Consider the following 230,686-nt stretch of genomic DNA (forward strand, 5'->3'; position numbering starts at 1 on the left):
AATCAGGGTGTAAGCTTAATAAGTTAGAAACATTTTTTGTTTTCAAATGTTATAAGTTTAAAAATCTAGATTATGAAACAAGTAAAATTCTTTGCTATTCTACTGATAAGTGGAGTACTTTGGTCTTGCAGCCCAACGACAAGAGTAACGGGATCTTGGGTTAACTCTTCTGCAAGAGGAACAATGTTAAGCGGAAAGACTGTCTTTATCGCCTCACTGACTAGAAATATGGAAGTCAGGACCAAACTGGAAAATGCGCTTGCGTCAGAAGCTGCGTTAAAAAACGTTAAGGTAGTGAAGAGTACGGATTTTTTTAGTCCGGATTTTTATCAAAAATCGCCAACAGAGACGACATTGATGTCGAAAATTCAGAATTCAGGTGCCAATTATATCCTTACTATTTCATTGATTAACAAGCAGAGTGAAACCAGGTATGTTCCGGGATCGGCCGGTTATGCACCTTACCCTTATTATGGATGGTATGGTGGATTTTATAGCTACTATAATTACTGGCGTCCTATGTTTTATGAGCCGGGATATTATGTAACTGACAAAACCTATTTCATGGAAACGAATTTGTATGATATGGCCAATAGTAAGTTGGTTTGGTCAGCACAGACAGAAACTGTTAATCCTGGATCAATTGATGCTTTTGTAAATAGCTACCCTAAAATTTTGATTAACCAGATGGCAAAAGATGGTTTATTGCCGATGTAGATTGTAGAAATACTAAGCTTTTTTCAACAACTTGATATAAATGTGGGGGTAATTGATCTGATGTATATGGATGCGAAGCACCATACACATGATTGGCCCCCTCAATTTTTTGAATTTCGGCGTTTAATTGGTTTTGTGCTAACTCTTGAGCAACACTAAATTTGACATTAACGTCATCATCTCCATGCAAAATTAACCAAGGGATTTGGACTTGTTTTGCAGCATTTAGGATATTGAAATGAGCTTTGTGTTTATTGAAGTCATCCAATAATGTACTATTTAAAGGCATTTTTTCTTTAGTACGTGCATTCTCTACAAAGATTCTCCCTGTGAGGATCCATTCTTTTTCCTGCTCCTTTTTCCAAAGGCTGGAGAAATCTGCAATGGCAGACCAGGTAATGAGTTTACTGATTCGCTTATCTCTTGCGGCCTGAATAATTGCTAAACCGCCACCTCTGCTATGGCCTACCAGATAAATGGAGGTAGATGGAAACGTAATGCTGACATAATCAATTACTGTATTCACATCTGATAGTTCTATACTTATGGTATTGGCCGCAAAGGCCTCCATATCCGTTACGTCATTTTGATTTTGAATGGTAACTCCACTGTGGGACAGGTTAAATTTTAGATATCTGTAACCGTTTGAAGCGAAAAATGCCGCGGTTAAGTTGTGAGCTCCCCAATCTTTAAAGCCTTTAAAGCCATGGATGAAAATTATAGTGTCAGGATTTGTGTTTTTATCGTCATAAGTCCAATCGCCAAGAATCATTTTTCCTGCAGCTCCGCCTAATGTAAAGTGTTCCTTTTTGATCATATATCGCTACCTGTATGGTGTTTAAGCAATATAACAAAATTAAAATCGGGTTGTTTCGGTGCTGTTGGTTATTTAAAATCTTTCTAAATAGCTCTTAATTACAGCATAATGACAGTGGAACAGCCTTGTGTTATTACTTTTGTTACGCTAAAAACAAACAGGATACTATAATTTTGGAATATTTAAAGATCATTGCTTTCACGCATAAACAGATTGACCTAAAGTCCTTAGGTAAATTGGTAATATGTGAGCAGACATTGGACGATAGGTTGAGAAACATTCAATCAGAGTTAGGTGTTAAGGAAATATTCTATGTAGGGACCTGCAATAGGGTAGAATTTGTATTCACTGCCTCAGGGAATTTAGATAGAGATTTTATTCTTCGCTTTTTAACTGTCCTGGATATGGGATTGCCGCCGGAGTATATGGAGCAGTTTATTGAAAACGTTTCTGTATACGAACAGCTGGAAGCTTTTAATCATCTGTTACGTACTTCTTGCTCATTGGAAAGCTTGGTGGTCGGGGAAAAAGAAATTCTTGCACAGATTCGTAAGGCTTATGAAGCTTGTCGCGTTGCCGGATTTACCGGAGATTATATGCGGATGATTATGAACAGGGTAGTGAAAACTGCTAAGGAAGTTTATACACATACCAATATTTCTAAAAACCCTGTTTCTGTTGTTTCTTTGGCCTACCGTAAGCTGCGCGACCTTAAGATGTGTGCCAACTCAAGGCTGCTGATTATTGGTGCGGGCGAAACGAATAAAAACTTAGCTCAATATCTGAAAAAACATAAATACTCGAACTTCTCTATTTTTAACAGAACACTTGCAAATGCAGAAGTATTAGCTAAAGATTTGAATGGTACTGCTTACCCGCTTACAGAACTTGAAAATTACAATCAGGGATTTGATGTGATTATTACTTGTACCGGAGCCACTGAGCCAATCATTACAGAAGAGATTTATAAAAAATTGCTGAATGGCGATACCAGTAAAAAGGTAATCGTTGATTTGGCTATTCCTAACGATGTCGCGCCAGAAGTGGTTAGGGACTTCCCAATGCACTATATCGAGGTTGAGTCTTTAAAAGAGACTGCCCGTAAAAATATTCAGGAGCGCTATGATGAGCTGGTAAATGCCGAGCACATTATCGATGAAAACATCAAAGATTTTGGATTGGTATTACGCCAACGCAAAATTGAAATCGCTATGAGCTGCGTTCCCGAGAAAATTAAGGAAATTAAGCATACTGCTATCAATGGGATCTTTGCCGAAGAGATCAGTAATCTGGATGAGAATTCAAGATTAGTATTGGAAAAGGTGATGAATTATATGGAAAAAAAATACATCAGCGTTCCAATGGTAATGGCAAAGGAGATATTGGTAAAGAATAGCTAAATTTGCCAAAAAATAGTAATCAACGTGAAAAGACTTATTATAGGTACAAGAGGTAGCGACCTGGCTTTATGGCAAGCCAATTTCATTAAAGATAAATTAGCAGCTATCGGCGTTGAAGCTGAACTGAAGATTATTAAAACTCAGGGTGACAAGATTTTAAATCTTAGATTGGATAAACTGGAGGGGAAAGGCTTTTTTACCAAAGAACTGGAAGAGGAACTTTTAGGTGGCACTATTGACATTGCTGTACACTCGCATAAAGATTTGCCAACTGTACATCCTGATGGATTAACTATTGCTGCGGTAACAGAGCGCGAAGATCCATCGGAGTTGTTGCTAATCCTTAAGGATTGTGTAAACATCACTCATAAGCTTTCTCTAAAAACGGGAGCAATGGTTGGAACTTCATCAAACAGACGTAAAGCTCAATTGCTTGCGCTTCGACCGGATTTAAATATAGAAGATTTAAGAGGTAACGTACCTACTCGTATCCAAAAGTTAAGGGACGAGGATTATGATGCCATCATGATCGCTAAGGCTGGAGTGAATCGTCTAAGTATAGATCTTTCTGAATTTCATGTCGAGGTGATAGATCCTACGGATATAGTTCCTGCTCCAGCGCAAGGAGCGCTTGCGATTCAGATCAGGGAAAATGATAGCGAATTGTTTGATACGCTTCAGCAAATACATCACAAGGAAACTGCAGATGAGATTGCTGTGGAACGTAAGGTCTTAAACCTTTTCGAAGGTGGCTGCCATATGCCTTTAGGCTGTTATTGCAAAAAGGAAGAGGAGCAATATGAGGTATGGACTTCAAAGGCTGAAACTGATGAAGACTTTCCTGACCGTTTGTTCTACCGTGTGGAAAACCTGGATGGACTGGCCGAAAAAATTGTTGCTAAGTTTAGTGGGGAAAGAAAATTCCCTGCCAAGGTATTCATTTCGAGAGAAGTTGGCGAGCACAATTACTTTAGAAAAGCGCTTGAAAAACACAATATTGAAATAGATGCCAGATCATTGATCCGTACTTTTCCGATTGTAACTGTATTGGATCCGTTTTATCTAAAGCATATAGAATGGATTTTCTTTAGCAGTAGGAATAGTGTGGATTATTTCTTTAACCTGAAACCGATGTTGCCTAAACATGTAAAGTTTGGTGTAGCAGGTCGTGGGTCTGAGGATTCATTGAGACGAATGGGACATGTGGCTGATTATGTTGGTGAAGGTGGAGATATAGAAGAGGTTGCTGAATTGTTTGCTGAGGCTGTTGCTGGAAAAACTGTATTGTTTCCAAGGGCGCAGGATTCATTGTTGAGCATTCAAAAGGCATTAAAGTCCGATACAAAAGTAGTTGATCTGCCGATTTACGAAACGGTTATTGAAGAAAATATAGATCAGACTTATGCTGAGGTGCTCATATTTACAAGTCCATCAAATGTGGATGCGTATTTTGTGGATAACCTATTGGATCCGGGACAAAAGGTAATTGCTATAGGCAACTCTACCGCTAAAAAGTTTGAAGAAATGGGAGTGAAGGTAATTTTACCTTATTCCCCTGATGAAATCGGTTTAGCTGAAGCCGTTTTCGGAATTGATATATAAAAAAATACTATGTTACACCGTCCACGTAGATTAAGGAAAAATCCTGTTGTGAGAGAGATGATAGCCGAAACTCGGTTATCTAAAGACATGTTCATTTATCCGTACTTTGTTGTTCCTGGAAATAATGTTGTTCATCCCCTGGATGCAATGCCGGGCATCAGTCATTTTTCAGAGGATACGCTGATCAAGGATGTAGAGAAGGGATTAAAACTTGGCGTAAACAAGATTATGCTTTTCGGCGTGGGCGATGAGAAAAGTGACAATGCTGCATCTGCTTATCATGATCATTCTTTAGTTCCTTCGGCAGTACGTTTATTGAAGAAAAACTTTGGTGACGACCTTTATATTGTTACTGATGTTTGTGTGTGTTCTTATACATCGCATGGGCATTGTGGTATACTAAAGAACGATTACGTACAAAATGATGAAACCGTTGAGGTTATCGCAAAAATGGCACTTACACATGTACAGGCTGGCGCAGATATGTTGGCTCCATCTGATATGATGGATGGACGTGTAGCTGCAATGAGGAGTGTGTTAGATGGAGCTGGTTATGTGAACGCAGCTATTATGTCGCACGCAACCAAATTTGCATCCGCCTATTACGGTCCGTTTAGGGAAGCGGCAGATTGTGCGCCGAGTAAAGGTGACAGGAAAGCTTACCAAATGGATTTCAGAAACCCTAACGAAGCTTTAAGAGAGGCTTTGCTGGATGAAAGTGAAGGTGCAGATGTGTTAATGGTAAAACCCGCGTTGGCTTACCTTGATATTATGCATAACTTAAAACAGCATACTGATTTACCGATTGCTTGCTATAATGTATCAGGTGAGTACTCGATGGTTAAAGCAGCAGCACAAAGGGGCTGGATAGACGAACAAAAAGTGGTAATGGAAACCATGCATGCTTTTGCGCGTGCTGGGGCAAGCATTATTACAACTTACCACATCAGGGATATTGTAGAGAATAATTGGATGTAAGTTGTGGTTTGCTGGAAACAATAGGACACACAGAATTGAAATAAGCATATGTTAGAATCTTTAAAAAAAATGTTTTCAGGAAATGAAGGCGAAGTCCCTGTAAACACAGGGAGCAAACCGGATATTTCCCGAGAAAAATCTGCAGAGTTATACGAAAAGGCGAAAAACTATTTCCCGGGTGGTGTAAACTCTCCAGTTAGGGCTTTTAAGTCGGTTTATGGTACTCCACTTTTTATTCAAAAAGGGGATGGCTGTTTTGTATGGGATGCAGATGGTAATCAATTTATAGATTTTTGTGCTAGCTGGGGGCCATTAATTCTTGGGCATAACAATGCTAAGGTGAGGGAGAAAGTGACTGAGGTGATGCAAAGTGGCATGAGCTTCGGTGCACCAACTGCTTTGGAAAATGAATTGGCAGAGCTGATCATTAAGAACAATAAATTTGTTGAAAAAATACGTTTTACGAGCTCTGGCACAGAGGCAGTGATGTCGGCCATTAGGTTGGCTCGTGGATATACAGGTAAAGATAAGATCATCAAGTTTGAAGGTTGTTACCACGGTCACAGTGATTCTTTATTGGTGAAAGCTGGTTCTGGTTTGGTTACTTTCGGCGAAACTTCATCTGCGGGTGTACCTAAAGCTTTTGCACAAGAAACTATCGTGGTGCCTTTAAATGATACAGAAGCTTTGAAACAGGCTTTTGATCAGTTTAAAGATCAGGTGGCTGCGGTAATTATTGAAGGCATTCCGGCAAATAACGGTTTGTTGATGCAGGATGCCGCTTATATCGAGTTTTTGCAGGGCATTTGTAAGGAAAATAATGCTTTATTGATATTTGATGAGGTAATTACTGGTTTTAGGATAGGCTTTGAAGGCGCTGCGGCTTATTATGGCGTGAAACCTGATATTGTTACTTATGGTAAAATTATAGGCGGTGGTCTACCTGTAGGTATGTATGGCGCTTCTGCTGAAATTATGGGACACATTTCTCCTGATGGAGGCGTTTACCAGGCAGGAACACTTTCTGGTAATCCTGTAGCTATGGCTGCTGGAATAGCTCAACTGACAGAATTGCTGCGTTCTGGGTTTTATAAAGACCTGAACAATAAAACAAGCGAGTTTGCAGAGAGCATACAGCGTTTTGCAACTGCCAGAAATTATAAGGTAAAAGTATTTTATGTGGGCTCTATCTTCTGGATTGCTTTTACAGATAAGGACAAGATTCAGTCTGCAGAAGATATTGACCACAATAGCATGGAGAAATTCAAAATAATGCACAGAGAATTACTGAATAGAGGAATTTATTTAGGTCCTTCAGGATATGAGGTAGGTTTTGTTTCTGCTGCGCATTCAAAAATAGAACTTGAAAAAGCTAAAAGGGCCATCTTTGATAGTCTTGATGTTGTTTTCAGGAACAAGTAATTAAATAGTATATTTATAAAGTAAAACGCTGGTAATCTTGAAAAAATCGATCATTATATTTTATTTCATGTTGCTTTACGCAATGGTGCAACTGATTTCATGGGGCTCATTGGTGGTAAGGTTGGAACCTGCCAGAATGGCAATGGTCATGGGAGAAGGATCGGTGTTTTTATTTTTACTGTGTATAGGTGCCTATTTTTTACACCAGTCTATTAAAAAAGAAGAACGCTTACGTGAGCAACAACAGAACTTTTTATTGTCTGTAACGCATGAGTTAAAATCGCCATTGGCAGCTATAAAGTTGTCTATACAAACGATCGTGAAGCGGGATCTGGATAAAGCAAGGCAGACTTCATTGCTGAATAATTCCCTAAAGGATATTGAGCGTTTGGATGATCTTGTGGAGAATATGTTGTTGGCTACTAAGATTGAAAACCGCTCCTATTCCTTCCCTAAGGAGGAATTTGACTTTTCAGAGCTGGTAACCAAGATCACGGACAGACTGCAGGTGCATTCGTGTGGATGCGAACAATTGATTACACCTGTAATTAAACCTGGAATTAAAGTGATGGGCGATCAGTTTGCACTTTCTTCTGTGGTTACCAACCTTGTTGAAAATGCGGTGAAGTATTCGGGACCTTGTGCGGATGTATCGGTCGAATTGACGGAGAAAGATGGTCATGCGTTTTTAAGAGTGTCTGACAAAGGGCCAGGTATTCCTGATGCAGAAAAGATGCTTATTTTCGATAAATTTTACCGTGTTGGTGATGAGAATGTCAGAAAATCAAAAGGAACAGGTTTAGGCCTGTTTATTGTTAAGGAAGTATTACAAAGCCACGACGCTGATATCAGCGTTAGAGATAACGTACCGCAAGGTGCTATTTTTGAAATAACATTTAGTTGATTATGCAACAGAAATTAAGAATACTGCTGGTTGAAGATGAAGACCATTTATTAGATGCGATAAAATTAAACCTTGAGCTTGAAGGTTATAAAGTACATGCCGTAAAAGACGGTAAAACGGCCTTGAAGGTTTTTAAGGAAGAACGTTTTAACCTAATCATTCTAGATGTAATGCTTCCAGAAATGGATGGATTCCAGGTATGTGAAACCATTAGATTAGAAAATACTGAAGTACCTATTCTTTTCTTAACTGCTAAAAACACCAGTGAAGACAGAGTTATGGGACTTAAAAAAGGAGCCGATGATTATTTGGTAAAACCTTTTAACCTGGAAGAGCTGATCTTAAGAGTAGGCATCCTGGTGAAACGCAGCATGAAAGCTGACGATTTAAAAGAAATAAATTCTTATAAAATTGGGGATAAAACCATCTATTTTAATTCATTTGAGTTGAAACAAGATGATGGTGTTATTGTTCCTTTAACCAAAAAGGAAACCATGCTTCTGAAATTGCTGATAGAGCGTAAGAATGAAGCTGTATCCCGCGAGCAGATTTTGGAAACGGTTTGGAATTATGACGTTTATCCATCTACAAGAACGATAGATAACTTCATTTTAACTTTCCGTAAGTATTTTGAGCCAGATCAAAAAAATCCGGTTTATTTTCACTCCATCAGAGGTGTAGGTTATAAATTCACTGATATTCATTAATGTATAATTCAAAAGGCAGGTATGCCCTGATGGCAGTTTTTGCTATCGCTAGTGTGGTATGCCTTTTTTATGATCAATACCAGCTGGCTGCTATTGCCGGCTTTTTGTTTGCCTTTGTTTTGTGGAGCCATTTTAAGCACAGTTCTATATTGCTGGCTTCAAAGCATTTTAAAAATGGCGACCATACACGTGCTGAGAAATTACTGAATGAGGTACCTAATGCTGATCGGTTAGCCCGAAACAGACGTGGGTACTATGAGTTTATGCGAGCTAATATTGCCTTAAAAAAGGAAGATTATGAGGCTGCAGAGCATCATTTTCAGATCGCCAGTCGTTTTCCATTGGGTGGAAAGAATGACAAGGCTTTTGTGATGATCCATTTGGCCAATCTAGCCTTAAGGAAGAAGGATAAAGTACGCAGTAGTGCTTACCTTGAAAAAGCAAAAGAGCTGGCGGTAACGCCAAAAGCACTTGACATAATTAGTAAAATAGAGAAAGAAGTAAACAGTTTATAAAAGAAATAGAGGATAAATTAAGAACAAATGAACACGTTATTTTTAGATGCAGCATTTTCAAAGCAAACAGAACGTCCACCGGTATGGATGATGCGCCAGGCAGGTCGTTTTATGCCAGAGTATTGGGAGATTAAAAACAAGTACTCCTTTCTTGAAATGTGCAAAACACCAGAAATTGCTGCTGATGTAACGATGTTGCCAGTTGATTTGCTGGGTATTGATGCTGCTATTTTATTTTCTGATATCCTGGTTACTGGGGAGGCTATGGGGGGGGACCTGAGTTTTACACAAGGTGTTGGACCAAGGTTTGCGAATCCAGTACGTACATTGAAAGATGTGGATGCTTTGGAAGTAGATGTATTGGAGAGGTTACAGTATGTTGCCGATGCAATTAAAGTGATACAACAACGCTTAAATGGTAGTATTCCGCTGATTGGTTTTGCAGGTGCGCCTTTTACAGTGATGAGTTACTTAGTAGAAGGTGGTTCATCAAAAGACTTTAAATTAACTAAATTGTTGATGCATAATGAGCCGGAGGTTGCACATAAATTATTGGCTAAAATCGCAAAGGTTACTGCTGATTATCTGAATTTGCAAATTGCTGCTGGTGTTAATGCCATACAAATTTTTGACAGCTGGGCTTTAGCATTATCTTGGAACGACTATCAGGAATTCTCTCACCGTTATATTCAGGAAATTATTGCCAATTTAAATAGAAAGGATATTCCTGTAATTTCTTTCTGTAAAGGAAGTTCTGTGTTTGCTCCAATTATGGCAACTGCTAAACCAGACGTAATTTCTGTAGACTGGAATGCGGATCTTTTAAACATTAAAAATAGCCTACCTGCAGGCATTGCAGTTCAGGGAAATCTTGATCCACATATTTTATATGCAAACAAACCTGTGATCAAAAGAGAGATCCTTAGATTGTTTGAGCGTATGCGTGGGGAGAAAGGTTTTATCTGTAACCTTGGTCATGGTATTATGCCTGATATTCCTTTTGACAACGTAAAATATGCGATAGAGGTTATTAAGGAGTTCAAATACTAGGTTAAAAATGGAGAAATACTATTACTACATCATGTCGGTTCACATCATCTTTGTGGTTAGTTGGATGGCTGGATTGTTTTATAGTGTGCGTTTATTCATTTATCATACTGAAGCCAATGATCGGCCGGAAGTTGAACGCAATATCCTCCAAAAAGAATACGAAAAAATAGAGCATAAGCTCTGGCACATCATTACTACACCCGCTATGGCCCTTACGGTACTTGCTGGTGTAGGCATGGTTTGCATACGACCATATCTGTTAACTACACCTTGGTTTCATGTAAAGCTAGGCTTTGTAGCGGCATTACTGGTTTATCATTTTATTTGCCAGAACATCATGAAACAGCTAAAGCTTGGTAAATTTAAGCATAGCTCTTTTAAGCTTCGTTTGTGGAATGAGGTAGCCACTATTTTGTTGGTTGCCATTGTATTTACCGTAGTTTTAAAAAGCGCTGTAGACTGGGTTTATGGGCTTATTGGTTTAATCGTTTTTGCCGTTGTAATTATGATGGCTGTAAAATGGTATAAACACTATCGGAAAAAGCACAATTGCTAAAATTGCTTTTATCTTTGTAGCTGTGGAAGAACTTATCATTACCGTTAAAAACTTAACAAAGCAGCATCAAGCTGGACAATTATCTGGTGTTATTGATGTCAGTTTCGACATCAATAAAGGAAGTATTATCGCTATTCTAGGTGAAAGTGGGAGTGGTAAATCTACCTTACTGAAATGCATTTACGGTTTACTGAAGGTAGATAGTGGTGAGGTGTCTTTTAAAGGAAAACGTATTTTAGGACCTGATGAGCAGCTTATTCCTGGTCATAAGGAAATGAAAATGGTTACGCAGGACTTTTCTTTAAACATATACGCCAAGGTATATGATAATATAGCATCCATGCTTTCCAATACCAATATACAAGCAAAGCAGGAAAAGACCATGGAGATGATGCAACACCTGCACATCGAGCATCTTAAAGACAAGAAAATTACGCAATTAAGTGGGGGAGAGCAGCAACGTGTAGCTATAGCAAAGGCAATGGTAAGCGATACCGCTGTATTGTTATTGGACGAGCCTTTTAGTCAGGTTGATGCCTTATTGAAAAACCAGTTGCGCGCTGATATTAAAAGAGTAGCTGCTGAAACTGGTGTTACGGTTGTTATGGTGTCCCATGATCCCGCTGACGGCTTATTTCTTGCTGATGAATTACTTATCCTTAAGGATGGAAAGTTATTGCAACTGGGCAATCCTGCTTATGTATATAATCATCCTGATCACATTTATACTGCACAGCTACTAGGTAATGCCGTTGTTTTAAATGCGGAAGATGCAGCAAAGCTAGGTTTAGAAATAAAAACAGGGCAAGCTGTTTTTTATCCGGAATGGGTAGAGTTAAAGAACTCCTGGAACAGCAAACGCTTTGAAGTGAAAGATGTGTACTATAAAGGTTTTTATGAAGAGTTGTTGCTGGAGCGGAACGGAGTAGTGATCAGAGCTATCCAGCTAAACCGGGGCGAACATAAAAAGAACGATCATGTTCAGGCCAACATCACTCGTTTTTTGACTTTGTAAAGCCATAAAAATCAATCTGCTAAAATTTCATTTTTCATTTTCGTGTCATAACATCTGTTTGTGGAGTCATCCTGACTTTTTTACTAAAATATTCAGGAGTTGAGTGTTAACTTTGCAGCGCTTAATCAGTTTAAGCGATACATCTTAAAGTATAAAAGCAGATGCAGAAGGGACAACCTCAATCCATAATAGTAAGAATCATTTTTTTGTTCACCATAATCTTGTGCAGCTTGTCGTCTTTTGCACAAGAAACAGCTGTAAAGGGAATTGTTACCGATGTAGGTACTAAAGAAACTATCCCTTATGCTTCTTATATCGTTGTAGGTAGCGGTAAAGGCGGGCGTACGGATGCCGATGGTCGATATAACATCACCATAGATGGTAATTATACCCAGCTTAAATTTAGTTATGTGGGTTATAAGTCACAGGTAAGGACTATTAAGCCGGGGACTATCCAGACAATTAATATTCAATTGCAAAGCGAGGCGATGCAGATGAATGAAGTGGTGATCAAGGGCGGTAAAAAGCCAAAGTATCGCAACAAAGAGAATCCCGCTGTAGAACTGATTCGTAAGGTAATCGCCAATAAGTCGAAGAACCGTATGGAAAGTTACGACTATGTGAATTATAAAAAATATGAAAGGATGCTGTTTTCTATGAGCAATCTTTCTGATAAGTTTAAAAATAAAAAGATATTCCGCAATTATCAGTTCTTGTTTCAGGAACAGGATTCTAATAAAATTGGGGGTAAAAATCTATTGCCGGTTTTTCAGCAGGAAAAGCTTTCGGAGAATTATTTCCGTAAAAGCCCCGAAAAGATGAGAACTGTAGTAGTTGCTGATAAGCAAGTGAATTTTGATCCGCGTTTTGTTGATAATCAAGGTCTTACTGCTTATTTCGATAGGATGTATCAGGATATTGATATTTACGATAATAATATTTCTATCATTAGTAACCTGTTGTTAAGTCCGATAGCCGAGGGTGCTCCAACTTTCTATAAGTTTTTTATTACAGATACGATCAAAACCCAGCAACCTCAATTGATAGAGCTTTCTTTTACACCACGAGGTAAAATGGATATGTTGTTTGAAGGTAAGTTGTATGTTACTATGGATGGAAATTATGCTGTTCAAAACGCATATCTTACCGTTAATAAGGATATTAACCTGAATTTTGTTAGAGGACTTGAAGTGAAACTTGAGTTTGATCAGAACCCTGATAAGCGATATCATCTGAGTAAAAGTAACTTGATTGTAGATTTTGGAATCACTAAAAAAAATGGTACTGGATTTACGGGTGAACGTACGGTTACTTATAAGGACTACGAAATTAACCATCCACCAGCAGAAGACGTTTATAAAGGCTCAGCTGCATTGGCTGTTGCACCGGATGCAACTAAGAAGTCTGATCAGTTTTGGATAGATAACAGGCCTGAAGCCTTGAATCTTAACAGCTCCAAAATATATCGGAATTTAGATACGTTACAAACTATTCCATCTTTTAAGCGAACCATGGATATTGTAACGCTATTTTTTGCGGGCTACAAGGATTTTGGCCCCTTTGAAATGGGACCTGTAAATACTTTTTACAGCTTTAACAGTGTAGAAGGTTTTCGTTTACGTTTAGGGGGTAGATCAACAACTGCGTTAAGTAAAAGATATTATTTTGAGACCTATGCTGCTTATGGCTTTGATGACCAAAAATGGAAATATTTCCTAAGTAGTACTTATTCATTAAACAACAAGTCAATTTATTCTTTTCCGCAAAATTACTTAAGGGCAAGTTTTCAGCGTGATACTAAGATTCCAGGCCAGGAGTTAGAGTTTGTTCAGGAAGACAATTTTCTTTTATCATTTAAAAGGGGGGACAACAGCATGATGACGTATAATGATATTTATAGGTTGGATTATGTTCATGAATATGAAAATCACTTCTCTTATAGTTTAGGTTTGCGTAAATGGAGTCAGACTCCAGGTGGAGGTTTATATTTTAACAACTCGGGACAAACTCTTTTTTCAAGGACCAATCAAATCAATACTTCAGAGATTACTGTAGGACTAAGGTATGCACCGCATGAGAAATTTTATCAGGGTAAATTATATCGTACACCTTTCGTTGATAAATATCCAATATTTAACCTACGCTATACGGCGGGTCTGAAAGGTGTTTTAGGAGGTGAATACAATTATCATAATTTTATGGCTAGTGCTGAAAAGCGTTTTTATTTGTCGCAATTGGGCTATACTGATGTGACTTTAGAAGGCGGTTATAATGTGGGTAAATTGCCTTTTCCACTATTGTCTATTCATCGAGCCAATCAAACTTATGCTTATCAATTGCAATCGTATAATTTGATGAACTTCCTTGAATTTGTGAGTGATCATTATGCCAGCATTAATATCGACCAGAATTTTAATGGATTCTTTTTTAACAAGATCCCATTGCTTCAAAAATTAAAATTAAGGGAGGTAATGTCGTTTAAAGCTTTATATGGTGGTTTACGTGATGAGAACAATCCAGATAAAAATCCTAATGCGATGCAGTTTGTGCGTAATCAGGACGGCTTGCCAATTACTCACGGCTTAAGTAGCGAGCCTTATATCGAAGGAAGTGTTGGTATTGGGAACATCTTTAAAGTACTAAGGGTTGACGCTGTAAAGCGTTTCAATTACCTGGATAATCCAGGTGTTTCGAGCTGGGGATTCCGTGCCAGGGTAAAATTTGATTTTTAGTCAAAATAGAAAGCAGGGTGGCTAAGCATAAAGTTTAGTCACCCTGCTTTTTTTATGATTAATCGAAAGCAATCTGTTCTGGTCCGGATACTTTTTCGATATGACAGGCGCATTTACCACCTTTCACTTTAATAATAGCAGATTTTGTCTGATTAGTCTCCACAGATGTACCAGTGATTTTTAAATCATCTCCAGCTTCAGACATACTTTTGGTATTCCCGTCATCCACTATTATAAAAGAACCTTTTATTAGATTGGATGCTGCAGCAGAATTTGCATACACTTTTTCTCCGGTTCTTTGGTTTACCACACTAAAGTCTTTAACCTCGGTACCCACTGTTTTGTTGTCTACGAATTTTATAACCAAAGAGCGAAATTCCTCAGTACAGATTCTGTCTTCGCATCCCGTGTCAGTTGTCTTTTCTTTACAAGACAGCAAGGCGCTGACCAGTAAGAGTGCAAGTACTATTTTTTTCATAATTTATCGGTTTTAGTGATAAACGTAATAACTCACTAAAACGCTACATTTTTACTCAATTTTTATACTTAACCCTTTTATGGTTTGCCAGCCTTCTTTGTCTGTCAATCTGATCATAAAATGATAGTCACCAGGATCAATATCCGTCGGTATTTGAATTTCTGCACTTGCCTGATAGGTTTTTTGCCCTGAAGGAATAGTAATGTTCTTAATCAGTAAGAATGGTTTTACAGACTGTTTAACCTGAGCCAGATTGCATTCTTCCAGTTCGGTACTATGCGTATGGTGATCAAAATTATGATGGATGTCCAGATTTAGTGATCCCAACTGGACATTATCGCTAAGCAATGCCTTGAATATAAATTTCTCCCCACGTTTAACTACACTGCATTGTTTTGGAAATGCGTCACTTGTAGCCGTATTGATCTCTGGATAAATTGTGTCAATTGGTTCGGTATTATCTTTACTACAATTGCTCAGCACGAGCATCAATGCCAGGCAGAGGCTCAATAAACTTAGTTTTTTCATTTTATTTATAGTCTATTGTGATAGGTATTACTTTATAAGTGCTGATGTTGTGCGTGGTGTTTTTGTATAGGATAACCCAATTGTATTTTTCTGATTCCCATATTTTCTCTCCATTAATTGGGTTAGCTGCCGGCTCATTGTTGTCTTTTTCGGCGCCAATTACAATGGATTCACCACCATATACGCCATTTATCTGTTTTAGCGTAGTGATTTTTGAAGCGGCAGCAAGCGCTTTGTGTTCTATTTTAGAGACAACAATCGCTTTGCTAAGGTCAAGCTTATCGATGCTTTCTGGGTAATAATTGGCTTTCCTTTTTATGAGTACAGAGTATAAAATGCCATCACCTTTAATGTCATTCACTTGTGCATGAAGTTTCAGCTCATCACCCTTTTTAACAATCAGTTCAGTTTCCATATAGGTACCCATGGAATAAATCATGATGTCATTACGCGAGACAAAGTCGCGGCCAATTTTTGGATCAACAGGGATATTTGCAGGGTCAATGATGGTTAGGTCTTCCTTAATTTCAAGTTTCGTCCCATTTTCATCCAGCACTACAAAGTAGAAATCATATTTGCCTTCGGGTGCCTCGGCTGGAATGGTAAAGTGCTTGTGTACATTGGTGTTTTTAGCACCATTGTATTCTGCCCAGGTCAATTCAAATTTCCAGGTAGCAGTATACTTTTCGCCGCTTTTCTGTAATATCTTTACCTGAACATCTTTTATCTTATCGGCAGCTATCACATCCGCATTGAAATGGAAATCCCTTCCCCTCAATGCTTGCTTGTTTCCCGATCCGATTTCTACATTTGTTGCAGTGGGAATTGCCTTTTCAGGTTCAACTTCTTTATCTTTTTTACAGGCCTGGAAAGCTGTAACAAAAAGTAGTAAAGCCACTATAATTTTCTTTGTGTTCATAGTTGATAATGTGTTTTTGTTTGAAATTTTAATTGTATTCATTTGATAATTCATTATTGATTTCTTTTTTTTTGTTTATTTAAAGGGATGTTAAAAGGGACTTTTAACGACATAATTATATTTCTTCCTGCTTCAGGAAGTTCAATAAGCCGGTAAAAGCTGGTATGGTTCAAGTATTTGGTATTTAGCAGATTTTGAGCCTGTAAACTGAGCGTCAGCTGCTGTCTGCAAAGTCCAAATTTTGTCCCTGCCTGAATATTAATTAACCCATAGCCCGGCGTTTTCTTTTCAGGTGGCACAATGTTATTTTGTTTTGCGGTGATTCGGTAGTCTATTGAAAAATAGGAATGTTTAAAAAATGATTCCGATTCAGGCGACCAGGTTAGGTTAGCCAAAGCTGAGGCTGGTGGAGAGAAGGGAAGTGTATAGCCCTTTTTGTCTCCCGATACCTGCTTTGCAAATAAGTATTCGCCCAATAACTCAGTACTCAGATTTTCCGTGACTTTATATTTCAGCTGGAATTCGCCCCCATATCTAAGCACTTTGCTTTGGGCATACTGGAAAATCTGGTTGCCTGCACCATAGTAAAAATCATGGTTTGCGGTAGGGTTCAGGTAGATGTAATTGGGGAAATAATTGTAGAAAGGACTAATTAGCACAGACCAGCGATCTTCGTTCCATCCCAAACTCAGATCCAATTGGTACGACTGCTCGGGCGAAAGTGTCGCATCTCCTTTTTCGTAACTGAAATAATGATAATTTACCCCATTGGCCCCCAGTTCCTTTGCTATCGGCATTCTGAAGCTTTTACCAATATTGGCCTTCAACAGAAAGTTGTGAACATTATAATTTATGCCGGCCGACCAAACCAGGCTGTTGAAACTGCGATTTAAATCATTAGCCCTGATTAGCTTTTCTGATATTATTGTCTCCCCTGCTGTAAGCTCAGAATCAAACCAGTCAGTATATTTAAACATCCTGATCTGCCCATAATCGTAGCGCAATGCGCCATGCAGTAAAACCTGTTCGTTTATTTTGTATTTATCGTATACAAATACCCCTGCGGAAGCCTGTTTAAAGGAGGGGACCAAGAATGTCCAACCGTTAATCGCATTGTCCTGATATTCTGAATTGAAGCCTGTGGTTAGTTGATGATTTCCAACATTGATCATATCTCTAAGATTCATGCTATATACACGCTTATCAAATTCCCTTTCCAGTTCAGGAGAAATAGAGAGGTAATCGGGATAAACAGGTGGCATATAGCCATGATTTACATATTGACTGAATTCCTGCCTGAAATTTCGTTGATACCCCAGTTCCATCTCCAGTTTATGGCCTTTTGCCTGATAGTTGCTGCGATTGATCAGCTTAAAATGGTTTACCTGCTGGTTGGGCATCTGGACGTCCCTTGCGGATGCATCGTGCATTTCTGTATTTACTCTTCTCGGCTCCAGGCCGTGCGCATTGGCGAAGAACCCGCTTTTGCTGTAAATGTTACTGAGGTAAAAAACGGATCTGAAACCTTCCTTTACATAACCCGTATTTAGGTGTAATCCTGTTTCCTGGCCGGCAGTATTGCGCAGATTTCGGTTGTGCAACCTAACCGCATAGTCATACACAAATACGGTGTCTGTGGGTACGCTGTAATCTCCGTAATTCTGATAGGTGATACGGGAATCAAAGAACCAATCTTCCTTTCGGCCAAACACATTAATAGAGCTCCCATACAGGTTGTTGTTACTTTTGCCAATTAGATCAATCGAACCACCAAGTGCATTTTTCGGTGGTACATTAGCTGGTTTTATATCGATGGCTCCGCCTATAGCATCCGATCCGTACATAAAGGAAGCAGCGCCTTTTATCAATTCGATCTCTGCGGCAGCAAACTGGTCTATTTCTAAGCCATGATCAGCTCCCCATTGCTGTCCTTCATGTTTTACTCCTTTATCGATAACCACTACTCTGTTAAAACCAAGTCCGCGGATCAGTGGTTTTGATTGGCCTGATCCAATACCAATGGTCTTAATACCAGGTAAACGCTCTAGTGTTTTCATTAAACTTCCACTAAGGTTCCGTTGTATAAAATCGCTGCCAATAGTAATTACATTTAATGATTCTTCTTTTTGGCGTAGTTGCAACCGCTTGCCGTTAATCACCACCTCTTTCAACTGACGTGCAGAAGGAGCAGGCGTGGTTTTTAAAGTAGAATCGGGCAGACCATTTTTAGCCTGTCCAAAGCCGGTTTGAAAAATGAGCAACAAGGGAAATAATAGTACATAGAAACTCTTCATTGAATTTTTGGAGTTCAGTTATAGAAAAAAATAGACAAAAGGATACCTGTCTGCTTAAAGCAGGCTTAAATTAAGGTGTAAGGAGAAAAGGGAGGCTGGTTAAGCGAAATACGGCGGCCCTTTGTTGGCGATGATTTTCGGAGTAAAATCATAGTTTCCTGTTAGCACACACGTATTCAGTGTGATGGCTTCAGGATTTACGATGGTTAGTACTGTCGGATAGTACAACAGTATTTGTTGGCCTTGAACGTAGTGATAATAATCGCAAATGGAACATTTGTCTAAAGACTGAATCTGGTCTTTATCTTCGAATTGCACATCCTGATCTGAATGCTTGTCAGCATGTATATGAAAAAGTTGCGCAGTAGATATGAACAAAAATAGCACCATTAACAGAAAGGAAGCAGTCTGCTGTGATTTTGTCCATAAAAGTTTGGCACTTGATTTCATAACTGCATCAAAGTTGCATTTATAATTTGTGATATGCAATAGTAAATGCAATTAAGTTGCTTTTTAAATGTCTTGATATTTTCTTTCTTTTATTCTTTTATTGAGGTAAATTAGGATGTCGAATTAAAAATTAGCAGCTATGAATGAGGAATATCTGGTACTACCATTGGTTAAAAACTCGGTAGACATGCGTTTTGAACTAAAAATTGGTGAATACATGACTTTTATAGTCTTTAAAGAGCATGGTAAAAAGATCTGGCTGATCCATACCGAAGCTCCTGAAGAATTGAAAGGGAAAGGTGCTGCAACAGCTGTAATAGAGAAAACCTTGTCGTATATTGAAGATAATGGTTATCGACTTATCCCTTTGTGTCCCTTTGTAGCGGCTTATCTGAAGAGGCATCCCGAATGGGAACGAATTTTAGATGAGAGTGCAAAGCCTTTTTAATATTCCAGGATGATCAGATTTGGTGTGGATGTTTTGATCGCTCAAAATCCTGACTTTAAGAACCAGCGGATAGCTTTAGTAACCAACACAGTAGCAACAACAAATCAATATGAGCCAATTAGTCTGGCGTTATTAAAAGCGGGTTTTAATCTGGTTAAGTTATTTTCTCCTGAGCATGGATTTGATGCTAAAGGTGCCGATGGAGCTAAAATGCAAAATGGGGTTGACCAGGTTACCCAATTGCCTGTTATAAGTTTATATGGAGATCATTTGTCGCCAGCAGAGACAGATTTGCAAGATGTAGATAAGATCATATTTGATATCCCGGATGTGGGTGTTAGGTTTTATACTTATTTATGGACTTTAACTTATGTTTTGCAAGCGAGTGCGAATTATAATAAACCGGTAATAATTCTGGACAGACCTAATCCAATTTCAGGGAATTTGCAGCTTTGCGAAGGTCCAATGTTAAATGAACAATACTGTTCATCTTTTATTGGCAGGTGGAATATACCGCTAAGACATAGTTGTACTTTAGCTGAACTTGCCCTTTTCTTTAATACAACGAAAAATATCAATGCCGATTTAACGGTTATACCTTGTGAAAATTGGGATAGAAATAAATTTCAACCAGAATGGGGGATCAAATTCTTACCTACCTCTCCAGCTATAAGAAACATTAACGCAGCTATGCTTTACCCTGGTTTAGGTCTATTGGAAGCGACTAATATCAGCGAAGGAAGAGGTACAGCTTTGCCCTTTGAAATCCTTGCATCGCCTTGGATGAATCATTTTGATTTTCTATCAATTGCTAAGACGGATGGTATCAGTGTAGAAAGTATAATCGTTAGGCCAAATGAAGGAAAGTATTCAGGGCAGGATTGTTTTGGGCTACGCTTTAAGCTCAAAGCATATGATCATTTCAAATCGGTATATCATGGATTGCTACTGATTAAGTTGATTAAGGATCATTATCCAGCATATTTTAAATGGGCAACTTATCCTACAAACGTAAATCCAGATGGGACTAATCATTTAGATAAATTGTTAGGATTTCCCCAAAGTGAAGCATTTTTTGAACTACCAATGGCGAAATTTAAAACCACGATGATTGACGTTTGTGCTGCTGGTGCATGGGCTGAGGTAATAAAGCCCTACCTGCTTTATTAATCTTAAACAATTAGATAATGATGAATTATACTTATTATTTCAGCTTGCTGAATAAAAAAAGAGGCGGTGTTCGAATAGAACATCGCCTCTTTTTCGTTGTGAAGGCAATTCAATCAAGTTTTTTATGGCATAATCTGGCGTTTTTGGTCTGTTTCTTCGTTGATTATCAAGATGGTAATCGGTAGATAAAAAATAAAAAAATATTTGGAAATGTAATAATCATAACTATATTTATGGCGTATTGTAAAACATTGTTTTATAATATAAAACAATAGAGTGATTTTATTTAACCAAATATATTATGCAATCGAAATTACTATACTTACTGGGTATGCTATTTTGTGTCTTTATGGCACAAAGCTCGTATGCTCAGAACAATACATCCATTAAGGGGCAAGTGACTTCTGCGGATGAAAAGTCTGGATTCCCAGGCGTTGTCATTAAATTAAAAGGCACTTCAGTTATTACCAGAACCGATGTTAACGGAAAATATCAGATAGCAGCTCCGGCAAATGGTGTATTGACATTTAATTATATAGGATACGACTCTGTATCAGTACCTGTTAATGGCCGCAGGGAAATTAATGTGAAGATGCAATCAAAGGACAATAAATTAGACGAAGTCGTTGTAATAGGCTATGGTACTCAAAAGAAAAGTGACCTCACTGGTTCATTGTCGCAAGTAAAAGCAAAAGACATTAATTCATATCCCGCAACAAATGCATTGCAAGCCTTGGCAGGTCGTGCGACGGGCGTGCAGGTTTTACAAAATACAGGCGCTCCAGGTGGAGGTGTAAGTGTAAGAATACGCGGTACCAACTCTATTCAAGGTAGCAATGAGCCTTTATATGTGATAGATGGTTTTCCAATAGCCGGCAGTAATCCATCAGTGATCAATAACTCAGATATCGAAAGTATGGAGATCTTAAAAGATGCGAGTGCTACAGCTATTTATGGTTCAAGAGGTGCAAATGGCGTTGTGCTGATTACAACAAAAAAAGGAAAGGCAGGTCAAAATCAAGTTAGTTTTGAAACAAGCTACGGTATTCAGACACTCCGTAAAAAAATGGACCTGATGAATGCACAGGAATATGCCACTTTTTACAATGAGCAGGCAGCAAATGATAAACTAGCACCTTATTTTATTGCAGATCAGATTGCTGGTATGGGGAAGGGTTTTGATATCCAGGATCTTGCTTTTAGGAAAGCACCTTTAAAAACCATTTCTTTTGGCCTGAGTGGCGGGAGTGATAAAACCCAGTTCGCCATCGCTGGAAGTATTTTTGGACAAGACGGAATTATTAAAGGCAGTAGCTATGATCGTTACTCTATCAATTCAAATGTAAATCACGAAATTAGTAAAAAGTTTAGTGTTAACCTTTCTACCACAATAACGCGCATCAAATCCGAAGCTCAAAATAGTAGTGGTGGAAATAGGGGCGGGTCGTTGATTTCTGCTATTATTTCTGCGCCACCAACGCTTAATCCATATAATGATGACGGCAGCTACAGAGGAATTTCAACAAGTTTCCCTTATGTTTTATCAAATCCGCTTAATTATATCAATGAACAAAGTAATTCAACTACTTCCAATCGGATTTTGTCGAATGGAGCTATCGTATATAAACCGATTCCTGAGTTAAGTATTAAAATTTCTGGAGGAGTAGAAAATGCAGATGACCGTAACGATGCATACACCACACTTAAATTTATCAATTCGAAAGGGAGTGCTAATGTTTCAGCTACTCAGTCTACCAGTTTGTTGAGCGAAAATACGATCAGTTACAATAAAACATTCAATCAAAAACACAGTGTATCGGCAGTTGCAGGCTTCACCTATCAGGACTTTTTAAATACCTCTTTATCTGGTAGTGGTAATGGATATATTAGCGATATCAGTGAAACTTTTGACCTGGGCTCGGCAACCACGCCTGGGATACCCGGTACATCGTACGTTAAATCGTCGTTATTGTCCTATTTGGGGCGTTTAAATTATGCTTATGACAGCAAATATTTAGCTACAGTAAGTTTCCGTGCCGATGGATCCTCAAAATATAGTGAAGGTAATAAATGGGGGTATTTTCCTTCTGCCGCCTTGGCATGGCGCATTTCTAACGAAGATTTTCTGAAGGAGTCGACCATTATATCCGATATGAAATTAAGACTTGGATGGGGCTATACAGGTAGTCAGGCCATCAATCCTTATGCTACATTAAACCAGTTGTTGTCTAATAAAACTGTTTTTGGGGATGCTTTATTTACCTCGTATGCGCCAGGAACAGTTTTGCCGGGTAATTTGAAATGGGAAACTACAGAGCAAAAAAATATAGGTATAGATGTGGGGATATTGACCAATAAAATTTATCTAACCGCCGACTACTATATCAAAAATACGCGTGATTTATTAAACACGGTACAGTTACCATCATCGATGGGCTTTACAACCACCATACAAAATGTTGGTGAAGTAAGTAATAAAGGGTTGGAGCTGGCCTTAAATGTTAAACCTTTCTCCGGCAATTTTAGTTGGGATATCAATACCAATATTTCCTTTAACCGCAATAAAGTAGTTAAGCTTTATGGTGGACAGGATATATTAGGCGGCGCATTTAATGTGTCTGCAGTTAATGATTACGCCAATATCCTACGTGAAGGACAGCCTATCGGTATTTTTTATGGTTACGTAGAAAACGGATATGATGATAAAGGCAAAATCAAATACAAGGATTTAAACAATGATGGTGTAATATCCACAGCCGATAAGACATATATCGGCAATCCTAATCCAGATTTTACCTACGGCTTTAACTCTACCATGAGTTACAAAAACTTTGAGTTTACCTTCTTTTTACAAGGATCTCAGGGTAACGATATCTTCAATATCAGTGCAATCAACAATACAGTTGATTATGGCTATGGTTTAAACATGCTAAGAGATGTTTATTTAAATCACTGGACGCCGACAAAAACGGACGCGAAATATCCGGTGATCAGCAACAGTACCTCAGCTACAGCATCCAATCGCTTTGTGGAAAACGGTGCTTATTTGCGTCTAAAAAATATTCAGTTGGCCTATAATCTACCGGTTCAACATCTTAACATCAGTTGGGCCAAAAGATTACAAATCTATGTAAGCGCACAAAACATATTAACCTTTACTAAATATTCAGGTTGGGATCCCGAGATTAACTCCAGAGGGGGTGCTAACTCCACAGCTCAAGGATTTGACTATTACAGTTATCCAAATGCAAAAACTTATAACGTAGGCATTAGAGCTGGATTTTAATCACATATGGACATATAATCTTAATTATAAAGACATGAAAAATCTCAAATATTTAATTCTTCTGCTTCTTTTTTCTTCTTGCCAAAAACAGCTGATAGAAGATCCTAAATCCCTGGCGGCAGAGAAATTTTACAACACAGCAGCAGAGGTGCAGGGCGCTGTAAATGCTATTTATACCCCATTTAGAGATATCAATGGATTGGTTACCTACATCGCTCAAGTAGATTGCTATGTAGATTATGGATTGGGCCGTGGAAGCTATGCTTCTTTAAATGATTTTCAGGGATTAAACTCAACCAATATTACGCGTGTAGGTTCAATGTGGGACTTGTTTTATCTGAGTATCAGAAATGCCAATTTTGTAATTAAAAATGCACCTAATGGTAAGGAGATCAGTCAGGCTGATATCAATACCAATGTTGGCGAGGCTAAATTTTTACGAGCCTTCAACTATTTCTTCCTGGTAAGAAACTGGGGCGGTGTACCTATTCGTACAGAAGCAAATATGACCGTTGTTGATGTTAAAAGAAATACAGCAGATGACGTTTACAAGCTAATCCTTGCCGATTTGCTGGATGCAGAAGCCAATTTGCCAATAACACAGCCTCAAGTTGGTCGCCCAACCAAGTGGTCTGCCAAGACTTTGCTTGCCGATGTTTATTTACAATTAGGGAAATACCCTGAGGCTAGAGATAAGGCTAACGAGGTGATATTAAGTGATAAATTCGCTTTAGTTCCGATTAGCTCTACTGATGACCTGCAAAATATATTTGGTCCAGCAGTGGTAACTACATCAGAGGAAATATTCTATATAAAATTTACCAGGCAAAATCTGTTCGGTAATTACTTTGTGATGTTTTTGAACCATCCAGGCACTAAGTTCAGTGGTGCAGGCGGCTTTTATGGTCTCCATAGTGAAACGGTTAATCCTGTTTACAAGAACTGGGACAATAACGATTTCCGTAAAGGACTTTGGTATCCTTACAATATTGGTTTGGATGGAAATTCATTGCTCAATAAGAAATTTATAGACCCCTTAGCTACCTCACAAAGCGGCCATGGAAATGATATGCCTTGGTATCGTTATGCAGATCTATTGTTAATTTATGCTGAAGCCGCTAGTCGTGCCGAGAATGGACCATCTGCTGCATCGATGGAAGCACTAAACAAAGTTCATCGTAGGGCATACGGAAAAAATCCCCTATTGCCTTCTACGGTTGACTTTAAGGTAGCCGATTATAATGCGACTACATTTCTTGATCTCATCATAAAGGAGCGTGGCTACGAATTTCAGTATGAAGGTAAGCGCTGGTTGGAGCTTAAACGCACAGGGAAAGCTGCAGAAATCATATTGGCAACAAAAGGAAAGGTGATCGCAGCTAAGCATTATTGGTGGCCAATACCTGTTTCTGAACTAGGATTTAACAAAGCTTTAGATCCGGTTAAGGATCAGAACCCGGGTTATTAATATATCTTAATTGGTAATTAAGAAGATAGATAAAATTACGATGATGAAAAGACTGCAAGGAAAAAAGGCATTGGTTACCGGCTCGTCGAGAGGCATAGGGAAGGCGATAGCATTGCAACTGGCTCAGGAAGGTGCTGAGGTGGTGATCCATTATAATCAGAACCCGACGGAAGCCTCTGAAGTGGCTGATGCAATTTTAAAAAATGGTGGACTGGCACACGTGTTACAAGCTGATCTAAATCATGCAGAGCAGGCAATTAAGCTAGGAATGGATGCCTGGGAAGTAATGGATGGAATTGATTTTTTGGTAAACAATGCGGGGGTATCCTACAAAAAACACTTTTTGGATACCACTATGGCAGATGTAGATCATTTCACCAATATTAATTTTAAAGGAACCCTTTTTTTAACTCAAACAGTGGCCAAACAAATGGTGTTGAACCAAACTGAGGGAAGTATTTATACCATTACCTCTATCAATGCAATTCAACCGGGACTTGGCTTAAGTGTTTACGGTGCTACTAAAGGCGCTTTAGAGACTTTAATGAAAGGCGTTGCTTTAGAATTAGCTCCACATCAAATCAAAGTAAATACCATTGCTGTTGGTGCCATCGAAACAGATATGAACGCTCCGGTATGGCAGGATCCAGAAAAACTAAAATTGGTAAATGATCATATCCCGTTGGGCAGGTTAGGTCGCCCTCAGGAGATCGCGAGCATGGTTGCCGATCTCCTGGCCTCGGGAAGTTATATGACGGGGGCCACCATTAAAATAGATGGGGGCTGGCAACTTCAGCAAGGTTTTTTAAAATCACAGTCCTACAATAATTAAAGTACTACAGTATTAAAATATAAAGCATGCAATTGTCTTTTTTGTTTTTCGGAAATAAGCCTGATCAGAAGTGGGCGTTAAGCAGGCAAATGGGTGTTAAATACGCCATTGCCAAATTGGCTCCCGAGCTAACCGGCAGTTTGCCACCATGGGATTACGAATCATTGGCTGCATCAAAACAGATTTTTAAGGATAACGGTTTTGAGCTGATTGGGATGGAGGGAGATCAGTTTAACATGGACCGGATTAAACTCGGATTACCAGGAAGAGAAGAGGATATCCAACGTTATTGCCAGATGCTTGAAAATATGGGTAGACTTAACATCCCTTTGCTTTGCTATAATTTTATGGCGGGAATTGGCTGGTTCAGAACCCATACGACTATTGAAGCGAGAGGTGGCGCCCTAGTAAATGGTTTCGATATGGAAACTGCGCAGCAATTGCCTTTAACTGATATTGGTCCGATTAGTGAAAGTGAAATTTGGGCAAACTATGCATGGTTTTTGGAAAGGGTTTTACCTGCTGCAGAAAAGGCTGGGGTAAAAATGGCATTGCATCCTGATGATCCACCGGTTTCACCATTAAGAGGCATCAGCCGAATTTTTAAGAACGCAGATGGGATCCGTAAAGCATTGTCTTTGTCTGATAGTGATGCCCATGGGCTTACTTTTTGCCAAGGTACCTATACCACAATGGGCGAAGATGTGAAAGCCCTGATCGCTGAGTTTGGCCAGCGTCAGAAAATATTCTTTGTCCACATCCGTGATGTTGAAGGGAATAGCGAAAACTTTAAGGAAACCTTTCATGACGATGGCCCAACAGATATGCCTGAAATGTTTAAGGCCTATAGAGATATTGGATTTACTGGCCCGTTGCGGTCAGATCATGTGCCATCTATGGCCGGAGATGACAATACGCAACATGGCTATACGGTAAATGGAAGCTTATTTGGGATTGGCTATATCAAAGGAATTATGGATGCATTGAAAATCCCAACGTTCATGTGGATCCTGTTTATCCAGTTGGCAATGTGTACCGGATTGGTAAAGGCTCAAAACCTTGGGCAGCCTTGGTATATTCAGCCAAGAGCGGATGCCCAACATATTGATTTGACGGGTAAATGGGAATTGTCCCATATGGATAAACCAGTAGTCGATCTTAAAGAGCTGGTTAATCAAAAAGATCCTTTTGAAACAACGGTCCCTAATTCCGTTCAATGGTCATTATATAAAGCAGGGAAGTTCCCTCATCCATATTACAACAAGAACTCTGACTACTATAAATTCGTTGATGAGAAGGTATGGTACTATAAAAAGAGCTTTGATTTGCCACAAACTGCAAAAGGCAATTACAGTTTCCTTTGCTTTGATGGGGCAGATTACTTTACAAAAGTCTGGGTTAACCAAAAATTGGTCGGTGTACATGAAGGTATGTTTGGCGGACCAAATGCGGAGATCAGTGATTACTTAAATTATGGTGGTAACAATGAAATTATAGTTGAACTACGTGCCGGAAACTGGGGAAACAAAGCCACCGACTTTGATATCATACCGCTCGATAGCAATAACGCTAAAGACATGAGCAAGCGGAAAGGATATGATCCATGGAACAGTGGACGCATCATAAAGCCTTGGACAATATCCGGTGGATTGGGTGGTGAAACCTTTTTTGCGATGGGACTCTGGCAGGGCGTGAGATTGGAGGTTGTACCTAAGGTTCATATCGAAAGACCATACCTGGTCACAAAAGCGATTACTGGTAATGTTGCAAAGCTGCACTTATCAACAGAATTGTTTATCAATAGCAATTCCATGAAGCAAAGTCTGCACCCATGGAAGAATGCACAACTCCGTCATCCCTATGAAAAGGGAATGCCTTTTGTCCCATCAAAAGAAGCGCTTAAGGTTAATGTAGCGTTTTATTCAGGTAGTAATAAAGTATTTGACAAGCTCATTTCTGTTCAAACCTATGAAGGCCGAAATTGGGTAGAAGATGATATCGATCTGCCAAATCCAAAGCTTTGGAATCCAACTGGCTTAGGAGATCCAAACTTATACCATGTGAAAATCTCATTGATCAGAAGTGGAAAAGTGGTTGACAAAACTTCTTTTGATTATGGAATACGTGTTATTGAACGGGTAGCAAGTGCGGGCCCAAGAACGGGAGATCGTTTTGAAAACTGGCAATTTGTGGTAAATGGGAAGAAAATATTTGTGAAAGGCATGAATTTTACGCCTCAGGATATTTTGCTGGATGCCTCAGAAAAACGTTACCGCTGGACATTGTCTGCAGCCAAGAAAATGGGCGTACAGCTTATTAGAATATGGGGTGGTGGCCTGATTGAAACAGATACGTTTTATAAATTATGTAATGAAATGGGGATTATGGTTTGGCAGGATTTTCCTATTGGAAACCAGGATACCCCTGATTACCCACAAGACATTTGGGAGGCACAAGTAGTGCAGAACATATGTAGACTGCGCAATAACCCTTCATTGGTGATCTGGTGTGGTGGAAATGAATTTAATCCTTACTCCTTAGGTAATGCCACTACCATGGGTATCTGGGAGCGAAATATTAAGACCTTCGATGGCAGTCGCATGTTTGTGCGTACTACTCCAGATGGGGGTAGCATTCACACTTATCCGGATATGGACCCATCCTGGTATAGACGTAGCTATGGTAAAGAAGCCTGGATTTCTGAAACCGGAATGCACAGTATGCCCGAAGCAAGTTTGTTTAGAGAAGTGGTAAACGAGAAGGAATTTGTTAACCTGGGTACGATGTGGGAAAAATCGTTTAGACCGGGGCATACTGAATTTATACATCATTTTACGGAATACAAACCCAGTCGTGTACCACGTATGTTAAGTCGCGCATCGCACATTGACAACATGAATGACCCTACACTAGAGTCCATATCAGAGGCTACACAGATTGGTGCCGGAGAATTTTATCAGGTACTTTCAGAAAAGGTGCAAGGTAGCTATCCAGTAACAACAGGCTTAATGCCATGGGTTTTTAAAAGACATTGGACGGCAATTGCCATTCAAATGATGGACTGGTTTGGACAGGCGAATGCTCCTTATTATTTTCTGAAAAGGACTTATGAACCAACACATATTGCTTTAGATATTGAGCGTTTACTTTGGGCTCCAGGAGAAAGCATTCCTTTGGATGTGCAGGTTACAAATTCACTATTTGCTAAGCAACAGGGATATAAAGCAACGGTTACGGTATATGATGACAGTTTTAAGCAGCTATCTAAAAAAACACTACCTATAAACATCGCTACTGGTCCTTCGGTAAACAACGCTTCATTTGGCAAGTTCGATATTCCAGCTAACTACAAAGATAAATACCTGTTCCTTTTAACAGAGTTAACAGATAAGAATGGCAAAGTCGTTTCCAGTGCTTATTACTATCCACGTTGTCTGGTGAAAATGGAGGACAAAGCTTTTCATGATCAGTATGTGAATGAACCGATTCCATGGATAACCCTAGATAAAGGACCTTGGTTAAAACCGTCTGTTGCTAAAACAAATACCAGCTTATCACTAAAAGTAAAGGCGAATAAAGTCATCTCTGGCGATGAAAGTGAGATTACGTTAACGGTTAAAAATGAAGGATCTATTCCTGCTTTTATGACAAAAGTAGATATATCAGGAGTAAAAAGAGCTTTTTATGCCAGTGATAACTATATGTGGATAGAACCAGGCAAGACCGTAGAAATAACGATGAATGTAAACTGGCGTGAGCAGAAGAACAATGCAACCGTTACAGTGCAGGCCTGGAATGCAAAAGTAGTGGCTGCAAATCTTTAATAACTGTGCTTAAGTATAAAATATGAATAACCAAATAGCCGATCCCTTAAATACCTCCAAAAATTACAAGTGGTTAATGCTGGCTTTACTGTGGACTGCATTTTTCCTTAATTCTGCCGATAGACAGATATTTAGTGTGGTGCTGCCCTTAATTAAAGCGGACTTGAATTTAAGCGACGCCGAGCTTGGACTGATTGCATCTTCGCTGGTTTGGACTTATGGTTTATTTGTTCCCATAGCGGGCATTGTGGGCGATAGGTTGGTCCGGAAGAACATCATTGTGTTTAGCCTTTTATTTTGGAGTGTTTCTACATTGCTTACCGGGATCAGTACTACTGTTGCTCAGTTTGTTTTATTCCGAGGCATTGCAACAGGCGGGGGTGAAGCTTTTTATGCGCCAGCTGCCAATGCGCTTATTGGTGAAGAGCATCAAAAAAGAAGGTCATTGGCGCTCTCTATTCATCAAAGTGCAGTTTACTTTGGTATTATTTTGAGCGGGGTTATTGCCGGATATATTGGCCAGCATTATGGCTGGCGCAATGCATTTTATTTATTTGGTGGTTTCGGAATTTTAGTGGCTATTGTGTCTTTCTTTAAATTAAGAAAAGATGTACCAGCCCAGGCACAAGAAAAGGTTAACGTAGTTGAATCTGCAAAAATAATGGCCAAAAATCCTACTGTAGTGTTGCTTACATCAGCATTTGCTTGTATGGTTTTTGTAAACGTAGCCTATCTGACCTGGATGCCCTCCTTATTGGTCGAAAAGTTTAACCTGTCACTTGTCGCCGCTGGTTTCTCTTCTATGTTTTACCATCATATTGGTGCTTTTATAGGTGTGCTGATAGGCGGCTTGGTGTCAGACAAAGTTTCCAGAATAAATCCAGGCAATCGCTTGGTCGTACAGGCTGTTGCGATGCTAGGCGCGGTACCTTTTATCTATTGGATAGGCATGGGAACTACACCATTTGCTACCTACCTGGCACTTTTCTTTTTCGGCATTTTTAGAGGGATATATGACTCAAATATTTTCGCTTCATTATATGAAGTTGTTAAACCAGCCATCAGGTCATCTTCATCAGGTTTTATGCTCATGTGCGCGTTTTTAGTAGGTGCTTTTGCTCCATTGCTTTTAGGCGTACTGAAACCCACATTAGGCTTGTCCACAGGTTTATCATGGTTATGGGTAAGTTACTTTTTAGGTGCGGCTTTTCTATTAACTGCTGTTCTGTTCTTCTTTAAAACAGACAGACAAAATGCAATGGCTTATGAAAGTTAAAATAGAGACTATAGCTGATGGATTAAACTTTCCGGAAGGGCCAGCATTTGCACCTGATGGAAGTTTATGGGCCGTGGAATTAAAGGGTGAAAGCCTGCTGCGGTACCTGGATGGAAAACTGGAACGCTTTCAGGTAGGAGGAAAACCTAATGGTATTGCCATTGATAGGCAAGGAATGATCTGGTTTTGTGATGCCGCTGAGAATGCAATCAGAAAGTTTGATCCTTATCAGCTGAAAACAGAAGTGCTTGCTAATCGTGTCGATGGAGAAGTGTTGGCGCAGCCAAATGACTTGGCATTTGATCAAAATGGTAATCTATTATTTACCTGTCCGGGCAATTCAAGGACGGAGCCAACAGGCTATATCTGTGTATTGAAGCGGGATAACTCTGTAAAAAAGATTATTGAAAATAAGTACTTCCCAAATGGTCTGGCCTTTACAAACGATGGTAAAAGTCTCGTCTTTGCCGAAACTTATGCACATCAATTGTGGAAAGGAGACTGGGACTCTCAAAATTGTGAATGGCTTAATGGCCAGGTTTGGTGTAATGTCGGTGGCCCCGCAGGTCCTGGGGGGCCTGATGGGATGGCTTTCGATCAGCAAGGGAATCTTTATACAGCAGTATATGGTACTGCTGAAATAAGAATAGCAAATGCAGGTGGAGCGGTAATCGACGCGATCACTCTACCTGGTCAAAATCCTACCAATTGTGCATTTGATCCATTTGGAAGGTATGATTTGATCGTCACTGAAGCGGAAAAAGGGCTCTTGCTTCATGTGAGCTTTGAAAGAAAATAGTTGATAATTAACAAGATAACAGTAATAATAATTAACGTAATATGAGTACAGATCAGTATAAGAAAGAAATTGGTATGATGAATTTAGAAAAATTGATCGAAACCAGAGAAGGTAAATCAGAGGCAAGTTTCCCAATTCCAGAAAAGGAATTGTTGCACCGCTATGAGCAATTATATACCGGTGCAATCAATGACGTTATGCGGGAATTTTGTCTGATTAATCAGGCTTTACCAGGGCATTTAGTTCCACTACGAGAATACCGGACTATAGCTGGTATTGCCTTTACCGTAAAAAGTGCCCCTAATGCTATGATAAAAGGAGAAATGGAGTTTAGGGTGCAGATGTTGGACGAGATGCATGAGGATGCTTTTGTGGTTTGGGATACCACTAAAGATGAAAATGCTACCTTATGGGGTGGGGTAATGACAGCCACCGCAAAAGGTAAGAAAGTAAAGGCCGCTTGTATTGACGGTGGGATCCGTGATACCCACCAGATCCTGGAAGCTGATTTTCCTGTGTTTTATAAATACCGGATCTCTAACGGTAGTTTAGGCAGGTGTTTAATTACACATTACCAGGTAACGCTTCAGATTGGTTCGGTAACCATTAAACCGGGTGATGTGGTAATGGGAGATATTGATGGCGTATTAGTCGTTCCAAGAGACATTGCTTATGACGTTTTGCTACGGGCTGAGGAAATCATAGAAAATGAAAAGAAAATATTTGGCTGGGTAAAAGAAGGACAAACGATTCAGGAAATCAGCGAAAAGGGCGGGTATTTTTAATATGAGAGTCTATAAAATCATCCCCGTATTCCTTTTAATGGCAACAGTTGGATTTGCACAGCTTAAAACCCCTGTTAAGATCTCTGTTATAGGCGAAGGTTGGGCAAATAATTCAATTAATGTGGTCTCATTTAGGAAGAATTCACTGGTAACTCATCAGGGGATGCAGTATACCGCTTACTACGATAGCGCTCATTGCGTTGTGCTGGGCCGACGAAAGTTGAACAGTACTAAATGGGAAATATCAAGAACGCAGTATAAGGGGGATGTTTTTGACGCACACAATTCCATCAGCATTATGGTTGATGGAAATGGCTACCTACATGTCGCCTGGGATCATCATAGTTATGGGAAGCATCTTACTGCACTAAATTATTGTCAGAGTGTAGCACCCGGATCGCTACAACTATCTGATAAGATCAAGATGACCGGGATACATGAGGATAAGGTTACTTATCCGGAGTTCTATAAACTCCCTGATGGTGATCTGCTGTTTTTCTTTCGTGATGGAGAGTCTGGGAATGGAAACATTATACTGAACCGTTACGCTTTAAAAACAAAAAAATGGACTCAGGTTCAAAATTCCTTTATTGATGGCGAGAATTTAAGAAACCCTTACTGGCAAATTGTGGTAGACAAGAAAGGGGTCATTCATTTATCCTGGACCTGGCGTGAAAGTCCAGATGCGGCATCGAACCATGATATCTGTTATGCAAAATCTTTGGATGGCGGATTAACCTGGACAAAATCAAATGGAGAAAAATATGTACTACCTATTAAAGAGTCAACCGCTGAATATGTAATCAAGATTCCTCAAAATAGTGAGCTGATTAATCAAACCTCTATGACGATTGATCAGGATGGGAACCCTTACATTTCAACCTATTGGAAAGAGAAGAGCGATACTGCACCTCAGTATCACCTGCTTTATTTAAAAAATAAGCACTGGATAAATTTAAACCTTGGCTTTAGGAAAAGTAACTTTTTGTTAAGTGGTGGTGGAACCAAAGGCATTCCCATATCGAGACCCCAGGTGATCGCCTGGAAAAAGGACAAGCAGGTTTCAGTGGGGATTGTGTTTAGAGATGAAGAAAGAGGAAGTAAAGCTTCTATTGCAGTGTGTAAGAATATAGACAAGCCTATATGGGTATGCAAGGACCTCCATTCTTCAAGTTTAGGCTCCTGGGAGCCAACTTATGACACCACTTTGTGGGAAAGTAAGCAAGTATTAAACCTGCTGTTACAGCAGGTTCAGCAAAAGGATAATGATGGGCGGGTATCAGTGGCGCCGCAAAATTTATCTGTGTTACAGTGGATTCCTGAAAAGAATTAATGGTTAAAAATTAAAATATAAATTATGAAAAGATTTCTAAATTTTTACGGCCTGCTCATCATTTTTGCCTTGCTGCAAAATAGTGCAATGGCACAAACAACTGAAAAATTTCCTGCTAAGTACGATCCGACTAATGTTGGTAATAAGGTGGGCAACAGATTTATAGAATCTGCCCATGTGTTGTATGGTAAATCCATTGCCTATTCGGAAGTGTGTACCTGGTATGGCGCACTTAAGTTTGCCGAACTAAGTGGAAATACAGCCATGAAAGATAAACTGGTTGCAAAATATCAACCCTTTTATGCTGAAGATAAAAAGCTGATCCCTTTATATGATAACGTCGATCATTCTGTATTTGGGGCTTTGATATTAGAGCTATATATGCAAACAAAAGAAGAGAAGTACCTAAACAAAGGGAAGGTTTTTGCATACAATCAATGGGCTGTACCTGCGGGTATGAAGCTAACAGATACGGTTAGTAATTACGTAAAACTAGGGCACTCTTGGCAAACACGCCTTTGGATAGACGATATGTATATGATTACCATGTTGCAGGTTCAAGCCTACAGAGCTACCGGAAATCCGGTATACATCAACCGTGCGGCAAAGGAAATGGTGTTTTATTTAGATGAGCTTCAGCAAAAGAATGGATTGTTTTATCATGCACCAGACGTGCCATTTTATTGGGGTAGAGGTAATGGTTGGATGGCTGCTGGTATGACAGAATTATTGAAATCACTGCCTTTAAGTAATCCAGAAAGACCTGCAATTCTTAAGGGATACCAAACGATGATGAAATCTTTACTTAAATACCAGTCTGCAAATGGAATGTGGGGACAATTGGTTGATGACTCCAATTCATGGGCAGAGTCTTCTTCAACCGGAATGTTTGCTTATGCAATGATTACAGGTGTGAAAAATGGCTGGTTAAAAGATCCTAAATATTTGTTGTCGGCAAAAAATGGCTGGACAGCTTTGGTTGATCAGATTGATGCCAAAGGAGATGTAATGAATGTTTGTGAAGGAACAAATAAGAAAAATGATAAACAGTACTACTTAGACAGAAAAAGAAATACGGGTGATTTGCATGGTCAGGCTCCAGTGTTGTGGTGCGCCTTTGCCTGGTTAGAAAAAGATAACATACCTGTAAATGCTAAATAGCAGGTTTTATATGAAAACGATATTAACGAAACGAATCTTTTCGCTCCTGCTGATGTACGGCGTTTTCTTCTGCGCAAACGCTGTGTTTGCGCAAAAGAATGCGATAGAAAAATATAAAAACGTATTAATTCTAGGCAATAGCATTACCAGGCACGGTCCTAAACCTCAAATCGGTTGGAACGGGGATTGGGGAATGGCAGCTTCGGCAAAAGATAGTGACTATGTGCACTTGCTGATTACAAAGTTCAAAGCTATTAATCCTAATATTTCTGTTCAGTTTAAAAATATCGCAGATTATGAGCGGGCATTCTGGAACTATGATTTGTCACAATTAGATGCTTTAAGACAATTAAAGGCAGAGCTGATTATCCTTAGGCTGGGTGAGAATATAGAACCAAAAACATTAAAAACACAGGACTTTAAAAAGCACTATGATGGACTGATCAATTATTTAACTTCCAATAACCCGAAGGCTAAAATTCTTCATGCTTCATCTTTCTGGAAAAAAGAGCTTGTAGCACAGGATATTCAAGCTGTAAGTACGGCCAGAGGCGATCAGTTTGTGAATCTAAGTGAATTGTCAAAGGACTCTACCAATATGGCATACCATCTGTTTAAGGATAGGGGCGTAGGTGCCCATCCGTCTGATAAAGGGATGAAAGCTATAGCAGATAAAATATGGGGCGAAATATATGGCCCTACATCAAGGGCATCTATTTCTTTGGGGGCTTATTATTTTGATGGTTGGGCTGGACTAACCAGTCATCTGACACCAGAATTGGAGCATGATTTTCCAGAGCGTAAACCAATATGGGGATGGCTTACCAGTAAGCAAAAAGTGGTAGAACAACAGATGGATCTGGCCGTTAAATCAGGGATCTCCTTTTTTAGTTTTTGCTGGTACTTTACCACCATTGATGAGTTCCAGGGAAATCCAAGAAATCGTGCCCTTGCTTTTTATTTAAAGGCAAAAAACAAAGGAAAGCTAAAGTATAATTTGTTGGTGGCAAATCACGACAATTACATTGTTGGTCCTCAAAATTGGAATTATCTATGTAAGTACTGGATCGAGCTATTCAAAAATCCACTTTATTTAAAGGTTAATGGATCCCCTATGCTGACTTTTATCAGCACCAATAGTCTGATTAAAAGCTTTGGATCAAGCGCCAAAGTAAATGCAGCGCTGAAAGAGTTTAGGGCAATGGCCAAAGAAAATGGCTTAACAGGCGTTACTGTGGCTATTTGCCAATATCCAGATGCCAAAATAAGTCAATTGGTGGCAGAATGTGGCTTTGATGTAGCCACGGGATATAACTACCACGAAACTGGTTACCAAAAAAATAAAACTAGTGTATCCATTGATAGCTTAGAAGCTGGAAGTGTACGAACCTGGAATGCCCTTAAAAAATCACCATTGCCATTGATCCCTACCATAACTTCGAATTGGGACCCTAGAGCCTGGCCAATTCAGTATAAACATTCTCCAGGTTACACCGGATATTCTCAAAAAACTGTGGAGTCCTCGGTTAAAGCGGTAAGGAAATTTATGGATGACAATCCTGCAGAAATCACTAAAGAGCGAATTGCGTTGATCTATGCATGGAATGAGTATGGCGAAGGGGCTTGGTTAACACCTTCAAAAGTATTAAAAGACTCTTTGTTAATCGGTATTAAAAACGGCTTAAAATAAATGCTAATCTATTGGCTCATGGATAGGATTACAAAAAAAATGTGGTATATCATATTTGTTCCATTGATGATTTTGGATGGACAGTTATTTGCCCAATCTTCTGCTAAGATGGCGATAAATGATGGCTTACGTCCTTCATCGGAAGTTCATTTGAAAGGCTATCTGGCGGATCAACTGGATGGCTCATTAAACAATCGCATTTTGGCGCAAGATGTCCAGCGACTTATAGAGCCTTTTAAATTGGAAAACAGGACAGAAACCCTTTACTGGCAGAGTGAGTTTTGGGGGAAATGGTTTACATCAGCAGTGTTGGCCTATAAATACCATCCAGATCCTCGTTTGAAGAAAGTACTTGATGATGCGGTTAACGGTTTAATGGCCACGCAGACTCCAGATGGGTATATAGGTAATTATGCCGAAGCTAACCGTTTACAACGCTGGGATATTTGGGGAAGAAAGTATTGTATGCTGGGCTTGCTTGCTTATTATGACCTTACTAAAAACAAAAAAATGTTATCAGCTGCGGTACGTGCAGCAGATAATCTGATAAGTGATCTTAAAAAACAAGATGGGATTATCGTGACTAAAGGTAGTTACAGAGGGATGGCAGCATCCTCTGTGCTCGAGCCTATCTGCTTATTGTATCAATATACCAACAACAAAAAATATCTTGATTTTGCAGAAGAGATCGTGAGACAATGGGAAACACCAGAAGGCCCCCAATTATTAAGTAAGTCTAAAATAAATGTAAGCGAACGCTTTCCTAAACCAAAAAGCTGGTATAGTGCCGAGCAGGGACAAAAAGCTTATGAGATGATGTCCTGCTATGAAGGTTTATTGGAGCTTTACCGCTTAACAGGAAAAGCAGTTTATAAACAAGCTGTGGAAAACACCTGGGAAAACATCCGAAACACAGAAATTAATATCGCGGGATCTGGTGCTTCTACAGAGATGTGGTTTAAAGGTAAGGAGTACCAAAATACACCTGTTCATCATTACCAGGAAACCTGTGTTGCGGTAACCTGGCTAAAATTATCCAATCAGTTACTAAGGCTTACTGGCGAAACCAAGTACGCCGATGTAGTTGAAACAGCCTATTACAATGCCTTATTGGGGGCAATGAGTTCAAAGGGGGCTGTTTGGGCCAAGTATACGCCTTTGAATGGCCAGCGACTTAGCGGAAACGAACAATGCGGAATGGGCTTAAACTGTTGCGATGCGAGTGGGCCTAGAGGGCTGTTTAATTTACCATCATATATGGTTATGGAACGAAATGAAGGATTGCAGATTAATTATTTTGCAGAGGGCAATTACATCGTAAAGAGTCCTAAAAATCAACGGATTTTAGTTGTTCAAAGTACAGATTATCCGCTGTCTGGCGCTATTAAAATAGGATTGAATATCGCCAAGCCGGAAGCCTTTGATGTTCACTTGCGTATTCCTGCATGGAGTAAGTTAACGAAACTAAGCGTAAATGGTGAAGAGCTCACAGACCTGATACCAGGTCAGGCGGCTCGGATCAATCGTGTCTGGAAATTGGGAGATCAAATTTCTTTGGAATTAGACATGCGTGGTAGGGTCGTAGAAACCGGCAGTATCGTTAAAAGTATGGCCATTATGCGGGGGCCAATTGTATTGGCCAGAGATTCAAGATTTGAAGGTGCCGGTTTGGAGGCTGTTTTAAAACCTGTAGCTGATGCTAAGGGGTATATTGAACTGACCAGATTGCCTGCTAAACCAGAAGAATATCTAATGAGTTTTAAGGCGCACTTTATTCCGGAATCCTATACAGAGAAGCCTCAGGGCACTGTGACTGTTGCATTATGTGATTATGCATCGGCAGGGAATGGGCCGGTAGCGTCCTTTTATAAAGTATGGATGCCTCAATTATTTAATCCCCAAAAAACCGAGACACCAACTATATCTTATTGACAGAATTGATGCTCAACTAGTTCTTATCAACCAAGTATAAACCAAAAATAAACCTTAAAATGTATAAAACCACGCGGTATATCCCAATATTCTGTCTTTTATTACTGCCATTATTGTTGGAAGCTTCAGCTGCTACCAATTGGCAAAGCGCTGGACAAAACAATATTCGACAGAACATAAGCATTACAGGAAAAGTAACCGACGAAATGGGAGTTCCAATTTCGGGTGTTAGTGTTAAAGTAAAGGGAACCACTACAGTGGTTTTAACAAATAATGCCGGTGTGTATAAAATTACCGTACCAGCTGCATCAGCAACTTTGGTCTTCTCGTTTGTTGGTTTCTTTACCCAGGAAAGATCAGTTGGAAACCGCAAAGAGATTGATGTCAAGCTTAAAGAAGAATTAGGCAATTTGAATGAAGTGGTGGTGATCGGTTATGGATCAGTTAAGCAAAAAGATTTAACTGGTGCTGTTGGACAAGTAAATATGAAGGACTTGGAAAAGGCACCAGTAGCTTCTTTTGACCAGGCATTAGCTGGAAGGTTAGCTGGGGTACAAGTCTCTTCAAATGATGGTCAACCCGGTGCAGAAGGAATCAATATTGTCATTCGGGGAAGTGGATCACTAACGCAAAGTGCATCACCGCTATATGTGGTAGATGGATTCCCAATTGAAAATTTCAATGCCGGATCACTCAATATCAATGATATTGAATCCATCAATGTACTTAAAGATGCATCCTCAACTTCAATTTATGGATCTAGGGGCGCCAATGGTGTAGTGGTAATCGAAACCAAAAAAGGGAAAATAGGAAAACCGGTGATCAGTTATAACGGATCATATGGTTTTCAAAAAATCCCTAAAACAGTTGATGTAATGAACGGATATGAGTTTGTTAAGTATCAAATAGAAAGAGGCAATGGTGTCGATTACTTGACAAACGGTCGAACATTAGACTCTTATTCAAATGCACCAATAATAAACTGGCAGGATAAGGTCTTTAGAACGGGTACCACCAATATTCAAAGTCTGGCCATAAGGGGCGGCTCTAAACAAACCAGATACTCAGTTTCTGCTTCCTTGTTTGATGGAAAGGCTGTAGTGCTCAATTCGGGTAATAAACGTTACCAGGGAAGCTTATCCCTGATTCAGGAAGTGAATAAAAAAATCAATCTAGGCGTAAGTATCAACTATAGTCATAACAGCAGGAATGGTATGCCAGTGGCTACAGCTGGGGGTAGTGCAGCAACGGCTTATCTGTTGTTTTCTGCATGGGGATATAGACCATTAACGGGCGATCCTAATTATACTTTGGATGACTTGCAGAACGGGACTGTAGATACTGATGTGAATCCTGCTGCAGATTTTAGGGTAAATCCTGTGGTATCTGCAACCAACCAATACACCAAGGGTTTCAATACCAATGTACTTACCAATGTGTATGCTACTTACGAGATCGTTAGGAACCTGACACTAAAGGTTACCGGAGGATTAAATAACACCAACGTAAAATCTGAAGCCTTTTCTAATTCTAAAACTATCCTGGGAAACAATTCCAACCCAGGGAACGTAAGGGGGCAGTTTGGGAGTAAGAATTATTCAGATCTTAATATATGGTCTAATGAAAATACATTAACCTATAAAACGACAATCGAAAAGAACCATAAAATTGATTTTGTTGGAGGTTTTAGTATGCAGGGGACTTCCTTAACAGGCGGAGGGTTTACTTCTATTAAAGTACCAAATGAAGAATTGGGCATAAATGGATTAAGTCAGGGTACGCCTCAGATTGTGACCTCTCCGGCTTCTTCTTCTGCAATCGCATCATTTTTGTTCAGAACAAATTACAGCTACAAATCAAAATACCTTTTCACTGCAGCTTATAGATCCGATGGATCTTCAAAGTTTAGTCCAAAAAATAGGTGGGGATATTTTCCTTCTGGTGCAATTGCATGGCGCATGAGTAGTGAGCCCTTTATGAAAAACCTAAAATTCGTATCCGATGCAAAACTTCGGATAAGTTACGGGGAAACCGGTAACAACCGTATTCCTGATTTTGCTTATCTTCCTTTCCTTACGCCAACAAATAATGCTGCTTACTCATTTAAGGATGGGATTCCAACACAAGGAGTAGTTATATCGGGTTTGGGAAATGCTGATTTAAAATGGGAAACCACCGCACAGGCAGATATTGGTTATGATTTATCGCTTTTTAAAGGCAGGTTGACTTTAACGGCAGATGTGTACCGTAAAACAACAAGAGATTTATTGCTTAATGCGGATATGCCTTATTATTCGGGCTATAGTACCGTCTATGAAAATGTAGGAAAATTGCAGAATCAGGGACTTGAAATCACCATAAATTCTGTCAACATCAATAGCGGTAAATTTAAGTGGGAGAGTAACTTTAATATCAGTTTCAACAGAAATAAAGTGCTGGCTTTAACAAGAGCCGATCAGCCGATGTATAGTACTATTGTTTGGGAAGGACCTTATGCCAGTTCAAATCTTTATAAAACTGAAGTAGGAAAGCCTGCTGGGAATTTTTATGGTTTTTTATGGGATGGAAATTATCAGCTTGATGATTTTGATGTTTCGCAAGCGGGCGCTTATACCTTAAAAGCGGATGTTCCGGCAAATGGAAATAGCCGTGCAAGCATAAAGCCAGGTGACATTAAATACAAAGACATTAATGGGGATGGTAATGTGACCTTGGACGATCAAACCGTTTTCGGTAGCGGCCTGCCAAAGCATACGGGTGGATTTACGAATAACTTCTCTTACAAGGGTTTTAATCTGAATGTATTTCTGCAATGGTCTTATGGAAATGATGTGTTTAATGCAAGCCGGTTAATTTTTGAAGGGACCAGTTATGTAAACTTAAACCAATATAAGACGTATGAAAATCGCTGGACAATAGACAATCCCAACAATATGTATTACAGAACCGGAGGCGGTGGTCCTTCTGGTCGATATTCATCCCGTGTAATTGAAGATGGTTCTTATTTGCGTTTAAAAACAGTTTCATTGGGCTATAGTATTCCTGCCAAATATCTGAAACGGATTAATTTTAGCACTTTAAGTTTCTCTGTAACAGCTCAGAACTTATCCACTTTCACAAAGTATTCAGGCATGGACCCTGAAGTTTCTGTAAGAAATTCTGTACTCACACCAGGCTTTGACTATTCTGCTTATCCGCAAGCCAGAACAATTGTTCTGGGTATCACCTCAAACTTTTAACATTTAAGATTATGAAACGCATTATTTTAATCTTTGCCATATCGTTTTTTACAATTATTACTTCATGTAAAAAGCTTTTAAATACAGTGCCGGTTGATACCTTATCACCAGAAAACTATTATGATACCGAGGCGCAGTTAAATTCTGCTTTAGCCGGTGTTTATGATGTGATGGGCAGTACCAAAACTTACGGCGATCAATTGCTTGGGGGAATGGGATTGGATGGTGATGAAGGTTTTTTTGCAAGAAATACCATTACTGATAACGTGCGGGTGAATCAGGTCTCTGCTGGTGATCCTTTTTGTGCCGATACCTGGAGAACTTTCTATGATGGGATCAATAGGGCCAATATGCTCTTGGACAACATTAATAAACCTGTTATGGATAAGGCTGCTAGAGATGCAATTAGGGGAGAGGCTTTGTTTTTACGCGCTTATTATCATTTTATGTTGGTGAGCAACTGGGGAGATATCCCGCTAATGACGAAGACTGTTTATAGCACTTCTCAGATCTATATACCACGCACACCTGCCAAGGAAGTTTACCAGCAGATTATTGCTGACATGACTCAGGCCGAAGGATTAGTGAAATCAATTGACGCTTTGGGATACACTGGAAGAGTGAGCCAGTCAGCCGTAAGAGGAATATTGGCTCGCGTATGTTTATATATGGCCGGAAATCCGATTAATGATCGCTCGCAGTATGCAGAAGCAAAGAAATGGGCTCAAAAGGTTATGAGTGCTTCAGGTGGTTTTCAACATGCTTTAAATCCTTCTTATTCAAACGTTTTTATCAATATGTGTCAGGATAAATACGATATAAAAGAAAGCATCTGGGAAGTAGAGTTTTGGGGAAATGCAACAGGTGTTCATAAAGAGATCGGAAGGAATGGGAGCAACAACGGTATACAATATGTGGTTACCCCTGGTGATCCTAATTATGGTTATAGTTACGGTTTTACTTGTATAACTGGTCGGTTGTTTAAACGTTATGAAAGTTTACAACGGGATTCAATTACGCCTGCAAAAACATTAATTAAAAAGGAGTATTCACCAGACAGACGTAGGGATTGGTCTATTGCAACTTATAGACTTGTAGGAAATCCGGCAACAAAGTCAATGCTAGGCGGAAGTCAGGTTTACGAACGTACCAGTGCTAAGTGGAGAAGAGAGTATGAAATCACTAAACCTTTAGCGAAAGAGGGTGGTGGCATCAACTTTCCTTTGTTAAGGTATTCGGATGTGTTACTGATGTTTGCAGAGGCTGAAAATGAAATAAATGGCCCTACTCAAGAAGCTATTGATGCCGTAAATCAGGTTAGACGAAGGGCTTATGGTAAATATGATAAGGGGGATGTGGTAAAAACAATCGCGCTTGGTAATGTTGGCTCGGGTTATGCTACTGCTCCAACTGTAACCTTAACAGGTGGTGGCGGTTCGGGGGCAACTGCAACTGCAATTGTAGCAGGCGGAAAAGTAACTGGAATAGCAATCGTTAATGAAGGTACTAAGTATACATCTGCTCCAACAGTAAGTTTTTCTGGCGGAGCTGGAACTGGGGCGACTGCATCGACAACAATAAGCTCGCCTTTTGATGCTGACTTAACATCATCGCAAACCAGTAATCATGATAGCTTTTTGGAAGCCATACAAGAAGAGCGGTCAAGAGAGTTGACTTTTGAGAGTTTAAGAAAAAGAGATCTTGTGCGCTGGAATATCTACCTAACGAGGATGGAGCTTGTAGCTAAGGATTTTGTTAGTGGCGATGCATCAAACCCTGCCGCAATAATTCCGGCGGCTTCCAGCTCAATGGCTTACGGTATTATATCTTTTAGTAACTTAACGAGCAGAGATCAGCTTTGGCCGATTTCTCCTAGGGAATTAGGTTTGAACAAGGCTCTTAAACAGAATGAGGGCTGGTAGCTGTTTGTATGCTGCTATTGATAAATGGAGCTAATTTTTAATTTAAAGAATAACTGTATCTTTATAACACCATAATATACGATATGATTCAGGTAATAAACAGGGCTTTGGATGTCCTAGAATATATTTCCATCGAACCGGACCAACCCAAGCCTTTAAGCGTAATTGCATCACATTTTAATTTAAATGCGGGTACATGTGCCAATATTATTAAAACATTAGTAACCAGAAAATATATCGAAAAGGTTGAAAAAAAAGGATATTGCCTGGGATCACAGGCCTATGTTTTAACCGGGAATGAAGGGTATCATAAGGATTTGGTAAAAGCTGCCCAAAAGGAAATGGAAGCATTAACGAGTATTTATGATGAAAACTCCCTGCTATCTATATTGGTAAAGGATGTCCGCGTGGCGATAGTAAGGGTAACTGGAACCAATAATATACAAGTCGTTACTTCTAAAGAGAAACGTGTTTATGACACGGCTTCGGGGAGGCTGTTGATCGCAATGCTGCCCGAAGCTGAACTTACCGTTTTTATAACGAAATATGGTTTACCTAAAAAAGAGGAATGGGCTGAAGTGAAGAATGAAAAATCACTTCGTGAAAGTCTTAGCTTGATTAAAGCACAAGGATATGCGAAGCAGGTAACTGCAGGAAATATTGTTGGGTTTGCAGTGCCAGTATATTCAGGTGAGCGTGTTTTAGCTAGTTTATGTTTATATATGCCTGAATATCGTTTCCATTTAGCTGAAGAACAAAAAATTGTAGATGATCTGTTAACGACAGCAGAGAAAATTAAGAAAAACTTAGTCGGGAAATAAGTTCAGAATGACGAACGTACAAAAAAGAGGCGATGTTCATCAGAACACCGCCTCTTTTTGCTTTTATAAATTATTAATCAATTAATTCTGAATCAACCAATACAATCTTAACTCTGGATGGACTAGGAGCAGGGATCACTTGCCCGTCTATACCATCTACGTAAATCACTACATAATTTGGTTCTGAACTAAACTGGTATGATGCTCCGTTAAATACGTTTGGCAAAGCATCAAATATTCTTCTATTTGCATCAAATGCCATTGAGACAATTACTCCACCTGATTGATTAAAGGCGTTGTCATTTTCAGGAACATTAACTTCGGTAGAATAGCTTCTTCCACCATCTGTAGTTATCCATGCATTAGCAGGAATATCATATAAAATTGTTCTTGGAATTACATTCTCCTGAACAATAGTGTCCTTCTTGCACGATGCCAGACCAAGCGTGGCCGTGCATAGTAATAATAATATAAATTTTTTCATGTGTTTGTGTGTTTGTATTGTTATAGCAAATTTATTGCCACAATATAACGTTCCATCCCTTTACTTATTTTGTAATTAAATTGTTATCCAGAATTTCGTTATCCAAAACAAAGCTAAACCAAATACTCAAATAACGTTTGATCATTATTCAATTCAATAATTTCAAACTTAAACTCCTTCATTCTCTTTACTAAAGCATCATAATCGGCACTGTTGGCCAATTCAATACCTACCAGAGCAGGACCGTTTTCTTTATTTGTTTTTTTAATGAATTCAAACCTCGTAATGTCATCATGGGGTCCCAGCACATTATTTACAAATAATTTCAATGCCCCCGGTCTTTGTGGAAAACGAACGATGAAGTAATGTTTCAATCCCTCATATAACAAAGATTTCTCCTTGATCTCTTGCATGCGTTCAATATCGTTGTTACCGCCACTGATGACACAAACTACCTTTTTGCCTTTAATTTTATCTTTATAAGCATCAAGAACAGTCACCGATAATGCGCCTGCCGGCTCCACAACAATAGCATCTTCATTGTATAACTTTAATATAGTGGTGCAAACCTTACCTTCGGGAACCAACAATACATCGTCCAATACCTCTGTACAGATTTCATACGTTAATTTTCCTACACACTTTACAGAAGCGCCATCAACAAAACGGTTGATTTCGGGTAAAGTAACAGGGCCACCATGTTCAAATGCTTTTAACATAGATGGAGCACCTTCAGGTTCAACACCAGCCAATAGTATATTTGGGTTTTTACCTTTTAAATAATTTCCTACACCAGCAGAAAGACCACCACCACCAATAGGCATAATCACTACTTCAACACCGGGTAAATCCTCCAATATCTCGACCCCAACAGTACCCTGACCTTCAATAATGCTGTAATTATCAAAAGGAGGGATAAAGGTCATGTTGTGTTGTTGAGTGTAAGCCAATGCTTCTTTTAGACAATCGTCAAAGGTATCACCAACCAATACCAGTTCTACGCTGCCATTGCCAAACATTTCTGTTTGCTTCACCTTTTGCTTAGGCGTAATTTCCGGCATAAATATGACACCTTTGGTGCCTAGTTTATCGCATGAAAAAGCAACACCCTGTGCATGGTTACCCGCGCTTGCACAAACAATTCCGCGACTTAATTCATCAGGCGTTAATTGGCTGATCATATTGTAAGCACCACGCAATTTGTAAGAGCGTACCACCTGTAGATCCTCACGTTTCAAGTATATTTCGCAATCGTATTTTTCAGATAATTTAGGATTGTAAATAAGCGGGGTATGTTTTACAACATTTTCCAATCGCTTCGCTGCGGCTTCGGAATCTAGTTTTAGATTAATCTTTGTCATTTTTTCTGAAAAAATAATACCGCCACCTGTTTTCGCAGATGGCGGCTTTAGTTAGGTTACCCAAATATAGGATAAATCAGAAGTTTTATATGTTTTTAGCTAACCAATCGCCCACTTCACTTGTTTTGTAAGCTTTGTTTTTACCAGCTAAATCTTCTGTTACAATGCCTTCTGCAAGAGATTTGTTCACAACCTCTCTGATCAACTCAGCTTCCTCTTTTAATCCGAAAGCATCTTCAAACATCATCGCTGCAGACAATACCGTCGCTAAAGGATTAGCAATGTCTTTACCTGCTGCTTGTGGATAAGAACCATGAATCGGCTCAAACAATGAAGTATGAACACCAATAGAAGCAGATGGCATAAGGCCCATAGAACCTGAAATTACAGAGGCCTCATCAGTTAAAATATCACCAAATAGATTTTCAGTAATCAATACATCATAAGAATTTGGCCATTGTACCAAACGCATTGCAACTGCATCTACAAACTCATAGCTTACAGTTACCTCAGGGAAATCTTTCTCCATATCCTGTACCGTTTCTCTCCACAAACGTGAAGTTTCCAATACATTGGCTTTATCTACACAGCAAAGTCTTTTGCTACGTGTCATCGCCATTTCGAAACCTAATTTAGCTAAGCGCTGAACTTCTGCTCTAGTGTAAGTACAAGTATCAAAAGCAGTGTTGCCATCGTCTTTTCTACCTCTTTCGCCAAAATAGATACCACCAGTTAATTCACGAAGAATAATAAGGTCAGTACCTTCAATGCGCTCTCTTTTTAAAGGAGAATTGTCAATTAAAGATGGGAAAGTAAAAGTAGGACGAACGTTTGCAAATAAGCCTAATTTCTGACGCATTTTCAAAAGGCCTTGCTCAGGACGAACAGTTGCTTTTGGATCATTGTCAAAACGTGGATGCCCGATAGCGCCAAAAAGAACAGCATCAGCAGCCATACATATTTCGTGTGTCGAGTCTGGGTAAGGTTCGCCAACCTCATCGATTGCAGCAGCACCAGTGATACCAGCTGTCCAGGTAATTTCGTGATTGAATTTTTTTGCTACCGCATTTGATACTTTAACAGCCTGGTCAATAACCTCTGGGCCAATTCCATCTCCTGCTAAAAGAGCAATATTAAGTTTCATATTTTTCTAGTAATTGTTTTTAATTCTTTTGATAATATTCTTTTGGTTTTTTACCCTTAAATGATGTTCAACATTTTCTGGGTAGCTTTAATTGCGCAAACGGTTTGGTCTGAATCCAGACCCCTGGTAATAAATATTTTTTGATCCGTTTCCCAGGTAATAATGGTTTCGCACAAAGCATCAGAATTACTTCCCGGAGCTATTCGTACCGCGTAATCAATCAGCTTAGGTAAAGATCTTTTTTTCTGAGCATAAACGTTAGTAAGGGCGTTCATAAAAGCATTAAACTGGCCATCACCTTGTGCATTCTCTTCAAACTTCTCTCCGTCAATGATCACAGAAATCGTTGCAGATGGGCGTAAACCCATAGAATTCATCAATACGTACGATTCAACAATAACCTTTTCTTCATAAAGATTACTATCCAATACGTCAGAAATGATATAAGGTAAATCCTCTTTCGTTACCGTTTCTTTCTTGTCACCCAATTCAATTACTCGTTGCGTAACTTTTTTCAGATCGGCATCATTTAGTTTCAGTCCTAGCTCCTGCAAGTTTTTTTCGATGTTGGCTTTACCAGATGTTTTGCCTAAAGCATAACTCCTTTTTCTGCCAAAACGTTCCGGCAACAGATCATTAAAATAAAGATTGTTTTTATTGTCTCCATCAGCATGGATACCAGCAGTTTGGGTAAATACATGATCACCAACAATCGGCTTGTTCGAAGGGATTCTAACACCCGAAAACGTCTCTACCAGCTTACTTACCTTATAAATAGAAGATTCCTTTAACTGTACTTCAACCTCCGGTGCAAAATCTTTAATTACAGCAATAGCACTAGCCATTGCAGCATTTCCAGCTCTTTCACCCATTCCATTTACGGTTAAGTGTAAGCCACTTATCCCAGCTTTAATGGCTTCCAATACATTTGCAGTACCCAGGTCATAATCATTATGTGCATGAAAATCAAAATGAGTATCTGGATATTTCGATTGCAGATCTTTAATAAACTTAAAGGTTTCACAAGGCGTTAAAATGCCCAGGGTATCCGGTAGTAAAACTCGCTTTATGGGCTGAGTAGCTAGAAAGTCCAGCATCTGAAAAACATACTCAGGTGAATTACGCATTCCATTGCTCCAATCTTCTAAATAAACATTAGTGGCAATGTTATGAGCACCAGCCAGATCAACAACATGCTTGATTTCTGCAAAATGCTGTTCCGGTGTTTTCTTTAGCTGATGCGTTAAGTGGTTTAAAGAACCTTTGGTTAATAGGTTCTGAACTTTAACACCGGCATTTAACATCCAGTCTATAGAGACACCATTGTCTACAAAAGACAATACCTCTATACGATCTGCATAGCCATTCGTTTCAGCCCAGCTTAAAATGGATTTTACAGCCTGGAATTCTCCATCAGATACACGTGCCGAAGCAATCTCAACCCTGTCTACATGGAGTTCTTCCAATAATAACTGGGTGATCGTTAATTTTTCTGAAATGGAGAAAGACACGCCCGATGTTTGTTCTCCATCGCGCAATGTAGTGTCCATTATCTCTATTTTCCTTCTTTCCATGTTCAGTTGGTTGATTGTTTGGTTGGTTAAAGAGGAAGATGTAAAGCGAATTCCTCAATTTCTGGTTTTATACTCTGCAGATAATCGATGTCATCAAAGCCATTCAACATATTGTCTTTTTTGTAAGGACTGATTTCAAAAGTCTCTTTTTCTCCTGATGCTAAAAGTGTAATTGTTTGCTCGGGTAAGTTAACTTCCAGTTCAGTATTCGGATCAGCTGCAATTGCTTCAAAGATCTTTTCAGCAAACTCAGGACTAACCTGTACTGGCAATACGCCAATGTTTAAACAGTTGTTTCTAAAAATATCAGCAAAGAAGCTAGATACCACACATCTGAATCCGTAATCATAAACAGCCCATGCAGCATGCTCTCTTGATGAACCAGAACCGAAGTTTTTGCCACCCACTAGTATTTTACCACTGTAGATAGGGTTATTTAATACGAAATCTTTTTTAGGCGTATTGTCCGGATTGTATCTCCAATCGCGGAATAGGTTATCACCAAATCCAACGCGTTCTGTAGCTTTTAAAAAGCGTGCAGGAATCAATTGGTCGGTATCCACGTTTTCTATTGCAAGTGGAACCGCAGTGCTTGTAAGTATATTAAATTTATCGTAAGCCATTTTAATCTTTTTTTGTGTTAGACAAGTTCTTCAACGTTCTCAATTAGTGTTCTAGGATCTGTAACCACGCCTGTAACAGCAGCAGCGGCAGCAACTAGTGGACTAGCCAGCATAGTTCTTGAACCAGGACCTTGTCTTCCTTCAAAGTTTCTGTTAGAAGTACTTACCGCATATTTTCCAGCAGGTATTTTATCGTCGTTCATAGCTAAACAAGCGGAACAACCTGGTTGACGTAAAGTAAAGCCAGCCTCAGTTAAAATATCCAATAAACCTTCTTCTTTAATTTGTGCCTCAACAATATGCGAGCCTGGAACTAACCAAACGGTCACATCATCAGCTTTATGCTTGCCTTTAACGATAGAAGTAAATGCTCTGAAATCTTCAATACGACCATTTGTACAGCTACCCACAAAAACGAAGTCTACTTTCTTGCCGATCATAGAATCACCTTCAGAGAAGCCCATATAACCTAATGATTTAGCATAGGTTGCAGCACCACCTTCAGCATGAGCCGCATCAGGAATTTCCTGAGAGATACCCATTCCCATTCCTGGGTTAGTACCGTAAGTGATCATTGGCTCTATCGAAGAACCATCGAAGGTTAATTCTTTATCAAATACCGCGTCGGCATCAGTCTTTAAGGTTTTATAATAAGCCAATGCTTTATCCCATGCTTCGCCTTTAGGGCTAAACTCACGACCTTTTACATACTCGATAGTCGTTTCATCAGGAGCAATCATACCACCACGAGCACCCATCTCAATACTCAAGTTACAAACCGTCATACGGCCTTCCATAGTCATGTTTTCGAAAACATCACCTGCATACTCCACAAAATATCCAGTAGCACCAGAAGTACTTAACTGAGAAATAATGAATAAGGCAACATCTTTAGGCGTAACACCTAAACCTAATTTGCCATTCACATTGATACGCATTTTTTTAGGTTTTGGCTGCATGATACACTGCGTAGAAAGTACCATTTCTACTTCAGAAGTACCAATACCAAAAGCAATAGCACCAAAAGCACCATGTGTAGAAGTATGTGAATCACCGCAAACAATAGTCGCACCCGGCTGGGTAATACCATATTCTGGACCTACAACGTGTACAATACCATTCTTTTGGTGACCTAATCCCCAGTGACTGATACCATATTCGTTAGAGTTTGATTCTAATGCTTTTAATTGATTAGCCGAAAGTGGATCTTCAACTGGTAAATGTTGGTTAATTGTAGGCGTGTTGTGATCTGCCGTAGCAAACGTACGCTCAGGATACAATACTTTAATCCCTCTGCTTTTTAAACCTAAAAAGGCAACAGGGCTGGTTACTTCGTGAATAAGATGGCGATCAATAAAAAGCACATCAGGGCCACCTTCTATCTTACGTACAACGTGAGTGTCCCACACCTTATCAAATAATGTCTTGCTCATTTTTTTCTTTTTTATTATAAATTCATTATTGTAAAATGATGGCTAAGCTAATTGCTGCTTGCCCATCATCAACAAAAGATCTTGGTCATTAATATCTAATTTACTATCCGCTACCGTAAGGAAACGGTGGTATACTTCGCTCAATTCCTCTTTGCTCAAACTAAAACCTAAGCGCTCTAAGTGGAATTTTAAAGCATGTCTGCCGCTACGTGCAGTCAGTACAATACTTGCATCAGGGAAACCAACGTCTTCAGGACGGATAATTTCGTAGTTCTCACGGTTCTTTAAGAAACCATCCTGGTGGATACCAGAGCTATGTGCAAAGGCATTGCTACCCACAATCGCTTTATTCGGCTGTACAGGCATACGCATTTGCGAGCTCACCATACGGCTTAATTCGTAAAAGTTTTTAGTGTTGATGTTCGTGTGCAAACCTAAAATCTCGTGCGTTTTTAAAATCATAACCACTTCTTCGATAGAAGTGTTACCTGCACGCTCACCGATACCGTTAATGGTACCTTCAATTTGACGTGCACCATTTTGCAAACCAGCAATTGAATTTGCGGTAGCTAAACCTAAATCATTGTGGCAATGCACAGATATGATCGCCTGATCAATGTTCTTTACATTCTCTTTCAAAAACTTGATCTTGCTGCCATATTGATCTGGCAAGCAATAACCGTTTGTATCTGGTATATTTACAACAGTAGCACCCGCTGCGATAACTGCCTCTACCATTTGGGCAAGGAAGCGAACATCAGCACGGCCAGCATCTTCTGCATAAAACTCAATATCCTCTACAGATTTCTTGGCATATTTAACGGCTTCAACGGCACGTTCAAGTATTTCTTCTCTTGTACTGTTAAATTTATGTTTAATGTGCATGTCAGACGAACCGATACCTGTATGGATACGCGGACGTTTGGCATATTGTAATGCAGCAACTGCAGAATCAATATCACCTTTATTGGCACGGGTTAATGCACAGATGATTGGTTCAGATACAGCTTTTGAAAGCTCTACAACACTTTGGAAATCGCCTGGACTCGAAATAGGAAATCCTGCTTCAATAACATCTACGCCCAGCGCTTCAAGTTCTTTAGCAATTTCTATTTTCTCTGGGGTCGTCAATTGGCAACCCGGCACTTGTTCACCATCCCGCAAGGTGGTGTCAAATACATAAACTCTATTCGGATCGTGTAACATAATTCTTAGTGTTTAATTAGTATTCAAAATTTTCGACGTTCTCAACGCTTTCTGCGATCTCAACGCTTTCTAATATGTTTTCTACGGATTTTACTGCTCCGTTTTCTAATAAGATTCTTTTTTCAATGCAGTCTGGCAATTGTGATTCAAAGTGGCCAACATAAATTAGTGTTGTTCCATTTTTACACAATCCATCTACCAGTCTGTTAAAATGTTTTGTTTGCTGCTGGTCTAAACCCTGACAAGGTTCATCCAGGATCAATAGCTCCGGGTTTTTTACAATCGTTCTGGCCAGCAAAGCCAGTCGTTGCTTGCCCAGAGGGAGTTCATTCATCAAGGTATTTTTAAATTCATCCAGACCGAAATAGCTAATCAATTCATCCGTCTGCACTTTTTTAGAATATCCGGGATCACAAAATAAGCCCGAGCTATCATAAAATCCTGAAACGATGCTTTGGAAAACTGTTGCCGAGGGATCAAAATACCAATGTAATTCCGGAGATATTAAACCAATACGTTCTTTAATCTCCCAGATGCTTTCGCCACTACCTCTTTTATTTCCAAATAGATGGAAATTATTGGCATAGGCCTGTGGATGATCGCCACAAATTAAACTTAACAAAGTTGATTTTCCCGAACCATTATGGCCCTGCAATACCCATTTTTCGCCAGCTTTAACTTCCCAGTTGATGTTTTTAAGCACCCTTTTTTCACCATAACTGATGTTTACATCAATCATTTTAATGATCTCTGCCGAAGAAGAAGTAACTATTGTTTCAGCTAAAAATGCTGGAACAGGTTGTTCCGATGTCTCGAACTCATTGCCAGTACGTTCATCCGCCGAAATTTCAACCAACTGACCTTCCTTGATTACTGCAAAGCGATTCATGCATGAAGGCAATTCGTCATCGTTGCTGATTAAAATCAACTGCGTTCCGGCTTCAGAAATTTCTTCCAATAAAGCATTTAAGTTTTGACGAGAAAGCGTATCCAAGCCATTGTAGGGGAGGTCTAAGATCAATACCTGTGGTTTTAACCATATGGCTTTAACCAATTGCAATTTTTTATGCTCTCCACTAGATAATTGGATAAGGGTAGAGTGCTTCAATTCAGAAAAGCCTAATGCAGCTAAAATGCTGTCCACTTCATTAAACTGAAGCTCGTATTTTTTGCCAAAGCTTTCCAATTCAGCTTTTACAGTCGCAGTGGTTTCTGTCGACTGCTTATTGTAACGTTGTTGATAATAGAAGTTAGACTGGCCTTCTAAATCTTTAAACTGAAACCAGTTCGCTACATAATATACAGTTGCCGGTAAATTACTTTGCGCATTAAACTCAATTTTAATATTCCCGTAACTGTGATCTACACCAGCAATAGCTTTTGCCAATGAAGTTTTGCCACTTCCGCTTGTTCCACATAATAACCAATTCTCATACCTATTTATAGTCCAATTCAAATCCTGTAACACAGGTTTGGACTGGTACTTTAAGTTAAGATTGGCGATATGGACGACGGGTTGTGACATTTTGTTGTTTTGTAATTAGCTGCACCTAAAAAAAGATGCAGCTAATTATTTTATGTTTATGCTGTTTTAATAGATTTCATTGCAGTCATTGCTTTTCTCAGTTTGGTACCGATTACCTCAACTTCGTGTGTACGCAATGCTTCGTTTATGGCAATTAGTGTTCTGTTATCTACACCACCATCTTTACCTTCATTAAAGTTTTTACCAACAAGGTCAGTATCAACCTTAGTCATAAAATCAGCTAACAATGGTTTACAAGCCTGGTCAAATAAATAGCAACCATACTCAGCAGTATCAGAAATTACGCGGTTCATTTCAAATAATTTCTTACGTGCAATGGTATTGGCAATAAGTGGAGTTTCGTGCAACGACTCATAGTAAGCAGACTCAGGTTTGATACCAGCTTGAACCATTGTCTCGAAAGCCAATTCCACACCAGCTCTAACAAAAGCTACCATTAAAGTATAGTTGTCAAAATATTCTTGCTCGGCAATTTTAACATCACCAGCAGGAGTTTTTTCAAAAGCAGTTTCGCCAGTTGCAGCACGCCATGCCAATAAGTTTTTATCACCAGCAGCCCAGTCAGCCATCATTGTGCTGCTAAACTCTCCACTCATGATATCATCCTGATGTTTCTGGAACAATGGACGCATGATGTTTTTCAATTCTTCCGAAATTTCGAAAGCTTTAACTTTAGCAGGGTTGCTTAATCTGTCCATCATACCGGTTACACCGCCATGTTTAAGGGCTTCAGTAATTACCTCAACACCATATTGAACCAATTTCGAAGCGTAACCAGCATCAATACCTTTTTCAACCATTTTATCGAAAGAAAGGATCGAGCCTGTTTGCAACAATCCGCAAAGGATAGTTTGCTCACCCATTAAGTCAGATTTTACTTCAGCCACAAAAGATGATTTTAAAACACCAGCTCTATGACCACCAGTTCCAACACAGTAAGCTTTTGCTTGTGCCAAACCTTTTCCTTCAGGATCATTCTCAGGGTGTACAGCAATTAAAGTAGGTACACCAAATCCTCTTACATATTCAGCTCTAACTTCACTTCCTGGACATTTTGGAGCAACCATGATCACCGTAATGTCTTTACGGATTTGCATGCCTTCTTCAACAATGTTGAAACCATGAGAGTACAATAAAGTAGCACCTTTTTTCATCAAAGGCATAATTGCAGTTACTACTGCAGTATGTTGCTTATCAGGAGTAAGGTTAATTACAACATCAGCAGTTGGGATCAATTCTTCGTAAGTGCCTACAGTAAAGTTGTTCTCTGTAGCATTTTTCCATGAATCTCTTTTGCCTTCGATAGCTTCCTTACGCAAAGTATAAGAAACATCTAAACCACTATCTCTTAAATTTAAACCCTGGTTTAAGCCTTGTGCACCACAGCCTACAATTACCAGTTTTTTTCCTTTCAATACATTTACACCATCTAGAAATTCAGCGCTGTCCATGAAATCGCAAACGCCCAATTGGTTCAGTTGTTCTCTAAGAGGTAATGTGTTAAAGTAATTTGACATCTTTTTTATTGTTTTAGATTTTTTTAAGGTTCGTTTTATTTTTATTTATTGGTATTGATCACTTTTTTAATCGCCGAAGCAATTCCATAATGCAGCGCATCATGTACTACGAAGAATTGAACAGCTTCAGGACTACTTTTTATTTCTACACCATAAGCGGTCTTAAACGAATTGTAGGTCATGAATTTATTGCCGTTCAGGTCTTCTTCTAACTGATTGATGGTACTACGCATCAATTCTTTTAGGCTATTGATTTCTTCGGCATCGATAAACTTTTCAGGTTTCGTCCCTTTTGTATAAGGCAGTATATACTGCTTTTCAATTACAGGCTCAACATTGGCCAGTCGGTAGCATAAACCTTGCTGACTAGCAACGATGTGTCCGAAATTCCAAATGATGTTGTTGTTAAAACCTGCCGGAATTTCATTCAGTTCTTCAACAGTTGATGTTTCGATCAACTTGATGAAGTTCTCGCGCGTTTGTCTTGTAATATTTAAAAGGTATTCCATCTTGCTAAGCGTTACATGCTAAATACATTCTTTTCTTTATCCAGGAATTCGTTTTCAATAACATCCTGTCCTGGTTCTCTGCGTTCAAACTCTCTCAGTTTAGCATTAAAGCCTTCACTGTCTTTGATGATCGCAACCCTTGCACTTCTTACAAATTCTATCAGCCCATAAGGTTGTAAAACTTCAATCAGTTTATCGGTTTCTTCTCTGTGTCCAGTCGCTTCAAATACGGTGTAATCTTTACGAATCACTACCGCACGGGCACCATACTCACGAAGCAATCGCTCTACCGGAGCACGTTCTGCAACGATGTCTGTAGGCACTTTGTAAAGCGCAAGCTCCTGCCAAATGATGTCGCCGTTGGTATTGTAATATACCTTCAACACCTCTACTTGTTTTTCAATCTGACGGCAAAGTTTGCGTACCACTTCTTCTGTTTCGTGAATCACGATATTGAAGCGGTGGATATGCTCAATCTCAGAAGGAGAGGTGTTTAAGCTTTCTATATTGATTTTTCTTCTTGAAAATATAATGGCAATACGATTCAATATACCGATCTGATTTTCGGTGTATGCAGTAATCGTAAATTCCTGTTTTCCATTTAATTCTGTATCCTGCGAATTGCTCATGGTCTTTAATTATTTAAGTCTGATTTCACTAACACTGCTACCTTGGGGAACCATCGGGAATACGTTGTGTTCCTGGGCTACCATTACTTCTAACAGGTATGAGCCTTTATGGTTCAACATATCTGTTAAAGCGCCAACTAAGTCCTCACGCTCAGAGATTTTTCTGCCGGCGATGTAATAAGAATCGGCCAGTTTAACAAAATCCGGACTGGCGATGTCCACAAAGGAGTAACGCTTGTCGTGGAACAATTGCTGCCACTGACGAACCATACCCAGGAACCTGTTGTTTAGGATCATGATTTTCACATCCACACCACTTTGCATAATGGTACCTAATTCCTGTAAAGTCATTTGGAAACCACCATCACCGATTACCGCCACAACGGTACGGTCTGGCGCACCAAATTTAGCACCAATAGCCGCAGGTAAGCCAAAACCCATAGTTCCTAAGCCACCACTGGTAATATTGCTTCTGGTGTGGTTAAACTTAGCATAACGACAAGTTACCATTTGGTGTTGACCTACGTCAGTTACAACTACAGCTTCACCTTTAGTGATTTCATTCAATTGGTTAATTACCTCACCCATGGTCAATTCACCACTTGCTGGATGTAATTCATTTTGAATGACAACTTCCTGTTCTGTTTTATCGAAAGCCCTGAATTCAGCTAACCATTCTGTATGTTGTTTTTCTTCTACCAATGCAGTTAAAAGCGGTAACGTTTCTTTACAATCGCCCCAAACAGGAACATCGGCTTTAACGTTTTTATCAATCTCAGCAGGATCAATATCTAAATGGATTACTTTAGCTTGTTTGGCATATTTATCTAAACGACCAGTTACGCGGTCATCAAAACGCATACCTATAGCAATCAGTACATCGCAAGCATTGGTTTGTACGTTAGGGCCATAGTTACCATGCATACCCAACATACCCACATTTAAAGGGTGGTCGGTCGCGATTGCGCCAGCACCTAAAATTGTCCATGCTGCCGGAATACCAGTTTTTTCAACAAAAGCTTTAAATTCCTGCTCAGCATTACCCAATGAAACGCCTTGTCCAAATAATATAAATGGTTTCTTTGCCGAATTGATAAGTTCAGCAGCCTGCTGTACATATTCTTTTCTGATCAAAGGTTTTGGGCGGTAGCTACGGATGTGATCGCAAGGCGTATAGCCCTCGTAATCGAACATTTGCAATTGCGCATTTTTAGTAATGTCAATCAATACCGGTCCCGGTCTGCCGCTGCGGGCAATGTAGAACGCTTTAGCCAATACACTTGGAATCTCTGTAGCATCAGTGATCTGGTAGTTCCATTTGGTTACCGGAGTCGTGATGTTGATCACGTCGGTTTCCTGGAAAGCATCAGTACCTAACAAGTGTGCATAAACCTGACCAGTAATGCAAACCATAGGTGTACTGTCGATCTGGGCATCTGCCAAACCTGTAACCAGGTTGGTTGCACCCGGACCGCTGGTGCCGAATACTACACCAACTTTTCCAGAGGTACGTGCATAACCCTGACCGGCATGTGTACCGCCTTGTTCATGGCGTACCAGAATATGTTTTAATTTATCTTTATAATCGTATAATGCATCATAAATTGGCATGATTGCACCACCAGGATAGCCAAAAATGGTATCCGTACCTTCGGCAATTAATCCTTCCAATAAAGCTACCGAACCAGAAACGTTTATCGTCTTCTTTGGTTCTGCTAAGGTGGTTGCTTCCTCTTGTGCTGTATTCATTGTTTTATTTTTAGGTAATGAGGTTTTTAAATTTGTTTAACCGTTGTAGGCATCAGTAACGCAGCCTTCACTGGCGTCGCTTACTTGTTTAATGTATTTGTAGAGCACTCCTTTGGTGACGGGTGGAGGTAACTGTGTCCAAACCGCACGACGGGTAGCTAGTTGTTCATCAGTCAGGTGAACATCAATAGAGTTGTTTACGGCATCAATGGTGATGACGTCATCATCGTGTACCAAGGCAATGTTTCCACCGTCCCATGCTTCAGGAGTGATGTGGCCTACTACGAAACCATGTGTTCCTCCAGAGAAACGTCCGTCAGTAATCAAAGCAACCGATTTACCTAAACCTGCACCGATAATTAATGAAGTAGGTTTTAGCATTTCCGGCATACCAGGTGCACCTTTAGGACCAACTTGTCTGATCACCACTACATCTCCACTTTTCACTCTTCCACTTTGAATACCAGCCATAAGCGATTTTTCTCCATCGAAAACGCGCGCAGGACCTGTAAATTTCTCGCCTTCTTTACCACTAATTTTAGCTACAGAACCTTTGGTTGCAAGGTTTCCGTAAAGCATTTGCAAGTGACCAGTTTCTTTGATCGGATTTTCTATCGGGAAGATGATCTTCTGCGTCTCAAAATCAAGATCAGCAGCATCAGCAACATTCTCCGCTAAAGTTTTACCGGTAACGGTTAAGCAATCGCCATGTACCAATCCTACTTTTAATAGATATTTTAATACAGCTGGAACACCACCGATCTCGTGTAAATCTTCCATTAAGTAAGCTCCACTTGGTTTTAAGTCGCCCAATACCGGGGTGCTGTCACTAACTCTTTGGAAATCTTCTAGTTTTAAGTTCAAGCCAACAGATTTAGCCATTGCAATTAAGTGCAATACCGCATTGGTAGAACCACCCAATACCATAACAGTTACAATTGCATTGTGAAATGCTTTGTCAGTCATGATGTCAGAAGGAAGGATATTTCGCTCTAAAAGGGTGCGGATATATTGTCCAGCATCTATACATTCTTTCTTTTTCTCCTCACTTGTAGCAGGGTAGGATGAGCTGTAAGGCAAACTCATGCCCAAAGCTTCGATAGCTGAAGCCATGGTGTTTGCGGTATACATGCCACCACATGCACCTGCACCCGGACAAGCGTTTTTGATTACACCCTGGAAATCTTCTTCTTCCAGATTACCCGCTAATTTTTGCCCTAAAGCTTCAAACGCAGATACGATATTTAATGAGGCACCTTTATATTTTCCGGAGTGGATACTTCCACCGTATACCATAATAGATGGACGGTTTAAGCGACCCATTGCCATGATTGAACCAGGCATGTTTTTATCGCAACCAGGGATGGTGATCAGTCCATCATAATATTGTCCACCACAAATGGTTTCGATAGAATCTGCAATTACATCTCTAGATACCAAAGAGTAACGCATACCATCAGTACCGTTAGACATACCATCGCTTACGCCAATCGTGCCGAAGGTTAAACCCACCATATCATTGTTCCAGACACCTTTTTTTACAATTTGAGCCAGATCGTTTAAGTGCATATTGCAGGTATTTCCATCATATCCCATGCTGGCAATACCGACCTGTGCTTTATCCATATCTGCTTTGGTCAATCCAATTCCGTACAACATCGCCTGTGCAGCTGGTTGTGTTGGGTCTTGTGTAAAAGTTTTACTGTAACGATTAATTTCTGGTGTTTGTGACATAATATATGGTTAGGTCTTTTTTTTTTTAATGTGTTTTATTATATAATTACTTCGTAGTTCTGTTTTTCTAATACCAAACATTTGTAGGTACGTTGTATCGTCGCGCCAATACTATCAATCCATCTTGATGGGAATTGATACTCATCAATGCAGGCTATACCGGCAATTTCTGAAGCTGTGCCGCAGAAAAAAGCACTGTCTGCATGTTTCAAATCTGCTACCGTTAAATGTTTTTCTATAACTTCTATCTCAAGGATATGGCATAGTTCTATAACTGTTGCGCGAGTGATACCTGGTAAAATGTTGCCAAGCGGTGGCGTAAACAATTTGCCATTCTTTTCGATAAAGACATTTGCCCCCGGAGCTTCAGCAACATTTTGATTCATGTCTAGCAACAATGCCTCATCAAAACCTTTGCTTTTCGCTTCTGTTGTGGCCAATATAGAATTTACATAATTGCCACTTACTTTAGCTTCTATTTGCGTTGATTTAGGATTGGGTCTTTCGTAACTCGAAATACAAACTTTTAATTGTTCGTGTCCAAGGTAAGCGCCCCATTCCCATGCACATATCATAATGGAGGGTTTTGTGCCACCTATTAATGACATATTAGGTGCGCAATAAATTAGCGGGCGGATATATGCATTTTTCAAATTATTGATTTCTAATAATTTGTATGTCTGTTTGATCAGGTCATTTACATCCCAGGGAAAGGGGATATGAACCAATTCTGCTGAGCGCTTTAAGCGTTCATAATGTTCTCTGGCTTTAAAAACCCGGGTTCCATTATGGGTATGGTATGCTCTTATTCCTTCAAATACAGCATAGCCATAGTGTAATGACTGCCCATAAATATCTGCAGTCGTGTCAGTTGCTTTTTGAAACTGGCCGTTTAAGTAAAGCACTGTATTTGAGTTGAAATATTGCATTTGGTTATAGGTTCTGTTTTTTAAGGTATTGTTTCATTAAAAAAGCGCCACTTTTGGGGGCGCTTGCGTATATTTTTTTATTAAATATTCATTTACAGCGCCTTGTCCTTCTGAAGAATCAGAAGAATAATTAGGTTAATAATGACATTATATAATGCTGTAATTGAAAGGTTCATTGTATCGTTTATTTGTTATTGCTTTATAAATCCAATTTAGTCGTTGCTGTTTAAACTATCAATAGCTGGGCGAAAATAATTGAAAAAAAATATAATTCTGCATTTTTTATATATTTCAGATTATAGTTTGTTGTTTTTGTTGTTTTTGGTATGTTAATTGGATGATGTTATACCGAATATGATTTCGGTATTCGGTATGGGTATTATGCCAGCATTGTATTTTTTGTGATTTTCTTCCTAAAACGGAGTGTGGTAGGAAAAAAGTTGATTTATTAGCTACAAAAAAAGCCCTTTGAAATTTCAAAGGGCTTCTCAATATTGTATGATAAAATATTAAGCAACCCCTTCGGCCAAAACAATAATTTTGTTTTTTAAGACCTCAACCACACCACCTTTAATAATAAAGGTATTATCGCCGGTTTTGCTTTTAATAATTACGGGGCCATCCTCCAGAGTAGAAATAATCGGAGCATGGTCGTGCAAAATCTGGAACGAACCCATTGTTCCCGGTACGGTAACTGCTGTTACCTCGCCTTCAAAAATTTTCTTGTCTGGTGTTAATATTTCTAGTGTCATTTGCTTTTAGATAGGAGCGGCGAGGTTTGAGCCAATGACTCAAATCTCGCCGCTATTTATCAATATTAGTTATTTGCTTCCGCTAATAGTTTTTTACCTTTTTCAATAGCTTCTTCAATGCTACCTACAAGGTTAAATGCTGCTTCTGGATATTCATCAACTTCACCATCCATGATCATGTTAAATCCTTTGATGGTATCTTTAATGTCAACCAATACACCTTTTAATCCTGTAAATTGCTCAGCAACGTGGAAAGGTTGAGATAAGAAACGTTGCACACGACGAGCGCGAGATACGATCAATTTATCTTCCTCAGATAACTCATCCATACCTAAGATGGCGATGATATCCTGAAGTTCTTTATAACGTTGTAAAGTTTCTTTTACGCGTTGAGCAGTATTGTAGTGTTCGTCACCTAAAACAGCAGGAGAAAGGATACGTGAAGTAGAATCCAATGGATCCACCGCAGGATAGATTCCTAACTCAGCAATTTTACGAGACAATACAGTTGTTGCATCTAAGTGGGCAAATGTTGTAGCCGGAGCAGGGTCAGTTAAATCATCCGCAGGTACATATACAGCTTGTACAGATGTAATTGAACCGCGTTTAGTTGAAGTAATACGCTCTTGCATCAAACCCATCTCAGTAGCTAGTGTTGGTTGGTAACCTACCGCCGAAGGCATACGACCTAATAGGGCAGATACCTCAGAACCAGCTTGAGTGAAACGGAAGATATTGTCAACGAAGAAAAGGATATCTTTTCCAGCGCCTTCGCCATCACCATCACGGAAATATTCCGCAACTGTTAATCCAGATAAAGCTACACGAGCACGTGCTCCAGGAGGCTCGTTCATTTGACCGAACACCAATGTTGCTTTAGACTCTTTTAATTTTTCAGTATCAACTTTACTCAAATCCCATCCGCCTTTTTCCATTGAATGCAAAAAGTCATCACCATAGTTGATTACACCAGATTCGATAAACTCACGTAAAAGGTCATTACCTTCACGAGTACGCTCACCTACACCAGCAAATACAGATAAACCAGCATATGCTTTCGCAATGTTGTTTACCAGCTCCATAATCAATACAGTTTTACCAACACCCGCACCACCGAACAAACCGATTTTACCACCTTTAGCATAAGGCTCTAATAAATCGATTACTTTAATACCTGTAAAAAGTACTTCAGTTTCAGTTGATAAATCTTCAAATCTAGGAGGGGCATTGTGAATTGGTCTGCCATCGGCTTTATCAACGGCACTAATACCATCAATAGCTTCACCAACAACATTGAATAAACGACCTTTAATTTGGTCACCAACAGGCATTGTGATAGGAGATCCAGTATCTAGTACTTTCATTCCGCGAACTAAACCGTCGGTCGAGTCCATTGCAATTGCACGTATGCGGTCTTCACCAAGATGTTGTTGAACTTCTAAAACGACCTTCTGTCCGTTTTCTTTTTCAATCTCTAATGCAGAGAAAATTTGAGGTAAATGAGCATCGTCAGCAAAACTCACGTCAACTACCGGTCCTATAATCTGCGCTATTTTTCCAATGTTAGGCATATATTGTTTTGGGTAAAATTATAAATATCAATTTGTTAAAGGCTCTTTTATAAGCCTACAATTTGGTTTGCAAAGTTAAAATTTTTATACAAGAATTGCATATATAAATAAAAAGTTTTTCAACAGTTTTTAAAATGGTATTTTAGCGAGTAGTTAAGCAGCATAAAATCTAGGGTTTAGGTCCTTGTATGACTGTTAATTAAGAAATTATAAGCTCATGAAGACAATACTGGTAACAGGTAGTAATGGCCTTTTAGGCCAGAAATTAACAGAACGATTGCTGGAAACGAATCAGTTTAATCTCATCGCAACTTCTAAAGGGGCTAATCGCTTTCCTATTAAAGCAGGTTACACTTATGTTGAAATGGATATTCTTGATCCTATAAATGTTAGGGAAGTTGTGGAAAAGTATCAGCCAGATGCGATTATTCATACAGCGGCAATGACCAATGTGGATACCTGTGAATCAGAAAAAGGGTTGGCACACCAACTCAATGTTGAAGCGGTGAAAACGCTGGTATCGCTTTGTGAAGAACACAATATTCAATTGGTCCATTTATCAACAGATTTTATATTTGATGGCGCGCACGGTCCTTACGATGAAATGGCTGCTCCCAATCCTTTAAGTTATTATGGGATTACCAAACTGGAAGCCGAAGAAGTGATTAAAAATTCTACCTGCCGCTGGGCAATCCTTCGCACCATTATAGTATATGGTATTGTAAGTGATATGAGTAGGAGCAATATCGTGCTTTGGGCAAAAGGTGCACTTGAAAAGGGTAATCCTATTAATGTAGTGAATGATCAGTGGCGGATGCCAACCTTAGCCGAAGATTTAGCAGATTGCTGTTTACTGGCTGTAGAGAAAGATGCAAGAGGGGTTTACAATGCTTCGGGAAAAGATATGATGAGTATTTCTGAATTGGTAGCCCGTGTAGCGGATTATTGGCATTTAGACAAAAGCCTGATTAACGAGATTAGTGCCGAAACTTTAAATCAAACGGCAAAAAGACCAGCGAGAACAGGTTTCATCTTAGATAAGACCATTTCTGAACTGGGTTATAGCCCTAGAAGTTTTGAGGAAGGACTGGCAATAGTTGATCAACAGTTAAGTCAGCGTTAAGGACTTCTCCTCACATCATCCACACATTAGACACACTTCCTTCACAAAGAGGTACCTGTTTGTGGGTTTGGTGTGAAGGAGGTGTGAATGAGGTGTGAAGAAACCTTAATCTTGTGAAGGACCTGTACTTAACCTTGTATAATTAATCAGTACACATTAAAAGAATATATAAATTAAAAAATAAACTAATATGGCATTACAAGTTGGCGATAACGCCCCGGATTTTAAATTATTAAGTACTGATTTGAAAGATGTATCACTTTCAGATTATAAAGGAAAGAAATTGGTAGTACATTTTTTTCCTTTGGCGTTTACAGGTGTTTGCACTGCACAGTTATGTACAATGAGAGATAGCTTTGGTTTTTACCAGGGAATGAATGCTGATGTTGTAGGTATTTCAGTTGATTCTCCTTTTACATTAGCTAAGTTTAAAGAAGAACAGTCTTACCAGTTCCCTTTGTTGTCAGATTTCAACAAAGAAACATCACAAGCGTATGGCTCATTTTATGAAGATTTTGTCCTTAATTTAAGAGGAGTATCAAAAAGAGCAGCTTTTGTAATCGATGAAGAAGGAAAAATTATCCATTCAGAGGTTTTAGAGGATGCAGGTAATATGCCTGATTTTGATGCGATTAAGAAAGTGGTAGAAGCTTAACCTTAATTTTTACTGGTAATGCTTGAGATTATTTTCAAAAAAAAGTTGGTAAAATCAATTTCAAGCATTACTTTTGCATCCTGTTAACGAAACAGAAACGCATTTGTAGCTCAATTGGATAGAGCATCTCACTACGGATGAGAAGGTTTGGGGTTCGAATCCCTACAAGTGCACTTTGGAAAGAGGGAATTTCAGCAATGAGATTCCCTCTTTTTTTTATTCATTTATCTGATATTCAGATTGTTGCAATTTTTTCGTATTTGTTGATTTTTGAACTCTAAAATCTTAGTGTTTTTAGAAATTTTTAAGTATTATTTTATTTAATACACTGATATATAGATGTTTGACTTATTTTTTTTAATCAAAATTCTAAAAAAGGGTTCGATATCCGGAAGGGTGAGTTAAAGAGAGTCGAACCAAAGCAATATATCCCTAGTAGAGTAAAATTGTCGATTTAATAAAAAACAGTTAATAGCTGGCGATTAGACACTGATTTTAGAAATTTTTATCCCCAGTAAAGTAATTCATTTTTTAGCTATGGATGACCAGCTCTGCAAATCTCTCTAGGAAAAATATAACATTTTGAGCATTCCTAGATTCAATATTTCGGTTATTATTGCTTTCAAACCTTATGATTTCTTCACATTCTTTCGAGTAAACAAATTCTTCTACTGAATTTGAATCGGAAATTGCTTGGATTTCATCCAAATTTTCACAATCCAAATTGAAAATGAATTTCGCAGCATCTGTGAAAAGGATATGAAAGTTTTTATCATCGCAAAATATCCGCTTGTCAGTTAAGATGTCGATTATTTTTCTTTTGTATGTAGTTTCAAATTGTTGGTAGGTTAGAGAGATATTTGAGAATTTTTGCATAGCCTCAGCTATTATTTTTTCAGCCTTTGAAATCATAAACGCTGCGTTGTTCAAACTAGTTCCTATCCTGTTGATTTTGTACTCACAATCGGCTTTTATTGCGAAATAGTCATCATTGTCTATTTCACCTGATAATAAAAGTTCCTTAGCCTTGTTTAGCCTTTCAAATGTTCTTTCGATGCTTCTGAAGATTTGGGATTGTGTATTTGAAGCTTCGCCGAAATGTTTATTATAAACACGTTGTGAGACCGCACGAAAAAGAGATAAATAAAATTCTCCAGGAATTAACTGTATTAACTCTTTTAGTACCAATTCATCCATAGAATCGGCTCTAACCCGGAATTTGCAACCATTTATACAGTGGTAGTAATGGTAATACCTATTTTTACCTTTCGAGGCACTACCTGTTAGGATCTTAAGGCATAGTGGGCATGTTAATAGACCTCGTAATGGTAGTTGATTATTAGTTTTAGTTCTGCATTGTGGTTTTGCATTGTTATTTAATACCTGTTGAACTTGTTTAAAGACATCTTCAGATATTAATTTTTCATGCAAGCCATTAACTAAATACCGATTTTCTTGTTCGTACGCTGGAACTATGATCTTACCACAATAAATAGGATTTCGGATCATCAGCCAGAAATTATTTAAGCTACATTTAAATCCGTTCTCTATTGCTTCGTTATAAATAAAACGTGTGGAATAATATCCTTTGGCCAATTCGATAAAAATGTTCTTGATAAAGGTCGCCTCTGGCTCTTTGGGTATTATACATTTTTTGCCATCGATTAAGGTGATATTTATATATCCTATCGGTGCATGACACATATATCGTCCCTCTTGTTTTGCTTTACGCATACCTTGCCTGACATTCAAACTTCGCCTGTCATTTTCTACTTCGGATGTTGCCAGGTAAATAGCGAGCATTATTTTATTTTCTGGAATAGCGAGGTTAAGAGGTTGATCAATGGCCTTGGTTTCAATGTTCATCTTTTTAAGCCTTTCAATCATGGAATATGCATCCGCAGCATTCCTGCTGAACCTATCCCATCTGGAGAATAAAATAAAGTCTGGTCTGTTAACTCTACTACGGTTTAAGCCTAAGAATAATTTTGACCACTCGGGTCTATTAAAGGTTTTTGCTGAATGATCTTCGTATACGATCTGTAGAATTTGAATTTTATTAACGAAACAGAACTTTTCTAAACGTTCTCTTTGGCTTTGCTGTGAGTATCCTTTTTGTGCCTGCTCATCAGTACTTACACGAATGTATAACATTGCAGTTTGCATGATGGAATATTTTTGTTATCTACGATGGAAAGGCAGAGTAGTATTTTTTCTTGAATTAAGATGACTTGTTAATTATAAAACTAATTGTCCCAGTTAGAATTGACGGCGAGTTATGGCAGGACAAGGCAACCACTTTAAATTTCTAATTAATATATTTGAATTTACGCTATACACATGCCAACAGCCATACAAAATCCATTTATTGATTTACCCATTTGGGAGCACTTTTTAAAGACAACAGAAAATGAAACTGATAATCGCCAAATGGTGATTAATCACATTGGACATGCCCTGCCATTATTAGAACGCATTATAGTTGCATATCCTTCGTTTACGCTTCATAACGCACAGCACCAACACAATATTCTTCGACTGATCGGAGAAATTCTTGGGATACGACTACAAGGATTAAGTGGCTTGGAGACGGCAATATTAATATTGAGTGCGGTTTATCATGATATTGGGATGGTCTACAAGCCGGAAGAGCTCAAAACTGTGTCATTGGAGCCTGAGTTTGAAGAGTTTTTATTTATAAACACTGCAGCAAAACTTCAATTTGAAGAAGATGGAAAGCAAGCGACTGAAAGTCTTATAGGTTGGTATTGCCGCTGGATGCACGCGAAACGAGTTTGGCCATTTCTCCAGGACGTTGACAGCACGATACCATTTGTCTGGGATAAGGTGCCATTTAAAGTTGAATTGGGTAACGTATGTGAAAGCCATAATAGTTCAATTGAATACATCAAAAATAATGACGATAAATTTAGCGTTACTTTTCTAGGTAAATGCGATTTGAAGTTTTGTGCCCTGCTTTTGCGTATTGGAGATATTCTCGATTTCGACGACACACGTACCCCACTCAGTCTTTACGAATATTTGGGTCTTGACAAATCCAATAAAGCAGATGACCAGATCAGCGATAAGGAATGGCGGCAACATATGAGTGCAAAGGGTTTTACCGTGGAGCGTGAACATGGCCGAACTCGTCTGCGCTTTATTGCCGTGCCGGAGCATCCAAAAGTCGAGGTTGGTATTAGGAGTTTTCTTAAGATCATTGAAACTGAACTCAATGCATGTGCGAGGCTTCTTCGTTTTTGTTCAGACGAGTGGGTGCATTTCGAACTTCCTGACGAAATTAATTTAGAGGGTATTAAAAGTAAAAACTATCGATCTGGAAACTATCACTTTTCACTCGCTGAAGACGATGTTATGAAATTGCTTACTGGTGAGGGGATTTACAATGATGACTTCATCTTCTTGCGGGAGCTCTTGCAAAATGCGATAGACACTAGCAGACACCGCGAATTTAGAGAACGGTTAGTTGACAGTACCTTTCATGCTTCTCCAATTATTGTTTCAAACTTTACTGATGATGAAGGGTATCAATGGATCCGTATCGATGACTACGGCATGGGGATGAACCTGGAAATCATTGAAAAACACTTGCTCAAAAAAGGCAAATCTTATTATAATTCTGATGCTTTCAAACTTGAAAAGCTGGCGATTCGTGAAAAGATACATGCAGATTTCGTTCCAATCAGTCGCTTTGGTATAGGTCTGTTATCATGCTTCATCGCGGGGGATAAAATCGAAATCAGCACAGTCCATAAAGACGAGCCTAATAATCCTTACCGCTTGTCAGTGGAAGGAAGAAATGGATTCTTTATGTTGCAGAGTAAAAAAGAGCATGATACACCAGCCCCCATGCCTGCTGAAAACAAACCGGAAAAGGACTACCGTAAAAATCCCGGAACTTCAATTGCGGTAAGAATTGTTACTAACAAAGAGTATGAGGGGTTTGATGTCAAAGCGCTTCTCGAAAGATATTTAATGGCGCCGCCAGTCCCAGTTGAATATGATGGAACCGCAATTGGTGGTGATTTTAAAGAACTGATGGACACCCCTTGGGCAACTGCTCAAAGTTTTGAACTTAACGAGGAATACGTCAATAAAGTCAGGACATTAACCGAACTGCCCCTTGAATCCGGTATCAAAATATCTATTCTACCCATTAGTTTAACTCAAGATGCTCTTTCTTCTAATATTAAAGGACAGCTAATCATCACTTATATCGATATACCTGAACATCCATTATTAAGAGATGATAATATTAGATTTACACTCGATTCTCAGAATAGAAAAATTGAAGTTCAATGTGTCAAGACCAAAAAAAAGGATGGAAAGACTTTTGATGAGAGGGAAACGGAAGATGTTTCATTTCTTTTCGATCATCTAAAAATTCCGGATGTAGTTACTTTAAATCCATATTCGTTTCATCCCTATCATTTGAATGTCCTTCGTTTTAGCCACAATGGCATCAGGATACCTGAGGATACAAAGACCTTAGCTTTAAATAGAGGGGGAATCAATAGTTATCAGCTTAATTGGGGACACCTTAGTAATTTTAATTTTATTTGTTCCGGGGTCGTTTATTTTCAGGACGAATTGTTACCAAACCTTACTGTGTCGCGAAATGAAATACGTGAAATGACCTTTCCGACTGTTGCCCATTTATTAGTTGCGCTTCGTTCACTTAACCGACTGATATATGATAATCCTGAACAGCACCAATTCAATTTCTTCGAAAGATTAGAGCATGATGTTGAATTTACTTCAGGCATAATCGAAAAATCCAGATTCTATGAAAGTCATAGGGAATTTTGGAATCAGGAGATCAAAATCCATACTGGCGACGGAGTCTTATCCGTTGATGAGTTGATAGAAAAATCCCCAAATGATCTTGAGATTTTTAATAATTACCACAGCTCAGCCTTTTACAGGAATTTAATCAAATATGTTCTCGAATCTAATTTCGACATTTCTGTGGCGTATTTTCATGAGGAAGGCAGTGATGTTAAACGATTTTATCTGTCAACAAAATCAACTGTAAATTCTGTGATTGTTGAAGGTTTTGAGCCACAGACCTTTATGCGTTTTAAAAACCATTCATCGCTATTGCCTGGCAAGGAAGTCAATATTGATCACCCATACACCAAGTGGTATGCCTCGGCTTATCCGCTTTTAACGAAGGAATATTTCCATTATTCAATGCAATTGATACATGGATTATTTGGATCCTGGGAGTCCAACAAGCCCGAGATTGAAAAAATAAATCGCATACTTGATAAACTGAGAAAGGTCTTGCCTGAGGATCTACGGCCATTGAAAGAAATCAACCTGAAGAGGGACGATTTCCAACGAAAAGAAGTATTATAAATGTACATATTATTTATTAATAATAGGGTGTGATGAATATGTAAGGTCAATCAAAAGATTGACCTTACATCAATCGGATTTATTCAATCACAATTACTAGATACTGATATATATCTATAACAATTCTTTGTAGAATCTTCATCTTGCCGCCTATGTTCCATTTTTTATCTTCAACATTTACTCTGGAAACGGTGCGATTGAAAAATTGGTTACATTCAATAGGGGAAGGTGTTAAAAGTATTAAAGAAAAGTGGAGACTGTTGTAATCTAATTTGGTATTCTTTAGTAGCAAAAAGCCTTCGTGGCAATACATAGGTAGATAAAAGAATAATCTGCCGACAAGGTAATGTGGAATAGTTGAAAAATAATCTAGGTTTGTCGTTCCTTGAGTACTATATTGTGTAATTTAGCCAGCTAATTAAATGATCTCTAACGGCCAATTATTATGAATCAGGAACTGATGCTTCGTTTATTTAAGTCTATAGAAGGGGAGCCTAAGGATGATATTGTCAAGGTTGCTAGTGTCATTATCGAGTCTGAGCGTCAGAAAGGACATCATAAGCTTGCTGATAGACTGAATTCTATACTGAAAAGAAATTTGCAATCTACTCAGTCGCTTAAAGGTGAACTGAAAACTATATTTGGGGGAAGTGTAACCATTCCTGTTGATAAACGGAAAAATGTGCCACTTGCTACAGAAATAAAAAGGGAAGATCTTCGTCATGAAATGATTCTTTCAGCTGAGATTGAAGCCAAAATTACACGAATCGAGAGTGAATTTGTAGCTCGGGAACGGTTAGCTCATTTTGGTTTACAGCCAAGAAAGCGCATATTATTATACGGTAGTCCGGGTTGCGGAAAGAGTATGACGGCCGAACGTATCGCGTGGAATATAGGGTTACCTTTTTTAAAGGTACGCTTTGAGGCTATTATATCATCTTATTTGGGTGAATCTGCCACTAACCTTACTAATATTTTTGCAGCGGTAGAGCACTTTCCATGTGTTCTATTGCTCGATGAGTTCGATTTTATTGCAAAGGCAAGAGATGGTAAACAGGATGTAGGCGAGATGCATCGTGTGGTAAATATTTTGCTAAATGTGTTAGAAGACTATAAAGGTGAAGGTATTGTAATTGCAACAACAAATCTGGAAGGTACATTGGATAAAGCGTTATTCAGGCGGTTTGATGATATTATAGAAATGCCTAAACCGGGCACCGAAGAAATTGCTAAAATACTGAAAGCGACACTGGCTACAATAAAGATATCCAAAAGAGTCTCCCTTAAGTCAATGGCTGAGAAAATGGATAGATTTTCTAGTGCCTTGATAGTTAAAATTGCCAATGATGCAGCAAAGCTCGCAGTGATAGGCGGTAGGAATGTGATAGAAGAAGCTGATTTTGTGAATTCGTTGAAAGAAAACGAAAATTATCACCAATAATCAACCAAAGCCTTTTGTATGGCAAAATTTCCTCATCTCCCTCTCAGGACCATATTAGATGGCAGTTATAAATTTAAGGGTTTTGCCGGTCGCGGTAAGTCTCAACGCTCGCTCGATAATTTAAATAATAGAAAAGCTCACGGAACGTCACTATTACAGATGACTGAAGGGATCCAACAGCTCAACATGGATGTGCTCGCCTGGCGTAAAGAGCAAGGACTGCCAGATTTGCCTGATGAACATATAATACCTGTATTGTTGCAAGTTGATCCACAGGTTTTCAATATTGAAAGCTTGAAGGGATTTGGCATGGAGGTGATTGCAGAAGAGGAATCTGGTTTTATTATTGGTGCAAGCGTGGACCAATTTAAATCGTTGAAGGCCAAGATTAGTAAGTTCATCAAAGAGACGAACCAAGGGACTGCGCTACTTTGGCAAATCGAGCAAGGACAGCAGTGGAGACCTGAATACATTTTAAATGAGGAGTTGTATTGGAAGTGGCTGGATGGGATTAAAGATGAAGAACAATTCACAGTAGATATTTCTATTTCCTGTCATATAAAACAGAGTGATCACCCTGTACAGACTAAAGGAATGAGTGATGAATCCTTTGAGACTAAACTTTCCAACTGGTATGAAAATACTTTGGTGACAGATGTTGAGCTAGACCAGTTGATGATGCAACGCCAGGATCAAGTTCAAACTTTTATAGAATTAGGCGGCGGAAACCTTGTTGGAGGTTTTGTAGAATATCGAGACAGCTTTGGTTTTCGTGCTGAGCTTTCTGGCCGCGCATTGAAAGACATTGTACTAAATTACCCCTATGTGTTTGAGATTGCTGAGCACTGTGAAATAGAACGCCAAGTGCTCACTCATGAAGATTTCGGAGAAATTGATTGTACTATACTCGCCCCCTCGATCGATTCACCTAACTTGTGTATTATAGATAGTGGTATTCAACAGAACCATATATTACTGGAACCTGCAATCTTGCCAGACAGATCAATCAATTTCGTCCCACACGAAACTACGGTGGCCGATCAGGTTCCAAATGGCGGGCACGGTACGAAAGTAGCTGGAGCAGTTCTTTATGGCGCAGCAATTCCCAGAGCAGGAACGGTTCAGGCACCTTTCTTTTTGACCAATATACGGGTGCTGGATGCCGGTAAGGCTATGTCCAGCTTGCTGTTTGAACCTGAATTGATGCATACAATAGCTGATCATAACGGGGATATATCCATATTTAATCTCTCTATTAACACAAGAGTACCGTGCAGGACGCGTCATATGTCGCAATGGGCTTCCGCTATTGACATGATTTGTCATGAAGAAGCGAAAATCTTTGTAGTTTCTGCGGGAAATATTAATGACACGGGCTCCTTGGTGAACAGGCCTGGCATTAAGGAACATCTGGCGGCCAGTCGCCCATACCCAAGTTATTTACTTGAACCTTCTTCGCGAATCGCTGATCCGGCTCAAAGTATTTTTGCTATTACGGTTGGTTCTGTATGTATAGGTGAATTTGACGACGCTGACCGTGCATCATTTGGAAAAAAAGATTTTCCCTCATCTTTTTCACGATCAGGGATGGGCATGTGGGGTGCAATAAAGCCGGAGGTCGTTGAGTATGGGGGGGATTGGATCAAAGAAAAAGCCGGCTCTAATTTAACAATCCTCCCCCAGACATCTCCTGAATTGGTGAAAACGGGTTTGCATGGCATAGGTAGAGTCGATATTGGTACATCATTTAGCGCTCCTCAGGTGACCCATATTTTGGGCCATTTACAGAAACTCTTTCCTAATGAGCACGTGTTATTTTACAAAGCTTTGCTCATACAATCGGCTAGGTTGCCAGAGGCTATTTGGCACAATCCACATGCCCGGCATTTACGGCACATGGGGTATGGTATCCCAAGTCTGGATAGAGCGATAGACAATACTCCGTTTCGGATTACTTTTACAGAAACAGGAGCTATTGCACCGAAAAAAGCTAAGATTTTCTCGGTTAAGGTGCCGGAAGAAATGCGCGGACAGGGTGAAGCTTATGATATCTTAATAGAAGTTTCTCTATGCTATACTGCAGAACCACGAAGAACTAGAAAGAATCTGCGGTCTTACTTGTCAGCATGGCTAACTTGGGAATCCAGTAAATTAGGACAGAGCAGTCAGGCATTTCATGCAGATGTATTGAAGGAGATGGTGGAAAAGGATTGGGATCAGGAACAAGAGGAACCTGAAGATCCACATTCTATAAAATGGACAATCTGGAGCAATAGTAAATGGGGAAAAATTAAAGATATAAGACGGCAGGCTAGTGCTAATCAGAAAGACTGGGTAGTACTTAAATCATTTGAATTACCTTCTGAACTGTCCTTTGCGGTAATTGGGCACAAAGGTTGGGAAAATGATCTAAATCAAGAGGTGCCTTATGCATTTGTTGTGAGTTTTGAAATTTTACACTCTGAAGTCGAGATTTATGATATTATGCAGCAGGTAAATATAGAGGTGCCTATTCAGGCAAGAGTGTGATGATTGCGTGAATAGTATTAAGTATGTTTGGAACAGGATCAGATCAAAAATCGGCACTTAAATTTTTTGTAGATTGATTATCTCCCAGGTTAATTGTTAAATATGCATAAGATCTTAGAATAGGCAGAGACAAACTAAAAAACTATTATAGATAGTTTTAATCAGCTGTGTTCGAAAAGAAATAACGGATTACCAAATACAGTGTTCCGACAAAGAAGCCATCAATGATCAAATATTTCCATTTTTCGTCACTGGATTTTGCATACAGGACCAGATAAATGGTAACAAAAACTAATAAACTTAAAACAATAAGCAATATAATCGCTCGACAAATTATATTAAAAATAAATTTGTAAACTTTGATCTTGTCATCATCGATATTACTTGCCATTCTTTCTTACAATTTGATAAAAAATAATAGTACTAAGGCTTGCAGTGTTAAAGTCATATTCAGATTCCTCCCGAAGTTGGCAAGATTGACAGGTAATTACCGATGGCATTTGATCAAGATTATCAACAGATAAAATGATTCGTTCACAATCTTTATTATAGCATATAATCCCAATCTTTTCTCGAAAAACTCCTTCTCTAACAGCAAGGTTACAGAATAACTTTGCCAGTCTATTCGGAATATTAAAGAAACTGCGAATATTCTCTACGTAGATTCTGTTAGGATCTGTAGCTGCAATAAGTTCCTGTTTTTTGGCAATGAACTTCCCCAGAAAGCTCTTATCAATTATTTGTAATAATCTCATTGATGACAGAATCTATTTGTGAAGTGTTTTTTGAATATAAGGGTATCGTTATCTCACCGTTAGTTGGATCACATGTAAAGTGGCCACAAAGATCGTCATTATCTTTAAGATATTTGAAAAGAGTTTTGTTTAGTGGTGATTTCATCAGTTCCGCATATACATCTGGATATTCCACTTTTACAAGATTATCTTCGTCCATAGTTTCCTTAGACATTGACTTACTTTTTTTAAATTTCACTTCACGCGAGTCAATCGAATCATCGTCCCAAAGTTTCTTTATACCTTTATTTAGGTCGGCTTTCTCAGGAGCATTATTAGCAAAAAGAGCGATAAGTGGTGTAAGAATTGATTTTTCATCAACGGCTTTAGTTGGGCTATACAATGCAGCGTTCGCTGGGAAATAAGGTGTTAATTTACTTTCCAATACCGTAAATCTGATTATTAAATAATGCCTAGTTACTTCAATCATCATGGGTTGATGAAAATTCAAGTCGACCTGATTTATAGCTCCGCCAAAATTCACAATTACTTGAAAAGTCACATCAGCTAAAGCAAATATCAATAGCCTATTTGCGGTAACGTCTTGTTTGATGATTTTATAACCAAGTTGCTGTTGAGTAATACTAGTTGGTGCATAAGGGTGTTGAAATTTATAAATATAAATGTGTTGCTTAGTGTAATTAAAGTGACTGTAACTAAAGTTTTCGATTTCAATTCGAGAATTGTTTTGAAGTATTTCTTCTAGGATTTCCTCTTGATTTCCTGGAGCAGTTTCAAAATGCTCCTTTAGGATTTTAACAGGATAAGATTTAAGTAATCGTCGTGAAAGGTCGGTCGCGTTGTTCATTTGGTCAGTTTTTGCAAAATACATTTTTTTTTATGAAAAAAAACTATTTTGCACTAAGGTGCCTATTACTGTGTTATGGTTCCAGCCGAAAGGTAAGCAGGTGGAGCGAAAAACTAAGAGCTCTCTCTCTTGAGGACTGATTGATAGTTGTTTTTTTCTGAATTGAAACCATCAAACATCATTTCAAAAATGGAAATGATGCCGTTCCAGTTCTGGTGATTTGATACTTGATCTGAAGCTTTGCATGCGGCTAATTTTTGAAGATAACGTTTTTGTATTTCTCGTTTCGACATAATTTCTCCCTGATATGCCTGCATTTTTGGACTGTAGCCTTTCCATAGTATTGGTAATAATTCTCCATTAATTTCTTTGAGTACGTCTTCGCCAAGGTATAACTCAATGCTGCAGGCCAGTCCATTTATATTCATGAAATTTAATCCCGTAGGACCTAATGTGGGATAATTTTCTGCAAAGGAGATGTACGGGTAATTTAATATTTTGATGTGATGAGGCAGTGAGAGTTCTTTTAATGTGGCTTGTGCTTCTCTGGCTGCAGTATCATTATCAAACAAAGCGATGATCTTGTTACTAATACCCGCTCCGGCAAAAGACTTAATCATATTGACCAAATTGCCAGAGCCACCTTGAGAATTGAAACTTTCAAAATCAAAAAAACTATAAAACTCATACAAGTGAGGATAAAGCAACTGTAGGGCGGGCTTTAATATTGCAATATCTGATGTGCCCTCGGTCAGAACAATAATCCGTTCATGGGGTTCTTTGGGATTGATAACGTCCTCATCGGTGAATATTTCCGCGTCATATAAGTCGGTGTAGTCAAAAACGACTAGTGTGTCCGGGGCTACCACGGTTAGAAATGCACGAAGCGAGAAAAGGTCGTTGCTGAAAGGCAATGCTTCCAATAGATCATAATCCTTATCTATAATGTAGTTAAAGGTGTTACTATAAATCCGTTCGTAAGACGACTTCTTTATTTTGAGGTCAGGTTCATGTACAAGCTTGTGTATACTTTCTAAAAAATCATTAAGATCATATTTCTTCCAGAATTTCCGCTCTTTTATATGATTACTTGTTTCCATGGTGTCATGGTAGTCAATCAAAAAGCTTAGCTCTTTTATTCTGTATTGTCGCATTGCTTCAAAATTTGACTTCATTTCCTCTTCTGAAAATCCTAGAACGTTCAGCCTTTCTAAGAGAATTCCGGCACGAGAACTCAAAACATGCTTTTCTTCAGTATGTAAAAAGGGATTCGGATGATCTTTTCTGTATTCCTGCTCATATACCTTGGCGTCGGTGGTATGAAATATCAGGTTGGTGAACCAATCCAGATCTTCGACCGTTGATCTCACTAGTTTGTTTTTGATGTAAAGAGAGCCGTAACTTGTCATATTAATGAGATAAGTCGTAAAGTTATTCAATTATTGGCTTTTATCGTATTTCGCTCCGGCATTGAAATTTAGCACCAATATGTATAAAGTTTGTCCCATGAACTTTCCAGTAGTGATCCGAATTTCGTATTAATTGTTTTTGAAGTAGAATATTTTTAAACTCAAACTACTCTACTAGAGATAAACTAATTTTTTAGCATATCTCTAGTAGAGATAAATGTGATTATTTATACACATAAAAATACCCTACTAGAGACTGCAAATGCATTGTTTGAATTGAATTTTTTGGTGCTTGTTTTAATGCATTATCGGCCAATTTTCTTCATAGGATCTATTTTTTATTCTTTTTTCTTTTTCCAGGTTCTCCTATACTTTAATGTGAAATCTCTACTAAGGGGTTCTTGGGTAACCAAGTCACTAATTCTCGCAATTTTCCTCAAATCATCAATAAATTTTTTTGAGTTTAGTTCGAAAGGGAGCACATCACCGGAGTAAAAATTTTCTAAAGATTTTACTCCGGTTTTTTTATGCCCTATTTCCTGTTCAAAAACCCATTTTTCATAATAGATCGAACCCACAATTGCCCTTTTTATATCGGAATCCATTGTCGCACGCCATTTTCTATGCCTTCCGAGATTATTTGCAAAAAGGATATTTTCGACATTGGGTTTAAAGTCATTATTTATTAATAGTAACTGAACACTGGAGAGGTAGTTTTGAACAAAATAATTTCAACCTTTCGCTGTGAGTAATTATGATTTTTTGAGCGCTCTCAAAAAAGGACATACAGAAGCATTAGAGCTGTTATATAAAGAATACTGGGAAATACTTTATAATGATGCACTCATCCGTACCCAAAATGAAGATGTAGCGAAGGATATTGTTCAGGAAATCTTTATTTCTATTTGGGAAAAGCGTGACAATTTAAATATAAAAGAATCAATCTCAGGCTATCTTCACCAGGCCGTCAAATATAAGGTGATTAATTTTTTTAGGAATGAACTGACAGCAGATATTTATCATGAGGAAATGCTGTTTAGCCAGGATCTTGAGGTTTCTTCCGATCAGCAAATATTGACTAAAGAGCTACAGCAAGCACTAAACCAAGCCATCGATGAGATGCCCGCAAAAATGCGTCTTATATTTATGCTGAGTCGGACGGAACAAAAATCAATTGATGAAATATCTCTGGAACTTGGTCTTCATAAACAAACTATAAAGAATCAACTGTCTATAGGGGTAAAAGTGCTTAAAAAAAGATTCTCCTATATCTTATTTTTGGTTTTGCTTCTGTTCTGTTAACATAATGTTCATGAATCCTTAACTTTTTTGAACGGTACGATCTGTGTTTAGGCGTGACATAGAGGTGATGACGAACAAAGAAAAAGCAAAAGATCTGTTGGATAGGTTCTTGCGAGATGAGGTAAATGCTGCTGAACGTGTGCTTTTGGACAGCTGGTACAGCTCTTTTCAGAAAAAAATATCTCGTAGTAAAATAGAAAGGGATGAATTAGAAGCGGAAATTTTTATACAAATAGCCGCACACATTTATACCCCGAAAAAATATCTCTTTCCTGGAATTCTTCAATATTTAAAATATGCTGCTGTTGTGCTGTTTGTATCTGCTTTAGGTATGGCTGCTTGGGTATGGAATAACAGTAGATTGAATGAATTTACGATAGCATCAACCCAATCTGGACAGACAAAAAAAATAACCCTGACAGATGGCTCTGTAATTCTACTCTGGCCATTAAGTAAAGTGAAGTATCCGCTCCACTTCCATGCTGATAAAAGAGAAGTAGAACTTTTGGAAGGTCAGGCCTTCTTCAACATTCATCATGAGCAGAGGCGTCCTTTTAGGGTCGCACTGCCTGAGGGGTTATATACACATGTTTTAGGTACCTCTTTCACAATCAGTGCATTTCATCATTCTGAAAAAATTGAGGTAGTGGTACATTCGGGAAAGGTAGCGATCGGTAATAAGATGGAGGTCTTAGGTATGCTGGTTAAAGGAGAACAGTTCACCTACCATAAGAATAGCCATTTGACTACAATAACGCAGGTGCTGAAACCCATCCCGAAAATTAGGTTTTCGGGCTCTTCTATGCTGGACGTTATTAAAGAATTCGAAAATACCTTCGCGATAAAAATAAGCTTACAGCCGCGAACAGGACTGGAAAAATTACAGTTTACAGGAACATTTACCACAGATCAGCAACCTGAGAAAATCTTATGGCTGCTGTCCCGGATCCATCGTTTTCAATTTCATGTATCCGCAGACAAGAAAACCTTTAAAATATTTAAATAGAAATGTAGTACAAGTAATCGCACTAAACCAGCATTGATCAGATCAATGCTGGAATAATAAGGACAGGGCACATCATGCAAATTTGTATCCCTGGATTTTCAACACATAACGTAAGGTTAAAAACATTATAAAATTATGAATAAACTTTTAAAATATTGTCGGCCCATTCTATATCTATCAGGGAAATATGGCTTGATACTTATGGGGCCTGTATTATTTTTTGTCAGTTTTTTACATGCTTCAACAATACGGGAACAACAACTTATCAACGGAGAAATTACAATTGCTATTAAAAAGAACAGTTCAGTGAAGGACGTCTTTAACCAGATGCAGAAAATTTCTGGTTTTGAATTCCTGTATGATCCGGTAACTGTAAATGAGAATAGAAATCTTCCTGCTATGTCGTTTAGCAAAACAAAAATAACGGTAGTTCTGGAAAAACTTGGTTTTGAGGTGGAGGTAAATGGAAAATTTCTTGTGCTGAAGGAAGCTCGGGTTGCAAAAAAAACAGTAGATATCGTGGTGCGTGGGGTAGTTACAGACTCCATCGGTGGCCCCATCCCAGGTGTCGGTGTTAAGATAGTGGGGACTATCCTCGCTACAGTAACGGACAAAGAAGGGAAATACAGTATAACACTATCCGACAACAAACAGGTGTTGCTATTTTCTATGATCGGATTTAAAGCGCAGCAGATTGCATATCAAGGGAATAAAATTGTAAACGTTGTATTGAGAGAAGAAAATTCTACACTCAGTGAGGTTGTTGTTGTGGCATTTGGTACGCAAAAAAAGATAAGCGTAACCGGGGCACTAACGACGGTAAAAGGAGAGGAATTGGCCAAATCGCCCACCCTTAATTTAGCCCAAAGCCTTGTTGGCCGTACTTCAGGGGTTTTTGTAGAACAAACAACCGGTGCACCCGGTAATGAACCCATCAAAATTCGTATCAGGGGATCAAGTACCAATGCTTTAAACAGTGAACCGCTGGTATTGGTTGACGGTATTGAACGTCCTTTTAACAGTATCAATGCCGAAGAAGTTGACAACATTACGGTACTGAAGGACGCCTCAACAACTGCTGTATATGGGATAAGAGGTGCAAATGGGGTGATTCTGGTTAGCACAAAACGGGGTACTACCGGGAAACCTAAAATTGGCTTTACCAGTAATTTTGCTTTGCAAACACCAACCCGTTTGCCGGAATTTTCAAATTCCTATGATTATGCGTTCTTGTACAATGAAGGCATGAAGAACGATACGCCAACTTCAACTCCAGACAATCTATATTATAAACCGGCAGACTTGCAGAAATTTAAAGATGGAAGTGACCCGCTATTGCACCCGAACATTAACTGGTTTGATTATATGCTGCACAAAACGGCTCCGCAGACAAAAAATACACTAACCATAAATGGAGGAGGCACCTTCGCCAAATATTTTGTGTCGCTTGGTTATGTGAATCAAAGCGGGCTGTTAAAGGAGTTCAACAAGAATTATGGGTATAGTAACAACACCACCTATAACCGTTATAATTTTCGCTCGAATGTAGATTTTAACCTGACAAAAACGACCATCTTCAAGCTTTCACTCGGCGGTTATGCTGATAAATACCATACTGCGGGATCACCTTTCAGTACCATGCTACGTGCTGGGGCAGGTGCCTCACCAGGAATAATAGGTGATAAGATCATTCAGTCCTATATCAATCCTATTACCGGAATTTCAGGGGGCTATGATGAAAGGTTTATCAACCAGTTCAATATTACGACTGATCTAAATCAGAAACTGGATATGGTCACAAAAGGATTGTCTTTCCGTGCAAAACTTGGATATGATTCTGATTATACCACTTCCATGGGCAAGAACGTAACGAGGCCAACTTATGAAATAATTGAGACTGTGGTGGATGGTAAAGAAACTGTTGTTTATCTGCCAAGCACTGATGAGTTGGTAGGAGGAGTGACGGCTCAAAGTTTTAGCAGTCGTTCCAAAAGAATCTATTTAGAAGCAGCGCTGCAGTACGATAAGAGCTTTGGAAAGCACAATGTTACGGGGCTGGTACTGTATAATCAGAATAAACAATTTTGGCCTTTCAGTGCAAGTTATGCGACGCAATATCCTGAGGTTGCTATCGGATACCTTGGTGTTGTTGGACGGATAACTTATAATTATGATTACCGTTATATGCTGGAAGGATCTATAGGCCGAAATGGTTCTGAAAATTTTCCTGCAGAGAAGCGGTATGGTACATTTCCTGCGATCTCTGCAGGATGGAACGTAACCAGGGAACCGCTGGTAAAAAAACTATTGGGAGATCACAGTGTACTTAGCCTGCTAAAATTCAGAGCTTCTTACGGTGAAACTGGTAATGATAAATTGATTGCTATTAATCCCCTTACTGGTAAACCTGAGTATTATCGGTTTATGTACCTTCCAACCGTTTATGAAATATTAGCCAACAGGGCCCGTTTTGGTGAAGACATTAGAGGGGTAGAAGGGGTTGTTGAGGGGCAGACGGGTAACCCGAATATCACCTGGGAAAAAGCAGTTAAACAAAATTATGGGATTGAAACCACTTTCTTTAATGATAAATTAAGCTTCAATGCTGACTATTTTATCGACTACCGGAATAATATTCTTGCAACCAAGCCTGTTATAGGGCATGTTGCCGCAGCCATTCAGGACGTATATAACCTCGCTAAGGTGAGAAATCAAGGGTATGAACTCCAGGTTGGATGGAACAGTAAGATCGGAGGATTAAAATATTCCCTTAGTGGTAATTTCACTTATGCCCATAATAAGCTTTTAGAGAACGGAATGCCGGAAACTGCTCAAAACCAATTCGGTCATTCCATTAGCCAGACCTATGGTCTGATCGCTCTGGGCTTCTTTAATACGCAGGCAGAGGCTGATGCCGCGCCATTGCAATATTCAGCAAAGCCTACCCCTGGTGATGTGAAGTACCTGGATTCAAACAAGGACGGTAAGGTTGATAAGGATGATTTTGTTCCTATTGGTTCACCAACCTATCCGGAAAAAATTTATGGGGCAACGTTAGACCTGTCGTACAAAGGCTTTGATTTTAGTGTACTTTTTCAGGGCGCAGGGCGGGTAAGTCGATTGGTTAGCGGCTATATGCAAAAACCGGGGAATCAATTTGGGGGTATCCTTGCCAATGTCATGGAGCAGCGCTGGACACCGGAAAATGCCGCTAATGCGAAATTGCCCAAATTAAGTGCCACCTATGCAAATGGAACCAATTACCAGAATTCTACCTTATGGATAAGGGATGCATCTTATCTGCGCCTGAAAAATATAGAATTGGGATACAGGTTTAGCAGCAATGACTTTTTTAAAAAGGTAGGGTTAAGCAGTGCCAGGGTATATGTAAGTGGACAGAATCTGCTGACCTGGGACAAACTAAAACTGGTTGATCCAGAACAAAATGCCAGCGACAGTATGGGGTATCCTCAGTTACAGGTATTTAATGCAGGGTTAAGTGTTCAATTTTAAATCTATATCATTTAAATAATATAATCATGAAAAAAATGATAATCCCAATAGCAGCTGCTTTTCTATTGCTGCTGGGATCAATGATGACCAGCTCATGTAATAAGGATTTTTTAGAAAAACCTTTTTCAGTAACCTTTAATGAGGACTCCATATTCGTTAAATACGAAAATACAGTAAAACTGGTTAACGACATGTATAATCTGGGCCCGTATTACCTTCAGTTGGCAGTTGGGGTAACCAGTACAACACGTCTGGGTGGGTCAATGCTGGAAGCCGCCACTGATTTTGGCGGAAGCTTCAGAGCCAATGCGAACTATGGCGCACATAAATTTAATTTTGGTACGGTGGATGCCGAATGGCTCACTAATAGTAAAACAGGGGAAGACATCTATTCAAACCACTATAAAACCATTCGCAAGGCTTTTACCTTATTGGAACGGGTTGAGGAAGTCCCCGATGCCTCTGAGGCACAAAAGGCGAGGATCAAAGCCGAGGCGCAGACGATGATCGCTTTCCAGTATTTTGAATTGATGAAGCGTTATGGTGGGGTACCATTGGTTACAAAACGGTTAAATGTGCAAACGGATGATGTAAATCTTCCTCGGTCGCCCTTAATTGACGTCTATAATTATATCATCCAGATGCTTGACGCCGCCATTGCAAATCCTGATTTTGCAGCCCGGTATGATGGATTGGATTTTGGGCACTTAAATAAAGCGTTTGCTTATAGCTTAAAAGCTAAAGCTGCCTTATATATTGCAAGTCCCTTATTTAATACGGCAACCCCATACATGAATTTTGGTAGCCATAATAATTTGATTTGCTTAACAAATTATGATCCTGTGCGCTGGGAAACTGCGGTCAAATTTGCCGATGATGCGATTAAATATTGTGAATCAAACTCCTATGCCATGGTTAACACGCCAAATGTTAACTTGAACTACACCATTTCTTATCAGTACAAACCTAATCAGGGAAATACCGAAATGATCTGGGCCACCCAGCTGGTGACCAACCCATCAATGGCCTATTGGATTCCTCGTGGGACACCATTTTCTGGAGGGTTTTCTTCCAATCTGGTGAGTATGAATATGGTAGAGAAATACCAGAATAAAGATGGCTCCTATGGGAACTGGAATGGGGTGGTCACTACACCACCAAATGACCCTACAGCTCCGTATAAAAACCTGGACCCGAGGTTTAACCAGACAGTGATGTATAATATGCAAACCTTGTACGGCACTACTCAGATACAATATTATGAGCATGAAACCCCTACGCTGGCAGGTAATAATAGTCCTTCAAAGGCCCAGACGCAATGGTCGCATCAGGTTAGAAAACATGTATACGGATATGAAGACAGAGTGTCAACACAAAAAACATGGTCGCCTATATGTTCACAAATGCGCCTCACAGATCTGTATATGATGTATGCTGAAGCACTTAACGAAACACTTTCTGTTCCTGATAGTCGGGTCTACGATAAGATTAACCTGATCAGAAACCGTTCTGGTATGCCAAATATCCCTACAGGATTATTAAAGGATGAAATGCGTACAAAAATACAGGACGAATGGGCTATTGAATTTGCATTTGAAGAATATCGTTTCTGGGATTTGAAACGCTGGAAAATGGGCAATGTATTTAAAGGGCCGGTTTACGATATGGCCGTAAAAAAAATGAATAATAATACCTATACGTATACAAAATACAAGTTTGAAGACAGGCAGTTTTATGACTGGTATTATTTGCATCCTTTTCCGCCTACAGAGGTGAGTTTACAATACGGACTGGTCCAAAATCCTGGATGGTAATTAATTAGATAGATCATATGAAATTTTTTATGTATAAATGTTTGTGTGCCTTTATTTTGCTTTCTCTGCTGAGTTACACTAGCTATGGGAGACAGCAAAAACAAGAAGGACCGGAAACCGATACCCTCTCGAACAAAGATAGGGTCAATATAGCTTACGGGCAGATCAGAAAAAAAGCGCTGACCTATTCTGTCAGTACTGTCAGCGGCAAAGACATCATTGGCAATTCCGTCTATTTATCGGGCAATAGTTTGTTTGGAAAATTACCAGGTTTAACCCTGCAGCAAAGCAGCGGGGAACCGGGAAACGATGCGCCGATATTTTTTCTGCGCGGAAGAAGTACCATGGCGACAAATCAACCTCTGATTATGGTTGATGGTATAGAAAGGGATATGAATGACGTGCAGCTTGAGGATATAGAAAGTATCACTGTGCTTAAAGATGCTGCTTCAACTATAATCTATGGAATCCGGGCAGCAAATGGGGTTATACTAGTAACCACCAAAAGGGGAGCTGTGGGCAAACTGATCATGAATGGTAAAGTTGAACAGGGACTCCTGTCACCTACCCGCAATCCCGGATTTGTCAGCTCTGGAGACTTTGTAAAATTATACAATCAGGCGCTCAGCAATGATGGATTGGCACCAGCTTATACGCCTGCACAGATTGCAGGATATGAAAATGGGGATTCTTATTATTATCCAGACATTGACTGGAGAAAAGAGGTGACTAATAATAATGCTTTGGGAACCAAGGCAAATTTTGATGTTTCTGGAGGTGATAAGATCGCAAGATATTATGTTGCCCTTGGCTATTTTCATCAGGGAGGACTTTATAAAAACTCGGATAGGAATGATGGATATTCTACAGGTATCTATCTGGACAATGTTTCCTTTAGGTCGAACCTTGATTTAAATGTAAATAAGAACTGGACTTTTGGATTGGACCTTAATGGAAGGGTCTATCAGAAAAATGCTCCTTTTACGAATGCCCCAACTACCTGGGATATGCTTTATAAATATCCTGCTCACCTTTTCCCTACTTATGTTCAAAATGGTGTATATGGAGGTACAACAGTTTATCCAAATAATCCAATAGGCTATATCAATTCATCAGGATATCGGGTAACAAACAACAGGGCTATTCTCACTACCCTTTCTACAAAATATGATTTTAATGATCTCCTTAAGGGGCTTACTGCCGGCCTAAGGTTCTCAACTGATAATTTTTATAGCAATCAGGAAGGCTACAGCAAAACCTTCGGTGTTAGGGAATTGTTGGGACAAAATCCATCAGGGGAGCCTGTACTTAGCGCTTTGATTGGCGTCAACGGGGACCTTAAAACAATAAGTACCGGTGGATACCCTGTAAATGATGTCCAGAATAAGCGCAATACCCTGGAAGGAAACATCCAGTATACTCCAGAGTTGGGCATTAATCATACGCTTAATACCCAGCTAATTTATCACCAGGATCGGCTGATTATTGGTAGTGAAAGCCCATATAATTACCAGTTTTTAAGTGGCCGTGTAAATTATGGATATTTAAACAGATACTATGCAGAGATTGGTGCATCCTACAGTGGTACGGAGGCCTTCCCTAAAGAACATAGATTTGGCTTTTTTCCGGCGGTATCTGCTGGCTGGGTAATTTCTGAAGAGAACTTTTTAAAGCACAATAACTACCTGAACTTTTTGAAACTCCGAGTTTCTGCAGGTGCAGTGGGTAACGCCGGAGTTGGCCAGCGGTTTAGCGATTTAAGGCAATACACTGCTGCAACAGGCTATAATTTCGGTAGTGCCAATGCTGCACAGGCAGGTCTGTACCCTGGTGTCGCCCCTAATTCCAATCTCACCTGGGAAACGGCTTATAAATATGATGCTGGAATTGACGCCCAATTATTTAAAATTCTAGATCTTTCCTTAACCGTATTTTATGAAAAAAGGAAAAACATATTAGTTTCGGAGGATGCACTTATCCCAGGTTTGCTAGGGCAGGATTTACCAAATATCAATGCCGGTATTACGGCCAATAAGGGGCTTGAAGGTAGTCTTTCCTTTGCTAAACAGAAAAAGGATTGGGGATACCACGCCGGTGTAAATGTGAGTTATGCCACAAATAAAATAACTTACCTGCCAGAAACCATTCAGCCTTATAGTTATTTATATCAAAAAGGTAATCCTATTAAGCAGCCGTTTATGCTCGAAGCTATTGGGTTTTTTAACTCTGATGCAGATATTCAGAATAGTCCGGTTCAAACATTCGGTACCGTTAAGCCAGGAGATATTAAATATAAGGACCAGAATGGGGACAAGATCATAGATGCTTTTGACGAAGTACCTCTGGAAAAACCCAATTTGCCAAATTGGGATATGGGATTTGATGTTGGTTTTAATTTTAAGGGATTTGACGTTAGTGCATTCTTTCAGGGACAAGTAGGCAGGAGCATTTATCTGGGAAATGCCCCCTTCCTGTTCTGGCCATTAAATAACAATGGTGGTCGAATCAATACCTATGCGAATCAGTTCTGGACGGAACAAACAAAAAATACAGCAGATTATCCGCGGCTTACCACACTTGAAAATAAGAACAATTACCGGGAATCTTCCTTTTGGTATGTAAATGGTGATTTTCTTCGTCTACGTAGCCTTGAACTAGGTTATACCTTACCACAAGGTCTTAGTAAGCGTGCAAGGCTAAGGAATGCGAGGATATTTTTGAGGGGAATGAACCTGTTCACATTTGACCATCTGAAATATACGGACCCTGAGGTTTTAGCAGGATATCCTGTCATGAAATCATATAACGCAGGTATCAGTTTACAATTTTAACAGAAGGATATGAATAACTTTAAAAAAGGCATATTAATTTTTATCGGGGCAGTGGGTATTGTCTCCTGCAAGGTAACTGACCCGGATGACTTGACCTTTGTAGATGATAAAAACATCTATAACAACATCACACAGATCCGGAACATCTTGAATAATGTATATAGCGGTCTTCCAGATGGCTTTGCGGATATCGGCACTTCCTGGCTCGCAGCTGCCTGCGATGAAGCCGAGGAAGTCAACAACGTGGAAACAATTCAGAATTTTAATACCGGAAATATCACGCCATATTCCAATCCTGATGACATTTGGAATAAATCTTATGCATCTATAAGGAATGCTAAAATATTTATTCAGTCTACAGACACCATTACCTGGAAGATCTGGCAATATTCAAATCCTACAGAATACAATCTTAGAGTCGGTTTGACTAAACAATATAAGGCGGAAGCAAAATTCCTTACTGCATTCTTTTATTTTGAACTGATTAAACGTTATGGCGGCGTTCCGATTGTAGATGAAGTGATTGATAAAAATACAGACTGGATCTCCCGTTTTCCGAGAAAGTCATTTTCAGATTGCGTTGATTTTATTGTCGCTAACTGTGATGCGGCTGCTGCGGATCTCCCAGCAACATATGATGTAGGGAACTATGGAAGGGCAACAAAAGGGGCTGCTATGGCACTGAAGGCGCGCACGCTACTGTACGCGGCCAGCGATCTTTATAATCAGCCTTCAAATGGTGATGCTTTACTGGGGTATGTCGGAGGCGACCGAATAGCACGCTGGATTAAAGCTGCTGAAGCGAATAGAGCAGTAATTACCCTTATTCCTGCTTATGCATTTCAGCCGAAATATGAAACATTAAGCGTATTGGCTGCAACCAAAAGCACAGAGGTTATTTTTGAAAGAAGATATGCCGCCAGCAATACTTTCGAAAAGCAAAATACTGCTGTAGGCTTTCCGTTCGGATTAACAGGAACGTGTCCATCAGGGAATCTCGTTGATGCTTATGAGCACCTTGATGACGGTGATTTCGATTGGAATAAGCCATCTCATGCTGCAAATCCTTATAACAGACGTGATACGCGACTGTCGAAAATAGTCGCCTTCAATGGCGCCCCATTTGGCAAAGTTCCGGTTCCTGTTGAAGTGTTTAGCGGCGGAATTAATGGGAAGCCAAGAGACAGGGCCTCTAAAACAGGGTACTATCTAAGAAAGTATATAAACGAAACTTTGGATCTGCAGATAGGCGAAACTGCTCCCAAGCAATGGATGTATATCCGTCTGTCGGAAATTTATTTAAACTATGCCGAAGCGATGAATGAAGCATATGGCCCGGAAGGTATGGGGCCAGGGACATTAACAGTTAGTGCGAGGACAGCGTTAAATTCCATACGCACCAGAGCAGCGGTTGCCCTTAAGGCTATACCTGCAGGTTCCGATCAACAGGGTATGAAAGCTCTGATCAGAAGAGAAAGACGTGTAGAACTGGCATTTGAAGGTCACCGCTTTTGGGATGTAAGGCGCTGGATGATTGCCGATCAGGCAATTGGTGGTGCCCTAAGGGGGGTTAATGTGGTTAAAAATACTAATGGGACCTTTAGCTATACACCAACTGTAGTAGAAAACCGTACCTGGAACAATAAACTCTACTACTATCCGATCCCACAGTCAGAAATTACGAAATCAAATGGGGTAATCGTCCAGAATAAAGGCTGGTAATCAATTGTAATTATTAAAAAATCAAAATATGAAAAGAGTATGTTTTACAGCATTGGTATTTCTGGCGAGTTTTCAACTCCAGGCTCAAAGTACTGTGAAAGGTTTTGTTTATCAGGATCTTAATCATAATGGTAAACGTGATCATAAAGATCTGGGGGTAGCTGATGTAGCGGTTACTAATGGTGTACAGGTGGTACTAACTGATAAAAGTGGTTTGTACACATTACCAATAGGAAAAGATAATATTGTTTCAGTGATCAAACCTTCTGGTTATAAAACGGGTGTTAATGCAGACCAGCTTCCCCAGTTCTTTTATAACCATAAGCCAGGCGGCTCTCCTGTTTTAAAGTATAAAGGCGTTTTACCCACAGGAGTATTACCTGCATCAGTCGATTTTCCTTTGACAATGGTAAAAGAAAACGAGAATTTTAAAATGTTGGTATTTGGTGATCCACAACCTATCACACTTAAGGATGTGGACTATTTTTATAAAGGAGTGATCTCCGAAGTTAAAGGTATCAAAGGAGTTGAGTTTGGTTTAAGTATGGGTGATCTAGTACAGAACAAATTGGAACTATTTACACCCTATATTAAGGCGGTAAAAGACGTGGGTATTCCATGGTATAATCTATTGGGAAATCATGATCTGGATTTTGACGGTAAAGCAGATTCCCTTGCCGACGAAACTTATGAAGCACACTTTGGTCCCGCGAATTATGCGTTTAATTATGCAAAAGTGCATTTTATTGTACTTGATGATATCTTATACCCAGATCCGAGGGATGGAAAGGGTTACTGGGGAGGTTTCCGCAAGGAGCAACTGGATTTTGTAGAAAATGAATTAAAGTATGTTCCTGAAGATTATTTAATCGTACTTGCTTTTCACATTCCCATAAGTGAGCCTAAGGAAGGTGGGGATCCTTTCAGGGATGAAGACAGACAGCGGTTGTTTGACATATTGGCCCGGTTTCCGCATACCCTTTCACTTTCTGCGCATACCCATGGTCAGAAACAGGATTTCTTCACTAAAGAGCAGGGTTGGAAGCAGGAGAAACCACATCATCATTACAATGTAGGCACAACTTCAGGCAACTGGTACTCGGGGGAACTGAATGCTAAAGGTGTACCTGTGGCTACCATGAGTGACGGGACACCTAAAGGATATGCCTTCATTAATTTTAAACAGAATGCCTACACGATCGATTATAAAGTAGTGGACATGCCGGCAGACTATCAGATTGCGATTACTGCACCAAAAATTCTTGAAAAAAATAAAGGAACGGCAGCCGTAATTTATGCCAATTTCTTCATGGGAAGCCCTGGTGACACAGTAATGTGTCGCATAGATAGTGGAAAATGGACCGCTATGAACTATGTGCTACAAAATGACCCGACATTTTTAGATCTTATACATAAATGGGACCATAGCGAGGTATTACTAAGTGGAAGAAGGCCAGGACTTCCCGCACTTTGTCGTCACCTGTGGAGTACACCGGTTCAGCCAAATCTGCCCGTTGGAGACCATGTAATTGAAGTAAAGGCGATTGATATTTTCGGAAGGACTTTTACTCAAAAAAGCAGCTATAAAATTGCATTATTAGAAAGCAATACAAAGTAATAAAATGGATGGTGTCCTGCCTTTTGGGATGCCATCCTTCTCGGTCAATTATTTTATCAAAAAGTAACCCGGTTATTTTTCCGTTTTCATGGAGTAATGATGCCGTTTTTTCAGCATATTCTTTTCTTCTGTTTGGTAAAATAGCACAAGAATCCTGTTCTGTTGATATTTCCATGGTATTTAAAGCTAATGTTTCAATAACCAGGTTGCCAAGGTAAATACTGTTGCTTAAACTTCTTCTATCATCTGCAATAAAAGACATATAGACCTGAAGTTGCATGCCTTTTACTTCTGCAGGCAATTCTAAAAAATCTGTCTCTTCGGTCATGCGTGCGCCAGAAAATAGGTAATATGATTTTCCTGTTTCTTCGGCATAAACCAATAGCATTACTCGTGCCCCTCTGTCGCTCCAGTTTAATGAAGTGTTGTAGCTCCAGTTAAAGCGAACACCATTGCCTTCGGCTGTTGCAATTGGGTTTAATGGCAGTTCAATGGTTCCCTGAGTTAAACGCGCTGCTGAGTAGTTCATGCTGATGTCAGGATATTCGCCTTGAACTGCATGTAGTAGTTGGTAGGATTTAGCTGCATTGTTGGGCGAAATGGGTTTGCCTTGGGCAGCTTCTTCAAAGCCTATTCGAACATAATCCGTCATACTGTTGACGAAATTATTCACTACTTCCATTCTCTTTCTTTGGATTTTCTCTTTTGGGGTTGGGGGAGTGGTACGCTTTCTTTTCTTTGTCCTAACATAAGCTATTCCATATCTTACATAACCCTCTACTGGACCGAGATTACCATTAAAGCCACCCAAAATACCATTCTCAATTCTTGCCATAGTTTTTTGTTTTTTTCTAAAAGTATGCACTAAGCTGTTGATTGTCAATTCGCATGCTTTTGACGGCTTGCACTTTAAGGCAATTTAATTCACAGTATGTTAACGGATGTTAAGCGGATGCTACTCGGCTCCAGCCGGGCAGTGTCCGAGTAATGTCCGGGTAAATGCCGGGTATAGGCCGGGTTTACAGGGTTAACTGAAAAGAAACTTTTGGGCTGAAATCCTTAGTTGTAACATTCTTGTTGTGAAACAAAAAGTCTGTTTTTTTTAACAAATGTTAACTTTTTTGATTGGTTGACTCGCTGTTCTCTACCCATATTATTGAAGTAGGAGCCGTAGATTGTTATTATATTTGTCCTGCATGAGCTATAGTAACATGTGATATATGAGTAGTAAAATCAATACCGAAATAGAGCATGGGAGAAAGGAGGCTTTTCACAAAGACGATGAAAACCTTTTGCGGTATTTTTTTGATTTACACCATAAATCTTTACGTTATTTTGCTAAAGGATTGGTAAGTAATGAGGCTGAAGCAGAAGATATTGTAGCTTCCTGCTTTGTGAAATTATGGCAATTTAGGGAACAATACTCAGATCCAACTAAAATTAAAGCCTTTCTTTATATCAGTTGCCGAAATGCTTGTTTGGATTACCTAAAGAAAAATAAGAGACGTAAGGGCTGGCAGGATGAGTATTTAAGGCAGCTTGAAGGTGATGATGAAAGGATACTTCAAAGAGCGGCAGAATCTGCTTACCTGGATATCATTAATAGGGAAATAGAAGAACTACCCGAAAAATGTGCTGAGGTATTTAAATTGCTTTATTTTGAGCATAAAACAACAGATGAAATTGCCAATCAGTTAAATATTTCTGTTAAAACGGTTCGCAATCATAAAGCTAGAGCAGTAAAGCAGTTGCGGTATGCATTTGTTGAGAAAGGATTATCTGATGCTATGATGTTTGCCGTTATCTTATTCCTTAATAGTAAATAAATTGGATTTTATTTTTCTGAAAATCAGCTGTTTATTTATATTCTGTTTTTTTATTTACCAAAAAAATGATTTTCGACTAGGCGTTTGGAAGAAATGTCGTTTTTATGTTTTGTAAGCGCTTAAATGATTAGTATTTAAGTTCGAATCAGTAGCGATAATTATGAAACATACTGGAATGTTTGAACATGAATTTGATATGGCCATACTTTTCTCCGCTCATGTTAAAGGGGAACTGGATGCTCAAGGACAGAAACAGCTCAATGCCTGGCTTAATGCAAGCCAAGGTAACAGAGAACTGTTTGATAGTCTAATGCATAGAGAAGAATTGAAAAAGAAACTGATCAGTTTTAATGAAGGCAATTCAGAAATAATATGGGGCAAAACATTGCAAGGCCTTGTAACTTTAAATATTCAAGAGGATCATCGGGATCATCGGAATATTTTTACCGCAAAAAATCAGACAGTCAAACTTTGGAAGAGGATAAGTATAGCAGTCTCCATTATAATTGCATTGAGTGTAGGAGGATATTTTTTCATTAATGGCCTAAATTATTTTGGTTCAGATCAGCAGATTGTATTGACTATTAATGACAATGCTCCTGGACGTAATAAAGCAACATTAACCCTTGCTAATGGCAAGGCAATTGCGCTTAGTGATACTAAAACAGGACTTGTAGTTGGATTGACAGATTTAACCTATAATGATGGTAGCTATATAGATGTTAAACAGGAAAACCAATTGTTAACGGCTTCAACACCGCGTGGAGGTACTTACCAAATTACTTTATCAGATGGTACTCGTGTATGGTTAAATGCAAATAGTAAGTTGATCTTTCCCTCTAAGTTTAGTACTTCACAACGAAAAGTTCAGTTAATAGGAGAAGCTTATTTTGAAGTAGCTAAAGTAATGATTAAAGATAGCAGAATGCCATTTGTAGTTGTTACTGATCAACAGGAAATTTCTGTTTTAGGTACTCATTTTAATCTTAATAGCTATAAAGATGAGGGTGTTGTGAAGACTACCTTGCTTGAGGGTAGTGTGAAAGTATCTTTACTTTCATCTTCCGGGAAAGCTAGAGAAATAGGCAGCGTTATCCTACGTCCGGGACAGGAGGCTGTCTTAAACAAGAATTCTGAATTAAAGATAACAGCAGCTGACGTAGAACAAGCTACTGCATGGAAAAATGGCCTTTTTTATTTTAAAGATGCTGATTTAAAGACTATTTTACGCACATTTTCGCGTTGGTATGACATTGATATAGTGGATACTGGCTCGCTTAGTAACCAGAGATTTTCAGGAAAGCTGTATAGAAATGTGAATGCTTATCAAGCATTGGAAGTCCTAAAGTTATTAGGATTGGAGTTCGTTTTGGAAAAAAAGAATCAACAAATACCACAAAAGATCATTATTAAACCTTAAACAAACCAACGAAATATGATTAAAAATTAACCTGAAATTTTATCGAAGGGAAACGGAAAAATTACGGAGGTGTTACTAGCACCTCCGCATAAAATCTGGGCCGCCCAATTAAAGGGTATAAAAACAATTCAACTAAACCATTTCTTTATTCACCCAAACATTACAAAAGTAATGAAATTAAACTTTATAAGCGGAGCTATGCCTGATGCATGGTTCCCGGAAAAACTATTAAGAGTTATGAAACTTACCACCTTGATGTTAGTTATAGCATTGATGCAGGCGAGTGCTGCAGGGTATAGTCAGAAGGTTTCCTTATCGGAACGGAATGTGCCTATCGAAAATGTCTTTAAGGAAATTGAAAAGCAAACTGGTTACGTATTCCTTTATGAAAATGGGATTTATAAGCAGCGGATGAGTATCAATGTGAAAAATGTGAATATTGAAGAGGTACTGAGCAGTCATTTTAAAGCACTACCATTAACATTCAATATTGTCAACGGCAACAATATTGTTGTAAAAAAGAAGTCAGAGTCGCTAACTGATAAGGTTTTGCAACTGTTTAATCAGAAAAATCCTGTTAAAGGCAAGGTTACTGATGAAACAGGTCGGGCTGTTCCTGGGGCTACTATTTTAAATAAAACAACAGGCAAGGGGACAATTTCTGAGGGTTCTGGGGCTTACAGTATAGACGCTGATAAAGGCGATCTACTGGTATTTAGTTATATCGGATACCAACAGAAAAAAATCTATGTTGCAGAGCAAACAACGGTAAATGTTTCTCTGGAACCTGAAACCTCAAGCTTGGATCAGGTGGTAGTTGTGGGTTATGGTAGCACTAAGAAAAAGGATTTAACAGGATCTGTATCTATTGTTAATGCTGCCGATTTAAAAAATGCTCCTTTTGCAACTATTGATAATGCGCTGGCTGGAAAAGCCACTGGGGTTCAGGTAACTAAAGCTGATGGTTCGCCAGGTGGGGCTGTGCGCATCAGGATACGAGGTTCCAGTTCTTTGCTTGGTGGAAATGACCCTCTATACATTATTGATGGCGTACCGGTTCAGGTATCGAATAGCTTTATCAATCCCGGATTTGATGTTGGCAGTCCTATTGGTAATGAGATCAATGGGATGGGAAGTATGAATGCAGGTTTATCAACTGCATTTACTAATGGACTAAATAGTTTGGGCGGATTAAATGTCGAAGACATCGAATCGATCAGTATCCTTAAGGATGCCTCTTCTACTGCAATCTATGGTTCAAAAGCTGCTAATGGTGTGGTTATGATTACCACAAAAAGAGGGAAAAAAGATATGAAACCTCAAATTACGGCAAATTATTATTCTACTGTTACTACACCCAAATTACCTAAATTATTAAATGCTGATCAATACAAAATGCTGCTTACAGAATCTGCGCAAAATTTAATGATGGAAGCAGATCCGGATGAAGACTATATCCCGGAAAATATTGACGCTATTTTAAATCATTCAAATACCTTCTTTGGTAAAGCGAATACAGACTGGTTGAAGGAGGTTACACGCAATACGGTTTCTCATAATGCCGACCTTTCTGTACAGGGTGGTGGTGCAGCTTCCAAGTATTTCAGTTCTATTTCGTATAATCAAACACCTGGTGTCGTAAAATCAACAAACTATCAACGTATTGCTGGTAAGTTGAATTTAGAGAATGAGATCGGTAGTAGGTTCCGATTTATCACCAATTTGAATTTAGGCTATACCGACCAGAATATTGGCGATGGTGCTTATGGACAAGCGTTAAGGGCACGTCCGGATTTGGCACCCTATGACGAAAATGGTATGCCTACCAGTTTTGTTGGGCGGGGTGGTGAGGACTACCAGGGTTTTCAAAACCCTGTAGGATTGTTACAGGCAACGAACAATGCCAAGACTTTTAGTATGTTGGGGTCACTATCAGCACTATACGATATTACAAAAGACTTACAGTTTAAAAGTACGGTCTCCATGAATATGCAGACTTATAACCAGCGTATTTATATGCCTAGTTTTATCCAGACAGGTAGCTATTTTGGTACACCTACAGAAATGTCAGGGATTGGGAGCAACTCAAATAGCAGAATGACCAATTGGTTTTTGGAAAATACACTTACCTATACTAAAAGTATAGCAGACATTCACGATATCAATATTTTGGCAGGTACATCTTACGAAACCAGAAAAAATAGCTTCTTCAGTGCTACAGCTTCAGGATATCCTAATGATCATTCGCTAAACAACCTTTCTTCTGCTATAACACCTTTGTTTATTCGTGGCGATGAGCCTACCGGGCCACAGAGTTATTTATTGTCATTTTATTTGCGCGCAAATTATACCCTAATGGATAAATATCTGTTTACTTTCACAGGTAGGACAGATGGTTCTTCAAAGTTTGGCCCTAACAATAAATTTGGATACTTCCCTTCGGCAGCTTTGGGATGGAGAATATCCAAAGAGAATTTCCTGAAAGAGGTAAAATGGATAGATGACCTTAAAATAAGGGGGAGTTATGGACTTACAGGAAGCCAGAATATTGGCGACCAGATGTACCGTACTTTGTATAGCCCTAAGGCATATGCTGGGGCAAATGCTTTAATCCCAACTCAGCTTGGTAATGAAAATATTAAGTGGGAAAGTACAAAGTCTATAGATCTGGGACTAGATGTTTCATTGTTTAGCAATAGGCTACAACTTACCGCTGATTATTACGATAAGAGAACCAATGGTGCCTTGCTCTATTTACCAGTTCCATCAAGTAGTTCTTACGCTTTCTTACTCAGCAATGCTGCAGATCTTAAAAACCAGGGTTTTGAGTTTTCTTTGCAGGGTGACATTATAAGAAGTAAAGATTTTAAGTGGAATGCTTCATTTAACGTAACCTGGAACAAGACCATAGTTACCAGGCTGGATCCAAAAGCTAATTTGGGACCGTCGGGAAGTATGACTGGCCTGGAATGGCAGAATACCCGGATTGCAAAAGGAATGCCTTTAGGGATGATTCTTGGCTATACCTACACCGGGATCATTAAAACTCAGGAACAACTGGATGCTTATAAAAAAGAACTAGGTCCGGGTAATACAGTATTTTATCCATTTTTAGGTATTGGTGATCCAATGTACAAGTTGGACTATGAATACTTCAAATCAAGTAAATCTGCAATTGCCGATGCAAAAACTGTTATTGCAAATGCTGCACCTAAATATTATGGTGGCTTTACGCAAGGTTTTAGTTACAAAAATCTGGATCTTCAATTGTTCTTCACATTTTCTCAAGGGGGCAAATTGTTATGGGGTGATCATATCAGTAGCAGACAGTTTAATGGAACTTCAAATTCGCATGCGCTGATGTTAGACCGATACCATCCAGGAAATACGGAGACTAACCGTGAACGATTGGTGTTGGATGGTAACATGCCCATGCCATCATCTATTGATGTTTTCAGTTCTTCTTATATAAAATTAAGGACTTTAAATATGAATTATAGGCTTAACCAGACGAAGTGGATGCAACGTGCAGGATTGCAGCATACTTCAGTTTTTCTTTCTGCAACTAACCTGTTTACCATCACTAAATATCCTGGAAATGACCCGGAGACAACTAATGACACATTTAGTGTAGGCGGGGGATATTTTGATGTAAGCAATTATCCGGTGGTACGCACATTTTCACTAGGATTTAAACTTGGTTTTTAACATAAGATATTGAGATGAAATATATACAATTCAAATTATTACTACTGTTATTGTTAACATGTACATTTTTTTCATGTGAAAAACAATTGAATGTTTTTCCTACAAATAAGTTAGTAGATGGCAATGTAATCATTGACCTTAAAAGTGCTGAGACGGTATTAAATGGCGTGTATTACACTTTTGCAAATGTAGGCTTGGATTACGCTAGCTTAGAGTCTGTTAAATGGATTTCAGTAAATGAAATTTTGCCTTCAGAACTTTCCGGTACTTTGGCCTATTCCTATGGTCAGGATGGATTCATGAATATGGCTTATCGTAATTCCAGTCCGATACTTGTAAGTAAATGGAAGTATGGTTACAATATAGTGAATGCGGCCAATGGTTTTCTAAAGAATGTAGGACCAGTAAGCAATATCCCTTCAGAGCGGAAAGAACAAATGATTGCTGAAGCTAAGTTTTTGCGTGCTTTTGCCAATGCTGATCTGCTCCTTTATTTTGGCCATTATTATGATGTAAATAGCAAGTATGGAATTATATTGAGAGATGAGTTTGTTTCTGCCGATAATGTAAAGTTACCTAGAAGTACCGTTGCGGCTACATATAATTCAATACTTAAAGATTTGGACGAGGCTATTGCTGCTTTGCCACCTTTAAATACTCAAATCCATTATGCTAATGTTTGGGTAGCAAAAATGCTTAAGGCCAGGGTACTGATTAACAGAGGGGCGCCAGGGGATTACAATCAGGTCATTAATTTAACTGAAGACATCATTAATAATAGTTCTTTTAAGCTTGAAGCGAATTTAAAAGACTTATTTCAAGTAAAAGGTTTTGCAAGTGCAGAAGTTATGTTGTCAGTACAGCCTTTCCCCAATGACAGTTGGAAATTTTACCTGAATAATACAAGTGTAGATTATTATGTTACTCCAGCTTTAAAAGATTTGTTGGCTAATGACCCAAGAAAGGCCTGGATGTATAAAGACGCTGCAAACATAAATGGGATATTACCTTCTGTAACTAAGTATTATTCTGGACCGGCAATTAAGCCCGTAAAAACGCCCTTAGTATGTAACAGTTATGCTTTCCGGTTAACTGAAGCTTACTTAACACAGGCCGAGGCTATTGCTTTATTAGGTGCTGACCTTAGCTTAGCTAAGTCGCGTTTAAAGAAAGTGTTATTGTGTGCAGGAATCACTGATTTTACTGTTGTGGATGAGGCATCTACCCCAGAGGCTATGCAATTATTAGTAGTGCAGGAAGTGTGCAAAAATTTCTTGCAAGAAAGTGGCTTGGATTGGTTTGCCTTGCGTAGACTTCCTCTTGCTACCTTAAAAACATTAAGACCTAGTGTCAAGTCTGTTTATTCGCTAACGCTTCCTATTCCTATAGTTGAAATTAATGCGAACGGTTTAATTGAACCAAATCCTGTGGACTAATTTATTTTTTATGATCAATTTGAATATTATGAGTAAATCACTTTATATGTTACTTTTTGTTTTGGCAACAGCTTTAGGCGCTGTTGCACAAAATACTGCGCTAGAAAAAAAGGTTGTTTTTAAAGGAACAGCTGCAACCAAATACAATGGTCAATATGTTTATCTATTTTCCAATGCGCCAACGACAGTTCGGGACAGTGCCAAAATTGTGAATGGAACTTTTACTTTTTCACGTATTTTTAAGGAACCCGGTATTTATAGTTTTTACAGTGGATATGAAAAAAAGGCAAAGGGAGACTATTCCGTGCTAACGGTTCCTTTTGATCGTCCTTCGAAGATGGAGATCAAGGGCAATATAGAGCGTTTCGACAATTCAGCCGTTAAAGGGAGTAAAGACTTTTTTATTTTTGATGCTGTTGTAAAGGCTACTGACCCAGTTTACGAAAAGTTGATAAATGACCTGTCTGCTAAATACGGAAAAGCTTATCTGTATGACATGAAGCGCGATACTACGCAGCAAAAGTTTAAAGATATGATCTCTGAATACAATAAGGGAAAAGCTGCTTATAATTTGTTATTGAAAGAACAAGCCATTAAGACCGTAAATGAGCATCCGAACTCTTTTGCGTCCGCATTGATCCTTCAGAATTATGCGGATAATCTGGATCTGGAAGTATTGGAAAGATTGTGTAAGAAGGTTTCTCCAGCGGCAATGGATAATTTTTTTGGTCGTAATTTACTGAGCCAGTTAAATGGACGTAAGCAATCTGCAGTTGGTAATTTTGTGGAAGATTTTACTTTAAATGATCCCAAAGATCAACCGCTGAAATTTTCTTCATTAAGGAAAAAATATGTACTGATTGATTTCTGGGGTAGTTGGTGTGGTCCTTGTCACATTGCGTTTAAGGATTTGAGATTGTTGTATGCCAAGTATCGCGATAAGGAGTTTGAAATTTTAGGTATTGCTACAGAAAATAGTAAGGAAGCTTGGATTAAGGATCTTGAAAAAGAAAAGTTACCTTGGTTACAGGTAATTGATATGCAGGGTAATAAAAGTGTATCTCTTAATCAGTTTGCTGTTGCAAAATATCCGACCACTGTTTTGGTTGATCCTAATGGAAAAATTATTGGAAGAGATTTAAGTGTGAAGGCGCTTGAGGCGATACTGGATAAAAGGTGATCGTTGGGGTAACATTTTTATTGGAATGTTGATATACTATTAAACTAAACAACATTCAAGATGAAAAAGTTATTCGCACTCTTCTTTTCCACTATCTGTTTTTGCGCTACCGCACAAACACCTGGTCAGCCGATTAAAGGTATAATAGTAAAAGGCGGTAAAAATCCAGGCGGGAATACACAATTGTCTGTAAGTGGAGGAATAAATAACCCGGGCAGTTCAATCAAAACTAAAACAAATCTTGTTAATGGCTATGCTTTAGGTGCAAATGTATATGTACCCTTGTTTGCCAAAGAAGGAAATGGAAATTTGGCTGGCCATACCGCACACTTCTTTACTATTGGTCTTAATGCAGGGGGCGAGTATTTTGCCGGTATCGGAGATTATAACTTAGCTGAGCTTCCGTCTTACAATATTTCGGGACAGTCTGCTGGACCTAATATAAGGGGAAACAATGATGGAAATAAACAAAATGGCTTTAAAGCTGAGGCAGGTGTACAGGCTAATTTTTCGTTTGGGAAGGTTACGCTGTCACCTGTTTTAAACGCAGCTTATATGAGTTTAAAGCAAAATGCGATTAGTGTGGTGCAAGATGGTACGGTGAACGGCGTAAGCTATAGTAAAGAAATCTATGCGCAACAAGCTGCTAAAACTACAGGGATCGCCTTTATTCCTAAACTGCGTATCGCTTTCTTTCCTGGAAAGCTGGGCTTTTACCTGGAAGGCGCTTATACCAGTGGTCCGGATGTTAAAACTCAGGCTGAGTTATTTAAGCCTCAGGGCAAAGTTAACGATGCTGGGTTCTATAGCCAGGATCAGATGAGCATGGGGAGTAGCAAGCCGAAAGATCAAAATGCGAAGTACAATAGTTTTGGGGTAAATTTTGGTCTCAGTATCCCACTGGGTAATGCGATCAGCCGCAGACGTTTAAAAGGGAAAGTAACAAAGCCGGGGGGCAATGGTGTCAATCTGGTGAATCCTTTATTCCAGCAGGATGGTAATGCTTCAGAAAATCCAATGCAAAATCCATCCGCTTTGGCAAAACCGGGTAATCCTATTGGTGGTATAATCGTAAAGGGTGGTAAAAATCCTGGTCCGCGGGATATGATTGCAGTTACCAATGAAAATGGTGAAATCGTATTTTCGGTGACCGAAACCGGTGAATATACATTGCAATTAACGATACCCGAGGCTTCTGGAAAAAGTATCAGTAGTAAAGGGGTAAAAAGAATCCCATCCGAAAACAATAAAAGAGAGGTCAGAACATATTCTGGAGGACGTAAAAATGAAGTTTCAGACGAAAATATGATGGCCCGTCCTGGTCAGCCGATTAAAGGTGTAATCGTAAAAGGCGGAAAAAATCCTGGGGGAAATTCAATAAATTTGATCACAAATGAAAATGGTGAATTTACCTTTGCCGTGCAGGAAGCGGGTGAATATAAATTACAGATAACTACTCCTGAGGCCCCTGGAAAAAGCATCAGTGAGTAGGGCGTAGCGGCCCCATCTAAAGGAAAAGGTAAAAAGAACTAATATATTTTTATGAACCTGATTCATTAATAGCCTTCCCATACTGCCAGGATTGTTAATTCAAGCATTTTTTAATAATTTTGGGTAAAGTTGGGGAACATGATAGATTATAGCGTAATAACTGACCAGGAGCTGGCCAAAATGCTTGCATTAGGGGATCAGACTGCCTTTGCGGAAATCTATAGTCGCTACAAATTTATCCTTTACAACCATGCCTGGAATAAAACCCGGGATAAACAGGAGGCACAGGATACTTTACAGGAGGTTTTTGCGATGATCTGGTCTAAAAGAGCCACGATTACTATTGGCAATAATCTTTCTGGTTACCTCTATACCTGTGTTCGAAATCACATCCTTAACGTCATTGTCCGTAAGAACACTCACAATAAATACACCTCTTCCATATTGGAATTTGCGGAAACAGGGCCGGTGCTTACCGATCACCTGGTACGGGAAAATCAATTGAAAGCTTTGATCGAAAGAGAGATTGCTGCACTGTCCCCACGCATGCGTCAGGTATTTGAATTGAGCAGGAAACAACACCTGAGTCATAAACAGATCGCTGAAATCATGGGTACGAGTGAAGAAACTGTCAAAAAGCAAATGTCAAGAGCTTTAAAATCACTACGCCTAAAGTTAGGCCTTCCCGTTTTTCTCCTCATGCTGTTGTTTTACCGATAACACATTTATTTTTTTTCCTTGTACCACCTCGGCCGTCCTTAGTTTGTCTAACTGCTAGACTAAACTAAATGATGACAACCAGTATTGTAAAAATCGAAAACCTTTCCCACCGTTACAGTCTTGACTGGGCCATACGGGATATTAACTTTGAAATCAGTCCCAGAGGAGTCCTCGGACTGCTGGGCTCTAATGGAGCAGGAAAATCGACTACGATGAATATTCTTTGCGGGGTACTCAACCAAACTGAAGGAAACGTGTTCATTGACGGAATCGATACCAGACTCCATCCCGAACAGGCGAAACGGAAACTTGGATTTCTGCCTCAGCATGCTCCCTTACACCTCGACCTGAATGTCGACGAATACCTGACTTACTGTGCCCATATCCGGGACGTTCCGGCAAAAAAGGTGCGAATGGCAGTAGCGGAAGTAAAAAACAAATGCGGCATCAGCCATTTCAGTAAACGCCTGCTCAGTAACCTTTCCGGAGGGTACAAGCAACGCGTCGGTATCGCGCAGGCGATCATTCATCACCCGCTCCTGGTGGTACTGGATGAACCTACCAATGGGCTCGACCCCAATCAGATTCTGGAAGTGAGGAAACTGATCAAAGAAATCTCTGAAGAACGCTCCGTGCTATTTTCCACGCATATTCTTTCCGAAGTGCAGGCCACCTGTAAAGAAATCAGAATGATAGAAGGAGGACGAATGGTCTTTGCAGATACCATGGAAGCCTTTAACAACTACATCATGCCAAATTCTGTGCTGATCTACCTGAACAATCCTCCATCCATTGAGACCCTCAGTCGCCTTCCGGACATTACCAGTGCCGAGCCGCTGAGCGACGGGGGGCTAAGACTCCATTTTAAGGGCTCACAAAAGAACATTTCGGGAAAGATCATTGAAGCCAGTATCAGCAACGGCTGGCAGCTCAGCGAGATCATGCTCGAGAAAAGCTCCCTTGACGAGATATTCGCCCAACTTTCCAACCATAAAAAGCCAGCATAAGCGCATGAAGAAAATATTAAAAATCGCAAAACTAGAACTCAGCGTCTTATTCTTTGCACCTGTAGCCTGGCTGGTGCTGGTCATCTTTTTCCTGCAGAGTGGCAACCGCTTTCTCGGCCTGTTTGGCAGTTACCAGGAGGCCATAGCCATGGGCAATCAGGTTAGCGACCTGACTTTCGCTATGTTCCCGGGTACAGGCGGCCTTTTCGAACAAACCTTGCAGAACATCTACTTTTACATCCCTTTACTCAGCATGGGGCTGATGAGCCGGGAAATAAGCAGCGGTTCCATTAAATTATTGCTTTCTTCACCCGTTACCGTTAAAGAGATCATTTTTGGAAAATACCTTGCCATAACCCTATATGGTTTCTTATTGGTCATGATATTGGTGGTATATGCGGTCACAGGTGCGGTCTTGATCCGAAATGCAGATTATGGATTGATCGCATCGGGCCTTCTGGCTTTGTTCCTCCTCATCTGTACCTATGCGGCAATCGGACTTTTTATGTCCAGTCTTACCGGTTACCAGGTGGTTGCAGCGATCAGTACGCTGGCTGTATTTGCAGCATTACAATATGTAGGAAGTGTTGGTCAGGGGATTGATTTTGTAAGGGATTTCACTTATTTTCTTTCCATTTCGGGCAGAACCGACGACCTCTTGAAAGGACTGATCAGCAGCAGGGATGTCATCTATTTTCTCCTGATCATTGGTTTATTTATTTCCTTATCTATCCTGCGTCTGAAGGCGGCCAGATCCCCTCAGTCTGCCGGGATGTTGTTAATGAAATATACGGGCATTATCGTTGCGGTACTTTTGATGATTTATCTCAGCTCGAGGCCACAGTTCATTTGGTACAAAGACCTGACCGCAAATAAAGCCCGCACACTGACGCCCAATAGTCAGGCAGTTGCAAAGCAGATTAAAGGTGATCTGGTCATCACCACTTATGTGAATCTCCTGGATCAAAACGTTTATGCCGGCCTGCCGGTCTCCAGAAATCTGGATATGTCCAGGTTCGATGCTTTCCGCAGGTATATTCCCGGCCTGAAGATGAAGTACGTGTATTATTACGACATCACGGATCTTAAAAACAATAGAAATATGGTCTATCAGGGGGATCTGACGGGTTTTACCGTAAAACAGGTGGCGGAAAAAGTGGCCGATAATATGGGACTGGATGTCAATGACTTCATGTCTCCTGCCGACATCCGTAAGCGCATCGACCTGAGCAGTGAGGACAATAATTTTATTCGCGTTCTGGAATACAAAGGAAGGACGAGCAAGTTGAGGCTGTACGACGAAATGGATGCATTTCCTTCAGAAACAGAGATCACTGCAGCGATAAAACGCCTGATTGTCCCGGCAGCGCAGATTGCAGTCATAACAGGGCACAATGAACGTAGTATTTTGAAAACCGGAGAACGCAATTACGAATCCTTCCTCAACGCAAAAAAAGTAAGGCGCTCGCTGATCAATCAGGGGTTTGATGTTTCTACGATAACCCTGGATTCAAACCCGGTACCAGATCGCCTGAGCCTGCTGATCCTGGCAGACCCTGCTACGGCACTAAAGCCTGCTGAACTCGCCGGATTAAAATCGTATATTGACAATGGAGGCAACCTGATGATCACTACAGAACCCGGACAGCAACAACTGATCAACCCGATATTAAAATGCGTTGATATCCAGTTAAAGGAAGGCGCATTGGTGATGCCGAGTAACGACAATCTGCCGGATCAGGTGATCACAACAACCTTTAAGGAAGGAATGCCGGTGGCGATGCCGGGCGTATCCGCGTTGCAATATGACAACAGTGGAGTTTTCATTGCCGATACCTTACTGATGAGTGCTGCCAATGGCTGGAACAAACAAGGGGAGTTGGCCAAGGGCTCGACTGATATTTCCTACCATCCGGATCTGGGCGATGTCAAAGGAAGCTATCCTACAGCTATAGCGCTCCACCGGAGGGTCAAAGGTAAAGTGCAAAAGATCTTCGTGTCAGGAGATGCCGACTTTATCTCTAATAAAGAGCTGAGCCAGCCAAAAGGAATGAATCAAAGGTTTAGCACTAAGCTGTTCAAATGGTTCGCCAATGGGGAGTTTCCGATAGATACGCGGCGGCCCGAACCTAAAGACAATGAAATTCTGCTTAAAAAAAGACAGATTTCAACTTTAAAATTGGTGTTTACTGGTTTAATTCCTTTATTAATCGGGCTTCTGGGGGCCTACATCATCATCAGCAGGAAAAGAAAATAAATTTCATTCCCATGTACCACTTTGATAGCCACTATATTGTCTAACTATTTAACAAGCTTTTCCAACCACCAACATGACAGCGGAAGAATTACAGCAAATACTAAAAAGGTACAGTGAGGGCAAGGCAACCGAACAGGAAAAAGCATTGCTCGAAAGCTGGTACCTGAATTACAATGGCGACCATTCGGAACAGGCTCAAATGCCAGAGCTGTTGGAGGCGGTGGATAGGGTATGGGCAAGCGTAAATCCGGTGCCGGTAGTGGCGAAACAACTTTCCCTATTTGCAAAACTGAGCATCGCTGCTGCGGTTCTTTTAATTTTGTCTTTTGGTACCTGGTTTATCATGCACAACCAGGAACCGACAGCATTTGAGCTGAGTGCTGCTAATGATATTGAACCGGGACAGAACAGGGCGACACTTACGCTCGCTTCCGGCAGGAAAATCATTTTGGCGGAGACTGCAGCAGGTGAGATTCTCAGGGAACCGGGGCTCAGCATCAGTCATACCAAATCGGGAGAACTGATCTATACTGCAAAGCCAACAGGGAAAAAGGTAGCCAGCGCAGCATGGAATACACTCGAAACCTTTAAAGGGGAACAACATCAGCTGATTCTTCCGGATGGTTCTCATGTATGGCTGAATGCAGCTTCCTCGATTACCTTTCCTGATGCATTTTCAGCCAGGCGTGAAGTTTCGGTCAGCGGTGAAGTGTATTTTGAAGTTGTCCATGACCGAACCCGGCCATTTATTGTAAAAAGTAAAGGGCAGCGGGTCGAGGTATTGGGTACGCATTTTAACCTCAACGTTTATCCGGATGAACCCTCCGCTAAAACAACCTTACTGGAAGGTGCGGTCAGGATTAGTGCTGAAGCCAGCGGTTCCAGTGTGCTGAAACCAGGAGAACAGGCCAGTCTGACCGCCGGAAAGATCGCGGTTGCAAAAGTTTCTACGGATGAAGTTATCGCCTGGAAGAATGGTTATTTCATGTTTGAAAGCGAGGACATTCATGCGGTCATGAGAAAGATATCCAGATGGTATAACGTCGAGGTCGTTTATGAAGGAGAAGTTCCTCAGGATACCTTCGGCGGTACAATTGACCGCTTTGCCAAAGTATCTCAGGTCCTTAAAAAATTAGAGCTGACCGATAAGGTTCATTTCAAAATAGAAGGAAGGAGGATTATCGTTACGAAATAACAAATCTCACGATGATCCATAAAAAAAGGCCAGAAGTGCTTGTAACACAACTGGCCAAATGACTGGATCATTTACATACAATTTGCGATTCTATTCCATAAACCAGACAAACAAACTTAGCCATTATTGCCCGATAAAGCAATATGGATGGCCCTTCATCAGCTACTAAGTTTTTTGTCACAAACCAGATGAAATGTATAAAACCTATACTTATAAACTATTGTTCATGATGCGACTCACCACCGTCATTTTAATAGCAACCATAATGCAAGTCAGTGCTGCCGGCTTTGCCCAGAAGATCACATTGTCTGAAAAGAAGGCCAACCTGAAATCCCTTTTTAAAGAGATTCGCAGGCAAAGCCAATATAATTTCCTGTATACCGATGCGCTGCTGGCCAGTACAAAGCCAATTGACATTAAGGTGAATAACATGGAACTTAAAGAGGTTCTGGACCTGATCTTTCGCGATCAGCCACTTACCTATACGGTGGATGAAAAAACCGTGGTGGTCAGTGCAAGGAAGCAATCGCTGATGGACAAAATTAGTGAATACCTGCGGGCAATCGACCTGAGCGGGCAGGTACACAACGAAGCGGGGTACCCCATGCTTGGGGCCATCGTGCGGGTAGAGGGTACCAAAAAAGCAACAAGCACGGATGTGGAAGGCAGGTTCTTTCTGAAAGATGTCGATCCCCAGGGAAGGCTGATCATATCCTATGTAGGTTATCGGACAGACACGATTGCAATTGCCGGAAAAACGAGGATCAATGTGAAAATGGATCCTCAGCTCAACCAGATTCAGGAAGTTCGTATTGTGTCAACAGGTTACCAGGATTTACCCAGGGAACGTGCAACAGGCTCATTTGAGTCGATCAGTAAAGTTCAGTTACAACACAGTACCGATCCAAACCTGATCCGCAGACTGGAGGGAATCACGACGTCTATGGATTTCAGAAATGACCTCAGACCCATAAATTCCAGTAATCCCAATGCACAACGCTCACCCTTGGTAAACCTCACCATCAGGGGAAAGAATACCCTCAACGAAAATGAAAATGCAGACCTCAACGGGAACTTCAGTGGCCAGGTATTGGTGGTGATCGATGGGATTGCCAGCCCATATTCTATCGACAAGGTAAACCCCAATGATGTGGAAAGCGTTACGATCCTTAAAGATGCCGCTGCTGCTTCGATCTGGGGATCCCGTGCCGCCAATGGGGTGATTGTCATCAAGACAAAAAAAGGAGGATACAACAGCAAATTGAGGGTGTCGCTGAGCAGTAACCTGAACGTCACGGAAAAGATCGACCTGTTTTACAATAAAACGATGCGGATCGGGGATTTTGTAGAGGCGCAGAAATTACAGTTCCTCAATGCCAATAAAGCACTTCCGGCGGTCAGCATCAGCAGTCTGTACGGACAGGAAACGGTTTCGCCCGTGGCGGAGATCCTGGATGCCTGGAAATTTAAAGGGCTGAGTACGGAGCAGGAAGCAATGGCGCAGCTGGAAGCACTTAAAAATAACGACATCAGACGTGACTATACAAAATACTTTTTGCGCAATGCGATGACGCAGAGTCATGCGCTTGCCGTCGATGGTGGCTCGGAAAAATTTAATTACCGTATATCAGGCGGCTACGACAAGTCCATCAACAACACCCGGAATTCGGGACTGAACCGGATCGTGCTGACTTACAGTGCCTCAGCCCGGCCGATCAAAAATCTGGAATTTCAGGGCAATATCAGTTACAATGTTCAAAACAACGAAGAACAAGCAGAGGAAAACCGGATCAGTGGCGTAGCGAACAGCACATTTTTCCCTTATTCCCGCTTGGCGGATGAACAGGGCAAGCCACTTGAGCTGACCAAGACTTACCGGCCTGGTTTCATAGACCTTTTCGAAAGTACTTACACAGGAGGTCAGTTTTTAAGCTGGAGGTATAAACCCCTGGCAGACATTAACGAAGGTTACAATAAACTAAAATCACAGAACCTGAACCTGAATTTTAGCAGTACCTATCAGCTATTGGATGGATTGTCCCTGCAGGCTACTTATAACTACAATACTGGTAGAAATGAGGACAATTCCCTGTACCGGCAGAATTCATTCTATATGCGAAACCTGATCAATTATTTTACCACTTCACAGGCTTCCACAGATCCTAAAACGGGCAACCCGGTAACGCCGTATGTGCGTCAGATCCCTCTGGGTGGACAATACACGACTGGTCTTACCAAATCGAACAACCAAACCCTAAGGGGACAACTAAACCTGAACAAAAGCTGGAACGAAAAGTATGAAATTTCGGCCATTGCCGGTATAGATCTGGCGCAAAACTACAGCATTCTCAAAACGGACGGCTACTATGGCTACAATGAAAGTACACTGAGAAGCGATAACAAGCTGGATTACAAAACAATGATCCCTATTGTTTTTGCGGAAGATTTTAGCGGGTATAACGGGGAGTACATCGCAAACCTGTCGAGGGGTTTTCTGGATAACAAGGTCCGGACTTTCAGCTGGTACGCCAATGCTGCTTATACCTTCAACAGGAGGTATACTTTTTCAGCGAGTGTCAGAAAAGACCTTTCCAGCGAATTTGGCAGGGGGACCAACCAAAAAGGAACGCCTTACTATTCAATTGGTGGAAGCTGGAACATTGCTGCAGAACCTTTTTACCATTCGGAGCTTTTTCCAGTGCTGACTTTCCGCTCTACATTTGGTTATAACGGAAACGTAAACCCATCTATACTGGCCCGCCCACTGATCACTTATTCTGATGTGAATGGCGACAATGACCTGCCTTATGCCTATACCAGTTATGGAACAGGAATCTCCAACAGCAAACTTAGACCGGAGAAAACAGGGATCTGGAACATTGGTTTGGATTTTGGATTGAAAGGAAACAGATTGTCGGGAAGTTTGCAATACTATAACAAAAAGACAACTGACCTGCTGGCCAATGGCGAACTGGATCCAAGTACCGGCTATACCAACATCACGTATAATACCGGGAATCTGCGGGGTTATGGAATAGACCTGAGCCTGAATTCCCTGAATGTGCAAAGCGGACTTTTCAAATGGAACAGCAACGTGTTATTCAGCTACAATAAAGTGAAGGTGACCAAACTTTATGCGGCTACAGCAAGTCTTGCGGGAAGCGTGGTCTCTAACAGCAGTGGGTCCTATAATGAAGGCTATGATCTGTCGCGCGTATTTGGTTACAAATGGGCAGGATTAGACCCTAAAACCGGCGACCCGAGAGGCTATCTTGACGGTGCAATAGTGACCATCGCAGACAATGCGGAAGGAAATGCAGCTTACCAGGGCATTCAAAACGGACCGCTTAGCTCGGTGAAGTACTTCGGTTCGGCAGTACCGGTATATTATGGAGCCATTCGCAATACCTTCAGCTATGGGAACTTTTCGGTTTCCGCAAATCTGATGTACAAATTGGGCTATTACTTCCGGAGACCTACTTCGCAAATGGTAAACTATAGCCAGCTAAACAGCAATATTCCGCTGATTCAGGGTATCGAGTATCAGGACAGGTGGCAAAAGCCCGGTGATGAACTGCATACCAATGTGCCTTCCGCTATTTTTACCTCCAGCAACCAGAACCGCGATAATTTCTACAGGTATGCGGAGATTAATGTGCTTAAAGGAGACCATATCCGCTTGCAGGAACTTAACTTTTCTTACACCATTAAGCCAGGGAAAAGCTGGTTTATTAAAAATCCCCGGATTTCTGCGAACGTCAACAATCTTGGGATCATTTGGAAAGCGAACGATCAGGGCATAGATCCTGAAGTATTCGATTATCCCAATCCAAGATCTTACAGCTTTGGTTTTTCTGCTAACTTTTAACTGTTGAATATCATGAAAATAAACAGACTTATATTTTTGCTCTCTGCGCTTGGTATCCTGGTATCTTCTTGTCAAAAATATGTAGACATTAAGAAAAGTGGGGCACAATCGTTTATAGAGTCAGCGAACGATTGCCAGTTGCTGATGGACAATTATGAATTGTTCAATACCGGATATCCGATAGATGGAGAAGTTTCCGCAGATGATTACTATATGAACGATGCCCGGTTTGGTTCGGACCAGATCAGTATTGAAGACCGGACAATTTATACCTGGCAATCCGGAGCCATCAGAACCGCCGCACAGCAATGGGTAGACATTTACAATAAGATCTATCATGCGAACCTTGTGCTGGAAGCGGTACAGGAACTAAATGGCAAAGAACAACCTGCCGTACTGAACAATTTAAGAGGTAGCGCCTTGTTTCTAAGGGCCTATGCATTTTGGAATCTCGCGCAGTTATATACAAAAACCTATGATGCTGCTACCGCTCAGAGCGATCCCGGAATCCCTATTGACCTTAGTTCAGACATTAATGATGTCCCGGGCAGAGGTACAGTTCAGGAAACTTATAACCGTATTGTTCAGGACCTGACTGAAGCCGCAGGTTTGATGAATCCGGTTTCTTCCCTGGCCTCACGCCCTAACAAAGCGGCGGCACAGGCCATGCTGGCGAGGGTTTACCTCTCAATGAGGGACTATCCGAATGCTTTAAGCAGTGCAAATGCCGCATTGACTTTGCGGAATACGCTGATCAATTTCAATACGCTGGACAAGGAGTCATTTTCACCTTTCAGAAGGTTCAATGAAGAGGTCATTTTTCACTCCACCTTGTACAGTAAAAACGGCTCACTGGAGCCAGGTTATGGCTATGAGGACCTGGCCATCATCAATCCGGTACTGATCTCCTCCTATGCCACTGACGACCTCAGGAAGATCATCCTGGTTAAGGAAAATACAGATGTCCCTGTACCATCAGGAACCTATAGGTTTACCGGGAATTATGAGGGCGCTGTAGGTTCGGCAAAACTTTTTAACGGCCTTGCGGTGGATGAACTGTACCTCATCAGGGCAGAATGTTATGCAAGGGCAGGAAATACGGGCTTAGCGATGGGCGACCTCAATACATTGCTTCGCAGCAGATGGGCCGAAGGTACTTTTACAGACCTGGAGGCCACTAATGCCGATAATGCACTGTCGATCATTCTGACTGAACGACGCAAAGAACTGCTAATGCGTGGACAGCGCTGGACGGACCTGCGCAGGTTAAACAAGGAGCCCAGGTTTGCCACAACCCTGAGCAGGACAGTCCAGGGAATGACACATACACTACCTGCAAATGACCTGAGGTATACCTTACTGATCCCACAGGAAGTGGTCATGAAATCAACGATACCGCAGAATCAACGATAGTTAAGCGATATCATAATTATGATATCGCTGTATAATTTGTATTATTTTATTTAGTGATTTAAGTACTGTAGTTTTGTGCGGTACTTAAATCATCAATAATAGGTTCTTTCTATATATTATTGAGATTCATACCATTCCAGAATATGATCTGCTACTTTTTCCCAGCCTGGCTCTCCGCAAATGAAATGACTTTTGCCTTCAAATATTTTCACATCAACCCGGCTATTTGTATGCTTATATCTTCTGGCGATTGTTTGTGTAAGATTGGGTGGAAAGATATGATCACTACCGCCGCCAACAAATAAAATTGGCGCGTGGGCTTTCTTAAAATCTATATTTGAAAAGGAATTTAAAACTAATTCACGACTAACCTTATAACTTTCAGGTACTGCAAATTTTTCAAAGGCCCTTTCTTTCTCCGTATCAGGTATGGTATTAAAAAATGCATTATTGTACCATTTACGACTACCCATAAAATATTTACTGAAAGAAAAAAAACCAAATGCCGGTAATACGGTCTTAAGCGTTTGAAACGGTGGGAAAACATTTTTCGGCGGCGCCCCGTCAATACTTACTCCGGCCACTGCTTTTTCCATTTCTATCAATTTCAATACAACCATTCCTGCCATCGAATGGCCAATAATTAATGGCTTTTCAGGCAGGGTATCTATTAATTTAGCAATGTTGTTTACAATGTCTATAAATCCTGTTTTAACAAGGGCAGGATGGACTTTTGCTCTCAACTCCGCAGGATTTCCTTCGTGTCCGGGATTCGCAGGAGTATAAACTTTATAGCCTTTTTGTTCATAATAGTGCTTCCAATCTGCCCAACAGTTGTTATTCACAAAATTTCCGTGAATGAGTACGATAGTTTTTGATCTTTCCATGATATTCAATGTTTGAAAATTATAATAACTAAATGTGATGCAATCTTAAGAATTTCTGGCATTAATAGATGCACCCATAAGTACATTGGGATAAAACGTACAAGAATTGGCGTTGTTTGTCAATTGTTGGCCGCTTCAGCGTTGGATAATTTTGAATTGAAAATCAGGAGTAGAAACCAAACCGCACACCATTGTTTAAACATATTTAATTAAAAACGTTATGAACTACAAAATTTTTGGCAAAAAGACAGGGTTAAGGGTTTCTGAAGTAGCACTTGGCACAGGAAATTTCGGCACACAATGGGGGCATGGTGCTGATGAGGCGACCTCAGAAAAAATATTCAACAGATACATAGAGGCTGGCGGGAACTTCATAGATACTGCTGACGGGTATCAAGGTGGTGAGTCTGAAAAAATATTGTCCGGGTTGATCAAGGGGAAAAGACAGGATCTGGTGCTGTCCTCTAAATTTTCGACAGGTGGAAATACCCTTCTAACAACAGGAAATAGCAGGAAAAATATCAGAACTTCTATCGAAGCGAGTTTGAAGCGCCTTAAAACCGATTATTTAGATGTTTACTGGGCACATATTTCCGATGGTCAAACCCCGGTTATAGAAGTAATGAAGAGCCTGGATGACCTTACACGTGAGGGAAAAATTCTTTATGCGGGTTTTTCGAATTTCCCGGCATGGCAAATTGCAAGCGCCGCAACACTAGCTGATTTGAACAATTGGGCTCCGTTAACCGGCATTCAGATCGAATATAATCTGATTGAGCGATCAGCGGATAGAGAGCTACTGCCTATGGCTGAAGCGTTAGGACTTGGTGTCGCATTTTGGTCGCCCTTAGCTGGGGGTACGCTTACGGGAAAATACCGGGCTTCGGTACAGGACAGTGTTTCAAGACAAAAAGCCTGGGGGGGAACACTAGTGAAGGCAGAGCGTAGTGCGAGAGAAACGGCAATTATAGATACACTAGAAGCAATTGCACAAGAAAACGAGGTAAAAACCCTTGATGTGGCATTGGCCTGGTTACGTCAAAAACATGCTCAAACATCTTTGTCTACCATTACAATTCTGGGTCCGAGAACTGAACAACAGTTGGCCGATAACCTCAGTTCACTTGAGGTGAACCTGACAGCAGAACAGATGTATCGCCTGAATGAGATGAGTTCAATTGCACTGGGCTTTCCCCATGAAATCATAGCCGCAACACAGGAGCGTATTTTTGGGGCGGGTTCTTCGCTAATGCAGTTGAAACAACAGGTGTATTAATATTGGGATAAAACGTACAAGGATTGGCGTTGTTTGTCAATTGTTGTACGCTTCGCCATTCGATAATTTTGAATTGAAAGTCAGGAGTAGAAGCATTTAGATAAATTCTTCGCTTAAGAAAAATAACCTCAGGGTATCCTGGGATTTTGAGTTTAAACCTAATACTTAAAATATGAAACGTACAGCAACAGCAGTTTGGCATGGTTCGGGGAAAGATGGTAACGGCCATCTGACCACTCAAAGCACTATATTAGACAAATCACAATACTCATTTAATAGCCGGTTTGCAGAAGGGAAAGGGACCAATCCCGAAGAGTTGCTTGCAGCAGCACATGCAGGTTGTTTTACCATGAAACTGAGTTTTGTACTGGGGGATGCCGGCTTTGTGCCCGACAGCCTGGAAACTACCGCTTATATCAATTTTGAAAATGGTTCTATAACAGCCTCACATCTGGTCGTAAGAGCTAAGATAAAAGGAATTGATCAGGCGCTTTTTGATACAAGTGTCAGGGATGCTGAACTTAATTGTCCTGTCAGCAGAGTACTAAACGCAGAGATTACAGTTGAAAGTTCCCTTGAAAGTTAATGAAACCCGCAAAATGAAAAATCCATTTATCAGACAGTCATTTCTTTTAGTGATACTCGTAGTCGCGAGCCTGGAAAGTTACGGGCAAAAAGCAATATCATCCGAAACCAAATTTGCAGAAGTTGAGGGCAGAAAACTAGCTTATCGATCCATAGGGAAAGGTACTCCTATTATTTTTGTCAACCGGTTCAGAGGAACGCTGGATACCTGGGACCCTCTATTTCTGGATAAAATGGCAGAAAATTTCAATGTGATCACTTTTGAATATACAGGAATTGGCTCCTCTACAGGTACATTACCAACAGATATTGCAATTGTAGCCAAAGATATCAAAGATTTATCCCAGGCTTTAAACCTTAAAAAATTCATTGTTTTGGGATGGTCATACGGAGGATTGGTAGCACAGGCCGCCACCTTGATGTATCCCGATTTGATTACCCATTCTATTTTTATTGGTACCGGCCCTCCCGGAAAAAATGAAGTTCCATTAGAAAAAGCTTTTCTAGATGTCGCTTTAAAACCAATTAACAATTTTGACGATGAGGTTGTACTCTTTTTTGAACCAAAATCCGAGGCCAGCGTTGCAGCGGCAAAAGCCTCACATGGTCGCATTGCAAAAAGAATTGACATCTCAAAAATACCTTCAACAATGGAGGTTTTTAATCTTTATTTTAAAGGTGGCGACGGATTTCGTGAAGACAAATCAAATTTCAGGGAGCAACTGAAAACCACAAAAACTCCAATGCTGATTATATGTGGAGATCATGATATAAGCTTTGCTGTTGAAAATTGGTATCCATTTACAAGACAGCTTAAAAACGCGCAGATGATTACTTTCATGCAGTCGGGGCATGGACCTCAACATCAATATCCGGAACTCTCCGCAAAATACATTACTGATTTTATTAATCTAAGTAAAAAGAACAGTCCTTTCTATTGAAAGGATTGTTCTTTTTTAATCCCAAATTTTTTAATTTTAGAGTTCAACGTTGACACCGGAACGCCTAATATTTCAGCAGCTCCACCCTTGCCATATACTTTTCCCTTGCATTTTTTCAAGACTGATAATATATGGTCGCGCTCATTTTCATCAATAGTTTTAATATAGAGTTCAGCAATTGAAGATCCTGTTTCCGTGCGTTTCAGTACCGGTAAATGAATGTTTTTTATCGTGTCACCATTGCTAAGCAAGACGCTCCTCTCTATGAGGTGCTCCATCTCTCTTACATTTCCCGGCCAGTCATAGGCCATCAGATCCTGTAAAACCTTACTTGAAATGTTCTTTATCGCCCTGCCGGCATTTCTCGAATATTTGGATATAAAATGTGCAGCCAGTACAGGGATGTCTTCTTTACGATCCCTCAAAGGAGGTAGGTTTATTGGAAAAACATTGAGCCGATAGAAAAGGTCCTGGCGAAAGCGTCCTTCATTAACCTCTTTTTCAAGATCTCTGTTTGTGGCAACAATTATCCTTACATCTATTTTAATGGCATTCCTGCCACCAATCCTTTCTATTTCCCTTTCCTGTAAGGCTCTCAAGAGTTTTGACTGAAGTTCAAAGGGAATTTCGCCAATTTCATCCAGAAATAGAGTTCCATGATTAGCCAGTTCAAACTTGCCAATCCTTCTGTCTGTTGCACCGGTAAAACTTCCCCGTTCATGACCAAAAAGTTCACTTTCAATTAAATTAGCTGGTATAGAAGCGCAATTTACCTTTACCATCATTCTATCCTTACGTGGCGAAATGTTGTGAAGTGCCCTTGCAATTAGTTCTTTTCCAGTACCGGTTTCGCCTAAAATCAATACCGTACTATTGGCAAAAGAGACTTGTGACAACAAATGAAACACCTTTTGCATTTCAGTTCCGGTACCAATAATTTCACTATAGTTCCCATCCGTTGATATTTCTTTTTGGAGGTATAGGTTTTCTACTTCAAGCTGTTGTTTGTAGGTATTGATTTCATCAAGCTGTTTTGTTATTTTTTCGTTTGCCAAAACATTTGCTAAAGCTACAGACAATTGATAAGCAATTCCCTGGATAAGATTAAACTGGTGTTTGTTGAAATAATTTTTCTCTTCAGAATGAAGGAAAAAGGCACCCATATTTTCCTTGCCTTCGCGCAAAGCAACACATACCATTTCATTTATACCATTTTCATGTAAGAAAACTGCCCAGCTTGGAGCGGTTTTCTTTTCTAAAACCTGCTGGTAATTCAAAATAACAGGGCCATCAGCAGCCAGAATAACATCGCAGATTCCATCAGAAATTGGATAAACTCCAATTGAATTGGGAAGGCAATCAATATGATTTGCTCGCTCCTCTTCCATATCCAACACAAAGGCACTATAGGTATTGTCCTCTTTGTTCAAAATAATAATTGATGCATCATTATAATGGAAGAGTTTTTTAAACTGATGGGTAAAGATGTTTAGTAAATCTGTCCTATTTCTGATAGAAGCGATGTCATTGCCCAAAGAAAGCATAATCTCTTTTTCCTGCTGTCTTTTAAGGATGTCTTCGTTAGCAATGATATTAGCCAGGGCAATTGATATCTGGGAACACACTCCTTTAAAAACATTGGTCATGATGATATCTGAGCACTTTACCTGCGATGGTTGTATCCATAATATCCCCAGGTCACGCTCTCCTATACGTAAAGCAGCACCAACAATAACTTTAATTCCAAGGGAGTGAAAAAAGCTGATATGGCCAGGAACCTCATCGGTGGCCATTATCGCATCAATATCAAAAATCACGGGTTCATCAGTCTGTAATACCACATCATAAAACCCCTCTTCAAACTTATAATTATTGAACAATTTATCGATAAGTTCAGTCTTTTTGTCGAAAGGGGTATCCTCAGGGTCGAACAGGTATGGGCCATAAGTCATTTCAGCGCCCTGAAGAACCACGATCGTATAATCCAGGATAGAGAATAACTTTTTTAGCTTCTGGTTGATGATCCTTGCCAGATCTTCCTTACTTCTCACCAGTGACATCTCATTACTTAACGAAAGTAATAAGGTTTTCTCAGCTTCCCTTCGCTCAATTTCATCGTTGGCGAGTAGTTTGGCAACGGCTATGGATATCTGATAAGAGATCCTCTGCATAATATGCAACGCGCTTTTGGGAAAAGAAAGGAGTTGTTCTGATAAAAGAACAAAAAGCCCGATCAGCCGGTCACCATCAATCAATTTAATGGCCGAAATTTCCTTGATTCCTGCCTTATGGATAAACGTTGCGGGACTATTTGTATACTTTACCAGGAACTCGACATCAATGATTGTTGGCATGTGGGCATTGGAGAGATCGCTATCCAGAAGCGGATACTCCGCAGACATTGCCGCCTGAAAATCAGGATTTCTCAATCTTTTTTCTTCGACCTCACAAATATATACCTGGTAAACATTTCGATCTTTGTTATAGATCATAACAACTACATCGTTAAAATGGATATATTTTTTCAACGTAGTACTGAAAATTTTTGCAAGGTCCCCCTTGTTCCTTATGGAAGCAATTTCATTACTGATCAGAAGGAGCGCTTCATTTTCCTGCTCTCTTTCCCTTGCAGCCTCTTCTGCTAAAATATTGGTAATGACAAAAGAAATCTGGGGCGCAATTTTTCCTATCAGTTGAAGATGATGGGGTGTAAATGAATATTTTTTTTCTGACCAAAGTGTCAAAATCCCAATAGGATCATCCCCATGGCATAAAGCTATTGATAAACTTTCTACCAGCCCAGCCGCTTTTACAATTGGCATATATGAAGGTGGGGAAAGCCATTTATTTACCTCCTCAATATCAAAGATCAAGGGTGATTTTGCATTCAGAATTGTATCAATAAAGCCGTCATGGATGGGGAGGTCTGTGTTGACTATATTTCGATAAGCAGTATATTCATTACGCCTTTGGTCACTAACCCTAAGAATGGGGTTTAAGGTTTTGTTTGCTTTATCCAGTTTGCAGATAAATATATCATCTGTTGCAAAAAGTTGCTTCAGCTTTGGGTATATAGTTCGAAAAAGATCCTCTTTACTTCGAACCGAAGCAATATCCTTACTTAAAGAAAGTAAAATATCCATTTCTAAAGATTCAATATTGTTGCCGGTTTGTCCAGTTTCGTGTATGTCGGCTGGAACCATAGGTTTTTTTATTTTCTTTGATTTGGACATATTTCAAGATAGTAATTATATGTCTAAATATCGCCAATGCTTTAAATAATTAGCGATATTTAGATAGCTTTTTAAGTGGGGTTTTGTTTTAAGTGTAAGATTGTCAGTTTGTTATGTAGTGGATCGGTTGTTGTCATATCATTGAGGCTTGAATCTTAAAGATGATAATATGCAATTCGAAATTAGAACTTTAGACCAGTGTACCTGTAATGAGCTCTCGACCAGACAGGCTGACCAGGATAATGGCTATCGGATAATATGGGTGCAGAAGGGAGATGGTATATTCAAGATAGATCTGCAAAGTCTCATGATTAAAGAAAATGTAGTCTACTTCCTTTGCCCTGGTCAAATATGCGTGTTTGGCGCCGAAGGGAAACTAGAGGGGTATTACATCTACCTTTCGCCGGAATTTATCCATCTTTTAGATAGGCGGTCGATATCCTCTTTTTTCACTCCAAAATATAATTCATTTACGGTAAGGTCTATACAACCGGATTTAGACCTACAAAAGGACCTTGAAGATATAATGGCAAAAATGTTGAAGGAATTTAGCCTTTTTACCCCCTCTAAATTAGAGATTTTAATAGGGCTTTTTAATATTTTCATCATTTATCTTTCCAACGGGCTTGAACTGATACAGCTGAAAGAAAGGTCTGACAGAGGGAGCGAATTGGCCGGAGAGTTCTTTGATTTGCTTAACAACCACTATAGGACGAAAAAGATGGTGTCCGAATATGCCAGCATTTTATATGTTTCTCCAAACTATCTCAACCGTTCAGTGAAGAAGATTTCCGGTTTTGCAGCAAGGTACCATATCCATCAAGCGATTGTTGTGGAGGCAAAACGGCAAGCAATTTATACGGGGTCATCTATGAAGGAAATTGCCTATTTCTTAGGTTTTAAGGACTATGCCCATTTTAGCAAATTTTTCAAGAATAATTCCGGGGTGAATTTCACCAGCTTTAAAAAAGAACGGGCAACATAAAAGAATTTTAGATCAATATGGGGTATTCATACAAAATCATTGATGATTTAATGTCCCGATTTAAATCGGTCATTGGTATCGATTATGGGAAATATCGGAACCACGTTTGTCGTGTCTTCCTATATTGTGTTTTACTTGATAAAGATAAGCGTAATGAAAAAAAATATGCCATTGCAGCTGTATACCATGACATTGGAATTTGGACGGATCGGACCATCGATTATTTAAACCCATCTATTGTGCAGGCAAATAACTATCTCAGGGAAATTGGAAAAACGGAATGGATAGAGGAAATTGATTTAATGATATATTGGCACCATAAAATAACAGGATATAAAGGAGAGTATAAGGAAACTGTGGTGATTTTTTGCAAAGCAGACTGGATGGATGTGTCGTTGGGAGTCTTAACTTTTGAAGGTGATAAAAAAAAGATCGCAGAAATTAGACATGAGTTTCCGAATCTTGGTTTTCATTTGTTCCTAATAAAGGAGGTCTTAAAAAATGCGGTTAATCATCCGCTGAACCCTTTTCCTATGTTCAAGAAATAGTTGAAGTGGTTTCTCCTTTCCTGATTCGTTTCAAACGACTCTACTAGAGACTGTAAATGCATTATTTGAATTGAATTTTTTTATGCTTGGATGAAATCATTATTCGTCAAATTTCACCATAGAAGCTATTTTTTTGTCCTTTAATTTCATTTTTAAATGGATCAATTGTTGGGCGAGAAGGGCCGACCTTCGGCTGCTTCTTCAAAACCTATTCCAATGTAATCCGTCATACTGTTGGCGAAATTATTCACTCGGGCATTGGCTTACATTGCCTATAGATTGTACAGCCCCAATCATCATAATTTTTTTTGAGTTCAGTCCGCGGGGGAGCACCACAGAAAGAGGGAGTTTCAGCAATGAGATTCCCTCTTTTATTTATTCATATATCTGATATTCAGATTATTGTAATTTTTTCGAATTGGCTGATTTTTGAACTCTAAAATCTTAGTGTTTTTAGAAATTTTTAAGTGTTGTTTTGTTTAATGTGCTGATATATAGTTGTTTGATTTGTTTTTTTAATCAAAATTCTGAAAAAGGGTTCGATATCCGGAAGGGTGAAGTTAAAGGGAGTCGAACCGGTACATGGAACACTAGTGGGGTAAATGTTCAGATCCAAAAAAGTCTAAAATTAGTGAAGAAAATGCACATATTCAGACTTAATGCTCGTCTGATCTTAACATAATTCTATGAAAATAACATAGGTGTATTTATTCCAGATACTGCTTTTTATACTGAATATACATTCACGACGGTTATTCTATTTGTTTTATAGTTAGTTCTGAGCCTTGTGAATCCACTTAAATGGAATAGAAAAAAAATGTTTAGAATTGTAAATCATAAAACTCAATTAATGCTTAAACGTCTTTGCTTTTTCTTTCTGATTTCTTTATCATTATTTGCAGACGCTCAAAAGAAGCATAGTAGAGATAATAAGCCCAATGTATATATACCAATTGATCTCGATGACGCAATTCATAGTTTAGATACCATATTTTCCGATAGCTTGAAACTTCAGGCGAAATTCATAGCTGAATCTGACTTGACATCAAGATTGCATCACAATTTTGGAATGTCACTTAGGAACAGTTGGGGGTTATGGGCAGGATCTAGGCTCTCGGCTTATTTTAACACACTTGGAATACACCACCCTGACGATATGAGCGGTATAATCCTCAAAAGTTATTATCGGCATAACCGAGGCCTGGAGATTAATTTGAAAGGACAGATAAAGGAAAGCAAAGACTATTGGGAAAAATCACAACAAGAGACGTTAAGAGACAAGCAAGCAGGGCTAGCTGTATTTAAAGTTGGTGATACTGTTAGGTTTTTGTTTAGTCATGGATACGCTTCTAAAAGGCAGGAAAAGCTCGATTTTGAGGACAACTGTCAAGCTATTGGTATTGTTACCGGCATTAACAGTGTAGATTTCCTGATAAAGTTACGGTTGCTAGAGTCATGCGATAAAAAAGGCATTATTTATTATGATAATGAAGGTGCCCGTATCATAAATAATGGACGCTGGAGAAATGCGCGACATGTTGTAAAGTATATGAGGACTGGCGAAGAGCTATGGATGGATTATTCAGACTGGGAGGCTAAATAATGTATCCATCTTTGATCGGGTGATTTTTCTTTTAGCCCTTGAAAAAATCACTGTTAAGGCTACTGAACCAAGGAAAATTACAACGGTAAATACTGCGCTGATGAGTTTCAAAATATCTTTTTGAGTGAACATAGAGTTTATTTGTTGCTAATCTGGAAATGAAAATAATTGATGCCGATGGTCAGCATAGTAAAGCTAGATACCCAGAGCCAGTAACCAGGTTCCAGACTGAGAATCTCACCCATTGAACCGCTTTCAGCAGCCAGCACTTCGTTCCAGAGACTAAAGGACCAAGCAATTACTGCTGCCAGTGCAGAAAGCCAGTAGCTGCTCGGTTTAGGTTTTGGAATTGCCGTTTTGAGAATGGCTTCTGTTTTAACCACAGCACTGCTTTCAATAAGAAAGCGAATGATTGCGATAAGCGCAATTGGATTGGCTATCCAGATTAAGGTCTCAAATAGGCCACCACCAATAAAAGCTATTCCGCCCATTAAAAGCAATGAGTAGCTTTTAGGCCTCTCCACATCAATATACTGATAACTAAATCCATCCTGTGTCAGTGAAATCGCAAAAACCAATGCAGGAAATAGCACTATGGTCAGTCTTAAATATTTTTTCTGATTTGAGCTCATTAATTGTTTTCTGGATCCCAAGATACAGAATGGCCAGGAAATTCTGAAATTACACCATTAAAGCTATTTTTTTGTCCTTTTTATTTTTCCAGGTTCGCTTGTATTTTAATGCGAAATCTCTACTAGGGAGGCCTTTGGAACCAAGTCAAAATCCTTGCAATTTTCCTAATATCATCAATATTTTTTTTGAGTTCAGTCCGTGGGGGAGTACATTTGGGATTGATCCCTTAAATAATTACTTAGAATTGTTGCAAGGTTTGTTTTACAGTTTCCTTGTTGGGCTTAGAAATGGGTATTTTTTCTCCAGACATTAAAAGAAGAATACCGCCGTCTTCTTTTAACCAGCTTTTTACATATTTTGGATTTACTAAATGGCTTTGATGAGTTCTTAAAAATCCGTTGGGGCGCAGTAAATCTGCATATTCTTTAAGTGATTTAGAAACCAATATTTTTTCATTGCTCGAAAGGAAGAAGTGGGTATAAGTATTGTCTGCCTCACAACGTATAATTTCTGATAAAGTAACGTACCTTATTTCGCTTTGCATCTGTAGGGCAATTTTGCTGACGTTCGTTTCTGGCTTTTTTAGTTGTTGCAGTAAAAAATCGAGCTGCGATGTTTGTATTTGTGTTGCTAATTTATGTTCGGCCTTATTTACCGAGTTGATCAATTCTTCAATATCAATGGGTTTTAAGAGATAATCTAAGGCGGCAGATTTTACAGCTTGTATCCCATATTGATCGTAAGCGGTAACAAAAATGACTTCGAAACTGCGCGTTGGAAGCAGTTTTAGCACATCAAAACCTGTTTGCTTGCCCATTTGAATATCCAGAAACACTAAATGAGGTAAATATTTTTCAATAGCATCAACCGCCTCACTTACATTTTGTGCTGTTGCCATTATAGTTACCTGCGGACAGTGCTTTTCTAGCAAAGCCCGTAGGTTTTCTAAGTTGGAAATTTCGTCATCTATTAAAATTGCCCTCATTGTATTATAGCCAATCAGTTAATGTTAAGCTTATTTTAGTGCCCTCGGTGGTGGATTGTATAGCTAAAGTAAAGCGGTTTTCTTTATAAATACTATTTAACAGCGCTATTCTATTGTTACTTAATAGAAGACCTAAACCATTATTCTTTTTTTCTGTGTCAAATCCATTTCCATTATCGGCAACAGTTAACACCAAATCATTGGCATGCTTAATAAATGTAATCATAATTTTTCCATCGGTACCCTTTTGCGATATGCCATGCTTCACCGCATTTTCTACAAAAGGTTGTAGCAGCATACTTGATATTTCTATGTTATCTAAGCCTAAGTTTTCGGAGTGATTAATTTCGTACTTAAAGCCGAACCGTAATTGCTCCATTTGTAGGTAATCGTCTAATAAAGTTTTTTCTTGTGACAAACTAATCAGTTCTTTATCATCAAGTACGTTACGAGTTAATCGAGCAAATTTGGAAAGGTATTTATTGGCATTGTCTATCTCGTTTTTGTTCATTAAATTTTGAATGCCAGAGAGTGCATTAAACAGAAAATGAGGGTTTAATTGGGAACGAATTGAGTTAAGTTGAAGCTTCGCCATGTTTTTTTGCTGCTCTTTTTCTGCCAGCTTTTTTTTGTTTCTTTTTTTTGTGAAGTAAAGGATAACAAGAAAGGCCAATCCAATAGCAAATGCTACAATAAACGCATATATAAAAAGTTCTTTTTTGGTGTAGTTTTCTTCATCTACAGTTATAGAAAGCGTATGTCTGGTGATATATTTTTCTATATCTTTTGGGGAGATATCGCAATCCATGCATCCAGTCCATTTAATCAAAGGCTGAATAATAATTTCATAACTCCCCGATTTTTTGAAAACGTTTTTGTCGATTTTTACATAAGGTAAAAACTCATGCTCTTCAATTAAGCCACCATATTCCCAGGCAGTTGTTTCGAAAATTATTTTATTTGTTTGCTTGTCTTTTATTGAGGTGTGGTAGAGATAATCAATATCTGATCTGTCTTTTACAATGGTTAGTTCTTCGTCTTTTTTAGAGAAAGTAAGGTTTGTTCTTTCTTTTGGGTCGGTGATCCAACTGTAGTCAATGCCTTTGTCAGTTGCGAAACGCTTTGAAAAACCTTTGATCTTTGCTCTTGGAATAGGCTTGCCGTAGAAAACGGCTTTGTCAATATCAAGAGGTTTTTCGATGCTGTAGATTAATGTGGTAATCGTCTTGCCTTTTATAGGGAAAATACCAAGTGTGGTAGAGCGGAATATTTCTTCATCCCCCCTGTCGACATCCTTCAGTTGCGCTATGTTAATCGATTTGTTTACTACTATTGGTTTATTATCAGCCAAAATTGTATACCGATAGTGCTGTATATTTATATCCTTTCTAAAATAAATTTGGATACTTACATTGTTGACTTCAGGTAAATAACTAAAAGATGTGCGGGGCTGATTGGGGAACATATTTGCATAAAAGACATTTTGGGCTGAACTATCTACACACATAAGGAGTTTTCCTCCACCAGGATATGTACGAGAAAAGTTGATGCCTTTTTGTGCATTTACTGTAGATAGCGCAATAAAGAAGCTGAGAAATATAAAAATGATTTTTTTCATAATGTTAAGTTTAATTTTCATCAAACTTGTAGCAATAATAGGGAAACTAAAACCATAAAACAGGAAAGGTAGCGTTTGAAATAGTAGATGTGCTGTTTTGTGCAGTATTTGAATATAAAACTTTCCCGCCTGCTCATAAACTTTGCGATGCCAACCTTCGAGAATATTGTTGTTTCTGGTATTAATAGGTGCACCCATAAGTCAAGGGGAAAAGACAGGATCTGGTACTATCCTCTAAATTTTCGACAGGTGGAAATACCCTTTTAACAACAGGAAATAGCAGAAAAAACATTAAAACCTCCATCGAAGGGAGTTTGAAGCGCATTGCAGCTGTATACCATGACATTGGAATTTGGACGGATCGGACCATCGATTATTTAGACCCATCTATTGTGCAGGCAAATAACTATCTCAGGGAAATTGGAAAAGCAGAATGGATAGAGGAAATTGAATGGATGTGTCGTTGGGAGTCTTAACTTTTGAAGGTGATAAAAAAAAGATCGCAGAAATTGATAGCTAAAGCAATTTTAAGTTATCATTCCTGTAATTGGCTAGTAAAGGGCTTTCTGGTGGCAATTCAGTAATCAGATAACTGATGTGGTTGGGATCGCAGATTCTTATCCTTTGCGCGGTATTCAATTTCTCAGAAATACTCAGTACTGCAGTTTTTTTCGAAGATCGAATGATTGCTTTTTTCACTTGGACGATATCCCAATCCATATCCGTAAGACCTTCTTCAGAAGAAAAGGCATTTGCGCCTAAAAGACACAGATCTACTTTAATGTCCACCAACTGATTGATCACACTTGCGCCAACATGCAGGTTCGCATTTTTGTTGAGTTTGCCTCCAATAGTAATCACTTCCAGATTACTATGGTCAGACAAAGTAATTGCTACTTGCGGACTTATCGTGAAAAATGTAACCTTAAGATTTTCAGGAATCATTTTTGCCAATTCTAATATGGTTGTTCCACCTTCTGTAAGAATAACCATTTCATTTTTTATAAGCTTAAGCGTCTTTTCTGCAATCTTCTTCTTCTCATTTAAAGCATAGACTTCATTCTGTGTGTTGAAAGGCGAAACAAATGATTTGCTTGCTGCCCCTCCATGTACTTTTAAGAGCTTACCTGTTTCAGCAAGTTCTTTTAAATCGCGTCTTACCGTATCATCAGAAATGTTTAATAAGGTACTTAAATCAGCTGATAAAACCTTGTTATGAAGGTTTATTTCTCTCATTATCAGTTTGTGTCTTTCTTCTTTACGCATGCTTTTGAGTCGTTATGTAAAAATAGTAAATCTCTCAAAGTTGAGATTTTTTTGCGGTTTGATGATTTATTATGAATGACTAAATGCAGTAAATTTAGCTTGTTTCCGCATATTTCATACTATTTAATTAAATAAAGTTATAAAGATGCATTTTTTATGCGGTTTTGTGGTCTTTGCTTTTGTAGGCAGTTTTAATGCCGGTTTGCCTAGAATTCCCTGTTTCAAAGCTTTAATAGGCTGTATTTTTAGATAAATACATTTTTTTTTAAAAAAAGTTGCATGCTATTATATTGCGGTTATATTTGTATTATAAAACGCATAAAAAGCGCAAATGGGTGTTTTTGCAGTGAAGATTGGGTTTGAGAGGTTGTTTTGCTGCTTATTTGCGTTTTTTTTGTTTGCTAAACTAATCAACCAAACCATATGTATAAAATTCTACAATTTATGTTTTTGCTGTTATTTATAACAGAAGCGAAAGCCAAGGATCTTTTTATTTACTCGGATGTAGAGAAAGGGTCAGCAAAAGAGTACACGTCTGAAGTTGTTTTTTTTCAGGAGGTAGATCAGGGGGTTGTAAAAGGCAAGGTAGTGGATGAAGAGAATATTCCCATGCCTGGTGTTTCGGTAAAGATTAAGGGGACTAATATAGTTGTGGTTACTGGCGCGAATGGCGGATTTTCTTTGCAAATCAGGACTGAAAAGGATTCTATTCAGTTTTCCTTTATTGGCTACAGGTCACAGACCATTAGTGCTAATGTTAAAAAAAACATAACAATTCGACTTCTTCCTGATGGTAATAAAGATTTAGACGAGGTAGCTGTTATTGGTTATGGTACGCAAAAGAAGGTTTCAGTTACAGCTTCGCTGTCTACAATTTCAGTTAAGGAACTAGAGCGGGTTTCCACGCCTTCTTTAACCAATGCTATTGCAGGTAAGCTACCTGGAATTATTACCAGGCAGGCAAGTGGAGAGCCCGGTGGAGATGCCGCGCAAGTATATATAAGAGGCTTGTCTACTTTTGGAAGTAATGGTCCTTTGGTGCTTATTGATGGGGTTGAGCGGGATATGAATGTGATCAACGCACAGGAAATTGAAAGCTTCACCATTTTAAAGGATGCTTCTGCAACAGCAATCTATGGCGTACGTGGGGCCAATGGTGTCATACTTATAAATACTAAACGGGGTGAGCTTGGAAAACCGACCGTTACCTATAGATCCGAAGCAGCTACTTTGAAAGCGCTGCGTCTTCCTGAATATATCAACGGCGGACAATATGCATCCTTAATGAATGAAGCATTATTATATGCAAATCAGTCGCCAGTGTGGAGTGAGGAAGAAATAAAAAAATTCTATGACGGTTCTGATCCATATCTATACCCAAATTCTGACTGGACCAATGCTGTTTTAAAGCAAAATACCTGGCAGACCATTAATAATCTTAGCGTAACCGGTGGTACGGAAATCATTAAATATTATACAAACGTAGGTTTTACCCTACAGGATGGGCTGTATAAACAGGATCCTACAAATAAATTTAACACCAATGCGAATATCAAACGTTACAATTTCAGAAGCAACGTAGATCTTAATCTGTCTAAAAGTTTGACCATGCAGCTGAGCCTGGGTGGAATTATTCAGAACGGCAATTATCCGGGTTTTCGTGCGGGAGATATATTTCAGTCATTAAAAGTGATTTCACCAATTGCTTTTCCGGTAACCAATCCGGATGGAACTCCCGGTGGCGACCGGACCTATCTTGGATGGAACCCATGGGGCAGGTCAACCCAATCAGGATATTTAACCCAGGACAGAAGTACCTTGCAAGGTACATTCGGTGTCAACTGGGACATGTCTTCTTTCACCACCAAGGGATTGTCACTAAGAGGCTTGTTCTCGTATGACCGTGTAGCACAAACTGATAATGGAAGGGCTAAAGAATTTGCAGTTAAAAGGTATCTGGGAAAAGACCCAATAACGGGTGAGGATATATACAGCGCTAATTATAGAGAGGAAAAACCTCTGGCCTATTCATTTTCAAATGCGGCCGACCGGGCGATATACAATGAACTGCAATTGAATTACAACCGAAGTTTTGGACGGCATGATGTTACTTCCATGTTATTATTTAACCAGCGCGACTACGTAAGCCTTACAGCAAGCTCCTCTATCCTGAATATTCCCTACCGTAGGCAGGGATTGGCCGGACGTACTACTTATGGCTTTGACAATCGCTACTTTGCTGAAATTAATTTTGGCTACAACGGTTCTGAGAATTTTCCGGCGGGAAAAAGATATGGTTTCTTCCCTTCCTTTTCTGCAGGCTGGGTGGTGTCTAATGAACATTTCTGGAAAGTACCCGCAATTTCAACTTTAAAATTCAGGGGATCTCACGGAAGAGTAGGTAATGACCAGATCGGACAGCGGTTTTTATTTCTGAGTACCATTAAAACACAGGGTCAGTCTTACGGTTTTGGCCCCGGACAAGAAGTATTATCCGGTATGGAGGAAAATGCAATTGGCAATGAGAATGTAACCTGGGAAACGGCACAGAAAACGAACATAGGAATGGATTTAGGCTTGTTCAAGGATCAGTTGACGCTCCAGGTGGACGTGTTCAGCGAAAAACGTAAAGATATCTTATTGCAAAGAAAAACTGTTCCTTCAGTAGCCGGGTTTTTCCCATGGTCTATCCCTTTTGGCAATCTTGGTAAAGTAAATAATAAAGGGATTGATGCTTTGCTGGAAGTCAAGCATACCACTTCGGGCGGCTTGTTTTACGCCTTACGGGGCAATTTTACTTTCGCGAAAAATACAGTCATAGAAAATGACGAACCCGCCAAGCGATTCCCTTATCTGACTGGAAAGGGGTTACGCCTTGGTCAGTCCTTCGCATTTATCGCTGATGGGTTCTTTCAAAGCCAAGCTGAAATAGAAACCAGTCCGGAACATACTTTTTCTGAGGTACGTGTTGGCGATGTAAGGTATAAAGATATAAACGGGGACGGCGTGATTGATTCTTCTGATCAGATCCCCGTAGGTTTTCCTCGCTTGCCCGAAATGTCATTCGGCTTTGGCGGGACCGTATCCTTTAAAGGTTTCGATGCAAGTGTCTACTTTACCGGGGCTGCCCGTACCAGTGTTTTCTTAACAGGTTTTTCAATGTGGCCGTTTTACGAAGGTAAGGGAGTTAACAATGTGCTGACAGAATATTATGATAACAGGTGGACACCATCGAACCCAAATGCACGATACCCGGCTATAGACGTAGGTAACAATCCTAATAATTACGTCAATTCGACACTATGGATGCGGAAAGGAGATTATTTGAGGTTAAGAAATGCCGAAATCGGATATACCCTGCCAAAAAAATTGACTAACAGAATAGGTATTGATAATCTCCGGTTTTTCGTAAACGGCGTGAATCTTATTACCTGGGACTACATCAAAATCATAGATCCTGAATCTAATGACGGTACAGGCGGTTATCCTTTACAGCGCTCGCTGAACGTAGGTTTACAGATAGATTTTAAATAATACTGAACATGAAAAAATTACAATATATCATCTGCAGCATATTGATCATGCAGTTATTTCTTATTTCTGCATGCCGAAAAGATTTCCTGGATAAAAGTCCGGATGAAGACATCACCATAGAAGAAGCATTTAAACAGCGTAAGTACGCCGAGGCATTTTTGGTGGATATTTATGCAGGGCTTCCTAATGAGATCTATTTTACGGATATGGTTGATGTAAACCCTTTTATAGTCGCTTCAGATGAAATGAACATTCCATGGCCCGAGAAATTTCCTAAGCTGATGAACAAGGGGGCCTGGAACTCTTTTAATGTAGCAGGACAGATCTACAAAAATATGTACGAAGGAATTAGAAAAGCAAATATTTTTTTAGAACATATCCATATTACACCCTTGTCTGCAGAATTTACACAGACCACAAAAGACCGCTGGATTGGTGAAGCTACCTTTCTTCGTGCATTCTATCATTTTCAGTTAATGAGGATATATGGACCGGTACCAATCATGGATTATAGTGCTGGTGTTGCAGATGATTTTACGAAGATCCGCCGTAAACCCTTAGACCAGTGCGTAAAATTTGTGGTCGATGAATGTGATAAAGCAATTACCCTGTTGCCAATGAATGTGGTACAGACCCGTGATATTGGCCGGCCGACTGCAGCGGCAACACTGGCGCTTAAAGCCAGGGTACTCCTGTATAATGCCAGTCCTTTATGGAATGGAAATCCTGATTACAGGTCATTTGCAGACAATGAGGGTACTAAATTATTTCCTCAGCAGTATGATGAGAATAAATGGGATTTAGCAGCAGCAGCAGCAAAGGATTGCATAACAAAGTGTGAGTCTGCAGGGTATCATTTATTTAAGAATTACGCTGATCCTGTTAAAAACTATCAACAGTTGTTTATTGAAAATAATAATCCTGAAGTTTTATTCGCCAGAAATTCTGGTAGAGATGGCTGGATGGAAAAATGTGCATTCCCCGGAAGTTTAGGCGGATGGGACGGCTGGAATCCTACACAGGGACAGATAGATGCCTATGAAATGGATAACGGTATGGCGCCGATAACTGGTTACAGTACAGATGGATCTCCCATCATTAATGCTGCTTCCGGTTATGTGGAAACAGGTTATGCTGCAGGAAATGAGCCGACAGGCAAATGGCTGGATGGTACCCGGAATATGTACCTGCGCCGTGACCCCAGGTTTTATGCGACGATTAACTTTAACGGTGCTTATTTTGTAGACAGAAGGGTACAGTTCTGGAAGTCCGGAGCTGATGGAATGGGTGGCGATGGCCGTGATTATAATACTACGGGTTATTTGCTTAAAAAATTTATTGATCCCGGTGTAAGTCTTACAGAGCAACGGTATTCACTTAAAACCTGGATATTCTTTCGTTTGGGTGAAATGTATTTGAATTACGCCGAAGCGCTGAATGAAGCTGATGGTGCGACGAGTGATGTATATAAAGCCGTAAATGCCATTCGGGACCGTGCCGGGATGCCATTTTTACCGGTTTCATTAACCAAAGAAGAAATGCGTACGCGGATCAGGAATGAACGCCGGGTTGAGCTGGCATTTGAAACACACCGCTATTTTGATTGCCACAGATGGAAGATCGCTGAGCAAACGGACAAAGCACGTGTTTATGGAATGAATGTAGCTGCCGGAACTAGTCTTAAGGATGATGATTTTTATAAACGAACTTTGATAGAAACCAGGGTGTTTCAAACGCCGAAGCATTATTTATTTCCTATTCCTCAGGATGAAATTGACAAAAATCCAAGTATAGCACAAAATCCGGGTTGGTAACTGAATTATCACATTGAGAAAACAGATCATGAAAAAAATATTACAGATTTCATTGCTTATTTTCTGTATCCTGGCGGCAGGCTGCAGCAAAGAGGTTGATATTGATTTAAATGTTAAAGATGCCGAGACCTATTCAATGCTCTATATGCCCCAGGCGAATGTCAGCCCGGTAATCAAAAGCCTAAGCATAACACCTTCGGTATCTAAATTTAATTATAGCGCTTACATGGGTGGAAGTCTGGATAACAACAGTACCATAAATGTAAAGTTTGGGACATCTTCAGCAAGCGTTGATGATTTTAACCTGAAGAACGGTACTGATTATAAGCCAATGCCCGAGGGTAGTTATACCTTGGACAATCCCGAAGCACAGATAAATGCGGGCAGTAAAAATACAGGGGTTTTAAATCTGAGTATTAAAACCCAGGGCTTTATCCTGCCATTTCAATCCTATTTGCTTCCTGTAAGTATTACTGAAGCAAACGCCAAAATTAATCCAGCACTGCAGACCACTTATTTTTTAATAACCGGATCGTACGCCCCGGGAGAGGTTCCGCGTGAGAAAGCATATGCGCTGGGTGCTAATGCTGGTGTGATGTTCTTCGATTTTAATGGAGATATGATTGGTAAAAGTCCCAACGGTAATTTATTGCTTTATCCTGCAGGTACAAATGGAACATTCAGCAGTCCGCGGCAGATTGGTGCTGGCTGGAATATCTTTAACACCGTTTTTTACTATGGTGGTAACCGCATAATAGGAAGGTTTGCAGCTGGTGGCGGAGATGTTGCTCAATATATAATCGATAAGAATGGAAATTTTGGGGCAAGCAAGACCGTAGGATTCGGTTGGGGTATTTTTGCTAAAATCATACCATTCAAAGGCTTGTTGTTAGGAATAGATGGTGCTGGAAGCATGAATATGTATCCTTTAGATGCCGCCGGTAATTTTGATTTCGGTAGAATAAAAACTATAGGAAGTGGTTGGGGAGGATTTACTCAAATCATTCCTTACGAAAACTCTTTACTTGCAATTGACGCCACTGGCGATATGTATCAATTTCCGCTATCTGATGACGGCATATTCGGTGCAAAAAGTAAGGTTGGCAGTGGCTGGGATATGTATTCCTTAGTGTTTTCAGCCGGCAAAGATTTGCTTGCATTAGATGGTGCGGGTGACTTGTGGAGGTATAAATTCAATCCAATTGGTTTTTGGCCATTAAAAAAATAGTATGCCTACCAACGGACCTGACACTTTAATAGATTTTATGCGCAAGAGTACGCTTCTTTATTTGGTTATCCCCTTTTTCTTTATAGGATGTGGTAAATCTGGTCCTGCTGATAGGGAGAAGGAGGAAGAACCACCTCTACCCGCAAAGACCGTAGAATTCATTAACCCTGTTTTTGAACCCATATTAGCTGATCCTTCTATTGTAAAGGGAGAAGATGGATGGTTTTATGGTTATGGAACAGAGGACGATTGGGGGGATGGAAATGGCAACAGATTGGTGCCGGTTATCAGATCTCTGGACTTAATTAAATGGACTGCTATTGGCAATGCATTTACGGTAAAACCACAATGGAAATCAGAGGGAGGAATCTGGGCTCCGGATGTAGTTGTTGTAAATAAAAAATACCATATGTATTATTCCTATTCTGCCTGGGCTGATCCAAACCCTGGAATAGGTCTGGCCATAGCAAGTAGTCCTGCGGGACCATTTGTTGATAAGGGTAAACTTTTTCTCAGTAATGACATTGGAGTGCCCAATACAATCGATCCTTTTTACTTTGCGGAGAACAATAAAAAGTATCTCTTTTTTGGTAGCTACAGTTCATCGTTAAGTCAGGGGACTTATGCTATGGAATTAACTGACGATGGTTTTTCAATGAAAGATCTAACTGAAAAAGTAAAAATTGCAGCCGGGGATTTCGAAGCTGTAATGATTCATAAAAGAAAAGATTATTACTATTTCTTCGGATCTAAGGGCGGTTGTTGCAATGGTGCAGGAAGTACTTATAACGTAAGAGTTGCAAGATCAGCTAATTTGTTAGGTCCGTATCTGGATAAAGATGGGAAGAATATAACGGAAAGAGGAAATGGAACACTGCTTATCTCTGGTAGTGATAAGTATGCTGGGCCAGGGCATAACTCGAGAATCATAACAGATAAAAGTGGTGCCGATTGGCTTTTGTACCACGCGATTGATAAAACCAATCCACTCGTTCCCAGCGGGGCCAGTAGGCGCATGCTTATGCTCGATAAAATCAATTGGATTGATGATTGGCCGGTTATTGAAAATTCGGTGCCTGGCAACACCATCAGAAAAGGACCAGAATTTTAGGAAAAGAATTAACAAAAAAACACATACAAATAAAAAAATAAACACATGATACCAATTACAGAACAATCATCCTTGTACGATCAATTAGAAAATAAGTCAGTTGAAGAATTAACAAGATACATTAATCAGGAAGACACCAAAGTAGCGAAAGTTATAGAAGGAGTGCTTCCAAGCGTAAATAATCTGATTAACGCAATAGTTAGTAAATTGAAAGCCGATGGCCGGATGTTCTACATTGGCGCTGGAAGCGGTGGCCGGTTATCTGTATTAGATGTTATTGAGCTTCCTACCACTTACGGTATACCTAAAGGTATTTTCAACGCTATCCTCGCAGGAGGAATTGATCGGTTAGCTGATGCACTTGAAGAAAAAGAAGATGATGTGAATGAGGGCTGGAATGCCTTGTTAAATGTTGAAATTAATCCGAATGATATTGTAGTAGGGATCTCAGCAAGCGGAACTACCCCTTTTGTTTTGGAAGCCTTAAAAAAATGCAGGGAGTTAAATATTACAACCGGTTGTATCGTAAGTAACCCTTCAACACCTATTTCGGCACAATCAGATTACCCGGTAGAAGTGCTAACAGGACCGGAGTTTATTACTGGAAGTACAAGAATGAAGTGCGGAACTGCTCAGAAAATGCTGTTTGATATGATCTCAACCACAGTAATGACTAAGCTTGGACGAATTGAAGGAAATAATATGGTAAATGTTAAGCTTATCAATGATAAAATCTTAGATCGAGGTGTGAAAATGCTTATGCAAAAAGCAGAGATTGAAAATTACGATGAAGCAAAATCAATTCTTCTTGCACATGGAACTGTTAAAGGTGCCATGGAAGAGTTAGTGAAAAAGCATAACTAATAATTTTTTAACTTAAATCAGCAATCTTGAAATATATATTCATTTGGTTATTGTTTTGTACTGTTGCAGCTTATGCTCAAGATGCACCCGCTGATCTGGGAGTAATACCGGCACCTACCAGTGTAATTTTAAAGAAGGGTAATTTTACTATAGGAGCTAAAACTCAAATTTTGTACTCAGACAGTAAGTCAAAGAAAATCGCAATTGTTTTGAAAGATTACCTTCAGAAAAGATACGGATTAAAACTGCCTTTACTTGCTGAAACTACAAATAAGTCAACTCCGGCTATTGTTTTTACCTATCAGGATAAATTAGCGAAGGAGGCATATCGCTTGACAGCTGGTTCTACTCTTTTAAATATATCAGGAGACGAAGCCGGCTTGTTTTATGGATTGCAAACGTTAATGCAGGTGATCAAAATGGAGGGCTCAAAATTGTACTTGCCTTGTGTGGAAATCAACGATAAGCCAAGATATCCTTATCGTGGTATTATGCAGGATGTTGGTTATCATATTTACCCCGTATCTTTTATTAAAAGTCAGATAGAGATGCTGGCCAGGTATAAAATGAATGTTTATCACTGGCACCTTACAGAAGACCATGGATGGCGAATTGAAATCAAGAAATATCCAAAGCTTACTTCAGTAGGGGCGTATAGGGCAAGTACCCAGATCAGTCATTATACAGATTCTTTAAATGGTCAGGATCATCTCCCTTATGGCGGCTTTTATACTCAGGAGGAGATTAAAGACGTGGTTGATTTTGCTGCACAAAGACAAGTAACAGTAATCCCTGAAATTGAGTTGCCCGGGCACTCCCTTGCAGCATTGGCTGCATATCCTGAATTGGCTTGCGGAGATCATCCCGGACCTTTTAAAGTAGCTGAGAGCTGGGGTATATATGATGATGTCTATTGTGCAGGCAAAGAAAACACTTTTAAGTTTTTGGAGGATGTGCTTACAGAAGTGATGGCCTTGTTCCCCTCGCCATATATCCATATCGGAGGGGATGAATGCCCTAAAAAACGTTGGGAGGCCTGTAAGTATTGTCAGAAAAGGATTAAAGACGAACACCTTAAAAATGAGTTTGAGCTGCAGAGTTATTTTGTAAAAAGAATAGAAAGGTTTGTCAATTCAAAAGGAAGAAAAATTATTGGCTGGGATGAGATCCTTGAAGGGGGGCTAGCACCGAATGCGACTGTAATGGCCTGGCGCAACATCGATGAAGGCATAAAAGCCGCTCAGCAAAATCATGATGTGGTGATGTCTCCAACGTCACATGTTTATTTCGATTTCATTCAGGGAAAAAGAGAGTTGGAACCCTTAGCAATTGGTTGGGGATACAATACCTTATCAAGGGTGTATGCTTATGATCCTACTCCAAAGGTGTTAACAGATGATCAGAAAAAACATATAATAGGTGTTGAAGCAGCAATTTGGACAGAACATATGGATACGCACCGCAAGGTAGAATACATGCTTTATCCAAGATTAATGGCGCTTGCTGAGGTTGCCTGGACATTCCCTGAAAAAAAAGACTCTGTTAGTTTTTTTGAACATCGTTTGCCTAAACATCTGCTTGAATTGGATAAAACTGATAAAATTTACAGAGTACCAGGCCCAATCGGGATTACTGATACAACACTGATTGGTTCAGTATTTAAAATTTCACTGAAGGCTCCTGTTGAGGGGGCTAAGATCTATTATAATTTCGAAGGTCAGGACGCAAGAGAAACGGATTATCTCTATGAAAAGCCCATAGATATTATCCTTCGTAAAGGAGAGAAAAGACAGTTGAAAGCCATCGTTATTACGCCCTCAGGAAAACGTAGCGCAAATACAAGTACTTTATTTATCAATCCTTAAAATTGGTACAGTAACATGAAAATTCAATATCAGATCATTTTTATAGGGTTAGCTATAGCTGGCCTCTTTGTTATTCCGGTTAAGGCACAGCAAACTTATCTTTCCGGAACAGCGAGGTCAAGTATTGAGCCCAGGACCTATCCATTTTCAGTTGCCCTTGCAGGTTATGGTTATCCAAGGGGAGGACGCTTTAGCCTGGAATGGATAAAAATGGATAATGTAAGGTGGGGGAAACTGGCAGGTCACTCAACAACATTTACCGTATTGGACAAAGTGATGTATGCCGCGGATAAAAACGGAGCAGTTACTTATGCGCCGATAAAGCGTAAAAACGCGAACTGGCGAAAACTTACGGAGCTGGAAGGAATAATTAGTCTGGCGAGTTATAAAGGCCGATTGTTTGCGCTTACAGCAAATGATGAACTGATGCGGTTTGAGCTAAAAAATAAAAATGCAGACTGGGTTAAAATTGCGAAATTTAATGGACTATCGTACGACGTACATCTGAAATCTATTGCTATCAACAATGGTAAACTGTACGGATTGGATAAAAATAATAACATTTTCGAGGGCAGGCACAGAACAGATGGTAACCTGTCTGTAAGCGCTGTAGCCGTAGCAGCAGAAAAACAAACAGTTTTGATTGTAGGCACAGATGTTTGCGGATTTAATTATGATTTCATCTCTTCAATAAAACAGCAGGTTTTTAGAAAGCACAAAATACCGCCATCGGCAGTATTGATAAATGCCTCACACACTCATTTTGCACCTTCAACGCAAGACTGGACAACCTGGGGCGGACATCAGTTGCCCGATTCTGTTTACTTAAATGATGTGGTTAAACCGGCAATGATCGCTGTCATTGAAAGTGCAATTAAAAGCATGAAACCTTCTGTGTTGTCTTTTGGAAGAGGAAAAACTACGATTGGGGCCAACCGAAGTCTGGAAGGAGCAGAAGTACCTTATGATAATGATGTAGATGTGCTGAGCATTGAGCGCGTAAAAGATCATCATAAAACCCTGGTCTTTTTAACCGGATGTCACCCGGTATTTAAAAATGAAGGAATTGAAGGTTTTACGGTAAGTCCCAATTATCCGGGGGTAACAAGGGCCCTCCTAGAGAAAGAAACGGGAGTAACAGATGCTTTATTCATTCAGGGCTGCGGAGGGGATATTAATCCTTTAAGTAACAATCACGTTAAAACCGGGAACGATCTTGCTGCTGATGTAAAAAGGATCTTAAACAGCCCCTTGCAGAAATTGTCTGGTAAGGTTACCTTTTACCTTGATTCTGTAAACTTCCCATTAGACAGATGGAGTAATGAACGTATTGCTACATTCAGGAAGGAAAATGATAATGGTAAGGCAGATGTAAATGCCGAAAAAAACGTGCGTTGGGCAGATTTGATGTTTAAGCTGGATAAAAGTAATAAGATGCCGGCCAGCATGCCGGTTTATATCCAGACCATCAACATCGGCAACTGGAAACTTGTAGGCCTTTCCCGGGAGGCCGTAACGGATTACAGTATTGGAGTTAAAAAATTATGGCCTGGGAAATTGGTAAGTGTTGCGGGATACTGTAATGATGTATCTAGCTATTTGCCTACTAGCAGACATATGAAGGCGGGTAGTTACGAGGGACTAGGTTCATTTTTTTGGTATGGACAACCCTCGGTATTTCCTCTGAATGTCTATGAAACGATCATAGATAAAATAAAGACTCAAAATTATTAAATGATATGACGAATAGAGCAGTATTGAACCCCCTGATTATTATAGGGATGTTGTTTTTTGTTTTCGGTTTTGTTACCTGGTTGAGCGCTGTATTGATTCCTTACTTACAACTTGCTTGTGAACTGAACAATTTTCAATCTTATCTGGTAGCATTTGCCTTTTATATCTCTTATTTCCTGATGGGAATTCCCTCCGGTTGGTTGTTAAAGGCAACAGGGTTTAAGAACGGATTGTCTATAGGTCTTATCCTGGTGGCGGCTGGCTCTTTATTGTTTATTCCGGCAGCAATCAGCAGATTTTACCCGCTCTTCTTAGTTGGTTTATTCGTGCAGGGTGCAGGTCTAACAGTGCTGCAAACGGCCTCGAACCCTTATGCTGCCATTCTGGGACCTAAGGAAAGTGCTGCCCGGAGGATCAGTTTTATGGGCATCTGTAATGGCATTGCAGGAGCTTTGGCACCGGTTATTCTGGGCGCTGTTATCTTAAATGATGCAGATGCATTGAAGAATAAATTAAGCCTTTTAAATCCTTCGCAAAAGATTGAAGAATTGAATGCCCTGGCAGCCAAGGTAATTATACCTTACCTCATCATTACTGGAATATTGATTGTTTTGGCTATAGTGATTCGTTTTTCTGCGCTACCGGATGTTGATGAGGAAGAGTTGGATGGAGAAGGGGAATCTGCTGGACATAATGTTAAAACTTCCATTTTAGAGTTTCCTCACCTATTGCTTGGTGTCCTCGTATTGTTCTTATATACAGGAGTTGAGGTAATTGCTGGAAACAGCATCATTGGTTATGGTGCATTTCAGGGAATCCCATTGTCAGTTGCCAAGTTTTTCACTTCGTTCACCCTGATTAGCATGCTGGTTGGTTATCTGATCGGAATAGTTTGTATACCCAGGTTCTTTAGTCAGGAAACTGCACTTAAAAGCTCTGCGCTTATCGGTGTTTTGTTTGCAACTATAGCCATTTTTAGCAACGGTTTAATTTCCGTGGTTTTTGTAGCCTTACTTGGCCTGGCTAATTCATTAATGTGGCCCTCTATATGGCCTTTGGCAATTGCGGGATTGGGACGATTTACAAAAGTAGGATCCTCATTACTGGTTATGGCTATTTCTGGTGCAGCGTTGCTACCATTGCTATACGGTTACGTTACGGATCATACGAACCCGCAACAGGCTTACTGGATTGTGATACCCTGCTATATTGTTATAGGATATTATGCTGTTTCCGGGCATAAAATCGGAAAAAATAGAAATTAATTAAATAACTGACTAATGATCTTAATCGCAGATAGTGGTTCCACCAAAACAGATTGGTGTCTTCTTGATTCCGCCAGGAAAGGGCGTTATTTTATAACTGAGGGCTATAACCCTTATTTTTGTGATGAACAATATATCATTAATTCCATTAAAGCAAATCTTCCTGGCGAAATAGATCGGTTAGGGATTACAGCCGTGCATTTTTATGGCGCCGGTTGTCAGGACGATAAAGTTGTGGTCATGGAGGGAATACTGCGCTCCGTATTTTCTAACTGCGAACAAATAACTGCCGAGGTAGATCTTCTGGCAGCTGCAAGAGGACTGTTAGGAAATAAACCTGGTTTTGCAGCTATACTGGGGACCGGAACCAACACTTGTATTTATGATGGAAACAGGATCATTAACAATGTGGATTCTTTGGGATTTATCTTAGGCGACGAAGGGAGTGGGGCGGCAATTGGAAAAAGGATACTTAGGGACTATTTACGTAATAAAATGCCTGAATCTGTAAAGCGTGCATTTTATAACACGTATGAACTAAAACCTGCGGATATCATCCACAAGATTTATGGAGAGCCATTGGCCAACAGATTTTGTGCAAGCTTTACCCGGTTTTTAAAGCATCCTGAGGTTGACCCGAACTATGGCCACCAACTGGTAAAATCGTCCTTCACTGAGTTTTTCCATAATCTCGTTTCCTGTTATCCTGACTATAATAAGTATACTTTTAATTGTATCGGCTCAGTAAGTTATCATTTTGCAGCTATTCTGGAGGAGGTTTTAAATGACTTTCAAATGGAACCGGGCCGGATTTTACCTTCCCTGATCGCTGAACTTGTCAGCTTTCATGCGGTTGCCTAAAATATTTAAACTTAAACACACATAAGAAGCTTAACTGCTTTGAAGAAAATAAAATATATGAAATACACACAGAAACTACTGAGTTATGGTTTGGGGATCGTATTGCTATTTACTGCAAGTTCCTCAATTGCAAAGCAGGGAAACAGAAATGGAACCCAAACTTTAAATAAAGAGGCCAGCTATGCTTTAATCAAACGTATCCTGCCGAAATTCCACGATCGTTTTCAAATTGAATTCTTGGAGAAGGAAAATGATAAAGATGTTTTTGAATTAGAAAGTAAGGGCGGTAAGATCGTATTGAGAGGAAATCATGGTATTTCAGTGGCAAGCGCATTGAATTTCTACCTGAAAAATTATGCACACTGCGACATCAGCTGGAACGGAAATAACCTGAATTTGCTAAAAGAATTGCCTGCAGTTCCGGCAAAAGTACATCAGACTACACCTTATCAATACAGACATTATTTTAATTACTGCACCTTCAATTATACCGCTGCCTGGTGGGACTGGGAGCGCTGGCAGCAGGAGATTGACTTTATGGCTTTAAACGGCATCAACATGCCGCTGGCTATGACCGGTCAGAATGCGCTTTGGTACAGAGTTTATAAAAGCCTGGGCTTTACCGACCAGGATATGGACGTCTTTTTCTCGGGACCAGCTTATTTCATGTGGTTTTGGGCTGGGAATCTTGATGGTTGGGGCGGACCGCTGCCACAGTCCTGGATGAAAAGCCATGAGGAACTCCAGAAAAAGATTCTCGCACGTGAACGTGAATTGGGGATGACGCCAATTCTACCGGCTTTTACGGGCCATGTCCCTCCTGCATTTAAAGATCGTTTCCCGCAAGCTAAACTGCAAAAAACCAACTGGGAAGGGAGATTTGCTGATACCTATATTCTTGATCCAAAAGATCCGATGTTCCAGGTTATTGGCCGCAAATTTATTGAAGAACAAACAAAAACTTTTGGGACAGACCATCTATATGGTGCCGATACCTTTAATGAAATGTACCCACCAAGTAGCGATCCGTCTTATCTGGCTGAGTCTAGTAACGCAGTGTATAAATCGATGGCGGCAGCAGATCCGCAGGCTGTTTGGATTATGCAGGGCTGGACTTTCTGGGATAAAAGAGATTTCTGGAAACCAGAGCAACTGAAATCCTATTTGAATGCAGTACCAACAGATAAGTTGATTGTGCTCGATTTATGGAGTGAGGTGCAGCCAATCTGGGATAAGACCGATGCTTATTATGGTAAACAATGGATATGGTGTATGCTTCATAATTTCGGTGGTAAAATCAACATGTTTGGTCACATGGATAAGATTTCAATCGAACCTTCAGAAACTTTTCATAATCCGAAGGCTGGCAACATGATCGGCATAGGGGTAGTTCCGGAAGGAATCGAACAGAATCCAGCCATATATGCACTGATGCTGGACAATGTGTGGAGAGATAAAGTAATTGATGCTGATGACTGGGTTAAAGATTACGCACACCGCAGATACGGACAAAAAAATGTCGACATAGAAAAGGCCTGGAACATACTCCATTATACAGTGTATAATGTTGATGGCGGACATGAAAGTATCGTTACTGGCAGGCCAACATTTAAAAAGAGTACAGACTGGACAGATACTGAAATGCCTTATAAGTTAGTCGATTTGATTCCTGCCTGGGATCATATGATCAAGGCCTCAGCTAACTTTAAAAATGTTGATGGATTTCAGTATGACCTGGTTGATTTAAGCAGACAGATTATGGCGGATTATGCCAGTGTTTTACAACAGGAGATCGCTCTTGCGCATAAAAATAAGAATCATAAATTATTTCAATTAAGTAGCGGCAAGTTTCTGGAATTGATTAAAGACATGGATATGCTTCTTGCTACCAGAAAGGATTTTTTATTAGGTAAATGGTTAAATGATGCAAAAAAATGGGGTACAAATGATGCGGAGAAAGCCCTTTATGAAAAGAATGCCAGAAATCTGATAACGCTTTGGGGAGATAAGGATGCATCTCTGCATGAGTATGCCAATAAACAATGGTCGGGTCTGTTAACCGGCTTCTACTTACCAAGGTGGCAGCAGTTTTTTAAAGAAGTGGCAACAAAAATGAACAGTAACCAGAAATTCAACCAGGAAGCTTTTGATGAAAAAATTAAATCATGGGAATGGAAATGGGTTAATGGAAGGGAGTTGTACAGTGAAACCCCGCAGGGAGATCCGGTAGTAGTTTCTAAAATGATGTACCAGAAATACGCATCAGCAATAAAAGCAGTTGGTAAAAACGTTAAGTAGAAAATGATGAATAACAAAAAAAATAGTTTCCGCACACCTATACTGTGGTGTCTGCTGTTCTTTTCACTTTATGGTCTAAACGATGGTAATGCGCAATTGAATCAGAATCAGCTGAAGTTTAAAAATCCCATTGGAAATGGTGCCGATCCATGGGTAATCAAGCACAATGGTTATTATTACGTCTGCCAAAGCAATGGTGATATCAATAGCAAGGGAATTTCTGTAAGTAAATCCAATAAATTGAGCCAGTTGGGCAAACCGGTGACAGTTTGGAATACTCCTGCAGCGGGTTGGAACAGCAGTCAGGTCTGGGCACCTGAATTGCATTATTTTAATAAAAAATGGTACATCTATTATGCGGCCGGTAAAGCCGGCCCCCCTTATATTCACCAGCGGTCTGGTGTTCTCGAATCTGTTACCGATGATCCACAAGGGGAATATGTCGACAAAGGGATTTTAAATACAGGCGTCGACGCAGGAAATGAGACTGGGATGATCTGGGCAATCGATGTGAATGTTGGTCATATTGCTGGAAAGCTTTATGCCGTATGGTCGGGCTGGGAGCAGAATGCGACAACCGATAAAACATCTCAGCATCTCTATATAGCTGAAATGAGTAATCCATGGACGATCAGTTCAGCCCGGGTAAAAATATCGAGCCCGGATCAGCCCTGGGAAACAGGCGGGCCACTGGATTTAAATGAGGGACCCCAGTTTTTAATGAGAAATGATCAGGTCTTCATTATTTATTCGACAAGAGAATCCTGGACACCGGAATATCGCCTGGCACAGCTAAAACTAAAGGATCCTTCCAAAAGCCCACTCGATGCAGCCAACTGGGAGAAGCGTGGACCAGTGTTTCAAGGCACGGCAAAGGTACTCGGTACCGGTCATGCAAGTTTTACCCAATCGCCTGACGGTAAGGAGTGGTGGGTATTTTATCATACCAAGAAAAGCAGCACTCCGGGTTGGGCAAGAGATTTACGTTTGCAAAAGTTTACCTGGAGAACAGATGGAAACCCTGATTTTGGCATCCCGATTCCGGCTGGTGTTTCACTTCCAGTTCCTTCAGGAGAGTAATAAAAGTAATTTTAGTAACTATAACCTATAAAAAAATGAACATCAAAAAGATTTTAGTATTCCTTTTGATCCTTATTACAGGGGTTGCAAAGAGCAATGCGCAGCAATCCAAAAGAGAGGACATGCCAGCTGGAAAATGGACAATAGAACAAGCCAATACTTGGTATGCACAGCACCGATGGCTGGTAGGGGCTAATTTTCTTCCCAGTACCGCCATTAATCAGTTAGAAATGTGGCAGGCGGATTCATTTGATCCTCTGACTATTGACAGAGAGTTGGGGTGGGCTGCAAAAATTGGTTTAAATACCTTGAGGGTCTATCTTCATAGTATTGCATGGAAGCAAGATCCTGAGGGCTTTAAAAAGCGTATAGACCAGTATCTGGGTATTGCGGACAAACATCATATAAAAACAGTATTTGTGTTTTTTGATGATTGCTGGAATAAGGAAGCAAAACCGGGTAAACAACCTGCATCTAAACCAGGTATCCATAACTCAGGTTGGGTACAGGATCCGGGGCAACCTATGTCTGCCGATCCCAAACTTTTTCCAGGTCTTGAAAAGTATGTGAAGGACGTGCTTGATCGTTTTGGCAAAGATAAACGCATTTTACTATGGGATCTTTATAATGAACCGGGTAACTCTGATAAAGGAAATGAGTCGCTTCCTCTTTTACGGAAAGTATTTTCCTGGGCCAGAGCAGCAGCTCCGGAACAGCCAATCACTTCCGGGATTTGGAAATGGGACCTAGAAGAGCTAAATGCCTTTCAGATACAAAACTCCGATATAATTACCTATCACGACTACGAAGAGCCTGAATGGCATCTCAGAGTAATACAGATGCTAAAAACTCATGGGCGCCCCTTGATCTGTACGGAATATATGGCAAGAACCCGAAACAGCCGGTTCTCGAATATTTTACCCCTGCTTAAAAAGGAAAATATTGGCGCAATCAGTTGGGGCTTAGTTGCCGGAAAATCAAATACGATTTATGCCTGGGATACTCCATTGCCTCAGGGCAATCAGCCTGCAGAGTGGTTTCATGATATTTTTAAGAAGGATGGAACTCCATATCGTCAGGATGAAGTTGATTTGATTAAAAACTTAAAAAAACCTGAGGGTGAAAGTCCGTAAATCAAAAAGAGTCTATGGTTACCTGTTGTTCAGTAAGAACAAGACCGGAGTAAGATTCTTTCAAGAATTTTTCTCCGGTTTTTTTTATGTCGTATATATTCTCTTAATTTACCAACACTAGAGCGAATGTCTTTTGATGACGTTGGTAGGATTCCTCTTGATAATGATTTTTTCTTCCAGAATGGCTTCTGCAACTGTTTTTCCCATGGCCTCAAAATCAGTTGAAATAACAGTAATTCCATTTTCAAGGACTTCTTTCACGAGTGTATCATTATAAGAAATGAGGCCTACGTCTTTGCCTAATTTAAGTTTCTTTTTACGGGCAAGCTTAATTAACATCACATCGTCGGTATCATATCTGCTAAAGGTTACGTATGCATTACCTTTTTGGAAAGTCTTTTCATCGATGTCAGATTGTATCAGGTAGGGATGCTCAACTTCGGTACAATAATGTAAGAAACCTTCAATTACAAGCCTGGCATGTATGGCTTCGGGATGGGCTACTAGTATCAGGCGATCGTATTTTTTTAACTCATCCTTTAATTGATGAAGGCTATTATAAATATCATAACCATAATCCTGGTATATACTACTGTAGTTGCCTGATAAACCCTGCTCGTTTAAATCGATAATTATTCTTTTTTTATCCGGAATTAAGTTCAGGAGTGGAGCAACATCTTCTTTTAAAAAGGTTGCAATAACATAATGTGTATATGCTCCCAGATTTTCTTTGATCAGTTTTTCGAATACCTGGTAATTGTGGTGGTGAAAGTAAATGTCTATATCCGCCCGGGCTTCAAGTTGATTAAAAAGGGTCCGATAAAACTGTTCACGCAGAATGTTCATTTTATCGAGCAGCAAAAAAACACGGAAGGAGCGATCAATAGTAGTTTTTCGTACGTAATACCCTTTCCTATAAACAGATTCTACAATACCTTTTTCAACAAGTTCATTCAGGCCTTTGAGTAAAGTTTCTTTACTCATCTTTAATTGTAGTTGCAGTTGCTTGAGAGATGGCAGCTGATCTCCGATGTGGAGCTGATCAATTTCAATCAATGACATAATGTGATCGGCAAGCTGTTTGTATTTCATTTTACCTTGATTGCCATTCTGAGGCGTATTTTGGATTGTCATAGATATTTGATTTAAGCAAATGTAATTAATAGACCATACAAACCAAACCAGTCTATCTAACAATTTATTTAATGCTACTCCCCAACTCTCTATCGAAGGTTTTTTTGTTTTTTTATTTGTTTAATCGAAATAAATTATATTATATTTGTTTAGTAAACCAGTCCAGACCAGACTAGTGATGTCGCAGTTGATTTGCATACGCAAAGATGTTATTTTGCTTTAATTGCTGTTGATGAGAGGTGTGTAATCTGGATGAGGTTTGAAATGCTTTAACCAAGTCATTTAAAATGTACGACAGGTATATAAATGCCTGCCGTAACAATACAACCAAATATAAATAATGAATATGAAACCAAACTTACTCTTAACTATGTTATTGGTCCTGGGTATTCAGCTGACTGGTCTGGCCCAGGCGGTAAAAACCATTACCGGAACCGTAATAGATGAAAACGGAAAACCGCTGCCGGGCGTAGTAGTGACCGTCCGTGGGAAAACTGCTTCCGGTGTAACGGACGGTCAGGGCAACTTTCGTCTTTCCAATGCAAAAGAAAGCGATCTGCTTGTGCTCTCGATGATCGGCTATGTCAGCAAAACGATAGTTGTAACCAGCCAGAATCAATATAAAGTACAGCTGGAACCCAGCAACACGGCCTTAGATGACGTAGTCGTTGTGGGTTATGGCCAGGTAAAACGAAAGGACCTTACGGGTTCGGTCGGTTCTGTAGTCATGAAAGATATGGAAAAGGCACCGGTGGTTTCCTTTGAAGATGCTTTAGCCGGAAGGGTGGCAGGGGTGCAGGTCGGTTCTAGTGATGGACAGCCAGGCAGTATTAGCAACATCACCATTCGCGGAGGGAATTCCATTACCCAGTCAAACTCACCACTTTATGTGATTGATGGCTTTCCTTCGGAAAATCCCGACAACAATACCATTAATCCGGATGATATCGAGTCAATAGATATATTGAAAGATGCATCTTCTACGGCAATTTACGGAGCAAGAGGTGCCAATGGGGTAATCATGATCAAAACCAAGGAAGGTAAGGTAGGCGCGCCAGTGGTTACCTATAACAATTGGCTGGGCTATCAGTACCCTGCAAAGCAGATGGAGGTAATGAGCCCTTATGAGTTTGTGAAGTACCAGCTGGAGTTGAACAAGACTTCAGCTACCGCTTTGTATCTTAAGGACGGCAAAACTTTGGATGCCTATCGGAATGAGCAGGGAATAAACTGGCAGGACTATGTATTGCAGGATGCATTTATGCAAAACCATAGCTTCTCTATGAGGGGCGGGACTGCGTCTACAAAGTATTCGGTAAGCAGCTCTTATTTAAATCAGGATGGAATTGTTATTAATGGTGGATTTAAAAGATACCAGGGACGGTTTCAGATAGATCAGCGTGTAGGAAAAAATTTGAGAATTGGCCTTAATACCAATTATACATACGCAATCAAAAAAGGTCAGATTGCCAATTTAACCAGTGATAACCTAAACAGCAGCTCGGCCGGAAATGCCAGCTCATATTTGATGTACAGCACCTGGGGATATAGGCCTGTTACTGGCAGAGCGAATGATGAAAATTTCTTTGATGAGCCCTTTGACGACGATGTGGCAGGTACTACAGATTTAAGGATAAACCCGGTGGTAAACTCCAACAATATGTATCAGTATGCCTTTAACAAATCGCTTAGTGCCAATGCTTTTGCGGAATATTCTTTTCTGAACTATTTTAAGTTCAAGCTAAGTGGCGGGATGGTTGATACCCGTCTGACTTTTGAGCGCTTTAACAACTCTAATACGGCAGCTGGAAATCCGCGGACCGTTTATGGGCAAAACTACGGCATCAATGGTTACATCGACAATCAAAATATACGCAGTTTACTGAACGAGAACGTGCTCTCATTTAACAGAACATTTAACAAGAAGCACCGTTTAGATGCAGTGGCTGGTTTTACCATGCAGAGAAATAGCGTGGATGGGGATGGATTTACATCTATTTTATTGCCAAATGAGTCATTGGGCATTAAGGGGCTTGACCAGGGGTTTATCCAGGCAAAAACAACTTCAGGGACTTACTCAACGATGGTATCCTTCCTCGGACGTGTTAACTATACTTTTAACTCTCGCTACATCTTCACCGCCTCTGTCCGCAGTGATGGATCTTCAAAGTTTGCCCCGGATAACAGAGTGGGTTATTTCCCTTCCGGCGCTTTTGCCTGGAATATCGGGGAAGAAAAATTCCTGAAATCTGTTAAAGCTATTTCTTCCGCAAAACTAAGGACTTCTTATGGAATTACCGGAAACAATCGGGTGTCAGATTTTGCGTACCTGAGTGTTTTGGATCAGGAAGTAGGGGCCAACACTGGAAATACCAAAAGCGGCTATTATTTTAACGGGCAATATATTAGAGGAACTGTACCTGTTGGGCTGGGAAATGAGAACCTTAAATGGGAGCGAACTGCAAACCTTGACCTTGGATTAGACTTAAGTTTCTTTAATCAACGCATCAGTTTAACTACCGACTATTATTATAAAAGAACCACAGATTTATTGCTGAATGCTTCATTGGCCACTTCAACGGGGTACCTTACTGCATTTAAAAATATAGGTGTTGTGGTAAATAGGGGCTTGGAGTTCACTTTGAATACAGTTAACCTGAGTACAAAGAAGTTTACCTGGACATCTAATTTCAACATCGCCTTTAACAATAACAAGATAGAAGAGTTGAATGGTGATCAGCCTAGCTTGATTACGCGCGTTTCGAATTGGAACGCCAATTTTAATAACTCTTTACCTTATATTGCCTTACCAGGACGCCCTGTGGCCTTGTTTTACGGCTATGTTTTTGACGGCGTATATCCTTTAAGTGATTTCAATGTATTGTCTAACGGTAGCTATGAGCTAAGAACTGACGTACCGAACAATGGGGGACCCCGCTCGTTAATTAAGCCGGGCTTCATCAAATACAAAGACATTAACGGAGATGGGGTAGTAGATGCAAATGACCAGACGATTGTTGGTAATCCTAATCCCAAACACATTGGGGGCTTTTCCAATAATTTCCGATATGGACAGTTTGACCTCAATGTTTTCTTTCAATGGTCTTACGGAAATGACATTTTAAATGCAAACCGGATTGTATTTGAAGGTGCGGAAGCCAGACAAAGCTTGAATATGTTTAAAACCTATGAGAACAGGTGGTCTCTGGAAAATCAGAATAGCGATTTGCCTGTTGCCGGTGGTTACGGTCCTAATGTATACTCTGACAGGAATATCGAAGATGGTTCGTTCCTTCGGTTAAAGACAGCTTCATTGGGCTATAACCTTTCTTCTGTCTTGACGAAAAAGCTGAAAATACAGTCAGCCCGCTTTAATGTTTCGGCACAAAACCTGGTAACCTGGACCAACTATTCTGGTCTGGATCCTGAAGTTTCGGTACGAAATTCTGCACTCACACCGGGTTTCGACTGGAGCCCCTACCCAAGGGCCCGCACCATTACCTTTGGTATGAACCTAACTTTTTAACGATAAATGTTTTTACAAATGAAAACAACTTTATTTTATATCGCGATGATGCTGGCACTGGTTGTTAGCTCATGTTCAAAGATCCTGGACACAACCCCACAGGATTTTATATCGCCAGTAAATTATTACAAAACAGAAAGTGAACTGCAATCTGCATTGGCCGGAGTATACGACCGTTTGGGTGATAACAGGGTTTATTCACAGGGTATGTCTTGCTATATGGTTTTTAGTGACGAGTTTTTCATGAAAAACCAGACAACGGGAATGAATGCCAATATTGTAGATGCATCGACCCTGGAACTAAACAGACACTGGGAATCGCTTTACACTGGCATTGAGAGAGCGAACATGTTGCTCGAAAATATAGATAATGCCGTTGGCGTACCTTTGGAAAAACGTAACGAAATAAGAGGGCAAGCACTATTTTTAAGGGCTTACTATTACTTTATGCTAGTAGATGAGTTTGGAGGTGTGCCTTTAAAGCTCCAATCTAGCAAATCACCTGACGAAGCGCCGCTCCCTGGTACTCCAATAAAGGACATTTACGAGCGTATCGTGACTGATATGAAAAAAGCAGAAGATATGGTGAAGTCCATTTCTGACTATGGCTATAATACTCGTATTACAAAAACTACAGTACAGGGTATACTGGCGAGGGTTTATCTGACCATGGCAGGCGCTCCGCTAAAGGATGTTGCAAAATATGCTGATGCCAGAACTTACGCAGAAAAAGTAATGAACTCAGGATTGCACGGCCTTAATCCCGATTTCAAACAAATCTATATCAACCATGTTAAGGAGGACTTCGATACAAAGGAAGGTTTGTGGGAAGTCGAATTTAAAGGAACCAACCAGGGCGAAATACAAGAGGGGGGCATGATTGGCAGTTATAACGGCATTACCTGTGGAATTATTGATATAGGATATGGCTATGATTATGTTCACGCTACTGCGAAACTTTACAATGCCTATGCTAATGGCGACCAGAGAAGGGATTGGACAGTTGCTCCTTACCGGTATGTGACAAGCGGACTAACGGCTGTAAAGACCAATTGGGCGGCAGATCAGATATACGACCGCAGCAACGGGAAATGGAGGCGCGAGTATGAACCTCTACCAAGAAATCAAAACTATACCGGTACGAACTGGCCGTTGTTGAGATATGCCGATGTATTGCTGATGTTTGCAGAAGCTGATAATTATACCAATAATGGGCCCTCTGTAGATGCCTATAAAGCGATTAATATGGTGAGGCGAAGGGGCTACGGAAAAGATGTGCTGATACCCGATGTACAGGCAGACGCTGCTGCTAATTTGTCTCAGCAGGACTTTCTGGACCTGATCAGGAATGAACGGCTACGTGAGCTTGCTTTCGAGGGCCTTAGGAAACACGATCTTGTACGATGGGGTATTTACTCATCCGTTATGCAGACACAGGCAAGGGAATACCAGACCAGCATGCCGACAGCTTTAAAAGACGCGGCTATTGCACAGGCACAGCGGGTAACCGATCGTGCTGTTTTATTCCCGATCCCTAATAGTGAACTGGCCGTTAACCCTAATATCAAACAAAATACAGGATGGTAACTACAAAATTGTATAAGATGAATAAGCTATTAATTGCATCTGTTATATTATTTTCCCTGGCTTCCTGCCAGAAGACCTATGAGCTGGCTCCTCAGGATGATTTTTCTATTGAGTTGGAAAAAACCAGTTATAAAGTTGGAGAGCCCGTTAAGTTTATTGTTAATGGTAAAACAGAGAACATTGTATTCTGGTCGGGAGAAGCAGGACGCAAATATGAGTTCAGAAAAAGAACGGTCGTAGAAGGAAATGCTATTTCCCTCAATTTTAAAACTTTTGCACAGTTCTTAACGCCTGTTGATCAATCGGTGATCAAACTGTATGTATCCACCAATTTCAGCGGAATATATGATGCTGCAAATGTAAGGGCTGCTAATTGGGAAGAGATTACAGATAAAGCCGTTTTATCTTCTGGTGTGGACCAGACGCCCTCTGGAAATATCAGCCTGAATAGCTTTGCAGAGCGTAACAAAAACATGGCCTTGGCTTTGGTATATAAGACTACTGTTATCAAACCAGAAACACAGCAAAACCGTTGGGTAATCCGTTCTTTCGATCTTAAGAGTACCAACCAGGCGGGAGAAGAAACTGTACTGGCCACTATGGCTACCGCAGGCTGGACTGCTTTTAATTTTAGTGGTCCTGCAACCAATTGGAGTATTACTTCAGCACAATTACTTACCGTAAGAAACAGTACTGATCTTGATGATGACTGGGTAGTCACCAAACAGTTCAACCCTAATAGTATTTTACCTGATGTAGGGGAACCGATTAAGAATATTTCTCAGAATCTAACAGATTATACGAGGGTTTACACCAAAGCAGGGGTATATAAAGTTTCATTTGTAGCAACCAACGCCAATTTAAAGGAATCAGTAACTGTTGTAAAAGAATTAGAATTAACCATTACCCAATGAGATTTAACCGTGTAATCGTGCTGCTGCTTGCTTTTGCAAACAGCAGTTATGCCCAGCTAGCTCCCCAAGCCCGATTGACAAATGATATGCTTCGCTTGAACTGGGAAGATAGCGGTAAGGGATATAAAATAAAACAGCTGTCGGTAAAAGGACAAAAGGGATGGCACTCCTTGTCTGGCACATTGGGGCAATATACCCTGCTTTACAGTGCAGATCAGCCCAGGATGGAGTCGGAGGCTAAAGACAAAAACGGGAAAGAAATCCAGTTTCCTGAGCCGGAATACCGCTATATCATCCCTACCTGGAAGGCCAATACCTCTGCGGTTTCCTTAAATAAGGAAGGGCGTGCCATTTCATTTTATCCGCAGCAGTACAAACAGGTCGGCAATACACTCGTATTTCAGCAAAAAACAGAGGTCTCTACTGTAGAGGCAACCTGGAAATTAGATCCTGTTTACAAAAATGATCTACGCGTTTCCATCAAGTTAACAGCCGATAAGGATGGATATTATTCCATTGCAAGTCCGGCATTGAATACAAACGACAAAAAGAGCTTTGAATGGGGCTGCATCCCCGGAGTGTTCCAAGGCAGTACCATCAACAGTGATTTTACAGATGCTTATGCTTATGGGCATGGAATTCCGGATAGACCAGTTGTGGTAAGGGAAAGAACTGCGGCTGCGTTGACCGCCATGCTTACGAATAAAGAGGGAATTACACTTGCTGTAACAGCTGAGCCGGGAACAGGCAGAGACCCATGGGAATCTGATAAATCTACACAGTCGAACTGGCTGCTTGGTCTGTCACTGATCAACAGGCAGGAACAACTGAGCCCGACCTTATATCATCCGGTACTGGGACAGCAAAAGTCATATTTAAAAAAGGGGGAAAGCATCTCCTTTGATTTCAGATATACCATCAATACTTCAAACTGGTATCCCGTATATCAGCATGTGGTGAATGATGTTTACCGCTTTGATGAATTACTGCATTTAAAGCAAACCAGCCTGTCTTTATCTGATCGTATGGAACAGCTTTTAGACTATGTGAAAAAGGACAGTACTTCCCGCTGGCGGACTTTCGATTATAACGGTCGGACCATCGGCGCCCAGGAATATTTGGGTGGGGTGCATGGCTCGGAAAAAGACGCCGTAAAAAATGCCGATTACGGGGCCATGTGGATGTTGGCGAATATAACAAAGGACCCAATCCTTGTCCAGAAACGTCTCAAAGATGCATTGAACTTTAAATTGGCGCAGCAAAATACGGCTGGTGGGTTCTTTAACGGGGCTGCAGCAGGTCAATATTACCTCTACAAGTCAAAACGGTTTGCCGAAGAGTGGGGGCCTTATACGGAGCCGATCGCAACTACATACTATGTTTTGCTGGATATGGGGAATGTGTCCTTGTTTGAGCCGGATAATCAGCAGCTTAAATCGGGCATACGTATGGCGGCCGATTGGCTTTTGGCTAAAATGAAACCAGAAGGTTATTGGGAAGTAGCTTATCATAATGACACGCAAAAGCCGATGTTTGAAGACCTGAAAGATTACAGGCCTACTTTTTACGGACTGTTGGTTGCATACCAGACGCTTCGGGATAAAAAATATCTGGAGGCGGCTGTAAAAGCTGCAGACTGGTACATCAAAAATGCGGTAGATAAAGGATATTTTTTAGGTGTTTGCGGAGATGCCAGGTTTGCACCTGATTTTGCCACGGGACAAAGTGCTCAGGCTTTGCTCGATCTGTATGAAATTACAAAGGATGTAAGATTTAAACAGGCTGCTATCAAAACGGCACAATTCTATACCACCTCCATCTATTCTCACCCGATTCCGAATAAAGAAAGCAAAAAAGTTGGGTCGAGACAATTGGAAGACTGGCAAATAAGTCAGGTGGGGCTAAGTTTTGAACATGGGGGGATTTTAGGTTCCGCAAATAACAGCGGCCCCATCATGCTCGCAAGTCATGCTGGCATGTTTGTAAGGCTATTTCAACTGACAAAAGATTCTCTATACCTCAAAATGGCAAGGACTGCAGCTTTAAGTAAAGATGCTTTTGTAGACCCGGCCACAGGAGTTGCCTCCTATTATTGGAGCGCCATGAACAAGGGAGCGGGGCCTTTTCCTCATCACGCCTGGTGGCAGGTGGGTTGGATCACCGATTATCTGATGGCAGAACTTTCCTTGCGTTCGCAAGGGCGGATTGATTTTCCTTCAGGTTTTCTTACCCCTAAGGTTGGTCCTCACAAAACGTTTGGGTTCAGACAGGGAAAAATATTTGATAAGCAGGGAGACCTGACATTGATGGAAAAACTGGTTTCATTGAAGAATCCCAATATGGACTATGTATGCGCCCTGAATAAGCAGGATAAAGTGTTTTACTTGTTTGTATTGAATAATGATGACGAAATACAGGAGAGCACCCTTCAGCTAGACCTATCCCGCTTTATTCCGGGGCATAGCCTGGATATGAAAACTGCCGAATGCTTTTCTGCATCAGGTTCAAAAATTCCTTTTTCTGTAGGTGATCCTATCAAAATAGCACCTTATGGCCTTCAGGTTTATTCATTTACCTACAAATAAATTAAGATATGTACCAGAAAACCAGCCTATGTTTATTGCTAACCGCATTCTTGTTTTTTAAAACCGGAACTGCTAATGCCCAGCAAGAAAAACGCCTGCTGCTGGGGACTGACTTTCAGTTTAAAGGCAAATGGTTTAATGAAGTAAATAAAGACGGCATCGGTGGTAGCATATTAAGGTTTTTAGAAGGAGAGCAGGACAGTACATCCGATGCATTAACAGTGATGAATATCGGAAAAGCAGGTCGCTATGCCATCTGGATAAGGACCCCCGATTTTGATACACGTCCCCGCACTCGCTTGTTCCAGCTTTCGGTTGGAAATGCCAGGTTAAAAAAAGCAGGCGGACATGGAAAACCAGGGTATGCCTGGGAGCGTCTCGGAAGTGCTGACCTGAAAGAGAGTGATGTGCTGTTGCGCCTCCATAATTTTAATTTTGGCCGCTGCGATGCTATTCTTTTTGTGCAGGACAGCACCATCAATCCAAATGACATAGATAAGAAAACCCTTTTATCCTGGAAAAAGCTTCCTGTTATGCAGGAAGCGCTTACGGAGGAAAAGAAAAACACAAGCCCCTCACTTCAACTGAGTAAGACCGATAAGATAATTGCAGGAATTGAAAACGAGGCTGTACGTGTGCAGTTTGTACGAACGGGAGCTGACCATAAGGCTATCGCTTGTAAAACAGAAATAAAAAAAGAAGGGGCTTGGCAACAGCTGAGTACTGCAAACATCGAAGACCATAGGATTTTCTTAATCAGTACAGATGCTACCGCCATCCAGTTTAATAAATATTATCCAACCTGGGACAACCAAAAACCAAATGCTCATTTTGTTTTTAATGGTCATAAATATGCAGTTCATAAACCGGGAGCTGATCTCAATCCTTTTGAGGCAGGTAACCTTAGCGAAGCCATTCCCATAGCTGCAGAAGCTGTAGATAAACAAACGATAAAAGTTCAATATGTGACCCGGAATGGGTCGACCATAACTGGTTTGTGGACATTACATCCGGGTCAGCAACATATTGATCTGCGGCTGATCTGCAAGGTTGCCAAGTCGGGATATTACAGTATGGGGATTGAAGCCTTTCAACCTGTTTCCGATCAGGAGCTGGAAAGCGTACTGATGGCGCCTATGTTTCAGTATAAGCGGCTTTCTGAAGGTCCGCAAATGATGGTTACTTCTATGATGCAGCAGCCCCTGGCTATTGTTTCTTCGAAAAGAGAGCAAGGTATTGTTTCAAGCTATGTCGCAACAAGCCCTGAATTGTTTAAAAAGGATTGGGGTTCGGTAGACTATGCGCCTGCGGGTTTTACACTGAAGAATCACAATAACCAGATACAGCCGGTTATGTTTTCTCCGGTTCTGGGAATGAATGATTCTAAATACCGTGCAGGGGAGTTGATTGACAGACGATTTATTATTGGTTTAAAGTCGGGCAATTGGGATTCGGCCATGGATTATGTATCGAAGGAAGTGTTTGAAGTTAAGGACTATCGGAAACAAGAAAAAGCTTCACTTACTGATGCGGTATTCAACATGATCGAACTGGTGAAAAATGACAATGCTGCGGGATGGGCTACCAAACTAAAGGGATTTTATGATATTGAGGGCGACCCTGAAACAGCACCTACTGTTGTAAATGCCACACCATTGGCCAACATCGCACTCTCTGTATTGCAGAATGACGAAGAATTTTACATTAGTAGGTCGTTGCCGACCATAGAATTTACGCTTTCCAGAAGCGGGTACCGATGGGCGACCGACATTGTTCCGACAGCGTATAATGCTACACGAAAAACACTGGAATTTAACCCGCTTACCTCTCAGTTCACCACATCTTATTACGTAGGATTGGATCGCTTATTGGGAGGATTGAACCCCTGGCTGAAGAATATAGCACTACCGGGAGATAGTCTGAGGATAGCAAAAGGCTACTCAACAGATTTCCATTCATGGAACCAGGCGCTTTGGGCATACCAGCTCACAGGACAGGCGAAATGGCTGCAACAGGCAAAAAAAGATGCCGATGTTTTTATTCAGCAAAAAATATATAACAATACCAATAAATTACTCAGTCATACACCTTTTTACAATGCCACTTTTTATACGCCCTGGTGGGACTTGCTGGATCTCTATGAAACAACAAAAGATAAAAAATATCTGAAAGCCGCAGAATATGGGGCCCATTTTACCATTGCGGGAATACGCAGCTATCCGAAAGTGGAAGACAGCCTGCAAACAATTCACAAGAATAATCAATATGATGGCGTTACACGTATCTGGTGGAAAGGCAATCAGCCTTATCGTTTAGGCTTTCCCAGGAAAAGTGGCGATGTACAGGAAAAGAAAGTGCCTGAATGGCTGGTATCGCCAGTGGGCCTGGGCTTGGAGCAACCCAGCACTTATTTTACCCGGGTAAAAGGTCAGACAGTCCATCCGGTACTGATGAGCAGCTGGGCACCGCATTTGTTGCGGTTGTTCCAATACGAGAACAAATCTATCTATGAAACCTACGCACGTAATGCAGTGATCGGTCGTTATACAAACTATCCGGGGTATTACAGTACAGGTTTTACGGATGTACCTATGTCAGCTGATTTTCCTTATAAAGGGCCGGATGTGAGTTCCATTTATTATCATCATATCCCACCGCATATCGCTTTTAGCCTCGATTACCTGATCTCAGAAACCATACAACGTTCGAATGGAAATGTAGTGTTTCCTTATAGTAAACAGGAAGGATTTGTCTGGTTTAACAATCGGGTATACGGAGGCGGGAAAGGAAAGATTTTTGGAGATCAGGAGGCAACACTGTGGATGCATAAGGGCCTGGTAAATATTCAGAATCCAGGAATCAATTATGTTACTGCAGTTTCGGATAAGAGCTTCTGGATCCTGCTTTCCTCGGAAGCTGAGTCCGAGCAAAAAGTATCTGTACAATGGACTGATGCTACAGCTGCGCTAAAGGATGGGAAAGCCCTGGTTTATGCGCAAAGCGATCAGTCAGTTTCCCAGGATTTTAAAGCGGCCAAGATCGATGTTGTTGTCCCTGCAAAAGGATTCAAGGCAATTTCTATTCCGTTAAAGGCGAACCGGGTAGCCAAGAAATATCAGCCGGTAAAAGATGGAATGAAGGTGATTGATCTGGGGGCTCCCTGGGGGCGTGTATTCTTGTTCCGTATCCGCTCTCCCTTTGGTTGGGATACCTGTTATGGATTTGCAGAAACAGCTCCTTTAAATGGATATTCCGTAACCGTTAATTGTAACAATCAGACGCAGGAAATAAAGCAGTACCCTTACGAATGGAGTTCTAATAAACTGGCGATGGGCGAGAGCGCAAACCTGGAACTCATTTTTAAGAGTAATGATGGGAAAACAAAATCAAAAAAAATTGTACTCAATGGTAATGAATAGAAAAGGTATGAAAACTGCATTGCTTAGTTGTTTATTGATGTCTGCTACTGCATTTTCCCAAACCAGGCCTGATAGTGATAAGATTGCGGCCTCCCAGGCAGGGGCTTCTCCTCTTTATTTTGATGTTTCTGCATCTAATATTCCTGTAATTGAAGCCAGTAATTTCAATAATGAGCTGGAATGCAATGTCAGGGGAGGCTTTCCGGGCTTCTTTGAAAAAGTAAATGCGGGTAAAAAGGTGCTGGTCGCCTTTATCGGCGGGAGCATCACCCAGGCGAATTTTGGTTATCGCCTTCAAACGGCCAGGAACCTGGAGCAGACTTATCCTCAGGCAAGCTTTCAATGGATCAACGCAGGTGTATCTGGCACGGGAACGGAGCTGGGTGCATTCAGGATCAATGAACAGGTACTCAACCATCAACCCGATCTTATTTTTATAGAATTTGCCGTTAACGGCGCTTATGCCGCCGGGATGGAAGGAATGATCCGTCAAACGATCAAGAAGAACCCCAATACCGCTATTTGTTTGCTGTATACCATTTTAACTGGACAAACTGCCTTTTATCAAAAAAATGAGTTGCCCCCAAATATTAAAGGCCTGGAGCAGATTGCGGCATACTACGACCTGCCTTCTGTGAATTTAGGTATGGAGCCAGCAAACCTGGAAGCAGCAGGAAAGCTGATCTGGAAAGGGAATCCAGCTGATCAGGAGAAAATTTTATTTTCTGAGGATGGAATACATCCGACTACAGCGGGGGGGAATCTCTACGCAGCAGCCATTGCCCGTGCCTTCAAAAAAATTGAGGCAGCAAAACCTTTAAAAAAGAAGGAGCTGCCAAAGCCATTAATTACTGCTGCATGGGACGAGGCAACGATGGTAGATCCATCAACTTTGCCAGTTCTTGATCAGGGCTGGCGGGTGATAGCAACAGACACCGATCCAAATCTTAAAAAATTCAGTCCCTGGTTTTCTAATGTACTTTCGGCAAATAAACCCGGAGCCACATTTAGTTTCCGTTTTAAGGGAGATATGCTGGGCGTATTTGATATTGGCGGACCAGAGGTTGGACAACTGGAGTGGATCATAGATGGAGAACCTGTAAAACTATTGAATAGGTTCAACAACTATTGCTATAACCGTTACCGCGGACAGTTTGATGTAATTAAAGTGCCTCATGGGGACCATTTGGTAAAGGTAACCCTGTCTGGCCAGAAAGCTGATAAACTCATGATACTGCCAGAAGACAAGAGAGCGGATATCGTTCAACATCCTGAAAAATATGATCAGACAGTGATCTATTTAGGTCGAATTTTATTAAGAGGAACATTATTGAAATGAAACAGATTCTTAAATTAAAAAAGTATAGTAAATTCATTTGCTTTTCAGTTGCCTGTTGTTTGTGTATGAAGTCTAATGCACAAATTGTAACAGATAGCAAGGGGGTTAAAATTATCTCAAAGGACAAAACTTACCTGTTTAAGCCCGATTTTGTGGTTATCTGTAATGAAAGGGATCCTGAGCTCGCGTTAAAACCTTCAGGATTAAAAAAAGTAGCTTACAATATTCCCACCTGGAAAACTGATGACAGTATTCTGGCTGATTATCATCAACAAATTGTTAACGCCAGTGTTGCCGGAGATGGATTTGACGATAAAATATTAAGAAGTGCGAAGCAAGATAGAACCGCCAATATCTATCACGCAGGAAAGACATATTTTCTTAGCGCCGTCAAAACAGTCAATGCCGGAGATTCCATTTACTTTATCTTTCCGGAACATGCTTTGTTTACACTAAAAGCGTGGTTAATTAAAAGCAGTTTGCCTTATCCCAAAATAGAGTTTCTGTTTATACCTAAAAAGAACGGTTTTTATAGTGTTGGGTATATCGGGGCACCATCTTTTAAAAGTGATCTTGTGGATGAACTTTGGCAACCGCTGATCTGGACGGAAAAACGGGCTCCATTGCAGCCCTATCTTACGCCCTCGTATATGGCGACAATACCCACTACATTGGTGAATGACGGATACAATTCAATAGGCGTACTGGCTGATTCCAGGTATTTGCCTTTTCAACCTTTGCCACTGTTAACCAACAGCCAGTTTGGGATCGCACTTTTAAATAACAAATCAGAATTACAGCCCCAGGTTTTTGCCCCCATGCCGGGTGGTTTCAATTCTCAGATGAGGGCGGGACATTCTTTTGAGTTTTCGATGAACTTTGTTGTTGAGCCCTTGAGCATCACTAAAACATATGAGCAGATCGCAACAAATGTGTTTGGATTTAAGGATTACCGCAGCAATGCCTCCGTTTCAATGAATACAACCCTGGATAACCTAATTGATTATTCCAAGACACGTTATGCCTGGTTTATTGATAGCTTAAAAGGCTTTGCTTATTCTACAGATGTGCCTGGCGCAGTAAAAAATGTTTCGAGTCTGAACCCACTTGAATTGGCTATTGTTAGGGATGATAAAGAAATGTTTGATAAAAGGGCATACCCTTTAATGGAGTTTATGTTGTCACGAGAAAAATTTCTTTTTGCGATTGACAGCAATCAGAAAATTCAATCCCCTTCCAGGAAATTGAGAGGGCCCATTGCTCCATTATCAGAATTACAGGTGTTGTCTGATGTTTTTGGCAAGAACAACTCCTTTTATGCTACGATGGCAAAAAAAGAGTTCGGAACCGCGCGTGTCAGAAATCTTGATGAAGAGCAGAAAGGCCGCAACTGGGTCAATGCCATGTTTATGTTTAAGCTAACATCCGATTCGGCTTACTTACGTTTAAGCAAGACTTTAGCGGATAAATATCTGAAAGAAAGAGTAAATACAAGGTTAAAGCAGTTTGGCGATCCCTTGTTTAGTTCCAACTTTTTCTGGCCAACCTTTACCAATAACTGGTCAGCCCTTTTAGAGTTATATGAACTAACTGCTGATCGCCGGTATTTGGAAGCAGCACAGGATGGAGCCAGGCATTATACCTTGTTTACCTGGATGACCCCAGCCATACCGAATGATCTGGTTACTGTAAATAAAGGGGGAAAAGCGCCTATGTATTGGTACCTCAAATCAAAAGGACACCATCAAATGTATTATCCTGAAGAAAAAGTTCCTGCATGGAGACTTTCTGAAATGGGACTTACACCTGAATCATCTGGAACTTCAACCGGACACAGGGGGATTTTTATGTCTACCTATGCACCCTGGTTGTTAAGGATAGGCTATCATACAAAAGATCCATTTTTAATGAATGTGGCTAAAGCTTCGATTGTTGGCCGTTCTGAAAGTTTTCCGGGATATCATATCAATACGGAAAGAACTACAGCCTATGAAAAGGCTGATTTTCCGCTCCATGAGCATAAGGATCAGAGCGTAAACTCCTTTCATTACAATCATATCCTGCCAATGGCTTCTATGTTTGTTGATTATCTGGTTTCAGATGCTTATGTAAAAAGTAACGGCAAAATTGACTTTCCAAGTGATTATATAGAAGGATATGCATATCTGCAGAATAAGTTTTACGGGGCTAAGAAAGGTCGGTTCTTTCAGTTCGAAAATGTACAACTCTGGATGCCTTCCCGCCTGTTGAATACAGCTAACATTGCTTTAAACTATGTCAGTGCAAAAAAAGGAGATATACTTCTACTTGCTTTTATGAACCAATCCGGAGCGGACATCACTACTCGTGTTTCTGTAGATGCTTCGAGGGTAGATTTTTCTGGCAGTACCGGAGTTCAGACTTTATATCCATCAGCGCAAGCTTTGAATTTAAAAGATGGTTCTTTCCAGATCAGTGTCCCTGCCGGTGGTATTACCGCCCTGGCTATCCCGGGCGTAAAAATCAGGAGTGGTTTTCAGGACCAGATCCTGAATGTGAAAAAAGATCAAAGAACTGATTATATAAATATTCCGGAAGGAGATACAAAGGCATTATTGTTTAAGCTCGGTGCTTATGCGCAAAAGCTTTTTGTATTTCTTCAGGAAGATGATACAAAATGGAAGAAGGCCAGGATGATCTATAAGATTAAGGGAAACAAAGAAAAGATCATCGATAAAAATGAATATCCATTTGAATTTACAGTGCCGGTTGATAAAGATAAACCGGTTCGTTTTCACCTGGAATTAACGGATATCGATGGGAAATTGACGAGATCTAAAGAAACGGAATTGGGCAAATAAATTTGAACGGAGAGCGTTAATTTAAAGCGAGTATCATTTTCCTGATGATGCTCGCTTTTTTTATTTTATGGTTATTTAACCTTTTGTTAATGAAAGCGAATTGCTTAAACAAAATTATTTGTGGTAATATTGCGCATTCCTTAATAGATGGTATAGCTGTGAATTGACATGTTATCAAGATGTTAATTGGAAAAAAAAATATGCTGAGATTAATATATTGCCTTATCTTTTTATTGTCAGGAATAACTTCCTTTGCACAAAGTCCAGATCAACTTGTAAATGTTTTTCTAGGATCCTCAGGAGACCACGGACAGCTATCGCCTGCGGCCTCATCGCCTTTTAGCCAGTTGAGTATTTTGCCTCAAACCAATCCCACTTTGCATACTGGGTATGAATATCTGGCAAAAAATGTTTTAGGCTTTACCCATAACAGACTCGAAGGTGTTGGTTGCCAGGGAAGTGGGGGGATAATACTAATAAAGCCATTTTTAGGGAAAGAAGATGAAGGACAACCTTTAACAAAAATAGCTGATTCCGCGAGCCCTGGAAGTTATACCATATCCTTCAAAGAAGGAATTGAAACCAATATCGCTGTTGACCAAAATTATGGTATGTACAACTTTAGCTTTCCAACAATAGACAAGGGATTTTCTATTGACTTTTCGCATGTTTTTAATCAAGCTTTTGTTGGAGAAAAACACACAAAAAATGGTGATGTTATCTCCGGATGGGTTAAGGCTAAAACAACATGTAAAGTTGGCATTTATACCATATACTATGCGATGCAGATTGATCACATACAAAAATGGCAAGAAAATGGAACGCATGGCCTGGTGGTAAATCTGGACCCTAAGCAAAAAAATGTGCATGTCAGGGTTGCTTTTTCTGCTGTGGATGAAGCGCACGCCATAAAAATGTTAAATAAAAACAAAGAAGTAAAGATATCGACAGTACGAGAGCAGTCTGCCCAGCGTTGGAATAACCATCTTTCATCTGTGAAAGTAGAAGGTGATAGAGAACGTGTAAAGCTTTTTTATTCGCTGCTTTACAGAACTATGCAGTCTCCTTATCTTATTTCAGAATCTGATAAAACCTTTAAAGGAACCGACGGGAAGCTACATCTTACAAAATCTAATCAATATCATGGTTGGGCAATCTGGGACAATTATAAAACCCAACTTCCTTTATTGTCTATTTTATTCCCGGATAAGTATCAGGATATGATTCATTCTATAGGTGATTTATATAGATATGGGAAATACGATTTTGCCGGACCACAGGAACCGGCAAATTCAGTTCGGACTGAACATAGTATAGCAGTGTTACTTGATGCCTTAAAAAAGGGTTATGTAGTTGATTTCAAAGGACTAAAAGATTCTTTATTAGCTGATACCGCCAGATTCGATTTTACTAAACCTGATAAGTACCTGGAGGCGTGCTATGATATGTGGGCCATGGGTAAGTTGTTTGATAATTATGGTGAAAAAGAACTGAGCAAACATTTTTTTGAGCGAGCACAAACGTATAAGACCGTCTGGAACCGTGAGTTTAAAGATTTAAGTAAAAAGGATGTCGATCGGATGTCAGTCCGTAATATGTATCAGGGAACAATCCGTCAGTATAGATGGTCGGTGCCTTTTAATGTTCAGGGCCTACTTGATTTATCTGGTGGAAGGCAAGAATTTACAAAGCAATTAGATGATTTTTTCGACAATTATTATTTTAATAGGGCTAATGAACCGGACTTACAATCACCGACGTTATATTATGCCAGTACAAAGCCTTGGAAATACCAGAAATTGGTACAGAGGATTGCGTTGGATACCGTTATTCAGTATTATTTCAATGACAATAGTCGAGGGATCGGTGCACATATAGATAGAATTTATAAGAATGAGCCGAAAGCATTTGTCAGGACAATGGACGACGATGCGGGTGCGATGTCTGGATGGTTTGTAATGACTGCGATTGGTTTACAGCAACCGCTTGTAGGAGAGCCCGTTTATTATCTTAACGTTCCATTATTTTCTACAGTTACACTGAATGGTGGAAAAGCACCTTTTGTAATAAAGGTTTCAAATTTTGAGGATAAAAATCGGTATATCAAGGGTGTCACGCTAAATGGAAATAAATTGGATCGTTTATGGATCCGTCATGACGAAATTCAACAGGGAGGAATACTTGAAATCGAAGCGGGTTCAGTACCCTCTGATTTTGGTAGCAGAAATATGTGGATATCAAATTTGAACTAATTGAGTAGTGCCGGGCAGCTACCAGCCACCACCGCCACCTCCGCCGCCACCTCCACCAGAAGAACCGCTACTGCTACTCCCGGAGCTCCAGCTCGAACTTCCGGATGATCCCGAAGAAGAGCCTGTATCTGGTTTACTATCGCTAATCGCACTGCTAAATGGTACGATAAAGCCTTTGGCAATACGAGGGTAATAAAACTTGTCGCCCTCATACCAATCGGGACTGTAATCTGCTTGATTGAGCAGTTCTTCAAATTTGGCTCCCCAGGCATTTTCTATATCAAGGGCAAGTGCATAAGGCAAAAATTTCTCAAATAATTGAGGAGTATGTTCCGGAGGGTTTAACATATTCAAGCGATGTTCCTCTGCCGTTTCTAAATACATTTTAAATCCTTTGATCTTGCTTATAACATCAGTTCCTGCTGCTGTAGGTGCCCTAATCAGGTAAACGTACAGTGCATACATGATGGTGCAAGCTACAATGAATACAAGGGAAATTATGGGTAGTTTGCTGAGGTTAGAAAGGAGCATATACAGCGGAACCCCACCGAAGCCAGCTCCCCAAATGATCAGGAAAATTCCTACAGGCACAGATTCGCCTATCATTTTGAATCCTGCAAAGAAGCAAAATCCACCGATCACAATAAAAGGACTGAGAAAAAGCATGATCATAGGAGCGCCGGTTTCTACAAAAATCATGAATACAACAATTACAGCCAGTGTAATTAGTGTTGATTGTATTAATGTTTTTTTGTGAGTAATGAAAAAATCTTTTAAGTTAAGCTGCGGTTTCAATCTATCCTCATGTGCATTCTTTGCTGCATTTATGGTCGAACCATTCGATTTATTGATGTATATTCTATTTCTTTTGTTGAAGAAGCGGAGGTAAATGGCATCTTCTTCGTTCGACAGTACATTTGTTAAACCCGTTGATTTTTCAACAGCGTAATCTTCTTTTTTGAGGCCTGCTCCTTTGCTGATTTTTATGACTTTTTTAACGGCCATATTGATGATCGAGATGGCAAAAGACTTATCATCTATTTTTTTGATGTAAAAATAGCGGAGTAGGGCTGGGGACCAGTTATTTGGAATATTAAAGCTGGGAATGATGACTGGTTCCTGCGGATCCCGTCCATAACGCGACCAGCTGATGTAATAGTACGCTCCAAGGCCAATGAGCAAGAGAAGTGTCAAGGTTATTTTCAGATAGTCCTGGTAAAAAAGTTGGAAATTAGAAGGCCTGTGTATAATCCCTTTCGTAAAAGCTGAGGCTACAGTAAATCCACTTCCTGAGGGCAGACTTTCAGTCGTTTGAAAACTCAGGGACTGATCGGGATTGATGCTGATGCTACAGTTTTTACTGGTCGAACCAGAAGGACCAGTATAACAAGCGGTATTGTCTGCCAAAGCTCCATTAGGGAGTACAATGGTAGCAGAGGCTTTTTCTATTTCGAAGTTCCACTCACTACCGGTAACATTCCAGTAAATTTCATCATAGGTTTTAAAGAAACCAACCTGTCCTTTAGTTTGGTAATTGATTTCATAGGTGTAGATACCTGGATTAAGTATAATATCTTCGTTCCCGATGTATATACTGCGGATACTACCATCGTTTTTGGTCTTGTAGTTTTCCTTCTTTCCATCCTTTAAAATACTCGTTATTTTAAAATCTGCGGATTTTCTGTCGCCAAATATATCTTTACGATATACTGGGATGCTCCTAACAATACCGCGTTTAATCTGATCGCCAGATGCATAAACCTTAATTTTTTCAGACAGGTACATCATGCCGGAGGTATCAATCCTGATGTCGGTGTGAAAAGAAATGACTCTTTCAGATTGGTTATTCTGCTCACCTTGTTCTGTAACTGGTTCCTGCGCTAAAGTTTTTGTGAACAAAGCTGGAATGAGCAATACGATCAGTGACAGCCTGAGCAGCGAAAATAGATGTTTAAGTTTCATAAGATGATTTAAAAAGAAACCTTTACTGGTTCGCGTTCTGCAGAATTGTTTATTTCGAAGAAAATGCCGTTATCGAATCCAAAGATGGATGCGATAACGTTGGAAGGGAAGGATTGAACCTGAATGTTATTTTCCCTCACTGTACCGTTGTAATATCTTCTGGAGAGTTCAATTTCAGTTTCTATGGTTTCCAGTTGAGTTTGGAGCTGTTGGAAATTGGTATTTGCTTTCAAATCAGGGTAATTTTCAGCAATTAACATCAATCTGCTGATGTTTTCTGAAAGATGGTGCTCTGTATTGATTTTTTCCTGATTTTGTTGGGTCTGAATCGCTTCATTACGCAAGCGAACCAGATTTTGCATCAGTTTTTGTTCATGACTGACATAACCTTTAACAGTTTCAATGAGGTTAGGAATCAATTCATACCGTTTCTTCAAATACACATCGATCCCGCTCCAGGCTTCCTTCATCCTGTTTTTCTTGTTCACAAGTGTGTTGTAATAAAATATGCTGCCAACTATCAGCAAGCATATTAGGGCGATTAAGATGTATAACATAGGTAGGAGAAAGATAGGGAATTAAAATTGGAGAAATACATGTGGTTAATTCTGTTTAAGAATTAACAATTTTTTTATCTGTTGTTGTGTATTTGTTTTATTTAATTCAGTATTATTGTCGTGTATAATTACTAAATTAATCATAATTATTATTGCGTACGATCACAGTCTCTCATTCAGCACATGATCTACGATAAAAAAAAACGGCCCTGGAATCATTAAAAGGGTAATTGCCAAAACTATTCTACAATTACGTAATAAAACCGATAGACCTCGGACAATAAACAAAGTGTTGAACATTGAAACCCTATTCTATATTTATGAAAAGAAACTTACCTAAACAGTGGTTAAACAGTCCGAAGTTTCATAAGCGTTTATCTTCAAATAAAACATTTTTTTGTAAAAGCATCTTTTTTATGGTGCTGGTATTTTTCAGCTTCGTAAACCAGGTAAGCTACGGGGCCAGTTTCCCGGTTACAAACACTAACGATTCCGGCCTCGGATCACTGCGTCAGGCAATAATTGACGTAAACGCAGCAGGTACAGGCCCACACAGTATCGTTTTCAATGTTTATGGCACTATCAATATTGCCAGCAATTTGCCGACGATAACCGTTGCAAATTTGAACATCGATGGAGAAAATAAAGTTTCAATCAACGCCAATAATGGCGCCGCACTATACTTCTTTACAATCAATTCCAATTTTGTTACCATCAAAAACTTCGAACTGCTCAATACCAGAGGGGCGGGTGTAATGGTAAATGCCAATACACAAGGCGTGACCCTTGACGGGCTGAAGGTGAATACAACTGGTACTGCAGCGGATCTGTTAAATAATATCGTTCTGATAACCGGGGCTTCCAAACATTTAACCATCCGGAATATTACTTCGGATATCGGGCTGGAAATAATGGCCACTACGGCCGCACATGGCCGTGCTTTTGCGTTTCAGGCTGGCCGGCATGAAGCCTTGACCATAGAAAATGTAAAGGTAGGCGGACGGAACTCAGGTGGCGTGGCCACCGGGGCGATGTTCATGGAATTCCTGGGGACTGCTTCGCTGGATACTGCGTTAATCAGGAATGTTGAACTATCGCCTTTGGCGAATGGGATCCAGGTACTGGGCAGCCTTAAAAATGCGACCTTCGACAACATCAATTTTAAGGATTGGACCAATGGAACGGGATTTGCATTCCGGGTGGCCGGAGTAACGGAGAATGTTAAAATTCAGAATTCCTATCTTCATCTTGGGTCGCCATCTGTTGCAGGTAACCCCGAAGCAGAATATGGGTTAGAGTTTGTGGGAACGGTAAAGAATCTTTTGATCCACAACACAAAGGTCTTGCAGTGCGGTCTTTTTAGTCTTCGTTTCAATGCCACAGCACAGGATATTACCATCACTTCCTCGGATTTTACCAACGCGGTCACAGCGCATAATGGAGCTAACGGTTGCGTACGATTTGTGGGCGCTGCAACAGGCCTCAGCATGACGGATGTGAAATTAGGAGGTGAGCTAACGGATAAAGTAGCTACTGGTCTTGTTTTCGATGCCTTACTGACCAATGCGAACCTGACGAAGGTGAGCATTATGCATACGCTGAACAGCGGAATCGCCGTCGCCAATGGTCTTACGAATGTGGTGGTGGATAACCTGATTATAGACGACGTGGCGGAAGGGATGACCATAGCTGGAGCTGTAAACACCTTTGAACTGAAAAATTCCATTATCAGTAATACGGTGGGGGCACAGAGCGATGGAATCGAGTTTGGTGGAACCTTTCCCAAATCCAATGTAAAGTTCACTAATAATATTATTGAAAAATTCGGCAGGGCAGGTATTGTGATCAATAATGTACATGCAACGACACAGTTGGATATAACGGGAAATACGATACGGGACGGTGCCCTCCACGGCATTTGGATTCATGCGGGTGCCAGCGGCACGAGGAATATAAGCATCACCGGCAATAAGATATATGCTAACAAAGGTGAAGGTGTGCTCATTAATGCCAACGATAACACGCAGGGCACGGTCATTACCGGCAACAGCATATACAATAACGTTACCAATGGGATTCTCATTGGAGCGGCTGCCAATGGAAATTATAAAGGGGCCAACCGACCGGTGATCAATTCATCCGTGATTGCGGGTATCGGCACCTATAATGTCAGCATTACTGTGCCGAATATCGCAACAGATATTGCCGGGACTACTTATACCGTTGAGCTATTCGCCAATGAGGTCGGTACCTTGCTCTATAGCGGCCGCCAGCTAGTCGCCACTTTTAACAATGTGGCCAAAGGCAATACAACTGTTTACCCGGTGGCTTTTGCAGGTGCTCCTGGAGGCTTCTGGACTGCGACGATCACTTCTGTTAAAGGTACTTCGGAATTCAGTGAATCCAGGGCAATTGCAATCCTGGGACCAGGAGGTGTCAGTACCGGAATCGGAGGCTGGTACCGTGCAGATTATGGCTTAAGTAGGGCCCAGTGGAACGACTTCAGTGGGAATAACATCAACATCCCCCAGCCTTCGGTAGCCAATCAGCCTACTGTCCAGTCTACAGGGATGAACTTTAACCCCACAGCTACATTTGTGGCTCCCCAGTTCTTTGGTAAAGGAAATGCAGTAGATCCGACAAGCTCTGTATTGGGTGCCGGTAACATGAATAACTTCGCCATATTCAGCGCATCAACAACCAGTGCCATGAATGGAGGAGCTTTGTTTGATCAGATGACAACGAATGGCTATCCCGTGGTAACTGCTACTTCTTTCACCAATTCAACTGCTTATTTCGATGCGCCTTATGGCTGGAGACTTACTGCAGCCTGGGGAAGTGATTTGAACAAGACCAATATATGGAGTTATACCAAGACTCTTGCGAGTATGAACGTTTACCGCGACCGGACAAATATTGCCAACAGCAATGTTGTTCGCGATTACACCGGCTATAGCGGCGGTAACTATGCTTCCAATTTAGGAGTATGGCATGGCTCTGCTTATTACCATGGCAATATTCCGGAGATTATTATTTATAAAGACATCACAGCGCTGACTGCTTTAGACCGTCAGAAAATAGAATCCTACCTGGCCATTAAATATGGTACCACCCTGGATCAGGCCACACCTACAAGTTACCTGACCAGTGACGGAGCTACACCAATGTGGACAGCTGATCCGGTCTATAAAAATCGTATAACTGGTATTGGCCGTGATGACCTCTCTGTACTTCAACAAAAGCAATCCCTCAATATAGATCTGGGATTAGTGACCGTTGCGTTGGGCGGAACAGTTGCTACGGCTAATGCATTAAACACAACTGTTTTTACCAATGACAAGGCATTTTTTGCTTTGGCTGATGATGGTCTGGCCGTTACCTATTCCACTGCCGTTACCGGATCAACTGCTACTGCGAGAATGAACCGGGTATGGCGTGCACAACAGAATGCAAACTGGGACAATACACAGGACATCACTTTGCGTTTACAAGGTGGAAGCGAGAGTAAATACCTGCTGATCAGCACGGATCCTACGTTCGCCACGGTTAACAAGACCCTGCGCCTCAATACTGATGGTGCAGTGACTATAAAAGGCTCAGACTTGCCTAATGGCAGCTACTTCACTTTCGGCAGTGTACAAAAACAGCCGGGGGGGGTACTGGCAGGATTACAGGCATGGGTAAAAGCCGACGAAGGAGTTTCTACGGTTAACCCAAGTATTGCGGTACAGTGGACAGACCAGGCTCCGGTGCCAAGAATGTGGCTTCCTGCAAATACCATCCCGCTCGCTTGGGAAAAGGCATCTATTAACTATAATCCGGGTGTCAATTTCCTCAATGACAACTGGTTTCAGGTAAACAAGATCACGGATGGGTTAACCCAGGGAGAAATATTCTCCGTGCAGTATTCTAACCTGCCTGCTACTTCAACAACGGCCAGCTTCCCATTTGAATTCGGAGGCGACCCTACTACGCTTGCCACAACATTTTATCATTATAGTAGTGCACAGCATTACACCCATTTTGGAATTAGTACGCGGCCGGGCTTTGCCTTAGGCACGCTCAATATGCAGCTGCCTCACCTGTTAAATAATTGGAGTGCTCCTAATAATTGGGCATTGAATTTTGACGGAAAAACGGTAGGCAGCAGTACAGCGCTTACAGTTAATTTTTCCAGAGGCGGGGGTTCTAATACAGCTGTCGGTGCGGGACATGGTTCTATCTTCAATGGTCGTATTTCGGAAGTTGTATTTTATGACAGAAAGCTTACAGATGGAGAACGCATCCAGGTAAACAGTTATTTGTCGCTCAAATATGGATTGACCATGCTGAGTCCTGCCGGCGCCGCTACTGATTATATCGCCAGTGATGGCAGTACCAGAATGTGGACAGCCACGCAGAATGTCGGCTACGGCAAACGTATCACCGGTATTGGCCGTGATGAAAACGGTACCCTGAACCAAAAACAATCTATAAGCCAGGATGGCGGTTTAGTGACCATTGCACTTGGAACTACTGTTGCTGCCTCAAACGGGGCAAACACAGTTGGCATTACCAACGATAAATCCTTCTTTGTTTTCGCTGATAATGATGGTGCCACTGCTTTTACAACTTCAACTAGTGCTACTCCTTCAACAGTGCGCCTGGGACGGATATGGAAAGTCCAAAAAACTGGCTGGACAGATCAGAACATCACTATAAAAGTGGATACTACCGCTACATCCAGTCCGAAATATATGATTATCAACAGCAACGAAGCATTTGGTGCCGGTTCTGTTGTATTACCACTGGTGAATGGACAGGTAACTTTAAACAGCAGTCAGCTTTCAGATGCTGCTTATTTTACTTTCGGTACAGATCTTAAAGGCCCTGCGGGCGTAAATAACGGAATTCGTGTTTGGTTAGATGCTAAAACAGGATTGCAGGCAATTACAAACGGCTTGGCTTGGAAGGATAGAAGTGGGACCGGACTGAACGTGGCTCAAACCGTTGCGGCTCGCTTAGCTAAGCTGGGTACAACAGACGCTTCCAGTAACTTCAATCCAACTGTCGACTTTGACGGAGATGATGTATTTGAGTCTGACGCGCAGGTATTGACCAGCGCAGTAAGCGATGGAACAGTCTTCTTTATTTCTAAATACAGGGATTTTGCCGGTTATGACAGTCCGGTAGACTTTGACGCAGACGATCCACATCTTGGGCGTTTAAATAATAGCATGGGATTATGGAAAAACGGATCAACTCCAAATCCATTTTTCCCGGGCGGAAATCAAACGCTTACCCTTAATCAAACCCATTTATCGGGCTATGTGTGGGGTGGTGGTACCAATGGGGGACTGCAATTGCGTAAAGATGCTGCAGCAGCTTTCGAACCAAATATGGACTTTAATACCATCGGCTACACCCAGGATTTTGGTGTAGGTGGATACATTTCAGGTGTTGAAGGGATAAACGGTACCATGTCTGAAGTGATCGTATACAACCGGAAACTTGACGCTGTAGAAATTAACCGGGTGGAATCTTACCTTGGTCTGAAATATGGCATCAGCCTGGATCAAACTGTAGCCACCAATTATACCTCAGGCGATGGTAGTGCCATCATGTGGAATGCTGCGGATAACGCAGGTTATGCTAAACGAATTACCGGAATTGGTCGTGATGATTATTCCACATTAAATCAGAAACAATCTGTAAGTACAGAAAATGGAATGGTTACCCTTGCAGCGGGCAATTCAATTGCAGCAAGCAATGATGCCAATGCTACAGCGATTCCTGCCGATAAATCTTTCCTGACATTTGGAGATAACGGTGGCCTTACTGATTACAGTGCCAATTTAACAGGTTTTACCGGAGTGAATAGGGTGATGTCTCGCATCTGGAAGGTAGACAAAACCAACTGGTCATCTCAAAATATTACATTGAAATTGTCAGGTACAGGAATTAAAAAAACTTATCTGATCGTAAGCAGTGATCCGTCTTTTGCAGCGGGCGACAATGTCTACCCACTAGCAGCTGATGGTACTATTACTATTAATAGCGACTTGTTGCCTGACGGCGCTTATTTCAGTTTCGCCAGTACGATCGAGGGCCCGAATGGGGTAAACAATGGTATTACGCTATGGCTTCGGGCAGATGATGGGATTTCGGATAGTAAGCAGTGGAACGATTTCTCAGGTATGGGCAATGTCGCCCTGCAACCTACCGTAGCCAGTCAACCTATTACCGATGCACGCGGCGTTAACTTTAATTATACTTTTAAACTGGATGGGACAGATGATTTCCTAGACATCAACACAGCGAGGATCGACCCGGCCAATTCCACGGTGTTTGCAGTAGGGGCAGGAACGGGATATGCCACTTACAGGGATCTGATAGGTTCCGGTGCATTGAACAGCAACCAGGGAATGGAATTCAGGATCAACAACACAGCTAAGCTGGACTACCTGGAGAACAATGGAGTAGTTATTCAGTCAGCCTCTTCCACAAGCAGTTTCATAGAGAACAGACCTTATATTTTCGGGGCTACACAAACCAATACAGCCACCGGCTTCAGGCTATACGGTAACAATAAACAGGAGGCTCAGGGCAGTAACACCATCAGTCCGGCAACTGCCAATTTTATCTCTATAGGTTCAAGAACAATCGGTTCCCGTGCATTCTACTGGATGGGTAATATAGCGGAGGTAGTGGCTTATAATCGGGTGCTGAGTGATGTGGAACGGCAAGCCGTCTCTTCTTACCTTGCCTTGAAACATGGTGTCACGCTAGACCAAAGTACGCCGACGGATTATCTTGCTTCAGACAACGCTGTGTATTGGACTGCGGCTGCCAATGGCATTTATAATAAACGCATTACCGGTATCGCTCGTGACGATAAAACCAGCCTCAATACGAAACAGTCCTTAAATGCTGATGCTGGTTTCATCACGTTGGCACAAGGATCAGCAGTAGCGCTTACCAATGAATCAAACGCAACTACGATTACCAATGACAAATCATTTTTAGTATTTGGGGATAACGATTTAGCCACCAGCTTTGGTTCGGCTATGAGTACTCCGTTAAATACCGATGTGACCAGAAGAATGTCACGTGTATGGAAAGTTCAGAAAACGGGTTGGGCCGATCAGAACATCACCATGGTGGCAGAAATTACGGGCACTTCAAAATTCCTGATCATCAGCCATACAGATCCGGCTTTTTCTTCGGCAAATATTAACACGATACTGCCTTTCAATGGCAACAGCATTACCCTTAACAGCAGTCTGCTGCCGACTGGTGCTTACTTTACGATTGGTGCGGTAGTGAAAGCCCCCGGTGGTGTATTGGGCAGTTCTATTTGGTTAAGGGCAGATGCCAATACTTCAAGTACTATCGATAATACGGCAATTAATGCCTGGATGAACTATGGCCCGGAGCCGAATAACCCAACCCAGGCTACAGCGGCCAATCAGCCGCTGTACATGAGCAATGCAACGGACAACATCAATTTTAACCCAATAGTCAAATTTGATGGGGTTAATTCAGGAATGACGAGTGGTTCGATACTTAAAGCAGGTACTTATAATGCTGCCGCTGCTTTTCTGGTAAGTAACCAGACAGCTGCCACCGCATCTGTTATTTTCACTGAGCCTGCTATCACCGGCGCCACGGCCAACACATTCACCCTGCATGCCACCTGGTCCGATAATGTCGTTTACTGGGATGCGCCTGCAACGAGCAGGGCATCTTACAACACAGGAGGAGTTAGTAATCAGACAATTCTCTGGACAACCACAAGCAATGCATTGCTTGCTGCCAACCGGCAAGTTATTTACAGAGATGGTAAAAGCGTCGCTGTCGGGAATATTGCCAACAACTTTACCGGCACTAACAGTCCTTTCCTTTTAGGTAGAAACGGTCCCACTACTACTCCTTATAATGGCCGTATGGGAGACCTGATCGTATATACCAATGCATTGACCGCAACCGAGGAGCAGCGTGTTAATACCTATCTAGCCATTAAGTATGGCATTACACTGAATAACGGTGCTACGGATTACCTTGCTACCGATGGGACTAAAATCTGGGATGCAGCGGTAAACAGCAGTTATAAAAATAACGTTACGGGTATTGGCCGCGATGATGCGGAAGACCTGAACCAGAAACAGTCCCGCAGTATAAATGCAGGTATGCAGGTGGCAATCGGTATAGGAGGCCTGGCGGAGAATAACATCACAAATGCGAACTTATTTGCGTCGAATAAATCATACCTCATCTGGAGTGATGATGCTGCGTCTACTTTATTCAAAACTCCTTTAACAGGTCACACTACAGCGAATTACCGCATGTCGAGGGTGTGGAAAGTACAGGAAAGCGGAACTGTGGGCAGTGTGCAATTTGCCCTGCCGTATGATGCCCTGCCCAATACCAAAGAAACCTACCTGATTGTTAGTAATGACGCTACAATTGATGGAACAGATCAATTTATTCTGCTTACCGAAATATTGCTGAACGGAAAGAAACATTATGCTGCGATGGCTGATGTAACTGATGGACAGTACTTCAGTTTTGGCTCCTCTATAAAAGCCCCTGGTGGTGTATTGGGTACAGCACTCTGGTTACGTGCAGATGCGGGTACTTCGAGTACTGCTGATAATACAGCAATCAATGGCTGGACCGATTACGCCTCCGATCTGAATAACGCGACGCAGCCAACACTTGCATTGCAGCCTTTCTATGTGCGGAACGCAGCGGAAAACATCAACTTTAACCCTGTTGTAAAATCCGGTACTACGCGCTTTCTCTCCGGTTCTTCGTTATTAAAGAGCGCTACGTACACAGGTGCAGCTGTATTTGCTGTGAGCAGTCAGACTGCGCCGACGAATGCATCCATATTTAACGAGTTAACCGCCAACGCTTCCCACTTCAACCTTCATGCAACCTGGGGCGATAACACCGTTTACTGGGATGCGCCGCTTACTCCTAATCGTCTTACTTACGCAGCTGGAAATATCAATAACCAGATCAACCTATGGGCAGGCACCAGCAATACTGCATTGGCCACTAACCGACAGGTGATATTTAAGAATGGTGCGAGTGTGGCAACCGGAAATTTAACCGGCACATTTACCGGTAATAATCTTCCGTTCAGGGTAGCAGACAGTTATAATGGACGCTTAGGCGAACTGATCGTCTATACGAACGCGCTGAATGCGACCGAACAACAACGTATCAATACTTACCTTTCGCTTAAGTACGGCATCACGCTAAACAATGGCGCAACAGACTACCTGGCTACTGATGGTACTACATCCGTATGGACTGCCGCCAGTAATGCGACACATAAAAATAACATAGCCGGTATCGGCCGCGATGATGTGGAAGGACTCAGCCAGAAACAGTCTCGTACGATCAACACAGGTTTCCAGCCAATCATTGGTCTTGGGGGCGTTGTAACAGATAATCTTTCTAACAACAATGCCTTTACTGCAGATAAGTCTTACCTGGTATGGGGAGATGATGGTGGGGCTACTACATTTACTACCGCTTTATCAGGCAGGACTGAGGTGAATTACCGTATGCTGAGATCCTGGAAAGTACAGGAGACAGGCGCAGTAGGCGAAGCGCAGGTTGCTATTCAAAAAGACCTGATAGCGACCAATATCGCATCAACTTATCTTGTAGTGAGTACAGATGCAACTTTCGATAGCAGTGACCAGTTTATTGCGATGGGCGAAACTGATATCAACGGGCTTGTCCATTATACTGCCAATGCTGATCTGAGCAATGGACAATATTTTACTTTTGCTGCCCTGGTAAAAGCACCAGGAGGAGTAATAGGAAGCTCCCTGTGGGTTAAGGCAGATGCTGGTCTGCAGCGGAACGGAAGCGATCAGGTTGAGCAATGGATAGACCAGAGTGGCAGCGGCCTTATAACTACAGAGCTGCGGGCAGCTCTTCCAGCTCATACCGATGTTATCGCACCGTCTGCTGGTATTATTAACGTACCGGTTGGCATTAACTTTAACCCCGCTGTGGATTTCTCCGGGGCATCAGGAAGATCACTTAAAGGTGCTGCCGGCCTTGCCTGGAATACAACAGCTGCGCTGTCAATATTTAGTGTGAATGCACGTGAAGGCACTTTCACCGATATAGCCGGCATCTTTGCTTCTAATGGGGACTGGGTGGGGAGCAAATCCGGCAGAGGGCTTCTGAATTTGGCTGCAGGAGCATATGGGCTTGATGGCAACGGATGTGTTAACGGAATCATCACACCATCAGCTGTTGTGCCATTAATAGCCAGAGGTCTTTATATAAATGCCAACAATAGTTTGGGGGGAAGCGTCTGGCTGAATGGCAGGCAAGGACCTATCGCAGCAGCCTGTATTAACACGGGCGACGGTTCCTTTTTTGAGGTAGGCGGTCGCACTACAGAAGCAGCGTACGACTACCGTATCTTTAACGGCAAGATTCCCGAGGTGATCGTTTACAAGTCTGCCCTCACTGCTACACAGGCGCGTCAGGTTGAGTCCTATCTGGGTATCAAGTACGGGGTTACTCTTGACCAAACCACAGCGCAGGACTACCTGGCCACAGATGGCACAACAAAAATATGGGAGGCTGCCATTAATGGCCTTTACAATAAAAATATTGCTGGTATCGGAAGGGATAATGTGGAAGAGTTGAACCAGAAACAATCACGGAGCATCAATACCGGTGCTATCTTAACCATGGGGTTAGGCAGTATCGCGGTGGACAATGTATCCAACGGTGGAACCTTCTCCGGGGATAGGAATTACTTCCTTTGGGGCAGCAACACCAGCGGCACGGTAGCAGCTACTGCGGTAGACCTTCCGGGATGTATCCTGGAGCGGCTTGACCGCGAATGGAAAGTACAGGCCACCAACTTCGACAACAGCACACAGGCGGTAGACCTGGAGTTTGACCTAACGGGGATCACCCGCTATGGCACGGCTACAGCACATTACGCGCTAATGATCGATAAAACAGGAAGCGGTAATTTTTCCGGTCTTTCAGCAGCAGATTATACGCTGATCACGGCCAGCTCTTTAGCAGGGGACAAAGTAAGCTTTGACAACGTAACTGCATTGGCAAACGGTGCCGTGTTCACCCTTGTGACCCGTAATGTGGTTGCACCGGTGGCCACACTGGTTGCCGACAATACAGCAGCTACCGGTGGCAGCGCCTGTATCTATGCAGAAGACGGCATCCTGTACATCAAAGACCCGGCTGATCCGGATAAGTACATTGCCTCGATCGATCCTAACGGCAATACGATCAACCCGGCAGATTTCAATGTGAACATTTCTGTAAACAAAAATATGAACACCGAACTGGGCAAAGCCAGTGCCGGTAATGACTATGGTACCCAGCTGATGCGCCGTTTGCTGCAGATCAGCTATATCGGTGCTCCGCTAACGGTAAATGGGGGGGTAACCCTGCGTTTCTTATGGAACCCAGCTGAAAAAGGTGATGCAGAAGCCGCGCTTACAGCGCGGGGGGTAACCGGCGGGCAGACCTGGACCTGGTTCAAGCGTAGCGGTAATATTACTGCTGCCCTTGCCGCACTGGCCCCTGAAGGGTTGGCGGGCATGACCCAGCTTAACCCAAGCAATACCGGACAGGTAGACGGAGTGGACTTTGTGGAATTTAGCGGTATACAGAGCTTCTCTGTATTCGGTGGGGTAACTACAGCCAACCAGATCCTGAACATCCAGAAAATACAGGACGGAACAGAAGGCACCCAGAACGGTACCTTCAGTATCGGTCTGCCACCAGGACTTACCGCCACAGAAGATGTAAACATCAATTATACAGTATCAGGTCTGGCCATAAACGGCACAGATTATACCACGCTGAGCGGCATTATTGTACTGCCGCTAGGCAGTAACAGCGTTACTTTAACGCTTCCCGTTATCGACGACTCAGTGATCGAAACCACAGAAGGCGCCATCGTTACCTTAACTGGAGGTATTGGTAATACCAGCAGTAGCCAGTATACGGTGAGCAGCACCCTCGGCGCTTCCAGCCTGAACATCCTTGACAATGACCGCAATAACCCGGCCCGGACTGTGCTGGCGATTAGCGGCCCGGTTGACGGATCAGAGCCTGCAACCGATGGCTCGTTTACGATCAGCCTTCCTGCAGGGGTAACAGCGGTAGAAGACATTACCGCCACTTATACCATCAGCGGAACAGCTACTGCGGGAACGGATTATGTTACCCTTAGTGGAACAGTCCTGATCCCTGCGGGCCAGAACGGGGTTAGTGTTCCTGTAACGGTCACTAACGACAATATTATTGAGATTCCGGAAACCGTAATGGTAACCAGCACCGGTGGTACTTCCACCTCTTTTGCCTTTACGGCCAGCACGACCTCGGCCAGCGGCACGGTGAACATCCTGGATGAAGACAATACGACCACAAGCAACGTGCTGAGTGTTTCTAAAACAGCCGACGGAACCGAACCTTCAACAAATGGGGCCTTCAGCATCGGTCTTCCTGCAGGCATCACTGCCTCAGAGGACATTACGGTGAACTATGCCATAACCGGCACAGCTACTGGCGGAATAGATTATAGCACGATCAACAGTACCGCTACAATTCCTGCCGGACAGAACGGTATATCAATTCCGGTAACAGTAAGCAATGACCAGATCATAGAAGGCGCCGAAACGGTGATACTTACGGTAACCAGCGGCAGTTCTACAAGTTTTGCCTTTACCGCAAGTGCCACAAATGGTACTGCAACAGTGAACATTGCCGATGACGACAATACTGCGGCTAATCGTATCCTTAGCGTAACTAATACCGGCAACGGATCAGAACCTGCCGTAAATGGCTCATTTAGAATCGCCTTGCCTGCAGGTATTACCGTATCAGAAAACATTACTGTAAGCTACAATGTGGCAGGAACTGCGATTAGTGGTACAGATTACACGGCTCTTGCTGCAACAGCGGTTATCCCCGCTGGTCAGAACAGTGTGAACGTTGCGGTAACGGTAGCCGATGACCTGGTCATCGAGTCTACCGAGACGGTGGTGCTGACCCTTACAGGCGGCAGTTCTGCCAGCTTTAGCTTTGCTGCCAGCAGTGGCAGCGGCAGCGCGACGGTGAACATTGCCGATGATGAGAGTACATTGGTGAACAAGGTGCTAAGTGTTGTCAAAACAGCTGACGCGGCAGAACCTGCCGTCAGCGGAGCCTTCAGCATCAGCCTTCCGGCAGGTGTAACGGCTTCAGCGCCCATTACAGTAAACTATACCATCACCGGAACAGCTACGAGTGGAACAGATTATACAACGATAAACAGTACCGCGGTTATCCCGGCAGGCCAGAATAGCGTGCCGGTCCCGGTAACAGTGATTAATGATAAGATCCTGGAACCACTGGAAACCGTGCTGCTGACGATCACAGATGGCAGCTCTGCCAGCTTCGCCTTTACGGCGAGCCCTGTAAATGGCAGTGCCACGGTAAACATTACCGATGAGGACAATACCGCGGCCAACACAGTGCTGAGTATTGTAAAAACAGCTGATGGAGCAGAGGCGGGAGCCAATGCGGCCTTCAGCATCAGCCTTCCGACAGGTGTTACCGCTTCAGAAAACATTACTGTAAATTACAATATAACGGGCAGCGCTACCAATGGTGGCGACTACAGCACCTTAAACACTTCAATCGTGATCCCTGCGGGCCAGAACACTGTTGCTCTTCCGGTAACGGTGCTCAATGACCTGGTTATCGAGCAGGCAGAAACCGTGGTGCTGACCCTTACAAATGGAACATCTTCTTCCTTTGCCTTCACGGCCAGCCCGACCAGCGGAACGGCTACGGCAACGATTTCGGACGATGACAATACGGCGGCCAATCGGGTGATCAGCGTAGTGAAAACTACAGATGGTGCCGAGCCAGGCACTAATGGTGTTTTCAGCGCCAGCCTGCCTTTAGGTGTAACAGCATCGGAAGACATTATGGTTAGCTATACCGTAAGCGGAACGGCAGCCAGTGGCACTGACTACACCGCTTTGATCGGCACCGCGGTGATCCCTGCAGGGCAGAACAACGCTGCAGTTGCGGTAATAGTAAGTAATGACCAGATCATTGAAAGCCCGGAAACGGTGATCCTAACGGTGACCGGCGGTACTTCTGCCAGCTTCGCGGCCTTCACGGCCAGCGCCAGCAGTGGCAATGCGACAGTAACCATTGCCGACGATGACGACACGGCGCTGAACCGCGCACTGAGCATTGTAAAAACAAGCGATGGGGCAGAGCCAGCTACCGATGGCGTCTTCAGCGTAAGCTTACCGGCTGGGGTAACGGCCTCAGCAGGCATCACTGTCAACTATACCATAGGGGGCACGGCCATCAATGGTACCGATTATAGCACTTTAAGCGGCAGCGTATTGTTGCCTGCAGGGCAGAATAGTGTTCCAATCAATATAGTAGTGAGCGATGACCAGCTCATTGAAAATACAGAAACAGTAGCCCTGACCATCTCCGGGGGCACTTCCACCAGCTTTGCCTTTACGGCAGATGCCACCAATGGAACTGCCAGCCTGAACATCACAGATAATGACAATACCCTGGCCAACCGGACGCTGAGCATCACCAAAATCACAGATGCGGCAGAACCGGGTACTGCTGGCGCTTACAGCATCAGTCTTCCGACAGGGATCCTGGCTTCAGAGAACATTACGGTAAACTATACCGTAACTGGCACAGCTACCAATGGAATAGACTATGCTTCGCTGAGCGGTATCACCACCATTCCGGCAGGCCAGAACAGTGTGGCCTTACCGATAAATGTTATAGACGACCAGCTGATCGAGCAAACCGAGACCGTAATAGCCACCCTTACTGGCGGCAGCTCCGCCAGCTTCGTGTATGTGGCCAGCGCTATCAACGACAATGCTACGGTGAACATAACAGATAACGACAATATTTTAGCCAATAATGTGCTGAGCATAGTGAAAATAGTGGATGGGGAAGAACCGGCAATAGATGCGGCCTTCCGTATCAGCCTTCCACCAGGGATCAGCTCTTCTGAGCCTGTGACAGTGAACTATACTCTCGCCGGAACCGCCGCCAATGGTACCGATTACAGTACTTTAACTGGCAGTGTGGTCCTTGCAGCCGGAGCCAACAGCGTGCTACTGCCTGTGGACGTGACCGATGATCAGATCATTGAGGGCACAGAAACGGTAGCTTTAACGCTAACAGCTGGCAGTTCTACCAGCTTTGCCTTTACAGCAGCGACCACACCAAATAACACGGCAACTGCCAATATCCTGGACAATGATAACATTGCTGCTAACCAGGTGCTGAGCCTGAGCAAAGGTCTTGACGGAGCAGAACCGGGTACAAATGGCGGATTCACGGTCAGTCTGCCAGCAGGCTATAGTGTGGCGCAGGATGTAACGGTGAATTATACTGTCGCAGGTACAGCCATCCCGGGCACCGATTATACCGCATTGAGCGGCACGGTAACCTTACCTGCGGGACAAAATAGTGTAGCGGTAGCAGTGCCGGTGCTGGATGACCAATTGGTGGAAAACACCGAAACGGTGATCATGACCCTTACGGGCGGTACAGCCAGTGGCCTGACCTTTACGGCCAGCACCACCAATGGAGTAGCTACAGTAAATATTACGGATAACGAAAATACGCCAGCTAACCGGGTGCTGAGTGTGGCTAACAGTGGCAACGCGGCAGAACCAGGCACGAACGGACAGTTCACGATCAGTCTCCCTGCGGGTGTTACACCATCAGAAAACATCAATGTCACTTACATCATCAGTGGTATAGCCACTGGCGGTGCGGATTACACGGCTCTGAGCGGCAGTGTGACCTTCCCTGCCGGGCAGAACAGCATTACCCTGCCGGTTAGCGTGATCAATGACCAGATCATTGAAGGTGATGAAACAGTGATTCTGACCCTGAGTGGGGGCAGCAGCCCAAACTTTGCCTATACAGCCAGCAGTACCAATGGTGCTGCAACGGTGACCATGACCGATGAGGACAATACCGGTGCCAACCAGGTGCTGACTGTAATCAAAACAACGGATGCGGCGGAGCCGGGCGGCAATGGTAGCTTTGCGGTCAGCCTTCCGGTGGGAGTAACTTCTGCTACAGATATCACGGTTGCCTGTAACATTGACGGGGGCAGTACGGCCAGCAGTGGCACGGATTACCAGGCCATTGGGAGCACTATTGTGATCCCCGCGGGGCAGAACAGTGTTACTGTTCCGGTGAACGTGGTGGACAACACGATCATAGAACCGGCTGAAACGGTGATCCTGAACATTACAGGAGGAACCGGCAGCAATGGGTATACCTATACGGTAGGTACAGGCTCAGCAACAGTGAACATTACAGACAACGACTTTGCGGGCAACAGCAATGTGGTGCTGCTCACCAAAGTATCGGATGCGATAGAAGGTTCTACACACGGACAATACAAGATCTCCCTGCAGCCCGGGGTGACCAGTTCTGAAGATGTGGTGATCCAGTTTACCATGGGCGGTATGGCTACCAATGTAGCCGATTATATCCTTTCGCCATTAACGGGTGGCAATATCATATTACCCGCCGGAGCCAATTCAGTAGTAATAGATTTAATTGCGCCGAATGACAGTAATATAGAAGGACCTGAAGATGCGATTCTGAACCTCACGGGTGCAAATTCTCCCAATTTCAACTTTACGGTAGATGCGGCCAGTAACGGGGCCGTTGTGAACATTATAGATGTGAATGCAGCCGGCAGCACGCCACTTCAAGTCATCAAAAGCGGGGATGCAAGCGAGCCGATTGGCAACACAACGTTTACCATTAAACTGGCAGGAGCTACTACCTCAGCATTCCCTATTACAGTTGGCTATACTGTGTCAGGTACCGCATTGACAGGCCTTGATTATGCGTCGTTGGGCAGCCTTACCATTCCTGCCGGACAGAACAGCATACCTGTTCCTGTGACGGTGCTGGATGATCAGATCATAGAGCCAACTGAAACGATGATCTTTACCATCCTTTCCGGCAGCGCCATAAACGGCGGAAATGCCTATATTTTCCCTCCTGACCCTGCACAGCAGCAGATCACTATTGATATCACAGATAATGATGCATCAACAGGAAACCAACTGCTGAGCGTAGTGAAGACCGATGCAGCAGAGCCATCTGCCAACGGTTCCTTTACCATCAGCCTTCCGACCGGGTATGTAGCAGCCAGTAACATCACCGTAACGTATGCCCTTACGGGTACGGCAACGGGTACTGCCGATTATACCATAGCCTCAGTGAACACGGTTACTTTGCCAGCCTTTGCCAACAGCGTGACCCTGCCGGTAACGGTGAACGATGACCAGGTCATTGAAGGCGACGAAACGGTGATTCTGACACTTATCAGTGGCAGCGATGCGAACACCTTTACTTATACTGCGGACCCAACTAACAGTGCTGAAACCCTAACGATTGCAGATGATGACAACACTGCCAACAACCGGGTGCTGAGCGTTGCCAATACTGGTGACGGTGCAGAACCAGCAACTGCCGGACAGCTCACGATCAGCCTTCCTGCAGGCGTTACTGCATCAGGGGATGTGACGGTGAATTATACAGTAGGTGGAACAGCAACCAGTGGTACCGATTATACGGCCCTGAGTGGAACAGCTACCATTCTTGCAGGCAATGGCAGCGTTACGGTTTCCGTTCCGGTAAACAATGACGGCATCATTGAAACGACAGAGACCGTGGTGCTAACCCTTATCGGGGGCAGTTCAGGCTTGGGTGCCTTTACAGCAGCCAGCGGCAATGGTACAGCTACGGTGAACATTACTGATAACGATGCCACTGCCCTTAATCAGGTGTTGAGCATCGCCCAGACTGCCCATGGGGCAGAGCCTGGAACGGGTGCGACTTTCAGTATTAGCCTGCCTCCGGGGGTTACCTCAGCAGCAGATATCACGGTGAACTATACCGTCAGCGGTACGGCAACACCAGGTGCAGATTACAGCACCTTAAGCGGTACGGTACTGCTTCCGGCAGGACAGAACGCGGTAGCTGTGCCGGTTGCGGTGACAGATGACCAGCTCATTGAAAATACTGAGACGGTGATCCTAACCTTAACCGGCGGGGTTTCCAGTAGCTTTACTTATACCAGCCACCTGACCAATGGTGCGGCTACGGCCAACATTACAGACAATGACAATACCCTTGCTGGCCGGGTGATCAGCGCCAGCAAAACTGTTGACGGGGCTGAGCCGGGCACGCATGGTGCCTTTGCTATCAGCCTTCCGGCAGGGGTAACAGCATCGGGAAATGTGACAGTGAATTATACAGTGACAGGGACAGCGGGCAGCGGTACGGATTATACCTCGATAGGTACTTCTGTGGTGATCCCTGCGGGCCAGAACAGTGTAAGCATACCAGTTAATGTACTGGATGACCAGATCATTGAGAATCCAGAAACGGTGGTCCTGACGGTGACTGGTGGCACATCAGCAGGTTTCCCTGCCTTTACGGCCAGTGCAACAAACGCCTCTGCCACTGTAAACATTATGGATGATGACAACACTCCAGAGAACCTCAGGGTAAGGGTGGTACGCTTGAGCGATGGGGCTGAAGGTAGCAGCAGCCTTTTTGGATTCAGACTACTCTTTCCTCCGGGTGTCACAGTTGGGGAGACCGTAACCATAAATTATACAATAGGTGGTACCGCGGTACTGGGCACTGACTATGATGCCCTGAACTCGTTACATTTCACTGGGACCAGAACCATTGGATCGGGCTCTTCTAGCGTACCCATAAGTGCTACTGTGTTAAATGACCTTATTATCGAGGGCACAGAGACAGTGACCGTTACTATTACTAACGCTTCTTCAACCAGCTTTACCTTTACGCCAGATCCTGTTGATGGCAGCGCTACAGTATTTATCATAGATAATGACAACACACCAGCCAGCCAGACACTGAGTATTGTCAAAACTACCGATGCGCAGGAACCAGGGACTCCGGGCGTATTTACAGTGAGCCTTCCTTCAGGTGTCAAAGCCAATGAGGACATCACAGTAAACTACACGGTTGCCGGTACAGCGCTTAGCGGAACAGACTATACCACCCTGAGCGGTACGGTATTGCTTCCAGCGGGCAGCAACAATGTGGCTTTCAATGTAGCAGTAACTGACGATCAGCTCATTGAAGATACTGAAACAGTAATCCTGACCTTAACAGGTGGCACCTCGACTAGCTTTAACTTCACCGCAAGCAGTACCAACGGCAGTGCTACGATGAACATCACAGATAATGACAACATCCCTGCCAACCGCATACTGAGTATAGCCAAAACAACAAATGCAGCAGAACCGGGTACGGCAGGGGCATTTAGTGTAAGCCTGCCAACGGGCATCACGGCATCAGAACCGGTTACGGTCAATTATTCGATCAGCGGAACTGCGCTGAACGGCACAGATTATACCACCCTGACTACTTCGGTGGTGATCCCTGCAGGCCAGAACAATGTGGCTATACCGGTAATGGTAGCCGATGACCAGATCATTGAAGATACTGAGACGGTGATACTGACCTTAACAAACGGTACTTCTGCCAGCTTTGCCTTCACGGCAAGCGCTACAGATGGCACTGCCACAGTAGATCTTACAGATAACGATAATAATGGTACCAACCGGGTGCTGAGTGTAGTGAAAACTACAGACGGTGCAGAACCTGGTCTTAATGGTACCTTCAGGGTAAGCCTGCCTGCAGATATCACAGCTTCAGAGAACATCACGGTAAATTACACGGTCAGCGGAACCGCTGGCACGGGCACGGATTATACTGCCCTGGGTGGTACGGTCGTGATCCCGGCCGGACAGAATACTGCTCCGGTGGAAGTACAGGTGATCAATGACCAGGCAATCGAGCTGGATGAAACAGTGATACTGACCTTAACCGGCGGTACATCAACCCATTTTACCTTTACAGCAGCGACAGGCAGTGCAGGCACAGCAGAGGTGGTTATTGGAGATGACGACAATACTCCTGAAAACCGGGTGCTGAGCATTGTGAAAACCAGCGATGCAACAGAGCCGGGTACTAATGGTGCCTTCCATATTAGCTTGCCAGTCGGTGTCCTCGCATTGGGGGATGTAACAGTCAATTACACCATTACAGGTACAGCGGCTAACAACACCGATTATACTTCACTTACGGGAGTGGCTACCATCGTAGCCGGAACCAACGGTGTAAACGTACCGGTAACAGTTACCAATGATCAGATCATCGAAGGTACCGAAGAGGTAACCCTTACCCTGACTGGTGGTACATCCGGATCTTCCGTATTCACGGCCAGCGCTACAAACGGCAATGCCACGGTCAGCATTGCAGATGACGACAACACAGGACCAAACCGTGTACTGAGCATTGCCAAAACAAGTGATGGGGCTGAGCCGGGTACCAGTGGAGCCTTCAGCATCAGTCTTCCTTTAGGAGTCACTGCATCAGAGGACATCACGGTGAACTATACAATAGGCGGAACTGCCATCAACGGAACAGACTACACTACCCTTACTACCCAGGCGGTAATCCCTCTCGGCCAGAACAGTGTGGCCATCGCTGTAGCGGTAAACGACGATAAAATTATTGAGGGAACTGAAACAATAATCCTGACCTTAACCGGGGGTACATCCGCCAACTTCGCCTTTACGCCAAGCGGAACCGATGGTAATGCAACGGTAAACATTACCGATGATGAAGATGCAACGGCAAGTAAGGTCTTAACTGTGGTTAAGACCGCAGAGGGGGCAGAGCCAGGCACTAATGGTGCCTTTAGCATCAGCCTTCCTACGGGCATAACAGCAGCAGCGGACATTACGGTAAATTATACCATAACAGGTACGGCAACCAGCGGTACGGATTATACGGCCATTGCTTTATCGGCAGTGATCCCTGCCGGGCAGAACAGCATCGCGGTGCCTGTAGTAGTAAGCAATGACCAGCTCATTGAAGGCACGGAAACGGTGATCCTGACCTTAACGGGCGGTACAGCCGGCAGTTTTGTCTTTACTGCAGCAGGCAGCACCGCAACGGCTACAGTTAATATTGCAGACGACGAGAATACGACTGGAAGTAACACCCTCAGCATTGTCAGGACTGCAGAGGCAGCGGAACCGCTTACAAACGGTGATTTCCGGATCAGCCTTCCTGCAGGAATTACTGCAACAGAAGCCATCACGGTGAATTACACCATAGGCGGAACTGCAGTAAACGGTACGGATTACGCTACCCTTACTACCGCGGTAACGATCCCTGCAGGTCAGAACAGCGTAGCTGTGCCTGTAACGGTAACCAACGACCAGATTATTGAAAGTAGCGAGACGGTTATTCTAACCTTAACCAGTGGAAGTTCAGCCAACTTCGTCTTTACGGCCAGCGCAACCAGTGGCAGTGCCACTGTGAACATCGCTGACGATGACAATACTTCGGTGAATAGGACTTTAACGGTGACTAAGACTACAGATGCCGCAGAGCCTGCTACTAACGGTGCGTTCAGCATCAGCCTACCTTTAGGCATTACAGCAGCAACGGATATTACGGTGAATTACACCATAGGCGGAACTGCAGTAAACGGTACGGATTACGCCAGCCTTACTACCCAGGTCACTATCCTTGCCGGTCAAAACAGCGTGGCTGTACCTGTAACGGTAAGCGATGACCAGGTTATTGAAGGGACCGAAACCCTGATCCTCAATCTGACAGGTGGTACAGCTGGAAGTTTTGTCTTTACTGCAACTGGCAGCAGCGCAACTGCTACCCTGAACATCGCAGATGATGAAAATACAACTGTAGGCAAAACACTGACTGTGGCTAATACCGCAGATGCAGCAGAACCTGCTACTAACGGTGCCTTCAGCATCAGCCTTCCTTTAGGCATTACTGCTGCACAGGATATCGCGGTAAGCTATACCATCACAGGTACGGCTACAAATGGTACGGATTATACTAGCATTGCAAGCTCGGTTGTAATCCCTGCCGGCCAGAACAGCGTAGCTATCCCGGTAACGGTAAGCGATGACAAGGTCATTGAAGCTACCGAAACAGTGATCCTGACCTTAACCGCGGGCAGCTCTGGCAGTCTTACCTATACCGCCAGCGGCAATGCTACCGTAAATATTACGGATGAGGAAAATATCCCTGCAAACTTGAGGCTGAGTGTGTTTAAAACTACAGATGCAGGAGAGCCTGGTACCAGCGGTGCTTTCCGGATCAGTTTGCCTTTAGGATTGACATTGAATGAGAACATTATCGTCAGCTATACAGTTGCAGGCACAGCGCTTAGCGGTATAGATTACAACCCGTTAGCCGGTACAATAACCATCCCGGCGGGACAGAATGGTGTAAACCTGCCTGTAGCAGTCATCAACGACCAGGTCATTGAAGGCACTGAGACCGTTGAGCTGAGCTTGACCAGCGGCAGCTCTGCCAGCTTCGCCTTTACGGCCAGCAGTACAAATGGCAGTGCCGTGATGGACATTACAGATGACGAAAATACAACTGCAGCCAAAACGCTGGTTGCGGTGAATACCGCAGACGGTGCAGAGCCGGGCACTCCGGGTGCCTTCAGCATCCGCCTGCCTTCAGGGCTGACTGCGGCAGTGGACATCACAGTGAATTATGCGGTGACCGGAACGGCCACTGGTGGCACAGACTATACGACCCTTGCTGGTTCAGCAGTGATCCCTGCTGGGCAAAATAGCGTCACTATACCGGTAACGGTGAGTGATGACCTGATCATCGAAGGAGATGAGACGGTGATTCTGTCGATTAGTTCGGGAACATCTGCCCTGGGCAGCTTCAACCCGGGCATCGGCGCCACTGTGAACATTACAGACGAAGAAAATATCGGCACCAACCTGGTACTGAATGTTACAAAAGCAGCAGATGGTGCAGAGCTGGGTAGTAACGGCAGCTTCAATATCAGCCTGCCTACGGGCATCCTGCCGTCTGAAGCTATCACGGTAAGCTACACAATTAGTGGTACAGCTAGCAGTGGTGCTGATTACACCGCCCTTACAGGCAGTGTAACTATCCCTGCGGGTCAGAACAGCGTGTCGGTTCCTGTAACGGTAAGCGATGACCAGATCATTGAGCAAACAGAAACAGTGATTATGACCCTGGTCGGCGGAACATCCACCAGCTTTGCCTTCACAGGTACGGGTAATGCCACAGTAAATATTAACGACAACGACAACATCTCGGCTAACCTTGTGCTGACGGCAACCAAAACAGCCGATGGTGCAGAACCGTCTACCAATGGCGAGTTTACCATCAGCCTGCCTGGAACTATCGTTTCATCAGAGGATATCACGGTGAATTATACCGTAGCAGGTACGGCAACGGCAGGGACAGATTATACGGCCCTTACCGGCAGTGTAACTATTCCGGCCGGCCAGCACAGTATAGCCGTACCAGTTATAGTCACTACAGATGCGCTGATTGAGCAAACAGAAATAGTGATTCTGACGCTGAACGGTGGCAGCGCTACCAGCTTTACATTTACTGGCATGGGTAATGCCACTGTGAATATCACAGATGAAAGCGACCCAACCAGAATGGTACTGAGCGTAATAAAAACAGCGGACGGTGCAGAACTGGGCACCAGTGGCGCCTTTAATATCAGTCTGCCTACAGGTGTTATCCCATCTGCAGATATCACAGTGAATTATACCATCAGTGGCACGGCAGCAGCTGGCACAGATTACGCCACCCTGAGTGGCACGGTAACCATTCCTGCAGGCCAGAACAACGTCACTGTAGCGGTAGCGGTAAACGATGACAAGCTGATTGAAGGCAATGAAACTGTTGTGCTTACCTTAACTGGTGGGACTTCCGGCAGCCTTAACTTTATCGCCAGCGGTACAGCAGGCACTGCCACGGTAAACATTGCCGATAATGAAGATAACGTTGCAGCCAAGACGATAAGTATTTTGGGTACGACGGACGGTGCGGAGTTGGGTATGGATGGTGCCTTTACCATCGGCCTACCTGCCGGCGTTACTGCAACAGAGGCCATCACGGTAAGCTATACCATCACAGGTACGGCAACCAGCGGTGCAGATTATATTGCCCTTACAAACTCTGTGGTGATTCCTGCGGGAGCGAACAGTGTCACTGTACCTGTTAAGGCGAGCGATGACCAGATCATCGAGGGCACAGAGACAGTGATGATGACGCTAACAGGTGGCAGCGCTACCAGCTTCGCCTTTACGGTAAGCAGCACTGTTGGCAGCGGCACGGTGAACATTACCGATGATGAAAATACAGCAGCAAGCAATGTACTAAGTATTTCAGGTACAACAAACGGTGCTGAGCCGGGCACTAATGGTACCTTCAGCATTAGTCTGCCGACCGGTATCACTACAAAAGAGAACATCACGGTAAACTATACCATTACAGGTACAGCTACGAGTGGATCGGATTACGCTACCCTTACGGGCACCGTTACCATTCTAGCTGGTTCTGGCAGCGCAAGCGTGCCTGTTACGGTAAGCGATGACCAGATCATTGAGGGCACTGAAACGGTGATCCTGACCCTGAATAGTGGCAGTTCAACCAGCTTCGCCTTTACGGCCAGCAGCACTGTTGGCAGCGGCACGGTGAACATCACCGACGATGAGAACTCAACAGCAAGTAATGTACTGAGCATCCTTAAAACAGCCGATGGGCTTGAACCTGCTAACCCTGGTTCTTTCACTGTCAAGCTGCCTGACGGGCTCACAGCGCTGAATGATATCACAGTAAACTATAATATTGATGCTGGCAGCACTGCGGCTTCAGGCATAGATTACCAGGCTATTAGCGGCACGGTGATCATCCTGGCCGGCCAGGGCAGTGTAAGCGTACCGGTAAGTGTGCTGGATGACCAGATCATTGAACTGAGCGAAACTGTGGTGATGAACATTACAGGTGGTACAGGGCTTGAAGCGAATGGCACAACCGCCATCAGCTTTACTGCAGCCATCGCTCAGGCCACCGTTAAGATTACAGATAATGACCTCAGTCCAGTCACGGGAGCCGTACAGCTCATCAAGGTGTCTGACGCTGTAGAAGGCGGGACGAAGGGTCAATACCGCATTGCCCTGCAACCGGGCATGAGCTCATCGCAGGACATTACGCTGTCCTTCTCACTGAGCGGCAATGCAACACGCAGTGGTGATTATCAGCTCATCACGGTACCGGGCGGTGCTGTGATCAGCGGCAATTCCATTACTATCCCGGCTGGCGCCAATGAAGTGCTGATCCAGGTGGATGCAGTAAATGACGGGGTGATAGAAGGGCAGGAGCAGGTTTTGCTCACGCTCAATAGCATCACTTCCACATTGCCATTCACCATAGATCCGGCGCAGGCATCAGCCAGTTTGAACATTGTAGATGTGAACGCAGCGGCCAGCGGCCAGCTCTCTATCACAAAAGTGACGGACGCAGCAGAGCCTGCCACCAACGGTAAGTTCAGGATAAACCTGCCAACAGGTATCACATCTGCCGGAGCAATCACGGTATCTTATGTACTTAGCGGCACTGCGCTGGCGGGTGCAGACTTTAGCACCGCAACAGTGGTTATACCTGCGGGTGCCAATGGCGCAGATGCAGCGGTAACGGTGAAGGACGATTATGTCCTTGAAAGCACCGAAACGGTGACGATGACCATACTGGGTGGAAACGGGCAGGACATTAACGGTAACAATCTGTTGTTCCCTGCCCATAGCACCAATCATACCGCCATGGTCAATATTACAGATAACGATAACACAGCCGCCAACCGCATCCTGGAAGTAGTGAAAGCATCCGATGCCACAGAACCAGCCAGCAATGGCCAGTTCGAGATCAGGCTGCCGGAAGCGGTACCGGGTACACGGTATACCGTATCTGAAAACATCAATGTAGTATTTGCCGCCAGCGGAACTGCTACATCTGATACAGATTACGGATCAACAGGCACCGGCATCATCTTGCCTGCAGGAAGCAGTAGTGTGTTTGTACCGGTAAATGTGAAAGACGACAAAATACTGGAAGGCACGGAAACGGTGACCCTAACGCTGGCCGGTTCTGCCGGCGCCGGCGGGGATGTTTACACCCCATCGGGCAGCGCGGCCACGGTGAATATTGCAGACGACGACCTTATTGCGGCAAACCTGCAACTGGAAGCTACAGCCACAATTGCCAATGCCCATGAAACAGGACCAGTGAATGGTGAGTTTACGATCAGTCTGCCTGCGGGGGTTACTATAGCATTCCCTGTTACGGTCAGCTATATCCTGGGCGGTACTGCCCAGCCTGGCGCAGACCTTACGGTGATGGATAAAGATTATGTGCAGATGAGCGGCACGGTAACCATCCCTGCCAATACCCGCAGCGTGAGCTTACCGCTGAGCGTGATCAATAATATGATCATCGACGGCAACCGCACGGTGATGCTGACCATCAGTAATGGTGCAGTTACCGTAGGGGGAGCAGCCTACAACCTTACTGCAGTAGGAACACCAGCTACAGTAACCATTGCAGACAACGATAACACTTCTGCCAACCTGCAGCTGAGCATCGTTAAAAAGAAAGATGGTGCAGAACCTGTAACCAGCGGAGCGTTTGAGATCAGCCTCCCTGCAGGTATTACCTCGGCAAGGCCAATAACCCTGAATTTCGCGATCAACAACACCGGCACAGCAGTGGCGGGTGCAGATTACAGCGCCATCGGCGCAGCAGTAACCATCCCTGCTTACCAACAAAGTGTAACCGTTCCGGTAAATGTGCTGGACGACCAGATCATAGAAGCGACAGAAACGGTGATTATGGATATCAGCGGGGGCGGTGATGGTCAGTTTAGCTACACAGCCGGAGCAGCCAGCAGGGCTACCGTACCTATCATGGACGATGACGCGGGCACAGGTGCAAGGGTGGTCTTGCTAACCAAAGTCTCTGACGCGGTTGAAGGCTCGGTGCATGGACGTTTCCGCCTGGCCTTGCCGGCGGGCTATACCAGCGCCCAGGATGTAACAGTGTCCTTTAACATGAGCGGGGGAGCAATACGCAGCAGCATGACCGATTACCAGCTATTGCAAGTGCCTGGCGGTGTACTTGGCGGTAACACGCTGACCATTCCTGCCGGATCCAATGAGATTCTGGTGGATGTGGAAGCTTATAATGACGGTACCATTGAAGGAACCGAAGGTGCTGTGATGACCCTGACCGGGGTTACCTCGGTCGTGCCATTTACGCTTGATCCGGCATACAGCAGCGCCACGGTGAACATTGTGGATGTAAATGCGGCCGCAGACAACCCGATTTCGGTAACCTGGCTGAGCCATGGGGCAGAGCCTGTCACAGGCGGTAAGTTCCGCATCAGTCTGCCTGGGGGCATCACTGCCGCCAGGGACATTACTGTGATGTATAACCTCTCGGGTTCGGCTACAGCAGGACTGGATTACACCGTTGGAACGGCTGTGATACCTGCAGGCGCCAACAACGCAGAAATAGCGGTGAGCGTCACAGACGACTATATCATAGAAGCGACCGAAACCATCAGCCTGCAGGTGCTGGGTGGTAACGGCAAAAATAACGGGAATGCCGATGTTTATTTCCCGGCAGATCCTACCAATCATACCGCGATGATGGACATTGCAGATGACGACAATACCTCGGCCAGCCGCACGCTTGAAGTGATCAGGCTGGATGATGCAGCAGAACCTGCAGCTAACGGGCACTTTGAGATCCGTTTGCCTGAGGCAGTTCCTGGCATACGGTATACTACCGCGAAAGACATCAACGTAGTTTATGCAAGTAGCGGCACGGCACTCTCGGGTGCAGATTACACCGCTCTTGGTACAGGCATTATTTTGCCTGCGGGAAGCAGCCGCGTGATTGTGGAGGTGAAGGTGAAGGACGATAAGATCATTGAAGATGATGAGACTGTTGTACTCACGATTGATCCGAATGCTTCTGTTTCGGATGCAGGGGGCTTCAGTGCCGCAACGGCCAATGCTGCTACGGTACTGATCACAGATGACGATGCAACAACCATCAACCAGGTGCTTGCCATCAAGGCAAGCATCCCTAATGCCGCTGAACCGACTGCAAACGGGGAGTTCCGCATCAGTCTGCCGCTGGGCATAACGGCCGCGAAGGACATTACGGTAAACTATACTATAGCGGGTACAGCCACTGCTGGTGCCGATTACAGCAATCTTACTACCCAGGCAGTGATCCTGGCCGGTCAGAACAGCGTGTCGGTTCCTATAACGGTAAGCGATGATCAGCTGATCGAAGGCACGGAAACGGTGATGTTGGCCCTGACCGGTGGCAACGCTGGTAGCTTTGTCTATACGGCCAGCACCAGTAACGCTAATGCCAACTTGAACATTACAGATAACGAAAATACAGCTGTAGGCAAGACGCTCAGCATTGCAAGGACAACGGATGCGGCAGAGCCGGGCACTAATGGCGCCCTCCGCATCAGCCTGCCTTCGGGCCTTACTGCGACCGCTGATATTACCGTAAACTACACTGTAGCAGGCACCGCTACTAGCGGATCGGATTATACCCCATTAACGGGCACGGTAACCATTCTGGCAGGCCAGAACAGTGCTGCACTGCCGGTAACGGTAATGGACGATCAGGTGATGGAAAGTCCTGAAACTGTAATGGTGACGCTTAGCGCAGGAACCTCAGCTGTGTTGGGCAGCTTTACCCTAAGTGCAGGGAATGATAAGGCTACGGTAATGATCACTGACAATGATGCGGGCAATAATCAGCTTCGCATTGCCGGTACAACCGATGCAGCCGAACCAGGCACTGCTGGTGCATTTACCATCGGCCTGCCTACCGGAGTGACTGCAACAGAGGCCATCACGGTGAATTATACCATTACTGGTACGGCAACCAGCGGTGCAGATTATACTGCCCTTACAAACTCTGTGGTGATTCCTGCGGGAGCGAACAGTGTCACTGTACCTGTTAAGGTGAGCGATGACCAGATCATCGAGGGCACGGAGACAGTGATGATGACGTTAACAGGTGGCAGCGCTACCAGCTTCGCCTTTACGGTAAGCAGCACTGCTGGCAGTGGCACGGTGAACATTACCGATGATGAAAATACAGCAGCAGTTAAAACACTGACAGTATTGAATGCTGCGGATGGCGCTGAGTTGGGTGCGAATGGCGCATTTACCATCAGCCTGCCATCAGGCACCACTGCCGCGGAAGCCGTTACGGTAAGCTATATCATCACTGGTACAGCCACTGGCGGATCGGATTACGCTGCCCTTACCGGCACCGTTACCATCTCAGCCGGGCAAAATAGCGTAAGCGTGCCAGTTAATGTTACGGATGACAAGATCATTGAGGGCACCGAGACGGTGATCCTGACCTTAACAGGTGGCAGTTCAACCAGCATTGCCTTTACCGCCAGCGGTACAGCAGGCAATGCCACGGTGAACATCACAGACGATGAGAACTCAGCAGCAAGCAATGTGCTGAGTGTGATTAAAACAGCAGATGGCGCGGAACCGTCTATTGGTGGTGGCTTTGCCATCAGTCTGCCTGCAGGTATCACAGCAGCAGCGAACATTAGTGTTACCTACACGGTAGAAGGTACGGCAACCAGCGGATCAGACTATATGGCCCTTGCCGGCACAGTTACCATTCCAGCCGGCTTCAGCAGCGTCACCGTACCGGTAACGGTAAGTGATGATCAGTTGATCGAAGGCAATGAAACAGTAGTCCTTACCTTAACCGGAGGCACTGCTGGTAGCCTTGCCTTTACCGCCAGCGGTACAGCAGGAACCGCAACACTGAACATCGCCGATAATGATGTAGGCCAGTTTGTGACCTGGAAAACAGTAGTTGCGTCAAACGGTGCAAGCCTGCTGCATGGCGGAGAGGAACTGACCTATACGATCTATGTAAGGAACACCGGCACAGTCCCTATTCCAAACATCAGCATCATCGATCCTGTTCCTGCCCATACCAGCTATGTAAGCGGAGGCACGCTGAGCGGCACAACAGTTAATTTCAGCATTGCAGGTCTTGCCGCGGGGGCAACCTCCAGCTTTACCTTTAAGGTGAAGGTCGATACAGACCTGACCGGGGTGAGCGGCATTACCAATACAGCAAGCGTAAGCGATGGCACAACTACCAAACCAACAGGCGGATGCGACCCTGCAGTTGCAGGATGTAATATCCAGTCAGGAACAGTGATCCCTGTGGCCAACAATCCTTTATTTGGAATCTCTATGTCAGCATCAGAGGCGGTTTATCAGAATGACGGCAGTTACCTGGTGACCTATACCATGAAGCTGGCTAATATGGGCGATGTACCACTGACCAATGTCCAGATACCTGACGACCTGAGAGCAGTATTCCCTGCTCCGGTACAGTTTAATGTGGAGGGAAGCGTAGCCGCTAGCGGCCAGTTGATCGCTAACAACGGTTATGACGGAGTAAATTCTAATAACCTGTTGGCAGCCGGATCTTCAATTGGCATAGGCAGGCAGGCAACGATCACCTTCAGCGTAAGGATCAAACCGAACAGGTTCTTCGGTCCTTTCAATAACCAGGTGACCGCTACGGCGAATGCAAACGGGCGGGTGATGACAGCCAGTTCATCGAACGGCACAAACCCGGATATGGATGGGGACGGGATCCCAGATGCGGCCTCGGTCACACCGCTTACCCTGAAACTCATTCCGTTAGTCGTACCGAATGTGTTCACGCCAAACGGTGACAATAAAAACGAAACCTTTGTGATCAAAAGCCTGGATCTGTATCCGGATAATGAGCTGACGATCGTGAACAGATGGGGCAATACGGTATTCGAGCGCAAAGGCTACAAAAATGACTGGGCGGCTACCGGGCTGAATGAAGGGACTTACTTCTATCTGCTGAAAGTGAAACGGGAGTCGGGCCAGTGGGAAATATACAAAGGGTACATCACCCTTTTAAGGAATAAATAGCGAAGGCAGATAATATTAGAAATATGAAAAGAACATTTGTGATATCGGTATTGATGCTTGCGGGCCTTGCGGGCAAGGCCCAGCAGGATGCACAGTTCAGCCAGTACATGTTTAATGGTATTTATATCAACCCGGCCTATGCGGGCTATAAGGAAGAGCTGAATGTGCATAGCTTTTACCGCTCGCAGTGGACGGGCATCAAAAGGGCTCCGGTGACTATGTCGGTGGCTGTTGATGCCATTGCCAACAACCGCAAGGTGGGGCTTGCCCTGCAGATTGCCAATGACCGGGTAGGTGCGCAGAGCACCCTTTCGGGCTATGTGAACTATGCCTACCGGATCAAGATGAGCGGGGATGAGTCCTCGCGGCTGGCCTTCGGGATCGGGGCCGGGCTGATGCAGCTGGGCCTGGACGGCTCCCTGCTGGAGCCGGGTGAGGTAGATGATGCCTATATCCCTGCCGGGATGCAGAGCACAGTGCTGCCGGATGCCAGGGCAGGGGTGTATTATTCCAATAACCGGGTGTATGCCGGCTTTTCTGTGGATAACCTGGTGGCGCGGTACTTTGACACAAACGAGGGCCGTAATTTGCTGGTTCCTGTTCCCAGGCCCCACTATTACCTGACCGCGGGCGCGTTGATCCCACTTTCTCAGGATGTGCAGCTAAAGCCTTCGTTCTTGTTAAAGGACGACCGGGGTGGACCGACCAATCTGGATGTGAATGCATTCATGCTGCTCAATGAGCGCTTATGGCTGGGGGTGTCCTACCGGACCTCGGTGAGTCTGTACAGTAAGGACTACCTGAACAAGAGCCTGCAGAAAACCAATTCAATGGTAGGGCTGGTGGAGGTTTTTGCCAGCGAGCGCTGGCGGATTGGCTATGCCTATGATTATTCCTTGTCCAGCTTAAGGACTTATAGCGGGGGCTCCCATGAGATCTCCTTGGGCTTTTACCTGAAGTCCAGAAATGTACGTATGACGAGTCCAAGGTATTTTTAATTTAAAGAAGATGAAACGTTCAATTACGCGAAAAATGAGCAGCAAGACATTTCAAATAGTGTTGATCACCAGCCTACTGAGCCTGGCCTGCCAGGGTGTTAAAGGTCAGTATGTACTGAATGAAGCGGATCAGCAATACCGTGCGGGCAATTACAGCCAGGCGGTGGAGCTGTATAACCAGGCTTATAAGCAAAAGAAGAGTACCCATTCCACACAGCAGCTGGCCGATAGCTACCGGGAACTGCGCAACTATAAACAGGCCGAGAGCTGGTATGCCAAGCTTGCCGGGATGGCAGAGCCTCAGACCCTGAATGTTTTTTACTATGCCCAGGCTTTGCGTAACAACTCGAAATATACTGAAGCCAGAGCGCAGTACCTTCGCTTTGCAGCTCTGGACAGTAAAGTAAGCCGGGATGAGCTTGCCGTATGGATTTCTTCCTGCGATTCTGCATTGCTGTGGATGAAAGACCCTAAACTAGTATCGCTTAAGAATGAAGGGGGGATAAATACGGACCATTCCGACTGGGGGGCATCCTTTTACAAGGATGGGCTGCTGTTCACCTCGGACCGGGCAGGGGACCAGAAAGTAAAAAAAGACAATGCTTTTTTGAAGTTTGACAACCGTGATTTTATCGATTCCAAAAAATATGGCAGGACAGGCAACCCCTACCTGCGCTTATACCAGAGCATTGGAGATAGCGTACAAGCCTTTCCCCTGGCTGCCGGCAATGAGCTGCATGTGGGCCCGGCCAGCATCAGTAGCGATGGAACAGAATTGTTCTATACCATTACCCGGGAGCTGAATAAGCAGGAACGCAAAAAGCAGAAAGGCAGCGGTACCATTTCGCTGAATACAGAACTCTATTCCAGCCGTCTGGTAGATGGGCAGTGGCAACCGGGTACTGCCTTTCGCTACAACAACATTACCCAGTGGTCGGTAGGCGACCCTTACCTAAGCAGGGATGGCAGCCAGCTGTATTTCGTATCGGACAAGCCGGGCGGATTTGGGGGCATGGATATCTACGTTTGCCAGCGGGCAGCGGGCAGATGGACAGATGCGGTAAACCTTGGCCCATCGGTGAACACCAGTGGCAATGAGCGTACACCGGTCATTGGCCAGGACGGTCAGCTTTACTTTTCATCAGACGGCCTGATGGGTATGGGTGGGCTTGACATTTACAGGGTCCGGGTACAGGATGGAAGGACCAGCGAGGTCTTGAACATGGGCTATCCGCTGAACTCGCCCCAGGATGATCTGGCCTTTAACTTCAAAGCGCCCGGCCAGGGCTATTTGTCCTCCGACCGTGAAGGGGGAAAGGGGAGCGATGACATTTATTCCTTCGTGCTCCATAAAAAGATGCAGTTGCAGCTGGAGGGCTATGTGCGCAGCAAGGCCACCCAGGCCGTGTTAAGGGACGCCATTGTCACCCTTACCGATAAAGCAACAGCTACCAGGCTCAGAACGCAAACCGATGCCCAGGGCCGTTACGGCTTTATTTTGGACAGCGCCTCGGTCTATGATATTACTGCCGAAAAGACAAACTTCCGTATGGTCTCTGCTGAGGCTGTGGATACAAAGGGTCTGGCAGCAAACACGACCCTGAGGAGAGACCTGCTGCTGGAGCCGATTGAGCTGAACAGAGAAGTGAGAATCAACAATATCCTATATGACTTTGACAAGTGGACGATCCGTCCGGATGCTTATGCCGAGCTGGATAAGCTGGTGCAGGTGCTCAAGAGCAATCCAACCTTATGGATAGAATTGGGTTCCCACACCGATTCCAGGGGCGGGGTAGCCTACAATAGGAAGCTGTCCCAGCGCAGGGCTGAATCTGTGGTGAATTACCTTAAAGGCCGGGGCATCGAGCCACACCGTTTAAAGGCCATAGGTTATGGACAAAGCAGGCTGCTGAACAAATGCAGTGTAGGCGTAGCCTGTACAGAAGCGGAGCATCAGTTAAACAGAAGAACAGAATTCACTATTGTGGAGCAATAATATGATGGAAACAATCACTCCCTCTAATTCAAGTTTCTATACTCATTGGGAGTATATCCTACATGCTGTTTAAATGATCGACTGAAATGCTGCGGATATTTAAAACCTAACTCATAAGCGATTTCGCCTACGGACTTAGAAATATCAAAAATCTTTTCTTTCGCAATATCCATAGTTTTCAATTGGATGTATTCCTGCGCAGATTTGCCGGTTTCTTTCTTAATGAGATCGCCGAAATAATTTGCCGATAAATTTAACTGATCGGCACAGTAGGCCACAGCGGGCAAACCGATCTCTTTTGGCTTATCCGAGCTAAAATAATCATTCAGCAATTCCTCGAACTTTTGCAGAATACCTTTATTGACATTCTCGCGTGTAATGAACTGTCGCTCATAAAAACGTACGCAATAGTTGAGCAACAGTTCAATGTTGCTCACGATTAATGTCTTACTATGCTTGTCGATACCGCGTTCTAGTTCATACCTGATTTTAGTACAGCAGTCGAAAATAAGCTTGCGCTCACTTTCTGATAAGTGAAGCGCCTCATGCACTTCATAAGAAAAGAAATTATAATCAGCCATGTGTCTGCCAAGTGAAGTACCCCTGAGCAGATCTGGATGAAATACTAATGCATAACCCTTTGGTTGGTAAAGTTCACCATTGTTTTCTGTACCGATGACCTGTCCAGGTCCGATAAACACCAAAGTGCCTTCCTCATAATCGTAATAGTTACAACCGTATTGTAGGTCACCGCATTTGACTTCCTTCAAAAACACACCATAAAAACCGTAATTGTACTTTTGGTTCAATTTTTTACCAGCCTTCGAAAGATCAACAATGTTTACCAAGGGGTGCAAGGTTTCATTGTTATTTAAAGCACTGAATTGCCCCACCGAATTGATCATTAGCACATTTTCCATTTCGTTTTCCTTTATCTTCTTCAAAGATACTACATCCATAATGGTTTGTATTGCCCGGATATCCCAATCAGTAATAATGGTACGGATTCCAGTAATTGATATAACAATCTCCTGCAAAATAGGCCTGACCTTTGTGCTTGGATACAAGGTGCTCGTTATCCTGAGCATTTACAAAAGAGGGTCGGCAAATAAAAATTAAAAAGACATGGAGAAAAAATTAGAAATAGAAACTGAAGGTTTTAAACCCGCGCCTGCGGAATATTTCACTGGAAAAGCGTTTGTAAGAACACTTGTGGAAGCTGATTCAGTTACCAACTGCAACATCAGCTATCTTGCTTTTGAAGAAGGTTGTCGCAATAACTGGCATACGCATCCATCCAATCAGATATTGATGGTAAAGGAAGGTACTTGTTATTATCAGGAAGAGGGTAAGCCAGTACAAAAGATTGGAGCAGGTGGTGTAATCAATATCCTTCCCGGCATCAAACACTGGCATGGCGCATCACCAGAGGCACCAATGGAACATCTTGTGATTAACATCAACACAGATAAGGGATTAGTGAATTGGATGGAAGCAGTGACAAATGAACAATATAATAATTGATATGGCTTCCCTCTGAGTTTAGTCGAAGGTAATTCTTTGGTTAATCTGCTTAATTCTGGGTATTTTTGTTTTAATGTCGCTACCATTTAACAAAGAAGATTTAATTCATGGCGAAGCCATAGAGTGGGAGAGTATTACGAAACAGCAAGCACGGAAGATCATCCTTGAGGCCGCTGGACTCGCCCGGAAAACACAGTTTGGGACGGGAATTGAGGCTGTTTACCGAGTGATTGACCGTTTGGGTTTTCTGCAGCTGGATACGAATTACGTCGTGGAGCGTGCCCATCACCATGTCATTTTTGCGCGAGTACCGGACTATCAAACGGAATGGCTGGCCAACCTTTGCGAAGATGGCCGCATTTATGAGTACTTCAGTTCGGATGCAGGATATCTTCCTATGTGCGATTTTCGCTTTTCACTACCTGTAAAAAAAGCTTTTGAAACGCAAGGTAAGCTGCTTACTAAACCGGAAACCAATTTAATGAAGCAGATTCTGGATCGGGTGGAACGTGAAGGGCCACTAATGGTTGGGGATTTTGATAACGACCGATTGGAAGCGAGTTCAGGCTGGTGGGATTGGCGACCCGCCAAGGTGGCGCTCGAAAGGCTTTACCTAAATGGAAACCTGATGATTAGTCGCACTAAAGCTTTTCAGAAAGTCTACGATATGCCGCTCAACTTAGTGCCGCAGGAAACAGACTTAACCATGCCTACAGATGAGGAATACGCATGTTTCGTCATCTGTCGTACCTTAGCTGCCTTGGGTATGGCTTCCGTTAAAGAAATGGCTTGGCGCGCCCGCCGGGTGAAAGGCAACCTCGTTAAAAAGGAGCTGGAAAAAATGGCTCAGACAGGCAAAGTTAAAATGGTAACGGTCGACGGTCTTAAAGGTCCATTCTATATGCTCCCCAATCAGGAAATTAACATTAAATTATCCAATGAAGTCTTTATTCTTTCACCCTTCGATATCCTTAACGTCTTCCGTCATCGTTTAAAGGACTTCTTCAATTTTGATTACCAGATCGAATGCTTTGTGCCCGCTCCGAAACGCCTGTATGGTTATTTTTCATTACCTGTACTCGCAGGGGAAACTTTTATCGCAAGGATGGACGCCAAAGCCGACCGCAAACAAAAAGTACTGATTGTCAATAACATTCATTTTGAACCCATTGATCTTGAGGAAATCATTATTGAAAAGTTTATTAAGGCCTTAAAGGCATTTGTCCAATTTAACCAATGTCAGTATATTATTCTTAAGCGATCCAATAATGAAACCTATCTGGAAGCGATCAGCAGAAGTTTTTCCTGACCCAAAATAGCGGTAAAGAAATTAGTGAAACCTTAAAAATGTAAAAACTTTTATATATTCACCGCAGAATAATTATTAACGGCCAACATTCATCTTTGCTGTTTATCTCATTTTCTCCATGAAGCTATCTCAATTATTTAATGAAATTAAGGTTTTAGAAGATGTATCCACATTTTCGAAACATGAACAACTGGTTCAAGGGATCATCAATGCATTGAATCAAAAGATACTAGTGAGGGGTGACATATTGCCATCTGTAAACCAGATGATAAAGGAAATTGGTTTTGCGCGTGAAACAATCTCAAGGGCTTATAAGGAACTTGTAAACAGGGGGATCATCGAATCTAAAAATAGAAAGGGATATTTTGTAGCTACAGAGGATACCGAACAGCATTTAAGGGTATGCCTGCTGTTATATGCATTTGATACCTTTCAGGAGACATTTTATCAGAGTTTCAGAAACAAAATAGGGGAAAACATTCAGCTGGATATTTTTTTTCACCATAATAATTTTTCGGTATTTGAGAGTACTATAAATAACATTAAAGGTAAATACGGTATGTATGTTATCGCTCCGATTGATGTTCCTGAAGCAATACCTTTGGTAGAACAATTTCCTATGAATAAACTGTTGATTGTTGATCGGAAATTAGACCTAAATGAAGAGCATTCCTATATTGTACAGGAATTTAAACAATCATCCTATAACGCCTTTGTGGAGCTTGCAGACCGTATTAAAGAGTTTGACCAGTTTGTTTTCTTTTTTAAACAACAATCAGCAGAACCAAACGATGTACTGGATTCGTTTCAACGTTTTATTAAGGATTATAAGGTTAACGGCATCATAAAGAACAAATATGAATCTGGTAGTATAGAACAAAATAAGGTATACTTTACAATTCATAACCTGGAATTATGGGAAATTCTTAAGGATTCCAAACTTAAAGGATTGAAACCTGGGAAAGACTTGGGTATACTTTCCCATAATGATGATAATGTTAAGGAAATAATTTTTGATGGAATAACTACTTTTTCTATTGACTTTGAAAAAATGGGTGAAATGGCTGCAGAATTTGTATTGTCAAGAAAACCCATAAAACACATCATGAAGAATAGGCTGATCAGAAGAAATTCTTTATAAAACTAAGCGCTATCAATTTCTGGTTTTTTTATAGCATTGATTTCCATCTGTTTATATGGATGCGCCAATTAGGGGTGTTAATTCGCTATGAAAAATAATTCTGAAAAAATAAATTTTGGAATATAAAATATTTTCCTACTTTTGATAGTAGGATAGTGTAGTATAGTACAGGTGATTATACAAACTATTTCGAAACAACCAAACCAAATATAGATTATGAATGTGTTCGCATCTATGGGATCTAATGGCCCCACACCGCAAATCAACTATCAACTGTTATTTAAGTGTAATTCTTCCTGACCAATTTATTGTCAATAATGCAATTGACGCATTTGTTTAAATTATCACATTTAGAGTTTAATCTGTACAGAACTCATTTACTTTAAAAACTTAATAATTGATGAAACATTTTTACTGGTTTTATAGGTGCTTTCTGGTACCTAAAAAGTTAAGTTGCCTGCATATACTTAGCTGTTTAATAATTTTCTTGACCATATTCAATACGTCTGAAGCTTTCGCTCAAACGGGTAGTAAAAAAACAATTACTGGTAAAGTTACTGATGCGACCGGATTACCACTTCCGGGTGTTGTTGTTGCTACCATAAGTGGACCAAAACATGGTACGCAAACCGACAATAACGGAAGGTTTATAATTGATGTAGACCCAGGTATAATACTGCGTTTCTCCTACGTCGGTTATATTGAACAAAGAGTAACCGTTGGGGCTAATACCAATGTGATCGATATCAAGTTACTTGAAAATAGTATTCAAGCTGATGAGGTTGTCATTACTGCAATGGGGCAGAAACAACGAAAGGAAGCAATTGTTGGAGCAGTATCAACCGTGCGTCCGGGAGACTTGAAGGTTCCTTCCAGTAATTTAACCGGAGCAATGGCTGGTAAAATCTCTGGCGTTATTGCTTTTCAGCCCAGCGGACAGCCCGGACAGGATAACTCCAACTTCTTTATCAGAGGTGTGACCACGTTCGGTTATAGAAGGGATCCTTTGATCTTGATTGATAATGTGGAGATGACTTCTTCTGATCTGGCACGTTTGCAGGTTGATGATATTGAAAGCTTTTCTATTCTAAAAGATGCAAGTGCAACTGCCTTATATGGGGCTAGAGGTGGAAATGGGGTCATCCTCGTTAAAACCAAAGAAGGAAAACCAGGAAAAGTTCAAATTAATTTCAGACTGGAAGGCTCAGCTTCTGAGGCGGTTAAATCCCTGGAAATTGCAGATCCAATTACTTACATGAAGCTTTATAATGAAGCCTTGACAACCAGAAATTCACCGGGAGCACTTTATACGCCGAATAAAATAATGAATACTCAGGCATCCATAAACGGCGCACCAGGCAGTAATCCTTATGTTTATCCTGCTGTTAACTGGATGGATATGCTGTTTAAAAAGCGTACAAGTACAGAAAGGGCTAACTTGAATGTTTCAGGTGGTGGGGGAGTTGCTCGTTATTATATTGCTGGTTCCTATTCAAATGATAATGGGATACTAAGAACAGACATTAGGAACAACAACAATAATAATGTAAGTTTTAAAAATTATCAACTTCGGTCAAACATTAATATCGACCTCACGAGCAGTACTGAACTGGTAGTTCGTTTGTCTGGTAATTTTAATGAATATACAGGGCCTATGACCAATGACCCTTCTTTTGCGACAGATCTTTATAACATCGCGACACATACCAGTCCGGTTGATTTTCCAGCTTATTATGAGCCAGATGCTGCTAATGCAGGTGTACAGCATATCCTTTTTGGTAACAATACAAGTGCTACTGTTCTGCCTGATGGGACTACGCCGCCTAGTTCTTCAACTGATGTGAAAAACATCAATCCTTATGCTGCCTTACTTAGAGGAAATAGAAGGTTTTCCGAATCAAGAATGCTTGCTCAGTTGGAGGTGAACCAAAAATTAGATTTCCTGACTAAAGGGTTAAATTTTAAAGGGATATTCAGTACGAACAGGTACGCACGGTTTGAATCTCAATTGGCTTATGCGCCTTATTTTTATAATGTCCAGTCGTATGATAAAGCTTCAAATCAATACACTTTAAACTGGATTAATAATAAACCGGATCAGGCAAGGGAATATTTAAATTATTATGCGGGCAAAAGTACACTAAACACCTTTCTTTATCTGCAAGGCGTGCTAGATTATTCTGCTGACCTTAACGAGAATCATAATGTAAGTGCAGCTTTAATTGGAACGCAGCAACAGCAGTTAAACGCAAATGCAGATAATTTATTCAATTCATTACCATTTAGGAATTTAGGTTTGTCTGGACGTGCTACCTACGCCTATAAAAGTCGTTATTTCCTTGAGTTCAACTTTGGTTACAATGGATCTGAGCGATTCTCTGAAAACCATAGATTTGGGTTCTTTCCAACCATTGGCGCTTCATGGATTGTATCTGGTGAGAAATTCTATGGAAACCTAGCCAATGTGATTGATCGAATGAAACTAAGGGCCAGTTATGGTCTTGTTGGTAACGATGCCATTAGTGACAGGAGGTTTTTCTATTTGTCAGATGTTAATTTAAATGGGGGGAATTCTGCTTCATTTGGAACAAATCTTGACTATTCACACAATGGTGTGAAGATTAATAATTATGAAAATAGAGATGTTACCTGGGAGGTATCTAAGCAAATTAATTTGGGATTGGAACTTACCCTGCTTAAAAATATAAGATTCACCACAGAGGTTTATAAGAATTATAAATCTGATATTTTGCAAGAGAGAAAGGATATCCCTACTTCAATGGGCTTAGAATCAAGTATATCTGCAAATATCGGAAAAGTAGAGTCACAGGGGATAGAGTTCTCGCTGGATGGAAAGCAAAACTTTAGTAAAGATTTTTGGATAGCTTCAATGGCTAATTTTACTTTCGCCAAAAATAAATATACTCAATATGAAGAACCTGACTTTGATGAAAAATATCGTCTTCATAATGGGGTGTCGCTTAACAGAAACTATGGCTATATAGCTGAACGGTTATTTGTTGACGATAATGAAGCTAGAAATTCACCGAAACAAATATTTAGTAACAATGGTATCGCGCCAATGGGCGGAGATATTAAATATCGTGATTTAAATGGCGATGGCATAATAGATGGTAAAGATCAGACCTGGTTTGGCAATCCATCAGTACCTGAGATAGTTTATGGATTTGGGATGTCTACTGGATACAAGAACTTTGATTTTAATGTGTTCTTTCAGGGACAAACTGGGGTTTCTTTTGTAATTGATCCAGGGAGGACAAGTCCGTTTATTAAAAGCCCTGACTCCTGGCTACCGGGCAATACGCAAGTAATTCAACAATTTGCAGATGACCATTGGTCGGAGGATAATCAAAATTTATATGCCTTGTATCCAAGGCTTGGAATAAATGGTGCGGTGATAGAAAACAACCGGCAAAATAGCTCATGGTGGTTGCGTGACGGCAGTTTTCTGAGGATGAAGTCCATGGAAATAGGTTATACGCTTCCACGTACTTTGCTAAGCAAGATTAAGGTCAAAAACCTAAGGGTTTATTTCAGTGGACTTAATCTGATTACCTGGAGTCCTTTCACCATGTGGGATCCTGAAATAGGTGGGAATGGATTCTCTTATCCTTTGCAAAAGGTATATAATGTTGGAATAAATATTAGTTTATAGTTAATATAAAGAATAAAGACATGAAGTCATTATATTCAAAATTTTTATACACAGTGATTCTGGGATTGTCCTTAACATCGTGTAAAAAGTATCTGAACGTTACACCAGATAACGTAGGTACCATAGATTATGCTTTTAGAAATCGTAATGAGGCTGAAAATTACTTGTTTAGTTGTTATTCTACCTTACAGAAGATGCAGGAGCCATGGATGGATGCAGGATTCGCTACATCTGGAGAGTTGGTATTCCCGGGACCAAAAGAAATAGATGATACACAGAGTATCAATGCTGTGGGCTTCAATATGATGAGAGGTACGCAAACTAGCGGCACGCCAGGATTAAATTATTGGGATGGCAATGAAGGAGGACAGGCTCTGTTTCAAGCCATAAGGCGTTGTAATACCATGCTTGAAAATATTGATAAACCTATTGATCTTGGAGAATCGGAAAAGAAGAGGTGGATTGCGGAAGTTAAGTTTTTAAAGGCTTACTACCATTTTTATTTGTTCAGGATGTACGGTCCTATACCGATTACTAATGTCAATCTGCCCATTAACAGTTCAATTGAGGAAACTCGAGTTAAAAGAAATCCTGTAGATTCAGTAGTTAATTACATGGTCCGTTTGATTGATGAAGCTACTCCGAATTTGCCTAATCAAATTCAAAATCAGGCGCAGGAACTGGGAAGAATAACGGGGCTCATTGCGCGTTCTGTAAAAGCTCAAATCCTGGTAACAGCAGCAAGCCCGCTATTTAATGGGAATTCTGATTATGCTGGATTTACTAATAAAGATGGACAGGTATTATTTAGTCAGGAAAAAGATCCTAAGAAATGGGATCGTGCAGCAGAAGCCTGTTCTGTAGCCTTAAACGCTTGCTTGGCTAGTGGTTTAAAGCTGCACACCTTTACGCCTACAGCAAATATGCCTGCAAATCTTCCACAGGAATTAGTAAATGTTTTAACGTTTCAAACAGCTATTACTGAAAAATGGGAATTAAATACAGAATTGATATGGGGAATGGCACCTAATTTTGGATTTGGAAGGCAAGAAAGATTTATACCACGTTTAACGGCAGCATCGGCGTTAAATATAGGTAGTGCTCAAGGTTTTTTTGCGGTACCAATTGCCGAACAGGAGCTGTTTTATACAAATAACGGACTTCCGATTGATGAAGATAAAACCTGGGATTATAGAAATAGATATACCTTAAAAACCGGAACTTCTGAAGATCAGTATCACGTGCACAATGGTTATGAAACAGTCAAAGCACATTTTAAACGTGAACCAAGATTTTATGCTTCTATTGCATTTGACGGAGGTGTTTGGTATGGAAATGGTCAGTTATCAGATCCAGCGAATGCAAATTATATACAAGCAAGAGGTACTACAAGTTATGCCGGACCTAAAGATCAAAGTCATACCAATATTTCAGGATACTGGCCAAAGAAACTAGTGAATTATTTAACTGTTTATAATGACCGATTGACCTACGAAAATTTTCATTTTCCTTTAATGAGGCTTTCTGATCTCTATTTGTTATATGCAGAAGCATTGAATGAACAAGGGAAAAGTTATGGAGAGATATTGCCGTATATTGATGAAGTAAGAAAAAGAGCCAAAATTCCAACTGTAACTGAAGCATGGACCGCTCAGCTTTCTACAACTCCTTCAAAATATGCGAATCAGGTTGGTCTTCGTCAAATCATTCATCAGGAAAGAAGAATTGAACTTGCTTTTGAATGTATACCTGGATGGGACTTGCGTCGCTGGAAGGAATTACAGACAGTAATGACTAAGCCGATGCAAGGATGGAGCATCTATGATGATCAGGCACTGAATTATTACCGTCCACGTAATTTATTCGTTCCTGTATTTAATACAAAAGATTATCTATGGCCTATTAAGGCTGATAATCTGGCAGTAAACCCGAATTTAGTTCAAAATCCTTTTTGGTAGTCCTATATAAAGACAATATGATCATGAACATAAAAAAATATATCTTGCCTTGTCTGATTGTGCTGATAGCCGGTATCACAGCATGCAAGAAAAATAATGGTTTCAATGCCATTATTTCCGAAGATAAAACCAAACCGTTAGCCATTAGCAATATCAAAATAGATAATTTTAATGGCGGAGCGAATATTACTTATGACCTTCCTAATTCTCCAAATATTTTATACGTATTGGCTAAATATAAAATCAATGACAATACAGCAAGAGAAACTAAATCCTCTTATTATCAGGATACAGTTGTGGTTGAAGGATTTGCAAAAGAAAAGCCTTATGAAGTAACCTTATATACGGTTTCAAGGGCAAATGTAATGTCTGATCCTGTAACGGTAACGGTTAATCCTTTAACACCAGTTTATCTTGCGGTAAGACCATCAATAAGTTTGTCTCCTGATTTTGGTGGGGTAAGTGTAATCGCAGATAATCCGTTGAAGAAGCAAATTGGCATCGTAGTGATGAGTTACAATAAGAATACCCAGTCCATGGAGATTGAGGATCAGCATTTTACTAAGGATGCTAAGATTAATTATTCAGTTACGGGTTTTGCTTCTGTTGAACGTCAGTTTGGTGTATATATTACCGATAAATGGGGCAACATTTCAGATACACTGCAAAAGCCAATTATTCCTTTGTATGAAGAAACAATGGATAAAACTAAGTTCAATCTACTAAATCTTAGTACGGATAGTCAAATAGCTTATGATTGGTTTACACGTTATCTATGGGATGGAAAATTAGATGGGGACGGCTGGCATACTGCATCTGGAGTATCCCTACCATATTCCTGCAGTTTTGGTATTGGCAAAACGTATAAACTGAGTAGATTTGTTGTATACGAAAGAATCGGAGATCGTTACACTTATAAATTTGGAAATCCAAAGGAATTTTCTTTATGGGGCACAAACTCATCCACTCCGGATAATATTAGGCTGCCCGTAAGGGCTGATGAAGGTGCTGTGATAGGAAACTGGGTAAATTTAGGGAACTTCCGCTTTCCTGATCCACCATCAGGTAATCTTCCTAGTGCAAGTAACTCCGCAGACGAGGATTTCGTGAAAAAAGGAGTGAGTTTTAAAGTTCCTTTTACTGCGCCTTCGGTTAAGTATTTAAGAATAGCCGTAGCAACTATATGGGGAAATGAGGCTGCTGCCCATCTTATAGAGGTTACTCCATATGGAATCCCTGAATAAAAATATCAATTGAACTAAATATCAAATTATATAAAGATGAAAAATCTTATAATTTTTATTGGTCTTTTTCTGCTCGTTATCGCGGCGGGCTGTGAAAAGCAACAAACCGATTTCCGTGACTTTCTTGATGGCCATGAAGTTACCTATACAGGTAGTGCAGGTGAAGTACTCAGCAGGGCTGGAAATTTAAGGACACAGTTAAAGTGGAAATCGAGCGCTGATCCAAGTATCATAAAGTATGTTATTTATTGGAATAATAAAGTAGATTCTCAGGTTGTAGCTATTAATGGTAAAACCGATAGCGTTTTTGTGACCATCCCGAACCTTCAGGAATTTGTGTACTCTTTTACCATTTATTCTTATGATGCAAAAGGTAATAAATCTGTTCCTAAAGTCGTAAATGGTGTGAAAATTTATGGTCCAATATATAAAGCAGGCTTATTAAACAGAGCATATAATGCAGATGTACCGTATGTGACCATGGAAAATGGAAATGTTGAGTTGAATTTTAACAAACCGGACACTGTAAATGTAACTACTAAGGTAAAGTATACGAATACTGCAAACATTATTAAAGAGGTTGATCTCGCTCCAGCCGACAACATTTTAAAATTGACGGACTATAAACCTGGAACAGAAGTGACCTATAGGTCTTCCTATAAGCCCACAAGTGGAGCTCTTGATGTTTTTACAACATCAGATTATTCCGTTTTTCCACAGATGTTATTATTTCCATGTGATAAATCATTATTCCGTGAACATCCGCTGCCTAATGATGTGGGTACATATGAATCTGGTACAAGTGTAAGTAAGCTTTGGGATAGAAGCGTTGGACCACAAGGTTATCCAAATATTTTCCATAGTAATGGAAGCGGTGGTATGCCACATACACTTACGTTTGACTTGGGAAAAGTGTATCCCAATCTTGCTCAAGTAGAAGAAACAGGTAGGGATTGCTGCAATAATCCGGATAGTTTTGAGATATGGGGAATAGCTGACATTACAAACGCAGCTACCACGTTACCGGCAAATAATGGAGGATGGAAAGATGAGTCAATTGCAAAAGGCTGGACTTTATTAAAAGAAGTAACCAGAACTGACGATGGCAAAAATGCCTACAAAACTAACTTAGTTAGTAACCCTCCTCCAGTTAGGTATATTAGAATTAGAATTAAGCATGTAACAACGAATGATGGTAACTATAGTAACATGTCTGAAATTACTTTCTGGAATAAGCAAGTGTATAATTAACTACTTGATGATGAATTTTAAAAGAAAGACCCTAAAACTATTTTTTGTTCTGTTGTTAACATATAGTTTCTCACAAGCTCAGATAAATAATAACTTAAGAATTTGGGACGACAAGCCAGCTAAAGATTGGATGACCCAGGCCTATCCGATTGGTAATGGTAAGCTGGGAGCAATGGTTTTTGCTGGGGTAGATGAAGAACACATTCAGTTTAACGAAAGCAGTTTGTGGACTGGTAATGAACATGAAACAGGTGCTTACCAGGCCTTTGGTGATCTTTTTATTAAATTTAAAAATATTGACCCAAGTAAAGCAACACAATACAAGCGGGTTTTAGATTTAAGTAATGCGCTTCATAAAGTAGATTATCAATATGATAATCTACTTTATAGTAGGGAATATTTCTCAAGCTATCCAGATCAGCTTCTTGTTTTTAATTATACTTCAAAAGCAAAAAATGCGTATTCGATCACAATAAAGCTTAAAGATGCTCATGCCAGTAAAACACAAGGAAATGCAAACCGGCTGACCGTAAGTGGCGTTTTGGAAAATGGGCTTAAATACGCATCAACCTTACAAATAAAACATGATGGGGGCACCTTAACGATTGATAAAGATGCCGATGGAAATAGCCAGATACACTTGGAAAATGCGAATGCTTTTACGCTGTTTTTAGCTGCTGCAACTGATTATATCAATCAACGGGCGAAACATTGGAAGGGAGAAAATCCCGAACAAATTGTAGACAGAAATTTAGTAAACGCAACGGCTAAAAAATATGATGTTTTAAAAAATAACCATGTTAAGGATTATCAGAATTTGTTTAACCGGGTTGCTTTGCAAATTGGAAAGAACAATTCAAAAACGGAAGTTCCCACGGTTCGGCGGATTCTTAACTATAAGAAAGACGAAGATACCGGTTTAGAAAATACCTTGTTTCAGTACGGCAGATATTTGCTCATCAGTTCTTCGAGAAAAGGAGGACTGCCCGCTAATTTACAAGGCTTATGGAACAATAGTAACAATCCGCCATGGCGTTCAGATTACCATTCAAATATTAATATTCAGATGAATTACTGGCCGGCAGAGCCTGCTAATTTAGCCGAGAGTAATATCCCGTATTTAGATTATATCAATAGCATGCGTGAGGTTAAAAAGGAAAACACGCAAAAGGAGTATCCCGGGGTACGTGGATGGACGGTGAAAACTGAAAATAATATTTTTGGCGGGGAGAGCTTTTTATGGAATACACCCGGTAGTGCCTGGTATGCACAAGCCCTTTGGGATCATTATGCTTTTAACCAAGATAAGACGTACTTGAAGGAATTTGCTTATCCTATTTTAAAAGAGATTTCTGAGTTTTGGGACGACCATTTAAAGCGCAGGGCTGATGGTGTAATTGTAGCGCCAAATGGCTGGTCGCCGGAGCATGGGCCAAAAGAAGATGGTGTAAGTTACGATCAGCAAATTGTGTACGACTTGTTTACCAATTACATTGAGGCTGCGGATTCTTTAAAAATAGATACTGACTATCGCAATCACATCGCAGCCCTTAAGGATCATCTTTTAAAACCTAAGATTGGTAAATGGGGGCAATTACAAGAGTGGGAGGAAGACAAGGACGATCAGAATGATAAACACAGGCATGCCTCGCATTTATTTGCATTGCATCCAGGCAGGCAAATTAGCCTAAGCAAAACACCGGAACTAGCGCGGGCGGCAGAAGTAAGTTTAACTGCCAGGGGCGATGAATCCACGGGTTGGTCCATGGCCTGGAAGATGAATTTTTGGGCTAGGCTGCACGATGGAAACCATGCTTATAAAATCTTAAAAAACTTTATCACCCTTGTTGGTGGCGATGGAATTGATTACAATCAGGGCGGTGGTATTTATGCAAACCTACTTTGCGCCCACCCACCTTTTCAAATCGACGGTAACTTTGGTTATACTGCCGGAGTTGCTGAGATGCTTTTACAAAGTCATGAAGGTTTTATAGAATTTTTGCCCGCGATTCCTGATCAATGGAAGAGTTATGGGGAGATTAAAGGTTTAAAAGCCAGGGGAAACATTACTGTAAGCTTTAAGTGGGAGAACGGTAAGGTTACCAGCTATAATTTAAGCGGCCCAAAAGCTTCAACAATGAAAATAAAAGTAAATGGTTCTTTTAAAGACGTGATCGTAAAGAAAAAATAATAATGACTATTAAACTCTTGAAAAATATTTTTACGCTGATTTTAATGCTTTATGCAAACCATATGTTTGCACAACAGAAACTAAGATTATGGTATAATGAACCCGCAAAAATGTGGGAGGAGACACTTCCGTTAGGGAATGGACGTTTGGGGATGACCCCTGATGGAGGTGTATCAAAAGAGAAAATAGTGCTGAATGACATTACCCTGTGGTCCGGTGGGCCACAGGATGCCAACAATTATGAAGCTTATAAAAGTTTGCCTAAAATAAGACAGCTCATTCTTGAGGGAAAAAATGAGGAGGCGCAGGATTTGGTAAACAGGGATTTTGTTTGTAAAGGCCCTGGTTCAGGGGGGGCGCAATGGGGTAAATACCAAACCCTGGGGGCTTTGGAACTTGAATTCAATTATAATGGTATCGGTTCAAACCAACCTGAAGCAAAACAATATCACCGGGAATTGTCATTGGAACAAGCTATCGCCGTTTGCAGCTTCAATGTAAATGGAGTAAACTATAAAAGGGAATACTTTACCAGTTTTGACGATGATGTAAGTGTGATCCGGTTAACTGCCGATCGGCCGGGCCAGCTGAATTGCAGAATTATGCTGAACAGACCTGAAAGATATGTGGTAAAAACAGAAGGCAATGAATTACAGATGTCAGGGCAGCTGGATAATGGGACAGATGGTAAAGGGATGCAGTACCTGGCCAGAGTTAATGCCAAACTAAAAGGTGGAACACTGAGCACTGAAAACAATGCGCTGGTTGTTAAAAATGCTACTGAAATTATTATTTATGTTTCCGCGGCAACAGATTTCAAAAATCGCCCCTTTAAAGAGGAAACAAAACAGGTGTTGGCTGCAGCCATTAAAAAACCATATGAGTTACAGAAAAGTAAACACATTGCAAACTATGGCAAGCTGTTTAAACGGGTTAGCATCAACCTCGGCGAAGGAGCATCTGCAAATCTTCCTACCAATATAAGGCTGGAAGGTTTTTATAAAAGTTTTGATAGAGACCCATCTCTTGTTCCACTGTTTTTTCAGTTCGGTAGGTATTTAAGCATCAGTAGTACCAGGATAGGGTTGCTGCCCCCAAATCTGCAAGGGTTATGGGCCAAAGAAATAAATACACCTTGGAACGGGGACTACCATTTGGACGTAAATGTACAGATGAACCACTGGCCAGTTGAAGTGGCCAATCTTTCTGAACTGAACCTGCCTTTGGCAGAACTAGTAAGGAGTTTGGTGAAACCAGGTGAAAGGACAGCGAAAGCCTATTACAATGCAGATGGCTGGATTGCGCATGTGATCACCAATGTTTGGGGTTTTACAGAGCCAGGAGAAAGTGCTTCCTGGGGAGCTTCCAATGCCGGATCGGGATGGTTGTGTAATAACCTATGGGAACATTATGAGTTTAGTCAGGATTTAAAATACCTTAAAAGTATCTATCCGATATTGAAGGGCTCTGCGGAATTTTACAAAAGCGCCCAGATCAAAGATCCGAAATCGGGATGGCTGGTTACCTCACCGTCGGTGTCGCCCGAGAATTCGTTTTATCTTCCCAATGGAAAAACCGCGAGTATTTCTATGGGACCAACTATTGACAACCAGATAGTAAGGGAACTATTCGGAAACGTGATCAAAGCATCAAAACTGTTAAATACCGATGCTGCATTTAGAGCAGAACTCCAGGAGAAATTAAAATCAGTACCACCTGCTGGGATCATCAGTAAAGACGGACGCATTCAGGAATGGCTGGAAGATTACAAAGAAACTGATCTCCAACACAGACATATTTCTCATTTATATGGTTTGTATCCCGCCTCGCAGATCACACCAACTGCTACACCAGAACTGGCTACAGCCGCGAAGAGAACGTTGGAGGTTAGGGGCGATGACGGACCAAGCTGGACAATAGCCTACAAGCTATTGTTCTGGGCAAGACTGCAGGATGGGAACCGTGCCTTTAAATTGTTGAAAGAGATTTTGAAACCAACATTAAGGACGGATATCAATTACGGCGCAGGCGGTGGGGTATATCCCAACATGTTGTCGGCAGGTCCGCCTTTCCAGATTGACGGTAATTTTGGTGCTACTGCTGGTATTGCCGAAATGCTTTTGCAAAGCCATGACAGCTTTATCGAGCTGTTGCCGGCACTACCTGATGCGTGGAAAAGCTATGGAAATATAAAAGGCCTCAAAGCCAGGGGTAATTTTACAGTAGACATGACTTGGAAGGATGGCAAAATTGTGAACTACCGTATCGCTTCGCCAAAGCCACAAAAAGTAAAAATAAAAGTAAATGGCGAACTAAAAGAAATACTGGCTCAGCGTCTATAATTGATAAGAAGCCTGCAAAAACACACACAAATGAAACCATAAAATGATAAAAATTAAATTACTTTCATGTCTGTTCTTCCTGGTCTTTTTTCTGAGCCATGCCAATGCCATTACTTTTAAGTTTGGCAGGTCTGGAAAAATTATTTACGACCTGAAGTCCGGAACTTTTAGTGCCTATCTGAATTCCGATGAGTTTTTAAAAGACGGATTTTCAACCTTTAAAGAAAATAACAAACTCTACAGCTCAAAGGATTATTTACAGCGGAATTATTCCAGTACTAAGATTTCGGATCAATTCGGAAAAGGTGTAAAGCACACTATTGAACTTAAGGGAGCTGGAAGACCTGATATGAAGCAGATATTTTATGCCTATGATCAGTTACCTTATTTTTTATGTGAAATTGAGATTGCAGGTGCTAGTGTCAGCAGCAATGAAATGATCCCTGTTCAGGGCGGACTTCCTATTTTGAATGGGATCAAAGAGATCCGAAGTGTATTTGTTCCTTTCGATAACGATACCTTTATCAGCTATAACTCGAAACAATTGTCAAAAAATGAGCAGCAGCTCAGCGCAGAGGTTGGTGTAATCTATGACAACACTTCATTCAAAGGCGTAATTTCTGGCTCAGTAAATCATCGCGTATGGAAAACTGGCGTCACTACCGGGATTGATACCGGGGGTAACACTTTTATCAAAGTACAAGCCGGCTTCACGGAAAAAGATATTACAAGGGATGTCATCCCTCATGGAGTTTTAAAAGGTCATATTGTGAAGTCACCTATGATTTTTTATGGCTTATTTGAGGATTGGAGAATAGGGATGAACGCTTATGCAAAAGCAAACAGAATTGCAGAACCACCGATTGTTTTTAAGTGGAAGCATCCAACCCCTTTGGGATGGAACAGTTGGGGCGCTATGCAGGAAAAAATTTCCTTTGATAAAATTGTAAAGGTCACCGATTTTTTTGCTGACAGCCTGAAAGCTTTCAGAAGTGAGGGTACCATTTATATAGATTTAGATTCTTATTGGGACAATATGCTGAAAGGCGGATTGGAAGGTGATTATTCAAAGCTAAAAGAATTTGCGGATTATGTTAAAAAGCGGGGATTAAAACCTGGCATCTATTGGGCCCCTTTTACCGATTGGGGCTTTAAGTCGGGTGGAGATAGAAGAGCAGAAGGCGGGAATTACAAATTTTCTCAACTCTGGACTAAAGTCGGGGCGGGTTACCATGATCTTGATGGGGCGAGGGCACTTGATCCAACGCATCCGGGTACACAACAAAGGATCGCATTGGTTATTGGAAAGCTAAAAGAATGCGGATATGAAATGATCAAAATCGATTTTCTGGGGCATGCTGCCATAGAATCAGATCATTTTTATGATCCGAAAATCAGTACGGGAATGCAGGCTTATGAAGTGGGGATGTCCTTTCTGCTCAAACAGCTTGATGATAAAATGCTGGTCTATGCGGCTATTTCTCCAACCATGGCCTCAGGCAGGTACATCCATATGAGAAGGATCGCGTGTGATGCCTTTAAATCTATAAAAGATACAAAGTATACACTCAACAGCCTTACCTATGGCTGGTGGCAAACCCATTTGTATGATTATATGGATGCAGATCATGTGGTGCTTGGTGCCGAAAGTATAGGTGCCAATAGAGCTAGGACACTTTCTGCAATTGTTACCGGTACTTTTATAGTTGGCGATGATTTTTCAGCGAAAGGGGCTTGGACAGAACGTGCAGCAGAGCTGTTCCAAAATAAGGCTTTGTTAGCTGTAATCAGAGATGGAAAGTCCTTTATGCCAATTGAAGCAGATAAAGAGGCCTCAGAAATGTTTGTTAAACAATCAGGTAATACGCATTACCTGGCTATTTTCAATTATGGGGATAAAGAAAAAAAGTTTGTGGTCAACGCAACTGCCATCGGGTTAAAATCTTTTATCGGGTATCAATTGGAAGATCTTTTTACACATAAATCAAGCGCTCCTGTTAGCGCCGCCGAATTTGTACTGGCAGCCGGTGACGCGACACTGATTAAAATAACGAAATAAATTATATAAGCTATAAAACCATTTTATAATGTTTAAAGTCCGATTACATACTACCCTTATCCCTTTCTGTTTACTGTTGCTTTTCTCTGTTGCCATTTCTTTCAGGTCAGCGGCACAATCTGTTGTTATCCCTATAGAAACACAGCGTAATGTACTTGTACTGCAAGTCGATGTCAATAAGGATCTGGGGACTATTTATTTTGGTAAAAAATTAACAAACAACAGCGAATACTCGCAGGTTCCGGCCTTGTATAAGCAAACTTCAGATTATACGGGGATACTCAATTCTGCCTATACCCCATCTGGTTCCAGGAATTTGGTCGAACCTGCGCTCAGTCTGACCCATGCTGATGGTAACAATTCGCTGGATCTGAAATATGTAAGTCATACTTTAAAACAAATTGACGATAATGTTTCCCTGCTTAGCATTGTTTTAAAAGATCCTGTGTACGATTTCTCTGTAACACTCTACTATAAAACTTATTTTAAAGAAGACGTGGTAGAACAATGGTCATCCATTCAACATCAGGAAAATGGCAATGTTACCTTACATAAATTTGCTTCAGCAAACCTGTATGTAAAAAGTTCGGGTTATTGGTTAAACCAATATCATGGTGATTGGGCTAAAGAGATGCAAGCTGAAGAATCGAAACTCACACATGGCATTAAAACGTTGGACAGCAAATTGGGCACAAGGGCTAATTTGTTCCAGCCCCCAGTGTTTATGGTGTCACTAGGTAAACCTGCAACAGAAGACGAGGGGACTGTTTTATTTGGTTCATTGGAATGGAGCGGTAATTTTCGTACCGATCTGGAAGTTGATTACCAGGAAAACTTAAGGATCATTTCGGGGATAAATAATTATGCTTCAACCTATACATTAAAACCAAATGAGGCTTTTGTAACTCCGGTATTCCTATATACGTTATCTACGGATGGTAAAGGAGTGGCCAGCAGGAATCTGCAGCAATGGGCCAGAAACTACAAATTATTAGACGGAAAGGGTACACGTTTAACCCTTTTAAACAATTGGGAAGCTACTTATTTCGATTTTAATGAAAATAAGCTCGCAGGTCTTTTAAAAGACACAAAGAAACTGGGGGTAGATCTTTTTTTACTGGACGATGGCTGGTTTGCCAACAAATACCCTCGTAACGGTGATGTCGCGGGATTAGGCGACTGGCAGGAAAATAAAAAGAAATTGCCAAATGGTATCGCCTCCTTGGTAAAAGAGGCTCAAAATAACCAGGTTAAATTTGGTATCTGGATAGAGCCTGAAATGGTTAACCCCAAAAGTGAATTGTACGAAAAGCATCCCGACTGGGTAGTTAAACAGTCCAACAGAGCTGAGCATTATTTCAGGAACCAGCTGGTACTTGATCTGACCAATCCGGAAGTGCAAGATTTTGTGTATGGAGTGGTGGATGGACTTTTTTCAAAGAACCCCGATCTGGCCTACATCAAATGGGATTGTAATGCTGTAATTTTTAATGCCCATTCTGCGACAATTAAAGACCAATCCCATTTTTACATTGAATATGTTAGGGGTTTGTATAAAGTATTAGAACGGATCAGGGCAAAGTACCCTAAGGTACCGATGATGCTTTGCTCTGGTGGTGGTGGCAGGGTTGATTATGCCGCATTGCAGTATTTTACAGAATTTTGGCCAAGTGACAATACAGATCCGCTGGAACGTATTTTTATGCAATGGGAATATTCTTATTTTTATCCGGCCATAGCCAGTTCAAACCATGTTACAGACTGGGGCAAACAGCCTATAAAATTCAGGACAGATGTAGCTATGATGGGCAAACTGGGTTTTGATATTGTGGTGAGCAAACTAAGTGCTGCTGATCTTAAATATTGCCAGGAGGCGATAAAGAATTACAATAAACTCAAGGATGTCATTTGGCAGGGAGATCAATACCGCTTATCCAATCCAAAAGAATCCAATGTTGCTTCGATGCTTTATCTTGATGAAAATAAATCATCCGGCGTAATCTTCAACTACCTTGTCAATTACAGGTATGGTGCGAACAGCAGTTTTCCTATTCTTTTAAAGGGGCTTAATCCGGCAAAAAGATACAAGATCCAGGAAATAAACCTTTATCCTGGTACAAAATCCAGCATTAAAGAGGAAGCAAGTTATACTGGCGATTTCTTAATGAAAATAGGATTCAATCCTGATGTAAATTCATTGAGAACAAGTGTGATTTTAAAAATTGATGTCGTAAATTAAACAATATTCCAAATTCCTGTAATGAACATGATGTTTAATCTTAAAATCAAAAAAGAACTTTTATCAGTTATAGCATTTGCCGTAATGCTTTGTATAAGCTGTGATGTGCTAGGCAAAGTAAAGTTGCCATCTGTATTTAGTGATAACATGGTTTTTCAGCAAAAAACCAAGGCTGCTGTTTGGGGTAAAGCTGATCCTGGCAAAACGATAACCATCAGCACAACCTGGAGCCGGGCACGTTATACATCAAAAGCCGATGAATTTGGTAACTGGAAGATCATGGTGGCTACGCCATCTTACGGCGGACCATATGCGATGACGATTTCTGACGGAGAACCATTCATCTTAATGAATGTCCTGATTGGTGAAGTTTGGGTCTGTTCAGGACAATCTAATATGGAGATGCCTTTGGCCGGATGGGGAAAGATCAACAATTATGAAAAAGAGGTTGCTGATGCAAAATATCCAGACATTAGGCTTTTGCAAGTTGAACATGTCACCAGCAATTCGGCTTTGGAAGACGTTAAAGTAACGAACAATGGCTGGAAACCCTGCATTCCACAATATGTTGCCGAGTTTTCATCTGTGGCTTATTTTTTTGCCAGAGAAATTTATAATAAGACTAAAGTGCCGATTGGATTAATCCATACTTCATGGGGTGGCACTGTAGCTGAAGCATGGACTAGTGCGCCCACCCTTAAAACAATACCTGATTTTGTAGAGGCCGTAAATAAAATTGAAAATGCTGACAAGGATAAAACCGGCTCCAGCTTTGAGGAGCAATTAGCTTCGTGGCAAAAGTTAGTAATCAAAAAAGATGCAGGTATGGTACAGGGTAAACCGGCATGGAATGCAAATTCACTGGATGCTTCTTCATGGAAAGTCATGTCGTTGCCAACGGTGTGGGAACAAGCAGGGATGCCAGAGTTTGATGGGGTGGTTTGGTTTCGAAAAAATATTACCATTCCGCAAGCCTGGGCTGGTAAAGCCTTAAAATTTAACCTAGGTCCTATTGATGATAATGACATTGCTTTTTTTGATGGTGAAATAATAGGACAAACAGAGGGTTACAACGTGCCACGTAATTATACTATTCCCGCAACTAAGGTAAAAGCAGGTACGTTTGCACTGGTTGTGAGGGTATTTGATAGTGGCGGTGGCGGCGGGATATATGGCGATAAGAATACAATGGCCCTTGTCGCTCCGGACGGAACGCGTCTTTCCCTGAACGGAGATTGGCAATATAAAACAGGCATGAACCTGAAAGATATTGCACCTATGCCGATGTCAGATAATGGCCCTAACAGACCTACAGTATTATACAATGCAATGATCCATCCATACTTGCAATTTCCAATCAAAGGGGCTATATGGTATCAGGGCGAGAGCAATGCAGGAAGGGCACATCAATACCGTACACTTTTTCCTGCAATGATCACTGATTGGAGAAAGCAATGGGGAGTTGGAGATTTTCCCTTCTATTTTGTACAGCTGGCTAACTTTATGAAGGCAGATGCAGAACCTGGGGCTTCTGCATGGGCAGAATTAAGAGATGCACAATCTGGGGCGCTTTCATTACCAAATACAGGAATGGCAGTGGCTATTGATATTGGTGATGCGACAGACATTCATCCGAAAAACAAACGAGATGTAGGTAAAAGACTGGCTTTAATCGCACTAGCAAAAAACTATGGTGTTAAAACGCTTTACACTGGCCCTGTTTACCAATCTGCTAAAACAGAGGGTAATGTCATTAAGTTGAACTTTTATGCCACTCAAGGCTTAAAAACCAGTAATGGCGCAGAATTGAAAGGTTTCGCTATTGCCGGTGCTGATCAGAAATTTCACTGGGCCAAGGCAGAAATAAAAGGAAACCAGGTAGTGGTAAGTAGCACTGAGGTTCTTAACCCCGTTGCGGTAAGGTATGCCTGGGCCAATAACCCGGTTTGTAACCTGGTAAATGGAGCGGGTCTGCCTGCATCACCTTTTCGTACAGATAAATGGGAAGATAGTACCTCCCCTTCAAAATAAATAACACAGATGAAAAGAAGATTATACTATATATTGATACTATGCTGCCTGTTCAGTATTAAAATTTGTGCCCAGGTGAAATCTAAGGACGGGACCATTTTAGCCCTGACACCTCCGATGGGCTGGATGACCTGGAACTATTTCGCGGATAACATCAATGAGAAGGATATCAAGGAGATGGCGGATGCCATGGTAAGTACTGGTATGCTAAGTGCAGGTTATAATTATGTTTTTATAGACGATGGGTGGCAGGGGGGAAGGGACAACAGGAACAATATCATTGCCGATCCTCAAAAATTTCCTTCTGGGATTAAAGCCCTTGCTGATTATGTGCACAGTAAAGGACTAAAATTGGGTATCTATTCTGATGCTGCCTTGCTTACCTGCGCAGGCTATACCGCCAGTCTGGGTTTTGAAGAGCAGGATGCGAAAGCATTTGCTAACTGGGGGATAGATTACCTGAAATATGATTACTGTGGTGCTCCAGATGATGTGGAAATTGCTAAACAGCGGTATAAAACGATGGCTGATGCATTAAGGAACAGCGGTCGGGACATCGCTTTTGGGATATGTGAATGGGGTGGACGTAAACCCTGGTTATGGGCCGCCCAGGCTGGTGGACAATTGTGGCGTACGACCAATGATGTAAGGGACAAATGGAAAAGAAGAAGTGTTGAAGAAGGTGGAGAGGGAATATTAAACATCATGGATTTAAATGCATCGCTTGATCAATACGCAGGCCCGGGACATTGGAACGATATGGATATGCTTGTGGTTGGCTTAAATGGAAAAAAGGGACCTTCAGGTGATCTGGGTGGAAGCGGATGTACAAATACAGAATATCAAAGTCAGATGAGCTTATGGAGCATTATGGTGTCGCCTTTGGCTGCTACTAATGATTTAAGAAATATGAATGCTGAAACCAAACGTATTTTATTAAATAAGGAGGTGATTGCCATTAATCAGGATCCTTTGGGTAAGCAAGCTATCCGTAAAGTTGATAATGATACCTGGACTGTATTGCTGAAACCATTAGAAAATGGGGATTATGCACTGGCCATATTGAACCGGGCAGGGACCACTCAAATTGCCGATTATGATTTTTCTGGATTTGGATTGAATGACCATTATCAGATCCGGGACTTATGGCAACATAAGGTCATCGGAAAAGGTAAAAAATGGCGGGGCAGTGTGGATGCACACGAAACCAAACTGTTCCGTTTAAGCAAAACCAAATAAAATTGCTTGCCGCTATTAGGTTGTTGATGAAAGATAAATTGGAGAGAACAGCAGGAACAAAAGGATCATGATGAGTAAGAGGAGGCCGTTTACCCAATGGCGATTTTTCCAGGGTTTTAGATCAACAACCGATTTGTTCTGCGCTACATAAGGCATTTCCAGCGGGTATAGTTTTCCAATGATCAGCATAAGGGCTGAAGTGACTACAAAAAGAATAGCCAGTACGTGCAGGAAGTGGATGCCGGTATCAAAAACAATTTGTGTGAGTATATATCCGACAAAACAAAATGACAGGCCCACTTTTGCTGCAATAGGTGGAACTTTTTTGGTTACAAATCCAATAAACATGATGGTAAAGATGGGGATACTGAATGCAGCATTTATCTTTTGCATAAAGGTGTAAAAGCTATCAGTAGAAAAAATGAATAACGGAGCGATAAACATGGCCAGTAAGGAGGCGAACATTTCAAATCGTTTGGAGCTTTTGAGCAAATTTCCTTCGGTAAGCTGTACACCCTTTTTTTCTTTAAACGGCTGGTAAAGATTTAAGATGAACAGTGTGCTTGCGCTGTTAAGTCCGGGAGAGAAAGAGGTGATTGCCGCACCGAAGATAACAGCAGCAATAAAGCCGCTGAGCACAGGAGGGGAAACATCGCTCACTACCCTCGAAAATACTTCAGTAGTATTTTGCATATTGCTGTACATGTGAACGGCGAGAATCCCAGGTAAAATAAAAAGCAATGGGCCAAGTAGTTTTCCTGCGCAGGCGAGCGCAATGCCTTTCTGACTGGTCTCAAGATTGGACGAGGCCAGTGCCTGCTGCACAATGACCTGTTCTGTACCCCAGTAGAAAAGATTCATTAGGATCATACCCGTAAAAATGGTCGAAAAGGGAACAGCATCATTGGCCGTTCCTATGGAATTGAAATGTTCCGTTTTTGAGTTAAGAATGGTATGTATGCCATTTTGAAAATCGCCGTTTCCGACGTGTCTTATTCCGAAGTAGGCCAGTAACAACGCACCGGTAAACATGCAGATCCCTAATACGAGGTCTGAAATCACTATGGCTTTCAGTCCGCCAAGTATGGAGTATAAACTGCCGACAAGTCCAATACACCAAACCAGGATCCAGATGCTGCTACCATAACTGATGTTCCAGATGTCTGAAAAATGAAACAGACCGTTTAATGCGATTGCACCGGTGTATAATACAATTGGCAAGAGGTTGACCATATAACCGATCAGGAAAAGAAGAGATACCAGTTTTTTTGTTTGTGGATCGTACCTGCTTTCCAAAAAATCAGGTGTGGTAGACATGGCCCCCTTCAAATAAACAGGGATTACAAATTCAGACACTACAAGCATGGCAAATACAGAACTTACTCCCCAGGCCATTACGGTCATGTTATTGAGGTATACAGATTCGCTGCTGCCTACAAATTCCGCCGCACTGATATTTGTGAAAAATAGGGCGCTGCCGACTGCGGTGAAGCTCAGGTTGCGGTTAGCCAAAAACAGTCCTGCAGACGTGGTTATTTTATGTCTGCGGGTTTTAAACCAGGAAATCAGTGCAACCAAAAGGGTTACAATTATAAAGGTGACAAAGGCTGTAAAGTTCACTATAAGTTTAAATTCTTGCTGCTTTTTTTACAAGATAGTAAATTGTGTCCTAATGAGTGCTATAAAGATGGAAAGCACGATTTTTTCCACAAACGTTTTAGGGGCGAGCCAGTGGTGAACAGCTGGGATGTGGGTATTTTAATCTTTAAAGAGTATAATGTATCTATGTGGGTAATTGTTGTTTCTTTTAAATATAATAACGGGTCTTGTTTTATGTTGCGTTTCATTGCTGTTTTAGGTGTTAAATAAAAATAAACCCTATTTTTTGTGACTGATATTTCTTGTTTGTTGTGGTTTAACTTCTTAATTATCAATGATTTTTTGTTGTTAATAATATTTGACTCATGAAAATTTTTAGATTGGGTTAGATAGATATGTGATTAAATTTTTTATCGAATAATAAATTGATAGTTTAACTATTTATGTGTAAAATTTAACTATTATTTCGCTATTTTGTGTAAATCCAATTTTTTATTTGGATTTAAAAAATCTAACCCTATTTGTTAATTATTAATTAAATCATCATGATAAAACTCTACTTCGTTTTCGCAATTTTATTTACTTTAAACACATGCTTAGTTAAAGGGCAGGCGGGCATTGGCACGCTTACGCCTCATGCAAGCGCACAGCTTGAGATTGTTTCGACCAATAAAGGCCTGTTAATTCCCAGGATTGCGCTAGCCAGCAGGCCAGCTGCTCCGGCAACCGGCCTCATGATCTATCAAACTGATAGTACTCCCGGTTTTTATTACTACAACGGTACTGCATGGGTAAATATAAGCAGTATGAGTACGCTTACATCCAATTTGAATACCAATACTCAGACGCTATCATTTGATGGTACAGCTAATGGGATGAAACTCCTGTCTGAAGGAGGAGTGGCTGTATATGGTGTAAGAAATTCTTCAATTTCTACTACTCCAGATTTAAACCTTCAGCTGGATAAGTCGGGGGGCTTCGTAGTTAAAGGGGTTCTTGGTACTGGTACTATACCAGCAAGCGGATCTGGTGAACGCATGATGTTCCATGCATATAAAGGTTCTTTCAGGGCAGGTGGTGTGGGAGTGGGCAGTGATAGCTGGGATGAGACTTATAACGGTTTTTACTCCTTAGCTACCGGCTATAATACAAAAGCCGCTGGCAACTATACCGTAGCCCTTGGTTATCAATGTAGTGCGATGAGTGCTTATGGCATTGCAATGGGTTATACCAGTATTTCCCATGGTACCTCTGCTGTAGCAATAGGTTATAGGTGTACGGCAAACGCGGATTATTCTGTGGCGCTCGGACATCGGGCTTCTAATGGTGGAAGAACCGGATGTATGATAATGAATGATGCATCCAATACAGACAGTTTGTTATCTACACTTAATAATCAATTCAGCGCCAGATACGCAAACGGATATAGATTATTTACAAACACCACGAAAACCATAGGCGTTAGTTTGGCGGCTAATGGAAATGCATGGGCTTCAGTCTCAGATTCTACCAGGAAGGAAAATTACAGTAAACCAGATCATGAATATTTTTTAGCAAAGCTAGGCAAATTGCGCATCGGTTCATGGAACTATAAAGTTCAGGATAAAAGCATACGCCATTATGGTCCGATGGCACAGGAAATTTTCTCAGCGTTCGGAAAAGACAAGTTAGGTACAATAGGAGCAGATACGACTTTGAATACAGCCGATATGGACGGTATCATGATGATCATGCTGCAAGGCTTAGAGAAACGTTCTGCAGAACAATTGACGCTTACCAGGCAATTGACTTCAGAAATGGCCGGGCTGAAACTGGAAAATTCAATACTGCAGGAGAAGGTTGCCAAAGGCGCCGACCCAAAAGCACTCAAAGAGATTATCCAAAATCAAACCATAGTAATTGATCAGCAATCTCAAAAAATTACACAGTTAACTGCCGAAGCTGCAGAATTAAGAAAGATCAAGCAGCGTCTCGACGCATTGGAGCAAGTCATGATAGCTACCGCGAAGTAATACTTAAAGCAAACTCTCTTATTGAAAATCCATATATACTATGGCTCATTTGAGATGAGTAATTGATCACTATGTAATGATATGGGAATGAAAAAGTATTATAAAATAATAGCTTTAGTCCTCT

Annotated in this window: 137 protein-coding genes and 1 tRNA gene (2 of these 138 cut by a window edge); 99 read left to right on the forward strand and 39 right to left on the reverse strand. The window is 41.4% G+C overall.

Annotated features, from left to right (window positions below; all coding sequences use genetic code 11):
- Positions 1-2, forward strand: partial view of an MFS transporter gene (locus tag FBD94_RS00740; RefSeq protein ID WP_131607382.1) — a 2-nt sliver only. 1,231 nt of this gene lie to the left of the window's left edge; only 2 of the gene's 1,233 nt are visible here; its start codon lies off the left edge, out of view; the stop codon is cut by the window's left edge — 2 of its three bases fall inside, at positions 1-2.
- Between the two features lie 70 nt (positions 3-72).
- Positions 73-717, forward strand: coding sequence for a hypothetical protein (locus FBD94_RS00745; protein WP_131607383.1), 645 nt, complete (start codon positions 73-75; stop codon positions 715-717).
- Here the strand turns inward: FBD94_RS00745 and FBD94_RS00750 are convergent.
- On the reverse strand, positions 680-1,534 hold the full coding sequence (locus tag FBD94_RS00750) for an alpha/beta hydrolase family protein (RefSeq protein WP_136878738.1): 855 nt from the start codon (positions 1,532-1,534) through the stop codon (positions 680-682). The genes FBD94_RS00745 and FBD94_RS00750 overlap by 38 nt on opposite strands.
- Before the next feature lie 173 nt (positions 1,535-1,707).
- Between FBD94_RS00750 and hemA the strand changes: the two genes are divergently transcribed.
- The 11 genes from hemA to FBD94_RS00805 all read left to right on the forward strand — a co-directional run bounded on the left by hemA (position 1,708) and on the right by FBD94_RS00805 (position 14,415).
- Positions 1,708-2,934, forward strand: a complete 1,227-nt coding sequence (hemA, locus tag FBD94_RS00755; protein ID WP_131607385.1) for a glutamyl-tRNA reductase — start codon at positions 1,708-1,710, stop codon at positions 2,932-2,934.
- A gap of 24 nt (positions 2,935-2,958) precedes the next feature.
- On the forward strand, positions 2,959-4,536 hold the full coding sequence (gene hemC / locus FBD94_RS00760) for a hydroxymethylbilane synthase (RefSeq protein WP_169472178.1): 1,578 nt from the start codon (positions 2,959-2,961) through the stop codon (positions 4,534-4,536).
- 9 nt (positions 4,537-4,545) lie between these two features.
- Entirely contained in the window at positions 4,546-5,514 is a 969-nt protein-coding gene (gene hemB / locus FBD94_RS00765; RefSeq protein ID WP_136878740.1) for a porphobilinogen synthase, read from the forward strand.
- Positions 5,515-5,562: 48 nt separating this feature from the next.
- Positions 5,563-6,936, forward strand: a complete 1,374-nt coding sequence (hemL, locus tag FBD94_RS00770; RefSeq protein ID WP_136878741.1) for a glutamate-1-semialdehyde 2,1-aminomutase — start codon at positions 5,563-5,565, stop codon at positions 6,934-6,936.
- Positions 6,937-6,973: 37 nt separating this feature from the next.
- Positions 6,974-7,840, forward strand: a complete 867-nt coding sequence (locus tag FBD94_RS00775; RefSeq protein ID WP_131607389.1) for a sensor histidine kinase — start codon at positions 6,974-6,976, stop codon at positions 7,838-7,840.
- A 2-nt stretch (positions 7,841-7,842) separates the two neighbouring features.
- Positions 7,843-8,547: a response regulator transcription factor gene (locus FBD94_RS00780; protein WP_015809248.1), complete on the forward strand. Its 705-nt coding sequence runs from the start codon at positions 7,843-7,845 to the stop codon at positions 8,545-8,547.
- Positions 8,547-9,062, forward strand: coding sequence for a tetratricopeptide repeat protein (locus FBD94_RS00785; protein ID WP_136878742.1), 516 nt, complete (start codon positions 8,547-8,549; stop codon positions 9,060-9,062). The genes FBD94_RS00780 and FBD94_RS00785 overlap by 1 nt, the downstream gene beginning before the upstream one ends.
- A gap of 27 nt (positions 9,063-9,089) precedes the next feature.
- Positions 9,090-10,112 carry a uroporphyrinogen decarboxylase gene (gene hemE, locus FBD94_RS00790; RefSeq protein WP_136878743.1) on the forward strand — a complete coding sequence of 341 codons (1,023 nt, stop codon included), beginning with the start codon at positions 9,090-9,092 and terminating at the stop codon, positions 10,110-10,112.
- 7 nt (positions 10,113-10,119) lie between these two features.
- Positions 10,120-10,668, forward strand: coding sequence for a protoporphyrinogen oxidase HemJ (gene hemJ / locus FBD94_RS00795; RefSeq protein WP_136878744.1), 549 nt, complete (start codon positions 10,120-10,122; stop codon positions 10,666-10,668).
- Positions 10,669-10,690: 22 nt separating this feature from the next.
- Positions 10,691-11,683 carry an ABC transporter ATP-binding protein gene (locus FBD94_RS00800; RefSeq protein ID WP_136878745.1) on the forward strand — a complete coding sequence of 331 codons (993 nt, stop codon included), beginning with the start codon at positions 10,691-10,693 and terminating at the stop codon, positions 11,681-11,683.
- Positions 11,684-11,844: 161 nt separating this feature from the next.
- Positions 11,845-14,415, forward strand: a complete 2,571-nt coding sequence (locus FBD94_RS00805; protein ID WP_136878746.1) for a DUF5686 and carboxypeptidase-like regulatory domain-containing protein — start codon at positions 11,845-11,847, stop codon at positions 14,413-14,415.
- Positions 14,416-14,473: 58 nt separating this feature from the next.
- Here FBD94_RS00805 and FBD94_RS00810 read toward each other — a convergent pair whose 3' ends face one another.
- The 5 genes from FBD94_RS00810 to FBD94_RS00830 all read right to left on the reverse strand — a co-directional run bounded on the left by FBD94_RS00810 (position 14,474) and on the right by FBD94_RS00830 (position 19,084).
- Positions 14,474-14,893 (reverse strand): hypothetical protein, encoded by a 420-nt coding sequence (locus FBD94_RS00810; protein WP_136878747.1) that lies wholly within the window; start codon positions 14,891-14,893, stop codon positions 14,474-14,476.
- 51 nt (positions 14,894-14,944) lie between these two features.
- Positions 14,945-15,421 carry a DUF4625 domain-containing protein gene (locus FBD94_RS00815; protein ID WP_136878748.1) on the reverse strand — a complete coding sequence of 159 codons (477 nt, stop codon included), beginning with the start codon at positions 15,419-15,421 and terminating at the stop codon, positions 14,945-14,947.
- A 1-nt stretch (position 15,422) separates the two neighbouring features.
- Positions 15,423-16,340, reverse strand: coding sequence for a DUF4625 domain-containing protein (locus tag FBD94_RS00820; protein ID WP_136878749.1), 918 nt, complete (start codon positions 16,338-16,340; stop codon positions 15,423-15,425).
- A gap of 53 nt (positions 16,341-16,393) precedes the next feature.
- Positions 16,394-18,634, reverse strand: coding sequence for a TonB-dependent receptor (locus FBD94_RS00825; RefSeq protein ID WP_136878750.1), 2,241 nt, complete (start codon positions 18,632-18,634; stop codon positions 16,394-16,396).
- Between the two features lie 99 nt (positions 18,635-18,733).
- On the reverse strand, positions 18,734-19,084 hold the full coding sequence (locus FBD94_RS00830) for a hypothetical protein (RefSeq protein ID WP_136878751.1): 351 nt from the start codon (positions 19,082-19,084) through the stop codon (positions 18,734-18,736).
- A gap of 139 nt (positions 19,085-19,223) precedes the next feature.
- On the opposite strand from FBD94_RS00830, the gene FBD94_RS00835 reads away from it, so the two are divergent.
- The 16 genes from FBD94_RS00835 (at position 19,224) to FBD94_RS00915 (ending at position 45,070) form a co-directional block, all read left to right on the forward strand.
- Entirely contained in the window at positions 19,224-19,532 is a 309-nt protein-coding gene (locus FBD94_RS00835) for a GNAT family N-acetyltransferase (protein ID WP_131607400.1), read from the forward strand.
- Positions 19,533-19,541: 9 nt separating this feature from the next.
- A complete protein-coding gene (locus tag FBD94_RS00840; RefSeq protein WP_136878752.1) occupies positions 19,542-20,702 on the forward strand; it encodes an exo-beta-N-acetylmuramidase NamZ family protein in 1,161 nt (386 codons plus the stop codon).
- A gap of 301 nt (positions 20,703-21,003) precedes the next feature.
- Complete coding sequence (locus FBD94_RS00845) at positions 21,004-23,988, forward strand: SusC/RagA family TonB-linked outer membrane protein (protein ID WP_136878753.1); 2,985 nt, start codon at positions 21,004-21,006, stop codon at positions 23,986-23,988.
- Between the two features lie 34 nt (positions 23,989-24,022).
- Positions 24,023-25,456: a RagB/SusD family nutrient uptake outer membrane protein gene (locus tag FBD94_RS00850; protein WP_136878754.1), complete on the forward strand. Its 1,434-nt coding sequence runs from the start codon at positions 24,023-24,025 to the stop codon at positions 25,454-25,456.
- A 40-nt stretch (positions 25,457-25,496) separates the two neighbouring features.
- On the forward strand, positions 25,497-26,288 hold the full coding sequence (locus FBD94_RS00855; RefSeq protein WP_235884331.1) for an SDR family NAD(P)-dependent oxidoreductase: 792 nt from the start codon (positions 25,497-25,499) through the stop codon (positions 26,286-26,288).
- A gap of 26 nt (positions 26,289-26,314) precedes the next feature.
- The gene (locus FBD94_RS00865) at positions 26,315-30,112 is read left to right on the forward strand and encodes a mannonate dehydratase (RefSeq protein WP_205945816.1); all 3,798 of its coding nucleotides are present in this window, start codon (positions 26,315-26,317) and stop codon (positions 30,110-30,112) included.
- Between the two features lie 22 nt (positions 30,113-30,134).
- On the forward strand, positions 30,135-31,388 hold the full coding sequence (locus tag FBD94_RS00870) for an MFS transporter (protein WP_136878755.1): 1,254 nt from the start codon (positions 30,135-30,137) through the stop codon (positions 31,386-31,388).
- Positions 31,378-32,187, forward strand: coding sequence for an SMP-30/gluconolactonase/LRE family protein (locus FBD94_RS00875; protein ID WP_136878756.1), 810 nt, complete (start codon positions 31,378-31,380; stop codon positions 32,185-32,187). Before FBD94_RS00870 ends, FBD94_RS00875 begins: the two co-directional genes overlap by 11 nt.
- A gap of 41 nt (positions 32,188-32,228) precedes the next feature.
- A complete protein-coding gene (locus FBD94_RS00880) occupies positions 32,229-32,972 on the forward strand; it encodes an RraA family protein (protein ID WP_131607406.1) in 744 nt (247 codons plus the stop codon).
- A gap of 1 nt (position 32,973) precedes the next feature.
- Positions 32,974-34,305: a BNR repeat-containing protein gene (locus FBD94_RS00885; RefSeq protein WP_136878757.1), complete on the forward strand. Its 1,332-nt coding sequence runs from the start codon at positions 32,974-32,976 to the stop codon at positions 34,303-34,305.
- A 24-nt stretch (positions 34,306-34,329) separates the two neighbouring features.
- Positions 34,330-35,466 carry a glycoside hydrolase family 88/105 protein gene (locus FBD94_RS00890; RefSeq protein WP_136878758.1) on the forward strand — a complete coding sequence of 379 codons (1,137 nt, stop codon included), beginning with the start codon at positions 34,330-34,332 and terminating at the stop codon, positions 35,464-35,466.
- Positions 35,467-35,476: 10 nt separating this feature from the next.
- Positions 35,477-37,156: a glycoside hydrolase family 99-like domain-containing protein gene (locus tag FBD94_RS00895; RefSeq protein WP_169472179.1), complete on the forward strand. Its 1,680-nt coding sequence runs from the start codon at positions 35,477-35,479 to the stop codon at positions 37,154-37,156.
- Positions 37,157-37,174: 18 nt separating this feature from the next.
- Positions 37,175-39,088, forward strand: a complete 1,914-nt coding sequence (locus tag FBD94_RS00900; RefSeq protein ID WP_205945817.1) for a glycoside hydrolase family 127 protein — start codon at positions 37,175-37,177, stop codon at positions 39,086-39,088.
- A gap of 59 nt (positions 39,089-39,147) precedes the next feature.
- The gene (locus FBD94_RS00905) at positions 39,148-42,327 is read left to right on the forward strand and encodes a SusC/RagA family TonB-linked outer membrane protein (RefSeq protein WP_136878760.1); all 3,180 of its coding nucleotides are present in this window, start codon (positions 39,148-39,150) and stop codon (positions 42,325-42,327) included.
- A gap of 11 nt (positions 42,328-42,338) precedes the next feature.
- Positions 42,339-44,249: a RagB/SusD family nutrient uptake outer membrane protein gene (locus FBD94_RS00910; protein WP_136878761.1), complete on the forward strand. Its 1,911-nt coding sequence runs from the start codon at positions 42,339-42,341 to the stop codon at positions 44,247-44,249.
- An 83-nt stretch (positions 44,250-44,332) separates the two neighbouring features.
- Positions 44,333-45,070, forward strand: coding sequence for an IclR family transcriptional regulator (locus tag FBD94_RS00915; protein ID WP_136878762.1), 738 nt, complete (start codon positions 44,333-44,335; stop codon positions 45,068-45,070).
- Between the two features lie 73 nt (positions 45,071-45,143).
- Here FBD94_RS00915 and FBD94_RS00920 read toward each other — a convergent pair whose 3' ends face one another.
- From FBD94_RS00920 to atpD, 16 genes are all read right to left on the reverse strand, one after another.
- Positions 45,144-45,554 carry a hypothetical protein gene (locus tag FBD94_RS00920; RefSeq protein WP_136878763.1) on the reverse strand — a complete coding sequence of 137 codons (411 nt, stop codon included), beginning with the start codon at positions 45,552-45,554 and terminating at the stop codon, positions 45,144-45,146.
- Positions 45,555-45,667: 113 nt separating this feature from the next.
- Positions 45,668-46,915 carry a threonine ammonia-lyase IlvA gene (gene ilvA / locus FBD94_RS00925; protein WP_136878764.1) on the reverse strand — a complete coding sequence of 416 codons (1,248 nt, stop codon included), beginning with the start codon at positions 46,913-46,915 and terminating at the stop codon, positions 45,668-45,670.
- 85 nt (positions 46,916-47,000) lie between these two features.
- Positions 47,001-48,059: a 3-isopropylmalate dehydrogenase gene (gene leuB, locus FBD94_RS00930; protein WP_090786580.1), complete on the reverse strand. Its 1,059-nt coding sequence runs from the start codon at positions 48,057-48,059 to the stop codon at positions 47,001-47,003.
- 56 nt (positions 48,060-48,115) lie between these two features.
- Positions 48,116-49,633 carry an alpha-isopropylmalate synthase regulatory domain-containing protein gene (locus FBD94_RS00935; RefSeq protein WP_136878765.1) on the reverse strand — a complete coding sequence of 506 codons (1,518 nt, stop codon included), beginning with the start codon at positions 49,631-49,633 and terminating at the stop codon, positions 48,116-48,118.
- Between the two features lie 26 nt (positions 49,634-49,659).
- Positions 49,660-50,256: a 3-isopropylmalate dehydratase small subunit gene (leuD, locus tag FBD94_RS00940; RefSeq protein WP_090786584.1), complete on the reverse strand. Its 597-nt coding sequence runs from the start codon at positions 50,254-50,256 to the stop codon at positions 49,660-49,662.
- Between the two features lie 17 nt (positions 50,257-50,273).
- Positions 50,274-51,689 carry a 3-isopropylmalate dehydratase large subunit gene (gene leuC / locus FBD94_RS00945; RefSeq protein WP_131607416.1) on the reverse strand — a complete coding sequence of 472 codons (1,416 nt, stop codon included), beginning with the start codon at positions 51,687-51,689 and terminating at the stop codon, positions 50,274-50,276.
- A gap of 42 nt (positions 51,690-51,731) precedes the next feature.
- On the reverse strand, positions 51,732-52,895 hold the full coding sequence (locus tag FBD94_RS00950) for a 2-isopropylmalate synthase (RefSeq protein ID WP_131607417.1): 1,164 nt from the start codon (positions 52,893-52,895) through the stop codon (positions 51,732-51,734).
- A 16-nt stretch (positions 52,896-52,911) separates the two neighbouring features.
- Complete coding sequence (locus FBD94_RS00955; RefSeq protein WP_136878766.1) at positions 52,912-54,420, reverse strand: ATP-binding cassette domain-containing protein; 1,509 nt, start codon at positions 54,418-54,420, stop codon at positions 52,912-52,914.
- A gap of 56 nt (positions 54,421-54,476) precedes the next feature.
- Positions 54,477-55,958, reverse strand: coding sequence for a ketol-acid reductoisomerase (ilvC, locus tag FBD94_RS00960; RefSeq protein WP_131607419.1), 1,482 nt, complete (start codon positions 55,956-55,958; stop codon positions 54,477-54,479).
- Between the two features lie 41 nt (positions 55,959-55,999).
- Positions 56,000-56,467, reverse strand: coding sequence for a DinB family protein (locus FBD94_RS00965; protein ID WP_136878767.1), 468 nt, complete (start codon positions 56,465-56,467; stop codon positions 56,000-56,002).
- Between the two features lie 11 nt (positions 56,468-56,478).
- On the reverse strand, positions 56,479-57,096 hold the full coding sequence (gene ilvN, locus FBD94_RS00970) for an acetolactate synthase small subunit (RefSeq protein ID WP_131607421.1): 618 nt from the start codon (positions 57,094-57,096) through the stop codon (positions 56,479-56,481).
- 9 nt (positions 57,097-57,105) lie between these two features.
- On the reverse strand, positions 57,106-58,845 hold the full coding sequence (gene ilvB / locus FBD94_RS00975; protein WP_131607422.1) for a biosynthetic-type acetolactate synthase large subunit: 1,740 nt from the start codon (positions 58,843-58,845) through the stop codon (positions 57,106-57,108).
- A gap of 36 nt (positions 58,846-58,881) precedes the next feature.
- Complete coding sequence (gene ilvD, locus FBD94_RS00980) at positions 58,882-60,579, reverse strand: dihydroxy-acid dehydratase (RefSeq protein WP_131607423.1); 1,698 nt, start codon at positions 60,577-60,579, stop codon at positions 58,882-58,884.
- A 38-nt stretch (positions 60,580-60,617) separates the two neighbouring features.
- The gene (locus FBD94_RS00985; protein WP_131607424.1) at positions 60,618-61,508 is read right to left on the reverse strand and encodes a branched-chain amino acid transaminase; all 891 of its coding nucleotides are present in this window, start codon (positions 61,506-61,508) and stop codon (positions 60,618-60,620) included.
- A 509-nt stretch (positions 61,509-62,017) separates the two neighbouring features.
- Entirely contained in the window at positions 62,018-62,260 is a 243-nt protein-coding gene (gene atpC, locus FBD94_RS00990) for an ATP synthase F1 subunit epsilon (RefSeq protein ID WP_131607425.1), read from the reverse strand.
- Positions 62,261-62,325: 65 nt separating this feature from the next.
- The gene (gene atpD, locus FBD94_RS00995) at positions 62,326-63,831 is read right to left on the reverse strand and encodes a F0F1 ATP synthase subunit beta (RefSeq protein WP_131607426.1); all 1,506 of its coding nucleotides are present in this window, start codon (positions 63,829-63,831) and stop codon (positions 62,326-62,328) included.
- Positions 63,832-64,048: 217 nt separating this feature from the next.
- Between atpD and FBD94_RS01000 the strand changes: the two genes are divergently transcribed.
- The 3 genes from FBD94_RS01000 (at position 64,049) to FBD94_RS01010 (ending at position 65,782) form a co-directional block, all read left to right on the forward strand.
- Positions 64,049-64,954: an SDR family oxidoreductase gene (locus tag FBD94_RS01000; protein WP_136878768.1), complete on the forward strand. Its 906-nt coding sequence runs from the start codon at positions 64,049-64,051 to the stop codon at positions 64,952-64,954.
- A 190-nt stretch (positions 64,955-65,144) separates the two neighbouring features.
- A complete protein-coding gene (locus tag FBD94_RS01005) occupies positions 65,145-65,609 on the forward strand; it encodes a redoxin domain-containing protein (protein ID WP_136878769.1) in 465 nt (154 codons plus the stop codon).
- 99 nt (positions 65,610-65,708) lie between these two features.
- A tRNA-Arg gene (locus FBD94_RS01010) sits at positions 65,709-65,782 on the forward strand.
- Positions 65,783-66,140: 358 nt separating this feature from the next.
- Here the strand turns inward: FBD94_RS01010 and FBD94_RS01015 are convergent.
- Positions 66,141-67,775, reverse strand: coding sequence for a recombinase family protein (locus FBD94_RS01015; protein ID WP_136878770.1), 1,635 nt, complete (start codon positions 67,773-67,775; stop codon positions 66,141-66,143).
- 174 nt (positions 67,776-67,949) lie between these two features.
- Here FBD94_RS01015 and FBD94_RS01020 point away from each other — a divergent pair, with 174 nt between their 5' ends.
- From FBD94_RS01020 to FBD94_RS01030, 3 genes are all read left to right on the forward strand, one after another.
- Entirely contained in the window at positions 67,950-70,991 is a 3,042-nt protein-coding gene (locus FBD94_RS01020; protein WP_136878771.1) for an HD domain-containing protein, read from the forward strand.
- Positions 70,992-71,436: 445 nt separating this feature from the next.
- Entirely contained in the window at positions 71,437-72,432 is a 996-nt protein-coding gene (locus FBD94_RS01025; protein ID WP_136878772.1) for an AAA family ATPase, read from the forward strand.
- A gap of 375 nt (positions 72,433-72,807) precedes the next feature.
- Complete coding sequence (locus FBD94_RS01030) at positions 72,808-74,961, forward strand: S8 family peptidase (protein ID WP_205945818.1); 2,154 nt, start codon at positions 72,808-72,810, stop codon at positions 74,959-74,961.
- Positions 74,962-75,341: 380 nt separating this feature from the next.
- Here the strand turns inward: FBD94_RS01030 and FBD94_RS01035 are convergent, their stop codons facing one another.
- From FBD94_RS01035 to FBD94_RS01050, 4 genes are all read right to left on the reverse strand, one after another.
- On the reverse strand, positions 75,342-75,716 hold the full coding sequence (locus FBD94_RS01035; protein ID WP_136878774.1) for a hypothetical protein: 375 nt from the start codon (positions 75,714-75,716) through the stop codon (positions 75,342-75,344).
- Complete coding sequence (locus FBD94_RS01040) at positions 75,694-76,563, reverse strand: hypothetical protein (protein ID WP_136878775.1); 870 nt, start codon at positions 76,561-76,563, stop codon at positions 75,694-75,696. Before FBD94_RS01040 ends, FBD94_RS01035 begins: the two co-directional genes overlap by 23 nt.
- A gap of 113 nt (positions 76,564-76,676) precedes the next feature.
- Positions 76,677-77,933 (reverse strand): HEPN/Toprim-associated domain-containing protein, encoded by a 1,257-nt coding sequence (locus FBD94_RS01045; protein WP_136878776.1) that lies wholly within the window; start codon positions 77,931-77,933, stop codon positions 76,677-76,679.
- 377 nt (positions 77,934-78,310) lie between these two features.
- On the reverse strand, positions 78,311-78,577 hold the full coding sequence (locus tag FBD94_RS01050; RefSeq protein ID WP_136878777.1) for a hypothetical protein: 267 nt from the start codon (positions 78,575-78,577) through the stop codon (positions 78,311-78,313).
- A gap of 139 nt (positions 78,578-78,716) precedes the next feature.
- Between FBD94_RS01050 and FBD94_RS01055 the strand changes: the two genes are divergently transcribed.
- From FBD94_RS01055 to FBD94_RS01085, 7 genes are all read left to right on the forward strand, one after another.
- Positions 78,717-79,274 carry a sigma-70 family RNA polymerase sigma factor gene (locus tag FBD94_RS01055; protein ID WP_136878778.1) on the forward strand — a complete coding sequence of 186 codons (558 nt, stop codon included), beginning with the start codon at positions 78,717-78,719 and terminating at the stop codon, positions 79,272-79,274.
- A gap of 67 nt (positions 79,275-79,341) precedes the next feature.
- Positions 79,342-80,280: a FecR family protein gene (locus FBD94_RS01060; protein ID WP_136878779.1), complete on the forward strand. Its 939-nt coding sequence runs from the start codon at positions 79,342-79,344 to the stop codon at positions 80,278-80,280.
- A gap of 135 nt (positions 80,281-80,415) precedes the next feature.
- Positions 80,416-83,793 carry a SusC/RagA family TonB-linked outer membrane protein gene (locus tag FBD94_RS01065; protein ID WP_136878780.1) on the forward strand — a complete coding sequence of 1,126 codons (3,378 nt, stop codon included), beginning with the start codon at positions 80,416-80,418 and terminating at the stop codon, positions 83,791-83,793.
- 26 nt (positions 83,794-83,819) lie between these two features.
- A complete protein-coding gene (locus FBD94_RS01070) occupies positions 83,820-85,607 on the forward strand; it encodes a RagB/SusD family nutrient uptake outer membrane protein (protein WP_136878781.1) in 1,788 nt (595 codons plus the stop codon).
- Positions 85,608-85,624: 17 nt separating this feature from the next.
- Positions 85,625-88,438 carry a SusC/RagA family TonB-linked outer membrane protein gene (locus FBD94_RS01075; RefSeq protein ID WP_136878782.1) on the forward strand — a complete coding sequence of 938 codons (2,814 nt, stop codon included), beginning with the start codon at positions 85,625-85,627 and terminating at the stop codon, positions 88,436-88,438.
- Between the two features lie 9 nt (positions 88,439-88,447).
- Positions 88,448-90,160, forward strand: a complete 1,713-nt coding sequence (locus FBD94_RS01080; RefSeq protein ID WP_136878783.1) for a RagB/SusD family nutrient uptake outer membrane protein — start codon at positions 88,448-88,450, stop codon at positions 90,158-90,160.
- 28 nt (positions 90,161-90,188) lie between these two features.
- A complete protein-coding gene (locus tag FBD94_RS01085) occupies positions 90,189-91,778 on the forward strand; it encodes a calcineurin-like phosphoesterase C-terminal domain-containing protein (RefSeq protein WP_136878784.1) in 1,590 nt (529 codons plus the stop codon).
- Here the strand turns inward: FBD94_RS01085 and FBD94_RS26100 are convergent.
- Complete coding sequence (locus FBD94_RS26100) at positions 91,726-92,613, reverse strand: DUF6266 family protein (protein WP_205945819.1); 888 nt, start codon at positions 92,611-92,613, stop codon at positions 91,726-91,728. The two genes, FBD94_RS01085 and FBD94_RS26100, sit on opposite strands and share 53 nt — an antisense overlap.
- A gap of 385 nt (positions 92,614-92,998) precedes the next feature.
- Here FBD94_RS26100 and FBD94_RS01095 point away from each other — a divergent pair, with 385 nt between their 5' ends.
- From FBD94_RS01095 to FBD94_RS01150, 12 genes are all read left to right on the forward strand, one after another.
- A complete protein-coding gene (locus FBD94_RS01095) occupies positions 92,999-93,604 on the forward strand; it encodes an RNA polymerase sigma factor (protein ID WP_136878785.1) in 606 nt (201 codons plus the stop codon).
- 160 nt (positions 93,605-93,764) lie between these two features.
- Positions 93,765-95,024, forward strand: a complete 1,260-nt coding sequence (locus FBD94_RS01100; RefSeq protein ID WP_136878786.1) for a FecR family protein — start codon at positions 93,765-93,767, stop codon at positions 95,022-95,024.
- Positions 95,025-95,195: 171 nt separating this feature from the next.
- Complete coding sequence (locus FBD94_RS01105; protein WP_136878787.1) at positions 95,196-98,732, forward strand: SusC/RagA family TonB-linked outer membrane protein; 3,537 nt, start codon at positions 95,196-95,198, stop codon at positions 98,730-98,732.
- Between the two features lie 14 nt (positions 98,733-98,746).
- Positions 98,747-100,168 carry a RagB/SusD family nutrient uptake outer membrane protein gene (locus tag FBD94_RS01110; protein WP_136878788.1) on the forward strand — a complete coding sequence of 474 codons (1,422 nt, stop codon included), beginning with the start codon at positions 98,747-98,749 and terminating at the stop codon, positions 100,166-100,168.
- 28 nt (positions 100,169-100,196) lie between these two features.
- A complete protein-coding gene (locus tag FBD94_RS01115; protein ID WP_169472182.1) occupies positions 100,197-101,348 on the forward strand; it encodes a TlpA disulfide reductase family protein in 1,152 nt (383 codons plus the stop codon).
- 60 nt (positions 101,349-101,408) lie between these two features.
- Positions 101,409-102,839, forward strand: a complete 1,431-nt coding sequence (locus FBD94_RS01120; protein WP_136878790.1) for a collagen binding domain-containing protein — start codon at positions 101,409-101,411, stop codon at positions 102,837-102,839.
- Between the two features lie 138 nt (positions 102,840-102,977).
- Positions 102,978-103,559 (forward strand): RNA polymerase sigma factor, encoded by a 582-nt coding sequence (locus tag FBD94_RS01125; protein ID WP_136878791.1) that lies wholly within the window; start codon positions 102,978-102,980, stop codon positions 103,557-103,559.
- A gap of 71 nt (positions 103,560-103,630) precedes the next feature.
- Positions 103,631-104,566, forward strand: a complete 936-nt coding sequence (locus FBD94_RS01130; protein WP_136879175.1) for an ABC transporter ATP-binding protein — start codon at positions 103,631-103,633, stop codon at positions 104,564-104,566.
- A 4-nt stretch (positions 104,567-104,570) separates the two neighbouring features.
- A complete protein-coding gene (locus FBD94_RS01135; RefSeq protein ID WP_136878792.1) occupies positions 104,571-106,823 on the forward strand; it encodes a Gldg family protein in 2,253 nt (750 codons plus the stop codon).
- A 73-nt stretch (positions 106,824-106,896) separates the two neighbouring features.
- A complete protein-coding gene (locus FBD94_RS01140; RefSeq protein WP_136878793.1) occupies positions 106,897-108,018 on the forward strand; it encodes a FecR family protein in 1,122 nt (373 codons plus the stop codon).
- Between the two features lie 193 nt (positions 108,019-108,211).
- Positions 108,212-111,886 carry a SusC/RagA family TonB-linked outer membrane protein gene (locus FBD94_RS01145; protein WP_136878794.1) on the forward strand — a complete coding sequence of 1,225 codons (3,675 nt, stop codon included), beginning with the start codon at positions 108,212-108,214 and terminating at the stop codon, positions 111,884-111,886.
- 12 nt (positions 111,887-111,898) lie between these two features.
- Positions 111,899-113,299, forward strand: a complete 1,401-nt coding sequence (locus FBD94_RS01150) for a RagB/SusD family nutrient uptake outer membrane protein (protein WP_136878795.1) — start codon at positions 111,899-111,901, stop codon at positions 113,297-113,299.
- A gap of 116 nt (positions 113,300-113,415) precedes the next feature.
- Here FBD94_RS01150 and FBD94_RS01155 read toward each other — a convergent pair whose 3' ends face one another.
- Positions 113,416-114,186, reverse strand: coding sequence for an alpha/beta hydrolase (locus tag FBD94_RS01155; protein WP_136878796.1), 771 nt, complete (start codon positions 114,184-114,186; stop codon positions 113,416-113,418).
- A gap of 220 nt (positions 114,187-114,406) precedes the next feature.
- Between FBD94_RS01155 and FBD94_RS01160 the strand changes: the two genes are divergently transcribed.
- The 3 genes from FBD94_RS01160 (at position 114,407) to FBD94_RS01170 (ending at position 116,988) form a co-directional block, all read left to right on the forward strand.
- The gene (locus FBD94_RS01160) at positions 114,407-115,462 is read left to right on the forward strand and encodes an aldo/keto reductase (RefSeq protein WP_136878797.1); all 1,056 of its coding nucleotides are present in this window, start codon (positions 114,407-114,409) and stop codon (positions 115,460-115,462) included.
- A gap of 172 nt (positions 115,463-115,634) precedes the next feature.
- Positions 115,635-116,048, forward strand: coding sequence for an OsmC family protein (locus tag FBD94_RS01165; RefSeq protein ID WP_136878798.1), 414 nt, complete (start codon positions 115,635-115,637; stop codon positions 116,046-116,048).
- Positions 116,049-116,061: 13 nt separating this feature from the next.
- Positions 116,062-116,988, forward strand: a complete 927-nt coding sequence (locus tag FBD94_RS01170) for an alpha/beta fold hydrolase (protein ID WP_136878799.1) — start codon at positions 116,062-116,064, stop codon at positions 116,986-116,988.
- Here the strand turns inward: FBD94_RS01170 and FBD94_RS01175 are convergent.
- On the reverse strand, positions 116,982-120,221 hold the full coding sequence (locus FBD94_RS01175; protein WP_136878800.1) for a sigma 54-interacting transcriptional regulator: 3,240 nt from the start codon (positions 120,219-120,221) through the stop codon (positions 116,982-116,984). The two genes, FBD94_RS01170 and FBD94_RS01175, sit on opposite strands and share 7 nt — an antisense overlap.
- Positions 120,222-120,390: 169 nt before the next feature.
- On the opposite strand from FBD94_RS01175, the gene FBD94_RS01180 reads away from it, so the two are divergent.
- The 3 genes from FBD94_RS01180 (at position 120,391) to FBD94_RS01190 (ending at position 123,357) form a co-directional block, all read left to right on the forward strand.
- On the forward strand, positions 120,391-121,206 hold the full coding sequence (locus FBD94_RS01180) for a helix-turn-helix domain-containing protein (RefSeq protein WP_136878801.1): 816 nt from the start codon (positions 120,391-120,393) through the stop codon (positions 121,204-121,206).
- 17 nt (positions 121,207-121,223) lie between these two features.
- Positions 121,224-121,754 (forward strand): HD domain-containing protein, encoded by a 531-nt coding sequence (locus tag FBD94_RS01185; protein ID WP_169472183.1) that lies wholly within the window; start codon positions 121,224-121,226, stop codon positions 121,752-121,754.
- Positions 121,755-122,571: 817 nt separating this feature from the next.
- The gene (locus FBD94_RS01190; protein WP_136878803.1) at positions 122,572-123,357 is read left to right on the forward strand and encodes a DUF6794 domain-containing protein; all 786 of its coding nucleotides are present in this window, start codon (positions 122,572-122,574) and stop codon (positions 123,355-123,357) included.
- Between the two features lie 137 nt (positions 123,358-123,494).
- Here FBD94_RS01190 and FBD94_RS01195 read toward each other — a convergent pair whose 3' ends face one another.
- The 3 genes from FBD94_RS01195 to FBD94_RS01205 form a co-directional block, all read right to left on the reverse strand.
- Positions 123,495-123,989, reverse strand: coding sequence for a hypothetical protein (locus FBD94_RS01195; protein WP_136878804.1), 495 nt, complete (start codon positions 123,987-123,989; stop codon positions 123,495-123,497).
- 239 nt (positions 123,990-124,228) lie between these two features.
- Positions 124,229-124,975 carry a LytR/AlgR family response regulator transcription factor gene (locus FBD94_RS01200; protein ID WP_136878805.1) on the reverse strand — a complete coding sequence of 249 codons (747 nt, stop codon included), beginning with the start codon at positions 124,973-124,975 and terminating at the stop codon, positions 124,229-124,231.
- Between the two features lie 4 nt (positions 124,976-124,979).
- A complete protein-coding gene (locus tag FBD94_RS01205; RefSeq protein WP_136878806.1) occupies positions 124,980-126,593 on the reverse strand; it encodes a sensor histidine kinase in 1,614 nt (537 codons plus the stop codon).
- A 314-nt stretch (positions 126,594-126,907) separates the two neighbouring features.
- Between FBD94_RS01205 and FBD94_RS26105 the strand changes: the two genes are divergently transcribed.
- Complete coding sequence (locus FBD94_RS26105; RefSeq protein WP_205945820.1) at positions 126,908-127,069, forward strand: hypothetical protein; 162 nt, start codon at positions 126,908-126,910, stop codon at positions 127,067-127,069.
- A 40-nt stretch (positions 127,070-127,109) separates the two neighbouring features.
- Here FBD94_RS26105 and FBD94_RS01215 read toward each other — a convergent pair whose 3' ends face one another.
- The gene (locus tag FBD94_RS01215; protein WP_136878807.1) at positions 127,110-127,859 is read right to left on the reverse strand and encodes a DeoR/GlpR family DNA-binding transcription regulator; all 750 of its coding nucleotides are present in this window, start codon (positions 127,857-127,859) and stop codon (positions 127,110-127,112) included.
- A gap of 423 nt (positions 127,860-128,282) precedes the next feature.
- Here FBD94_RS01215 and FBD94_RS01220 point away from each other — a divergent pair, with 423 nt between their 5' ends.
- The 12 genes from FBD94_RS01220 to FBD94_RS01275 are packed head-to-tail and all read left to right on the forward strand — an operon-like array spanning position 128,283 to position 146,646.
- Positions 128,283-131,393, forward strand: a complete 3,111-nt coding sequence (locus tag FBD94_RS01220; RefSeq protein ID WP_235884332.1) for a SusC/RagA family TonB-linked outer membrane protein — start codon at positions 128,283-128,285, stop codon at positions 131,391-131,393.
- 8 nt (positions 131,394-131,401) lie between these two features.
- Positions 131,402-133,207, forward strand: a complete 1,806-nt coding sequence (locus FBD94_RS01225) for a RagB/SusD family nutrient uptake outer membrane protein (protein WP_136878809.1) — start codon at positions 131,402-131,404, stop codon at positions 133,205-133,207.
- Positions 133,208-133,235: 28 nt separating this feature from the next.
- Positions 133,236-134,435 (forward strand): BT_3987 domain-containing protein, encoded by a 1,200-nt coding sequence (locus FBD94_RS01230; protein WP_136878810.1) that lies wholly within the window; start codon positions 133,236-133,238, stop codon positions 134,433-134,435.
- A gap of 1 nt (position 134,436) precedes the next feature.
- Entirely contained in the window at positions 134,437-135,546 is a 1,110-nt protein-coding gene (locus FBD94_RS01235; protein WP_225874626.1) for a family 43 glycosylhydrolase, read from the forward strand.
- A 45-nt stretch (positions 135,547-135,591) separates the two neighbouring features.
- A complete protein-coding gene (locus FBD94_RS01240) occupies positions 135,592-136,410 on the forward strand; it encodes an N-acetylmuramic acid 6-phosphate etherase (RefSeq protein WP_136878811.1) in 819 nt (272 codons plus the stop codon).
- Positions 136,411-136,436: 26 nt separating this feature from the next.
- Positions 136,437-138,275 (forward strand): beta-N-acetylhexosaminidase, encoded by a 1,839-nt coding sequence (locus tag FBD94_RS01245; RefSeq protein WP_235884333.1) that lies wholly within the window; start codon positions 136,437-136,439, stop codon positions 138,273-138,275.
- A gap of 15 nt (positions 138,276-138,290) precedes the next feature.
- Positions 138,291-140,009 (forward strand): hypothetical protein, encoded by a 1,719-nt coding sequence (locus FBD94_RS01250; protein WP_136878813.1) that lies wholly within the window; start codon positions 138,291-138,293, stop codon positions 140,007-140,009.
- A 5-nt stretch (positions 140,010-140,014) separates the two neighbouring features.
- Positions 140,015-141,274, forward strand: coding sequence for a sugar MFS transporter (locus tag FBD94_RS01255; protein ID WP_136878814.1), 1,260 nt, complete (start codon positions 140,015-140,017; stop codon positions 141,272-141,274).
- Positions 141,275-141,289: 15 nt separating this feature from the next.
- Positions 141,290-142,135: an N-acetylglucosamine kinase gene (locus tag FBD94_RS01260; protein ID WP_131607539.1), complete on the forward strand. Its 846-nt coding sequence runs from the start codon at positions 141,290-141,292 to the stop codon at positions 142,133-142,135.
- A 57-nt stretch (positions 142,136-142,192) separates the two neighbouring features.
- A complete protein-coding gene (locus tag FBD94_RS01265; RefSeq protein ID WP_136878815.1) occupies positions 142,193-144,433 on the forward strand; it encodes an alpha-N-acetylglucosaminidase in 2,241 nt (746 codons plus the stop codon).
- Positions 144,434-144,436: 3 nt separating this feature from the next.
- On the forward strand, positions 144,437-145,513 hold the full coding sequence (locus FBD94_RS01270) for a glycoside hydrolase family 43 protein (RefSeq protein ID WP_225874628.1): 1,077 nt from the start codon (positions 144,437-144,439) through the stop codon (positions 145,511-145,513).
- A gap of 35 nt (positions 145,514-145,548) precedes the next feature.
- On the forward strand, positions 145,549-146,646 hold the full coding sequence (locus FBD94_RS01275) for a cellulase family glycosylhydrolase (protein ID WP_205945213.1): 1,098 nt from the start codon (positions 145,549-145,551) through the stop codon (positions 146,644-146,646).
- Between the two features lie 117 nt (positions 146,647-146,763).
- On the opposite strand, the gene FBD94_RS01280 is transcribed toward FBD94_RS01275, so the two are convergent.
- The gene (locus tag FBD94_RS01280) at positions 146,764-147,780 is read right to left on the reverse strand and encodes a winged helix-turn-helix domain-containing protein (RefSeq protein ID WP_205945821.1); all 1,017 of its coding nucleotides are present in this window, start codon (positions 147,778-147,780) and stop codon (positions 146,764-146,766) included.
- A 346-nt stretch (positions 147,781-148,126) separates the two neighbouring features.
- On the opposite strand from FBD94_RS01280, the gene FBD94_RS01285 reads away from it, so the two are divergent.
- The 8 genes from FBD94_RS01285 to FBD94_RS01320 all read left to right on the forward strand — a co-directional run bounded on the left by FBD94_RS01285 (position 148,127) and on the right by FBD94_RS01320 (position 166,242).
- Entirely contained in the window at positions 148,127-151,306 is a 3,180-nt protein-coding gene (locus FBD94_RS01285; protein WP_131607541.1) for a SusC/RagA family TonB-linked outer membrane protein, read from the forward strand.
- Positions 151,307-151,324: 18 nt separating this feature from the next.
- The gene (locus FBD94_RS01290) at positions 151,325-152,893 is read left to right on the forward strand and encodes a RagB/SusD family nutrient uptake outer membrane protein (RefSeq protein ID WP_225874629.1); all 1,569 of its coding nucleotides are present in this window, start codon (positions 151,325-151,327) and stop codon (positions 152,891-152,893) included.
- Between the two features lie 17 nt (positions 152,894-152,910).
- A complete protein-coding gene (locus FBD94_RS01295; protein ID WP_225874630.1) occupies positions 152,911-153,807 on the forward strand; it encodes a DUF5017 domain-containing protein in 897 nt (298 codons plus the stop codon).
- Positions 153,804-156,392 carry a glycoside hydrolase family protein gene (locus FBD94_RS01300; RefSeq protein WP_136878816.1) on the forward strand — a complete coding sequence of 863 codons (2,589 nt, stop codon included), beginning with the start codon at positions 153,804-153,806 and terminating at the stop codon, positions 156,390-156,392. Before FBD94_RS01295 ends, FBD94_RS01300 begins: the two co-directional genes overlap by 4 nt.
- A gap of 8 nt (positions 156,393-156,400) precedes the next feature.
- Positions 156,401-159,811 (forward strand): hypothetical protein, encoded by a 3,411-nt coding sequence (locus tag FBD94_RS01305; RefSeq protein WP_136878817.1) that lies wholly within the window; start codon positions 156,401-156,403, stop codon positions 159,809-159,811.
- Positions 159,798-161,150 carry an SGNH/GDSL hydrolase family protein gene (locus tag FBD94_RS01310; RefSeq protein WP_235884334.1) on the forward strand — a complete coding sequence of 451 codons (1,353 nt, stop codon included), beginning with the start codon at positions 159,798-159,800 and terminating at the stop codon, positions 161,148-161,150. Before FBD94_RS01305 ends, FBD94_RS01310 begins: the two co-directional genes overlap by 14 nt.
- The gene (locus FBD94_RS01315) at positions 161,147-163,990 is read left to right on the forward strand and encodes a hypothetical protein (RefSeq protein ID WP_235884335.1); all 2,844 of its coding nucleotides are present in this window, start codon (positions 161,147-161,149) and stop codon (positions 163,988-163,990) included. Before FBD94_RS01310 ends, FBD94_RS01315 begins: the two co-directional genes overlap by 4 nt.
- A gap of 200 nt (positions 163,991-164,190) precedes the next feature.
- Complete coding sequence (locus tag FBD94_RS01320; RefSeq protein ID WP_235884336.1) at positions 164,191-166,242, forward strand: glycoside hydrolase domain-containing protein; 2,052 nt, start codon at positions 164,191-164,193, stop codon at positions 166,240-166,242.
- 18 nt (positions 166,243-166,260) lie between these two features.
- Here the strand turns inward: FBD94_RS01320 and FBD94_RS01325 are convergent, their stop codons facing one another.
- Both FBD94_RS01325 and FBD94_RS01330 read right to left on the reverse strand, forming a co-directional pair.
- A complete protein-coding gene (locus tag FBD94_RS01325) occupies positions 166,261-168,204 on the reverse strand; it encodes a DUF2207 domain-containing protein (protein WP_136878820.1) in 1,944 nt (647 codons plus the stop codon).
- Between the two features lie 8 nt (positions 168,205-168,212).
- Positions 168,213-168,692, reverse strand: a complete 480-nt coding sequence (locus FBD94_RS01330; RefSeq protein ID WP_235884337.1) for a LemA family protein — start codon at positions 168,690-168,692, stop codon at positions 168,213-168,215.
- A gap of 389 nt (positions 168,693-169,081) precedes the next feature.
- On the opposite strand from FBD94_RS01330, the gene FBD94_RS01335 reads away from it, so the two are divergent.
- The 3 genes from FBD94_RS01335 to FBD94_RS01345 are packed head-to-tail and all read left to right on the forward strand — an operon-like array spanning position 169,082 to position 202,747.
- Positions 169,082-199,753, forward strand: a complete 30,672-nt coding sequence (locus FBD94_RS01335; RefSeq protein ID WP_136878822.1) for a Calx-beta domain-containing protein — start codon at positions 169,082-169,084, stop codon at positions 199,751-199,753.
- Between the two features lie 23 nt (positions 199,754-199,776).
- Complete coding sequence (locus FBD94_RS01340; protein ID WP_136878823.1) at positions 199,777-200,751, forward strand: PorP/SprF family type IX secretion system membrane protein; 975 nt, start codon at positions 199,777-199,779, stop codon at positions 200,749-200,751.
- 10 nt (positions 200,752-200,761) lie between these two features.
- Positions 200,762-202,747: an OmpA family protein gene (locus FBD94_RS01345; protein ID WP_136878824.1), complete on the forward strand. Its 1,986-nt coding sequence runs from the start codon at positions 200,762-200,764 to the stop codon at positions 202,745-202,747.
- Between the two features lie 23 nt (positions 202,748-202,770).
- On the opposite strand, the gene FBD94_RS01350 is transcribed toward FBD94_RS01345, so the two are convergent.
- Positions 202,771-203,835, reverse strand: coding sequence for a helix-turn-helix domain-containing protein (locus FBD94_RS01350; RefSeq protein WP_317131560.1), 1,065 nt, complete (start codon positions 203,833-203,835; stop codon positions 202,771-202,773).
- 37 nt (positions 203,836-203,872) lie between these two features.
- Here FBD94_RS01350 and FBD94_RS01355 point away from each other — a divergent pair, with 37 nt between their 5' ends.
- The 13 genes from FBD94_RS01355 (at position 203,873) to FBD94_RS01415 (ending at position 226,951) form a co-directional block, all read left to right on the forward strand.
- Entirely contained in the window at positions 203,873-204,271 is a 399-nt protein-coding gene (locus tag FBD94_RS01355; protein ID WP_136878825.1) for a cupin domain-containing protein, read from the forward strand.
- A 73-nt stretch (positions 204,272-204,344) separates the two neighbouring features.
- Complete coding sequence (locus tag FBD94_RS01360; protein WP_205945822.1) at positions 204,345-205,580, forward strand: winged helix-turn-helix domain-containing protein; 1,236 nt, start codon at positions 204,345-204,347, stop codon at positions 205,578-205,580.
- Between the two features lie 118 nt (positions 205,581-205,698).
- On the forward strand, positions 205,699-206,721 hold the full coding sequence (locus tag FBD94_RS01365; RefSeq protein ID WP_136878826.1) for a GntR family transcriptional regulator: 1,023 nt from the start codon (positions 205,699-205,701) through the stop codon (positions 206,719-206,721).
- A gap of 487 nt (positions 206,722-207,208) precedes the next feature.
- Entirely contained in the window at positions 207,209-210,397 is a 3,189-nt protein-coding gene (locus FBD94_RS01370) for a SusC/RagA family TonB-linked outer membrane protein (protein ID WP_235884338.1), read from the forward strand.
- Between the two features lie 20 nt (positions 210,398-210,417).
- Complete coding sequence (locus FBD94_RS01375) at positions 210,418-212,355, forward strand: RagB/SusD family nutrient uptake outer membrane protein (protein WP_136878828.1); 1,938 nt, start codon at positions 210,418-210,420, stop codon at positions 212,353-212,355.
- 23 nt (positions 212,356-212,378) lie between these two features.
- Positions 212,379-213,599 carry a DUF4959 domain-containing protein gene (locus tag FBD94_RS01380; protein ID WP_235884339.1) on the forward strand — a complete coding sequence of 407 codons (1,221 nt, stop codon included), beginning with the start codon at positions 212,379-212,381 and terminating at the stop codon, positions 213,597-213,599.
- A 36-nt stretch (positions 213,600-213,635) separates the two neighbouring features.
- Complete coding sequence (locus FBD94_RS01385; RefSeq protein ID WP_131607567.1) at positions 213,636-214,850, forward strand: DUF4998 domain-containing protein; 1,215 nt, start codon at positions 213,636-213,638, stop codon at positions 214,848-214,850.
- Positions 214,851-214,857: 7 nt separating this feature from the next.
- Positions 214,858-217,041, forward strand: coding sequence for a glycoside hydrolase family 95 protein (locus FBD94_RS01390; RefSeq protein ID WP_169472184.1), 2,184 nt, complete (start codon positions 214,858-214,860; stop codon positions 217,039-217,041).
- 2 nt (positions 217,042-217,043) lie between these two features.
- Positions 217,044-219,383 (forward strand): glycoside hydrolase family 95 protein, encoded by a 2,340-nt coding sequence (locus tag FBD94_RS01395; protein WP_136878831.1) that lies wholly within the window; start codon positions 217,044-217,046, stop codon positions 219,381-219,383.
- A 43-nt stretch (positions 219,384-219,426) separates the two neighbouring features.
- The gene (locus FBD94_RS01400) at positions 219,427-221,442 is read left to right on the forward strand and encodes an alpha-galactosidase (protein WP_136878832.1); all 2,016 of its coding nucleotides are present in this window, start codon (positions 219,427-219,429) and stop codon (positions 221,440-221,442) included.
- Between the two features lie 28 nt (positions 221,443-221,470).
- Complete coding sequence (locus FBD94_RS01405; RefSeq protein ID WP_136878833.1) at positions 221,471-223,681, forward strand: alpha-galactosidase; 2,211 nt, start codon at positions 221,471-221,473, stop codon at positions 223,679-223,681.
- 21 nt (positions 223,682-223,702) lie between these two features.
- Positions 223,703-225,712, forward strand: coding sequence for a sialate O-acetylesterase (locus FBD94_RS01410; RefSeq protein WP_235884340.1), 2,010 nt, complete (start codon positions 223,703-223,705; stop codon positions 225,710-225,712).
- A gap of 9 nt (positions 225,713-225,721) precedes the next feature.
- Positions 225,722-226,951, forward strand: coding sequence for a glycoside hydrolase family 27 protein (locus tag FBD94_RS01415; protein WP_131607572.1), 1,230 nt, complete (start codon positions 225,722-225,724; stop codon positions 226,949-226,951).
- A gap of 15 nt (positions 226,952-226,966) precedes the next feature.
- Here FBD94_RS01415 and FBD94_RS01420 read toward each other — a convergent pair whose 3' ends face one another.
- Positions 226,967-228,571, reverse strand: coding sequence for a solute:sodium symporter family transporter (locus tag FBD94_RS01420; protein WP_131607573.1), 1,605 nt, complete (start codon positions 228,569-228,571; stop codon positions 226,967-226,969).
- A 524-nt stretch (positions 228,572-229,095) separates the two neighbouring features.
- On the opposite strand from FBD94_RS01420, the gene FBD94_RS01425 reads away from it, so the two are divergent.
- Both FBD94_RS01425 and FBD94_RS01430 read left to right on the forward strand, forming a co-directional pair.
- Positions 229,096-230,562: a tail fiber domain-containing protein gene (locus FBD94_RS01425; RefSeq protein WP_136878834.1), complete on the forward strand. Its 1,467-nt coding sequence runs from the start codon at positions 229,096-229,098 to the stop codon at positions 230,560-230,562.
- 87 nt (positions 230,563-230,649) lie between these two features.
- Positions 230,650-230,686 carry the 5' end (the start) of an MBG domain-containing protein gene (locus FBD94_RS01430; RefSeq protein ID WP_169472185.1) on the forward strand. Its footprint extends 4,679 nt past the window's final position, so only the first 37 of its 4,716 coding nucleotides appear in the window; it begins with the start codon at positions 230,650-230,652; its stop codon lies beyond the right edge, outside the window.

The sequence above is a fragment of the Pedobacter hiemivivus genome, from assembly GCF_005144565.1.
Taxonomy (GTDB): Bacteria; Bacteroidota; Bacteroidia; order Sphingobacteriales; family Sphingobacteriaceae; genus Pedobacter; species Pedobacter hiemivivus.

Coding starts and splice junctions, on each gene's coding strand:
- FBD94_RS00835 (WP_131607400.1), top strand. CDS start 19,224: ATGAATGAGGAATATCTGGTACTACCATTGGTTAAAAACTCGGTAGAC.
- FBD94_RS00805 (WP_136878746.1), top strand. CDS start 11,845: ATGCAGAAGGGACAACCTCAATCCATAATAGTAAGAATCATTTTTTTG.
- FBD94_RS01050 (WP_136878777.1), bottom strand. CDS start 78,577: ATGGATTCCGATATAAAAAGGGCAATTGTGGGTTCGATCTATTATGAA.
- FBD94_RS01385 (WP_131607567.1), top strand. CDS start 213,636: ATGAAAAATCTTATAATTTTTATTGGTCTTTTTCTGCTCGTTATCGCG.
- FBD94_RS01085 (WP_136878784.1), top strand. CDS start 90,189: ATGAAAAGAGTATGTTTTACAGCATTGGTATTTCTGGCGAGTTTTCAA.
- FBD94_RS01145 (WP_136878794.1), top strand. CDS start 108,212: ATGTATAAAACCTATACTTATAAACTATTGTTCATGATGCGACTCACC.
- FBD94_RS01200 (WP_136878805.1), bottom strand. CDS start 124,975: ATGAGGGCAATTTTAATAGATGACGAAATTTCCAACTTAGAAAACCTA.
- atpD (WP_131607426.1), bottom strand. CDS start 63,831: ATGCCTAACATTGGAAAAATAGCGCAGATTATAGGACCGGTAGTTGAC.
- hemL (WP_136878741.1), top strand. CDS start 5,563: ATGTTAGAATCTTTAAAAAAAATGTTTTCAGGAAATGAAGGCGAAGTC.
- FBD94_RS00985 (WP_131607424.1), bottom strand. CDS start 61,508: ATGCAATATTTCAACTCAAATACAGTGCTTTACTTAAACGGCCAGTTT.
- leuB (WP_090786580.1), bottom strand. CDS start 48,059: ATGAAACTTAATATTGCTCTTTTAGCAGGAGATGGAATTGGCCCAGAG.
- FBD94_RS01110 (WP_136878788.1), top strand. CDS start 98,747: ATGAAATATATACAATTCAAATTATTACTACTGTTATTGTTAACATGT.
- FBD94_RS01380 (WP_235884339.1), top strand. CDS start 212,379: ATGAACATAAAAAAATATATCTTGCCTTGTCTGATTGTGCTGATAGCC.
- FBD94_RS01025 (WP_136878772.1), top strand. CDS start 71,437: ATGAATCAGGAACTGATGCTTCGTTTATTTAAGTCTATAGAAGGGGAG.
- FBD94_RS01185 (WP_169472183.1), top strand. CDS start 121,224: ATGGGGTATTCATACAAAATCATTGATGATTTAATGTCCCGATTTAAA.
- FBD94_RS01105 (WP_136878787.1), top strand. CDS start 95,196: ATGAAATTAAACTTTATAAGCGGAGCTATGCCTGATGCATGGTTCCCG.
- FBD94_RS01215 (WP_136878807.1), bottom strand. CDS start 127,859: ATGCGTAAAGAAGAAAGACACAAACTGATAATGAGAGAAATAAACCTT.
- FBD94_RS01325 (WP_136878820.1), bottom strand. CDS start 168,204: ATGAAACTTAAACATCTATTTTCGCTGCTCAGGCTGTCACTGATCGTA.
- FBD94_RS00820 (WP_136878749.1), bottom strand. CDS start 16,340: ATGAACACAAAGAAAATTATAGTGGCTTTACTACTTTTTGTTACAGCT.
- FBD94_RS01340 (WP_136878823.1), top strand. CDS start 199,777: ATGAAAAGAACATTTGTGATATCGGTATTGATGCTTGCGGGCCTTGCG.
- FBD94_RS26100 (WP_205945819.1), bottom strand. CDS start 92,613: ATGGCAAGAATTGAGAATGGTATTTTGGGTGGCTTTAATGGTAATCTC.
- FBD94_RS01270 (WP_225874628.1), top strand. CDS start 144,437: ATGATGAATAACAAAAAAAATAGTTTCCGCACACCTATACTGTGGTGT.
- FBD94_RS00910 (WP_136878761.1), top strand. CDS start 42,339: ATGAAACGCATTATTTTAATCTTTGCCATATCGTTTTTTACAATTATT.
- FBD94_RS01240 (WP_136878811.1), top strand. CDS start 135,592: ATGATACCAATTACAGAACAATCATCCTTGTACGATCAATTAGAAAAT.
- FBD94_RS00895 (WP_169472179.1), top strand. CDS start 35,477: ATGAAAACGATATTAACGAAACGAATCTTTTCGCTCCTGCTGATGTAC.
- FBD94_RS01405 (WP_136878833.1), top strand. CDS start 221,471: ATGTTTAAAGTCCGATTACATACTACCCTTATCCCTTTCTGTTTACTG.
- FBD94_RS01365 (WP_136878826.1), top strand. CDS start 205,699: ATGAAGCTATCTCAATTATTTAATGAAATTAAGGTTTTAGAAGATGTA.
- FBD94_RS01175 (WP_136878800.1), bottom strand. CDS start 120,221: ATGTCCAAATCAAAGAAAATAAAAAAACCTATGGTTCCAGCCGACATA.
- FBD94_RS01265 (WP_136878815.1), top strand. CDS start 142,193: ATGAAATACACACAGAAACTACTGAGTTATGGTTTGGGGATCGTATTG.
- FBD94_RS01360 (WP_205945822.1), top strand. CDS start 204,345: ATGTCGCTACCATTTAACAAAGAAGATTTAATTCATGGCGAAGCCATA.
- ilvA (WP_136878764.1), bottom strand. CDS start 46,915: ATGACAAAGATTAATCTAAAACTAGATTCCGAAGCCGCAGCGAAGCGA.
- FBD94_RS00750 (WP_136878738.1), bottom strand. CDS start 1,534: ATGATCAAAAAGGAACACTTTACATTAGGCGGAGCTGCAGGAAAAATG.
- FBD94_RS01100 (WP_136878786.1), top strand. CDS start 93,765: ATGAAACATACTGGAATGTTTGAACATGAATTTGATATGGCCATACTT.
- FBD94_RS01425 (WP_136878834.1), top strand. CDS start 229,096: ATGATAAAACTCTACTTCGTTTTCGCAATTTTATTTACTTTAAACACA.
- ilvC (WP_131607419.1), bottom strand. CDS start 55,958: ATGTCAAATTACTTTAACACATTACCTCTTAGAGAACAACTGAACCAA.
- FBD94_RS01305 (WP_136878817.1), top strand. CDS start 156,401: ATGTACCAGAAAACCAGCCTATGTTTATTGCTAACCGCATTCTTGTTT.
- FBD94_RS01390 (WP_169472184.1), top strand. CDS start 214,858: ATGATGAATTTTAAAAGAAAGACCCTAAAACTATTTTTTGTTCTGTTG.
- leuD (WP_090786584.1), bottom strand. CDS start 50,256: ATGGCTTACGATAAATTTAATATACTTACAAGCACTGCGGTTCCACTT.
- FBD94_RS01285 (WP_131607541.1), top strand. CDS start 148,127: ATGAAACCAAACTTACTCTTAACTATGTTATTGGTCCTGGGTATTCAG.
- FBD94_RS01005 (WP_136878769.1), top strand. CDS start 65,145: ATGGCATTACAAGTTGGCGATAACGCCCCGGATTTTAAATTATTAAGT.
- FBD94_RS00785 (WP_136878742.1), top strand. CDS start 8,547: ATGTATAATTCAAAAGGCAGGTATGCCCTGATGGCAGTTTTTGCTATC.
- FBD94_RS01410 (WP_235884340.1), top strand. CDS start 223,703: ATGAACATGATGTTTAATCTTAAAATCAAAAAAGAACTTTTATCAGTT.
- FBD94_RS01355 (WP_136878825.1), top strand. CDS start 203,873: ATGGAGAAAAAATTAGAAATAGAAACTGAAGGTTTTAAACCCGCGCCT.
- FBD94_RS01295 (WP_225874630.1), top strand. CDS start 152,911: ATGAATAAGCTATTAATTGCATCTGTTATATTATTTTCCCTGGCTTCC.
- FBD94_RS01230 (WP_136878810.1), top strand. CDS start 133,236: ATGAAAAAAATATTACAGATTTCATTGCTTATTTTCTGTATCCTGGCG.
- FBD94_RS00965 (WP_136878767.1), bottom strand. CDS start 56,467: ATGGAATACCTTTTAAATATTACAAGACAAACGCGCGAGAACTTCATC.
- FBD94_RS00880 (WP_131607406.1), top strand. CDS start 32,229: ATGAGTACAGATCAGTATAAGAAAGAAATTGGTATGATGAATTTAGAA.
- FBD94_RS01115 (WP_169472182.1), top strand. CDS start 100,197: ATGAGTAAATCACTTTATATGTTACTTTTTGTTTTGGCAACAGCTTTA.
- FBD94_RS01220 (WP_235884332.1), top strand. CDS start 128,283: ATGTATAAAATTCTACAATTTATGTTTTTGCTGTTATTTATAACAGAA.
- FBD94_RS01135 (WP_136878792.1), top strand. CDS start 104,571: ATGAAGAAAATATTAAAAATCGCAAAACTAGAACTCAGCGTCTTATTC.
- FBD94_RS00850 (WP_136878754.1), top strand. CDS start 24,023: ATGAAAAATCTCAAATATTTAATTCTTCTGCTTCTTTTTTCTTCTTGC.
- FBD94_RS00855 (WP_235884331.1), top strand. CDS start 25,497: ATGATGAAAAGACTGCAAGGAAAAAAGGCATTGGTTACCGGCTCGTCG.
- FBD94_RS00955 (WP_136878766.1), bottom strand. CDS start 54,420: ATGTCACAACCCGTCGTCCATATCGCCAATCTTAACTTAAAGTACCAG.
- FBD94_RS01275 (WP_205945213.1), top strand. CDS start 145,549: ATGAACATCAAAAAGATTTTAGTATTCCTTTTGATCCTTATTACAGGG.
- FBD94_RS01180 (WP_136878801.1), top strand. CDS start 120,391: ATGCAATTCGAAATTAGAACTTTAGACCAGTGTACCTGTAATGAGCTC.
- FBD94_RS01350 (WP_317131560.1), bottom strand. CDS start 203,835: ATGCTCAGGATAACGAGCACCTTGTATCCAAGCACAAAGGTCAGGCCT.
- FBD94_RS00870 (WP_136878755.1), top strand. CDS start 30,135: ATGAATAACCAAATAGCCGATCCCTTAAATACCTCCAAAAATTACAAG.
- ilvB (WP_131607422.1), bottom strand. CDS start 58,845: ATGAATACAGCACAAGAGGAAGCAACCACCTTAGCAGAACCAAAGAAG.
- FBD94_RS01170 (WP_136878799.1), top strand. CDS start 116,062: ATGAAAAATCCATTTATCAGACAGTCATTTCTTTTAGTGATACTCGTA.
- FBD94_RS00935 (WP_136878765.1), bottom strand. CDS start 49,633: ATGGAAAGAAGGAAAATAGAGATAATGGACACTACATTGCGCGATGGA.
- FBD94_RS01060 (WP_136878779.1), top strand. CDS start 79,342: ATGACGAACAAAGAAAAAGCAAAAGATCTGTTGGATAGGTTCTTGCGA.
- FBD94_RS01375 (WP_136878828.1), top strand. CDS start 210,418: ATGAAGTCATTATATTCAAAATTTTTATACACAGTGATTCTGGGATTG.
- hemJ (WP_136878744.1), top strand. CDS start 10,120: ATGGAGAAATACTATTACTACATCATGTCGGTTCACATCATCTTTGTG.
- FBD94_RS00865 (WP_205945816.1), top strand. CDS start 26,315: ATGCAATTGTCTTTTTTGTTTTTCGGAAATAAGCCTGATCAGAAGTGG.
- FBD94_RS00890 (WP_136878758.1), top strand. CDS start 34,330: ATGAAAAGATTTCTAAATTTTTACGGCCTGCTCATCATTTTTGCCTTG.
- FBD94_RS01290 (WP_225874629.1), top strand. CDS start 151,325: ATGAAAACAACTTTATTTTATATCGCGATGATGCTGGCACTGGTTGTT.
- FBD94_RS00885 (WP_136878757.1), top strand. CDS start 32,974: ATGAGAGTCTATAAAATCATCCCCGTATTCCTTTTAATGGCAACAGTT.
- FBD94_RS01255 (WP_136878814.1), top strand. CDS start 140,015: ATGACGAATAGAGCAGTATTGAACCCCCTGATTATTATAGGGATGTTG.
- FBD94_RS01225 (WP_136878809.1), top strand. CDS start 131,402: ATGAAAAAATTACAATATATCATCTGCAGCATATTGATCATGCAGTTA.
- FBD94_RS00905 (WP_136878760.1), top strand. CDS start 39,148: ATGTATAAAACCACGCGGTATATCCCAATATTCTGTCTTTTATTACTG.
- FBD94_RS01415 (WP_131607572.1), top strand. CDS start 225,722: ATGAAAAGAAGATTATACTATATATTGATACTATGCTGCCTGTTCAGT.
- FBD94_RS01395 (WP_136878831.1), top strand. CDS start 217,044: ATGACTATTAAACTCTTGAAAAATATTTTTACGCTGATTTTAATGCTT.
- FBD94_RS01095 (WP_136878785.1), top strand. CDS start 92,999: ATGAGTAGTAAAATCAATACCGAAATAGAGCATGGGAGAAAGGAGGCT.
- FBD94_RS01205 (WP_136878806.1), bottom strand. CDS start 126,593: ATGAAAAAAATCATTTTTATATTTCTCAGCTTCTTTATTGCGCTATCT.
- FBD94_RS01015 (WP_136878770.1), bottom strand. CDS start 67,775: ATGCAAACTGCAATGTTATACATTCGTGTAAGTACTGATGAGCAGGCA.
- FBD94_RS01280 (WP_205945821.1), bottom strand. CDS start 147,780: ATGACAATCCAAAATACGCCTCAGAATGGCAATCAAGGTAAAATGAAA.
- FBD94_RS01250 (WP_136878813.1), top strand. CDS start 138,291: ATGAAAATTCAATATCAGATCATTTTTATAGGGTTAGCTATAGCTGGC.
- FBD94_RS01335 (WP_136878822.1), top strand. CDS start 169,082: ATGAAAAGAAACTTACCTAAACAGTGGTTAAACAGTCCGAAGTTTCAT.
- FBD94_RS01120 (WP_136878790.1), top strand. CDS start 101,409: ATGAAAAAGTTATTCGCACTCTTCTTTTCCACTATCTGTTTTTGCGCT.
- atpC (WP_131607425.1), bottom strand. CDS start 62,260: ATGACACTAGAAATATTAACACCAGACAAGAAAATTTTTGAAGGCGAG.
- FBD94_RS00875 (WP_136878756.1), top strand. CDS start 31,378: ATGAAAGTTAAAATAGAGACTATAGCTGATGGATTAAACTTTCCGGAA.
- FBD94_RS00810 (WP_136878747.1), bottom strand. CDS start 14,893: ATGAAAAAAATAGTACTTGCACTCTTACTGGTCAGCGCCTTGCTGTCT.
- FBD94_RS00815 (WP_136878748.1), bottom strand. CDS start 15,421: ATGAAAAAACTAAGTTTATTGAGCCTCTGCCTGGCATTGATGCTCGTG.
- FBD94_RS01070 (WP_136878781.1), top strand. CDS start 83,820: ATGAAAAAAATGATAATCCCAATAGCAGCTGCTTTTCTATTGCTGCTG.
- FBD94_RS01300 (WP_136878816.1), top strand. CDS start 153,804: ATGAGATTTAACCGTGTAATCGTGCTGCTGCTTGCTTTTGCAAACAGC.
- FBD94_RS00845 (WP_136878753.1), top strand. CDS start 21,004: ATGCAATCGAAATTACTATACTTACTGGGTATGCTATTTTGTGTCTTT.
- FBD94_RS00745 (WP_131607383.1), top strand. CDS start 73: ATGAAACAAGTAAAATTCTTTGCTATTCTACTGATAAGTGGAGTACTT.
- FBD94_RS01065 (WP_136878780.1), top strand. CDS start 80,416: ATGAATAAACTTTTAAAATATTGTCGGCCCATTCTATATCTATCAGGG.
- FBD94_RS01150 (WP_136878795.1), top strand. CDS start 111,899: ATGAAAATAAACAGACTTATATTTTTGCTCTCTGCGCTTGGTATCCTG.
- FBD94_RS01165 (WP_136878798.1), top strand. CDS start 115,635: ATGAAACGTACAGCAACAGCAGTTTGGCATGGTTCGGGGAAAGATGGT.
- FBD94_RS01155 (WP_136878796.1), bottom strand. CDS start 114,186: ATGGAAAGATCAAAAACTATCGTACTCATTCACGGAAATTTTGTGAAT.
- FBD94_RS01345 (WP_136878824.1), top strand. CDS start 200,762: ATGAAACGTTCAATTACGCGAAAAATGAGCAGCAAGACATTTCAAATA.
- FBD94_RS00950 (WP_131607417.1), bottom strand. CDS start 52,895: ATGTTACACGATCCGAATAGAGTTTATGTATTTGACACCACCTTGCGG.
- FBD94_RS01235 (WP_225874626.1), top strand. CDS start 134,437: ATGCCTACCAACGGACCTGACACTTTAATAGATTTTATGCGCAAGAGT.
- FBD94_RS01000 (WP_136878768.1), top strand. CDS start 64,049: ATGAAGACAATACTGGTAACAGGTAGTAATGGCCTTTTAGGCCAGAAA.
- leuC (WP_131607416.1), bottom strand. CDS start 51,689: ATGAGCAAGACATTATTTGATAAGGTGTGGGACACTCACGTTGTACGT.
- FBD94_RS01260 (WP_131607539.1), top strand. CDS start 141,290: ATGATCTTAATCGCAGATAGTGGTTCCACCAAAACAGATTGGTGTCTT.
- FBD94_RS01020 (WP_136878771.1), top strand. CDS start 67,950: ATGCCAACAGCCATACAAAATCCATTTATTGATTTACCCATTTGGGAG.
- FBD94_RS00830 (WP_136878751.1), bottom strand. CDS start 19,084: ATGAAATCAAGTGCCAAACTTTTATGGACAAAATCACAGCAGACTGCT.
- FBD94_RS01080 (WP_136878783.1), top strand. CDS start 88,448: ATGAATAACTTTAAAAAAGGCATATTAATTTTTATCGGGGCAGTGGGT.
- FBD94_RS00825 (WP_136878750.1), bottom strand. CDS start 18,634: ATGAAGAGTTTCTATGTACTATTATTTCCCTTGTTGCTCATTTTTCAA.
- FBD94_RS01310 (WP_235884334.1), top strand. CDS start 159,798: ATGGTAATGAATAGAAAAGGTATGAAAACTGCATTGCTTAGTTGTTTA.
- FBD94_RS00900 (WP_205945817.1), top strand. CDS start 37,175: ATGGATAGGATTACAAAAAAAATGTGGTATATCATATTTGTTCCATTG.
- FBD94_RS01400 (WP_136878832.1), top strand. CDS start 219,427: ATGATAAAAATTAAATTACTTTCATGTCTGTTCTTCCTGGTCTTTTTT.
- FBD94_RS01140 (WP_136878793.1), top strand. CDS start 106,897: ATGACAGCGGAAGAATTACAGCAAATACTAAAAAGGTACAGTGAGGGC.
- FBD94_RS00780 (WP_015809248.1), top strand. CDS start 7,843: ATGCAACAGAAATTAAGAATACTGCTGGTTGAAGATGAAGACCATTTA.
- ilvN (WP_131607421.1), bottom strand. CDS start 57,096: ATGAGCAATTCGCAGGATACAGAATTAAATGGAAAACAGGAATTTACG.
- FBD94_RS00915 (WP_136878762.1), top strand. CDS start 44,333: ATGATTCAGGTAATAAACAGGGCTTTGGATGTCCTAGAATATATTTCC.
- hemB (WP_136878740.1), top strand. CDS start 4,546: ATGTTACACCGTCCACGTAGATTAAGGAAAAATCCTGTTGTGAGAGAG.
- FBD94_RS01315 (WP_235884335.1), top strand. CDS start 161,147: ATGAAACAGATTCTTAAATTAAAAAAGTATAGTAAATTCATTTGCTTT.
- FBD94_RS00920 (WP_136878763.1), bottom strand. CDS start 45,554: ATGAAAAAATTTATATTATTATTACTATGCACGGCCACGCTTGGTCTG.
- FBD94_RS01160 (WP_136878797.1), top strand. CDS start 114,407: ATGAACTACAAAATTTTTGGCAAAAAGACAGGGTTAAGGGTTTCTGAA.
- FBD94_RS01195 (WP_136878804.1), bottom strand. CDS start 123,989: ATGAGCTCAAATCAGAAAAAATATTTAAGACTGACCATAGTGCTATTT.
- FBD94_RS01075 (WP_136878782.1), top strand. CDS start 85,625: ATGAAATTTTTTATGTATAAATGTTTGTGTGCCTTTATTTTGCTTTCT.
- FBD94_RS01125 (WP_136878791.1), top strand. CDS start 102,978: ATGATAGATTATAGCGTAATAACTGACCAGGAGCTGGCCAAAATGCTT.
- ilvD (WP_131607423.1), bottom strand. CDS start 60,579: ATGTCACAAACACCAGAAATTAATCGTTACAGTAAAACTTTTACACAA.
- FBD94_RS01035 (WP_136878774.1), bottom strand. CDS start 75,716: ATGAGATTATTACAAATAATTGATAAGAGCTTTCTGGGGAAGTTCATT.
- hemE (WP_136878743.1), top strand. CDS start 9,090: ATGAACACGTTATTTTTAGATGCAGCATTTTCAAAGCAAACAGAACGT.
- FBD94_RS01130 (WP_136879175.1), top strand. CDS start 103,631: ATGACAACCAGTATTGTAAAAATCGAAAACCTTTCCCACCGTTACAGT.
- FBD94_RS01190 (WP_136878803.1), top strand. CDS start 122,572: ATGTTTAGAATTGTAAATCATAAAACTCAATTAATGCTTAAACGTCTT.
- FBD94_RS01040 (WP_136878775.1), bottom strand. CDS start 76,563: ATGAACAACGCGACCGACCTTTCACGACGATTACTTAAATCTTATCCT.
- FBD94_RS01320 (WP_235884336.1), top strand. CDS start 164,191: ATGCTGAGATTAATATATTGCCTTATCTTTTTATTGTCAGGAATAACT.
- FBD94_RS00840 (WP_136878752.1), top strand. CDS start 19,542: ATGATCAGATTTGGTGTGGATGTTTTGATCGCTCAAAATCCTGACTTT.